Raw genomic sequence first — 230,686 nt, forward strand, 5'->3', positions numbered from 1 at the left:
CAACTCATCTGGGTCACCGAACCTTTCTCGGACAACCTCGAGCGTGCAGTCAGGTTTCTCTGAAGTTGCTTCAACCGTTGGGCGCGCATCAGCATGCCAAGTCCCGTGGCCTAGCTTCAATCCATCGACGCAAGCGATGGCGGCCGTGCTCCCAATCGGATTCAGTGCGTGGAGGTTGTCATGTGCGCCATCAACCGATCTTACGACTTCTACACCGCGCAGAATGCACCAGCCCTCTGGAATTCCTTGCATGTCCTGTGCGCGGAGCACTGCATATCCTAATCGCGCACATTTCGAGAGATGTCCTTCGACTTTCTCGAGCCAAGCCTCGTGGCAAAGGATAGCGTGTTCATCAAAGAGACTTACGCGAGATACTTCTCTGTAGGCAGGACCGTCGGGAGACCGGGCAAGAGGTACGATCGGTTTCGCGACGTAATTGTACGAAATGCCACTTTCGGACCCAGTGAATTTACGTGACTGCAGTAGCAAAAGATCCAAGTTAAGGGATTGGAGAGGCCCAAGAAACTGACTGCCTGCTTCAATGCCGCCTTCCAAGAAAAGCCCTGATTCGACTCCTGCGGACGAGGAATCAGGCTGAAGAGCCTCTTCCTGTCCGCCGCGGGTGACCACGAGTGAAAGACGCGCCCGCTTTCCGGTGAAACCAGTGAAGCCCAGCTGCCATTGGAGCCGGGCATTCCGGGAGCCATCCGCGGTCGTGGCAGTCGATTTCTCCCAAGTTTCAAAAGCGTCCAGTGCGGCTGCGACCACGCGCTCCCTGAGCTCATTCGCGGCCCAGAGCTTGCGTAGCCAAGCCGTAGGCCCCGTGGGTCCATGAGAGGTCATCCAGTCATGAACTAGAAGGACCATCTCCGCCTCGGGGACAGGGTCCCCCGGGACAAGGTCGTAGGATCTCGAAAAGGCCCGCAAACCTATTTCGGTCTGCGTCCCTCACCAGCGCTTGCGATAAGGCATAGCTCGCGTATTGCCAGTGGCTGATGAGTGCCCTTGCCGTCGGACGGCCCAGTAAGAAGTCATTCTCGGAAAGCCAAAGATTGAGCGCTCTCCAAAATTGGCGTGTGCTCTTTGCGTACAGTTTTAGCTTTTGTTGGTTGGTCGCACCCTTGACCCCCAGAAGCTCGAAAAGACGCTCATAGTAGTTGTTGGGAGAGAAATTTTGGTCTGCCCCCATTCTTTCGGCGGCAATCGAGAGAGCGGCTAGGAGGGCTGTGAATGGCGGCGGCTCTTGGCGACCCGTTTGGCTCCAATCCTTTAGCCATTCGACATGGTCAGAGTAGGGGTCTGTCTTGTCAAAGCGTAGCGATTGCGCTGCACATAGCCCGATGAAATCGCCAAGTTCATCGGGATCCATTTCGAGCGCTTCAGTCAACTCAGTCTCCGCGTCCCCCTCCAGGTCCAGGTAGACCGGCAGCATCTCGAAGCGGCCGTGGAAGAAGTAGTCGTTCAATGCAGAGTTAACTTCGGCGTACTCGGAATTGAGTGCAGGCTTTGGCCTAGTTTGTGTTGCCGCTGAGGCTAAGCGTGGTTCACTTCCCGTTCGGGAGACCGAACCGCCACGACCGCGCCCTTTCATAAGAATTCCCTCGACGACGAGCGCGTCCTTCGCCGCATGGTATTCGGCGTCGCTCAGTTCGGGCAGATAGTTTTGCAGTTCGGTGATTAGCGCCTGATTGCCGATCGTAGAGCCGTCGGCGGGGACCAGCTGCAAGATGAGTTCACGGAGGGCTTGAACATCGTTGCTCATAGCAATTTCATCCTGCGCTCTGGTCTATCTGGTTCTTGTTGAGCAAAACGATCTGCTGATCTTGCGGCTTTCTGGCGCCGGGATCGGTATCGAGCCCAAGACGCTTGAGTGCGTAGTAGAGCAGAGCGCGTCGAACCTTGATCTGCGCCTTGCCACCGTGCATTCCATAGTCGAGCGCGATCACCTTCTTCTGGCTTTCGGACAGTTTCGGGTGGGGGCCGATCTCTAGAATGACATGCTCTTGCCAGTCAGCATCCGCTGCATCCGTGACTTCGCTGGCTTCAACTCCGCGCGTCTGGAGGATGCGCGAAAGCAGGAAGTCCTTGAAGACCTCATCGATCTTACAAAAAGCTCGCGTGTGCCATCGAAAGCCATCGAACCCGATGGCGTGAGGCGCGATCCACCGCCAACTCGGCTCGGGGCGCGAGAGGGACTGATACTTCACCTCGATGGCCTCGGATCGGCGGATGGCACCGACAACGGATCGAAGGGTGACAGGGTTCACCCCACGGGCTGGCGTTGGCGCAGCATCATATGATGGCAGTTCGGCGATCCAAATGTCGTCGCTATCCATGATGCCATCGGCCAAAGAACGTAGCTGCGCGAGGTAGCGGTTGGCGTCAGGTTTCAGGAACTGTGCAGCATAGTCGGGACCACGGACATATATCCGCGCACTCTTGTCGTAGACCATGTTGTCCGGGGCAAAGCCGATATAGCGATTCAGGTCGGCGGACGCCTGGTTCACCGAAAGCCCGAACTGCTCCATCAAGTCGCTACGGTTCACTCGCCCCTCCCAAAATAATCGGAACTCGATGAACTCGAGACGCTGCGCGACTCCCAACGAAGCTCCGATTTGTTACTATCCACTTCGCACTCCCGGCTCAGCGCGTTTGATTAATATGCGCGCCCATTTTTTGTGCTGACTGCACGCTAGCTGGGTGTCATGTCGTGTTCAATCGAAATGCTTCGTGCGATTGTCTTTTTTGCGATGCCGTAACCTTGCGAGGGGCGAGGTTGGTTGCTCAGCCTTCGGCCAGCAGCTCGTCAGGAACGCTTTGAACCTGGCTGTTCAAAGGCCTCGACGTCGGACAGTCGATAAACGACCCGGCCGCCGATCTTCAGGTAACGCGGACCTTCCTGGGCCCAACGCCAGCGCTCGAGTGTTCGGTGGCTGATCTTCCAACGGGCCGCCAGTTCTTTCTGATTCACACATACTTCGCTCATTTTCGTCTCCTTTTGCGCAACTCACTTCGGTCGCAAGAGAACGAATGCGTGAGAAGAAAACCTATTCAAGTCGGTAGGTTGCGTGCTCGGAGGCTATGTTCGAAACAGGCGGACAGGGCGTGAATTGGCGCAAGCCTTAGAAGCGACGTCGGAACGTACGGGACGGAGCGGCCCCCATCGGCATGGGGTCGGACACTTTTCGCAAAATTTCAGGGATTTTCGTGGCGTCTAGACTCGATCCGAAACGCCAAAACAGCCGAATTGCGGAGCGAGTCATTCCCTCCGCCATTCCCCATCGATATAGAAATATTGGTTCGCCTTGGCCTCATCGGCGCAAGACCTACGTCTTTGTGCGGCATTTGTATTTGTACATGTCTGTTTGAAAGCCTTCCCAACTCAAGCCTGAATAGGATAGGGAAGGGGCTCATGAATACGTTTCAAAGGGTCGGGACCAATGACAGGGTCTACCGGCTGCGGAAATGAACTTGGGGCCATGCAGACACGCCGTATTTTTCTCATCAACTCTGGACCGCGATGCTGACCGTCTTGATCATATGGCCCGGGAGTTGGGCGCACGTGGGTTGGCGTTCGAGCGGATTGCAGCCGTTCGCGGTGACGCTGTGCCGGAACCGCTTCGGGCCTTTTGGGACGGAGTTGAGAACACAGGGCTGACGCTTGGGGAAATCGGCTGTTATTCAAGCCACCTTCTAATTCACCAAAAGATCATTGATGAGGCTATCACAGAGCCTGTGCTGGTGCTTGAGGATGATCTCGAATTTACCGATGCGTTTGGGGCGTTTCTCGACAATCTGGCCCTGCTGCCGGACGATTGGGACATCGTACGCCTGACCAATGCTGCCAAATCGGCAACGCAAACGGTGCTGCGGCTGCCGGAAAACCGGTCGTTGGTGCGCTATTGGCGCGTTCCCAACACAACGGGGGCCTATCTCATCAATGCGACGGGAGCCGCCAAGTTTCTTCACTACGCAGGCGCAAGGTTCCGGCCCGTCGATGAGGATTTACGCAGACCTTGGGAGCACCGGCTGACGACTTATGGCGTTGTTCCGCCGCCCCTGATTTCGAATATTTTTGACTCGACCATTGATGCCCTGTCGGGCGAGCGACCTTTGCCGGCCCGCAAACGATTTCGTCCGGCACCCGGCGAATGGTGGCGGGCGCTGGTCTATCGCGTGCAGACCTTCGGTGTGGCCACAAGCCTGTGTCTTATGGTGAAAGGCTATCTCGGCTCTGGTGCAAAACGGATGACAGGCAAAAAATAACGTCATAGGCCGGGCGCGCTCTGCTGCCGTCGCATCGGCAGGGAAGGTGACAATGCACCCCACCAAAGGGCGTGAGAGGGCGGTCGGCCTCGTGCGCTTCGCTATGGACTCAGTCTGACACCGCAGACGCGTTGATCTTCCTGGCCGCCGCAGTGTCCACGATCCAACTGACATCGGCATGAGACGCCAGCGCGGAGGCTGGACAGTTCTCTGACGGGATCTTGTCGAGAGCAGCTGCCAAGGCATCCTGCTTGGCTGTCCCCGTTGCCAGCACACAAATGCTGCGGGCTTCAAGAATGGTGGCAATGCCCATGGTGATGGCGGAGGTGGGCACTCGTCCATCCTCGAAAAATCCGGCGTTGGCGGCCAACGTCTCGGTATGCAGCGTGACTGGCCGGGTTCTGCTGTCAAAGGCAGATCCTGGCTCGTTGAAACCGATATGGCCGTTCTTGCCGATCCCGAGAATTTGCAGGTCGATGCCGCCATGGTCGCGAATCGCCTGCTCGTACCTCTGGCTTTCGGTAAGCGGATCTGCCGCCAGACCGTTCGGGACGAAGGTGTTTGCCTTGTCGATGTCCACATGATCGAACAGCAAGCGCTCCATCGTTGAGCGGTAGGAATTGCAATCTTGCGGGGGAAGACCAATGTATTCATCCAGATTGAAGCTGGACGCTTTTGAAAACGAAATCTGGCCCTGCTGAAACGCCCGGATCAGGGCGGCATAAACCGGCTCCATCGTTGCCCCTGTGGCAAGACCCAGCACAGCGTCAGGGGTCTCACGCAGAACGGTGCAAATACGCTGTGCGAGAGCGTCTGCGGCCGCGATGCGGTCGGCGTATTTTTCAAGTCTCATGGATCAGACCAAACAGCTAGCGGAAGAGAACCGTTGGCGCAAATGCCCATAGACCTTCTGCGCCTCGAGAGCCGCAACATAGAAGAGCACATGTTAGTTCGTCAATAGAGCGAACTTATGGTCATCCAAGAAAAAGCCATGGGCCGACAGACTGGCCAACCGCCCTGTGAAATCCAGGCACGACTTCAGGCAGAAGGAGGCAATGTGCTGGGCCCTTTGGGCAATTGCGGTTCGAACAGGCTGATATGCAAATTGCGCAGAGCCATGGCGACCGTTCCGACCAGAATTCCACGAGAGCCGAGATCCGACGAAACAAGATCTATTGTGCGATTGGAATAGTTTGGCAAAGCACTGGTAATGGCATCCAGCACGCGAGGCTCTTGACCGATTGCGCCCCCTAGGACAATGCGCGAGGGGTCGCACATGGTCTGGATTGACGCCACCAGCATGGCGCCATAGGTGCCGATTTCCTCAAGCGTCTTCAGGGCCGCATCATTGTCTGCTTCGACCTGTTCGATGAACGCCTCAAACGTCTCACAGTCAGCACCGCCCAGTTCGGTGTTGCGGGCCAGAACCCCGGCGATGCCGAGTTGCCGCTCCAGCGCACCACGGCGCAGACTTTCCGCTTCGGTCGGAGGCGCCCCAAAGGGCAGATAACCAACCTCTCCGGCAGCGCCACTGGCGCCACGCATCAACTGGCCACCTACGGTCATTCCCAGGCCGACGCCACTGCCCAAAAGCAAATAGGCGGCATGGTCACGCCCGCGCGTTTCCCCTTGCCAGCTTTCGCCGATGACCGCGGCATTGACGTCATTTTCAACACGTACCTCGCAGCCCAACCGCTCGCTCAACTCCTCGACGAGATTGACTTCGCTGAGAGTGGGAAGGTTGGAGGCCAATGCCAAATGACCGCTGTTTTCGTCAATGACCCCCGGGGTGGCAACAGCCGCTCCCAGCAACCGCTCACGCTCAAGACCTTGATCCCGGATCAGTTGCTCCGCGTAGTCACATAAGACATCGAGCACCTTTTCGGCCCCATCAAGGGTTGAAGGTTTCTCCTGCTCCGCAATGAGAGCACCAGTGATATCAACAAGCGCGAAGCGAAAGTGCTGGGTGCCGATCTGCAAACCCAAAACATACCCAGCAAGCGGATCCACCTCATAAAGAACAGCAGCGCGACCAATCCGTCCCGTGGTGACGCCGTGACGCCGCACCCAACCGGCCTCTTCCAGAGACCGGATGACTTCTGACATCGTCTGCTTCGAAAGACCTGTGTCCTTGGCAAGATCCGCCCGCGAACGAGGTCCCACTTCGAACAAAGCCTCGATCACTGCACGTACAGAGAGCTGCCGAAGGATAGGGGGGCCTTAGTCAGCAGATTTCATCAATGTCTCAATTGCTAAGTGCTTGGTGGAGAGAAAAGTCTCTATCCCCATCTGACCACAAAAGCACTGCCGACCTAAAGGCCTTATTCAAACGATTTTACTGCGGGCAGAGGTTTTCCAGATCTGCCGTCAGTGATTGCGCAAAAAAGCAGCTTATTCCGAGACTTGTGGGGAATTTGTGAGAAACAAACCTGCCAGCCCTGCAAAGATCAACGGGATGTTGGACTTTTTTATCAATCGCACAACCACCGATGCCTGTGAATATGTCTCTGTAGAAATACGATAGACATCTCGTTAGCCATTGCTTAATGAAGTTGTGAGCTGATTCAACAGTTCCATCTTTCCGGGGGCGGGGTGGAACGACCGGTCTCAAAGAGAAATACGTGAGAAAGTAGCTGACGAACGGATCGCTTCGATCCAACCGCCAAACTTCCTCACCTCGAATATCAGAACCGGTCGTCAAAGTGTTAAACGCGCGTACGCAGGGGCCGCCAGCGCGTAATGAGTAGGGTGGCGGAATGCAGGAATTGGATTTTCGGTTGAGCGACACTGTCGCTACAGGCCGTTGCGCCGATTTGAGCGTATCTGGCGTGGGGCGGCCAGTGACAGGCCAAGCTGGGTCATCATCCACAGGATGTGAACGTTTGCAGGATGCTGGCGAAGCGGTTTGCAATGCCACCTCTGCTTCGGTACGATCCGTCCTCAGTTCGGATGAACAGAATTCGTCTCCGTTACTCTTTGACAAAACGCTGGCGTCAGAAGAATGCGCCGCCTTTTTAAAAATCAAAAAGAAGTCCTGCTTGCATATGTCAAACGAATGGCGCCTCGCACCCGTGCTTATTTCCGTTGCTGCTGCCTGCGCTCTTGCAGCGTGTAGCACCACACCGGAACCAAAAGCCAAGTTCAGCCCGGAAAAATACGGCGTAAAAGCAAGCCCTAAAGTGGTTGCTTCCGGTTTGCCGATCCCATCCGGTGGTGGACGCCGGATTGTAGGCAAGCCCTACAAGGTTGCGGGAAAATGGTACAAGCCGCACCTCGATCCCGATTACGTCAAAACAGGCCTCGCATCCTGGTACGGACCGACCTTTCATGGTCGCCGGACGGCCAACGGCGAAATCTTCAACAAGGACGCTTTGACAGCAGCTCACACCACGATGCCGCTTCCGTCCTATGCAAGAGTAACGAACCTTACCAACGGCCGTTCCATGATTGTTCGCGTAAATGATCGCGGGCCATTCCACAGCAACCGCGTGATCGACCTGTCTGAACGTGTCGCAGGCATGCTGGGCGTGAAGAATGAAGGCGTCGGTAAGGTCAAGGTGGCTTATGTCGGCCCAGCCCCGCTTGATGGCCATGACCAGAGTTATTTGCTCGCCTCTTACCGTGGGCCTGATTCGGTTGCGCCGGGCGGAACGTTCCCGGGCACACAGATTGCATCTGCAACACCTCCGGGCACCGTTGGCTTCTCTGGCTACATTCCAGAGCCGACACCACGGCCGTACAACTACTCTGTCGCAAGTGCCGGGCAGGCTGCCCCCGCTGCAAATACGACGCCGCTCGCCTACAGCTCGACGGGTTCAAACTACAAGGTCGCCCAGGCGTCGCCTTTCCAGAAGGTCGGTGCAACCAATGGGTCGGGCAAGTCGTCCAGCCTGAGAACGGTTGCCTATCACGACAATGGTGGCACCTCGGGTCTGTTGGAGAACCTCCAGAATGTTCCTGTTCCGCAGGATCGCGATCAGGAAATGTCGGCCCTCTCGTCGTATTATTCGCACAAGCGTATCAACGATGCCTATGCTGCAACGGAGACAGTTGCGCAGAATTCGATTTCCATGAGCCAGTTGGTCGCAAGCGTCGACGACTGATCCACGGAAATCGCCTTTAGGACAGTCTCTTGAGGCCCCGTTTTCACCGCTGTGTTGGTGAAAGCGGGGCCGAATGATTCCAAGGGACTTGCACAAGGTTGCCCGTCACGCCAACATGGCTTCGCCACGGGGCTGGGACGGGTATTTGCGTGTGATTTCAATTTATCGATTCAAGGACATGGCAGCCTTTGCCGGTCTGGCAAGTGCGCTTGGTGCAGGGGCAATGGGGATTGCCGTTTGCCTGCTTTCCGCTTGTGTCCTTATCGGTGCCACACTGCCAGCCTCGGCAGCCGTGACCTCAAAAGCGCCGATCGCCTTTCTCGATGATGTGACCCATTCGACCGTGCTGGTGGATCAGGCCAGTACACAGACATTTGCGCCCGGTTCACTGGTCAAGGTGATGACGGCTGCAACAGTGTTTCAGGCCATCCGCCAGGGCGACATTGCTTTGGATGAGGCCTGTCCGATCAGTGTGCATGCGTGGCGCACAGGTGGCGCACCTTCGGGCCATAACACCATGTTCGCCAAGGTCAAGTCCGAGGCAACCGTCTCTGATTTGCTGCAAGGATTGATCGTCCAGAACGCCAATGATGCAGCCATTGCGTTGGCCGAGTGTCTGGATGGCAGTGAGGCAAAGTTCGCGGATCGCATGAATGCACTTGCAGCCTCGCTGAGGATTGAGAGACAGTCATTTCATCAACCCAACCGGATATGATGCTGCGGAAAATACCACGACGAGCGGTCCTGTCGATGAAGATGGGGCGTTGAAGAAGAGTGCAGCATCCAATACACCAGCGGAAAACCGCGTCACTGCTCGTGATCTGGCACGTCTTGCCCGTTATCTGATGGCGCAGGAAAAGAGTTCTCTTGATCTCTTCACGCAAACCTCTTTCAGTTGGAACAATATTCTTCAGCGTAACAAGAACCCTCTCACGAATGATATTCCAGATCTCATCGGCTTTGGAGTCGGGCAGGAGGGCGATAAGAACTTCTCCGCTCTCATGGTCGTGAAACGGCAGGGCCGCACAGTGATCGGTGTTGTTGCGGGGCTTGTCGACGTAAAGGCACGGCGCACAGCGGCACGAGAACTCATCCGTGACGCATATGAACGCTTTGCCATCAAGCGGCTGTACGACAAGGGACAACAGCTTGGCGAGGCCAAGGTATTTGGCGGTACGGCGTCCACAGTGCCGCTAGTGGCGCTGTCTGATGTCGATGTGCTTCTGCCGACCGAAGGAACGCTGGACTATCGGTTGCAAGTTGTCTATTCCGGCCCCTTGAGAGCCCCGGTACATGCGCATCAACTCGTTGGTGTGCTGCAAGTCATCGGTCCGCAAGGTGTTGCCTACAAGGCATCTCTCGAAACCCTTCAGGACGTGCCAAGCGGGACGCCGGGGAGCCGGGCGCTGGATGGTCTGCTGGACTTGCTGATCGGCTGGTTTTGAGGGAACGTGATGATGAACAGACTTTGGACATGGCTTCAGTGAGGCAAACGTGAACGGACGCTTCATCACATTCGAGGGCGGCGAGGGGGCAGGCAAGACCACCCAGATCACACGTCTGAAAGGCCATCTGGAAGAGCTTGGACTTGGCGTAACAATGACGCGCGAACCCGGAGGCTCCCCCGGAGCCGAGAAGATCCGCAACATCATTCTGACCGGCGCTGCAAAAGACCCTGGGACCACGCGGCGAGGCCATGCTGTTTGCCGCGGCGCGGGCAGACCATGTCGATACGACAATTATTCCCGCGTTGGAGCGCGGCCATTGGGTTTTATGCGACCGGTTTTATGACAGCACCCGCGTCTATCAGGGAGAGGCTGGCGTGCCGGATGAATATCTGTCGCTGCTCGAGACGGCGGCCATCGCCGGAATGCGGCCCGATGTGACTGTTCTCATTGATGTGCCTGCCGAGATCGGCTTGTCTCGGGCTCATGATCGGGCCTCGTCACAAGCCGGGCAAGGGCCGGATCGCTTCGAACAGGAAGCACTGGAGGTGCATCAGCGCCGCCGCGACCTTTTTCTTATGCTGGCGCGACAGGAGCCGGAACGCTTTCTGGTCATCGACGGCACCCTTGACCCGGACAACGTTGATGCAAAAATCTGGCAAAGCCTGTCGGCTCGTTTCGCTCTCAGCGGTGCCGGTGCTCGAAAAGCCGAGTTTGATCCGCCGTCAGAGGGAGCACGCTAAGTGGCGAAAGCCCCTGAAATCATCGATACGCCGGAAATCGATGCCTTGCCTCAGCGTTCCCTTGCCGCGCGAGCGGACAAAGCTGATCGGGCACAGTGAGACAGAGCAAGCGCTGCTGGAGGCCTATCGCTCGCAGCGGCTTCACCATGCCTGGATCCTTGGCGGACCAAAGGGTATCGGCAAGGCAACTCTGGCCTATCGTTTCGCCCGATTCTGTGCTCACCCATTCCGATCGATTTTCCAACGACGTGCGTGCCGCACAGTCGCTTGACGTTGATCCCACCGGGATTGTTTTTCGACAGATCGCCAGAGGCGCCAACCCAAATCTGCTTCATTTGCGCCGACCGTGGGATGAGAAGGGCAAGCGCTTCAAGAGCGACCTTCCTGTCGATGAAATCCGCCGCACTGTGTCGTTCTTTGGCACCACAGCCTCTGCCAGCGCCTGGCGCATCTGCATTGTCGATGCTGCCGATGACATGAACGCCAGCTCGGCCAATGCCTTGTTGAAGGTGCTTGAGGAGCCGCCCAAGCGTTGCCTGTTTCTGGTTCTGTCGCACGCGCCGGGGCGTCTGTTGCCGACCATCCGTTCGCGCTGTCGGCGCATTGATCTGCGCCCCTTGACTGGTCATCAGATCGAAGATGGCTTGCGCGATCTTGTGCCTGACGACGTGCCGAGTGAACCGGAGCTGGGTGATCTCGTCCGCTTTGCCGATGGCAGCCTGCGCTCGGCGCTATCGCTTTTGTCTGGCGATGGTCTGGCTATCAATCGCGGCTTCACCAAGCTCGCCGAACAGGCACCGCAGATCGACATCAAGATGCTGCATGGACTGGCCGATCTTGTGAACACGCGAGGACAGGAAGACAACTGGCAGAGCTTTTTGCACATCACCCGGCAATGGCTGCATGAGCGCATGCACGCGGAGGAGACCAGCGATACCCGCCGCCTTGTCAGTTGGGCCGACATGTGGGAAAAGACCAATCGTGCAGCGGCCGATGTCGACGCACTCAATCTCGACAAGAAGCAGGTTGTTCTCGACGTGTTCCAGAACCTTTCAAAGGTCATGCGACAGCCGGTCTGACAGGCGCCAGACGCGGCAGCCCGGACCGGCCGAGCATTCCTCTATTTCATCCCGTTTCCATTCCTGCTTTTCAGCTTGAAAGCCGATCAAGACCGTCATGAGCGACAAACAGACCTATTACATCACCACTGCAATTTCCTATCCCAACGGGGCGCCGCACATTGGCCATGCCTATGAGGCGATTGCGACCGACACCATGGCACGGTTTCAGCGTCTTGATGGCAAGGACACCTATTTCCTGACCGGCACGGATGTGCATGGCCAGAAGATGCTGCAAACAGCGCAGAAGCTCGGCATTACCACTGCAGAACTGGCCGACCAGAATTCCGATCGGTTTCAAAACATGGTCGAGGCGCTTGGCTGCACAAATGATGATTTCATTCGCACCAGTCAGGAACGCCACCACAAGGCGAGCTAGGAGATCTGGCGGCGCATGGCCGCAAACGGCGATATCTACAAGGACAGCTATTCCGGTTGGTATTCCGTGCGCGACGAGGCTTACTATCAGGAAGGCGAAACGGAAGTGCGCGCCGACAATGTGCGCTACGGTCCACAGGGCACTCCGGTAGAATGGGTTGAAGAAGAAAGCTACTTCTTCAAGCTGTCGCAGTATCAGGACAAGCTGATGGCGCTCTATGAAGGCCAGCCAGATTTCATCGGTCCGAACGAGCGGCGCAATGAAGTGATGAGCTTCGTCAAGGGTGGGTTGCGTGACCTGTCGATTTCGCGCACCACATTCGATTGGGGTGTGCCGGTTCCGGGCGACGAAAAACACGTCATGTATGTTTGGGTCGACGCCCTGACAAACTATCTGACTGGCGTTGGTTTTCCTGATGAGACCAGCGACCTGTGGAAGTTCTGGCCGGCAGATGCGCATATCATCGGCAAGGATATTATCCGCTTTCATGCCGTCTATTGGCCCGCGTTCCTGATGTCGGCTGGCATTGCATTGCCCAAGCGCGTGTATGCACATGGCTTCTTGTTCAACAAGGGTGAGAAGATGTCGAAATCGCTCGGCAACGTCATCGACCCGTTGGAACTGATCGAAAAATATGGTCTGGATCAGACCCGCTATTTCTTCCTGCGTGAAGTTCCCTTTGGCAATGATGGCAATTACAGTCATGAAGCCATTGTCAATCGCATCAATGCCGACCTTGCCAATGATCTTGGCAATCTGGCGCAACGATCCTTGTCGATGATTGCCAAGAATTGCGAAAACCAGTTGCCAACGCCGGGCGACTTGTCTGAGGCGGATCAAGCCATTATCGGCAAGGCCGACGCCATGCTGGCGATCTGCCGCAAAGCCATGGCAACGCAGCAGATCCACCAGGCGCTGTCATGCATCTGGGACTGTGTCGGCGAGGCGAACCGGTATTTTGCCGCGCAAGAGCCTTGGGCGTTGAAGAAGACCGACCCGGCGCGCATGGCCACTGTGCTCTATGTGACGGCGGAAGTCATTCGTCAGATCGCCATTCTGGCTCAGTCTGTCACGCCGACGGCAGCCGCCAAACTGCTCGAAAATCTGAGTGTTGCGGAAGTTGATCGTGTCTTTGCGAAGCTGGGTGAGGCTGGCCAGCCTGGTGGCCGGTACAGCCATCGCCAAGCCGCAACCGGCCTTTCCGCGATATGTCGAAGCGGAAGCGGCTGGCGAATAGTCACTTTCGATCCTATATCCTCAGGACCGACCTGCCACACTGTTCCCCCGGAGCCTGACAAGACCCATGATTGTTGACAGCCACTGCCATCTTGATTTCCCCGATTTTGACGGAGAGCGCGACGAGCTCATCGAGCGTGCCCGTCAGGCTGGGGTCGATCTGATGGTCACCATCTGTACGCGGGTGCGCAAGTTCGGCCAGGTCCATGGCCGTCGCCAAGACCTATGAGAATGTCTTTTGCTCGGTCGGCACCCATCCGTTGAGCGCTGGAGAAGACGAAGAGCGCGGCATTCCTGCAGACGACATCATCGCGCTGACCCACGACCCCAAGGTTGTGGCTATCGGCGAGGCGGGGCTGGATTATTTCTATGACCGGTCGCCCCGCGATGCCCAACAGGAAGGTCTGCGCACCCATATCGAGGTGGCACGTCAAACGGGGCTGCCGCTGGTCATTCATTCGCGATCTGCCGACGAAGATATGGCTGAAATCCTCGAAGATGAGATGAAGAAAGGCGAATATCCCGCTTTGCTTCATTGCTTTTCGTCGGGTAGGAACCTGGCCCTCAAGGCCATTGATCTGGGGCTGTATGTGTCGTTTTCCGGAATCCTGACCTTCAAGAAATCGACGGAAATCCGGGATATTGCGCGAGAACTGCCAGCCGACAGACTGTTGGTCGAAACTGACGCGCCCTATCTGGCACCGCAGCCGCGCCGCGGCAAGCGCAATGAACCTGCCTATACCGCCATGACGGCGCAGGTTCTCGCGGAGACGCGCGACGTATCGCTGGAGGAGATTTCAGCTCAGACAACGGAGAACTTCTTCCGATTGTTTTCGAAGGTGCCAAAGTCTTTTCATAAAGACGCTTATTCCGGGAACAGTGCAGCGTCATGAGTGATCGTCTGAGCCTTCGCATCCTGGGTTGCGGATCGTCTGGTGGCGTGCCACGCGTTGGCAACGACTGGGGGCGTGTGATCCGAGTGATCCACGAAATCGCCGTCGCCGTTGTTCCATTCTGCTGCGCCGGGAGGGCGATGCAGGCGTGACAACGGTGCTGATCGATACCGGTTGCGATATGCGAGAGCAGCTTCTGGATGCGCAGGTTGAAGATCTGGATGCGGTTCTCTACACCCATGCCCATGCCGACCATCTACACGGGCTGGATGATCTGCGGATGATTTCCATCCGCAATCACAAGCGGATTCCTGTCTATATGGACAAGGCGACCCACGAACGGGCGCAACTTGCTTTCGGATATTGTTTCAACACACCAGAGGGCTCCAGTTATCCGCCAATCCTTGAGCGACGGGAAATCGTTGCGGGGCAGCGCTTTGTCATTGATGGAGCAGGGGGCCCGATTACCTTTGATCCGATTGAGGTGGTTCACGGCGACATCATGGCGCTGGCATTCCGCTTCAACGACATTGCCTACTTGCCGGATGTGTCAGAGATCCCGAACGATAAGGTGAATGCCTTCGAAGGGCTGGATGTCTGGATTCTGGATGCCTTGCGCCACCGCGAGCACCCAAGCCATTTCAATCTGCAGACAACGCTGGACTGGTTTGATCGTCTGTCGCCAAAGCTTGGTGTGCTGACGAACATGCATAATGATCTGGATTATCAGACCGTTGAAACGGCAACTCCGGACACAACCATCGCGGCTTTTGACGGGCTGACGCTGGAACGGTTAATCGACTGATCACCCGATCAACGGCGGCCATAGCCCGCCAGAAACAGATTGACGGCAGAGGTCACATGCGCCTCAATCTCGCTCGGATCCTGCTCGATCTCGCGCTTCAGCAAGGCGCGCCGCAGGATACCGGCCACACACAAGTCCATGAACTGGAACGCCGCGCGTTCCAAGTCGGGGCAGGCGAGCTCACCCTGATCAATATAATGCTGGAACACGTCCATCAGGCGTCTTGATCCAGCCTTTGGGCCTGCCTCATACAAAAGCGTTCCAAACTCTGGAAACTGCTCCGATGCGCCGATCACAACGCGCAACGTGGACAGTTTTTCGGGACGCAACATCAGGTTGACGTACGACTTGCCAAGCGTGGTCAGTGTTTCACGCAAGTCACCATATTCAACCAGCCCACACAAGAGAGTGCTTTCACCCTGGCCTTTGCGTTGCTGAAAGATCAGCGCTTCAAACAGGTCTTTCTTGTTGTTGAAATAGACGTAGAGCGTGCCCTTGGAAACGCCTGCCTGCTTGGCAACCATATCCATGGATGTGCCATCATAACCAGAGGCAAGAAAAGCCTGCTTGGCGCCAGACAAGATCTGGTTGCGTTTTGCGTTTTCTGCGCCCGTTTCAGACGTCCCGGCCTGATCCCTGGAGGAGGCCGCCGTCTCTTCTTCGGCTTTCTTCTTCATCGCCAGCTTTCTTAGCTTCCAGATCCGGTTTATCCGGGGTGGCCTACGTCTGATCTGTTTGAGCATGGTTCTTGTTGCTCAAAAAGCATCTTGGCGCAGAAAAACAAATAGCCCCCGATAAAAAGACCTTTCGTGACTTGCCCCAGCCTCGCGCTTGCCTATATAGACCGCTGACCGAACCGTTTAGTCAATGCTCATTTCGAGATCAGGTTCCATTTTAATTCCAGATTCAAAGCAAGGGTACGACGCCTTGAGCAGTGAGAATGAAACCTCGAGCGCCCCATCCGCCACTCCGGAGCCAGCCAAGAAGAAACCCAACCGAGCGCGGCGAGTGATGATCGTGATCGTGCTGGTGGCACTGGTTGCTGGTGGGTACGAAGGCTATCGCTATTGGACACATGGGCGCTTCATCGAGAGCACCGATGATGCCTATGTCTCGACAGACATCACCACTGTCCTGTCTAAAGTCTCCGGTTATGTGGCCAGCGTCGAGAAGAACGACAATGAGGCTGTCAAGCAGGGTGACGTGTTAGCGAAGATCGAGCCGGGCGACTACAAGCTGGCCTTGCAGCAAGCGCAGGACAAGCTTGTATCCGAGAAGGCGACGGTTGACCGTATCGGCGACCAGGTGACGGCACAACGCACAGCCGTGACAGAGGCTGAAGCCAGCCTGCGCGAAAGCCAGGCAGCCCTTGAAGATGCAAAGTTGACCTTCAACCGACAGGACAGTCTTGTGAAGCGTCAGGTCTCCAGCAAGGCGCAGTTTGATACGGCCCGCACCTCAAAACTGCGTGCGGAAGCCATGGTCGACAAGGCAAAAGCCTCTGTTGCGTCTGCCAAGGCTCAGGTTGCCGTTCTTCAAGGCGAGAAAAAGGAAGCCGAAAGCGCAGTGCAGGCGGCCAACACCAGCATCGAGAAGGCGCAGCGCGACCTGAAGTTCACGGTTATCCGAGCACCTGTCGATGGCTTTTTCGGCAATCGTGCCGTTCAAGTCGGTAGTTTTTTGCAGGGCGGCAGTCGCATCGGCTCAATCGTGCCTTTGAAGACGGCACGTATTGACGCCAACTTCAAGGAAACGCAGCTCGACCAGATGAAGGTCGGTGCCCATGTAAAAATCACGGTCGATGCTTATCCCGAACAGGACCTCAACGGTCGCGTCGTCAGCATTTCACCTGCGACAGGGTCGGTGTTCAGCATGCTTCCGGCTCAGAACGCGACCGGCAATTTCACCAAGGTAGTGCAACGCGTTCCCGTGCGCATCAAAGTCGACGAGCGTGACGCTGCAACCCATCCCTTGCGTGCAGGTATGTCGGTGGTCGTCAACGTTGACATTCGCACAGGCAATACGAAGGCCGGCGTTACGAATACGGCTGAAAACGCTGGTGAGACAGACACGGCAACCAACTGAGCAAACCGGTCCAGGCGGATAATTGGAAAAAGGGTGGGCGGCTTCAGCCTTCTTCGGGGCTGCCCATCCGTCCCCTTTCAAGAGGTGGGCAGGCATCTGACAGGGTCGATGTCGCCTTGGTCTTTCTCAAACCTGATGGAAATCACATGGCGGCACCGAAAGCTGCAAACCAGAGTGCGAACCAACTGGACGGACGCCGACTGTTTGCCTTCATGTGCATGGTCTTCGGCATGTTCATGGCCATTCTGGATATTCAGATTGTGTCGGCATCCCTGACACAGATCCAGGCGGGCTTGAGTGCGTCTGCCGATGACATCGCATGGGTTCAGACGGCTTATCTGATCGCTGAGGTCATCATGATTCCGCTGTCAGGTTATCTGTCGCGGATGCTGTCGACCAAGTGGATGTTCACCTTTTCGGCCGCGGGTTTCACCCTGATGAGCCTGATGTGCGCCAGCTCCAACAGCCTTGAGGAAATGATCGTCTGGCGCGCCTTGCAGGGGTTCATCGGCGGCGGCATGATTCCGACCGTTTTTGCCTCTGCCTTCATCATTTTTCCGCGTGAAAAACAAAGTCTCGTGTCGCCGCTGATTGGCCTTGTCGCCACGCTGGCTCCCACCATCGGACCAACGCTTGGCGGCTATCTGACCGAATGGGGCTCCTGGCACTGGCTTTTCATCATCAACGTTGTTCCGGGTATTTTCGTCACCATCACGTCGGTGTTGTTCATTGACTTCGATGAGCCGGACTGGTCGCTGCTGAACCGCTTTGACTGGACAGGCTTCATCGCGATGGCAACCTTCCTTGGTTCAATGGAATTTGTACTTGAAGAAGGCAACAAGGATGATTGGTTCAACAGCGAAAAGATCTTGATCTTCGCTATTCTCATGATCGTCGGGGCGCTGATCTTTTTCTGGCGCGCGCTGACGGCCAAGGATCCTGTCGTTGATCTCAAAGCCTTCTCCAATCGAAATTTCTCAACCGGGTGCGTGTTCAGTTTCACCGTCGGCATTGGGCTGTACGGATTGACCTATCTCTACCCGTTGTTTCTGGCCAACATCCGCGGTTATACCTCGCTTCAGGTCGGAGAGACGATGTTCGTATCCGGCGCCGCCATGTTCCTGACAGCGCCGATTGCCGGTCGCATGATGAACCTGCTGGATCCACGCGTGATGATGGGCATTGGTCTGGGCGGTTTCGCCATCAGCACCTACATGATCACCGGCATTACGCATGAGTGGGATTTCTGGGAGTTGTTCGTGCCACAAATCTTCCGTGGCTGCTCGCTGATGATCTGCATGGTGCCCATCAACAACATCGCGCTTGGGGCGTTGCCGCCACATATGATCAAGAATGCCAGCGGCTTGTTCAATCTGACACGAAACCTTGGCGGTGCGGTCGGTCTGGCGCTGATCGGCACGATCATGACCAGTCGCGAGGATTTTCACTATTCGCGCATTGCCAGCACCGTGAACATGTCACGAGATGCAGTGCGTGAAGGAATGCAGACGATGACGCAGGCATTTGCCTCTATGGGCCGCATGGCCGATATGGCGGCCTTGAGCCAGATCACCAATATGGTGCACCGGGAATCCTATGTGATGGCATTTGCAGACATCTTCTTCATTTTGACGTGCCTGTTCGTTGTGCTTACTGTGGTGCTCTTCTTCGTTGAAAAACCACGCGCTCCGGCGGGAGGAGGAGGGGGCACTGACGCCCCCACCTCGCCTGTGATTTACGTCCTCGTGACGGATCCGGAACACCGAATGCAAGCTTGAGACGACCCGGACACTATGGCCGACAGCACTCGACCGCCGACCAGACAGCGAACCTATAAATTACCGACGCCTGAACGCCTGATGCGACAGGCGCTTTACTATCTGGAGCGCTACTCGTCATCTTCCGGCAACCTGCATCAGGTTCTGACGCGCAAGGTTATGCGGGCGGCGCAATTTCACCAAAAAGACCCGTCCGAGTTTTCCGACCTGATCGACGAAACGGTCGCCAAGTGCATCGAAACAGGTCTGGTCAATGACCGTGCTTATGCCGAAAGCAAGGTTGCGGGCCAACGTCGCCGCGGGCGTTCAAAACGCTTCATCGAGGCCAAGCTCAAGTCCAAGGGGCTGACGGGCGAACAGATTGACCAGGCCTTTGAGCACGACGAGGTCAGCGACGCTGATGCGGCCTTGCGGGCCGCCAAGCGCCGGCGCATCGGCCCTTGGCGCACACGTGGCAACCGTGAGGACATGCGTGACAAGGACACGGCCGCCTTGTGCCGTGCCGGGTTTTCTTTCGACGTCGCCCGCAAGACTATCGACATGATTATCAGCGATGAGGATCTGGATTTTATCGGTTAGCAGTGTCGAATGGACGAGCCGGTTCGCCTGATGAAAGCCGTTTCACCAGCTTCGGGCGAACCGCGCCACCAATGTCGATGCCGGATCATCTTGCTCGAGATCAGTGACGGAGGCCGTCAGGGTCAGTGATTTGCCGAGCTTCTGCGTCGCATGGAGGTTGGCCTCCCAACTGTCGGCGTCCTGTGTGCGGATGAAGTCCGCACCCAGTTCCGTGCCCGTTGCTGCGATTTTCAGGGTCAGTGTCTTGCGGGTCGACCAGCTTGTCTGGTCCGGGTCAAACGCTGTTGAACCGACAGAATAAAAATCCTCAAATCCCAGATGGACGTGGTCAATATCGAGGCCGCGATCCCAAGTCATCTGAACGCTGCTGTAATCGCTTTGCGGATCATAGGTCAAATTGACGTTGGCGACCTTGGGGCCAAAGTGCCAAAGATCCGTCAGTGCAAGCGTGGTCCATAAGATGCCGGTTGGCCGGTAGGAGCGATCGGCATCCGTCGCGTCCGCCCCATTGATGGAGGCTGGAAGATTGAAATCCGAACCGAAACTGAGTGAAAACGGGGCGGCAATCTTGGCGCCAAGTTTGGCAAAATACGCCTTTGTACTGGGCTGAGTGAATTGCCAAACGAGAAATTTTGGCTCCGCAGAAGCACTCGCAGATGTGCAAAGCGCGCCCATTGCGGACACCACCAGTGTTGTTATGGTCAAACAGACCGACTGTCTTGAACGCTTGGCCACTCCGGGACCAACCATTTGAGCTCGACGCATGTGCGGGGACCTCGAATTGTCGCCAGAGCGTTATAGATACCAAATAAAGTTAATGGAGTGTATAATGAGGACTGCGTAGACCTTTCCAAGACAGCTGAATTCCCACCAGGATCATTGATTGAAAGATCAAAACGTCACCTCAAGTCACTGAGATATTACTTGAAATCCAGTGCGTCATTTTATTTTCTCCACAACGGAACTTTTTGCGATTTGCAATGCAATTCACGTCGGTATGGGCATTGCATCGCAGCAATCCTGCCGCAAATCCAGCATACTGAATCAAACAGGTCTGCATTTCCCAAATCACTTACACAAGACGGTATGAGACCATCGGCCCGTCGTGAGATCATTGCTCCCATGCGGAGCGCATCCAGAAAGGATGGCAGGCGGATAGCACAAGACGTATGAGGCTTGACGGCCTCTTTGATCCTTATCTGGTTGCCAGATGGCTTCATCGTTGGTCCCGAATGATATTCGCAATCATCTGGCAGACGCCGCGCAATAAGATCAGATCAATCTGATCTACCTGAAGCTGCATAGGCCTGAAGCGGCGCAGTTGTGGCAGCAGGCATCCCATACTTATGTCCATCTGTGATCGGCACTGACTGTTTAAGCCACCAATTGCAACTCATTTTAGGATAATCAATAAAGTTCCATAATCTACATTATGCGTATTGACGATGTAAGCGCCGTGCTAAAATGTCTCACATATGCAATTCAAAACTGTCACGCTTCCCGCGTTCTTTAAATAGTCGGGGGTTGAGGCATGGGATGGGTATTGATGAGCGAGCGTGATTTGAAGCGGGTCGAGATCCTGAGCACAGGTCGAAGATGGGCATCTCAGCGTCACGACGGCGGCCAATCTGATGAACATGTCCAGGCGGCATGTCTATCGGCTTCTTGTCTGGCTAATCTAAATATCGTTTCAAAGCTAAAGCCGAAGGGGTGCTTCACACCCGCCCCCTTTCGGGCTTTGCAACCCTGACCCAGCCGGTCGGATCGGGGACTGATCATTGGGCCTTGGGGCGGCTGTTGCGTTTACATTAGAAGTTACAAATCGGCGTTGGCTTTGGCCTATAAATGACGGCACGAACTAACCCCTTTGAGCTTCCCTGTCCGGCAAAGGCCGTTGCACGCATCGGACAGCGTCTTGGCATGAGACCCGAGAGCAACAGACCATTGGCATCTATTGACGCCTGTTGGCTTGAACATTAAGTCAGATGACAAGCAACACCTGATGCGGATCACATCAGAATCCCACAGCCGTTTTCGCCAAAGCCTTCACGGCCAAACGAACCGCTTCACTTCCACCCATGTGACACGCCAAGGACTGCCAGATATGGTGACAGCCCAGCCAACCGCTCTTTTCGCCAATGCATTGCGGTCCGACAACTTCCTGCTTGATACGGACAGCTACAAATACAGCCATCCGGCGCAATACCCGGTTGGCACACAGCGTGTCTTTGCCTATATCGAGCCACGTGCCGCAGAAGCACCGCTGACAGACGTGCTTTTCTTCGGTCTTCAGATGGAACTGGCAAAGCTTGCCGGTGCCGTTGTTACCCGCGATATGCTGGAGGAAGCAAAACCTCTCATACAGAGACATGGGCTGACATTATATGACGACATGTTCCGTCATATTATTGAGGTTCATGGCGGACGCTTGCCGCTGCGCATAGATGCGCTTCCTGAAGGCACAAGAACGCCAGTGTCCGTGCCACAGGTTCGCATTGTCAACACAGACGATAAATGTTGGGCCTTGCCGGGATTACTGGAAGCACGGTTATTGCGCGCCGTCTGGTATCCCTCAACGGTGGCGTCTGTGTCCAACCACATCGTCGGCGAAATTCGCAAACGGCTTCTGGTCACAGATGGCACAACCGCAGGTGCCGATTTCAAGTTACATGACTTTGGTGCACGCGGTGCGAGCAGTCATGAAAGCGCTGGCCGTGGCGGCGCCGCTCATCTCCTCAACAGTCTCGGCACAGATACGGTGCCAGCGCTTCTTTATGCCCGCAACTATTACGGTGCAGATGTGGCGGCCTATTCCATTCCCGCGACTGAACACAGCACGGTGACGGCCTATGGACGTGCGGGTGAACTGGACTTCATGCGCGCCTTTCTGAAGGGCAATCCTACTGGAATTATTGCTTGTGTATCAGATAGTTATGATCTGATGAAGGCGGTTCGAGAGTTTTGGGGCGACGCCTTGCGTAAGGATATTCTGGCGCGCGATGGCACATTGGTGGTGCGGCCCGACAGTGGCAACCCCTGCCAGATTGTGCCGGATGTGATTGATGCCTTGATCGAGCGGTTCGGCTCTTCAACCACCCCGTCGGGGTACCGTTTGTTGCCCGATCAGGTGCGCGTTATCCAAGGCGATGGTATCGACCGCTTCTCGATCACCAAGGTGATGGATGCCATGATGAAACGCGGTCAGGCTATCGGCAACATCGCCTTTGGCATGGGAGCCGGTCTCTTGCAGAAAGTTGACCGCGACACGTTCAGCTATTCGATGAAAACCTCGGCCATCCAGGTCAATGGGACGTGGCGTGATGTCTACAAGGATCCAGCAACAGGACACGCGAAAAAGTCGAAGAAAGGCCGCATGGGTGTTGTTCAAGACAACCTTTCGGGGATTGGCGTTCTGCCCATGACTGACATCCCGGATGGCCAGGATCTGATGCAAACCGTGTTTCTCAACGGCGAGATCACCCGGCTGCAAGGCTTTGAAGAGATCCGGGCGCGCGTCGGCATGATCGGCGCCTAAGGCCAGGTTCAGGTTTCCTCGCCCGGATCGGTCTGGGTGATCAGGCGCGAACTCTTGTGGCCCCAAAGATAGGAAAATAACCAGCTCCATGCCACGGCGACCCGCGAGCGATTGCCGATAAGAAAATAGATGTGGGCGATGCCCCACACCCACCAGGCCAGCGTACCTTTCAGACGGATCTTGCCGAAATCAGCCACGGCAGCACGCCGACCGATGGTCGCCAGATTGCCCTGGTTCTTATATCGGAAGCCCTCGCCCCATGGCCTGCCGCTGAATTTTGCATGCAACCGCTTGGCGAGATAAGCGCCTTGTTGTTTTGCAGCCGGAGCGACACCGGGCACGGGTTTGCCATCATCTTGCTTGACGGAGGCCGTGTCGCCAATGACATAGATGTGCTCATCGTCATGCAAGCGCAAGTCAGCCCGAACGGCAACGCGCCCGGCACGGTCGGCGTCCACATCCAGCCACTTGGCCGCCGGTGACGCTGCAACACCCGCCCCCCATAGAATGGTCTTGCAAGCGATCAGACGTTCGCCAACGGTCACGCCCTCAGGACCACAATCCGTCACCGCCTCACCCGTCATCACCGTCACGCCGAGTGACGCCAGCGCTCGCTCCGCATATTGCGACAAATCGTCGGGAAAGGCAGACAGAACCTTGGGCCCCGCCTCGATGAGGTAGACGCGCGCATCCCGCGTATCGATATTTCGAAACTCACCCCGCAACGTCTTGTAGGCAAGTTCGGCGATGATCCCGGCCAACTCCACACCCGTTGGGCCAGCGCCAATCACGGCAAACGTCAATAAGGCCTGCCTGCGGCGTGGATCTTCCTCCAGTTCGGCTTTTTCAAAGGCCCTCAGAATGCGTCGACGGATGCGGGTGGCATCCTCCAATGTCTTGAGACCCGGCGCAAACGGCTCCCAATCATCGTGGCCAAAGTAGGCATGGGTCGCACCGGTGGCAATGACAAGCGTGTCGTAATTCACCGTCTGACCGCTTTGCAGGGAAACGGTTTGCGCGTGTCGGTCTACGCCTGTGACACTGGCCATCAGCGTTGTGACATCGTCGCGTTTTTCGAACAGATGACGAATGGGCTAAGGCAATTTCCGAGGTCGGCAAAATGGATGTGGCGACCTGATACAGGAGCGGCTGAAACAGATGATGATTTCGCTTGTCGATCAGGGTGATATGCACGTCTGAATGTTTGAGATCATGCGCTAGTTGCAGCCCTCCGAAGCCTGCGCCGATGATGACGAGGTGCCGTTTGTCCGCAACTGCGGGCGTATCGTGGGTCATGTCTGTCCCTCTCCTGCCTTATATCCAACGTCCAGATATCTTGAAAACCACTCCTCTCCCATCTCGTTCCGATACTATGGGGCAGCCGTCACCAGAATGTAAAGCAACGCACGCGCCTGCAAGGGCTCAGCAAGACACCCCATCAAGCTGCGTAGGTGATATTGCCATCACAGATCGTCAGCACCACATTAAGGCTGCCGATCGCCTCAGGTGGCGCAGCTTCGATATCACCGTCAAGCATCACGACATCCGCCAGATAGCCAGGCTTGAGCATACCTTTGCGATCTTCCATGAACTCGGCATAAGCGCCGCCAAGCGTATAGGCCGAAAGCGTCTGCATGAGGCTGAGACGCTGGTCGGGCAATCCCTCGCGCCACGGCTGACGTGTCATGGCATGTTCAATGCAGTCCAGGGGATCAATGCCCGTCACGGGCCAGTCGGTGCCATAGACTACCTTGGCCCCGGCCTCATGCAGCATCCCGGTGGCAAAGGCATAAGGCCAGCGAGCTTCGCCAATCTGCGTCAGATACGGCTCTTGCGGAAAGGTCTTGCTGCCTGGCGACATGCGTTGGCTGCATGGACGCCATGACCCCAAGCGTGCCGAAGCGTGGAATATCGTCCGGGTGAACCACTTCAATATGCTCGACGCGGTGGCGACTGTCGCGTTCACCATTGGCCTTGCGCGCGGCTTCATAGCCATCCAGCACTTCGCGGACCGCGCCATCGCCAATTGCATGGACCGCGATCTGCAGACCCAGACGATCGGCTTCCGTTGCGATGGCATTGAAGACGTCCGGTGAAAACAACAAGTCGCCGTTCTGGTCGGGAGCATCGCCGTATCCGCCAACAAAGTTGGCCGTGCCGGTTTCGCATACCCCATCGGCAAACATCTTGACGAAATCGCAGCGCAGTCGGTCTGAATTGAATGCCTCGCGCCACTGCGCAGCCTTCTCTTCCAGATCGCTGATCGGCATGAAATTCTTCATATGATAGGGCACACGAGCGCGCAAAGGCAGCCCGCCGCTGTCTTCAATGTCCTGCAGGATCTTCAGTTGATAGAGATTGCCATCCATATTCTGGAACGAGGTGATCCCCATGGAGGCGCAATAGTTCAGCCCTTTGCGGATCAGATCGACATCGCCTGCCCGCGCCTGTGCGCTGACATTTTCCGGGTCAGAGCCAAACGCCATGCCATAGCGTTCGCGCCCGCCACTGATGCCAAGCCGCTGTACCGGTCCCATGGCCTCGTTTTCACGCAACTCTCCAGTTGCCAGACCATCAGCCCCCATGACGATTTCATTGCCGATGGTGAGGTTACGGCCGTGCAGAATGCCAGCCGCTTCAAGCGCCTTGGTGTTGGCCCAGGCTGTGTGATAGTCGGGTGCCACCATCAGGAACGGCCGATCCGGGAGGATCGCATCAAGATGATGCCGTGTTACCGCCTCGCCCTCAAGGATGGAGTAATCTGCCCCCTGCCCGACGACCAGCGGCAAATCAGGGTGCGCCGCAGCATACGTGCGAATGAGACTGCCAAGACGCTCCAAGCCGACGACATTATGCAGAGCAAGTTGCGTCAGCGCCAGAGATCCTGTGAAAATATGCATATGCGATTCGTTGAAGCCGGGCAGCACCGTCGCCCCTTGCGCATCGAAGAGTGTGGTTTCAGCCTCCGCGAGGGCCAGAATTTCGGCATCCGTATCCCCAAGCGCCTGAATACGATTGCCTGACAGAGCAAGCGCGCGCGCAGTTGGGCGGCTCTCGTCCATCGTTAGAATGCGCGCATTGTGAATGATCAGGTTGGCTGGGTGCGACATGACAACTCCGCAAAGTCAAAAGCGAAACAAAACAGGCTCTTGTCTTGGCATTGCGTCACACAAAAGTCCATGCGGAGATCAGTCCATCGGGCCACCGCGTCCGCGCATTTTCTTGATCGCGCCACGCTTTTTTTGGTCTCCAGCCGGCGTTTTTTGGAGCCAAGCGTCGGGCGTGTTGCTTTCCGCGCCTTGGGGCGCTCGCAGGCTTTGTCCAGCAGATCAACAAGGCGTTGTAACGCGTCCTCCCGATTGCGCTCGCGTGTGCGAAATCTGTCGGCCTGAATGATGATCTCGCCACCGCGCGTCAATCGGCTGCCTGCCAGAGTGCGCGCACGGTTCTTGACGTCACCGGGCAAGGTTGAGTTGCCCCCCATGTCGAAGCGCAATTGAACGGCCGTCGACACCTTGTTGACGTTCTGGCCGCCTGGACCGGACGCACGGATGAAATCTTCGCGCAGATCGTCGCTGGAGATGAAGATGCCATTGCGCACCTGAATACGGCGGGAGACCGGTGCCTCCTTGTCGCGCTCCAGCACCGGCTTTGAATCAACTTCGCGGGTCATGAAACTCCTGATATCTGTAGGTCTGATGTCGCAGTCTCGTTCTGCGCCTCCGCCTCCTTGTCAGCCTCAGGCTTTGCCATAACTTGCGGGGCCGCGTCCAGTGAGGGCGTATTCAGACCGACGCCCGACAGGATCAACTGACAGATTGTCTCTTCTGCGCCCTGGCGGAAACTCTGCGACCGCAAGGTCTTTCCTGTCACCGCCTTCACCTGTGGCTCGAAATCAGCATAATGCTGCGTCATCGCCCATATGGAAAAGATCAGATGCACCGGGTCGATCGGCGCAATCTGACCGCGCTCGATCCATGTGCGTATGACCTTTGCCTTGTCCTCGACCAGTTGCCTCAGATCCTTTTTCAGCAAGGCAGAAGCATGGGGCGCACCGTGGATCACCTCGCTGGCAAAAAGGCGTGACGCTTCAGGTTCTTCCGTCGAAAGCCTCAGCTTTTCCTTTATATATCCAACAAGTTCTGAGCGTGGATCGGATTCGTCGCTCATGCGGCGCAAGGGCGCCAGCCATTCATCCAGAATATGTGAGACGACCGCCTCATAGAGCACGGGTTTGCTGGCAAAATAATACAGCATGTTAGACTTTGACATGCCGCAGCTCTTGGCAATCATGTCGAGGGTGCTGCCCGCATAGCCTTGCGCGGAAAACACCTTGAGCGCTGCCTTGATGATTTTTGCGCGGTTCTTGGCTCTGGATTCGACTGACCGTCGAGGTTTCGTCGTCCATTGTGTGTGTCCGCCTCCCGAGGCTAGCGCAAAGTGTTGGTTTCCCGGCAACAATGCCAAGCCCCCGGCGAACTGCAATGACAATTTGTGCTACAAAATTCATCATGCCGATGGAATTATCATCTTGACCAGCCGGTCAAGTATTCATACCGTCAAAAGATCGAATTGCCCGGTTTTACCAGTGCACCCAAGGCCTTCCCCTTGTCTCTACTCCAGTGACCAAAAGGAAAGTCATGAGCGCGCCTGTAACCGTGGGTAAAACGGGCCGAACGAGTGGATTGTGCAAGGCAGAAACACCCGTTCGTATAAAGGCAACCAGAGGCGCTGCCGGCTGCACAAGACGTCCAAAGGCGCAGGCAACCGGCAGCAGAGAACAGCAGGGCGACAAACCGGTGTTTGCGCGCAGGGAAGGGCTGGATTTTTCCGTCCGCACGCGACACGCTGTCCCGAAGAGAAAAACGCAATACGGCACGGCTTGAATCCCGTGACCGAAGGAGGAATCATGTCTGCTCTCGAAGATATGCCTGTCCAAAAAAAGGTCTCTCGCAACGACCTTGAAGCATTCTGGATGCCCTACACGGCCAACCGTCAGTTCAAGGATGCTCCGCGCATGCTGGTCGGGGCAAAAGACATGCATTATGTGACCAGCGATGGCCGCCAAATTCTGGATGGCACCGCTGGTCTGTGGTGCTGCAACGCCGGACACAGCCGCCCGAAAGTGGTTGAAGCAATCCAGAAGCAGGTGGTTGAGCTGGACTATGCGCCGGCGTTCCAGATGGGCCACCCCAAGGCTTTTGAACTGGCCAACCGGCTGGTCGACATGATGCCTGACCCGCTAAATCATGTCTTTTTTACCAATTCCGGATCAGAAAGCGTTGATACGGCTCTGAAGATCGCCCTCGCCTATCAACGCGCCATCGGCCAAGGTGGGCGCACCCGGCTGATCGGACGCGAGCGCGGCTATCACGGCACTGGCTTCGGCGGCGTGTCGGTGGGCGGCATCGTTTCCAACCGCAAGGCCTTCGGTACGCTGTTGACCGGCGTTGACCACATGCGTGACACGCATGATCTGGAGCGCAATGCCTTCACCCGCGGTCTGCCTGAAAACGGCGTCGAATACGCCGAGGACCTGATCCGAATCATCAAGCTGCATGATGCCTCGACCATCGCCGCAGTGATCGTCGAGCCGGTCGCAGGCTCAACGGGCGTGCTGATGCCGCCGAAGGGCTATCTGAAACGGTTGCGCGAAATCTGCGATCAAAATGGCATTCTGCTGATCTTCGACGAGGTCATTACCGGCTTTGGTCGTCTCGGCACGCCCTTTGCGACCCAGTATTTTGACGTCATGCCTGATCTGGTGACCACCGCCAAGGGGATCACCTCCGGCACCATTCCGATGGGGGCGGTCTATTGTGCTTCGAAGATTTATGAGGCCTTCATGACCGGGCCGGAACACATGATCGAGCTGTTCCATGGCTACACCTATTCGGGCCATCCAATTGCCTGCGCCGCCGCCTTGGCGACCCTCGACACATATGACGAGGAAGGCCTGCTGACCCGGGCCGCCGACCTTGCCGACTATTGGGAAGATGCCGTTCATTCCCTGAAGGACTGTCCGCACGTCATCGACATTCGCAATCTCGGATTGATTGGTGCCATCGAGCTGGAGCCCATTGAAGGGGCGCCAACGAAGCGGGCTTTCCAGACCTTTCTTGATGCTTTTGAGAAAGGTCTGCTGATCCGCACCACCGGCGACATCATTGCGCTGTCGCCGCCCCTGATCATTTCGAAAGCCGAAATCGACGAGCTTTTTGACACCTTGCGCGGTGTGCTGATGGCGCTGGACTGATAGCGCTGTAAGGCACGCCTTGCGATTGACCACTTAAGGAGACGGAACATGGCAGCACCGGGAGAGAACCTGCGGATCAACGCAGATCGCCTGTGGGACAGCCTGATGGACATGGCGAAGATCGGCCCCGGGGTTGCTGGTGGCAACAATCGCCAGACGTTGACGGATGAAGATGCCCAGGGCCGCAAGCTGTTCCAATCCTGGTGTGAAGATGCGGGCATGAGCATGGGGGTCGACAAGATGGGCACCATGTTCATGACCCGTCCGGGAACGGATCCCGATGCCCTGCCCGTCTACGTTGGCTCGCATCTGGATACCCAGCCCACCGGCGGCAAGTATGACGGTGTGCTGGGTGTGCTGGGTGCACTTGAGGCCGCGCGCACGATGAATGACCTCGGCATCAAGACGAAGCACCCGATTGTCGTCACCAATTGGGCCAATGAAGAAGGCGCTCGCTTTGCGCCCGCAATGCTGGCCTCCGGTGTTTTTGCCGGACAGCACAGCCTTGAGTATGCCTACGCTCGCAAGGATCAGGACGGCCTGACCTATGGCGACGAATTGCAGCGCATCGGTTGGATGGGGGATGAAGACGTTGGCGCGCGCAAGATGCACGCCTATTACGAGTTGCACATCGAGCAAGGGCCAATTCTGGAAGCGGAAAACAAGGATATTGGCGTCGTGACCCACTGCCAGGGTCTTTGGTGGCTTGAGTTCACGCTCACCGGCAAGGAAGCTCACACAGGGTCGACGCCGATGCCTTTGCGGGTCAACGCCGGTTTGGCAATGGCGCGCATTCTGGAGATGGTCCAGACCGTCACCATGGCCAATCAGCCGGATCTGGTCGGCGGCGTCGGGCAAATGAAATTTACCCCCAACTCGCGCAATGTGCTGCCCGGTCAGGTGATCTTCACCGTCGATATGCGCACCCCTGACCAGTCCAAGCTGGACCATGTCCGTGCCGAGATCGAGGCGCAGGCCGAGACCATCTGTAACGAGCTGGGCGTCACATGTTCCATCGAAGCGGTTGGCCATTTCGACCCTGTGACCTTCGATGCAGAGCTTGTTGGCCACGTGCGTGCTGCTGCCGAACAGCCTGGGCTACAGCCACATGAACATCGTCTCAGGCGCTGGTCATGATGCCTGCTGGGCTGCCAAGGTCGGTCCCGCCACCATGGTCATGTGCCCTTGTGTTGACGGTTTGTCGCACAATGAAGCCGAAGAGATCTCCAGGGATTGGGCCAGCGCCGGCACTGACGTTCTCTTCCACGCGGTTCTGGAAAGCGCGGAGATCGTCTCCTGATAAACGCGCAGAGGCACACCGATCTTGGATCAGTGCTGCACATGTCCGGGATGATAACGGAGAGACCCAGAGTCCAGCCATCCCGAAGCGGAAAGCAAACAGGGAATCTGATCCGATGAACAAAAGGCTTTTGAGGACCAGGCTCAGGTAACTGCATGGGTCTACATCATTATATGAGCCCCTACGTTGGCGTCACCTCTGAAGTCGTGATTTCTGACGCATCGTCTATCGGGTCGGAATGCCACTTATGCGAGGCGATAGCACCGTTCACAAGGACGCGTCATCCCGGACGCAGGCCACGCCGGAGATCCGGGGTCGGTGAGCCATAGATAGTTTGGACATGGGCCGTGAGAACTCCGACATCAAATGACATAACGGCCCAAGGCCGACCAGAGACAAGCAAAGGGGAACAACGATGGCAACAACAGTGATCAAGGGCGGAACGATTGTTACCGCTGACCTGACCTATGACGCTGACGTAAAGATCGACGGCGGCAAGATTGTCGAGATCGGGCCAAACCTTGTCGGAGACACCACGCTGGACGCCAGCGGCTGCTATGTCATGCCGGGTGGCATTGACCCGCACACTCATCTGGAAATGCCTTTCATGGGCACCTATTCGGCCGACAATTTCGAAAGCGGCACCCGTGCGGCCCTTGCGGGCGGCACTACAATGGTCGTCGACTTTGCCCTGCCCAATCCCGGTCAATCGCTCCTGGAAGCAATCAGCATGTGGGACAACAAGTCCACGCTGGCGCATTGCGATTATTCCTTTCACATGGCGATCACCTGGTGGGGCGAGCAGGTTTTCAACGAGATGGAAACCGTGGTCAAGGAAAAGGGCATCAACACCTTCAAGCACTTCATGGCGTACAAGGGAGCATTGATGGTGCAGGACGACGAGATGTATGCCTCGTTCCAGCGCTGCGCCGAACTTGGGGCCATGCCGCTGGTGCATGCCGAAAACGGCGATGTCGTGGCCGATCTCTCGGCAAAGCTGCTCGCAGACGGCAACAACGGACCCGAGGCGCATGCCTATTCCAGACCCCCGCAAGTGGAAGGGGAAGCCACCAACCGCGCCATCATGATTGCGGATATGGCGGGTGTTCCGCTCTATGTCGTGCACACGTCCTGCGAACAGAGCCACGAGGCCATCCGCCGCGCCCGCCAGAACGGCCAGCGCGTCTACGGCGAGCCGCTGATCCAGCATCTGACACTGGACGAGAGCGAATATCAGAATGCCGATTGGGACCACGCTGCACGCCGGGTCATGTCGCCACCGTTCCGCGACAAGAAGCATCAGGACAGTCTCTGGGCAGGTCTTGCGTCTGGCTCGCTGCAAGTCGTCGCCACCGACCATTGCGCCTTCACCACGGACCAGAAGCGCACAGGCCTTGGCGACTTCACCAAGATCCCGAACGGCACCGGCGGCGTCGAGGACAGGCTGCCGATGTTGTGGACCTATGGCGTTGGAACCGGTCGCCTGACACCGAATGAATTCGTTGCTGTCACCTCGACAAACATTGCAAAAATCCTCAATGTTTATCCTAAGAAGGGCGCGATTCTTGTGGGAGCCGATGCCGATCTGGTGGTGCTGGATCCCAATAAGGAAAAGACAATCTCGGCGGATACGCAACAATCCGCTATCGATTACAACGTGTTTGAGGGCAAAACCGTCAAAGGGTTGCCGCGCTTCACGCTGACCCGCGGCCGCGTTGCTTTTGAGGATGGCGAAATCAAGCCGCAGCAGGGCTATGGAGAATTCGTCCGGCGCGACGCTTTCCCGGCGCCCGCCAAGGCACTATCGACCTGGAAGGAATTGACGAGTCCGCGCAAGGTCGAACGTACGGGCATTCCGGTCAGTGGCGTTTGAGCCAAGGCCTCAAGCATAAAGAACGGAAGCGTCACTGACGGGGGATCACCATGACGCCAACCACTCTTGCCACACCGGGCAAGGACGACGACACGGCAACGCAGCACTCTGGTGTGCAGGCTCCAGACGGACAACCGCGCCCGCACCACGTCTCACGAAAAGTGATCGACATCAACAAATTGTCGCTGACGTTTCAGACCAATGATGGTCCGGTTCATGCGCTCTCCGACATTGACCTGACCATCCGCGAAGGAGAGTTTGTCTCCTTCATTGGTCCATCCGGTTGCGGCAAGACAACACTCTTGCGGGTCATCGCAGATCTGGAAAAGCCGACGGGCGGTGGTATCACCGTCAACGGAGTTTCGCCTGAAGACGCCCGCCTCAACCGGGCCTATGGCTATGTGTTTCAGGCCGCATCGCTCTACCCATGGCGCACCATCGCGGCCAATGTCGCTTTGCCGCTTGAGATCATGGGGCTACCGGGCAAGGAACAACAGGCGCGCGTTGCCCGCAACATGGCGCTGGTGGATCTGGAAGGCTTTGAAAACAAGTATCCCTGGCAATTGTCGGGTGGCATGCAGCAGCGCGCCAGCATCGCGCGCGCGCTGGCGGTAGAACCAGACCTGTTGTTGATGGACGAACCCTTCGGCGCGCTTGATGAGATCGTTCGTGATCACCTGAATGACCAGTTGCATCGGCTCTGGGAAAAGACCAACAAAACGGTTGTCTTCGTCACGCATTCCATTCCGGAAGCCGTTTATCTCTCCACCAAAATTGTGGTTCTGTGTCCCCGCCCCGGTCGCATCTACGATGTGATCGACAGCGACCTGCCCCGCAAGCGAACGCTGGACATGCGCGAATCGCCCGAGTTTCTGAAAATCGCCCATCGGGTGCGCGAAGGATTGAAAGCAGGTCACAGCTATGAACAATGAGCCGCGCTGGATCTGGCCGACACGGTGTGTCCTGGCGGTTGTCGCAAGCCTCTGGTGCCTTGGCATGTGGGGGCTGGCTGGTATTGCCCTGCTGGATGCAAGCAATCGCTGCCCGGGCATTCAATGTTCCGACGCCAAGACCTCCGCCGTGTTCTTCCTGCTTTTGATTGTCACCTGGTGCGCTTGCTGCGGGTGTGTGCCTGCATCGGCATCCACGTCTGCGCCGCGCCCCCAGATCCCACACCGGGCGCCTGTCATGAGGGCGCGCGACCAGATCATTCCCGTCGTTACCGTGGTGCTTGTCATCATCGCCATCTGGTATATTGCAGCAGTAGCACTCAACACGCCGTTTCAGCGCGACATGTACAAGCGCCAGCACAAGCAGAACATCGGGGTTACCCAGCTTGTCAAAGATACGCTGGCCCAGAAGCGCCCTGTTCTGCCCGCGCCACATCAGGTTCTCACCGAGATCTACAAGACGACTGTTGAGAAGAAGATCACGTCCAAACGGTCGCTGATCTATCATACGGGCATTACCCTGTCGTCGACGCTGCTGGGTTTTGCCATCGGCACACTGCTTGGTATCGCACTGGCAATAGGTATCGTTCACGCCCGCATTCTCGACAAGTCGCTGATGCCCTGGGTCATTACCTCTCAGACGATCCCCATTCTCGCCATTGCGCCCATGGTGATTGTCGTCTTGAACGCTGTCGGCATCTCCGGCCTTTTGCCCAAAGCCCTGATTTCGGCGTATTTGTCCTTCTTTCCTGTAACTGTAGGCATGGTGAAAGGTTTGCGGTCTCCGGAAATCCAGCATCTGGATCTGATGCACACCTATAGCGCCAGCCAGCGTCAGGCATTCTGGAAGCTGCGCTTGCCCTATTCGGTGCCCTATCTGTTCACCGCCATGAAGATCGGCATTTCCGCATCACTGGTTGGCGCCATTATCGCTGAACTGCCCACCGGCGCGATTGCCGGGCTTGGGGCCAGATTGCTGTCTGGATCTTACTATGGTCAGACGGTGCAGATCTGGTCAGCGCTGATCATGGCCTCGCTTGTCGCAGGGCTTCTTGTGACCATCGTCGGCCTTTTGGAGCGCGTTACACTTGCCAGAATGGGGATGGCCCGATCATGACCGCCGCCACACTGCCCCTCGCGCCCACACGCCAAATCCGTGCCTTCTCGCTGCTGATCATCCTCTGCGTGCTGTTCGGCATCATCCTGCCACTGCGCGCCGATGGCACCATGGCGACCTCTGTGCCCGGAGTGATGCTTATCGGGCTTTGTCTGGCAGGGGCCGCCGCGCTGTTGTGGAGTGAAAGCCTGCCTGCCATCCTCAAAGTGGCCGCGCTGGCGCTGAGTGGCGTTCTCGCAATCTCCCTGCTATCGGAGACTTCCCTGAAAGCCTTCGGTCAGGCAGCCGGTGGATACTGGCTGCTGGTGGTGGCCATCTGGAGTGCCGGCTATCTGCTTGTCAGTCTATTGGCCGCGCTAGAGCCGCATGTCCCCAAGGCCCAACGTGCCATTTCAATTGCAATCCCGGTGCTCTTCGGTATCTGGATCATTGCGCTCTGGCAACTGGGTGTGACGGGAGCCGGTGTGCCACGTGTGCTGCTTCCCGCGCCAAGCGATATTGCCATCCGTCTTTCCCATTCCCTGCCCATCCTTTGGGAGGACTTTCAGCAGACCTTTTTGAAGTCCGTGTTGATTGGATATGTGGCTGGCTGTGGCACAGGCTTTTTGACTGCGATCCTTGTTGACCGCGTTCCGTTCCTTCGCCGGGGGCTGCTTCCCGTCGGCAATCTTCTGTCAGCCCTGCCAATTGTTGGTGTCGCCCCGATCATGGTGATGTGGTTCGGTTTTAACTGGCCCTCCAAGGCGGCGGTTGTCGTGATCATGACCTTCTTTCCCATGCTGGTGAACACCATCGCCGGACTGGAGGAAAGCAGCACCATGCAGCGTGACCTCATGCGCACCTATGCAGCCCGCCCCATGCAGACGCTGATCAAGCTGCGCCTGCCCATGGCCATGCCGTTCATTTTCAACGCCTTGAAAATCAATTCAACCCTGGCTCTGATCGGCGCAATTGTTGCCGAGTTCTTCGGCACTCCGATTGTCGGCATGGGCTTTCGCATTTCCACTGAAGTTGGCCGTATGAATATCGACATGGTCTGGGCGGAAATCACCATGGCAGCCATCGCCGGGTCTGTCTTCTACGCCCTCGTGTCCTTATGTGAGCGGGTCGTGACGTTCTGGCACCCCTCCATTCGCGGTTGATCGCATCACTTCCCCAAAGGAGCCTGCTGCAACCACCAGTTTCCCCGTATATTCGCGCATGCAGGTGACGGTGTGTGTGCCTTGCTCTGGCATGCGCGCGTCGAAATGTGCCATAGAACGGAGACACATATCGATTTTCAGACCCTTGGTCCATGAAGGTAGTCAGCATGCAACCCGGTCGCGACATCACTGTACTGCTTTACATCATGAAGGCCCTGAGAACGCCCATCACCGGCTGCCCCTGGGATCTCGAACAGACGTTCGGCAGCATCGCTCCCTATACACTGGAAGAAGCGTATGAGGTGGCCGAGGCGATTCAAAACGACGATATGGACAATCTGCGCGAGGAACTGGGCGATCTGCTGCTTCAGGTGGTCTTCCATGCGCGGATGGCCGAGGAAAAAGGCCTTTTCGATTTTCCCGATGTTGTCGAAGGCATCACCACCAAACTGATCCGCCGTCACCCGCATGTCTTTGGCAATGAGGAGGCCCGTGATCCAGCCAAGGTCAATGGCTTATGGGAGCGGATCAAGGCCGAAGAAAAGGCAGAGCGAGCCCGCCGTCGCGCCGAACTCGGTCTGACCGACAGCCCTCAGCGCTATCTCGATGATGTACCGAGCGCCTTTCCGGCGTTGCTGGAAGCCGAGAAACTGCAAAAACGCGCATCAAAGGTCGGGTTCGACTGGAATGATCCTGTGCCGGTTCTGGCCAAGATCCGCGAAGAGACGCATGAACTTGAAGCCGAGCTGACAGCAGAGACGCCCGACAAGGACCGGATCGAAGACGAATTGGGCGATACGCTCTTCGCCCTCGCCAACCTTGCACGTCACCTTGATATCAATCCGGAAAGCGCCTTGCGGCGCACCAACAAGAAGTTCCGGAATCGTTTCGCGGCCATCGAAGATACGGCCAGTGCAACCAACACTTCCCTTGACGACATGACCCTCGACCAGATGGAAGCGGCACTGGCAGGCTGCAAAGAAAAAGGGCTGAGAAACCAGCCCTTTTTCATCGGTCACCACAAGACCCAATTTTCTCAATTCTGAACCGTCAGACGATCAATCAATGGCCGGACCATTGTAAGGCACAGTCGATTTTGATTGTTCGCTGTCTTCGTCGTCATCGGCATCCCCCAACAGGATTTTCAGGCTGTCATCATCGTCGATGTAACTGCTGAAAAGCTCCCGGAAAGGTCCGCGTTGCTTATCGTTGACGCGGACCTCGGCATGAATGCCGTCCTCCGTATCATCCCGCTCCAGAACCTCTGCAAGTTGATACAGACGCGCCAACAGCGCTCCATCAGACACCGGCAGCGTCACACTCATGACGTCGTCATGCTGCGCAATGAAACTGTCAATCCGGTCATAGAGATGCTCGATGCCCTGCCCCGTCAAGGCGGACAAGGAGATCGGCCCTTCCTCGCTCAGGTCGGCCAGCAACTTCTGCGCATAATCGGGATCCAGGAGATCTGTCTTGTTCCAGATCTCCACCACCGGCGCACCGTCTTGCGCATTGACACCAAGCGCTTCAAGTGTGGCGCGGACATCTTCGGCCTGCGCATCCGTATCCTCATGTGCAATGTCGCGCACATGCAGGATCAAATCCGCTTCCAGCACCTCTTCCAGCGTTGCCCGAAAGGCGGCGACCAGATGGTGTGGCAGGTCTGAGATAAAGCCCACCGTGTCGGACAGGATCACCTCGCGGCCATGCGGCAGACTGATTTTGCGCAAAGTCGGATCCAGCGTTGCAAACAGCAAATCCTGCGCGAACACATCAGACTTTGTCATCCGATTGAACAACGTTGACTTGCCAGCGTTGGTATAGCCAACCAGTGCAACCACCGGCTGCGGGATCTTCTTGCGCTTCTTGCGGTGTAACTCGCGGGTTCGACGCACCTGATCGAGCTGCTTTTGCAGCGCGTTGATGCGATCCTGGATCTGGCGTCTGTCGCTCTCGATCTGGGTTTCACCCGGTCCACCCATAAAGCCGGCACCGCCACGCTGACGTTCGAGGTGGGTCCATGAGCGTACGAGACGGCTTTTCTGCCAGGAGAGCTGTGCAAGATCAACCTGCAACCGACCTTCACGCGTCCGGGCTCGATCGCCGAAAATTTCAAGGATCAGGCCAGTACGGTCGATCACCTTGGTCTTGAATCGGCGCTCCAGATTACGTTGCTGCACAGGCGTCAAGGCGTGATCGACCACGACTAGATCGATTTCGTCCTCTTCAACATAGGCTGCAATTTCGTCTACCTTGCCATCCCCAAACAGGGTTGCAGGTTTCGGATTAGCAATCTTGATGAGATCAGATCGGAGGATTGTGAGGTTGATCGCAGCGCTCAGGCCAACTGCTTCTTCAAGCCGGGCCTCCGGACTGCGCAATCCCGGGCCTTCCCGGACGTCCCGGCGGGTAATCACCGGTTCCAAAATCATTGCGTTGAACGGCTGGGGGGTACGGTCTACTCCACCATTCCCTGCGCCCTGCCGTTCCGTGTCATCATATTCGTTTTCTTTTGCTTGCAATCAAGCACCCGCCTTCTCACCGTTATCATCGGCCGCATCAAACAACTGAACCGGACCGTTTGGCATGATCGTCGAAATTGCATGTTTGTAAACCAACTGCGAATGCCCATCGCGGCGCAACAGCACGCAGAAGTTATCGAACCAAGTTACAACGCCTTGCAGCTTAACGCCATTAATCAGAAAGATCGTCAGAGGAGTTTTTTGTTTGCGAACATGGTTGAGAAATGTGTCTTGTAGGTTTTGTGTGCGCTCAGCCATATGTTTTTATCCTGTTTACCCGATCGCGGCCAGCAACCGGCCTTTCTTTAAATCCTGTGGCTCAAGGACTTTGCAGCAGCGTTCTACCTGCCAAAAGTCACCACAAAGCAGACGAATGGACCTTTCTCCATACGCCAGCTCACTGTAACGGCTGTAAAATCCGGCTTGTAAGTCGTTCAGATTTCACAACAATCAAATCTCTTTTCTTCCAGTAGCAGTCCGAAACGGATCACGCAACTGCACAAAATGAATCCGTCAGCCCGAATCTGGCATGCCCTAACCAGATTGAGACTGATGGCACCGTGTCAGGATAGCTCTCCACCAAGTTGTGAAAACCAGACCCTTCACCTGTAAAACGTTAACCCTGTCAAATGACAAAGATCAAGTCGAGACAGAGCACCAAATGGCCTGTGTCTTGATTTTGGCCTTCTTTCGCCATGTTTCCCGAACGTCACCCACGAGTTGTGCACGTAACAAGCCCCACACGCAAGGCCTGCAAATCTCACCGCGAGATATCTTAGAAGAATTCGAGACTCACACGGAACATCTGTTCCACCTGCCGCACTCTCGCAGCCACGGCAAAGATAACGATCCGGTCCTGCGCCTGGATTTGAAGTTCACCACTGGGCATCAACACCTTGCCCTTGCGATAAACCGCCCCGATACGAATTCCCGATGGCAAATCAATATCTCGCAGCGGACGCCCCACCAGCGTAGAGGTATCGAGGGCCTCGGCTTCCACGACCTCGGCCGCGCCATTTTGCAGCGAATGCACTCCACGAATACGGCCGCGCCGCACATGTTGCAGGATCTTGGAGATGGTCACAGCACGCGGATTGATAAAAGCATCAATGCCAAGCGCTTGCGTGAATGCTGGATAACTGGGGTTGTTGATCAGCGCCAGATTGCGGCGACAACCCATCTTCTTGGCCATAACGGACGCAAGGATATTCACTTCGTCGTCATTGGTCACTGCAACCATCGTGTCGGCGCGTCCAACATCGGATTCATCGAGAATATTCTGGTCCAGCGCGCTGCCATGCATGATGACGCTGCGCTTGAGTTCATCGGCGACAGAGACCGCGCGCTCACGCGAGGCCTCGATCAGCTTGATGCGGGTGCTGCCCTGACGCTTTTCAAGAGCCCGCGCTACATACAAGCCAATATTGCCGCCACCAGCAATCACCACACGGCTGGCTTCCGGCTCTTCATGACCAAAGATACCAAGCGTTCGGCGAACCTGATCCTTGCGGGCGACGATATAAGCCAGATCTCCGACCATAAGAGAATCAGCGCTGCTGGGCACGAACAACTGATTATTGCGGAAGATCCCGACAACGACAGCCCCCAGATCTGGGAATAACTCGGTCAATTGGCGCAGCGGCGTATCCACCACTGGACAATCTTCCTCGCACATAATGCCGACGGTAACGACGTTATCATCGGCAAAGCGCACGGTCTCGACAGCCCCCGGCAGCGAGAGACGACGCAGGACCATCTCGCCCACTTCGACTTCCGGAGAAATGATCACGTCGATCGGCATATGTTCGCGCGAAAACAGGTGCCGCCACTGACCTTGCAGATAGCTCTGCGCGCGGATACGGGCCACCTTGGTGGGCACGTTGAACAAGGAATGCGCCACCTGACAAGCCACCATGTTGACTTCGTCATAGAGGGTCACGCCGATCAGCATATCGGCTTCCTCAGCTCCCGCAGCGGCCAGAACATCCGGATGAGCGCCATGACCGACGAAGGTCCGCACATCAAGCTGGTCGCCAATAGCGTTGATCAGCTTGGGCGAGGAATCAATGACGGAAACGTCATTCTGTTCGGCAGCCAAACGCTCCGCGATCCCGTACCCAACCTGTCCGGCTCCGCAAATGACGACTTTCATGGTGTTCTTTCCTCAGACGTAAGGCCCTGGACCTGAATATCAGATCCTGTCTTTTACGAAAGCCCCAGTGTCTTCAGTTTACGATGCAGGGCGGACCGCTCCATACCAACAAACTCGGCTGTACGCGAGATATTCCCGTTAAAGCGCTTGATTTGGGCTTGGAGATAATCCTTTTCGAAAATCTCGCGCGCTTCACGCAAGGGCACGGACATCAACTGCTCGCCACCACCGGTTGTAGGTAAATTCGGCAGGGTTTCACCAATCTCAGCCGGCAGAAGATCGGCCGTAATCACGCTGTCAGGTTCGCCGCGTGCCAGAATGAGCAATCGCTCGACGTTATTGCGAAGCTGACGCACATTGCCCGGCCAATCGTGGGTTTGCAGCACCGCCATCGCATCTTCGCCAATCGGCCGGATGGGGATGCCGGAGGAGCTGGAAATCTGGCCCATGAAGAAATGCACCAGCACCGGAATATCTTCGCGCCGCTCCGCCAGTGGCGGAATGTGCAGCGGCACCACACTGAGGCGATGATAGAGATCCTGACGGAATGTGCTCTCCTGGATCAGCACTTCGAGATCCTTGGAAGTCGAGGACAGGATCCGCACATCAACCTGCACCTTATTGACACCACCAACGCGCATGAAGCTCTGCTCAACAAGAACCCGCAGGATCTTGCCCTGCGTCTCCATCGGCATATCAGCGATCTCATCAAGATACAGCGTCCCGCCGTGTGCCTCTTCCAAGGCTCCGATCTTGCGCAGATTGCCGTTCTCATCTTCGATGCCGAAGAGTTCGTCTTCCATGCGTTCTGGCGTGATCGTCGCGGCATTGATTACCACGAACGGGTTCTTCGCGCGCGATGACATCTGATGCACCATACGCGCGGCCAGCTCCTTGCCGCTACCGGATGGCCCCTCGATCAGAATACGACTGTTGGTCCCTGCCACCCGCAGGATGGTCTGACGAAGCTGCTGAACCATGCCTGGCTTTCGCCAACGAGCTGCGAAGGGTCGGCGCTGCGTTGACGCAGGTCCTTGATCTCGCGCTTCAGGCTGGAAATCTCCATCACCCGCTCGACAATATGGATCAACCGGTCCGACTTGAACGGTTTTTCGATATAGTCATAAGCGCCACGCTTGATGGCCGACACCGCGGTTTCAATATTGCCGTGACCGGAAATGATCACCACTGGCAGATCAGGATCCATCTGCTTGATCACATCGAGCAGCTCCAGTCCATCCAGTCGACTGCCCTGCAACCAGATGTCGAGGACGACCAGGGAGGGGCGTCGCTCGTTTATTGCGGCCACCGCCGTGTCACTGTTGCTGGCCGTGCGTGTTCCATAGCCTTCGTCATCCAGGATCCCGGCAATCAGGTCCCGAATATCAACTTCATCATCTACAACTAGAATATCATACGCCATTGGCCGTCACCGTGCCTTCTTCCGCATCCGTATCGTCAATATCGGACGAATTCCTTGATATGGTCATTCGGACCAGAGTTCCACTTGGCTCCGATCCGTCTTCCTCTCTCGGCGCATCCAGCAGCTCGACGCCGCCACCATGGTCTTCCAGGATCTTGTGAACGATTGCGAGACCCAGCCCGGTCCCCTTCTCGCGCGTCGTCATATAAGGCTCCAGCAAACGCTGGCGATGTTCCTCGGGCAGCCCAACACCGTTGTCCTGCACCTCAATCACCACTTTGTCAGCCTCTTGCAAAAGCCTCACTTCGATACGGCCCTTGGGGCCGTCTGAGCCGGGACGACCTTCAATCGCCTCGGCCGCATTCTTGATCACGTTGGTCAGAGCCTGACCGATCAAGCGCGTGTCGAAAGTCGCGGGAACGCTTTCTTCCGGCACCTTGGCAACCACTTCGATGCTGGGGTTGCCTGTTGCTTGCATGAAGACCGCTTCGCGCACCGAATTGCGCATGTCTTCCTGCCGCTTGGACGGTTTGCGCATACGCGCAAACGACGAAAATTCGTCAACCATATGGCCGATGTCGCCGACCTGCCGGATAATCGTGCCAATGCACTGATCAAACACGGCGCGATCCTCAGTGATCACCTTGCCATACCGCCGACGAATACGTTCCGCAGAAAGCTGGATCGGGGTCAGCGGGTTCTTGATTTCATGAGCGATACGCCGTGCCACATCAGCCCAGGCCGAATTGCGCTGCGCCGAAACCAGATCGGTAATGTCGTCAATGGTCACCACATAGCCGTGCTCACGCCGCGTTGACTGCTCGCTGGTCAGGCGCACATTGAGAATGCGACGACGACCGCCGAGGGACAGTTCAACCTGTTCTTCCTGAAAACGCTCTGTCTTGCGCTCAACCGCTTGCCGGATAAACCCTTCCAGCTCCGGGATCACATCATAGATCGAGCGGCTGAGAAGCTCGATCTCGTCAACTTTCAGAAGGTCTTCCGCCGAAGGGTTGATCAGAATGATCGTCCCTTCATCGTCAATGCCGATCACGCCCGTCGAAACACCGGACAGCACAGCCGCATTGAAGCGCCGACGCCGATCAATCTGCTCGTTTGCCGCCAACAGGGCATCGCGCTGGCCAATCAACTGGCCGGTCATCTTATTGAAGGTGATGCCAAGATTGGCCAGATCGCCCTGGGACTGATGCGTCTGCACCTTGACCGCGAGATTGCCCTTCGAGACTTGATCAGCCGCATCAATCAAGGCGCGGATCGGCGACACAAGACGGTTGGCAAAGCCGAATCCAATCCAGATAGACGACAGCAACAACACCAGTGCCACGCCCAGATACACCAGCGCAAAGGCGACCTGAACACCCAGACGGCTGTTCTCCAGATCGCCGTAATCCTTGGCACCATCTTCCGCCAAACGCAGATAATCCACCACACGCGGATCAATGGACCGGATCACGTAAAGATAAAGATCCTTGTAGGCCGACAGTTTCATCACGCCGCCAACGAGATTAGAGCGGCACTGGTGCAATCAGCACGGGTTTGCCTTCATTGGCGCGTCGATAGCTGTAAAGCGGTGGATAGAGAACCTTGACCTTCGGATCGAGAATGATGCGCGTGATGACCTCGCCCTTGGAGTTCATGATGAAAGCCGCCGACAGCCCCCGCACGGATGCCTGCGCGGAGAAAAAACCGTCGAACCGGGTCGGCTCGTTGTCGTAAACAGCCTTGGCGCGGTCGACATCATTTGCCATGGCGATCAAGTCGGCCTGCAACACGCGCGCATGTTCTTGCAGATAGGCTTGAGCAACTGTCAGGGCATTATCGATGATCTGCCGCGTACGGTCCTGAAACCAGCGATCAAGCCCCTTATCGAGAGTGACCGCAGCCAGAATGGCCATCAACAGTGCCGGAACAACGGCAACAAGAGAAAACAATCCGACAATACGCACATGCAGACGCGCTGCCGCACGCCCCCTGCGGCGGGCATTGAGCAGCTTGACGACTTCCCAGACAATGGCACCGACCAGACAGCTTGCAAGAATGCCGTTGACGACCAACGCATAACGCACGACGCTCTGTGTCGGAGCAATCGAGGTCAAGCCCATCAAAATCATGAATGTGACTGCGATCGACAGAAGCGAGATCAGCATGATCGCAAGACCGATGCGTCGACCTAATCTGCCGCGGGAAACCCCACTCCCAGGGTTTCCTGAACATTGCTCAAAATCTATTCTCCCCAGAGGTCTTCTGTCAGCCATCCCGTGGCTCAAGGATGGGAACCCTAAGCAAGATTTTGCAGGATCGCCACACCTTGTTGCAAGAATGCGACAGAAAATCGACAAGCCAGATTGGCTGTAATAATACCAACAAGCAAAGCTGACAGGGTCGTTGACAGCGGATTAAGTCAACAGTCGTTGAATATCAACCTGTAACATGTTGCTTTGGAATAATTTTTCTGATTCTTTCAAATTCTCGTTGCGTCAGCTAGTCAAAAAATCTGGCGCGGCACCGGTTCTGCAGGATCCGCACCGCTCCCTCGCTCTGACACAAAAGGCCGACCATCCAAGGATGATCGGCCTGTCATCTTGATAAACCCAACACTCAGCGTGAAGACCGCATGACCTGAATATCCAGATCACGGATCTTCTTGCGCAGCGTGTTGCGATTGACGCCCAGAAGCTCCGCCGCCTTGATCTGATTGCCGCGTGTGGCCGCCAATGCAGCACTGATCAGCGGATATTCCACTTCGCGCAGGATGCGGTGATAAAGGCCGGGAGGGGGCAGCGCATCCCCGAAATTTTCGAAATAGCCAGAGAGATAACGCTCGACCGCAGCCCCCAGATTGATATTGTCAGGCCCATCTTCTTCCAGCGGCGAGACCGCAGGCTGGCTGAGTTCCTGCTCAAGCATCGATTCCACGATGACTTCCTGCGGATAAAGCGCTGCAAGACGCCGCACAAGGTTTTCAAGCTCGCGCACGTTGCCCGGCCAGCGATATCGACGCAAGAGGTTCAGCGCTCCCTGATCGAGCTGCTTCGGCGGCAGTCCTTCCTTTTCGACCAGCGAGAAGAAGTGACGCACGAGATCGCCAATATCCTCAATGCGCTCGCGCAGCGGTGGCAGACGGATCGGCACGACATTCAGGCGGAAGAACAAGTCTTCGCGGAACAGTCCCTGGTTGATGAGTTGGCGCAAGTCCTTGTTGGTCGCGGCAATGATGCGAACATCCGTCTTGATCGGCGTTCGCCCGCCAACCGTGGTGTATTCGCCCTGCTGAAGCACCCGTAACAGACGGGTTTGCGCTTCCATCGGCATATCACCGATTTCGTCGAGAAACAGTGTCCCGCCATCGGCTTGTTCGAACCGACCAGAAGACCGGTTGGCCGCCCCCGTAAAGGCCCCTTTTTCGTGCCCGAAAAGTTCAGCCTCAATCAGATCCCGCGGGATGGCGGCCATGTTGATGGCCACGAACGGCCCATTGCGGCGCTTGCCATAGTCATGCAACGCCTTGGCGACCAGTTCCTTGCCAGTGCCGCTCTCACCGGCAATCATCACCGTTAGATCGGTCTGCATCAGGCGTGCCAGAACCCGGTAGATTTCCTGCATGGCAGGCGAGCGCCCAACCAACGGCATTCCCTCCCCCACATCATCCGGCTCGACGGCGCGACGCACCTTCGGCTCCTCAAGAGCGCGACTGACGATGCTCGTCAGTTCCTTGAGGTCAAACGGCTTGGGAAGGTACTCATAAGCCCCCTTTTCAGAGGCTTTGATAGCGGTCATGAAGGTGTTCTGCGCACTCATCACCAGAACCGGCAGGTCCGGACGCAGCTTCTTGATGCGTGGCAGAACATCAAAGATGTTTTCATCCGGCATCACCACATCGGTGATCACAAGATCGCCATCGCCAGAACTGACCCACCGCCACAAAGTCGTGGCATTCGACGTCAGACGAACGGTGTATCCGGCCCGTGACAAAGCCTGATTGAGAACAGTGCGGATGGCCGCGTCATCATCGGCGACAAGAATAGTGCCCGTTGGCATGGTCATTCGGTCCTGTTGCTGGAGTGTGCCTCAACCTCAGTGAAAGCAGGCATCAGAATACGGAAAACGGTTTTCCCCGGTCGGCTGTCGCATTCGATCACACCGCCATGATCTCCGATAATCTTGGCCACGAGCGCCAGACCAAGCCCGGAGCCGTTGGTCTTGCTCGTGATGAAAGGTTCGAACAGATGCGGCACAAGATCTTCCGGCACGCCGGGACCATTGTCACACACGCAGAATTCAAGCGGCAGACTGACCCGCTCCGTCGTGCCGGGAACCGACAGACGAATACTCAGGGCGAAACGCCGTGGTGATCTTGATGTCGGCTTCGGTCTGGCCGATAACCGCTTCACTGGCATTCTTGATGAGGTTCAGGAACACCTGAATGAGTTGGTCCTTGTTGGCATAAACGGCTGGCAGTGAGGGATCATACTCCTCCGACACCTTGACGTTTCGCGCAAACCCGCTTTGTGCCAGACGCACCACATGATCCAGAACAACATGGATGTTGACCGGATCCCGCTCAATCGGCCGCTCGTCCGAAAAGACCTCCATGCGGTCAACCAGTTTGACGATCCGGTCGGTCTCATCCTGAATGAGACGGGTCAAGGGGCGGTCGCTATCGGGGGCCGATTGTTCCAGAAGCTGGGCGGCGCCGCGAATACCGGACAGCGGATTTTTGATTTCATGCGCCAGCATTGCGGCAAGACCTGTGACCGTACGAGCCGCCCCGCGTGAGGTGAGCTGGCGGTCGATTTTCTCGGCCATGGTGCGTTCTTGAAACATCAGCACCACAGCACCAGGGCGATCTGCGACCGGCGAGGCGTTGATGTCGACCACCTTGGGCGCCCCAATGCGCGGCGAACCAATGTCGACCTTATATTCATTGACCACCGAGCCTCGATCACGCACCTGCTCTATCAACGTCAGCAACGGGCTGCCGAAAGGCACGAAATAATCAATCGGATGCCGCCGTAGAACCGACACACTGGAGCGCATGAAGATCTCGGCTGCCATATTGGCGGTTTCGATCACCCCGTCGGGGGCCACCAGCAGAACCGGATGCGGTAGCGAATCAAGGATCGAAGGGCCATCACTGGCCAGCGCCTGGGTCCGTCCGGCGCGTTCAATATCATGGGTCATGCCGCACTCCGCTCAACGGACACCTGAAGCCAGTCAGAGGCAAGACGGATCACCTCCGCCGGATCATTGGACGTCATAAGGGTTTTACGCAAGCGAGCGGGCAGAGCCTCGCCCAAGCCTGCGCCATCAATGTACCAGCCCAGATGCTTACGCGCGATGCGCACGCCCGGCATTGCACCATAACAGGCTATAATCTCTTCGTAATGCTCGACCACCAGATCGGCGAACTCGCGACCTGTGGGATCAGATTTCTTTTCACCGGTTTCAAGGTAATGGCCGATATGTCCGGCAAGCCACGGCTTGCCGTAGGACCCGCGCCCCACCATCACCGCATCGGCACCCGATGCCTCAAGCATTGCATCTGCTGTTTCAAACGAGACACAGTCGCCATTGGCAATCACAGGGATCTCAACGGCGGCACAAACTGGCGCAATCGCAGTCCAATCGGCATGGCCTTTGTAGAACTGCTGTCGCGTCCGCCCATGTACGGTAAGGAGTTGAACGCCTGCGGCCTCGGCCCGGCGCGCCAACTCAGGCGCATTGATGCTGCTGTCATCCCAGCCAAGGCGCATCTTCAGCGTGACGGGAACATCCACGGCTGCAACTGTAGCTTCAATCAGCGTCAAGGCATGATCCAGATCGCGCATCAGGGCAGAGCCTGAATAACCACTGGTGACCTTCTTGGCGGGACAACCCATATTGATGTCGATCACATCAGCACCCGCACCGGCAATAACTTTTGCCGCCTCGCCCATCCAGCGCGCCTCGCGGCCAGCCAATTGAACGACATGCAAGCCGTCATCCTGCGCCTCGGCGCGCATTTGCGTTTCGGCATCACCTTGCACAAAACTCTCGGAGGCCACCATTTCGCTGACAACCATCCCAGCACCATAACGCGCAGCCAGCTTGCGGAAGGGCAAATCCGACACGCCAGACATTGGCGCCAGAATGCCACGGTTCTTCAAAAGCCGGGATCCGATGCTCAAAGCGCGCGGCGCTTGTCTTTCTGAATTGCTGCTCATAACCTGTGCAAGTCTTCTCATGCCTACATAATAGACATTTTTAACGGAGCGGCAAGCAAAAGTCGCGATGCGCTGCTCCATATTATTTGTTAAATCAGCCTTGTACACGTATTCCCGGTATCTCCCAACGGAAACCTTGAGTACAAGAAGGCCTCAAGGCTCACCCAACACCTCCTTGGAGGAATTGGCAAGCAGGAGAGACGAATGACTAACGAAGTGGCAGCACTGATCGTGGCTGCTGGCCGCGGTTCCCGGTTTGCCGCCAAAGATGACAGCCTGCCGAAACAATACGTGGACCTGAACGGCCTTCCGGTTCTGACCCGCACCTTGCAGCAGTTTCTCAGCCATCCTCAAATCAGCCAAGTGCTGGTCGTCCGCCATGCAGAGGATGCCGCGCTTTACGCCTCCGTCATTGCGTCGCTCTCTCCGACCACACACCGGACCCTTCTGCCCGCCGTAACGGGTGGCGAAACCCGTCAGATCTCCGTTTTGCGTGGGCTGGAGGCGCTCCAAGCCCACAAACCGGCCCAAGTTCTCATTCACGATGCCGCGCGCCCGCTTGTTGATGCTGACCTTGTCTCCCGAGTCATTGCGTCCTTGCACTCTGATCAGTCAGCCGTTCTGGCCGCCGTGCCCGTGCATGACACCTTGAAGCGACATGATCGCAGGACGCACCATCTTGAAACCGTTGACCGCACAGACCTTTGGTCTGCGCAAACACCGCAAGGCTTTGCCTTTGACCGCATTCTTCACGCCCACCAGCGTGCCGCGGCGCAAGGGCTGACCCAGTTTACCGACGACACGGCGGTTGCCGAATGGGATGGTCAGAGTATTGCCATTGCACTCGGCAATCCCGACAATTTCAAGATCACCACCCGGGACGACCTTTTCCGGGCGTCTTCTCGCCTCTCCAACCCACCCCTGTCTCCCGCTAATCAGAAGCAAAACGCCATGCCTGACCATTCAACGACAGACTTAACCGCTGCCCCTCACCTACCCCGACTGGCCGACCTGCCGGATGTACGCACCGGCAATGGCTACGATGTCCATGCCTTTGAGGCCGGGGATGCCGTTATTCTGGGAGGCATAGAAATTGCGCATGACCGTCGCCTCAAGGGGCATTCGGATGCTGATGTGCTGTTGCATGCGCTGACTGATGCCATTTTAGGCGCTATTTGCGACGGCGACATAGGTCAGCATTTTCCGCCCTCAGACCCGCAATGGAAAGGCGCTGCGTCGGACCAGTTTCTCATCGAGGCCCTGCGTCGTGTGACCGCTCTCGGCGGTCGACTGGCGCATGTCGACGCGACCATCGTTTGTGAAGCTCCCAAGATCGGGCCACACCGCGAGCAGCTTCGCCAATCCATCGCCCGCATTTGCAATCTGGATGTGCGTCGTGTTTCAGTGAAAGCAACGACCTCTGAGAAACTCGGCTTTACCGGACGGCGTGAAGGCATCGCCTGTCTGGCAACGGCTACAATACGCCTGCCCGAACTGGATTGATGATGACACGCTGGACCGATTTACTGCCGCTTGCTGAAACCGTGATCCGGATGGCTTCCGAAAAAGGGCTGAAGATTGCGACAGCCGAGAGCTGTACCGCCGGGCTGATTTCAGGCCTTCTGACGGAGATTGCCGGATCGTCGGCCGTGGTCGAGCGTGGGTTCATCACCTATTCGAATGAAGCCAAGATGGAGATGCTCGGCGTCTCTCAGGAAGATCTCACGCAGGTCGGGGCGGTCAGCCAGGAAGTGGCGCTGGCCATGGCAACGGGTGCCGTGGCCAACTCACGCGCTGACATTGCCATCGCAGTCACCGGCATTGCAGGTCCCGGCGGCGGCTCAAAGGACAAGCCGGTTGGCACCGTTCACTTCGGCTTTGCCCGTGAAGGCTATATGAGCGAACATGAGCACGCCTGTTTTACAGGCTTGGGCCGGCAGGATGTGCGCCTCGCAACGGTTGAAAAGGCATTGCAAATGCTTCGCAATCGTCTCTAATCTTAACGGATACGTATACGCAGCTTTATAGTCCATATGGCAACATGCACTCGAATTCCGGACACACGTGTCCGATCTCCAGAGTTTGCAGGCTGAAAAATGACCGTTAGATCAGCACTTCCGTCCGGCCTCTCCGTGACTGCGCTCGTTGCCGCGGGCTTTGTGTCCGGGTTTTCCTCCGTCGCTCATGCGGAGAGCACCCAGAAGAATGGCGACTTCTATCTGATCTCGCGCGATATCAACGGTGATTTTCTCGGAAGCCACAAGCTGCTGACCCGAAAACGCACTGGCTATCGTAAGGTCAGCTATTGCGACCGTTCGTTCTGGGTACAACCCTACAGCGTTGCGTGGTCGCAAGTGGAAGCGCAGAACCACAATCACGTGCAGGTCGAATACAACTACGGCAAGGGCTGGCGCCCGATCTGCGATCACCCGGAACGCCAGGTGACCTTACGGGATCTTGGCTACAAGCAAAGCCCGAGCACCGTCATCTACTTCAATCGCAACCTGAGCACCTCGCAGCAAAACCGCTTTTCCGCCATCAGTCAGGTGTTTAAACAGGGCAGCGAAACCAACAGCTATCACGACAATTGAAGGTCTTATTTACCTTCTTCATTGATTTTCAGATTCAGATCGATGTCACAAATCGGATTTTAGCATTTCCACCATAGGCTGTAATGACTGTGAGATAAAACCAAGCCTCCGATCCGCTTGAGCCAAACTCCAACTGTCAGTGCATCAGGAACGTTTTGTCATGAAGAAAATGCTACTTGCGACGCTCGGTCTTGCCATTCTGACAAGTACGCCCGCCTTTGCCACGATGTGGAAACCCGGTGACTTCTATCTGATTTCGCGCAACATCGAAGGTGACTTTCTGGGCGGTCATAAGCTCTTTGTGAAAAAAGCCCGCGACCTGCGCAAAGTGCAGTACTGTGGCCGCACCTATTGGGTGCGCCCGGTCACGGTGGCCTGGACGGAAGTTGAAGCAGAAGATCATCACACGGTCCGCATCGAGTATAATTACGGCAAAGGCTGGCGTCCAATCTGCGACAAGCCTACGCAGCAGGTCACCCTACGCGATCTCGGGATCACCGAAACACCACGCTATGTGATGAGCGTCAACGGAAATCTCGCTGATCCCCGAAAGCGCTTTGACGCTATCGCTCGGGCATTCAGCACCGGCAATAATTCGGCCAAAACCACTTATCACGACCAATAGGCATTTATAGGTCTACATCCTGAGCCTCCTCTCACGACAGCGTCCGTTTGATAAGTTTTGGTAAAGGAAGAGCAGCGTAGACTTTGAAACGTGGGGGCACGTGAAAATCGGACTGAAGTGTGCTGGACACACTTCACATCACAGGAGGTGATGCAGGTCCGCATGTTCCAGGGAGGATCAGATCATGTCACGCCCAAACCTGACGTTAAAAGCACTCAAGGCTAATGACAGCGCACCTTACGTCAAAGCGCTCGCCCTCTGCTCCGGTTTCGTGCTGATCGGCCTGACCACACTCCCCGCAATTGCGCAGGATAATTTGCCGCAGAACGCCTATTATATTCGGTCTGAAACAGGAAAAGGCCGTTTTATCGGCTATCAGCAAATTCTGTCCTATCCACATAAAGGCTATGTCGCAGCCACATATTGCGACAAGACCTATTGGGTGCGCCCCAACACGGTGGCATGGACGGAAAAGGAGGCGCAAGCCGACCGGCGCCTGACGATCGAAATCAGCCGTAATGATGCGCGTCAGACCGTTTGCGAGGATCCGACCAAATACGTCCGCCTATCGGATCTACCACTGTCCAAGGAAAAGCTTAAAAAGATCAAAGACGAAAATGCTCAGCACACGGTGCGGCCAAGCCGCTTGCACGTCATCCGCGACGCATTCAAGAAATACAAAAAAGACTGATTCATAGACCGCTGAGCGGAAGCCAAAACAAATTTCAGTTGGCTATCTGACCGCCCGCCGCATTGTCTCAGACGCCGTAAACCTCGTTCGCACGCGCCTCAAAGGCCGTGGAAAACTTGCGGAACGCTTTGTCGAACATGGTGCCCATCAAAGCACCAAGCGTCCGGCTCTTAAACTCATAGGAAATATAGAAGCCAATTTCGCACTGTGCCTCACCCGTCTCGGTAAAGGTCCAGGTGTTTTCAAGATGCTTGAACGGCCCGTCGAGATATTCAACCAGAATGCGATTTTCATCCGGCCGCAATTCAACACGACTGGTGAAAGTCTCCTTGAACATCTTGTAGGCGACAGTCATATCGGCAACCAGAACCTTGCCGGTGTCCGTCTGACGCTCTCCGCGCACGACAAGCGCCTGGCACAGCGGCACGAACTTTGGATAATTCTCAACGTCCGCAACGAGATCAAACATTTTGCGAGCGCTGTGATCGACTTTGTGGTTCGAAGAAAAACTCGGCATTTTGGTCCTGGCTTTTCCTTTAATCCGGCCGTCGCGCAGATCTCAAAAGATCCAGTGCGACAACCGATCACCGTGCATCGTCTTGCAAAAGCGCCGTGTCTTCAACTCAGTTCAAGACTGCAAGCACGCTTGGGATCAAACGCCCAAGCGAGCCGTACGAGCGGCCTTCAGATCCGCAAAATCCTCACCCGCATGGTGGGACGAACGGGTCAGCGGGCTGGCTGAAACCTTCAAAAAGCCCTTGGCATAAGCAATGCGCTCATAAGCCTTGAACTCATCTGGCGTGATGAAAGACAGCACGGGGTGATGCTTCTTTGAAGGCTGGAGATATTGTCCAACCGTCAGAAAATCAACATCTGCGACGCGCAAATCGTCCATGAGCTGCAACACTTCGTTGCGTTCTTCACCCAGGCCAACCATGATTCCGGATTTGGTGAACATCTGAGGATCAAGTTCCTTGACGCGCTCCAGAAGCCGGATCGAGTGGTAATACCGCGCGCCAGGACGCACCTTGAGGTATTTCGAGGGCACTGTTTCAGGTTGTGGTTGAAGACGTCCGGACGGGCCTCAACGACAATTTCCAAAGCGCCATCCTTGCGCAGAAAATCAGGTGTCAGCACCTCAACGGTTGTCTTCGGCGATGCTGCACGGATAGCATTGATGACATTGGCGAAATGCGTTGCACCGCCATCGTCCAGATCATCGCGGTCCACCGACGTGATCACGACGTGCTCAAGCTCCATACGAGCCACCGCATCGCCGATCATGGCCGGTTCGTTCTGGTCGACAGCCCCCGGCATACCGGTACGCACGTTGCAGAAAGCGCAAGCGCGCGTGCATGTGTCCCCCAGGATCATGAAGCTGGCGTGCTTCTTGGACCAGCATTCGCCGATATTGGGACACCCGGCTTCCTCGCACACGGTCACCAGACCGTTCTTGCGCACCAGATCGTGGGTTTCCTTGTAGACAGGCGACGTCGGCGCCTTGACGCGGATCCACTTCGGTTTACGCATCACCGGGTTGTCCGGGCGATGCGCCTTTTCCGGATGACGCGGGCGCACCACCGGCTGCTCGCTGATGGTGGCTTGCTTCGACAAATTATCGACGATCGTTACCATGGGCCTTACGTATCGCTCTTGTGTGTTTCGTCAAGGGATTGGCTTGCAGCTACTTCAGCAAACATCCATTGCGTCGATTAGAACAGTTTTTTCCAAACATAGAGAAACAGGACCGCCCCCACTGTGGAGACAATGAGCTGATCCAGGAACGCGTTTGTCGCGTTCAGCTTTAACAGACTGGACAACTCGCCGCCAACCAGGGCACCGATCAAGCCTACTACCAAATTGGTGAAGAATCCGCCACGGCTATTCAGAACTCGATGTGCGATTGTTCCCGCAATCAAGCCAACGATTATCCAGAGAATGAACGACATTCAAAGATCCTCATCGGCTTTATGCGCCTTAGTGACGTCGCCCTGCCTGCCTCAGGCCAGGATCCGCGCCACAAGCACCACAACAATTGCACCAATCGCCGCCACGACGATTTCGTTGACCCAGAAATTGCCCAGATTGACCGAGACACCGGTCGTCTGCACAAGAAATCCACCAACGAACGCACCGACAAGACCGGTAATCAGATAGCGAACCAGTCCGCCACCGCCCACGAGAAGGCTCGCAAGCCAGCCCGCAACCAATCCGATTGCACACCACACGAGAATGACAGAGAGAGTCATGTCAGTTCGATCCTTTTATTATCCCGGACATATTGTCTGAGAGATAACGCCAGTGGTGCAGCGAGGTTGCGGCCCATTGGGCCGCAACCTCGTGTCGTGTCAGTAGTTCAACGCACGCCCATAGGCATCCAGAACGCTTTCCTTCATCATCTCGGAAAGAGTCGGATGCGGGAAGACCGTGTGCATCAGCTCTTCTTCGGTCGTCTCCAGGTTCATGGCAACGACATAGCCCTGAATAAGCTCGGTGACTTCGGCACCCACCATGTGAGCCCCCAGAAGCTGACCGGTCTTTTCGTCAAAGACTGTCTTGATCAGCCCATCCGGTTCACCGAGAGCAATTGCCTTGCCGTTGGCCTGGAACGGGAAGCGCCCGACCTTGACCTTGTAACCGGCTTCCTTTGCTTTGGCTTCGCTAAGACCGACAGAAGCAACCTGCGGATGACAATAGGTACAGCCCGGAATCAGCGACTTGTCCATCGCATGAACATCCTTGCCGGCAATCTTCTCGACGCAGATAACACCTTCATGCTCGGCCTTGTGAGCCAGCATCGGCGGGCCTGCGACATCGCCAATGGCATAGATGCCGGAGACATTCGTGCGACCATAGCCATCAATCACCACGCAACCGCGTTCGATCTTGACGCCAGCCTCTTCCAGACCCAGGTTTTCGCTGTTGCCAACGACCCCAACGGCCGAAATAAGCTTTTCGGCCTTGAGTTCCTGCGTCTTGCCATCCTTGGTTTCTACCGTCGCAGTCACAGATCCACCGGACTTGACGACCTTCGACACCTTGGCATCCATGATGAACTTCAGGCCATGCTTTTCGAGCTGCTTCTTGGCGATACCGGAAATTTCCGTATCTTCCACCGGCATGATGTTGGACATCATTTCGATGACCGTCACATCAACACCCATGGTGTTGTAGAAGCTTGCGAACTCGATACCGATTGCACCCGAGCCCATCACGATGAGGGACTTCGGCATTTCTTTCGGCACCATCGCCTCGAAATAGGTCCAGATGTCCTTGCCATCCGGCTCGATGCCCGGAATCACGCGCGGGCGCGCACCCGTTGCAACGATGATGTGCTTGGCCTTGTAGGTCCCCTCACCCTTGACGCCCTTCGGCACCGGGTTCTGAGGTTCCATGACCTTCTTCTTGGTGGCCGTCACTGTGACTTCACCGGCTTTGGCAATCTTGCCTTCACCCCAGATCACATCGACCTTGTTCTTCTTCATGAGGTAGCCGACGCCGCCATTCAGCTGGCCGGATACGCCACGTGACCGCTTGATGACAGCCTCGGCATCAAAACCGATGTTGTCAGCCTTGAGGCCATAGTCCTTGGCGTGCTTCATGAAGTTGTAGATTTCAGCCGAGCGCAGCAGGGCTTTCGTCGGGATACAGCCCCAGTTGAGGCAGATGCCCCCGAGGTGTTCACGTTCAACGATTGCAGTCTTCAGCCCGAGCTGGGATGCACGAACAGCCGTAACATAGCCGCCCGGTCCCGAACCGATAATGATGACATCGTAGTTGTTGTCGGCCATCGTCGTTCCCTTGATCAGTCAATCGGAAGCGTGAGGACCCGCATCGGGTCCCCACATTCCTGGGGTTACTCAGACAAGCATGCTCATCGGGTTCTCGATGTATGCCTGAAGGCACCCAGCAGTTCCGCGCCCAGAGCCCCATCCACACAGCGGTGGTCGGTCGACAGTGTGACTGTCATCTGAGTGGAAACGGCCAGTGCACCGTCCTTGACCACAGCCCGCTTTTCACCGGCACCAATGGCCAGAATCGTTGCGTGCGGCGGATTGACGACAGCCGAGAAGCTCTTGACGCCCATCATGCCCATGTTGGACACGGCCGTGGTGCCACCCTGATACTCTTCAGGCTTGAGCTTACGCTCCTTGGCACGCTTGCCGAGATCCTTCATCTCATTGGAGATCACGGACAACGGCTTCATTTCGGCCTGACGGATGATCGGAGTGATCAGACCACCGGGGATCGAAACAGCCACACCGACGTCGGCATGCTTGTGCTTGACCATGTCATCGGCCGTCCAGGACACATTGGCGTCCGGAACATCACGCAGGGCAAGAGCCAGCGCCTTGATGACCATGTCATTGACCGACAGCTTGTAGGCAGGCTTGCCTTCGCTGTTCTTCGGAGCCGCGCCATTGAGCTGTGCACGCAGCGCCAGCAATTCTTCCAGATCGCAGTCAAGCGAAACGTAGAAATGCGGGATCGTCTGCTTGGATTCCGTCAGGCGCTTTGCAATTGTCTTGCGCATGCCATCGTGGGGAACCAACTCGTAGGAGCCTTCTTCGAACAGCTTGAGAACCTGCTCCTTCGACTGCCCGACTGGGGCTGCCGCCGCTGCGGCTGGGGCAGCACTCGGTGCAACCGCTGCATCCGCAGATACTGCCTTGCCTGTGCCGTTCTTGAGCGCAGCTTCGATGTCACGCTTAATCACCCGACCATGCGGACCCGAACCATCAACAGCCTTGAGGTCGAGGCTGTTCTGCTTGGCCAGACGACGTGCCAGCGGCGAAGCGAAGATACGCCCGCCATCAGCGGCCTTGGGTGCAGGACCGGCAGCAGGTGCGGGTGTGTCGCCGGCATTTGCCGGAGCAACGCCCGCATCGCCTGCGGTCGGAGCCGCTTTTTCAGACTTGTCAGCCGTGTCGGCTTTCGGAGCGGACGCATCAGCGTCCGACCCGGCATTTTCAAGCGCGCTTGCATCTTCGCCTTCTTCAAGCAGAAGAGCGATCAGCGCATTGACCTTGACGCCCGCCGTTCCATCCGGAACGACGATCTTGCCAACAGTCCCTTCATCGACAGCTTCCACTTCCATGGTCGCCTTGTCGGTCTCAATCTCGGCGATCACATCACCGGCAGAAACCGTATCGCCTTCCTTCACCAGCCACTTTGCGAGGTTGCCCTCTTCCATGGTTGGGGACAGGGCCGGCATCGTAATTTTGATTGGCATCGTCCGTACCCCTTGGCTTACGCAGTGTAGGTGACAGCGTTTACAGCCTCAATGACCTCTTGAACGTTTGGCAAAGCCAGCTTTTCGAGGTTGGCTGCATACGGCATCGGAACATCCTTGCCTGTGACACGCAGAATCGGTGCATCGAGATAATCGAAAGCAAGCGACTGTACCTGATAGGCGATTTCAGCCGAGACCGAGCAAATCGGATAGGCTTCTTCAACCGTCACAAGCCGGCCCGTCTTCTTGACCGATGCAATCACCGTGTCGATGTCCAGCGGACGAATAGTCCGCAGGTTGATCAACTCGACCGAAATGCCTTTAGCTTCCAGCTCTTCAACCGCCTTGACCGCGTAGGTCATACCGATGCCCCAGCTGACGATGGTGACATCCGTACCTTCACGCTCGACCTTGGCCTTGCCGATTGGCAGAACGAAATCGTCGATGTCCGGGATCTCGAAGGACTGGCCGTAGAGGATCTCGTTTTCCAGGAAGATGACCGGGTTCGGGCTGCGGATAGCAGCCTTCAGAAGGCCCTTGGCATCAGCAGCCGAATACGGCTGAACAACCGTCAGACCCGGAATGGCTGCATACCATGCCGCGTAATCCTGGCTGTGCTGTGCCGCAACACGGGCCGCAGCACCATTGGGACCACGGAACACCATCGGGGCGCTCATCTGGCCGCCAGACATATAGTGTGTCTTGGCAGCGGAGTTGATGATCTGGTCAATCGCCTGCATGGCGAAGTTGAACGTCATGAACTCGACGATGGGACGCAGACCTGCCATGGCCGCACCAACACCCAGACCGGCAAAGCCATGCTCGGTGATCGGTGTGTCGACGACGCGGCGTGCGCCGAACTCGTCCAGCAGCCCTTGCGTGATCTTGTAAGCGCCCTGGTATTCGGCGACTTCTTCACCCATGACGAAAACATTTTCATCACGGCGCATTTCTTCGGCCATCGCGTCGCGCAGGGCTTCACGAACGGTCGAGGTTTTCATTGGAGTGCCTTCCGGAATTTCCGGATCATCGGCAGGCTTGGATGCGGCAGGTGCAGCCGGAGCAGCCGGGCTTTCGGATTTCTCTTCCGAAGGCTTTTCTGCAGGAGCAGCAGCAGGCGACGATGTGTCGGCATTGTCGAGGGCGCTGGCGTCCTCGCCCTCTTCCAGAAGAAGAGCAATCTTGGTGTTCACCTTGACACCATCGGTGCCTTCGGCAACCAGGATCTTGCCAAGCGTGCCCTCGTCAACGGCTTCCACTTCCATGGTCGCCTTGTCGGTCTCGATCTCGGCAATCACGTCACCAGCGGAAACGGTATCGCCCTCGGATTTGACCCACTTGGACAGCTTACCTTCTTCCATGGTCGGCGACAGGGCCGGCATCAGAATATCAATCGGCATGGTCTTCCCCGCCTTATCGCAGAATTTCGGTAAAGAGTTCAGAAGCATCCGGCTCCGGATCGTTCTGAGCGAATTCAGCGGCCTCGGCCACGACAGCACGAACCTGCTTGTCGATGTCCTTCAGCTCGTCTTCGCTCGCCCAACCGGCGTCCAGAATACGCTTGCGGACCTGTTCGATCGGATCATGATCGGACCGCATCTTCTGCACTTCTTCCTTGGAGCGATACTTCGCCGGGTCAGACATGGAGTGACCACGATAGCGGTAGGTAATCATTTCAAGGATGTATGGCCCCTTGCCCGACCGACCATGCTCAAGAGCACGCTCACCGGCGGCCATCACAGCGCGCACATCCATACCATCGACCTGCTCGCCCGGAATGTCGAACGATGCACCGCGGTGCGACAGGTCAGTGGTTGCAGATGCGCGGGCAACGCTTGTGCCCATGCCGTACTGGTTGTTTTCGATAACGTAGACAACCGGCAGGTTCCACAGGCGAGCCATGTTGAAGCTCTCGTAGACCTTGGCCCTGATTGGCCGCGCCGTCACCGAAGAAGGTCAGCGACACGCCGTCGTTGCCCATGTAGCGGTTGGCGAATGCAAGACCGGTCCCGATTGGAACCTGTGCGCCAACGATACCGTGTCCACCGTAGAATTTCTTCTCTTCGGAGAACATGTGCATCGAGCCGCCCTTGCCCTTGGAGTAGCCTCCACGGCGGCCGGTCAATTCGGCCATGACGCCCTTCGGATCCATGTCCATGGCAAGCATATGGCCATGATCGCGGTACCCGGTGACCATCTGGTCATTGTCCTTCTTGGCCATTTGCAGACCAATCGCGACAGCTTCCTGACCGATGTAGAGGTGGCAGAACCCACCAATGAAGCCCATGCCGTAAAGCTGACCCGCTTTTTCTTCAAAGCGTCGGATCAGGAGCATCTCGCGATACGCGTGAAATTCCTGATCCTTGTCGAACTCGACGATCGCCGGAGCGGCTTGCGTGGCGGCTCCACGAGACCGGCTAGCGGTGCTGCCGGTAGATGACTTTTTCGCTGCAGCCATATCCCTCATCTCAAACTGACGTTTCCCGATTGGAAATCAAGCGGAAAGTAACCTGCGCTCATTGTCAATCCAAGAGCAAAGACTTTCGTTTTTTGGTGCTTGTAGCGCGCTGATTTCCTACACAAAAAGCCCTTTAACCAAATTCTGGTTAAACAACCATAATAAACTGTAATTCAGTTAACTGCCGCGTATTTGTGCCCGGGGCGCATAATGATGAGCTCGTCTTTCTTAACGAGTCCGAGGTTCATTCGGGCCTGCTCATCCAGCATATCGATGTTCAAACTGTCGGGACGCAACAACGCGACGCGTCGAGCGAGATCTTTTCGCTCTTTTACCAAATGATCAAGTGTTGATTGAAGTTCCTCCGCCTTGTGATCAATCTTTGCGCGACCGACCAATCCCCATTCGCCATTGACCGCATGATAGCCAAAATAGCCGAGAGCGAGCACGGAGAGGAGTGAAATGACAAGGCTTCGAAGTTTGCTTTTTTTATATTGGCGGGTCGTTGCAGACACAGTGGACCTACTTGATACGAAGGGTCTTTTGCCGAAATTATGGGTCAGCGTGGTTAAGGGGAAGTTTCCCGGAGCAGCAGAATTGAGCTGTTTTCCGCGCCACAAAAAAGAGAGGTGGCCCAATGACCACCTCCCCCAATTTTTTCCAACATGATTTCATGCAATTAGCCTGCCTGAGCGAGACGCGCCAATTTCGACAGAATTGTTGCAGCTCCCTTCAGGCGGGTCTCGGTATCAGCCCAGTCGCGGGTCAGAACAATCTTCTGGTCGGGGCGAATCTTTGCCAGCACACCTTGTTCTGTGATGTAAGCCACCAATCCTGCGGGATTGGCAAATTCGCCGTTGCGGATGGTGATGACGATTCCCTTCGGACCTGCATCGACCTTTTCGATGTTTGCCTTGCGGCATAGCCCCTTGATGAAGACGATTTTCAACAGGTGTTGCACTTCTTCCGGTAACGAGCCGAATCGGTCGATCATCTCGGCCCCGAAGGCATCAATCTCATCCGCCTCACTCAAATCCCCCAGCCGGCGATAGAGCGATAGGCGCAATTGCAGGTCCGGCACGTATGGCTCAGGGATAAGCACCGGCGTGCCGATATTGATCTGCGGCGACCATTGTTCGTCGCCAAGGCTTTCGCCACCGTCCTTGAGTTGTGCAACCGCCTCTTCCAGCATCTGCTGATACAGTTCGAACCCGACTTCCTTGACGTGGCCCGACTGCTCCTCGCCCAGCAAATTGCCCGCGCCACGAATATCGAGATCATGACTGGCCAGCTGAAAGCCTGCGCCGAGGGTCTCAAGCGACTGCAACACCTTGAGGCGCTTTTCTGCGCCCGGCGTCAGCTTCTTGTTGGCGGGCACCGTGAACAGAGCATAAGCACGCGTCTTGGATCGTCCGACGCGACCGCGCAACTGGTACAATTGTGCCAGACCGAACATATCAGCCCGGTGTACAATCAGCGTGTTGGCCGTGGGAATATCCAGTCCCGATTCAACGATAGTGGTCGACAAAAGCACGTTGTACTTGCCCTCGTAGAAGGCATTCATGACGTCTTCCAGTTCGCTGGGCGGCATCTGTCCATGGGCCACGGCGACTTTCAGTTCCGGCACACTGTTTTCCAGAAACTCTCGTCGCTCGGCCAGATCAGACAGGCGCGGACAGACATAAAAGCTCTGGCCACCGCGGTAATGCTCGCGCAGGAGCGCCTCGCGCACCACCATCGCGTCGAACGGAGAAACGAAGGTGCGCACTGCAAGCCGGTCTACCGGCGGGGTCGCAATCAGTGACAGTTCCCGCACGCCGGTCAAGGCAAGCTGCAAGGTCCTCGGAATTGGTGTGGCCGACAAGGTCAACACATGTACATCCGACTTCAATTCCTTGAGTCGTTCCTTGTGCTTGACGCCGAAATGCTGCTCTTCATCAATGATCAGCAGCCCCAGATCTCGGAATTGCACACTCTTGCCGAGCAGTGCGTGGGTGCCCACGACAATATCAATCGAACCGTCTGTCAGACCCTTTTTGACCCGGGACAATTCCTTGGTCGGCACCAGACGCGAGGCATGGGCGACATTGATCGGCAACCCGTGAAAGCGCTCTGAGAAGGTGCGAAAGTGCTGGCGTGACAAAAGGGTCGTCGGCACGACAACCGCCACCTGACGGCCGGACATCGCCGCAACGAAAGCCGCGCGCAGCGCCACCTCCGTCTTGCCAAAGCCCACATCGCCACACACCAGACGATCCATCGGTCGACCCGAATTCAAATCGCTGAAAATCGACTCAATGGCCGACATCTGATCGTCGGTTTCGTCATAAGGAAAGCGCGACGAGAACTCGTCATAGACGCCTTGTGGCACATCCACCACCGGGGCGGTTTTCAAGGCGCGTGCAGCCGCTGTCTTGATCAGCCCATCGGCAATTTCAAGAATGCGTTTCTTGAGCTTGGCCTTGCGCGCCTGCCAGCCGCCACCGCCCAGCTTATCGAGCTGGACTTCGGTGTCTTCCGAGCCATAGCGTGACAGCAACTCGATGTTTTCAACGGGCAAATAAAGGCGATCAGAGCCTGCATATTGCAGTTCGAGACAATCATGCGGCGCACCGACCGCTTCAATGGTCTTCAGACCGATGAAGCGGCCAATGCCGTGATCGACATGAACGACAATGTCACCTTCCGACAGACCCGTCGCTTCGGTGATGACATTGGCCCCCTTCGACTTGCGCCGTGTCTTGCGCACCAGCCGATCGCCGAGAATATCCTGTTCGCCAATGAAAACGACATCTTCAACTTCAAAGCCGTGTTCGATGCCGAGAATACTCAGACCGGTATTCGGCTTTGGCAACGTCAGCAGCTGCTGGTAGCTGGAGACGTTGTTGGCAGCCGTCAGACCATGATCGCCCAGGATCTGGCTCAAACGATCAAGAGAGCCCTCCGACCAGCAGGCAATAACGGTGCGTTTGCCCTGCTTCTTTTGCTCGGAGACATATTTCGCCAGCGCGTCAAAGATGTTGACGTCACCTGATGCCCGCTCTGCAGCAAAGCTGCGGCCTTCGCGACCTCTAAGGCTGACAACATCGCGGCCCGAAGCCAGGCGGCGGTGTGAAAGGATCCATTGCCGCCGTCGCAGTATCCGCCAGACGTGCGGTCCATTCCTCGCCGCGCAAATAGAGGTCGTGCGGCTCGACAGGCATGTAAGGCACAGAGCCGCTGGTCTCTCCAGCATCACGCGCATCACTGCGGGCTTGATAATGCTCGCGGATTTGTTCCAGCCGCTCGCGCACCACATCCTCGGCATGGGTGTCCAGCACCACCGGTGTCTCACCGATATAGTCGAACAATGTTTCCAGATGGTCGTGGAACAGCGGCAGCCAGTGCTCCATTCCGGCGTAGCGACGCCCTTCGCTGATCGACTGATACAGCACATCATCGCGGCGCGCGGCGCCAAAACGAGAAAGATAGCCACGGCGGAAATGAGACACCGCCTCTTCCGTCAGGACGACTTCGCTCATCGGCACCAGATCAAGCTGCTTCATCTGTTTCAGCGTGCGCTGGCTGTCCGGGTCGAAAGAGCGAATTGATTCGAGCGTATCGCCGAAAAAATCCAGTCGTACAGGATCGTCCGATCCCGGAGAATACAGGTCAACGATGCCGCCTCGTACGGCATATTCCCCGGTTTCACGCACCGTCGGCGTGCGCGAAAACCCGTTCTGCTCCAACCAAGGTGCTGATGGCATCCATTTCAATCTGGTTGCCCGGGCGCATCGACAGCGCTTGCGCTGCCATCCAGGTGCGATTGGGCATTCGCTGCACAGCTGAATTGGCGGTGGTCAGCAAGACAGACTTGCCAGTCTTGGGCACGCCGCGCGCCAGTTCTCCGAGTGCCAGCAGGCGTCGCGCGCTGATGGCCGGGTTGGGCGACACGCGGTCGTAGGGCAGACAATCCCAGGCTGGAAGCTGCAAAACCGTGACATCCGGTGCAAAAAACGCCAGCGCCTCGGTGATCATCTGCATACGCGTGGCATCACGCGCAACGAAAACCAGAGACAGGCCATCCTGGTCTGTCTCGCTCAGGATGCGCGAGAGAGCATAAGCCTCCCCACCATCGGGAACACTGGTAAGGGTGATGTTGGCACTGGTGCTTCAGAAGGCTTTCAAACACGGAAGTATCATCCTTATGGCGCAATTAAACGAAAAAGAGATCAGCCACGCTTGGCGTTGCGGGCTTCAATCTCGGCTTCATGATAGGCAATCAGGCGTCGGTAAAACGGCCCGTCCACGGCTTCCGGCAAAGGTTTGCGCCCGGTGATCCACGCATAAAGATCCTGATCATTGATCTCCAGCAGCTGTTCAAGTTCGTCGAGTTCCGCTTCGCTCAAGCGATCGATCTCGGCTTCAACAAAGCCACCCAGCAACAAATCCATTTCTTTCATGCCGCGGTGCCAGCAGCGAAACTGAATACGCTTCAGGCGCGGGGCCCGATCACTGGGGCTGATGCTTGAAGATGTGTCTTGTGTCGTCATGGTGGCGTGCCCTTGGCGTCTCATGAAAAGGCTTCACGACCCGCAAACAGCGGTGCAAAGCGATAAGTGGTCTGGCGCCCGGACAGGGCGTGAGATCGGAAGTTTGCCGTATATAGCGGCTGTGTATCGTTCTGTCAGCTTCCAGCTTGAAGAAAAGGAGAACATATTGCGTACATGGCACGCTTCGTGTCAAAACACTGGTCATGTGCCGGTCTCGCTTGGGGCCACATCGACACCCGCAAACTTTCTTTCGCAAAGGCAGTGCCGACCCAATGCGCCCTTCGGTTCTTGACCCTCTCTTTGCCACCGTCACGTCCCTGCCCGGCATCGGTCCCAAGATCGCGCAGATCATCAACGGACTTGTGGCGACGTCCGCGGAACGGGAAGCAACGGTCGCCGACCTGCTGTTCCATCTGCCCGCGAGCGTTATCGACAGACGTCACCGCCCCGGCATCGCCTACAGTCAGAACGGCGAAATTGTCACCATGGAAGTGGTTGTCGATCGGCATTTCCCCGCCCCAGCCCGTGGGTCAAAGGCGCCCTACCGGGTGAGTGCCCACGACGAAACGGGACAGATCACCTTCGTGTTCTTTCACCCACGTCGCGACTGGCTGGAAAAAATGCTGCCGATCGGCGAAACTCGCGTGGTCTCGGGCAAGGTGGAATGGTTCAACGAGCGTCCACAGATGGTTCACCCGGATTATATCGTCAGCCCGGAAGAGGCTGCGGCCATGCCGAGCGTCGAGCCGATCTATCCGATGACGGCCGGTTTGAGCCCCAAGACCTTGCAAAAAGCTCTGTCTGCCGCGTTGGAACGTGTGCCCACACTGCCCGAATGGCTGGATGATGCCTTGCTGCGTCGCGACCAATGGCCGCCCTTTGACGAGGCTCTGACAACCGTGCACCGCCCACAGGAACAGCAGGATATCAATCCGGAAGCCGTCTATTTGCAACGGCTGGCTTATGACGAGTTGCTGGCGAAGCCAGGTTGCACTCGCCATGGTGCGCGCCAAGATGCAGCCAGGTCGGCGGTCTGGTCCGCAAACCATCCGGCAAACTGCAACGCCGTATCATCGACGCGCTTCCTTTCGGACTGACAGAAAGCCAATCGCGCTCGATTGACGAAATCAATACGGATCTGGCCAAGCCGATTCGCATGTTGCGGCTTTTGCAAGGAGATGTTGGCGCTGGCAAAACCGTTGTCGCGCTGGCGGCGCTGGCACAGGTGATCGAAAGCGGCGCGCAAGGCGCGCTGATGGCACCGACTGAAATTTTGGCGCGGCAGCACTTTGCCTCTCTCTCTGAACTTGCCGAGAAGGTTGGCATCCGCATTGCGCTGACAACGGGCAAGGACACCGCCCGCAGTCGGCGTGAGATCCAGGAAAAACTGCTGGCGGGTGACATCGACCTGATCATTGGCACACACGCCCTGTTTCAAGGCACGATCCAGTTCAAGAACCTTGGGCTGGTGGTCGTGGATGAGCAACATCGCTTCGGTGTGCACCAGCGCCTTGCGCTTTCGGCCAAGGGAGCTGCTGTCGATGTGTTGGTGATGACGGCAACGCCTATTCCGCGCACGCTGTTGCTATCGTCCTTCGGCGACATGGACGTCTCACGCCTGACCGACAAGCCGGCAGGCCGCAAGCCGATCAAGACGGTCTCCGTTTCACTGGATCGGCTGGAGGAAATCATCGGCCGCGTACGCGCCGCCATTGCCGAGGGCCAGAAAGTCTATTGGGTGTGTCCGCTGGTTGAAGAGTCCGAAAAGATCGACCTTGCTGCCGTCGAGGATCGACACCGAGTACTGGAACAGGCGCTGGGCCAACGCATCTCGCTTGTGCACGGACGCATGACGGCAGATGAAAAAGACACGGCAATGAGTGCTTTCAAAGGCAGCGCAACCCGCGTTCTCGTTGCCACCACGGTGATCGAGGTCGGCGTGGATGTACCGGATGCAACGATCATCGTCATTGAACACGCCGAGCGGTTTGGTCTGGCGCAGCTTCACCAGTTACGAGGCCGCGTTGGGCGGGGCGACAAGCCTTCATCCTGTGTGTTGTTGTACAAGGGACCGCTGGGCGAGACGGCAGGTGCCCGACTCAACATCATGCGACAGACCAACGACGGCTTTCTGATTGCGGAAGAGGATCTGAAACTGCGTGGTGGCGGCGAGATCCTTGGCACCCGTCAATCGGGCCTGCCGGGGTTTCGCATTGCCCATGCCGAGGCACATGCAGACCTGATGGAAATGGCGCGTGATGATGCGCGCCTGATCCTGCAAAAAGACCCGGAATTGCAGAGCGAGCGTGGCAAGGCACTGCGCTGCCTGCTCTATCTGTTCGGACGGGATGAGGCGATCCGGTTGTTGCGGGCGGGCTGACCGAGTGAAGCAGGCAGGCAGATCGCAAAGACGTTAAATGACGTTACGATCACAAGTTGCTCCGCCAGCGCATTGCACTTGCCCCTGAAGGCTTTCTGCTCTTTCACCATACCCAAGGCGTAGTGGCTACGCGCTTTCGCGCTGCTGCTGTTCGACCACCGAGGAAACAGCAGCGGGGTGCTGGACCGGAGGCGTCTTTTCACCCAATTGCGAAGCCAGTTTCGCAGGATAGTCGGGACTGACGAGCCCCGCCGAGATGACCAACTTGGCGGCGTCCTCGACACTCATCGACAATTCCATGATCTCATCCTTCCGAACAAAAAGAAGAAAGCCTGAGGTCGGATTGGGTGTTGTCGGCAGAAACACCGAGACCATGTCTGAACCCTCGCCATCATCTTCCGTCAGGCGCGAGGCCACTTCCCCCTTGGCGGAGGTGGCAATGAAAACGATGGCCCACAGACCCTTGCGCGGATATTCGATCAGTCCTGCCTTGGAAAAAGACTTCCCGCGCTGATCAAGAACTGTTTCAAAAATTTGCTTCAAGCCACTGTAAATATTGCGAACAAGCGGCATTCTGGCAACAATTCGCTCGCCATATCCAAGAAAGCTGCGGCCCATGATGTTGGCCGCCAGAAACCCGACAATGGTCAGCAGCACAAAAGCCACGATGAGGCCAAAGCCCGGCACCGAAAAGGGCAGATAGGTTTCGGGCCGATAGGCTTTGGGAACCACCGGCGTCATCCAGCGATCAACCCACTGAATGAATGTCCAGGTCAGCCAAAGCGTGATCCCGATCGGGCCAGTCACCACCAGACCAGTCAGAAAATAATTACGCAAGCGCGTCGAAAAACGGTGCTTGACGCCACTAGAGACCCGATGTGGCGTTTCGGCCTTATCATCACCCTGCATTTACGAACTCACTCCAGAACGGGCTTTGCCCGGTTTCTTTTCTGTCAGTCTTTGCTGGCTTGTATAGTGCCGCAAGATGTAACTTATGCTACTGAGACAACCGATTTTAGTCGCGACCGCAAGTCCTCATTGTTTTCAGGACTGCCCAAACAGGAGGCACTCGCGTGCATCGCACAACATACAAGGTTCTTGGCTTCGGTTGCATTGGCCTTGGCATCATCGGCGCTGTGCTGCCCCTGATGCCGACGACGATCTTTATCATCATGGCCGCAGGTTGCTTTGCCAAATCCTCGCCGGAAATGGAAGCACGTCTGCTCAACCACCCGCGCTTTGGCCCAATGGTGATCAACTGGCGCGAAAACCGAAGCATTCCGCCGAAGGCCAAAGCAATGGCTGTGGGCGGCATGACCATCGGCTATATCGGTTTCTATCTTGGCGCACGCCCATCCCTGATGTGGGCACTGATCGTCGCGGCGGTTTTTCTCGCCTGTGCCGCGTATGTTCTGTCGCGCCCCTCCTACGGCAGAGCAAAGTCGGAGGATGTCGAGGTCTGAGGTGCGCCCGCCTCAGACAGATTGTCACTCGTCTTCGATCAGCCGCTTTGAGCGTGTGACGACGGCATCGACGCCATAGCCAAGCCCGTCATAAAAGCCCATTGCCTGCTCATTATCTGACCGCACAAACAAATTGACCTTCGCACAACCAAGATCTTTCAACAGTTCTTCGCAGTGCTGCATCAGCAGACGACCACATCCAGCCTTCCTGTCTGTTTCGGCCACGCACAGATAATAGATCGAGCCGCGATGACCATCGTAGCCGACCATCACTGTGCCAGCCAAACGTGGAGCTGGCTCCGTACCGTCGACCAGCAGCAGAAATTTTCCAACAGGATCGCTCTGCTTGCGATCAATATCCTTGCCCGGATCGTTACAGGGACGTGTCAGGCCACTTTCTTGCCACAACGCAATCACAGCGTCGCGCCACCCTGACGTAAACGCAATGATCTCATAGTGCGCGCGCCCTGTCATTCGACAGTCACGGACTTGGCCAGATTACGCGGCTGATCGACATCCGTTCCCATGAAAATTGCCGTGTGATAGGCCAGCAACTGCACCGGAATGGCATAGAGAATCGGCGCGACGAACTCCGGCACGTCCGGCATCACGATGATATCCTTCGGCGCATCGCCAGATGCCTGCGCACCACGCTCATTGGTGATCAGGACAATCTGACCACCGCGGGCTGCCACTTCCTGCATGTTGGACACGGTTTTCTCGAAAATCCCATCGTAGGGCGCGACAACGATAACCGGCATAGCCTCGTCAATCAACGCAATGGGGCCGTGCTTCAACTCGCCTGCGGCATAGCCTTCGGCATGGATGTAGGACAGTTCCTTAAGCTTCAAGGCGCCTTCAAGAGCCAACGGATAATTGGTGTTGCGGCCCAGATAAAGCGCGCTTTGAGCGCGTGACAGGCGATGTGCCAACGGCTCGATGGCGGCTTCGCTCTTCAGCGCCTGCACCGCAAGCCCCGGGGTTGCCGCGAGGGCGTCCACGAGTTCCCCTTCCTGCTCCGCATTCAACACACCGCGCAAGCGCCCAGCCTGAACGGCGAGCGCTGCCAGAACCGTCAACTGACAGGTAAACGCCTTGGTTGAGGCCACACAGATTTCCGGGCCTGCCATGGTCTGGAAGAAGACATCGGCTTCGCGGGCAATGGTGCTTTCGGGCACATTGACGATAGCCCCGACACGCGCGTCATTCTGCTTGCAATAGCGGAGTGCCGCCAGTGTATCGGCTGTCTCGCCCGACTGCGAAATGAACAGTGCGAAATCCTTGTCACTGACCGGAGCTTCCCGGTAGCGTAATTCGGAGGCGAAATCGATTTCCACCGGCAGGCGCGCATAGCGTTCGAACCAGTATTTCGCCACCAGAGCGGCAAGATAGCCCGTGCCACACGCCGACAGAATGATGCGCTGAATGCCTGCAAAATCGGCGTGTTCAATGCCTGTTACATTCACCTTGCGCGCAGCAAGATCAATGTAGCATGACAAGGTGTGCCCGATGACTTCCGGCTGCTCGAACATTTCCTTCGCCATGAAATGACGATGACTGCCCTTGTCCATCAAGGATGCTGTCACCGACGAACGGCTTTCCGGACGTGAGACAGGCTGATTTGTGCTATCAAGGATCTCAGCGCCAGCCCGGGTGAGCACAACCCAGTCGCCTTCGTCCAGATATGTGATGCGATCGGTAAAGGGCGACAGCGCAATGGCATCCGACCCCAGAAACATTTCCCCTTCACCGTGCCCAATGGCGAGAGGCGAGCCCTTGCGCGCGCCGATCAACAGATCGTCTTCGCCTTCAAACAGGAACGCCAGCGCAAAAGCGCCATGCAGACGCGGTAACACGGTGGCAACCGCCTCGCGAGGCGACACGCCCTTGTCGAGTTCGCGGTTGACCAGATGGGCCACGACTTCCGTGTCTGTTTCCGTTTGAGTGTGGATGTCCTGCGCCGCCATTTCCCGGCGAAGGTCCAGATAGTTCTCGATGATACCATTGTGAACGACGGCCACACGACCTGCCTGATGTGGATGAGCGTTGGCGCGGGTGGCTCCACCATGGGTGGCCCACCGTGTGTGCCCAATGCCGGACGTCCCATCAAGCGGTGATTCACTCAGCACGGCCTCCAGATTGCGCAGCTTGCCTTCAGCACGTCGCCGATCCAGCGCACCCGCTTCCACCGTGGCAATGCCAGCAGAATCATAACCGCGATATTCCAACCGCTTCAGCGCATCCACAAGCCGTGGAGCGACAGCCGTCGATCCCAGTATGCCAACAATACCACACATGAGAGACTATCCTTTTTCCCAAAAAAGAAACCCTGCGCCCAATTAACCGATCGGGCGCAGGGATCTGAAATCAAACCCTGTTTCAGTTCGTTGCAGAACCGCGGTCACAAACGCTTAATTTCCGCATGGCGCAACGATTGGTATTATCAGGACGGCGTTTCGCCCGCTTTGGATGCCTTTACCGCCTTGAAGCGAGCCCGCAACTCCCCGGCCCGACCCGGCTTTTCCGTCTGACGGCTGCGGCCAATCACCAGCGCATCGTCGCTGACATCTTCCGTCACCGTGCTGCCTGCGGCAACGGACACCCCATCACCAAGGATCAGCGGTGCAACCAGCGTCGCGTTGGAGCCAACAAACACGTTGGAACCAATCACCGTACGCTCCTTGTTGAAGCCATCGTAGTTGCAAGTAATCGTACCCGCCCCGACATTGGTCCCGGATCCCAGATCCGTATCACCTATGTAGCTGAGATGATTGACCTTGGTGCCCGCCCCGACCTTGGAGTTCTTGATCTCCACGAAATTGCCGACATGAACACCGTCTGCCAAATCCGCACCCGGGCGTAGCCGCGCATAAGGACCCAGCGTACTTGCGGCCCCGACGGTCGCGCCTTCCAAATGCGAGAAAGCGCGCACCCGTACACCCGTCTTGACATGAACACCTGGCCCGAAAACCACATTCGGCTCAACGATCACATCCGGCTCAAGCACCGTATCATGCGAGAAATATACCGTTTCAGGGGCCTGCAATGTCACGCCGCTCTCCATAGCCGCAAGACGAGCACGGCTTTGGAAAACGGTTTCACATGCAGCCAATTGTGCACGCGTGTTGATGCCCAGGAACTCTGATTCCGGCTCGACGACGGCCCCAACCTTCAACCCACGTTCATTGGCGATTTGAACGGCGCTGGTCAGATAAAACTCGCCCTTGGCATTGTCATTCTCGATAGCGTCAAGCAGTGACAGAAGATGAGTTCCACGAAAGCCCATGACGCCGGAGTTACAGAGCGTTGTCTTCCGTTCGTCCTCGGTGGCGTCTTTTTCCTCACGGACAGCGACCAACCGGCCCCCTTCCATCAGCAAACGACCATAGCCAAAGGGATTGACCGCCTCAAACCCTGCAACAACAACGTCCGTACCCTCAGCAAGCGTTCGCCGGATACGCGACACGGTTTCGGCCCGCACCAAAGGCGTATCACCAAACAACACGATGACATCGTCTGCCCCCTGCTCAAGCAGCGGCCGCGCAGCCAGCGTTGCATGTGCAGTCCCCAACCGGTCCACCTGCACAAAGGTCTGTACGGCAGGATCAAGTTTACTGATAACCGCTTCCAGCGCCTCCATTTCCGGGCCGACGATAACGGCTGTCTGGCTGGACCCGGTTGCCTGAAGCATTTTCAGAATATGCCCGACCATAGGCAAGTTTGCCACTTCATGCAGGACTTTCGGCAAGCCGGATTTCATCCGTGTGCCATTCCCGGCGGCCAATACGATGGGTAAGAAACTACGCGTGGTCATCTGGGCCTCACAAATGGCTGATCATTCAAAAGCGACGGTCGGTGGAACATGCCTGCCCGGACCATTTTCACGCTGTATAAAAGGCTCAAAGCCAGCGGCCAACAGGCAATCACCGATTTAACGTGAGAAACACGGCAGACCTCGGTCTTTTCCAAAACAGGACGGATAAAAATTCGTGATGCAGTCGTCTCAGGTCACCTCATGCTTGCCACAAAATCACGGCGGCAGCCCCGCATTTTTCACAGCACTATTCATTTCCGAGCCTTGAAGAAACGACCAAGTGGCGGCAGCGATTTGCGTCAGGCCCCGCGCCCAACACTGGTAAGTGCTGCAATTATCGGAGAAAGCTCAGGAAATCTCGCGGAAACTCGCAATTTTTCATCTGCTTCGATTGTTCGTTAACCATAATTACAGTCATATCCGAGACAGTAAGCGGATGAGATTCGCTTGATCAGGACTTGAGCAACATTGCCGGCGCACGTGAAGCAGCAGCCACTTCAAGACAGGATAGGTCAAACACTGACCTCCCAACGCCTCATGATGATTTCATGGGGGGCTGGTGCTGTCGTATTTGGCGTTGTGGCTTTCACAGCAATTAATTTCAAGACAGCCCCCGACTTACAGCCTCTTTCACCGCAAGAAATTGCACTCCCCCTCCGGTGACGTGACCAGCACGTCGTCAATCCGCAGTGGTGGCAAAACGGTCACGGTTGGTATTCTTCCCGCCAATGAAGCAGACCCGGACCAAGCCGACAATGCCATGGCTATTCAAGGTTTAAGCGAGAATGTCGCAGGCCTGAAAGATAGTCTTGGTGCAGTGACGGCGCAAAATCAGGATTTGCAGACCCGCCTTGCCTCTCTGGAAGGGCGCGTGCGGCGGCTGGAGCAGGAAACTGCGGCATTAAAGATGGCAGATCCCCATGCGAAGCAGACTTCGCTCACCCCATCTGCAATGCCACAAACCGTTCACCAGACCATCCGCACCATTCCATCGGCACCCATGGTTCAGTCTCGCAAGGTGGCGAGCACCGAGCCGTCCCCCGCTCTGGTGCCAGTCATGCGACGGCACAAAAAATTGCTCAAGAGAAAAAGCGCCACACGCAAGAGGCCATTCACCCCATCATCTCCCGCGCTGGCACGCAGACCAATGAGGCGCAGATGAAGGCGGCCATCAAGGCGGCTGAAGCGGCCTCCTCTCAAACTGGCTTCCCCGCACCACCAAGGGCCAAATTGCAGAAAATCGACTATCAGGCCCCCGTGCGCCTGCCAGGCTCGAATACAGATGCGGCAGATAACCTGACCACCGCCTCGATCGAGCGCCAGAACGACAGGAAGACACAGAAGGTCGCGCAGATCAGCAAACAGATCGCCACCCTGGAAAACGACCTGAAGATTTCACCAGCGGCGATGAAATCGGCCTCGGGCGACATTCAACGTAGCGATTTCGGTGTCACGCTCGGAACTTACATCAGCCACAAGAAGGCGATGACGGGGTGGGAGGCGTTCAAGCGCAGCAATGAGCAGTCTTCCAATTTCAAGATCCTGAAAGCCTTGCGCCCCTTGGTCACACCGTTGAATGACGGCGGCTTTGCCTTGCTGCTTGGTCCCTTCCCCAATGCCGCCGATGCAGTGAAATCCTGTCTGGAATTTCACATCGACGAGTCGAATTGCATGCCAACCCTCTACGCAAAAGCGCGAAGCGGTGCAGATACAAGCCGCCCCACAACACTGCCCTATCGGATGCTGGAAGCCTCACGTCGCTGAGACACGTCGTGAACCGTCCTGCGGGCCGCCATTCAACCGAGCTTGGCGAGCCCTGGAAACGTCTCCAGAAGCCAGAAGGACACGTCAGACAACTGGCCTGTGAGAAACAGGATTCCGGTCAGGATCAGCACGACCCCCATCGCCTTTTCAACGATGCCCATGTGACGACGGAAACGCTTCATGAAGCCCAGGAAAGGCCGTACGAAAATCGACGCCAGCAAAAACGGAATGCCCAGACCAAGGGCATAGGCCGCCAACAGGATCGCGCCAGTTGTCACCGTATGCTGAGAGGCCGCCACTGCCAAGATGGCGGACAGGATCGGGCCGATGCAGGGCGTCCAGCCAAAAGCGAATGCCAGACCAATGACATAGGCACCGAGCAGTCCTGCCGGTCGACGATCCACATGGACACGAGCCTCCCTATACAGAAGACTGATCCGGAACACGCCAAGAAAATGCAGACCCATAATGATGATGGCCGCCCCGGCGATCGAACTGAGTAGAGCGAGATGTTGTGCGACCAATTGGCCGATCAGGCTGGCACTTGCCCCCAGAATGACGAACACCGTGGCAAAGCCCAGAACAAACGCAATCGACGCGAAGAAAACGCGACGCCCGACATCACGGCCCGTTTCCCCCTCGCCGCTGGTCAGTTCGTCAAGAGAAACGCCTGCGAGAAACCCCAGGTAGGGCGGCACAAGAGGCAGGACACAGGGTGAGACGAAAGACAAAAGCCCGGCCAGCAGCGCACCCCAGATCGTTACATGTTCCAGCACACGCTTTTCCTTTCAAGAGACCTCACGGCCGCGCAAATTGCAAAGCGCGCAAACCTTTCGCTCTACATACCTGCAAGAGCGGGCAAGGCAAAGTCCCTGCGTCGCGTTTCCGCCATCTCGGACGCCCGCCAACGCGCAAGGCCGCGAGAACACGAACCGATATCGGACCTTGGAAAGCCTGTGAGCGAGACGCCCCACCAGCCTGATACACCCTTGCGAAACCGCAGGAGACACAAAAAGACCGGCACCATTCCGGGCCCGGTCTTTTCACACGTCCTGAAACTCATCCCGCACGACTTAATATCGGAGATCAGGCTCTCTTGATGGAGCCTTTCCGAATTTGATAGCTCAGTTGGGTTGCGCGCCGCCAGAAATGACGCGGTAGAGATGTTCTTTCAGTTGGGATTGCTCTTCACCATTGCGCAAACCTTCGCGCCATTGGTTGATGACGATACGCATTCCCATCGTATCCCTGGAATGGGGCAGTTCTTCGAGAAAAGACCCAAAGAAGACATCCAGCATGTCCCGATCAACGGCGCCCTGATCAATCAGGGCATGAATCAGCGTCATTGTCGCAGCGATATGGCCTTTCATGAACTCACGGTCCATGCCCGACTTGACGACCTCAGAAGAATTATCGCTCATTTGGCCTCACTTGAAATACGAGCGTCACCCCAATCAGTTGTCCATTGGACACACCAATTCGAAGAGGCACGACTCCCCTTTATTATTTCGCAAAATATATATCATTCCGTCCGCAAAGCGTTATTCGTCATTAAGACAAGGATTGGTTTACCAGTAACGCAACGTCGTCAATGAACCTCATATCGACGCCACGTTAAAACGCTCGGAACGACTACGCGACACAACCTGTAAGGGCACCATACTAGATTCGGCAAGCGCTGAAAAAGCCTTCCTGTAAATAACATCTGTTTTTTTCCTGCTAGGGCTTGCATGTGCTACCTGCTTTGAATAAACAGCCCCCAACGCGCTTGAGACACGGTTGACCAGCAAGAAACCGAAGTTCACATATCAGGCCGTTCCCATTGGGAGCCGATAGCTCAGCTGGTAGAGCAACTGACTTTTAATCAGTAGGTCCAGGGTTCGAACCCCTGTCGGCTCACCAATATCTCCTCCTTTAAATTCAGTAATTTAGAAATCTTTTCAGACCACACGTCTTAAGAGTTTCGCGCACCATCGACATATGTTCCGTTTGCCGCGGCCTCTGTCTCACTCCGGGCTTAGTTGCACAAATGGAAAACAAGCCCTGCCCTGCGGACACGACTGTTCAGCCAGATCTCATACGGACAGCAAGGGATAGCGCCCATGCGATCTCTTCGTAGTTTTCTGTAAGGCAGGAGGTTGCGATGCGAATGTGATTGACCTTGCTGGTCGAGAATTTGGCGCCTGGTTCCACGGCAATCCGTCTCGCAGCAAGGGTGACCATGGCGAAACTCTCCAGTTCCACAGGCAACCAGAGACACAACGCATCAGGTGTATCTTCTGTTTCAATGCCATGATGAAGCAGAGCTTGCCGCAGGGATTGACGTCGTTGGTGGTAGGCTTTCCGTGCGAGATCAAGGCACCGGGCTGTCCCTTCCGCATCCTGCAAAAGCGATGCGCAGATCCCTTGCAACAGGCGACTGGTCCAGCCCGAACTGAAACTGCGATAGGATTGCACCCGCGCCACCGCAGCCGAAGATCCCGACAAGATTGCAAGTCTGAGATCCGGCCCGAATGCCTTTGAGAAGGACGAGACGTGCAGGACGCGATCGGGAAACAAAGACCCAAGCGATTGAACTGGCTGACTTGAGACCAAGCCAAGGCCATCGTCTTCGATGATCATGCACTCATGCCCGGCCAGCACCTGCCCCAATGCCTCCATGCGCGACCGCGCCACGGTCCTGCCTGTGACCGAATGGGTGCGCGGCTGGAATAGAAACGCAGCCGGCTTTTTCTCCATTGCCTTGGCCAGCGCTTCCGGCTTCGGCCCAAACCGATCGCTCGCAACCGGCACAATTTGCGCTCTGAGATCTTCGAGAATATCAAGCAACCGCATCGCCGTAGGATCCTCGATGGCAATCACCACCCCCGGCCAGAAATAGGCATGCAAGATGGCATAAACGGCCTGATAGCCACCACTTGTTGCCAGCATAGCCTCCGCGTCATAAGGCCAGTATTGCCGGACCAGCGTTTCAAGCTCCGGGATAATGGGAGAGCGCTCATAGGTATTCAGTCCGGAGATTGGCCCTGACAGCAGGTTGACGCCGGAAACGTTCGGCACAAGAGCGGGATCCGGACCTGCCTGCTGCAAGTTGATGACGCCTTCGCCATAATTGCCCGAACTTGCGAGCCGTTCAGGCTGCGCGATGAACTCATCCGCCATCACGAACGTGCCATTGCGTCCCCGCCCCCGCAAAAGCTTTTCATCACGCAAGGAACTCCAGGCCGCCGAGATCGTCGCCGGACTTACCCCCATCTCGTAGGCGATCTCGCGAATAGGGGGAAGCCGTGTCCCAACGGGCAGCGCGCCGGAGCGGATAAGTGCCCGTGTACCCGACGAAATTCCTGCAAGGCTCGCATCAAGAACCCGTGCGGCAAACCACTTGGCATCAATCAGGTCAGGCATCTCTTATCGCTCTTTTAAATGTTCAATAACGTAATAACATTTGTACAGCATATTCTGAACTTTTAACGTCACTCAATCGAAATCCGATTGAGACACAATAAATGCCCTTAAAACTGCGTTTGGCCCTGCGTGATTGGGACTATATGACGCCCCTCGTTCTTGGGGATGTGCGTTCCGAAAAGCTGATGATCGAAGTGGATCGTGTCGGCACGCTGGTGAGCGATCTCGCCGAGTGTAATCAGTATGATGCGGCAGAGACATCCTTCAGCCGCTACGCCTCCATGCGCTTTCAGGGTCGGCAAGACGTGGTTGGCATTCCCAACTTCATCATGCGCGGCTTCCGCCATCGCTGCATCATCACCCGCAAGGACAGCCCGCTTCGCACGCTTGCCGATCTGAAAGGTGCGGCCATCGGAGTCACCGGCTGGCGCGATTCCGGCAATACATGGACACGCGCTGCGGTGCGTCGCGCGGGTGTGCAAATTGAAGATGCGCGCTGGTATGCGGGCCGTCTGACGGCTTCACATCCGATCACCGACCGCCTCGACGGCTTTGGTCAGCCCGGTCTGATCGAAGCTGCACCAGACGACCGGCCAATGGTCGATCTGTTGAAAGACGGCTTTCTGGACGCAATTTTCACACCGTTCATGCCAGCAGGCTTCTTTGCGCCTGCCTCTCCTTTTCGGCAGCTTCTCGATGACTTTCGCGCAGCCGAAACCGGTTACTTCCACGAGGTCGGCTATATTCCCGGCATGCATCTGGTCAGCATCAAGCAGGACATCGTCGCCGAGAACTCGCTGGGTCCTCCAGGAACTGTCCGACCTGATCGATGCCTCTCAGGCCATGTGGATCGAAAAGCGCCACAAATATGCTGAAACGACGCCATGGATGTTCGATGAGCTGCGCCGTTGCACCATCGACCTGCCAGAAGATTGGAACACCAGCGGCATCACAGCCAACACAACAATGATCGAGGATTTCGCACGCGAACTTTTCGACCAAAAGATCACGACCCAGCTTTTGACGGTCGAAGATCTCTTTCCCGGTCAGGTGTCCTGATCGGGTTCAAACGAGGGCAAACCATTCTGCTTCCATCGTCACCACGGCCAGAACAACATCAGGCGACCGTGGATCGCAACCTTTGGGGAAATGAAATGAAATTTACAAAACTTGCTCTGACAGCACTCTCCGTCGCGCTGGCCACCAGCCCGGCCCTGGCCGCAGCCACAAAGCTGCCAGACATCAAGATGAACACGGCGCTTCATGATCGCCTGCCGGATACCATCAAACAAAAGGGCGAAATGATCTCTGCCAACAACGGCTCTTTCCCTCCCTATGAAATAGTGACCGGCACGGAGCTTACCGGCGCAACCGCCGATCTGGCGACCGCGCTTGGCCAGCTCCTCGGCGTCAAGATCCATCACGTCAGCGTAGGTGGTCTGCCTGCAACTCTGACCGGTATCAACGCCGGACGTTTCGACATCGCTCTCGGCCCGATTGGTGACTTCGCCAGCCGCGAAAAGGCCAATGACTTCGTCGACTGGGTTCAGGAATACGTTGTCTTCGCAGTCCACAAAGGCAACCCCAAGGGCATTCATTCGCTTGACACCACTTGCGGCGCCCGCATCGCTGTCATGGCTGGTGGGTCTGCTGAGCGTGTCATTCAGGCGCAGAGCAAGAAGTGCGTATCCGAGAACAAGAAGGCCGTCGCCGTGCAATCCTACACGGATCAGCCAAGCTCCATTCTGGCTGTGCGCTCGAACCGCGCCGATGCCTTCTTCTCGTCGCAGGCGCCCCTCACCTATTTCGTGCAGCAGTCGAAGGGAAAGCTTGAACTTAGCGGCGTTGGTCAGAAAAACGGTTTCAACGACCTCTTCCAGGGCGCTGTGGTCAAGAAAGGCTCTCCGATGGCCGGCATCCTCAAGGATGGCATTCAGGAACTGATCGATAACGGCACCTATGCCAAGATCATGGCCAACTGGGGTCTGAAGAACAACAAGATCGCAGCAACCGAAATCAACAAGGGTGGAACTCTGCCGAAATGACAACAAGGTCAACCTCAGCCAGTGCATCGCCTTCGGGCGATGCCAAGCTTCCGGACGTCGCCCACTCCCGGACGACGTTCCCGCTCGCCAAGGTGGTCTTGTGGGTGTTGGCGTTGTTGTTTGCCGCGAACTTCCTCTGGATCATCGCGCATAATCAGAATTTCGGCTGGCCGGTCATCGCCGAATTCTTTTTCAACAAGGACGTGGTCAACGGCCTGTGGATCAGCCTTGGCCTGACAGTCGTCTCCATGACGCTGGGAACGCTGCTTGGTCTGGTTCTGGCTGTCGCTCGCATGTCGAAGGACAGCCTCGCCCGCACCCTGGCCAATCTCTACATCTGGTTTTTCAGAGGCACTCCGCTGCTCGTGCAGTTGATCTTCTGGTACAATATGTCGGCGTTGTTCCCGCGTCTTGGACTGTCGATCCCCTTTGGTCCAAACCTGTTCAGTTGGGACACCAACAGCCTGATCACCCCATTGACCGCAGCGATTGCAGGGCTTGCCCTCAACGAGGCCGCTTACATGGCCGAAATCATCCGCGGTGGGTTGCTGTCGGTTGAACGCGGACAGATGGAAACGGCACAGGCTTTTGGCATGACCCGATTGCGGGCGTTGCGCCGCATCGTCATCCCTCAGGCAATGCGCACCATCGTGCCCCCAACAGGCAACCAGCTCATCAACATGGTCAAGGCGACCTCCCTCGTCAGTGTCATTGCGATGGCCGATCTGCTCTATTCGGTGCAGTCAATCTACAACCGGACCTTCGAGATCGTGCCGATGCTGCTCGTCGCCGTGTTCTGGTATCTGATCGTCACGTCCATTCTCAATGTCGGCCAATCCTGGTTGGAGCGCCACTACAGCCGCAGTGACCGTGATCAACATGGCGGTGGTCCCATCGCAACTCCCGTCGAGCAGAAGGTTCAGGCTCTTGGACAGGAGGAACAGCATTGACCTCTAATACTGGTGTATCCCCGCTTGTCCGGGCGCGAAATGTACACAAGTCCTACAACCATCTGGAAGTGCTGAAGGGTATCGATCTGGATGTTCAAAAGGGCGAGACGGTCGTCATTCTGGGGCCGTCCGGATCTGGGAAGTCAACGTTCTTGCGCTGCATCAACCATCTGGAAGCCATCCAGAAAGGTATGATCGAAGTCGCAGGCGGGTTGATCGGCCATGAAATGCGTCACGGTCATCTGTATAAGCTGCCCGAGAACAAGATTGCCATTCAGCGTCGCAAGATCGGAATGGTGTTCCAGCAGTTCAACCTCTACCCGCATATGACGATCTTGCAGAATATCATTGAAGCCCCCATCGGCATCCATGGTCATTCCAGAAAAGACGCCATCGCGACTGCGCGAGATCTGCTGGCCCGCGTTGGCTTGTCAGACAAGGAAAACAACTATCCGCGTCAGCTGTCCGGTGGGCAGCAACAGCGTGTCGCCATTGCCCGCGCGCTGGCTATCAAGCCGGAGTTACTCCTCTTCGACGAACCGACGTCGGCACTTGATCCGGAACTCGTCGGCGAAGTCCTGAGCACCATGCGCGATCTTTCGCAACAGGGCCTGACGATGATCGTGGTCACTCACGAGATCAGCTTTGCCCGTGAGGCTGCCGATCGTGTCGTCTTCATGGACGGCGGCAATATCATCGAAAGCGGACCGCCCGAAGAGGTTATCGGCAATCCGAAGCACGAACGCACCCAAGCGTTTCTGGCCCGCTTCCTCTGACATCCCCATTGAACGGAAGGCGCTTCTGCCTTCCGTTCCCTTTCTCCGGACGTCGTCAGCGCTCCGGGAAGCGGTCCCGCTTGTGGCACGCTTCCCGGTTCTCTTCCTGGCGTCCAGATCACAGGACAAAGTCCCATGCTCAACGATAATGCCTATGCTCGCGTCTCCGATTTTGACGACAAGAAAGACGAACTGACCCAGATCCGTCGCCACCTGCATCAGAATCCGGAACTGTCACACTAAGGAAGAAAAAACGGCACGCTTTGTCGCCGACAAACTGACGTCATGGGGCTATGAAGTCACGGAAGGTGTTGGTGGACACGGCATCGTCGCCCGGATGAGCGTTGGCGAGGGCACCAAAAGCATTGCCATTCGCGCCGATATGGATGCGCTCCCCATCAAGGAAGCCACCGGTCTCGATTATGCCTCGATAACACCGGGTGTCATGCACGCCTGCGGTCACGACGGCCACACCACGATACTGCTTGGCGCAGCGGAATATCTGGCACGCACCAAACGCTTCAACGGCACAATCAATCTGATCTTCCAGCCGGCAGAAGAAGCGGGCGAAACCAGTGGCGCGCAGAAGATGATCGAGGACGGCCTGTTCGAACGCTTTCCGTTTGATGCCATTTACGGCCTGCACAACCATCCCGGCGCACCGGAAGGCACAATCCTGATGCGCTCCGGCCCGTTGATGGCGGCTTCCGATACGGTCAAGATCACCATCAATGGCAAGGGCGGTCATGCCTCCAGACCGCATCTGACCATCGATCCGGTCTACATCGCCTCGCTGCTCGTCGTGGCGTTGCAGTCAATCGTCTCTCGCTCGGTCGACCCAACCAAGACCGCCGTCATCACCGTTGGCATGATCTCAGGCGGCAGCGCCGTCAACATCATTCCCGAGACTGCGACCATCGAGATGACCGTGCGGACATTCGACAAGGACGTGCGCGAACTGATCGAGCAACGCATCCGCACCCTTGCCAGCGCCATCGCGGAAGGCAACGGCGCCACGGCCTCGCTTGAATTCCACCATGGCCACCCGGTTGTCAGCAATTCGGACAAGGAGACACAGTTCATGCCTGGCAGGTTGCCGAAGAACTGGTTGGCGAGGTTCAGACCTGCAACCTTATCCCGGGCAGTGAGGACTTCTCCCATTTTCAAGAGCACAAGCCCGGCTGCTTCATCCGATTGGGCAACGGCTTGAAGTCCGCCATGCTGCACAATCCCAGCTACAATTTTGGGGACGAAAGCCTCCCTGTCGGCGCGGCTTTGTGGGCCCGACTGACCGAGCGCTATTTGCAGGATTGACCGGCGGTCCAAGGCAATGTCTGCAAGATGATTGCGACACTGCTTCCAGACACTTGCATCCCGGCTTAACCCGGGGTGCAATGACGGCGGCTGACAAAAAACCTCGTCGTCTCAGCTTCGGCTCTTCGCAAGAGCTTATAGAGGCAAGATCAGCTGTTCTGTCCGCAGAAGAACGTGCCCCTCCTGAAACCACCTGTCACTCGTCGGACCCTTCATGCATGTTCCGCCTGGGCTAGACTGTGGTCCCATAAAAGCGGTCGGAGCCGATTTTTCTGCCTGTTAGGCCCGGTTACGCAGAAAACCATCCGATTTTCAAGACGGCGCAACGCCACAGGAAGGGAAATCCGCCCATTCCTTCCGTTACATCAAAAGCGCTGCAATCCGTTCGCATCAGGCGGCTCAACCGGGCCAAAGCTCGCTCTTGCCGTCTTCCTTACAACTCTTTGCGCTTTATGACGCCGTTTAAAGTATGGCATTTATCCTAGGCTTCAGACCCATAAAATGACTATGCAAATCGGTTGAAGTCTGATTCAAGCTCCTGAACAGGAGTTTGACGATGTCAGATGGGTTTTCTGGCTCAGCGATGAGCAGTTTTCGAAGTTGCAGCCTCTGTTGCCGACCGACACACGCGGCAAGGCCCGTGTCGATGACCGGCGGGTGATCAGCGGCATCATTCATGTCCTGAAGTCAGGCGGGCGCTGGATTGATGCACCGGAGGTCTACGGACCGCGGAAAACTCTCTACAATCGCTTCGTTCGCTGGTCTGAGAAAGGCGTATGGACGGGGATCTTTGAGACGCTCTCCCAAACTGGCGGCCCTGTGCTTGAGGTGATGATCGACAGCACCGCCGTTCGGGCGCATCGGGTCGCCCATGGCGGCAAAGGGGGGCTCAAGCCCATGCCCTGGGCCGAGCTCGTGGTGGTCCGGGAACAAAAATCCACGCCCTGAGCGACAACAAGGGACGCCCAATCGCCTTCCACCTGACGGGAGCCAATGTCTCGGATTTCACAGGAACTGAGGCACTCTTGCCGCTCGTTCCGGCAAACGGCGTTCTGCATGGCGATAAAGGCTACGACAGTGACCGGATCCGCCGAGCCGTCGAGGCGCGCAGTTCGCTGCCAAATATCCCGCCCCGCAAAACACGCAAATGGAAAAACTGTTTCTCGCCATACCTTTACAAGGGCAGAAACGTTATCGAACGGATGTTTGGCAGGCTCAAGGAATTCCGCAGGATCGCCACCCGCTATGACCGCAATGCTAGGAACTTTCTATCGTCCCTCTGCCTCGCGGCAACCTTATGCTACTGGTTATGAGTCTGAGGCCAAGCCAGACAGAGGGCTTGGCCACGCTCCTACCGACACAATGCTTCAATTGAAGCACACTTCGCATCTGCCACGTCACCGTAGAACAACACATCTCCCACATAAAAAAGACAGTCATGAAGCACAGCCCGACTGATGTGGAAACCAACTCGTCAACAGTTCAGGGCACTGAACACCAAATCTTCCTGCTTCTAAAAAATTCAGATTTTCAGAAAACAGGATTGACTGCCTACCAATTGATAGGTAGATAGGTTGCATGACCATACCAATGACAACCTCAGAGAAAATACTGGCATCCGCACAGAAGTTGATCATCAACGGCGGATATAATGGCTTCAGCTACGCGGATATTGCGGTCGAGGTCGGTATTCGCAAGGCTAGTATCCATCATCACTTTCCTAACAAGGTCGATTTGGTGAGAACACTCGTGTCTGATTACAAGAAAACAGCACAGATAAATCTTACAGAACTGGGCAAAGAGAAACCTGACCCTTTCGAACTTATTCAATTCTATACCGGATACTGGTCGAAATGCATATCTGATGCCAGCCGCCCCTATTGCCTGTGTGCGTTGCTTGCCTGCGAACTGCCCGCACTGCCCAACGAAGTGGCCATCGAAGTACGGTCCTACTTCACACTTCTGTCCCGCTGGATGACATCCGTCATGGAACGCGGCAGTGAAACCGGAGCGCTTCGGATCTCCGCATCTCCGCAGGTAGAAGCAGAGGCGCTGATCGCCAGCGTTCATGGAGGCATGTTGTCGGCGCGAGCCTACGGTGATCCAACGATGTTCGGCATCATCATCGGCCCGACGCTGCAACGCCTGAACCCGAGATAACCTGAAATTCAGGAGACCAATGCCGGCCTCCTGCCGAAGAGCGCCTTTATAGCGCCTATCAAACTACCAACTAGTAGGTAAGGACATTGAAATGCGAAGCAAATTCTCCCTGACACTTCTTCTGGCCGCCGCCACACTGGTTCCGGCCACTCTCTCCGCGACGGCCCCAGCCTATGCCGACAGCAAAAAACCCGCACAGGTTCACATCCGCGGCAGCATTGTTGGCCTTACCGGCTCAACCCTGACGGTTAAAACCCGTGAAGGCGACACCGCTAAAATCATGCTGGCCAAGGGCTTTCATGTCATGGGCGTCGCAAAAGCGAAAATCAGCGACATCAAGCCCGGCGACTATGTCGGCATCGCCTCGCTATCGAAGCAAGACGGCGGACATGGCGCGCTTGAAGTCGTGATCTTCCCGCCTGCGATGAAGGGCACTGGCGAGGGCAGCTTTGGCTGGGATCTGCAGCCCAAGAGCACCATGACCAATGCAACCGTTGCCAATGCGGTGAAGGGTGTCGATGGACGGACGGTGACTGTGACCTATCACGGCACGCAGAAGAAAATCACCGTGCCGGACGGCACCCCCGTCGTGACCTCTGCACCCGCCACCAAGTCTGATCTGGTCCCTGGCGCCATTGTCTTCATTCCGGCGGCAAAAACGGCCAAGGGCACGGTTGGTCAATTCGTCGTGGTCGGCAAAAACGGCGTTGTTCCGCCGATGTAAAGCCACTCATGCGGCCGGGCGATCCGCCTTTCAGATCGCCCGGCTGCATGCATCTTTCCCGATTGCCACGAGAGCACCCGGTTTCGCACCACGCTGAAAGACACACGCCATGGATGACCATTCACCTATTGAACATCGGCACCAATCAGGCAAGTTTCTCATCCGGCGTCATTCGATCATGACCCGCCTGACGCACTGGCTGAACGTCGTCTGCATGACCATTCTTTTGCTGAGCGGCCTGCAAATCTTCAACGCCCATCCTACCCTTTACTGGGGGCAAATCGGCTCGGATGGCGATCCGTCGGTTCTGTCGATCGGGGCCATACAGCAGGGCGATCACCTGCGCGGCGTTCTCGACATTGCGGGTTTAGACATTCCAACCACAAACGTGCTCGGCGTCTCCACCGTTGACGGGGACCAAACCGTACGCGCCTTCCCCAGCCTGGGCAACACTGCCGTCCTTTCAAGATCTTGCAAAAGGCCGCCGCTGGCATTTCTTCTTTGCCTTGGCTGTTTGTCGCAAACGGTCTTGTCTATCTCTCATACAGCGTTTTCACACGCCACATCTGGCGCGATCTGGTGCCGGAACGGGCCAGTCTGTCACCGCGCCATCTTTGGACAGAGATCATCGACCATGCCCGCCTGCGCTTTGCCCGCGGAGATGAGGCTCGGCATTACAATGTGCTTCAAAAGATCAGCTATCTGGGGGTCGTCTTCATCGGCCTCCCGCTGATGATCCTGACCGGGCTGACGATGTCGCCGGGGATCGACGCAGCATTTCCCTGGCTCACAGACTTGTTTGGCGGGCGTCAATCCGCCCGAACGATCCACTTCATCTGCGCAAGCAGCCTACTGCTTTTCGTGGTGGTTCATATCGCAATGGTGGTGCTCTCCGGCCCCTTCAACAACATGCGTTCAATGATCACCGGGCGATATGCCATTCGCAACAAGGATCCGAAACCATGACCAGAAAAATCTTGTCGCGCCGTCGTTTCCTGATTGGTAGCGCCGTTGGTGCAGGCGCACTTACGACCATCGCTTTGGGAGCCAGAAGCCTCGGCGCACCGGCAATCCTGAACTCTGCTGAAACACTGACCATGCGGACACAAAGGCTGCTTCTAAGCCGCAACGCACTGGCACGTGAATTCACCGAGGCGGATATTTCCCCTTCGTTTCGCGTCAATGGCACAAGCCAGCCAGCAAGCGCTGAGTATGCGCAACTGGTCAGGTCTGACTTTTCGACTTGGCGGCTGAAAGTCGACGGCCTTGTCGAGCGCCCGCAAAGCCTGTCGCTCGCGGACTTGAAGGCGTTGCCTGCCCGCACTCAGATTACGCGGCACGATTGCGTCGAGGGGTGGAGTGCCATTGGCAAATGGACTGGCGTTCCACTCTCAGAAGTGCTCAAGCGCACCGGGCTCAAACCCAGTGCACGCTATCTCGTCATTTATTGTGCCGACGAGCTTGAGCAGACCTTCGATGGCAGCGGCCGTTATTACGAAAGCATCGACCATGGTTGACGCTTTTCACCCTCAAACGATCCTTGCCTATTCGATGAACGACCAAGATCTGAATGTCGGTCACGGTGCACCTTTGCGGCTGAGGGTCGAACGGCAGCTTGGCTACAAGCAAGCCAAATACATCATGCGCATCGAGGCAGTCGAGAGCTTCGCCGGGGTGTGGGGTGGACGCGGCGGCTATTGGGAAGACCGTGGCTACGAATGGTACGCCGGGATCTGATCTCCAGCCGTTTCTAACGCCGTAGCAACCGTCCGGATTTGCGCTTGCCAGACAAAACTTTCGAAAATCCGCCCCTTTGCCAATCGGCACCCTCACGGGACTGATGGTCCAAACTCGCAGCTTTAAAAGGCCGAGGACCAACCGCCCCACAATGACCACCAAGGACAGACAATGACACACCCGACCAATAAAACCCAATTTGATATCAAAGCCATGTGGCTTAAATCCTACTATTTCACACGTGCGGCTTTCTCCCTGATCTGGGTCCTGGTGGCGCTCACCATTGGGCTTCATTCCCCAACAATCGCGGCCGGTCTCCTGATCATCTACCCAATCTGGGACGCTCTCGCCAACTATGCAGATGCCCGGCAAAATGGTGGGCTGGCGACCAACAAGACTCAAAGCCTCAATATTGCCGTCAGCCTTCTCGTCACTCTTGCAGTGCTTTTTGCGTTCACAATGAACTTGTATTGGGTTCTTGGGGTTTACGGTGTCTGGGCGATCTTCTCCGGCCTGTTGCAACTTGCCACCGCCGCACGACGCTGGAAAACCCAAGGAGGTCAATGGGCCATGATCTTGAGTGGCGCGCAGTCCGCTGTTGCCGGTGCAATCTTCATATCGCAAGCCCAAATGCCAACCCTGCCCTCCATCACGACGATTGCGGGATATGCAGCGTTCGGGGCATTCTATTTCCTGGTCTCCGGCTTCTGGCTCGCCGTTTCCGAAGCACGCCGGAAAAAGACTCTCTCGGGTGCCCAGTCCTGATTTTACGTCAGAGCGTTGAGAGTGATGCGGATCGCTCGCAATACTCTCAACGCCCAGGCGCTCCAGAACTCGACCTGAGCGTCGCCTTGCAAAACCTGAATGGGGCAAACTCTTAGGGTGTTGCCCCATAAATGCGTTTCAAATGGTCAGAGCAGATTTTTCTGCCTGTTAGGCGCAGAAGCCAGAAAACTGGCCAGTTTTCAAGACATCGCAACGATACAGAAAAGAAATCTTCCCAACCCTTCTTGGACGTCATAAAGCGCATTTATGAATTCGCGCCTCAAAGCATTCGTAAAAAAGTACCAAGTCTGACGGCAAACTGACAGGTTGGCGCAGATAAGTCTGTGACCATCGACATGTAACGTCAGCCAAGGAAAAGCAGATGGCACAAACCGGCGAACAGCGGGTCGCCCTGAGCCGCAGATCCTTCTGATAGCGACTGGAAGGAAAGTGCCATGACAGATACCCGACACCATGCAAATGCCGCCGCAACTCAACAACCGGAATCAAAGGAGAGCCTGACCACAGTCAAGGTCTGGGATCCGGTCGTCCGACTGTTTCACTGGACTGTCGTTGTGGCCGTGACGCTAAACCTTTTTGTCCTGCATCCAGGCCACTATTGGCACCGGGTGGCTGGATATGTGGTGATCGTGGCGCTTGTCATTCGCATCCTTTGGGGTTTTGTCGGCACACGTTACGCTAAGGTTTTCATCGTTCTTTCCAAGCATCACAAGCCTGCGTCACCAAATTCGTGGCATATTCAAGGGCACTGAAGAGCGCATGTTGGGACATAATCCCCTCGCCTCTGTCATGATGCTCGTGCTGATGCTGCTTTTGGCGATCGTCGCCGGTACTGGCTGGTGGTCCACGCAATTGAGCGGATCATCCCGCCATACGCTTGAGCACGTGCATGGCTTTCTGGCCAATGCGATCATGGTCCTTGCATTCGTTCATGCGGCTGCGGCAGTGGTTGAAAGCTGGCGTCACAAGGAAAATCTCATCTGGTCAATGATTACAGGTCGTAAGAAAGCATGAGGCTCCTGCTGATCGAGGACAACGCTCGTCTGCGCGAATTGTTGAGTGAGACAATTCGTGAGGCCGGCTGGCGCATCGACGCCTTTGCCACGGCTGAAGAAGGCCGGCTGGCGTTGAAAAGCGTTAGCTACGATGTGCTGCTGCTCGATCTTGGCCTGCCGGATGCAGACGGCCTGAGCGTTTTGCAAAGGCTGCGTCGCGACGGATTGCAATTGCCCGTTCTGGTTCTGACAGCCAGAGGCGCCATTGACGAACGGATTGCCGGGCTGGATGCCGGCGCCGATGACTATATCGTCAAGCCGTTCAACAATGGTGAGCTGGTTGCCCGCATCCGCGCCCTGTTGCGCCGGGCCCCGGCAACCCAACTGCCGGTGCTGCAATTCGCGGCGCTGTCAATGGATCTGTCAGCCCGCACCGTGCTGTGCAACAGCCAAGCCGTTGTCCTGGCCCCCTCCGAAAAAGGCCTGCTCGAATTGTTGATGCGTGACGGCGGCAAGGTCGTTCCCAAACGTAAACTGGAAGAAGCCCTCTCGGAATTTGGCCGTGAACGCACCAGCAATGCGGTCGAACTGGCCGTCTCACGATTGCGCAAGAAACTGGATCTTTATCCAGCGTATGTGCGCATCGAAACCTTGCGCGGCGTCGGCTATATGCTGCGCGAGACACATTGATGGCGGCCAAGCCCACATCCCTTGCCGGCATGTTGATGCGCCGCATTACGTTTTTCGCTGCCCTCGGGATACTGCTGCAATTTGCCGTCATGCTTTCGGATTTCTACCGGGACGGAACGGAACTGTCGCGCCTCTACGTGGAAAAGGAAACCGAACTTCTGAGCGCAGGCATCAGCACCAAAGATGGCAAGTTGACATTCCACCTGCCCCATGACGCCAGACATCGCTATGGGCGAACGGATACCGGCTACCTCGCTCGCGTCAGAACTCTGGATGGCCGACTGTTGTTCCAATCGTGCGATGCAACCTGCCAGCAGCGGTTTCTGCCTCCCGAAGTCAATCCGCCAAGCTTCTGGATCAGGACGCTGAAATCAGAAAAGCCAAACATGGTGACGGGCGGCCAGTCTTTCGACATTGGCAGTCACAAGGTGCTGGTCGATGTCGCCACTCTCGGCGATCCCCGCGGCATCATGGCACAAGACTTCTGGCGCGAAATTCTGATCCATATCGGTCTGCCCATGGGGGCGTTGCTTCTGGTCGTGCTAGGCGCAACGCTTTTGTCCGTGCGGGAAGCTCTGAAACCCGTGCGCGCTGCCGCCGCTGCCGCAGATATGATTGACCCGATGGATTCCCGTTCTCATCTGGCGTTCGAAGAAATGCCGCGCGAAATGGCCTATCTGGCTATTGCCGTCAACCGGGCCTTTCTGCGCATTGGCGACCTGATGCGCTCGCAACGGGTTTTGACGTCCGGCATTGCCCATGAAGTGCGCACGCCGCTGGCTGCCATCAAACTGGAACTTGAACGCATTCCTCATCCGCGCGCCCGCAAGGCCGAAGCCGATCTCGATGACCTGGTGCATTTCGTCAATCAGCTCACCGCGCTGGCTCGGCTCGACAGCTTTGATAATAGCATGTTCGAAATCATTGATCTGGAAGACATTTGCGCCGATGCGATCGCGCAGCTTGCTCCCTGGATCTATGAGAACGACCATTCAATTGAGCTGGAAAGCCTGAACGACCCGGTTTCGGTCAAGGCCATTCCCGCTTTGCTGAAGGACGCCTTGCGTAACCTCATTGAAAATTGCGTGCGCCATACACCGTCTGGCACACTGATCACCGTTCGGATCACCGGCAGTGGCCTTCAGGTGGAAGATCACCGGTCCAATCCGATCCCCTCTGATAGCTTGCCCGGCGCCCCACGCGAGAGCAATACACCAGTCAACAACGACAGCCTCGGCATTGGACTGAAAATCGTCCAGCGTATTGTTGATCTGCATCAAGGTCAGATGACACAATCGGAGACGGATCGCGGACAGCGCGTCGACCTTATCCTGCCCACACACGCCGTATGATCACGCCGACGCAATGGCATTTGACGATCAGCGTCAAGTCCACACAATGGTCTTTCCCGGATGGCCGATGTTTTTCCGAAAATCGCAACCGATCCACGGCTTTGACCCCTCAGGTACTGCCCTGACGCTTCATCATCGCCTTCAGGTTCCGCGCGCAAGCCTCGGCCACCAGCTTGCGGGTGGCTCGCATGATTTCATTGTCGTCTTTCGGCGGCACGCGGGTTCGCGCCATGATGCAACGGATATTTTGACGCTCGATCGGCCCGTCGAACAGATGCGGTGCCAGTTTGACCAGATCCGGTCTGGTCGAGCGCGCATCGTCAAGCACCTGCGTGCAATCGACAAGTTTGGGCGAGCCATTGATCACATCCCTATAGGGCACGGCAGCATTGTGTTGCAGGGCTGTGGTGATGGCCGCACTGCAAGACCGATAAGGCCCAAGTTCTGCACTTTTGAACGCCGTCTGACTTTTCTCATAAACCTTATAACGATCAAAAAGAGACAACCCGCCGACAGCAATGATCACAAGGCAGGCGAGGGAAACCAAAGTCTTGAAAAACATTTTAATGCGACGCTCATATCCGAATCGCCGTCCCTGAAACAGATATTTTCATCATCTTCGAGTGAACTTGCAGCACTATTGGCATTTTAGTCAATATTTATGAACCTCACAATTCTTCATGGAAGACCGCAAGATCTGTTTTACGGGCGCTGGAATAACTATTTTTCAGTCCGCTCTTCCCTTACGCCATGTGTGCCCGAAGGTCTGGTCAAAACATAGTCAAAGTCAGGTGCAGTTTTCACCCCGGTTCCGACGAGTAAAGTCAGGGACACCGGTGTGCTGCCTTGAACAACGTACTGAGTTTTACGAATATGCCCTTGACTTTAATTGCGCAGCACCTAAAGCGGACGATATAAAATTTCGTCTGGGAGGGAAAAACGTGAAAGCGCTCGCATCATTTTCTGCCTTTATCGGCAAGACATTCGCGATCTGGGTCATCCTGCTCGCAGTTCTGGGCTTCTTCATGCCCGCAACTTTCAAGCTCTTCGTGCCGTGGATTGTTCCACTGCTCGCCATCATCATGTTCGGCATGGGTCTGACCCTGTCTCTGGGTGACTTCAAGGAAGTGGTCAAACGCCCGTTTGACGTGGCCATCGGTGTGGTCTCGCAGTTTGTCATCATGCCGCTGCTGGCGGTTCTGCTGACGACCTTGATCCCCATGAGCCCTGAAGTCGCTGCCGGCGTCATTCTGGTAGGCTGTTGCCAGGAGGCACGTCGTCCAACGTGATGACGTATCTGTCCAAGGGCGACGTCGCTCTGTCTGTTGCCTGTACATCGGTCACAACCCTGCTGGCACCGATCATCACGCCGTTTCTGGTCTGGTTCCTCGCCAGTCAGTATCTTCCGGTTGATGCGATGGGCATGTTCATCTCCATCGTCAAGGTCGTGCTGTTGCCATTGGCACTCGGCGTGATCCTGCAGCGTCTGGCGCCTGCTGCGGTCCGCGCAGCCGTTCCTGCCCTGCCGCTGGTGTCTGTCATCGGTATCGTATTGATCGTTGCTGCCGTTGTTGCTGTCTCCAAGGACAAGATCATTACGTCTGGCATGCTGATCTTCGCCGTCGTGGTCTTGCACAATGTCCTTGGCTATCTGATCGGTTTTATTGCCGCCCGCGTCTTTGGCTTGTCTCTGGCCAAACGCAAGGCTATCGCGATCGAGGTCGGGATGCAGAATTCCGGTCTGGGCGCAGCGCTTGCTACAGCCCACTTCTCGCCAGCTGCTGCCGTGCCAAGTGCGATCTTCTCGGTCTGGCATAACATCTCAGGCGCAATCCTTGCCAATTGGCTCAGTGGTCGCCGCGATGAAGATGATGCAGCAGCGCCTGTGTCCGTGAAGACGTAAGCGACACCACGAACCATTGACAGGAAAAACAAGGAGAGGCCGCTTGTTCCCACAAGCGGCCTCTTTTGTTCATCACGCCCACCAAATAGCCTTCCTCAAACAGGCGTTGCCGCTGGCTGCGCTGTGATGGCCCCAGTCTGCTGTGTCTCAACGACGTGCACGTCGCCGGGCCCGAACGCCACGAACCGCTCCGGGTCCACACCAGATTCCGCCACACTGGAACGCAGCAGTTCTACAGGTTCGTCGCGCGGCTCGTCGGTCAGTTGAAACGTGCCCCAGTGGAACCCAAGAGCCTGCCGGGCACCAATATCGTGAAAAATTCGCACGGAATCTTCTGGCGAGACATGCTGTGCTGCCATGAACCAGCGCGGCTCATAAGCGCCAATCGGGATCAACGCCACATCCGGCGCCCCGTGACGGGCATGAATATCGCGAAAAACGTCTCCGTTGCCATAGCCGGTATCACCAGCAAACCAGATTTTTCCCGCAGGACTGTCGATCCAGTAGCCACACCAGAGCGCCAGCCGACGATCGCCGATCCCACGAGCCGACCAATGATTGGCCGGTGTCAGTGAAATCGTCACCCCTGATGCAAGCTTGATGCGGTCGTGCCAATCGGCCACGATGACCCGCGCACCCGGCACCGCCTTGCGCACAGTAACATCCGTGCCAAGCGGCATCACCATGACCGGGCGATGCGCCAAATGCAGCCGCCGTAAAGTCTTTACGTCCAGATGGTCGTAATGATTGTGACTGAGCAGGACGGCGTCAATTGAGGGTAAATCGTCGAAATCAATGCCCGGAGCCGTGACACGTCTGGGCCCAAGAAAACTCAATGGACTGGCACGTTCTGACCAGACCGGGTCGGTCAGGATATTCATGCCCGCCACCTGGATCAGGACGGAGGCATGCCCCACCATGGTGATGCGCGGCACATCGCTATGGTGGGGCGGAACCACCGACATTACGGGGACATGCTCGGGCCATTTGGCGCGTTCCCCTTCCCGTCTCCAGCGCAGAATATCGCGAAAAGACCGGTCCGTGGCCGGTTGGCAAGGCGAATGAAACCGCCTGCCATCGAAATGATCGCTGACAGGCCCAGTGTAATAGTGTTTCGTATACATCGTCGTCTTTAATTCCATGGTCTTCAAGGCCATATGCCACCTTCCGCCAAGACAAGAGGCGACGCTGCCCGCATCTTACAGCGCGCAGCCTCCTGCATTTGGGGAAGCCTGTGCATTTCGCCAAGGGGACAAAGGCATTCGGATCAAGAAACTTGGTCCACTTCGCCGCCCACTCCGCGTTAACGAATGCGGACGAGCGATAAATTGCGCTCAAGTCTCACACGAAACGGCCGCGAAGGAGCCCTCGCGACCGACAGTTTCAGTCTGATGTCAGCTCATACGACTTCCACTCAGAGAATGTTCTCACGCGCGGCCTGTCGTGTTGTTGCGACCGTGGGAGTGAACCCGAGACTGCGCGCCAATCCACCGCTCATCTGTCCCCACCACGGGTTAGAAACAGGGTCGGCGGAGGCTGCCAAAGGCGTCCCAACGAGTTCGCCGATTTCATAAAGCGACATGGGGGCCTCATCCACCGTATTCACGATACGACCATCCCAGGTCCCGTTCAGACCCATCTTGATGAAGGTCGCAATATCCTTGTGGTGGATCATGCTCAACTTGTTGGCCGGGTGCCATTTGAGGCGGTCGACAAGTTGCGGCACCGACTGAAGGTGGCCGTCTCCATCGCCGTACACAAAGGCAAAGCGCAGGATGGACCAGTTGAGACCGCTGGTCTGAAGGTCCGCCTCGGCCGCCACCTTACTGGCAGGATATGCCATCTCGGGCGTGACCACGTCACCTTCCACACCGGGATGTGGGCTGTCTGCATTGTAAACGAGGCCCGTGCTTGCCATGATGAAGCGGGCTTTGGGTGCATGTTCCTTGGCGGCGGCAATCAGATTGCGGGTCCCTTCAAGGTTGACCTGCCAGATCTTGTCCGTTTCCATTGTGCGAAACAGCGCTGCCAGATGCACAATAGCCTCAACACCTTCTACCGCCTGCGCTAGGCTGTCAGGCAGGAGAATATCAGCTTCAACTGCCGTTACACCATCCGGCAAAGTCTTGCCCTTGCTAGGGCGCACAATTGCGCGGCAGTCATACCCTGCTGCGACAAGACGCGGCAACAACCGTTCGCCGACCAGTCCCGTTCCGCCTGTAATCAAAATCGTCATGACTTCTTCCCTTCACTCGCATGGTCTTGCAGCCGTCGCGTGGCTTCACTGAGCACGCGAACAACGGTCTGGAGGTCTTCTTCCGGCACACCGGCGAAGGATGTCTTCAAAATAAAGTCGATGGGATCCGGCAACCTTTGCCAAAGCGCACGCCCTGCTTCGGTGATCGTCAGCGGCTTGCGACGTTGATCCTCAGGATCAGCCGTCTGCTCGACCAATCCCTTGCGCACCAACGCGCTGACCACACTGCTCAACGTCGGTTTTTCAACGCCGAGGAGGCCCAGAAGATCTTTTTGCGCCATCGGCCCTTCATGGACAAGGCACCAAAGCACGTACCATTGAGTCGAGCCGAGATCATACGGTCGCAGAATCGTCTCCATAGATGAGCGACTGGCGTGATAGTACTTTTTGGCCCATGCGCCGGGCGAATTGTGGCGTGACGAGATCCAGATCAACCTCCATTTGTTTGCTACCTAACTAAAATGGTTAGCCAACGAACTAATGTCAAGACTGTGCCGAAATTTCAGGGCGAAATCTCACATGAGCAAGCTTTTGCTCGTAACTTGACACCGCTCAGAAGATACTCAATCTTCATGTAACGACATCGACTTCTCGAAACAGGGATGGTCATCACAGAACCCTGTTTTCTCAAGCTTGGAGCAATTGGATCGTAGATTGTGACTACGAGTGCCATCAACCCACGAGCAAACAGCCCGCCCTTCCTGTGAAACGACAAGTCTATTCAGGCCGTTTGACACTTACACTCATGGGTTACACTCGATCCGGAAGGGAACGTCCAAATGAACACGGTCAGGAAAGCTGCCACGGGCCTTCTTCTCTCTCTCATGCTCGTAGGCACCTCTCAAGCACAAGCCAGAGTGCTTGCCGTTGCCACCGATGCCACATTCAAACCATTCGAATATCGCGTAAACGGAAAGTTGACCGGCTTCGACATTGAGCTGGTCGAGGCATTGGCTGAAAAGATTGGCGACACGGTCAAATGGACCCAAGTCGACTTCAAGGGCCTCATCCCGGGCCTCCTTGCAGAGCGCTTCGACATGGCAGTGTCCGCGATCTACATCACGCCCGCACGGGAGAAAGTCGTTGATTTCACCAAGACCTACTATCCTGGCGGTCTGGTGATCCTCAAGAAGGCCAATGACCTTTCGATCAAGGGACCAGAAGATCTGGCTGGCAAGCGAGTGTCCGTACAGATCGGCACGAAATCTGTCGCCTACCTCCGCAAGAATTATCCGCAGGTAAAGCTGGTGGAAGTCGAAAAGAACGAAACCATGTTTGACCTTTTAAACATAGGTGGCGTCGATGCAGCTGTGACCGGCAAGCCAGCCGCCATTGTCTTTGCCAAAGCTCATCCGACAATTGAGATCGTTCCCAATCAGGTAACGACCGAGAAATATGGCATTGCCGTACGCAAAGCCATGCCCGAGCTGACGGCAAGCCTGAACAGGGCCCTTGATGAGATCAAGGCTGACGGCACTTATGACGCTTTGGTCAAGAAGTGGTTCGTCGGCAACGTCAAGTGACACCCCACTCAGACGACATCCTGCCTCCAGACCAAGATGAAAAGTGGACCTAGGTTCGAATTTGTCTCCGAATTCACAGAATATCCCACATTATTATTCCGACAATGTTCATCTCATTCAAGATGAGAGAAAATTAATGCAAGCTTATATTATTAAACAGATATTTTAAAAACAAAGTCACTCTCATATCGGAACCTGCTCTCCAACGTTCAAGCGCTCACTCCCGCACCGCAACACAACGTGACGTTGAAAATATCCTTAAAAAGAAATTGACGACACCAGTACGACAGTGTCACTCTGCATTTGCGCAAACGGTAAACCAATAATGAGATAACGTTTGCGCATTCGTCTTTTGCGACGAATGCCACAAGGGAGGCACAATGTCAGACGATCAGGAGGACCGGTCGCGCAGCGTCAGCGCTGCGCCTTTGCACACGACGATCCGTGATGTCGCGGCGCGCGCCAATGTCAGTGTCACCACTGCCTCTCGGGCGCTGAACGACACCGGGCGTATGTCCGAGGAAACACGCCAGCGGGTCCGTGATGCGGCAAGCGACTTGTCCTACCGCCCCAATTCCATGGCGCGTGGTCTGGTGCACCAACGCTCTTTCACTCTGGGTCTTTTGACCAATGATACCTATGGCCGCTTCACCCTGCCTGTCGCCTCAGGGCTCTCCGCTGCGATGGCAGACCGTGGCGTCTCCGTCTTTCTGTGCGCGGGTGAATATGAGCCGAACCGCTTGCGTCTCAATCTGGATGCCATGATTGAAAAACGCGTCGATGGGCTGGTGGTGACCGGCAAGCGCATTGATCGGGGGCTTCCCATTGATCTGCCGCCACTGCGTATGCCGACCGTTTATGTCAATGCAGCCTGTCCGTCCGGTGCGACTGGCTTCGTTCCCGCCGATCAGGACGCGGGTGCCAAAGCGACACGGCATTTAGCCCAATGTGGACGGCGGCGCATTGCCCATATCACGGGCGATGCAGATTTTCGCGCCGCCCATCTCCGGGCACAGGGTTGGCACGATGCACTGGACACCGCCGGTCTACAGCCTTTCGGTGAGGCAATCTACGATCGCCTGGACCGAAGCTCATGGCTACGAAACCGCCTTGCGTCTCTTTTCCAGTGGAGGGGAAAAGCCGGACGCAATCTTTTGCGGCAATGACCAGATCGCGCGGGGCGCCATAGATGCGCTCACCCGACTGGGCGTCACGGTGCCCGATGATGTCGCCATCGTCGGCTATGACAATTGGGAGGTCTTTGCAAAGGCCACGCGACCACCGCTCACGACCATGGATCTTGGTCTGCCCGCTCTCGGGCGTCGTGCGGGTCTGGCACTTCTCGACATGATTGACGGCAAGCCCGTGGAGGACGGCATCCAGAAGATGCCGTGCGAGCTGATCGTCAGAAACTCCTGCGGAGGGCTTGGGGGCTAGCAGGCTTCGACCAGTCGCGGGCATCCCTCCGGCAGGGTCGGAGATCGGAACTTGCGTAAATGCGCAAAGCTTCGCTCATTCGCGCAGATGAGCAATTGGGAGGAAAGAACATGAAGATCAATGCATACGTTGGTGGTCTGACGCTCGCCATGGCCATGCTGCCAGGCATGGCGCAGGCAGAGACTTTCTCGCTCTGGGTCCGCTCGGACGGGTCAGAGTTCATGCCCAAACTCGTCAAGGCGTTCAACGCCCAAAGCGATGACAAGGCCAAACTGCAAATCGTGCCGTCCGCACAGATGGTGCAGAAATATGCCATCGCGGCCGCAGGTGGATCGGCCCCCGATGCCTTGTCTCTGGATCTGATTTATACGCCATCCTTTGCCGCAGCAGGTCAACTCAAGGACATGACGACCTTCGCCAAGTCCCTGCCCTACTTCGACAGTCTGTCCAAGGCACATCTGTCAGTCGGCACCTATGACAAGAAGATCTACGGTCTGCCGTTCTCCGCCGATGGCTCGGTGCTGTTGTGGAACAAGGACCTTTTCAAGAAAGCCGGCCTCAACCCGGACAAGGGCCCAACAAGCTGGGCGGAAGTGCGCAAGGACGCAGAGGCCGTCAGCAAACTCGGACCCAACACCTACGGTTTTTACTTCTCCGGCAATTGCGGCGGATGCAACATCTTCACCTTCATGCCCTTGGTCTGGGCCTCAGGCGGAAATCTATTTGAAAACGATGGCCGTAAGGCCACTTTTGACACGCCGGTCATGAAACAGGCCGTAAACTTTTACCGAGGCATGGTCACAGACGGCCTTGTGCCAGCCAGCGCTGAAACCGACACTGGCGCCAACTTCTTTTCAGCCTTTGCCGCTGGCAATGTCGGCTTGTCGCCCACCGGCTCCTTCGCCATTGGCGCGCTCAACAACAAGTATCCCGATCTGCACTATGGCGTAACGTATCTGCCTGGCAAGGATGGCGGCTGGTCGTCCTTCGCAGGCGGCGACAATATCGTAGTGTCAGCCTCGACCAACAAAACCAAGATGCCCGCGATCGAAGCCTTCATCAAGTTCGCCTATTCGCTCAAGGGCCAGACCATTCTGGCGCACAACGGTTCTTTGCCAGTGCGCGGCGACATTGCTGAGCAGACCCTGTCCGGACAGGACAAGCGCCTCCTGACTGTAGCAAAAGCCATGGCCAAAGGCCGCACCCCCTACAGCACGGTCTTCAATGACGTGGTCAATTCGCAAAACGGCCCCTGGAACACCGAACTCAATCGCGCCTTCTTCGCCAAATCCGACAAGGGGGTCGATGACGCCCTCGCAGAGGGGCAATCGCAGATGCAGTCGATCATCGACGGAGCGAACTAAGCCTGCGCGCAGGATTGTGCCCTCTTGGCGCAATCCGACCGTGTCAGACCTTATGAGCAGTCTTGATTCCTCGGCGTGCGACAAGGAGGTTTTTCCATGTCTGACAGCACTGTTGCGGTACAGCCCATACCGCGCAAACGACGCAAGCGGCGGCGGATGTCGCAATGGACAGGGCTCCTCTATGTGGTGCCAGCATTGGTCCTTGTGGTGGTGTTTTTCCTCGTTCCGTTATGCATGACAGTCTGGATGTCCTTGCACAAATGGCCCCTGATGGGCGTTCCTCGCTGGATCGGCATTGCCAATTATCAGAAACTTCTCGGCGATAACGGCTTCTGGTCATCGCTGTGGTTCACGGTGGAATATACGGTGGTCGTTACCATCGCCCTCCGTAGCCGTCGCTCTCGCCCTCGCCCTCATCGTGCAGGGAAAGGGCCGCGCCATCGGTTTCTATCGAACGGTCTATTTTCTGCCCGTCGTAACAGGCTTTGCTTCGGCTGCCTTGTTGTGGGTGTGGCTTTCAAACGTCGATACCGGGCTGTTTTCGCCTTTGGCACAAGAGATTGGACTGACCAAAGGCCGCGTCAACATTCTGGCCAGCTTCACGCTGTCATTCTGGTCCGTCATCGTGATGGTTGTCTGGAAGATGGCAGGCTTTCACATGGTCATCCTGATGAGCGGCCTTCAATCGATCCCCGACGACTATCTGGAGGCCGCCCGCATTGATGGCGCCAAGCCTCTGCAGCGGTTCCGCTACATCACCATGCCGTTGATCCGCAGACCCTTTGCATTGGCGCTCATTCTGTGTGTTGCGGGATCCATGCTCGCCTTTGACCAGTTCTACATCATCCTGAGCGGAGGCCCTAGAAACAGCACCGTGACGGCGGTCTACAAAATCTTCAACGAAAGCTTCGTCTCCTTTCGTCTGGGATACGGCGCAGCACTTTCCGTGGTGTTGCTGGTCATCCTGTTGGCACTCAGTGTCGTGCAACTGCTGCTCCTAAGAGATCGGGAGCCGAGATCATGACCCAGTCAGCACCATCCGCAAACACAACCACATTCCCGACCCGGCCACGACGGGGCCGTATCCGCTATCACCGCGCGCTGTTCCACATCACCGCAACACTCGTCGCTCTGATTTTCCTCGCCCCCTTGGTCTGGGTCATTCTTGCCAGCTTTCGCACACCGGCAGAGGCGACCAGACCGCCCCTCGTTCCCTGGCCACGAGAAGGCTTTTCTATCGCCAGCTATGAGCGTCTGGAAACACTGGGCCAGTCGGTGGTCCAGTCTTTTGGAAACTCGCTCTATGTCTCTCTGGGGACAGCGCTTTTGACCATCGTTGTGGCGCTGTTGGCAGGCTACGGCTTCTCGCGTTACCGGTTTCCCTTCAAGGGGGTGGTGTTCATTCTGATCCTGTCGACCATGATGGTTCCGTTCCAGTCCATTCTGACGCCGCTGTTCCTGCTGCTCGCCAAGCTTGGGCTTCAGAACACGCTGACCGGTCTCGTGCTGATCTATGTAACGCTGCAACTGCCGTTCTCGGTCTTCATGATGCGCAACGCTTTCGACGCCATCCCCAAGGAGATCGAGGAAGCTGCCCGCATGGATGGGATCAAGGGCATCCGCATGTTGGTTCAGGTGATGGGGCCGCTGGTTCTGCCCGGCATCGTCACGGTGGGTCTGTTTGCCTTTCTGAACTCCTGGAATGAATTTCTCGCAGCGCTCGTGCTGCTCACCGACCAAAGCAAATTCACCCTGCCCGTGCTGATGACCGCCGTGCGCTCCGGTCAATATGGCTCGGTCGACTGGGGAGCCGTGCAGGCCGGCGTCACCCTGATGATGATCCCCTGCATGATCCTCTTTCTCATTCTTCAACGGTCCTACATTCGCGGTCTTACCGCCGGTGCGGTCAAGTGATCCGAGCCTTGAAAGGAACTCTCATGAATATTCACGACCATTTCAACACCTCCGACGCCTTGCAGCCAAAATCCAAGTTCCGCCCGCTTGCCGTCAATCAGATCAAGGTTCAGGGCTTTTTCGGACCTCGCGTCGATGTGGTTGCCACAAAGACGGCCAAGATCCTGTTTGACCGCTGTATCGAGGCCGGCATGCTGGATCAGATCAACCCGAACCGGCCAAATCCCGGCATCGTCATCCCTTTCGACCATGGCAACACCGTCACCACGCAGATGTTCTGGGATTCCGATCTGGCCAAGAGCATCGAGACGGCCGCCTTCGCGCTGTATCGTCACAAGGATGCCGAACTCGAAGCCCGGGTCGATGAGGTGATCGACGCCTATGAACGCCTGCAAGCCGATGATGGCTATCTGAACTCATGGTATCTGCGCATTGACCCGGGCAACCGCTGGACCAACCTGCGCGACCGGCATGAACTCTATAATGCAGGTCACCTGATCGAAGCGGCTGTCGCCTATGCCCATGCCACAGGCAAACGTAAGTTTCTTGATATTCTGTGCCGCTATGCGGATCATATCGACCAGACATTTGGCCCCAATGCTGGTCAGAAACGCGGTTATCCGGGCCACCCTGAACTTGAACTGGCATTGATTAAGCTCGGGCGCACCACAGGCGAGCAACGCTATTTCGATCTGGCCAAATTCTTTGTCGATGTGCGCGGAGAAGAGCCGCATTATTATGTCGCAGAGGCAAGCGCCCGCGGTGATGCGCCAGACAGTTACCACTTCGGTACTTTTGAATATTGTCAGGCGCATCAACCGACCAGAGATCAGCGCGAGGTCGTCGGCCACGCAGTGCGCGCCGCCTACCTCTATGCCGGTATGGCGGATGTTGCGACAGAGTTCGCCGATGACAGTCTGGACCCCGCCCTCGAAGGATTGTGGGATCATCTGGTCAATCGCAATCTCTATGTTACCGGCGGTTTTGGTCCATCCAAGGAAAACGAAGGCCTGACCTTCGACTATGACCTGCCCAACGAAACGGCCTATGCCGAGACCTGCGCTGCGGTGGCGCTGGTGTTCTGGGCCACGAGGATGCTGGGACGCGCACCGGACGCCCGGTTTGCCGATGTGATGGAACGGGCGCTTTACAATGGCGCATTGTCCGGCCTGTCGCTGGATGGCACCACCTTCTTTTACGACAACCCGCTGGAAAGTCGTGGCGATCATCACCGCTGGCGCTGGCATCGCTGCCCGTGCTGCCCGCCGAATATCGCCCGATTGGTTGCCTCCATTGGCACCTATTTCTACGGTGTTTCGGAAGATGAAGTCGCCTTGCACCTCTATTGTGCCAATGAGGCCGAGATGACGGTGGCCGAGACGCAACTCACGATCACACAACAGACCGAGTACCCGAATGACGGCAAGATCAGCCTGACCCTGGATCCGGTGGAGCCGGTTGAATTCACCTTGTCGTTGCGGGTGCCCTTCTGGGCGAAGGGGTATGAGGTGACCATCAACGGCGAAGTAGTCCAACAGACAACAGAAAACGGCTATCTGCGCATCACACGACACTGGGCCAAGGGGGATCAGGTCAATCTCTCGCTCGAGATGCAACCCGAGATGCTTTACGCCAACACGAAGGTCTCCGCCGATCAGGGGCGCACCGCCTTTCTGCGTGGCCCCTTGGTTTATTGTCTCGAAGAGACAGACAACAGCGCACCGCTGAACAGTTATCTGGTCAAGGACGGAACTCCCATTCAGACGACAAAGATTGACGGATTGCCTGACCTTGTCGGACTGGAAATCAAAGCGCTGCGTGAAACGCTTGCCACATCACAGCTCTATTGCGACACGCCTCCTGCGCGCGAAGAAACAAGCATCCGGGCCGTACCCTACTTCAGTTGGGACAACAGAGCCCCCGGCGAAATGCTCGTCTGGGTGCGCAGGGAGGCATAGCCATGGCGCAGCTCAAGAACCTACAGCCCGGACAGTCTACGGCAGGGTTATCCCTGCGTGGCATCTGCAAGTCCTTCGGCCATCTGCAGGTCATCCACAATGTGGATCTTGAAATCGAAGGCGGCGAATTTGTCGTCTTCGTTGGCCCGTCTGGCTGCGGCAAGTCCACATTGCTGCGTCTCATTGCCGGTCTGGAAGACGTTAGCGCAGGCGATGTGCTGATCGGCGGACAGGATGTCACTGAAGATGACCCATCGGACCGAGGCATCGCCATGGTGTTCCAGACCTATGCGCTTTATCCGCATATGAGTGTGGCGCAAAACATGGGTTTTGGACTGAAAGTAGCCGGCACGCCAAAAGACGATGTACGCAAAAAAGTGCAACAGGCAGCCGAAATCCTTCAACTGGAAGAGTATTTGGACCGACGTCCGGGGCAGCTTTCCGGCGGACAGCGCCAGCGCGTTGCCATAGGTCGCGCCATTGTGCGTGACCCGGAAGTGTTCCTGTTCGATGAACCCTTATCCAATCTGGACGCGGAGTTGCGGGTTGGTATGCGTATCGAAATCGCACGGCTGCATCAAGAACTCGGCAACACGATGATCTATGTCACGCATGACCAGACTGAGGCGATGACGCTTGCCGACAAGATCGTTGTGCTGCGCGCTGGGCGTATTGAACAGGTGGGCAGCCCGACAAGCCTCTATGATGACCCGGACAACATGTTTGTTGCAGGATTCATCGGCTCGCCGAAGATGAATTTTCTTCCCGCACAGCTCAAAGGGTCAATGATCGACATCAATGGTGTCAGCCTACCCGCCCCAGCCCAGACACAGGCCGCACAGCATCAAGGATCAGTAAGCCTCGGCATTCGACCAGAACATTTCCGTCTGGCTGAGGAGACAGATCCCGGCATTCCCTTTCAGGTCAACTTCTCGGAGTTTCTGGGGGGAGCCAGCTACCTCTATGGAAAGATTGGCGAGACGGACTGTATCGTCGAGGTGGAGCGCCATGCGATCCAGAAGCCCGGAAGCGTGCTTCGGGTCACGGCAAGTCCAAGCGACATGTGCCTGTTTAACGCCGCCGAGCAGCGCTTACGATAGGTCCAGAATTTCCATACCCCACCCTGTCTCACAGACACAGGGCGGGGTATGAGGGTGACACGACGCTCTGGGTCAAAGCGCCTGCGATGTCGGCCGGAAGAGGATCTCGTTGATGTCGACCTCCTCTGGCTGGCTCATGGAAAAGGCCACGCAGCGGGCAAAACTGGAGGCCGGGATGGCGGTCTGCTCGTAGAAATCGGCAATCCCCCCTTCACTTCATCCGCCTTTACCGAGGCAGGCAATTCGGTATCAACGGCACCCGGCGACAACACGGTTGTGCGGATGTTGTAAGGCTTCACTTCCTTGCGCAAGGCTTCGGAAATGACGCGGACCGAATATTTCGTCGCCGAGTAAATCGCGCCGCCTTCCCGCACCGTATGGCCGGCAACCGAAGACACATTGATGAACTGGCCGCTTTTCTGGTCTTTGAAGTAAGGCAGTGCTGCTGCGATACCCCACAAAACGCCCTTGATGTTCACGTCAATGCACTGGTCCCATTCCTCGACACGCGCCAATTCAAGCGGTGACAGCGGCATGATACCGGCATTGTTGATCATCACGTCAATGCGCCCGAACCGTTCAACGGCGAAATCGACGAAAGCCTTGACTGCATCCCGGTCGGTGACATCAACCTTGTAGATGGCGACCGTGTCATCGCCGAGCTCACGCTCCAACGTCTCAAGACGGTCGGTGCGCCGCGCGCCCAGAACCAATTTGGCCCCCTGCGCCGCCAAGTGACGTGCGGTTTCGGCACCAAGACCGCTGCTGGCACCGGTGATGACAACAACCTTGTCCTGAATTCCATCAGACATGGCGGGTCTCCTTGTTTCTCATTAAAGTCTATCGGTTGACGCGGCTTTGAATGCTTGCAGGGTAGCGGTCGCCAACAATATCAACCTGTCGCCAGGGCCTGCTCGATCTCCCCGAGATCTGTGGCACTCAACTCAACCTCCGCACTGCCGATATTCTCCTCAAGCCGATGCAGTTTGGTGGTTCCAGGGATCGGCACAATCCAGTTTTTTGCGCAAGCAGCCAGGCCAGCGCAATCTGCGCGCGCGTAACGCCTTTCGCGTCGGCAATTGCTCCGATCCTGTCGACCAGTGCCTGATTGGCAATGCGGGCTTCTTCTTCAAAACGAGGATTGTTCTTGCGGAAATCATTGTCCGTGAACTGCGTTGAACTGTCGATTGCTCCCGTCAAAAAGCCACGCCCCAGTGGGCTGAACGGCACAAAGCCGATGCCGAGTTCTTCCAAAACCGGGAACACCGTGTCTTCCGGCTCGCGCCACCAAAGCGAATATTCACTTTGCAGAGCAGCAACAGGCTGCACGGCGTGGGCGCGGCGGATGGCATCCGGTCCAGCCTCTGACATACCGAAGTGCTCGACTTTCCCCGCTTCAATCAGGTCTTTGACGGTGCCGGCAACGTCTTCAATAGGCACCTCGGGATCGACACGGTGCTGGTACAAAAGATCAATCCGGTCTGTTTTGAGGCGCTTCAGCATTGCCTCGACAACCTCACGGATGTGATCAGGCTTGCTGTTCAGGCCCCATGCCACAGGCGTCGCATCGCTTTCAAGATCAAAGCCGAATTTTGTGGCAATGACGACATCGTCGCGGATGGGCGCAAGAGCTTCACCAAGAACTTCCTCGTTCTGATATGGACCATAAGCCTCAGCGCTGTCGAAAAAGGTCACGCCTTTTTCATGTGCCTATAGCGCAGGAAATTGACCGCTTTGGACGGTTCCATCGCTTCGCCATAAGCAAAGCTGATGCCCATGCAGCCAAGACCAAGAGCGGAGACCTTGAGGCCACTGTTCCCGAGTTCTCTCTGTTTCATGATTTCAATCCTTTTGGTGTCTGCAAGTCTGGTTTTGCCGCAGTGATACGACGCAAAAAATCAGCCGAGATAATCGACCTCGGAAACCTGTTCCATCCAGGTCACCGGAGAGCCATCGCGTTCTTCGGCAATAGCGATATGGGTCATTGCTTGCGTCTTGGTTGCTCCATGCCAGTGCTTTTCGTCAGGCGCAAACCAGATGATGTCGCCCGGAAAAATATCCTGTCGCGCCTCGCCCTCTTTCTGCACCCAGCCTGCGCCAGAGGTGACCAGAAGGGTCTGACCATAAGGATGCGTGTCGCCAGGCTGTGCGGGCACCAGGTTCAAAAGTAACCGTCGCCCCACCAACTCGCGCCGGAGCCTCGCCTTTGAAAGGCGCATCAATGCGCACACGTCCGGTAAAATAGTCGGACGGTCCTTTGGCAGAAGGAGATGTGTCGCAGCGCGTAATTTTCATGGAGAGCCTTCCTTTTTTCGACGCTTGAACAGAGTTGGAACAGCATAGATGCCACGCCAGTTCCCTGCTCTCGTTTCATTTAAGGTCGTGACGGCCTTATGATTAGACGCTAAATATCGCATGAACTTATATCTCAAATTCATGAGTGAGCCCTATGACAGCGGCAAGCACTCTTGCAAGAGGCAGTGAAAGCGCATGAAACGGGATGAGTTGAACGATCTGAATGCTTTTTTGACAGTTCTGGAAGAACAGAGCTTCACTCGTGCCGCTGCTCACCTTGGCACGTCGCAATCGTCTCTCAGCCATACGGTTCGGCGTCTGGAAGAGCGTCTGGGTGTGCGTCTTCTCACCCGCACCACCCGCATGGTGTCGCCAACGCCCGCCGGCGAGCAACTGGCAGAAACCCTGCGTCCCGCGTTCAACGACATTCAACGCAGGCTGGTGTCCATTCGTGCGCAAAGTGAAAGCCCGACCGGGACCCTACGGCTGACGTCGTCGAAACATGCTGCCCAGACCATCTTGATGCCAGCCGCAACACGATTGATGCAGGACTATCCCAACGTCAGCGTTGAAATATCTGTCGAGCAACGTTTGACAGATATCGTTGCGGACCGGTTTGACGCGGGCATCCGTCTTGGCGAAGAGGTCGACAAGGACATGATTGCCGTTCCGATAAGTCCACCGATACGCATGGCTGTCATCGGTTCCCCGGCCTACTTCAAAGACCACCCGGCCCCTCAGACACCCTACGACCTGACGGACCACACCTGCATCAACTTGCGGATGCCGACGCTCGGCGGACTTTATGCCTTGGGAGTTTGAACGCGAAGGGCGACCTTTAAATGTTCGCGTCAAGGGGCAGTTCGTTTGCAACGATGTCGATATGATCTTGCAGGCTGTTAAAGATGGCTTGGGTCTCGCCTGTCTACCTGATGCCGTTCTGCCGGAGAGCCCCCCAAGCACGCCCACTTTTGTGCGTGTACTGGAAGACTGGTGCCCCCCGTTTGCCGGCTACCACCTTTATTATCCGACACGCAGACAAGTTCAGCCCGCGTTCGAACTTCTGGTCGCTGCTCTGCGTTATCGCGCCTGACCGGGCTGCACGGCTTCCCCAGCTTCAATGCCGCGCAACAAAATGGCCAAAATAACGCGCAGGCGCGGCAAACGATCCGCACAAAGCTTGCGTTGAACAATTGTCGGATGATGAAAGCTGCAAAGAGCATCGAACAGGATTTGCGCAATATCATGCGGATCACCGGGCAACTCCGCCTCCCGCACAAGCGTTTCAACCTGCTCCAGCAAGGCTTGTCGATGCACCGCCGCCGCCGGCGTTTCACGGATCATCGCCGCATCGAACGCGTGATACAACTCCGGGTCTGCGCGAAACCGGTCCCGTTTGAACGTATGCAATGTCTCGAACCAGAGACACAAACGCTCGCGTGCAGGCGCTTTGCTGACAACGACAGCATGCAAGCGCTCTTCGGTTCCAGCCAGCCAGAAACGGACCACCTCATCGAGCAGTGCGGCCTTATTGGCGAAATGAGCATAAAGGGCGGCGTGTGACACACCGAGTTTCTTGGCCACATCACTCAGACGCATCTTGTCGACACCGAGCACGCGAATTCGGTCCAAAGCAATTTCCATGGACTTTTCACGGATCTCATCGGCAGTCAGACCAGTGCGTGGCATGAAAGAAAACCTTCCTTTGCGGTCTTTTGTTACACTCTAGATCTATCGTAATTTGTAACAGGATGTATCAATTTTCTTTTTAATACACATGAAGAGATCATGGAACCTGCGGATTGTCTTTCTACTTATCGTTGGCGCGGCAAGGCGGCGACACTCTGAAAACAGAAAAGCCCACCAGATTGGCGGGCTTTTTGCTGCTAAAGAATGAGATGAGTTTGAAGTAGAGTGTCGACCCGTAAATGCATTTCAAATGGTCGGAGCCGATTTCTCTGCCTCTTAAGCACGGTTGCGCAGAAAACCGTCTGGTTTTCAAGAATTCGCACAGACACAGAAGAGCAATTTGCCCAATCCTTCCTGGACGTCGAAACCGCAGCGATCTATCTGCGTCAGACGGCTCAACCGGGCCAGAGACCGCACCCTAGCTGGCCTGAACCTTTTCAAAGAAGGCCTTCGCGTCCTTGCCAAGCTGCTCGGACCTTGTCTTGAAGCTTGCGGCCATTTCCGCAATCTGGCCTGCAGTCTGATTGGTCTGGCCGATTGAACTGCGCACGGTACCAATCACACCGCCAAATTCGGCAGAGTTTGCGGCAGCACGCTGCACGTTCCCCGAAATCTCGCTGGTGGCTGCCGTTTGCTCTTCAACGGCAGAGGCGATCGTTGTCGCAATGCCAGACACTTTGTCGATGGTATCGGAAATCTCCGAAATTGCCTGGACCGCTTCATCCGTCGCTGTCTGAATGGCAGAAATCTGGGTCGAGATTTCATCCGTGGCCTTGGATGTCTGCGTCGCCAGCTCCTTCACTTCGGCAGCAACCACTGCGAACCCTTTGCCCGCCTCGCCCGCGCGCGCCGCCTCGATGGTGGCGTTCAGAGCCAACAGGTTGGTCTGTTCCGCAATTTCCGAAATCAGGCTGATGACCGAACCGACCGTCTGCGCCGCCGTCGCCAGATCACGCACGGACTCATTTGTGCGTTGTGCGCCTTCAACCGCGTGACGGGTAATGTCGCTGGACTGGCTAGCCTGCCGCCCAATTTCTTCGATGGACGTGGTCATTTCCTCTGTAGCAGCGGCCCCAGAGGCAATGCTGTTGGTCACTTCGGTGCTGCGCGTTTCCATGCTCGCCATGCGGTCTGTCACCGTTCCGGCGACCGTTTCCAGGCTGCTGGAGGTCTCCAGAAGTCCGCTGGCGGCCTCGCCGAACACCACCACGGTTTCTTGCAGGCGGCGCTCGAAGTCCTGAACTGCCGAGCGGATGCGTTGCTCACGGTCGGCGGCATTATCGATCATCTGATCATGATAGGTCGAGATGGCGAGATCCATGTCCAGCGCCACGAGCTTCGTCACAGCATTCAGGGTCTTCACGGCTTTTTTGCTGGAGAAGCGATTCTTGCGAACGATGAGATCGGTCAGCCGCGCCTGCACAAAAGAGTAACCGCCGATGTACTCAGGTTGGATCCAGATCAATCTTGACATGGGCCGTGCCGATACGCTTGGCACTCTCGAGGTATTCAGCACTGAGGCCAGAGGTGAAGAGATTCTTCCAGTGATTGGACTGCGCTTTGATCAGGACGCGCCTCCTGCGTCCCAATCAACTCATCCAGATGCGGAATCGCGCGGGCATGCTTGTAAAACCCCTCAAGCACGTCTGGCAAATGCGCCTCGATCAAGGGCCAAGCTTGCTTGGCGAGGGCCTTATCTTCCTCGTGAATTTCAAGAAAGGAAAGCCGTGCCGTAAGAGAGTCAATTGTCATATCAGCCCCGATTTAGGTCGCAGATCAGAGCCGGGCACAAACCCTTGGCTCATCTTTCAAAACAGCCATTTCCTCCAGAACACCTTCAAGGGAAACGGCGAATAACCACGACTTAACCGCCCAGACGCAAGGGCCGCCCGCCATGCGACTTGCTCCCCATGCCTCCGTCGAGAAAAGCCGACGGCATCAAAAATACACTACACGCCTCTCCTCAGAGCCGTTTATTGGTTAAATCCTAAAGAGCGGCACTTAAAAGCTCCTTAACTTCGCCTTCACTTAAAAATAAAATTTAGTATTAAACAGAAAAAATGAAGACATTCAGGTTTAGAGAATAATAATCGGGAAAATTTATCATGAAAATTTTCCCGATATATATGCGCATCACTTGGATTTCTAGTTTAAAAATATCACTCGAAAAAAGCCAAAGAGAAGATAAGTTATTGTAAAATATATATAAAATAAATTTAACCGGAATACATTTCTCTCGTCCTTGACGCAAAGAAAGGATCCTCACAAGTTAACCTCTTATTGTTTCTTGTTATTTCTACGAAGACCACTTATCCGTATTTGCGATGGTGGTTCTTTCTCGCGGAGCGAGGGGGAACTGAAAAGGGAACATGGTACGATTCGCAGACCAGGGATCAAATCCATGACTGCCCCCGCAACTGTAGGCAGCTGCGGCATCCTCAAAGCCACTGGATATGTCCGGGAAGGTAGGGTGTCGCCAGAGCTGCAAGTCAGGAGACCTGCCATCGTTCAACGGCCTAAGGGCCATTCTGTCTTCACGGCACGGTGGGTGCACAAGGAAACCGAACACATGCATATCGAACCAGGCGTCGTCACTGGCGCAAAACTGCTCCTCAGCGGCGCAACGGCCGCGGTCTCTTTCGGACTGACCGCCAAACTCGTAATAGACACAGTGCGTAAGGAAAGCACACTGAGCGTGCTTGCAGGCCGCAGCCTTGCCACGACCGCTCTGGTCTTTTCGTTCTTTCAAGTATTGCCGCATTATCCGGTGGGCGTCTCCGAGGTGCATCTCATTCTCGCCTCGACACTGTTTTTAGTTTTTGGCGGCGCGTCCACGGCAATCGGACTTGCAATGGGGCTGTTGTTGCAAGGACTGTTTTTTGCGCCCTTTGATCTGCCGCAATATGGCATGAACGTGACCACGCTGATCGTCCCGCTCTTCAGCCTGACGCTCCTGGCCGACAAAATTATTCCGAAACGCACGGCTTATGTCGACCTGAAATATTCTCAGGCGCTCTTCCTATCGACCACCTACTCAGGCTGGAATTGTCGTCTGGGTCGCCTTCTGGGTCATCTATGGGGAAGGTTTTCACATCGCAACTCTGGCAGCCATCGGAAAATTCGGTCTGGCCTACCTGCCCGTCATTTTGTTCGAGCCACTCGCAGACATCGCACTGCTGGGGCTAGCCAAGGGCTCGCGCCAACTGGCGCGGAAACGCTTTTTCAATTCGCGCCTGATGAACGCGACACGCTGACACCGAGACAACCTCCCCCGCAAGCAAACGCTGTCGGGGGAGAAACCTGCGAAACTCAGCGGGCCATCAAAGCCTGTGCGACACCAAGAACAAAGCCGTCCTGCCCCGGACCGCCAATCAGTGACAGCCCAACTGGCGCACGTCCCACCAAAGCGCCAAGGCACACTCAGTTCAGCAAATCCATTCAATCCGGAAATGCACGTCAGGCACATGATCCGCCCTCGGATGGCATTCAGATCGTCCTGGGTCGCACTTAACTTCGGTGCGGGTGCCGGCGCTGTTGGCATCACCATCAAGGTCTTGACGCCGCTGTCTTGCGAAACCGCGTCCTGACCTCCCATGACCGTGCCCATGACAGTTCTGATCGCCTGCCGTGCCCGGTCGGCCAATGCGGCGGTTTCATTTGAAATATGTGAGGCAGCGGCAAAACGCTCGGCAACTCCCGGCCCAAAGGCCGGCTGAACGCGCGTCACCCAATCGCCATGGGTCTTCCAGATTTCATGCGCCTGCAGGACGCGAAAGGTTTCATAGCAATCTTCAAGCCGCCCCATGGGCAAAGGCCGCGTATCACACGGGCCGTATAGCTCTTCAAGCCGTGCGATCATCGGGTCGACGGCATCTTGCACGGTCGCATCCGCCTGCCCCCAGACCGTTTCCGGCACCCAGAGCCGCACCGATGATGGTGTTGGCGCTTCCGGCTCCACTCCAAGGACAGATGCGATACACAGCAGCGTCTCAAGATCACGGGCAAACCACCCCGGCACATCGAATTGTGCCGCAAGAGCAATCAGCCCCTCGGCGGACAACACGCCATGACTGGGGCGAAAGCCGTAAATTCCGCAAAAACTGGCGGGAATACGCACAGAACCGCCGGTGTCGCTGCCAAGCGCAAAATCGACAGCCCCAGCCGCGACGGCACTGGCGGAACCAGAAGACGAACCGCCGGGAACCCGCGTCTCATCTGCGCCGTTCAGCGGAGTGCCGAAATGCGCGTTGATGCCCAGAATGCTATAGGCAAGCTCATCCATATGCGTGAAGCCTGCCAAGGCTGCTCCAGCGTCCAGCACATCTTGAAGAACGGCAGCGCTTTTGTGCGCGGGAGGGTGCGTATGCGCCCAGTCCGGCGTTCCATTGCCTGCAATCCGGTCGGCAAATTCAAAATTATCCTTGGCGGCAAACGTCAGACCATCGAGTGGCCCCTCGCCGGTTTTAACGGGCACCTCGAAACGCTCGGCAAAAGCATTCGTCGGATCATCTTGCACGGAAAGTGTGGGCAGATCTTGCGTGGGGGAACTCATACGATCATCCTCAACACCCGGCGAACACCATGGCCTGTCCGCAACGCTCTCGACAAGCACCAACGGACATGACAGATCACTCAGCCGGGGTCAGGATCAGCGTCAGACCGTTGAGATCGGCGGCGGAGACCACCTTGCGTTCGGGTAGGCCTTTGCAGGCAATTTCCAAGGCTGCGATGCGGGGTAGCTCCACACCATCCAGCGCAGAGAAAGCTTCTTCGCCCACCAGATACGCGTAGGCACGTGGGGAATGCACGCAAATCTTGCCGCGTGGCGTGCCGATTTCAAGACCGAGACTGGTGGCCCGCATTTCGCGTTGACCAGTCAGTCCGCCCAAAAACTCATGATGATCTGACGGGTCATTAGCAACCATATGCACACCGATCACATCGCTGGCGCCATTGGCATGAGACTGATAGGCGGGGGTCCAGAAGTTTTCCGGAAACCTGTTGCGACAAGCGAAAAAGCCAAGCGCAGGGGCCAGCGGATCCGTGACGAAGGTCAGATCAAACGCCACTTTGCGGGGTGTCCCATCCGGCCCTTTTGCTTCACGTTCAAAGGAAAAGGGTGCGTAGGTTGCAAGACCGGCATTGTTAAAGGCCGCGCGGTCATGCAAGGGATCGCCCCCTCCACCACCAGCATGGTGGCGCCTTCAAAGGTCTTCAGGGCATCGCGATTGAACGCCCCGAAGGAAAACTCGCCGTCATCGGCATCAGAAATGGCGGACACATCATCAATGCCCAACAGCTCGACGAAAAATCCGTCGAGTTGCAGGTTGCGGTTCTTGGTCCCCAGGGATGATGCGCCGTCGGCGTCAGTGTGAAGCCGAGAGCTTCATACCGTGCAGCGGTCGCATCCAGATCGCGTGTGGCAACAACCAGATGATCAAGTCCACGGATCATATCCGCCATCCTTTTTCATATAGACCGAATTAAACGAGACGGCTCTGCTTCATTGCCGCTTGAATAAAGCTGGCAAAGAGCGGATGCGGTTCGAAAGGCCGCGACTTGTATTCCGGGTGATACTGCACGCCGATGAACCACGGATGATCCTCGATCTCCACCGTTTCCGGCAGCACGCCATCGGGCGACGTTCCGGCAAAAACCAGACCACAGGCTTCCAGCTTGTCGCGGTAGCCGATGTTGACTTCATACCGGTGACGATGCCGCTCGGAAACCTCGTTCGACCCATAGATTTCTGCAATCTGCGAGCCGGGTTTCAGGGCTGCTGTATACGCGCCAAGACGCATGGTCCCACCGAGATCACCATCCTTCTTGCGGATTTCAAGGTCATTGCCCTTGGTCCACTCGGTCATCAGGCCAACAACAGGCTCTTCTGCCGGACCAAACTCGGTCGAGTTGGCTTTCTCGATACCCGCCATGTTGCGGGCAGCTTCCAGAACCGCCATCTGCATACCGAAGCAAATGCCGAAATACGGGAACTTGCGGGTCCGGGCAAATTTCGCAGCAGCAATCTTGCCTTCCGCACCGCGCTCACCAAAGCCACCCGGCACCAGAATACCGTGCACGCCTTCAAGATACGGACCCGGATCTTCCTGTTCGAAAGTCTCCGATTCGATCCACTTCAGATTGACCTTGACGTTATTGGCAATGCCGCCGTGAACCAGCGCTTCGATCAACGACTTGTAGGCGTCCTTGAGAACCGTGTATTTGCCGACAATGGCAATCGTCACTTCACCTTCCGGGTTGGCAACCGACTTGGAGATGGTCTCCCAACGGTCGAGCACCGGCGCAGGCGCACCCGTGATGCCGAAGGCTTCTAGAACTTCGTCGTCAAGGCCTTCCTTGTGATAGGCGATCGGCACATCGTAAATCGATTTCACATCGTAAGCCGGAATGACCGACTGCTCACGCACATTGCAGAACAGCGACAGTTTACGGCGTTCCGTTTCCGGGATTGCCCGGTCACAGCGCACCATCAGAATATCCGGCTGGATGCCGATTGACCGCAGTTCCTTGACCGAATGCTGTGTCGGCTTGGTCTTCATTTCACCGGCGCTCGGGATATACGGCATGAGCGTCAGATGAACATAAACGACCTGTCCGCGCGGCAATTCATTGCCGAGCTGGCGAATCGCCTCAAAGAACGGCAGAGCTTCAATGTCGCCCACCGTGCCGCCGATTTCCACCAGAACGAAATCATAGTCTTCATTGCCATCCAGCACGAAGGCTTTGATCTCGTCAGTCACATGGGGAATCACCTGCACCGTGCCGCCGAGATAATCTCCGCGACGTTCTTTGGCGATGATGTCCTGATAAATGCGTCCGGTGGTGATGTTGTCCCGCTGATTGGCAGGACGCCCCGTGAAGCGTTCGTAGTGACCAAGGTCCAGATCAGTTTCCGCACCGTCGTCGGTGACGAAACATTCGCCATGCTGATAGGGGCTCATGGTGCCCGGATCAACGTTCAGATAGGGATCGAGCTTCCGCAGGCGCACCTTATATCCGCGTGCCTGAAGAAGAGAGCCGAGCGCAGCCGAGGCCAAGCCTTTACCAAGCGAGGAGACCACGCCGCCCGTGATGAAAACGTATCGCGCCATGGAGCAATACCATATCGTTGCCGCAGTGACTTTGGCCACTCGGTATTTTTGATAGACACAACAAAAATGCCCTGTGTCACCACAGGGCATAATGTTGTTTCGAAAACCTGCGCCCTAAGGCGCCGGGAAAACAGCCTTACTCAGCGGCCGGAACTTGAGGCCCGCTCGGCTGAGCAGGTTTGGCAGGCTCAGTCGACTTGTCGGTGTCCTGAGCATCCTGGCCCATCTTCTTGAGCGCGCCGGCAATGCCCTTGCCATCGGTCTTGATATCTCCGAGCGGCTGGGACTGGCTTTGTGCCGGAGCGGCATCAAGAACGCTGTTCGAGCCACCGTTCATTTCGGCAATCAGCGTCAGACCAAGCGAGGTCAGAAAGAATGCTGCTGCCAGAAGACCGGTTGCTCGGGTCAGGACGTTGGCCGTACCGCGGCTGGACATGAAGCCGCCGCCCCCGCCACCGCCGCCCATGCCAAGAGCGCCACCTTCGGAGCGCTGCAGCAGGACAACCAGCACGAGGGCCAGAACGACCATCAGATGAATAACGATGACTACGGTTTCCATAGTGCCATTCTATTTGTTCGAGTTTGGAGGCCTTCTACAATACAATTGCAGTGCTTTCCACCCTCGAAATGCCATGTTTTTGAAGACGCCCGACAACAAAACCCTAGAACCGGCCTGAAGCGTGCGCTCGCTCTGCGTTCAAGTGGGCCTCAATTTGCCTGATAAGCCTTGAGGATCCCCAGAAAATCTTGCGATTTAAGGCTTGCGCCCCCAACAAGTGCGCCATTGACGTTGGCCACACCCATCAATTCGACGGCGTTGCCGGGCTTGACCGAGCCGCCATAAAGCAGGCGCATCGCAGCCCCCTCCTTGCCAAAACGCTCCACAAGCGCATCGCGCATGGCTCTGTGCATCTCGGCAACATCCTCAGCAGTTGGTGTCAGTCCGGTGCCAATCGCCCAGACCGGTTCGTAGGCGACAACGCTGTTGGCAGCCGTCGCGCCGTCCGGGATCGAGGCAATCAACTGCTCGGAGACGACACGGATCGCCGTACCCGCCTCGCGCTCGTCCTGTGTTTCACCGACACATATAATAGCTGTGAGGCCTGCCCGCCAGACGGCCTCGGCCTTTGCTGCAATCAAGGCATCCGTTTCACAATGGTCGGTGCGGCGCTCCGAGTGACCAACAATGACGGCGGTTGCGCCGCAATCAGCCAGCATTTCGGCGGAAATATCGCCGGTATGGGCACCAGAGGCATCAGGATGACAATCCTAGCCACCCACCGCGACCGGTGTATCAGCGGCAGCGTCATGCAGGGCCAGCGTCAGTGTCGCCGGAGCGCAGATCATCACGTCAACGTGTGATGCAAGATCACGATCCACGCCAGAAACGACAGCTTCAAACTCAGGGATCTGGTCCTTGAGGCCGTTCATCTTCCAGTTTCCGGCAACAAGCGGCTTGATCGTGGTGGACATTCACGTCTCCCTGAAATGGTCATTCAATTGCTGTTTCGACGTCTATAAACCGAAAACAGGCTCTGACAGCAATCTTTTACAGAAATTTCTTGGAAGAACCTTTTGCAACCACGCTTGCTCCGTTCTATTCACGTCCCTATTATCCCGCCCGACCCGGTAGGGAGACAAACACGGAATATGCGGGCGATCGCCAATTTGGAGCATGGCTCGCATCATTCCAAGCTGAACGGACCTGACGTCGTCGCGGAAAGTGTTTCATTTCGCGCGACCAGATAAGAAAAAAGAGACGGAGAGACTATGCTCGACGCGCTGCGCAAGGGCGCCGGTACTTGGGTTGCCAAACTTTTCATCGCTCTGCTTGTTGTCAGTTTTGGCATCTGGGGCATCGCCGACGTGTTTCGCGGCGTTAGCGCAAGTTCGGTGGCCAAGGTCGGAAATACGGAAATTTCGCTTTCCGATTTTGATCGCACCTATCGTCAGGACCTGAATCAGATCAGCCAGCAACTTGGCCGCCCGCTGTCCACGACGGAAGGCGCCAAGTTTGGTGTTCCGCAACGGACGCTTGGCAAGATGGTGGCAGAGGCTGCGCTGGACGACACGACCGATGACATGAACATCGGCGTTTCCGACAAGCATCTGGCCAGCCTGATCCAGAATGATCCCGTCTTTCAGGGGCCGACAGGTCACTATGACCGCAATCGCCTTGCTCAGGTGTTGCAGTCCAACGGCCTCACCGAAAGCGGATATGTGGACGAGCGCCGCAAGATCGCCAAACGCCAGCAGCTTGTGGAAGCGCTGACCGGCGGCATGGCCGCTCCCGATACCTATGCGGAAATGATCCACGACTATCAGTCGCAGACCCGCGATGTACAGTATATCGACCTGACCTCGAAGGTTCTTGGCGATATCAAAGACCCGTCCGACAAAGATCTCCAAGCCTATTTCGACAAGAACAAGGCTCAGTTCAAAGCGCCTGAATATCGCAAGGCATCGCTTCTTGAACTGACCCCGGCTGAACTGGCTGACCCCAAGAGCGTGACGGACGATCAGATCAAGGCTTATTACGACAAGAACAAGTCGAGCTTCACCAAGCCGGAACAGCGCAAGATCGAGCAGATTGCTTTTTCATCCGCCGACAAGGGCAAGAAGGCTGCCGAAGAGCTGAAAAATGGCAAGACCTTTGAGGACCTGCTCAAGGAACGCGAGCTGAAGTCCAAGGACGTTACGCTGGGCCTCATGTCCAAGGCCGACTTCATCGACACCAAGGTCGGCGATGCTGCCTTCAAATTGAAGAAGGGCGAAACCAGCGGACTGATTGACGGTCGATTCTCATCGATGATCGTCAAGGTGCTGGATGTCGTGCCTTCGCATGAGCAGCCGCTTGATGCGGTCAAGGACCAGATCCGCAAGACCATTGCCACCAACGATGCCAACGACAAGATCAACGACATGGTTGATCAGATCGAAGACGAACGCGCCGGGGGAGCCACTCTTGGCGAAATCGCCAAGAAGCAGGGTCTCAAGCTGGTTGAGCCGAAGCCGTTCGATGCCGATGGCAATGCCGAAGACGGCACGTCTGCCAACCTGCCGCCGGTGAAAGATCTGGTCGACAGCGTCTTCCAGTCTGACGAAGGTCTCGACAATGACGCCATTCAGGTTGGCAATCAGGGCTATCTCTGGTTCACCGTCGACAAGGTGATTCCGGCGCATGACCGCAAGCTTGCCGACGTGAAAGATCAGGTCGTGGCGGCCTGGAAGAAGGGCCAGTCGGCAGACCAGCTCAAGACGCTGTCCGCCAAAACGGCCAAGGCCCTTCGCGATGGCAAGACCATTATGGAAGAAGCCAAGGCGCTCGGCGTGAAGGTTCTTCAGGCCGAGGGGCTGAAGCGCAACTCGACAACCCCGGATCTCTCGGCGGAGGCCGTCAAGGCAATCTTCGACGGTGGCAACGGTGTTGTTGTGGATGTTGCCGGCAAGAATGATCAGGAACGCGTTATTGCGCAGGTCATCAATGTCAGCCGTCCAGCTTTCTTTGACGAAGCAAAGGACACAGGCGTCATCCGCTCGCGCCTGTCGCAGCAGTTGCAGAACTCCCTTCTGAACCAGTACATCACCGGTCAGGAAAACAAGATTGGCGTGCACGTCAATCAGGGTGCTCTCGCACAGGTCATCGGCACACCGCCGGCCGCAAACTAAAACGTGACGGGGCGGGTCTTTTGATCCGCCCTCGCCTTTTTTCATCGCAGGGTCTCGTCATGTCTGATTTCAAGAAATTTATTGCCACAATTGCCGCAGGCAAGTCCCTTGAACGCGACGACGCGATCGCTGCCTTCGACACGATCCTGTCTGGCAATGCGACACCATCCCAACTCGGGGCGTTCCTGATGGGGTTACGTCAACGTGGCGAGACGATCGAGGAAGTCACCGGCGCGGTGATCTCCATGAGGGCACGTATGTTGCGCGTCGACGCCCCTGAAGAGGCCATCGACATTGTCGGCACCGGTGGCGACAGCACAGGCAGCTACAATATTTCCACATGCACCGCCCTGGTCGTGGCGGGCTGCGGCGTGCCTGTGGCCAAGCACGGCAACAGGTCACTTTCGTCAAAATCCGGCTCGTCGGAAGCCCTGGTCGAACTGGGCATCAACATCGACATCCCGCCCGACCGGATCGCCGAGTGCATCCGCGATGCAGGCATTGGTTTCATGTTCGCCCCGCTGCACCACAAAGCCATGAAGCATGTCGGCCCAACGCGCATCGAGATGGGCGTGCGGACCATCTTCAATTTGCTCGGCCCCCTGTGCAATCCGGCGGGCGTCAAGCGTCAACTGCTGGGTGTCTTCGACAAGGTCTGGCTTGAGCCACTGACACAGACGCTCGCCAATCTGGGGTCCAAGCACGTCTGGGTTGTGCATGGTTCCGACGGCATGGATGAAATCACCACCACCGGCATTACCTATGTCAGCGAGTTGAAAGACGGCGCGATGCGCTCCTTTGAACTGACGCCTGAAGACGTCGGCCTGCCGCGTGTCACTCTGGAGGATCTGCGCGGTGGCACACCCAAGGAAAACGCAGCCGCCTTGCGCCGGGTGCTGGACGGCGACAAGACGCCTTACCGCGATGTCGTGCTGTTCAATGCCGCAGCCGCGCTGCTGATTGCAGGCCGTTGCGACACTTTGAGCGAAGGCGTAACGCTTGCCGCAACCTCCATCGATACAGGTGCGGCCTCCCGACATCTGGCCCGCCTCGTCGACGTTTCAAACGGATAAGACCATGACCGATATTCTTCAGAAGATCGAAGCCTACAAGCGCGATGAGATCGCCAGCGCCAAGGCTCGTGTCACGCTTGCTGATCTGAAGGCGGCAAGTACGGACCAGAGTGCGCCGCGCGGCTTTGCCGGGGCGTTGCGCGCCAAGGTGGATGCCGGTCAATGGGCTCTGATTGCCGAAGTGAAGAAGGCCAGTCCTTCAAAGGGACTTATTCGCGCGGATTTTGACCCCCCGGCGCTTGCACGGGCCTATGAAGACGGCGGCGCAGCCTGCCTGTCGGTTCTCACCGATACGCCGTCTTTTCAGGGACGCCCGGAATTTCTCGCACAAGCCCGTGACGCGGTGTCCCTGCCTGCGCTGCGCAAAGACTTCCTCTATGACACCTATCAGGTGCATGAAGCCCGTGCCTATGGGAGCGGACTGCATTCTCATCATTTTGGCAGCCGTTGACGACGTCACCGCCAAGGCGCTTGAAGACACGGCATTCGACCTTGGCATGGATGTGCTGCTTGAAGTCCACAACGAGGCCGAGATGGAACGCGCCCTGCGCCTGTCGTCGCCGCTTCTGGGCATCAACAATCGAAATCTGAAAACCTTCGAAACATCGCTCGAAACATCCGAGCGATTGGCCCCGATGGTTCCGTCAGACCGCCTGATCATTGGCGAATCCGGTATCTTCACACCGAAAGATCTGGAGCGCCTTGGCAAGGTCAGAATCCAGACCTTCCTGATCGGTGAAAGCCTCATGCGACAGGACGACGTGACTGCGGCCACCCGCCAACTTCTGCAACTGGATACACCGGCCACAACCGCAGCCTCAGGTGAGCCCGCACAATGACGCGCAAAGATGCCGACCATCTCTCGCATATCGATGAGAGCGGACAGGCCAACATGGTGGATGTCTCGGGCAAGGCGGAAACATCGCGCACGGCTGTTGCACAAGGCTTCATTCGCATGAAGCCTGAAACGCTCGAGATGATCCGCACGGGCGACGCCAAGAAAGGCGATGTTCTGGGAACGGCGCGAATTGCCGGAATCATGGCGGCGAAGCGCACGCACGAGCTGATTCCGTTGTGCCACCCCTTACCATTGTCGAAAGTCAACATCGACATCGCCATTGATGAAACCCTGCCAGGTCTGCGCGTTACCGCAACCACCAAAGTCACCGGCCAGACAGGCGTGGAGATGGAAGCGCTGACCGCTTGCTCGCTGGCCTGCCTGACCATCTACGACATGGCCAAGGCGGTGGATCGTGGCATGGTGATCAGCGGCATTCAGGTGATTGAAAAGCAAGGCGGCAAGAGCGGCCATTGGACACAGCAGGCCAGATCGAACGCCTGAGACCTGTATTGCCAGCCCGTGACCGCACCACGGATGTGAATTCGACCAGATACACGACAACCACGAACAACGCCCCGGAGTTTCCCATGGCTGCCCTGCTCCCCGTTTCTGAAGCAATGCAACGCCTTCTCTCGGGCGTGGTGCCAGTGGGAACCGAGAAGGTTGATCTGCTTGCAGTCAACCACCGGGTTCTCGCAAAAGACCTCACAGCGAACCGCAACCAGCCACCGTTTTCCTCCTCCGCCATGGATGGCTATGCCGTGCGCCATGACGATCTTGTTGGTGTGGACGGTTCAGATCCCGTCCTTACCATCATCGGTGTGTCTGCCGCCGGAAGGCGTCTCGACCGAACTGTTGGACCGGGCGAAGCAGCGCGCATTTTTACCGGGGCCCCGCTCCCACAAGGCGCGGACACGGTTGTCATTCAGGAAAATGTCAATTGCTCGGGAACCGGCTCCACCCCGGGAGATCGGATCACCCTCACCAAGGTGCCTGACAAGGGCCGTAACGTGCGCGCTGAAGGACTGGACTTCAAGGCTGGCCAAATGGTCATCGCCGCTGGTCAGGTGTTGGACTATCGCCATTTGTCCGTGGCGGCCGCGATGAACCACGCCTCCCTGCCCGTCTACCGCAAGCCGCGCATCGCGATCCTTGCCACAGGGGACGAACTGGTGGCTCCGGGCGACACTCCGCGCGATGACCAGATCATCGCCTCAAATCAATACGGCATTGGTGCATTGATTGAAGATTGCGGCGGTACACCGGTTCATCTTGGCATTGTCGGCGATGATCGCGCCGCACTGGAAGCAACCGTGCGCGCAACACTGAAGGATGACATCGACGTGCTGATCACCCTTGGCGGAGCGTCCGTGGGTGATCACGACCATATGGGTGAGGTTCTGGCTGCCTGCGGCATGGAACTGGCGTTCTGGCGCATTGCCATGCGTCCTGGCAAACCGTTGATGGCGGGGCAACTGGGACGCACGAAAGTTCTGGGACTGCACTGGCAACCCGATTTCTAGCCTTGTCTGCGCCTTGTTGTTTCTGCGCCCCTTGCTGGGCTTGCTGACAGGTCGCATGACGTTGGATGAAGCCCTGGCACCGCGCATCGACACCGCAACCCTTGGCGCCGATATGCCGGGCAATGACCACCGTCAGGATTATGTCCGCTCACTGTTGAGCGCTGCGGCAGACGGTCGTCTGGAGGTGACGCCTTTTGCCCGCCAGGACAGTTCCATGCTGGTGCCCTTCATGAACGCTGGTGCGCTTATTATCCGGCCACCTCATGCGCCCGCAGCAGCAGCTGGATCAACAGTCGCCATCCTGCGCGTTTGAGCAGTACCGCGAAAGCTCTCAAACCTCACCAAACCAAACGGCTTTGCATTGTAAAAAATACGAGGGAAACGGCTGCGACTTGCTCAAATATCAGACAAAAGAACAGGCTTGAGATGTTATGAGCCACGTTTCAGACCCCCGAAAGGTCTCCTTCGATCCAAAAGGATCTAGAAGGTACGTTCCGAGCAAATAGTGTCGTATTCAAGCGGGTGATTTGGCCGATTTTCAGTCAAATACCTGTTATCCCCGTCTTAACCTGCCTAGTTTGACATCAGAAAAACAGGCGTGAATGAGGCGATATTATTTCTTTGTTTTTGCTTGGAAACAGGTTCCTGAGGCAAAACTGTTCTTGGCGCTGTCCTTCTCTTTTACAGTAGCAATAACCTGCGCTTGATTTTATTTACATGCCAAAAATCAAAAAAATAAAGAAAATTAAAGTTAACTGTCGATAAAATCACGTAAAAATCGCTCTTTTGAACCGTTACAAACCGCGTCAAGTGAGGTTTCGACCAAAAAAATCGCGACAACTGATTTCTTTTTGTTCATCCATATCAAGAAAGCCTCTTTCAATTCTGAATTTAACATGTTTGTCTTCTATCGAGATTTCGGCGCAGAGCAGCAACAATTCTGCCGCACCGTTTCTTTTCGTGCCGTGGTGTTTCTGACACTACGGCAGAAGGAAGATAGATTTTGGGGATACGATGCCGGAAAACAGGGGTGCGTCTGTTCGATACGAAAACGTTCAAAAGAGTTACGACGGGGAGAGTCTCGTTGTTAAAAACCTGAATCTGGATATTCCATCAGGAGAGTTCCTGACGATGCTTGGGCCATCTGGCTCGGGCAAGACAACTTGCCTGATGATGTTGGCAGGCTTCGAGCCAGCCACCCACGGTGAGATCTTTCTCAATGATGCACCAATCAACAATGTGCCGCCGCACAAACGCGGCATTGGCATGGTGTTTCAGAATTATGCCTTGTTCCCGCACATGACGGTGGCTGAAAACCTCGCCTTCCCGCTTCAGGTTCGCAAAATGAACAAGTCGGAGCAGGCAGAGAAGGTCAAACGCGCCCTCGAAATGGTTGAACTTGGCGACTTCGGCAACCGCCGTCCGGCACAACTGTCGGGTGGTCAGCAACAGCGTGTGGCCGTGGCACGTGCGCTCGTGTTCGATCCTGAGCTGGTGCTGATGGATGAGCCCCTCGGCGCGCTCGACAAGCAACTGCGCGAGCAGATGCAATATGAGATCAAGCACATCCACGAAAATCTCGGCGTCACGGTGGTCTATGTCACACATGACCAGACGGAAGCCTTGACCATGTCGGACCGCGTTGCCGTGTTCAATGACGGCATCATCCAGCAGCTCTCGACACCGGATGACCTCTATGAGGATCCGCAGAACTCCTTCGTGGCGCAGTTCATTGGCGAGAACAACAAGCTCAACGGCAAGGTTGTCGATGTCCGCGGCAAGGAATGTCTGGTGGAGCTTGATGACGGCACGCAGCTCAAGGCGGACGGCGTCAATATCGGCGGTGTCGGCAGCCAGACCACGCTGTCACTTCGTCCGGAGCGCATCGAGTTTGCCCCGGCCGACAGCATGGACAATCTGGTCAAGGGCCGGGTTGAAGAGCTGATCTATCTCGGCGACCACATTCGCGTTCGCATGAATGTGGCTGGCAACAAGGAATTCATCGTCAAGGTCCGCAATCGCGGCGAGAAACGCCAATTGAAGACCGGCGATGTGGTTCCAATCGGCTGGGCACAGGCCGATTGCAAAGCGCTCGACCTCGTCCTCTGACGGGTCACGGGCTGTACAGCCCGAGCGACTGTCCAGCTCCGTCCTAGGTGGCGCGGAGCATGAGGGGGCATAGCCACCTGAAACGTCCGATTTAAAATAAAACCAAAGGGGAGCGTATTTTATGAAGATGCTCAAGACGACCATTCTGGCCGGTGCTGCACTTGCCCTCACGGCAGGCACATCTCTGGCAAAGGACATGACCATCGTGTCCTGGGGCGGAGCCTATTCCAAGTCGCAGCTCAAGGCTTATCACGAGCCTTACATGAAGGCTCATCCCGACATTAAGATCATCAACGACGAGTCCTCTCCGGAAGCCGTTGCAAAATTGCGCGCCATGAACGAAACCGGCAACATCACCTGGGATCTGGTCGATGTGACGGCGTCCGATGCCATGCGCCTGTGTGACGAAGGTCTTGCCAAGGAAATTGATTTCGACAAGCTGCTTGCCAAGGCCCCTGACGGCACCAAGCCGACGAAGGACTTTGGCGACCTGATTGTTTCGGATTGCTTCATTCCGCAGATCGTCTACTCCATCACGTGGGCATACCGGACCGACATTGACGCCTGGAATGGTGAAACACCGTCCAAAATCTGTGATGTCTTCGATCTGAAGAAGTTCCCGGGCAAGCGCGGCATGCAGAAACGCCCGATCTACAACATGGAATGGGCGCTGTATTGCGACGGCGTGCCGAAGGACAAGATCTACGACACCTTGAGCACCAAGGAAGGCCAGGATCGCGCGTTCAAGAAGCTCGGCACCATCAAGGACAATGTGATCTGGTGGTCGTCCGCAGCTGAAGCCGTTCAGCTTCTGGCCGACAAGGAAGTTGTCATGGCCGACAGCTACAACGGTCGCTTCTTCTCGATGATTGTCGAGCAGCACCAGCCGGTGAAGATGCTCTGGGACGGTCAGATCTTCGACATCGACGGTTGGATCATTCCGAAGGGTCTGCCCAAGGATCGCCTGAAAATGGTCGAGAACTACGTCAAGTTCGCCACCGACACGCAGCGTCTTGCTGATCAGGCCAAGTACATTGCTTATGGCCCGGCCCGTGCCTCGTCGCAGCCGCTCGTTGGCAAGTCCAAGGAACTCGGCGTCGACATGAAGCCTTATATGCCGACCGCGCCTGCAAACTCCAAGAACGTCATCACCTACGATTACGAGTGGTGGGCTGATTACCGTGACGATCTGAATGCCAAGTTCCAGGCTTGGCTGACGAAGTCCAACTAAGCGTTTGAAGACCGCGGCCCCGTGCCGCGGTCGCTCAACTCTGTTGGATGGCGGCAGCGCGCTGGTCTGCCATCCACTCCTCACTTCTTGAAACACGAAAAGAAACGGGTTCATGAGCGAGACAACGTCCACGCCAGAACTGACCACATCCGATGGCAAGCCCCTCAAGGCCAGCCTCGCGCGCGCCCTGCGCCGTCAAAAGTTGCGCGCCATGGTTCTCATTGCGCCACTGCTCATCTTCATTCTGCTGACTTTCATGGCTCCGATTGCGGACATGCTGTTCCGCTCCGTCGAGAATGAAATCGTGCCGAATACATTGCCACGCACCGTCATCGCCCTCGACAAGTGGGATCCTGACAGCGGCAAATTGCCCGGCGAAAACATCTATGAGGCGATGCAATACGATCTAACGATCGCCGCCGAATACAAGACCAACACACGCCTTGGGTCGCGCCTCAATTACGAGCGCACCGGCATGTCGTCGATGTTCCGTCGCACCGGGCGACACGTCGATGATTTTGGGGAAACCTATACTGATCAGTTTGTCGCCTTGAACGATGCTCTGGGAAAAGCCTGAGACCTGGGTCAACCTGATGGCCTCTCCCAAGTGGATTTCGGCCCATACTGAATGGGCGCGCGAGGCCGCTGCCGCAGACACCAATAATCAGGACTTCACCAAGCCGGAGCCAGCCTTCAAACTCAATGACGCTGTGCAAAAGGTCCTGCCCCAGACATCTGATCTTTATGGCGCGTTTGCCAAATACGAACAGACAGAGCGGCAGGACAGCCCTGCCGAAAAACAGCCTTGGAATGCGGTCTACAGCGCCTTTTACAATGACTTGAAGGCAAATCCGGATGCGGCCTCTGCCTTTACTGGTGACACGGCCGCACTCGTCAAGGCCGCAAGCTCGGCTGCACCATCCTTTGAAACCGTGTCGATCAAGAAGCTGTTCATCAAGCGTGACCGCTCCTGGGGCAATCCGGATATCTGGGCGACGATCCGCACCTTCTCGCCGGCCTACACCTCCGGCTACTTTCTGTCGGCGGTTGATGCCGAGTTGACGCCGGATGGTGTTCAGATGAAACCGGACGATCAGCAGATCTATATTCTGCTGTTCAAGCGTACCATCATGCTGTCTTTGCTCATCACCTGTCTGGCAGCAGTGCTCGGGTATCCCGTGGCTTTTCTTCTGGCCAACCTGCCGCTGCGCACCTCCAACCTCTTGATGATCTTCGTGCTGCTGCCATTCTGGACGTCGTTGCTGGTGCGAACCTCCGCCTGGAAGGTGCTCTTGCAACAACAAGGGGTCATCAACGACGTGCTGGTGTGGATGGGCCTGGTCTCCGACACGCATCGGCTGATCATGATCAACAACCAGATGGGCACCATCATTGCGATGACGCATATTCTGCTGCCTTTCATGATCCTGCCGCTCTACTCGGTGATGAAGACCATCTCGCCTACTTACGTGCGGGCTGCAAAAAGCCTTGGTGCAACAGATTGGACGGCGTTCTGGCGGGTCTATTTCCCGCAAACGGTGCCCGGCATCGGCGCCGGTGCCGTGCTCTGTTTCATCCTGTCCATCGGCTACTACATCACGCCGGAGCTGGTCGGCGGCACGTCGGGCATCTTCATCTCCAACCGCATCGCCTATCACATTTCCAGTTCGCTGAACTGGGGACTGGCCGCGGCTCTGGGCACTATCCTGCTGGCCATCGTCCTGATCATGTTCCTGATCTATGACCGCCTTGTGGGCATCGATAACGTGAAGCTCGGCTAGGAGGTGAACTCATGAGCGCTCTACCCCCTTATGCATCCACTGGACAACGCGTCTGGCACTACAGCTTCCGCTTCCTGTGCGCGTTGATCTTCCTGTTCCTGATCATCCCGATCATTGTGATCATTCCGTTGAGCTTCAACGCCGAGAACTTCTTCACGTTCACGCCGAAGATGCTGGCGCTGGATCCCTCGGGCTATTCGCTGAAACACTATGTGGATTTCTTCACCAATCCGGATTGGCAGCAGGCGCTGAAGAACTCCTTCATGATCGCGCCAGTGGCCACGCTGATTGCCACGACATTGGGAACGGTTGCAGCGATCGGTCTGTCGCAACGGCATGTGCCCTATCGCTCGGCAATCATGGCAATACTGATCTCGCCAATGGTGGTGCCGCTGATTATCTCGGCCGCCGGGATGTATTTCTTCTATTCCCGCATTGGCCTTCAGGGCACCTATTGGGGGGTCGTTCTGGCGCATGCAGCTTTGGGCACGCCCTTTGTCATCATCACGGTGACGGCCACTTTGGTCGGCTTTGACGAATCACTTGTGCGGGCGTCTCAGAACCTGGGTGCCAGCCCGATAAAGACCTTCTTCAAGGTACAGATGCCGCTGATCATCCCCGGAGTTGTCTCTGGTGGACTGTTCGCCTTCATCACGTCTTTCGATGAAGTCGTCGTGGTGCTGTTTCTCGGTTCGGCCAGCCAGAAGACGCTGCCCTGGCAGATGTTCACAGGCCTGCGAGAACAGATCTCGCCCACCATTCTGGCGGTGGCCTCGATCATGGTCGGCCTCTCGATCATTCTACTGACAGTTCTCGAAGTGCTGCGACGACGCAGCGAGCGCATGCGCGGTCTGACACCCGGTTAAGGCAGCGGCCGACAGCCAACCACGGCAAAACCAAACCGAACACGATGGCCGGGGAACCAATTCTCCGGCCATCCGTTTATTCAGAGAATTCGTGTGCCCCTCGCCTTGCCTCCCACACGCATATGCGTGGTCTCACGCACTCTTGCGCGGCAAGTCGGTCTGGCACATCAAACAGGTATGACGGACGTGAGAGGCAACTGATCCTATGTGTGGCATTTGCGGCGAAGTGGTTTTTGGCGACGATCTTGCAAGCACGGCAAGGGTCGACAAAATGGCAAAGGCTATGGAGGCACGCGGACCAGATGGCATGGGAGTCACCATGCAGGGCCGGATTGCCTTCGGTCACCGCCGCCTGAAGATCATTGATCTGTCGGAAAAGGGTGCACAGCCCATGACAGACCCGGACCTGGGCCTCACCCTCGTCTTCAATGGCTGCATCTACAACTATCAGGATTTACGCCTTGAACTGATCTCCAAAGGCTATCAGTTCGCCTCGACGTCCGACACAGAAGTCATCCTGAAAGCCTGTAGTCTGCTTAGGGGCCTGCGTGCTTCGAGCGGTTTCAGGGTATGTTTGCCGTCGCCATTTACGAACATGACTCCGGCAGACTGCACCTATGGCGCGGGATCGCTTCGGCATCAAACCGATGTATTTCGCAGAGCGCGATGGACGACTGGCCTTTGCCTCCGCCTTGCCTGCGCTTCTGGCCGGCGGCAACATCGACACCTCAATCGATAAGGTGGCGCTTAATCATTACATGTCCCGGCATGCGGTAGTCCCTGCCCCGCGCACCATGCTGAATGGTGTGCGCAAACTACCGCCCGCGACCATGCGCACTTACGAGAAAGACGGTTCTTTCACCGAGACGACCTATTGGGAGCCACGCTTCGAAAAATCTAGCGAGGACTTCAACCGCTCTGCCGATGACTGGCGCGACATGGTTCTGGAAAGTCTGCGCAAGGCTGTGCGCCGCCGCATGGTAGCCGATGTTCCTGTTGGAGTGTTGTTGTCGGGCGGGGTCGACTCCAGCCTGATCGTCGGCCTTCTGGCTGAAGAGGGTCAAAAGGATCTGGCGACCTTCTCCATCGGCTTTGAGGAAGCCAACGGCGAAAAGGGCGATGAATTTCAATATTCTGATCTGATCGCAAAGCATTACGACACCAATCATCATCAGATTTTCATTCCCTCGTCGGAATTGCAGGAGAACCTGCCACTCGCGATTGGTGCCATGTCCGAGCCGATGGTCTCTTATGACAATATCGGTTTCTTCCTGCTGTCACGCGAAGTTTCCAAGCACATCAAGGTCGTTCAATCCGGCTAAGGGCGCCGACGAAGTTTTTGCAGGCTATCATTGGTATCCCAAGATGCAGGGGTCCAACGCACCAGCGGCCGACTATGCCAATGCGTTCTTTGACCGCACAGATGCCCAGATGCGCGAAGCCATCAGCCCCGACTATGCCTGCGACCGGGATGAAAGCCTGGCCTTCGTCGAGAGCCATTTTGCACACAGTGGCGCCAGCGATCCGGTCGACAAGGCGCTACGTCTCGACACAAACGTCATGTTGGTGGACGATCCGGTCAAACGGGTCGACAATCATTCCATGGCTTGGGGTCTTGAAGCACGTGTGCCTTTCCTCGATCATGAACTGGTCGAACTGGCGGGACGCATTCCGGCCGAGCACAAGCTGGCCCACGGTGGCAAGGGCGTTCTGAAAGAGGCTGCTCGGCTGGTGGTGCCATCCGCCGTCATCGACCGGCCCAAGGGATATTTTCCCGTTCCAGCGCTGAAATACATTCAGGGCAGTTACCTGAACATGGTGCGCGACACGCTGACCAACGACAAGGCGAAGTCACGCGGCCTTTTTCAGGAAAGCTATCTGAACAAGCTCTTCGCCAACCCGACCGAGCACATCACCAAGTTGCGCGGGTCGGAATTGTGGCAGGTCGCCCTGCTTGAAATGTGGTTGCAGGCACAGGAGATCTAGCTCCATGAATGAGACCGATCAGTTTCGCCAGAAAAATGCCTACAGTCGTCGACTCAAACGGATGCGCGATGAAGGGCTGAAACCCAGCTACAAGCGCGAGATGCCAAGCGAAGAACAGCAGAACTGCGTCTATGATTGCGGCTGGGGCCGACTGATTTTCGGCAATACGTTTCAGGATCCCCGCGCCTTGGTCGATGCTTTGAGCGAGGAGCAGCCTGACCGTCGCGACATCGCTTTTTACGTGCGCGATCCGCACGTGATCCTGAACTCTGCGCCACAGGAAATCTTCCTCGATCCTTCGCATACCTTCCGCGTCAATCTGGCCACCTATCGCCCGGCGCGCAATCAGCGCAGAGGCTTTACCGTGCGGCGACTGGCCTCGCGTCAGGATGCCGAGGCGATCAATATTCTCTACACCTCGCGCAACATGGTGCCCGTGCCGCTTGATTTTTTCTGGCACCGGATGGATCCACGGACGATCACCATTTATGTGGCTGAAGAAGAAGAAACCGGCACCGTCGTTGGCACTGTGATGGGCATCAACCACAAGGTCGCCACCCACGGGGCCGATGAAGGCAGTTCGCTGTGGTGCCTCGCGGTGTCTCCCACAGGCACGCTTTCCCGGTGTCGGCGAAGCGTTGGTCCGTCGTCTGGCCGAGAACTTCAAGGCCAAGGGCCTGCCCTCGATGGATCTGTCGGTGATGCATGACAACGGTCAAGCCATCGCACTTTACGAAAAGCTGGGCTTTGAGCGGGTGCCGTTTTTCACCCTCAAGCGCAAGAACACCTTCAATGAAGCGCTTTACACTGGAACATCGACCGGCGAAGAGAAACTCAACCCCTACGCGGGACTGATCGTCAAGGAAGCCCATCGGCGCGGCATTCGCACCGAGATCACCGATGCCGAAGGCGGTTTCTTTCGCCTCAGCTATGGCGGGCGCATGGTGCATTGTCGTGAATCTCTGACCGATTTCACCTCAGCTGTTGCCATGTCGATCTGCGCCGACAAAGCCGTCACCCACCGGGTCGTCGGCAAGGCCGGATTGGTGCTTCCCGCGCAGATGATGGCAGGTGATGCAGCAGCAACGAAAGAGTTTCTCGACCATTATGGCTCTGTCGTCGTCAAGCCTGCCAATGGAGAACAGGGCAAGGGCATTTCCATCGGCGTGACCACGATCGAGGATCTGACCGACGCCATCGCAGCCGCGCGCAAGTTTTGCAATGATGTGGTGATCGAGGAATGTGTCGAGGGGCTCGACATGCGTCTGGTCGTCATCGACTACAAGGTGGTCGCCGTCGCCATTCGCAAGCCGGCTGAGATCATCGGCAATGGCAAATTGAGCGTCCGTGAGCTGATTGAAAGCCAGTCTCGGCGTCGGGCCGCGGCCACGGGAGGCGAATCGCGCATTCCCTTGGATGAAGAAACCGAGCGCTGTGTTGCGTCGCACGGCCTGACCTACGATGATGTGCTGGAACAGGGCCGAACTGTTACGGTACGCAAGACGGCCAATCTCCACACCGGCGGCACGATTCATGATGTCACGGCTGAAACGCACTACAGCTTGATTGATGCGGCCATTCGCGCGGCAAAAGCCATTGAGATTCCGGTAACGGGGATCGATCTCATGGTGAAACACCAGCGTGAATCAGAGTATTGGTTCATCGAGGCAAACGAACGCCCTGGTCTGGCCAATCACGAACCGCAGCCAACGGCCGAGCGTTTCATCGACTTTCTCTTCCCCCTGTCCATCCCCGGATCTGTCAGGGAAGCTATTCACCGGAAGGACATATGACCATACTCGCGATTGACGTCGACTACCTTGGCAAAGACCCTGAAGGATCTCTTCGAGATCCCCAGCCCGACCGGCTTTACGGATGAGATCGTCCGCTACGTGTCGGGAGAACTGAACCGGCTTGGCGTCTTTTACGAGCTCACCCGTCGCGGTGCGATCCGCGCCCGTCTTGCGGGTGGGTCAACACGCCCGGCCCGCGCCTTCGTCTCGCATCTTGATACGCTCGGCGCACAGATCAAGCGGTTGAAGGACAATGGTCGGCTTGAGCTTGTGCCCATCGGCACCTGTGTCCGCGCGCTTCGCTGAAGGGGCGCGTGTCTCCATTTTTTCCGAAAGTGGCAGCTACACCGGCACCATCCTGCCGTTGAAGGCATCTGGCCACACCTTCAACGATGACGTCGACACATTGCCCATCGGCTGGGAATATTGCGAATTGCGCGTTGATGCCTACGCACGCAAGGGCGACGACCTGCACAAACTCGGTATCGAGGTTGGCGATATTGTCGCCGTACATCCGCAACCAGAGTTCCTGGACAATGGCTTTATCGTTTCGCGGCACCTCGACAACAAGGCCGGTGTCGCCGTCATGCTGACGGCTTTGAAAGCGTTCATCGACAATGACATCGTTCCGACTGTCGACCTGTTCTGGCTGTTCACCATTGCCGAGGAGACCGGCCACGGTGCCTCCTCCATTCTGACGCCGGACATTGCCTCGCTGATTGCCATCGACAACGGCACCTCCGCGCCCGGCCAGTCTTCCGAGGAATTCGGCGTCACAGTGGCCATGGGCGACCAGACCGGGCCATTCGACTATCATCTGACCCGGAAGATCGTCTCTCTGTGCAAGGAAAATGCTATCAAGCACCAGAAGGACGTGTTTCGCTACTACCGTTCGGATGCCGCCTCTGCCGTGGAAGCCGGGGCCGACGTGCGCACCGCCTTGATCACCTTTGGCGTTGACGCCAGCCATGGCTATGAGCGGGTCCATATGCACGCCCTCCGCTCACTGGCCGAACTGGTGACGGCCTATGGCGACAGCCCGGTTGAGATCAGCCGCGATGCCCGCGAGTTCGCCGATCTGTCCGGCTTCACCACGCAGCCGCACGAAGATGCGGAACAAAAGCTGACCCCGGAAACCAAAAAGCTTTCGGAAGAAGAAATCCTGTTGGCCGCCGAAAACGAAGCCTGAGGCACAGTCTTTTCACCTGCCTGCTCGCGACTTACTGAAAAACCGTCCTGCCCTGCCCCAGCGGCGGGGCAGGACGGTTTGAAATTACTGGCAAACCTGTCAGGGGTTGCTTTAAGATCTTTTTCAAACAATCCGCTCAGGATCGTCAGAATTTACTCAGGCTGGACCTCCCCCAAACGTGTTTTCCGTTCCGGCAGGGTCAAAGCTCATCTCAGCTCATATAACGGCAGGCCATATTTCATGAAACGCGCAATAGTCTTTGGCGGTGCGGGGTTTATCGGGACCCATCTCTTGAGCGCTCTGGTCGAGAGTGGCGGCTATGACCGTCTGATCTGCGCCGACATTGCAAAGCCGGAAACGCCGCTGGAGGGTGTTGACTACATCTATGCCGATGTGCGCCAGACCATCCCGGACATCCTTGGTGAAGGTGTCAGCGAAATCTTCAATCTGGCGGCGATCCATCGCACGCCCGGTCATCCTATCGAAGACTATTACGCCACCAATGTGGCTGGCGCGACAAACGTGTGCGACTTCGCGCGGCGCGCCAATATACCCTCGATCGTCTTCACCAGCACGGTGGCCGTCTACGGCCCTGACGAGAGCGTCAAGACCGAAGACACTCCCCCAACTCCAACCTCGCATTACGGCTGGTCGAAACTTCTGGCAGAGCGCATTCATGACGCATGGCAGGCAGCAGACCCCGCCCGCCAGCTCGTCGTCACACGGCCCGCTGTCGTGTTTGGCCCCGGCGAAAATGGCAATTTCACTCGGCTGGCAAGCGCCTTGAAGAAACGTATGTTCTTCTTTCCCGGTCGCACCGATACCGTGAAAGGCTGCGGCTACGTGAAGGAACTGGTGCGCAGCATGCGCTTCACTTTGAACCGCAATGCGCCCAAGACGCTCTATAATTTTTGCTATCCGCAGCATTATACCATCGGCGAAATCTGCGAGACCTTTCATACGGCAGCGGATCTGCCCAAGCCCCTTGGCACTGTGCCGCTCTGGCTTCTCAATCTGGCGAGCCTGCCTTTCGAGGCCCTCAACGCAGTCGGCCTGCGCAATGGCATCAACCGGGCACGTATCAAAAAACTTGTTGTTTCAACGAACATCGAACCGCAGTTGCTGCATGACATCGGCTACACCTTTGAAACCGACCTGCAAAGCGCGCTGACCGACTGGAAGGCGTCTGCACCAAGTGGCGAGTTTCGCTGAAAGCCTCATTTGAAGCCTCAGGCAAGCATACGGACATACTGCCGGAAACTTAGAAAACCCGAGCGTTGCCGTACTTGATGTTCGCTCTCATTGAACAGTCCGTTCTTAAACTCCGCCTTTCCTTGCAGTCAGGTAGGTGTCATGTCTTTGTGCAAGGCTGCGCAGTCACTCCGACGCCAGCTTCACTCATACCGACGCTAAGGGCATGAACATGGCAAAAGTACTCGTTCTCTACTACTCCACTTATGGCCACATCGAGCAGATGGCCCAGGCTGCTGCCGAGGGTGCCCGCTCCAAGGGCGCTGAAGTCGATGTGAAGCGCGTTCCTGAAACCGTTTCGGACGAAGTTGCACAGGCCGCTTACTTCAAGCTGGATCAGGCTGCTCCAATCGCAACGGTTGACGACCTGACCAACTATGACGCCATCATCGTCGGTGCACCGACCCGCTTCGGTCGTATGCCAGCACAAATGGCCGCATTCTGGGACGCAGCCGGTCCGCTTTGGGCAACAGGCGCCCTGAATGGCAAGGTCGGCGGTGCATTTACCTCGACTGCAAGCCAGCATGGCGGCAACGAAACCACGCTGTTCTCGCTTATCACCATGATGATGCACTTCGGCCTGACCATCGTTGGCCTGCCTTATTCTTTCCAGGGTCAGCTCAAGCTTGACGAAGTCACTGGGGGTTCACCTTACGGCGCAACGACAATTGCTGCTGGCGACGGATCGCGTCAGCCGAGCGAAAACGAACTGGATGGCGCCAAATTCCAGGGTGCTTTGATCGCAGAAACCGCTGCAAAGCTGCACGGTTGATCCTCAATCAGATCACTGATCTGCAGAGATCTGAAAGGCGGCCCCCACCGGTGCCGCCTTTTCTACGGCATTTTAAAAAATGAAAACCTGCACCAAAATCTTGATCGCGATCAGGATCAGCAGGAACAGAATGATCCGGTTGAAGGTGTCAGACGACCAGCGCCGTGCCACCAGGCCGCCAAGCGGCATACAGGCGAGGATCATTGCAGTTGCCATCAATCCGATCAGAAAACGCTCCCCCGTCATCATGTCCAGAGCCACCATGCGCTCCACTTGGCTCAGAGACATCACCGCAAAAAAGCAGGAAATCGTGCCTATCATGGCGGCACGCGGCAATGACAGCGCATTCATGAAGGTTAGCGACGCCGGTGCGGAAATACCGGTCGCGCCCTGCATCACCCCGCCAATGATGCCAACCGGCCCGGCCAGTCGGACTGCTTTGTCATAGGACAGTACCCAATGGGGCCGACTGAAGCGAAACGCCGCATAAACCAGAATGGTTACGGCCATCACCACCAACAGAAAATCCTGCGGCAAACCCTTCAAGAGCAGTGTTCCAATGACAGCGCCAATCGCGCCACCACCTGAAAACAACAACACGAAGGGCTAAGGCCATAAGAGACTTGCGGAATCGCCAGACTTGAAAACTGTTCGTCAGCAGACTGGGAACCGCCATGATAACCACCGCAAATTCCAAACTGAAAAGCGATGCCAGAACCGGGATTGCAATGAGTGGCGCGCCCGCGCCTGTCATACCCTTCAAGAAACCGCCGATGCCACAGGCCAGCAGCGCAAGACAGAGTGACAGCACATCAATATGAAACACGAAACCTCCGGGCACTTTGCAGATCGCAGCGCCTGACGTCAGACAAAGGGAAAGAAACCTTATCGTTCAATATCCTATGACGCTGAACGAGACAAATCCTTGGCCGGGTTTTCCAAGACGTGTTCTATACCGGGAAGCATCTTGTCAAAACGTGCCAGCCTTCGTATAACGCATGTTATATCATTACAAAATGGAACGATTGATCATGCGGTTTTCTCTTGGGGCGGTCACCCGAACCAGCTCACTGGCCCTGTTGCTCGGCCTGTTTGGCTCTACGGCAAATGCTTACGCGGAGGCGCCTGATGTCGTGGCAACGATCAAGCCCGTTCACTCACTTGTCGCGGGCGTCATGCAAGGTATTGGCACGCCGCACCTGCTGATCGAGGGGGCTGCCTCGCCACATACGTTTTCCCTGAAACCTTCGCAGGCCGGCGCCCTTCAGAAGGCCGACCTCGTTTTCTGGGTCGGTCAACCGTTGGAAACATCCTTGACAAAATCGCTTGCCACACTGCTAAAACCCGGCAAGTTGGTCACCTTGATGGATGCGAAAGGCGTTCATGTCATGCCGTTCCGCACAGCACCGGGTTTCGGCGAAGGCCATGAAGACCACGAAAGCCATGCCGATGCAGATCATCAGAACGCGCATCACCACGAGGATGGTCACGACGGCACCGATCCGCACCTCTGGCTTGATCCAGAAAATGCAAAGGCAATGGTGGATGCCATTGCAGCCCGTCTGAGCCAGATCGATCCGGACGATGCCGCGACCTATGCCCGCAATGCCAAGACCGAAAAAGCCCACATCGAAAAGGCTGATCAAACGGCCCGGAAGATCCTCGCCATAGCAAAGACCCGCAACTTCGTGGTCTTTCACGATGCCTATCATTATTTCGGCAAGCATTTTGGCACTGAAGCCGTTGGCGCCATCACCCTGACACCTTCCACGCCCGCAGGCGCAGAGCGGATCCGCGACATTCGCAGCATCATCCAGCAGAAGAATGTTGCCTGTGTTTTCGCCGAACCGGAATTCAACTCACGCCTCGTGCCGGTGGTACTGGAAGGATCGAACGCGCGCCTGGCACATCTAGACCCACTCGGCAGCAATCTGAAAAATGGCCCGGATCTCTACCCGAAGTTGATCGTCTCCATGGCCCGCAGCATTGCCGCCTGCGTGACACCTGGAAAATAAAGCAAAGCCACCGACCAACAGTTGAATGCCATAAAAAAAGCCGCTCTCCCGATCAGGAAAGCGGCTTTTTTCAAATCATTAAGTCAGATACCTGACCTAAGTTCTCAGCCTTCGCGAACACGTTCCGTCGCATCAATTGCGCGTTGCAGATACATGTCACGATCATAAACGTCGTTGTAATACTGCACCTTGCCGGTGGTTGTCGGCCAAGCGGTGAAATAGGCAACATAGACAGGAATCTGTTTAGGCACCTTGACCTGATCATTCTGGCCATCGCTGATCTGCTGATCGACAAAGCTCTTGTCACGGTCAAGAACTGCGGCTGCCATCACACGCGGATGCTGCAAGCGCACACAACCATGGCTGAGGTCGCGCACATCGCGACGGAAAAAGCTCTTCTCCGGCGTGTCATGCATGTAAATGTGATGCTTGTTCGGGAACATGATCTTCAGCTGGCCGAGAGCATTGCGCGGGCCCGGATACTGACGCACGTTGATCAGTTCCTTGCGGGCAGCAACCTTGTACCAATTGACCGAAGCAGACGACACCTTCTGACCCGACATAGTGGTGACTTCATAGCCAGCATTGTCGAGATAATGCGGATCTTTCGACAGTTTCGGGATCATCTCATTGACGATGATCGAATACGGTACACCCCAATAAGGGTTGAACTCGACGTAGCGGATCTTGTCGTAGAAGAAGTTGGTCTGGTGGTTCTTCTTGCCAACCACCACACGCATGCTCAACGGGTCGCGGCCCGGCGCAGTATACGTCACGCGGAAAGCGGGCTGGTTGATGAACACACGCTGCTTACCAAGGTCGCGCGGCAACCAACGCAGACGCTCCATCGCCAGCTCGATCTTCTCGATCTTGTCGTCGTTGGTAATGAAGCTCAACTTGTCGACCGTGTTCTTGCCGATGATGCCGTCGGCGGTCAGGTGCTTTTCCTTCTGGAACCCCTTCACCAGCGCCACCAGCTCCGGCGTGTAGCTGTCACCATCAGCATAGGCGGACAGTGTTTCGGAATTTTCTCCGATCAGCTTGAGCGATGCCTTCTTGCGGATTGCAGCAATCACGTCCGGCAATTCCGGGTCAGTCTGACCAGGGACGAATGAAGGTGCCATCTTCAATCTGAATGTGCGGAGCACTCTGACCTTCCTGGCGCAAATTGGCCAACTCCTTGGTCAGTTCCTTGAATTCTGGCCCCTGTGGCTGATGCGCTTCAATGGCACTGGCAACATCGCCCTGCTCACCTGCTGTTTTCTGCAAGCCATCCATATCAGCGACCAGATCGACCTTGCGACGCGGCAAATCGTGATAATCCGACAGGCCATCGGCATCAATACGACCACGATTTGCATCCAGCATGTAGGTCATGACAGCGGCACTGAGCTTCATTTCGAAGGCGACCATTTCCGGTGCCACCTTGACGGCTGGCTCCGGTGCATCAGCAACCGGCTGCGACGGTGTCGCCATATCCGAGCCAGTCGTCGCAGAGTTCATATCGTCGGATGTCGCCATAGCGCCTGCATCCGGCGTCGGTGCCATACCAGCGCTGGATGCGGCGCTCATATCCGAAGACGCATCAACTGTATCGCCGGAAGAGACCGTCATCGCCGTCGCATCACTTCCATCGGTGACACTGACCGACGACTGGCTATCTGCCGTCATATCCGCTGACGTGTCGACGGCATCCTGCGCAGTGGCCGACTGTGCCTCATCCGAGGAGACAGCCTGGCAGCAGAGAACCAGATCCGCTCGTGTCGCTCGTGGCTGCATTTGCAGTCTGATCGTCGCCTGCGAGCGTCGTCATTCCACTGGTCTTTGCATCCCCGGTCGACGCCGTCGTCATGGCTGACGTGTCGGAAACACGTGCCGAAGAGGCTGTCGTATCGCCGGTGTTGTCGATGCTCGACATGGTCTGGGACGGCATCTGAGCCATCGCCGGAATATCAACCCGGTAGTCGTCCGGATTCAACCCGAATTCACTGGCCCGCGCCAGAGCCTTAAGCGCTTCCTGAGCAGCCGGTGTCAGCGCATCGCCTTTGACCCAGATGAATTTCGGATGTTCTTTGTAATAAGTCTTCAAAGCCTCGCCGACCTGCGGCAAAACCCGCAAGCTCATGCCCTGCAAGGCGGAGCGCGACTGATCAAAGGACGACAAAGGCAAGGTGGTCATCGTATCGCCGGCACCAGACAGGCCGGTGTCAGCCTTGGCCGTTTTCACACTTGCCAGCTCAGACAGCGACACATTGATCAGCGTATCAGGCTTGTAGTTATAATAAACGTGCGGCTTGACATACACCTTGTTGGCGCGAATTTCCTGCTCCCATGACGGGCGAGCAGGTTGCACAGGCTGAATTGGCTGAAGCTGCTCACGCGGCTGCTCGCGTTCACGCGGGTTGAACAGGCGTTGGAAGAAGCCTTGAGCGTCAGCTGTCTGGATGGTCGTAGCCAGAACGCCACCGGTCAGCGCCGTGGTCATGGTGCCGGCCACAAGTGCTGCTATCACCCGGTTGCCAGACCGTGACTTGCGGCCTGTCGGCGCCCCTTCGGCCTTGGGGGTCACGGATGTCGTCTCAGCCATGTTCTGGATCATTTTCAATCGCCTGCGTCACACGGGATGTCAGCATCAAAAAAGGCTCGCCCCCCGAACCCATTCATGAAACATCCCGCCCTTTTCAAATAAGAAACCGGTCGGAGTTGCAAGGCACCTGCGCCCTGCAATGAATATCCTACGACGTACATCATTCAGCCGGGTTTTGAGAATTCACATTCCCAGCCGTTCCGAATTCTACGCGAGGGTGCAACTTTTTCGCAACATAAACGCTTTTTTGAAAACCCGCTCACCGCCAGATCAGGACAGATACCCGAACGAACACCAGCAAGCTCAAGGTTTCCCGCAAAAAGACAGTCCACGTCACCCCCAGCCTAATCACGATAGCGTTAACACTTCGTTTTGGCCTGAAGAGTTTCACGTCTCCACGGCGCACCAAAAACAAAGGTGGCCGCAAGATCATTTCAGGCTGACCCGAAAAAAGATCAAGACCTGACGATTAAACCTGCCCCACTCAAAAAACACCAGAGGCAACGACACAGCGCCCCCCTCATCAAATGCCCGGACGGAAAGAAAGTTCTGCCATTCGCAAGGGCTTTTGTCGGATCAAAAGGCGAGATAAAACCAGTTCGCGTCTCAAGGGGCCATGCCTTAAATGAGCCCCCTTGAACAGAAGGGCCAGATCAGAACGGAATTTCATCATCCATGGATCCGGCACCACCGCCACCAAAGTTGCCGCCGCCGTAGTCACCACCACCGCCACCCTGGCTGCCGCCGCCATAACCACCGCCCTGGTTACCACCGCCACTCTGGCCGCCGCCGTAGCCGCCGCCACCGGAATTGTCGCCGCCATATCCGCCGCCGCCTGCGCCTTCACCACCTTCGCCGCGACCATCCAGCATGGTCAGAGTCGAATTGAATCCTTGAAGCACAATCTCGGTGGAGTAGCGATCCTGACCACCCTGGTCCTGCCACTTACGCGTTTGCAACTGACCTTCAATATAAACCTTGGAGCCTTTGCGCAGATAGTTCTCAGCAACCTTGCACAGACCTTCGTTGAAGATCACAACGCGGTGCCACTCAGTGCGCTCACGACGTTCGCCAGAGCTGCGGTCGCGCCAGTTTTCCGAAGTCGCAATGCGCAAGTTTGCAATTGGACGCCCGTCCTGCGTGCGCCGAATTTCAGGATCCGCTCCGAGATTCCCGACCAGAATGACCTTGTTGACGCTTCCCGCCATGACGCAAACTCCTTGAATTCTGATAAGTGGCCACGTGCAATCCGCAATCAAGCGACCAGGACGCGAGCCTTAATTTGGCCTGACAGTAACGCCAATTTCCCCGGCGCGCCGTTGCTTTTTGGCAAGAAAGCCCGCCTTTCCACAAGCCTCTCCCGTTTCATGCACTGCCTTGCAGGGCTCCATCACCAGCGCCCAGATCAACCAGCAGGCAAAATAGGCCGATCGCAGGGCCTTTCCCACTCATCAGAGACCAAAAAGGGCAAAACACCTGCAAAAAGGCATTGCATGAATACCAAAATGTTCCTTATATGTTCTAAAGTCAATCGCCCTGCCACATAGGCTCGAATGGAGACATTCAGATGCCCGCCAATGAAACCAAACCCTTTGCTGTGGCATTCCCTCAGACAAGGACCGGGGACCGAACGCGGCGCTCGTCGGAAAACGCCAGTGCCGCGCCGCTTGACGTGCCCCATGATCAGGCCCATGTGGCCTAGATGTGAACTCAGGAATGCGAGTTGGAAAAAGACTTGGGGTGAGCCCGACCTCCGACCCAAACTAAAAGCGCGGTCATTTTGACACCCGAAGCCCAGGCGTCCGCTTCGAGCCAAGATGGTCGGCGACGGCCTTTCGAACTGCATTATGAGCTTCACGCCTGACAAACAGACACCTTTCATCTGCGCTGCACGAACCAGGAACCGCCTTGAATGACCGATAGCCCGATCTCCACCCCCGTGGACCCCGTTCGCACTCTCTCGATCCGCGGCGCGCGCGAGCATAATCTCAAAGGCGTCAATCTGGACTTGCCACGCGACAAACTCATTGTCATGACCGGCCTGTCTGGTTCCGGCAAATCCTCTCTGGCGTTCGACACCATTTATGCCGAGGGCCAGCGACGCTATGTGGAAAGTCTGTCCGCCTACGCCCGCCAGTTTCTGGAAATGATGCAAAAGCCGGATGTTGATCAGATTGAAGGGCTGTCGCCAGCCATTTCCATCGAACAGAAGACAACATCTCGCAATCCACGCTCAACCGTGGGCACGGTGACGGAAATCTACGACTACCTGCGCCTGTTGTTTGCGCGTGTCGGCATTCCCTATTCCCCTGCCACTGGTCTGCCCATCGAAAGCCAGACGGTCAGTCAGATGGTTGACCGTGTCCTTGGGCTCGAAGAAGGCGCAAGGCTGTATCTGCTGGCTCCGATTGTTCGCGGCCGCAAGGGCGAGTATCGTAAAGAGCTGGCAGACCTGATGAAAAAGGGCTTTCAGCGGGTCAAGATCGATGGTGAATTCCACGAAATTGCCGACGCGCCTGCCCTCGACAAGAAATTCAAGCATGACATTGACGTGGTGGTCGACCGTGTTGTGGTACGTGGCGATATTGCCGGTCGTCTGGCCGACTCCCTCGAAACTGCGCTCGGACTGGCCGACGGCATTGCGGTGGCAGAGCTCGCCGACAAGCTGGATGCCAAAGGCAAACCGGAGCGTATGGTCTTCTCCGAAAAATTCGCCTGCCCTGTGTCTGGCTTTACCATTTCGGAAATCGAGCCGCGCCTGTTTTCCTTCAACAACCCGTTTGGCGCTTGCCCGACCTGCGACGGGTTGGGCAGCACACTGGCATTTGAAGATGACCTGGTCGTGCCGGATGAGACGCTCTCCCTGCGCGAAGGTGCCATTCTGCCCTGGGCCAAGACCGGCGCGACGTCTCCTTATTACACCCAGACCCTGCAAGCGCTGTCGCACCATTTCGACATCTCGATGACAACGCCCTGGAAGGAGTTGCCGCAGCCGGTTCGAAAGGCCATTCTGCATGGCACGGGTCGGGAAAAAATTGATTTCGTCTATGATGACGGCACTCGCAGCTACAGCACTCAGAAAACCTTTGAGGGCGTCATCGGCAACATCGAACGGCGCTGGCGCGAAACAGAATCGGCATGGGTACGCGAGGAACTGTCGCGCTATCAGTCGAACCAACCCTGCCCCGCCTGTCAGGGCTACCGGCTGCGACCGGAAGCACAGGCCGTCCGGGTGGCTGACAAGCACATTGGGCAGGTTACGGAGCTTTCAATCCGCAAAGCGGCAGGTTGGGCCGAAGAACTGCCCGCAAAACTCAGCAGCAAGCATCAGGAAATCGCCGGGCGCATTCTCAAGGAAATTCGTGAGCGCCTGAAATTTCTCAATGACGTGGGGCTGGAATATCTGACCCTGTCGCGCGCATCCGGAACCCTGTCTGGTGGCGAAAGCCAGCGTATTCAGCCTGGCTTCGCAAATCGGCTCGGGCCTGACCGGTGTGCTTTATGTGCTGGACGAACCCTCCATCGGCCTGCACCAGCGCGACAATGCCCGCCTCCTGGAAACGCTGAAGCATTTGCGCGATCTCGGCAACACGGTCATCGTCGTCGAGCATGACGAGGATGCCATCCTGACCGCTGATTATGTGGTGGATGTGGGACCGGGGGCCGGCGTACACGGTGGGGAAGTCATCGCATCCGGCTCGCCAGACGACATCAAGGCAGCGCCAGCCTCGCTCACCGGGCAATACTTGTCCGGCACCCGCATGGTGGAAGTTCCAAGTGAACGTCGCAAGATGACGAAAAACCGCAAGCTGTCGGTCATCGGCGCACGCGGCAACAATCTGAAGCACATTGATGCCGACATCCCCCTTGGCACATTCACATGTGTGACGGGTGTATCAGGCGGCGGCAAGTCAACCTTCGTCGTCGACACACTGTACAAAGCGTCGGCGCGCAAATTGAATGGCGCGCGCGAGAACCCAGCCCCCCATGACCGGATTGACGGGTTGGAACATCTCGACAAGGTCATCGACATTGACCAGTCACCGATTGGCCGCACGCCACGCTCAAATCCGGCGACCTATACCGGTGCCTTCACGCCAATCCGCGAATGGTACGCAGGACTGCCGGAAGCCAAGGCGCGCGGCTATGGTCCCGGACGATTTTCCTTCAACGTCAAAGGCGGTCGCTGCGAGGCCTGTCAGGGCGACGGCCTGATCAAGATCGAAATGCACTTTCTGCCGGATGTTTATGTGACATGCGACGTCTGCAAGGGCAAACGCTACAATCGCGAAACGCTGGAAGTTCAATTCAAGAGCAAATCCATCGCCGACGTTCTGGACATGACTGTCGAGGAAGCTGCGGAGTTTTTTGCAGCCGTTCCTGCCGTTCGCGACAAGATGCAAACGCTGACGCGGGTCGGGCTTGGCTACGTCAAGGTCGGGCAGCAGGCGACAACCCTATCGGGCGGCGAAGCGCAGCGCGTCAAGCTGGCCAAGGAACTCTCTCGCCGCTCGACCGGGCGCACTCTTTATATTCTTGACGAACCCACCACAGGGTTACACTTCCATGATGTGGCCAAACTGCTGGAAGTCCTTCATGAACTTGTTGATCAAGGCAACACCGTGCTGGTCATCGAACACAACCTTGAGGTCATCAAGACGGCAGACTGGCTGATCGATCTGGGTCCGGAAGGCGGCACAGGCGGCGGCACTATCGTCGGCGCGGGAACACCTGAAGACCTCGTCAAGATCAAGGGCAGCTATACGGGACAGTTCCTGGCTGAGCTGCTGGACCGCCGCCCTCAGAAAGTGATCCGGAAAGACGCTGCCGAATAACCCGCCGTCACGGACGAAAAACCGCAGAGGCCAGATGCCCGCACTGCCTTGATAAACATTCGGCAGGCCGACAGCAGGACAGTCAGGACGACACTGGCAGGAGAGACCAATCCAAACAGGGACGGAAGACACCATGTCTTCCGTCCCTGTTCTTTTTACGGAGACCTGAGGCAGCAGGCCGCCGCCGCCGCAATGCACCACACGCATAACTGCATTGCAGAAAACGCGCTTCATTAATTTCAGTCAGCAAACTATATAGGTCTCAACACAGCGATGACGCGCCGCAAAAAAATATGTTGCGCCGCCGCATTCAGGAAGATAAAATGTTTAACACTGTAGCAAGCAAATACAACAACTGGCGGATTTACCGCCGCACGGTCGATGAGCTGTCTCGCCTTTCGCAGCGCGAACTGTCCGACCTCGGAATTAACCGGAACGACATTCGCCACGTAGCTCGCGGCTCTGTCCTTTAAGGTTAGAAATCGCGTTTCGTACGGGTCACCTCCTCCCAGACCCAGAAACGTGTGACATGTGCAGGATATCCTCCTCCCATCCTGCCAAGTCGAAAACGACGCTCGCCAGTACCTCCTCCCACTGGCGAGCGTCTTTTTTTGTCTGCAACTGCGGACAGATGCATCTCTTCCCAAAGAATTGCCGACCAGCTTCAGAACCTGCCGCATCCATGCCGGGATCGTGAAAGCACATTCAAAGCGCAACACCCCCTACATGCAAGCTCGCGGTTTCGATCAGATCGAGCGACGTGATTTTCGTTGCAGAGCCGAAATCAGCCAGAAACCAACTGATTCAGGCTGGCGTGAAGAAACACGGTTGACGTTTCCAAACTTCATAAGTGCCTTTACTGATCACAAAGACTTGAAGACCTCCCTCGCCGCACCGATATGCAATGGTGTCGGCAGATTGCAGCTCCTCCTCGATCCGGTCTGACGACAGCCGTATTTGCGGTAAACGACCCGCGCTTGCCGAAGCTCTCCTCCTTCGGCAAGCGCCGTTGGGGTCGCAGTCCAGGCGTCTTCTCCCTTTGAAAATCGAAATGATACGTCAAACGGATTTGAGACGTTTCCATATGGTGATCTTCGGCCCCACGCATTGCTGCACTGCACAAGCCCTGCAGAAAACTCATAGCTGCCTTGCGTCCACCCACCTACCTCAATCCATCGAAGAGGACTATCTTCAAGTCATCAAAAGGAACGGACCCGCCGCGCAGTCAATCCGGACTGGACAAGCTGGCAGGCCGCACTGAACAGAAAGCCGAGACCATGCTGAACAATGTCGTTCGCGCTTACCAGGATTACAAAAAATTCCGCAAGACCTACGATGAGCTGTCCAAGCTCACCAACAGTGATCTTGAGAAGCGTGGCATGACGCGTGGCGATGTTGTTCGTAACGCATGGGCTGCCACCATTTAAAAAGTTTCGATCTCCGGTCCACCACCTCCTCCCAAGGACCGGTTGTCGTTAGTCTGCCTCCTCCTAGGCAGAACCTCCCAAAGACACCTGTCAGGATCCTCCCCCTGGCAGGTGTTTTTTATGTCTGATGCAATGCTGCCAATCCAGTTGATCAGCACCATGCGGCACCGCGCCGCATGGTGCTGGCACAGAGTGTCTTGCAAGATGAACGCTTAACGCATTGCAAGCCTTGCATGTTCGGCATAGCTGCCGTGCGGTTTGCCCTCTACCTCAAGGTCTTCTGAAGGACTATCTTCAGATCATCAAAGGGAACGGGCCAACGTCTCAGTCATCCGGACTGAAGAAATCGCTGGCCATAGAGATAGAAGGCCAAAACCATGATCAACAGCTTTGCTCGCAAGTATCAGAACTGGAAAAAGTTCCGCAGCACATACGACGAACTCAGCAAGCTCTCCAATCGTGAGCTCGCAGACCTCGGTATGGCGCGTGCTGACATCCGTCGCACCGCTCAGGCTGCTACCGTTTAAAAAGTTTCGATCTCCGGTCCATCTCCTCCTCCCAAGGACCGGTTGTCGTTAGTCTGCCTCCTCCCAGGCAGAACCTCCCAAAGACACCTGTCAGGATCCTCCCCCTGGCAGGTGTTTTTTTATGTCTTATTCTTGAGCATCTTAGGAATAGTCATTGTTGCGTGAAGGTTCGCAGGTAACACCTCAAACGTCAGGATCCGCCTTTGCCGCGTCATCATATTGCTCGATCGCCTCTTGCAGAGCGCCTGTGATCGCCGTCAGACGATTCTGCATCTCAACCAGTTCCGTATCGGAAAAATTTCCAAGGATTTCGCGAAACCGAGCCCCATTGGCACGCACTGTCTGGACCGTGCGGTCCTGACCCTTTTGTGACAGAGAAACGAGCACCACACGCTTGTCGGTCGGACAGGTATGCGTTTCCACCAGCCCCTCTGCCGCCAGCAGATCGACCAGTTCGGAAACGCTCGCCCGCGACACTTTCATATGCTTGACAATATCGCGTTGCGGAATAGGCTTTGCGGCAGCCCAGAGAACAACAAGCACCTGCAATCGAGGCGGCGAAAGACACTCGGCCGACAACCAGCGCCCCAACAGATTATCCACTTTTTGCACGGTCACGCGCATGCTGAAAATCGTGTAAAGGCCCGAAAGCTGGCTCTTGGTCAAGTTTTCCTCAAACCTTGGCAGCGCTTCTTTCGGCGGCTGCGTCGTCGTAAAACCGGTCACCGGCACTCTTCCTCTTGACATTGTTCACCCCCTAACAATATTTGTAAGGTACCGAACAATTTATTGCAACGCAAGGACCCCAGATCCATCTGGTGAACAGACAATACCGGTGGATCGTAGCCCCTTTCCTGTCGATCTCTTGTGAGGGATACCAGCACGCCAAGACCGAGAGTCGGTGGCGGCCTGTCTTTCCTCAAAAGCCCCGCAAAGCCAGTTCTGACTGCCAGAGCCTTCCCCTCTTTCAGCCAGACACCCCACTTGCGGCGACCGGACATCGCCACACGGGTCCCATGGCGTCAGGAGCCAAATACATGAGCCGTCACACAGACGACCAGCTTGATCAACGCGCACAGGAGCCGTCTTCTTCGACGCCGAAGGAAACGGCTGACTTCACGCCAGACACAACCGATACGCAAACCAGCCCGCCCTCTCCCAGTGGACCGGCCGCCGCGGCAGAGAAAGTCAAGAAAGGCGGTTCGAAAAGGAAAATCGTCTTTTTGCTGATTGCCGTGATCGTTCTCGGTGCCATCGGCTGGTTTGCCTACAACTGGTGGACAACCGGCCGGTTTACCGAAGACACCGATGACGCTTACGTCAAGGCTGATATCGCCAATCTCTCTGCCCAGGTCAGCGGTGCCGTGATTGCCATTCCGGTGCGCGACAACCAGCATGTCGACAAGGGACAGGTCCTCGTCAAACTCGATCCGCGCGATTATCAGGCGTCCCTGAAAAAGGCGAAAGCTGATATTGATTCGGCCAACGCAGCGCTTGCGGGCACGGAAGCCTCTCTTGCCCAGCAACAGCACAAGATCAAGGCCGCACAGGCAGACGTTGATTCTGCTCAGGCGTCGCTCTCCTTCGCCGAAGAGGATTATCAACGGGATCAGAAACTGGTGGAGACCAGCGCAACTGCACGGCGCAATCTTCAACAGACCCGTATGACCTTTGAGACGGCCAAGGCCAAGGTCAGATCTGCGAAGGCGACCCTTGCCTCAACGCAAGGCCAGATCGCCGTTCTGACAGCTCAGAAGAAACAGCAGGAAGCCAGTACTGGAAACTGCGCAGGCGGCTCAGGAAACGGCGCAGATCAATATTGACCGCACCACAATTCGTGCACCCCGCGCCGGGATCGTCGGCAACCGTGGCATCGAAGTTGGTGAATATGTCGGCACAGGGACACAGCTTCTGTCCGTCGTGCCCGATGACGCCATCTATGTTCTGGCCAATTTCAAGGAAACCCAGATTGGGAAATTCCGCGTCGGTATGGGTGCCAAGATTTCGCTCGATATGCTGAATGGCCACACCATTGACGGCCACATCGACAGCCTGTCGCCCGCAGCCGGGGCGGAATTCGCCGTACTGCCTCCACAAAACGCCACGGGCAACTTCACCAAAATCGTTCAGCGTGTTCCGGTAAAAATCCTCTTCGACCACATCCCGGAAAAGGGCTTGTTGCCTCGCGCGGGCACCTCGGTTGAAGTCACGGTCGACACCCGCCAGAAGGCTGATCAATGAGCGACGCCCAGACCCAGAACCTTGAGCCAATCACGCCGCGTGGCGGCATTTTCGGCTTCTTCCTGATGGTTCTGGGCATGTTTATGGCAATCCTCGACATTCAGATCGTGGCCAGTTCGCTGCCTGAAATTCAGGCGGGCGTGTCCGCCTCCTGGATCAGGTCACGTGGGTGCAGACAGCCTATCTGGTGGCAGAGGTGGTGATGATCCCCCTGTCAGGCTGGCTCGCCAAGGTGATGTCTTCCCGCTGGCTGTTCGTCATGTCGGCGGCTGGCTTCACCGTCACCAGTGCCTGCTGTGCCTTCGCTTGGGACATTCAGTCTCTTATCGCCTTTCGCGCCATCCAGGGGTTCATTGGCGGGGCGATGATCCCAACGGTGTTTGCAGCCAACTACAAGCTTCTGCCGCCAAGCCAGAGAATGATCGGCACGGTCGTGATCGGTCTCACGGCAACGGTGGCGCCAGCCATCGGCCCGACGTTGGGCGGCTATATCACCGAGTATTTCTCATGGCACTGGCTGTTTCTGATCAACATCGTACTCAGGCATCATCGTCACCTTGTCGGTGGCCATTGTCGTGGAGATCGACCGGGGTGATAAATCCCTGCTACGGCAGATCGACATTTTGGGCATCGTACTAATTGCAGGTTTTCTGGGATCTCTGGAGATCGTGCTGGATGAGGGCCCGCGCAACGATTGGTTCGCGGATCGCTCGATCCTGATCTTCGCCATCATCTCGGCCTCGTCTGCGGTCCTTCTGCTCTGGCGGGAATTGACGGCCAAGCATCCTGTGATGGAGCTGCATACCTTCAAGGACCGAAACTTTACGCTTGGCTGCATTCTGACGTTTGTGCTGGGGATGTGTCTTTACGGCCAGAGTTTCATCCTGCCCCAATTTCTGTCGCAGGTACGCTCCTACAGCTCGCTGCAAATCGGCGAAGTGATGTTCGTCACCGGCGTGTCTATGTTCTGCACCGCCCCTCTTGCCGGCCGGTTGAGCAGCGCAATAGATCCGCGGCTGATCCTTCTCGTCGGCTTTCCTATGGTCGCCCTGGGATGTTACCTGAACGCGCAGATGAACACGGAAGTCGCATTCTGGAACCTTGTGCTGCCACAGGTGGTGCGCGGCTGCGGGTTGATCCTGTGCATTGTCCCAATTACCTCAGTCGCCCTTGGCACCCTACCTCCGACGCTGGTCAGTGGCGGCAGCGGCCTGTTCAATGTGTTCAGAAACATGGGCGGTGCCGTTGGTCTGGCAATGATCAACACGGAATGGGACGGTCGTTATGATCGGCATTACTGGTGGCTTGTCGAAAGCCTGTCCAGAACCCGGGCCGAAGTGACCAATCAGATTGCGCAAATGCAGAATATGTTTTCGCACAATCCCCTGATCGGCAACCCCAAGGCTGCGGCCATGACACAACTGACACGTCAGGTCTCGCTGCAAGCCAACATCATGGCCTGGAACGATGTCTTCCTGATGCTGGCCGCTTCGTTTGTCATTGGAATGCCGCTGATTTTCTTCCTGAAAAAACCTGCCCACGCAACATCCGGAGCTCACTAAGGCCCCGGATGCGGCTTCTTGAAAGGTGGCGGGAGATCACCGTCGTCGCCTTTCAAGAAGCCATAAAACCCAAATCATAAGGATCAGCCTTCAGGCCAGGTGTCGAACCATTTCTGCAAAGGCTGAATGATCGGCAACTTGCCATTGTCCCGCACCCAGGAATCAACCGCATAGCGCTTGCCGCTGGTCTTTTCTTCCAACGTGGCGGTGGCATGTGGATAGCGCCCATCGAGGAAGAAGCCCCGCGCCACCGGCGAACCGACCTTATAATATTTCAGATAGCCATGACGCTGCGCAAACAACAGCAGGCTGGTCGTGTTTGTCGCCTCATCAAGACAATCCATCTGCCCCATCACCCGCGCACCGCCGGGATGAAAGCCACCTTTGTCATGGCTGGAATGAACAATCGGCCCGACCCGCTTTTCTTCCCATGCAACAGCACGGGCAACGGCCTTGAGTTCTGCTTTGGGAGATCGATTGCCAGACGTCAGAATACGCTTCAGGCGATGCTGGTCATGGGCAGAGAACGGCACCGGCGTGGTGTAGGTACACCCAAATCCGCTACAGACATAGACCCGGTCTGCCTTGGGTTGAGGGGCCTTGCGCGCGGCATACCAGTTTCCGACACCACCGTTGATCTGCCCGGCGCATCCGCCCAACAAGGCGACACACATCAGCGAGGTCGCACCCCCGAACCAACGCAGACTGCTGTTCTTCATTCCCCGGTTCTCCCTGTCGCCCTTGGTACGGGGCTCCGATGCGCCCGATCCTAGAAAGCATGACAAACTGATAGCAAGCAAAAAGGCGGGCATTGCGAGACCCGCCCCATTCTTGTAAGCAGGCAGCAATGTGTTGCGTACGGCCCTATCGGACCTGAGCCTACAGATACTGTAAGAATTGCCAGTCCTGCATGTGAACCGCCAAACCTCCTGAAGGATCCCAAATGAAGCCCATCCATGTGATTGGCGGCGGCCTGACCGGGTCGGAAGCCGCTTGGCAGATTGCCAAATTCGACATTCCGGTTGTTCTCCACGAAATGCGCCCGGTGCGCAAGACGGATGCTCACCAAGGCGAAAGCCTTGCCGAACTGGTGTGCTCCAACTCGTTCCGATCTGACGACAGCCAATCCAACGCCGTGGGCCTGCTGCACCATGAATTGCGCCGCGCCGGATCTTTGATCATGCAGGCCGGCGATGCTCATCAGGTGCCGGCGGGAAGTGCGCTGGCCGTTGACCGCGATGGATTTTCTGCGGCCGTAACCAAGGCTTTGGAAGAGCACCCGCTGATTACCATAGAACGCGAAGAGATTGCAGGATTGCCACCCGAAGAGTGGGACAGTGTTATTGTCGCCACCGGTCCGCTGACATCTCCCGCTCTGTCCGACGCGGTGCTGCAACGCTGTGGTGAAGACGCACTGGCCTTCTTTGATGCCATTGCCCCGATTGTTCACTTCGACAGTGTCAATCTGGATATCGCCTGGTTCCAGTCGCGCTACGACAAGGTTGGTCCCGGCGGCAACGGCAAGGATTATCTCAACTGTCCCATGACCAAGGAGCAATATGACGCCTTCATTGACGCTCTTGTGGCGGGCGATACCGCCGACTTCAAGGAGTGGGAGGAAAACACTCCCTATTTCGACGGCTGTCTGCCGATTGAAGTGATGGCCGCGCGCGGGCGTGAAACGCTGCGCCACGGTCCGATGAAGCCGATGGGTCTGACCAATTCACACAACCCGACGGTGAAGGCCTATGCGGTGGTGCAGTTGCGCTAGGACAATGCCCTCGGCACGCTCTATAATATGGTCGGGTTTCAGACGAAGCTGAAATACGGCGCACAGGCTGACATCTTCAAGATGATCCCTGGTCTCGAAGACGCACAATTCGCCCGTCTTGGTGGCCTGCATCGCAACACCTTCCTCAATTCACCAAAGGTTCTGGATGGCAGTCTGCGCCTCAAGGCTGATCCGCGTCTGCGCTTCGCTGGACAGATCACCGGGTGTGAAGGCTATGTGGAATCTGCGAGTGTTGGCTGCATGACAGGTCTGTTTGCCGCCATGGAACGCCTGGGTCGCGACATCGACGCTCCGCCCCAGACAACGGCCATGGGCGCCCTGCTCGGACATATCACAGGCGGCCATATCGCCCGCGATGAGGAAGAAGATCAGAAGGGCAAACCACGCTCTTTCCAGCCGATGAACGTCAACTTCGGGCTGTTCCCGCCCATCACCGGGCCGAAGACTGATGCGGACGGCAATCGTCTGCGGGGCAAAGACAAGACGCGCGCCAAGAAGATTGCCATGACAGATCGGGCGAAGGACGATTTTGAGGGTTGGATCAGCCAACTCGACTGAAACCGCCCGAAGTCTTCTACGTCATCTGCACGCTGCCCAAAAACAGCAGCGTGAGCACTTCACCACCGCAATATGAAAGGTCATGAGAGAGACAACCTCCTCATGACCTTTTTCTATTTTAAGTCAATTTTTCAAAGACTTATTATTCTTCTCTGACTCAGTTTCACAAGCAGTAAGCGCGTCCGCGCGGCGCGGCCAACCGAAGACGAAACTCTCCCAATCGCTCAACCCTTGAAATGCACTTCGAATTGTAATAATTGAAGTTACGATAAATTTGAAAATTAGGCTGACGGTCCGGGACCAGCAGCGCAATCGAAGTCATGCGTTCAAGGAGAAGACAATGGCCTATGACGTCATCATCATCGGCGGCAGCTATTCAGGAATGGCAGCAGCCCTGCAACTCGTGCGGGCAAGGCGGCGGGTTCTGATTGTTGATGCAGGCCTTCGCCGCAATCGTTTTGCCACCCATGCTCATGGCTTTCTCGGTCAGGATGGCACCCCGCCCGGAGACATTGCCGCCACGGCCCGCCAGCAACTTCTGGCCTACACAACGATCACATGGATCGACGGCCTAGTTGAGAAAGTTGAAGGAACAAAGGATGCCTTCAACATCACCTTGCAGGATGGCCAGCGCCATGCAGGCCGCCGCGTTCTGTTTGCAACCGGCGTCAGTGATATTCTTCCCGACATCCCCGGCCTTCAAGACCGCTGGGGCAAAAGCGTCTTCCATTGTCCCTATTGCCACGGCTACGAATTGAATGAAGGCCCCATTGCCGTTATCGCGACCGGCCCCGGATCCTTGCATCAGGCGCGCATCCTGCCGGAATGGGGCCCGACGACACTGCTCACCGATGCAAAGCTCACACTGGACCCGGAGATGCTTGCCGACTTGTCTCAGAGACAGATTACGGTTGAAGATCAGCCAATCGTGCGTATCGAAGGGGTCGCAGATGTGGTGCTGAAGCGGGGAAAACAACTCAGCTTCGCCGGGTTGTTCACGGCTCCGGTCTGCGCTCCGTCGACACCGGTTGCAGCTTCTCTGGGCTGCGAGATCATGGACACACCATTCGGCACGCAGGTCTGGACATCAGACAGCAAGGAAACCAGTTGTGCTGGCGTCTATGCGTGCGGAGACACCGCCAAGATACCACATTCTCTGGCGCTGGCCGTGGGAGACGGATCTTGGGCTGGCGCGCAATTGCACGCCTCGCTGGTCTTTTGAGGCGCAAAACGCGAGCCTGTCACGGTTGACAGGCCCGCTCGAAACCACTCAGAGACGACGTTTCAAATTATGTGATCCGCGCCAAAGTCGCCATTGGCGCTTGAATTGCGACACCTCGGCGATCTGGGTCAAGGGATCATGATCTTTTGACAGCACTTGGGTGACGAAAGGCTGAACCAGAACCAACGGCAGGAACGCCGCGCGCACATGCGCCGGCACACTGTCCCAATCTCGCTTCACACGTCCAAGATGGTGGGTAATGTGCTGTGCGACTTCACCCAGCGCGGCCCGCAATTCCAGCGTCATTTTGCCCGCGAAAATCGTCTCGACATCAACATTGTGCCGCGCCAGAAGGTCTGTGGGCAAATAGAGTTGGCGACGGCTTGCATGGATCGGCAGAAGCCGCAAGAGCCCACAAAGCCCGTAGGCGACGCCGGCATGCCCGGCGATCTCACCCGTCTGCGGATCTTTGCCCTTGTTCAAAACAATGGCGGCAAGCTGCATCAAGGCCCCGGCAGTCTCGCCACAATAGCCTTCCAGATCGCTCAAGGTCGGCATCGGATCGTTGAAGACGTCGAACTCACGCGCTTCCGTCATGGCGGTCAAGGCAGATCGTGGCAAGTTATAGGCTTTAATCGTCTCGGAAAGAGCGGCGGCCACCGGGTTGGCTGAGGCTGCGCCATGCTCACTCCCCTCCAGAAAATCCACCCACCATTGCAGGCGCACCTGTCCGGGGAGTGGATCACTCACCTGCTCACGAACCCGTGCCAACTCTGTGTTGAAGGCATAAAGCGCCATCAGGCCCGAGCGCTCAGATTCCGGTGCAAACAGCGCCGACAAAAAGCGATCCCGATCCTGCTCATACACAAGGCTGGAGGCATGTTCAAAATTGGATGTCATGAAAGACCATATGGGAAAGGCAGCACAAAAACAAAAGGCGGCGCGAGATATCGCCACCACCAAAACGGGTTGCTCAATCCAGCGTTGTCATTCTCCTAGCGCGGACCACGCTCGGAATTGTCGACGGCAATGAAAGCTGCAGCGACGGCGCGCTCCTCCGACAACATGACATTGAACGTGCGAACAGCCGCCCCTGTCGACATGCCTTCGCAAATCACGCCAGCCTCACGCAAAGCCGCCTTCAGCGCGTCGGGCAAGGGCATCATGTCGTCTCCCGTTCCCACCAGAAGCACCTCAATGTCGGAGGCCTCTTCAAGAACACGGTCAAACATTTCCAGCGAGAGATCGGCTGGGCGCGTTGGCGTCCAGCCGTAAATTCCACTCGGGACACACAGGATCGACCCTCGGTGCGACATCTGGGCAAAGCGGAAACCGCCATTGCCGTAGGCATCAACCGGCGCCCGACCCGGAAAATGTGCATCCCGAATTTCCATCAGCTAACCTCAGGAGGCCGGAGCCTCAACGGCCCCGCCTTCGCTTTTCTTGGCTTCAGTGTCCGACCCGCTCTTGTTGTTGCTGCGCAGGTTGAACAAGATCAGGAAAGGCGCTGCGAGGAAGATCGAGGAATAGGTCCCGATCACGATCCCGAAGATCATCGCCAGCGTGAACGACCGGATGACCTCGCCACCGAACGCCCACAGCGCAAACAATGCCAACAGGGTGGTGAACGAAGTCAGCGTCGTACGTGACAATGTTTCGTTGATCGAAAGATCAAGCAGTTCCGGCAAGCCCATCTTCTTGTAGCGGCGCAGATTTTCGCGGATACGGTCGTAAACCACCACCGTATCATTGAGCGAGTACCCAATGATCGTCAGCACCGCCGCAATCGACGACAGCGAGAAGTCGAGTTGCAGCACAACGAAAAGTCCGATGGTCACAAGGACATCGTTCATCGTTGTCAGAATCGCACCAAGCGCGAACTGCCACTCAAAGCGGAACCAGATGTAGATCAGAATCGCCACCAGCGACACACCGACGGCCAAAAGACCGGCCCGCGCCAATTCGCTGGAAACGCGAGGCCCCACCACTTCAATGCGGCGGAACTCGACGTTGTCCTTGGCAAAGGCCTGACGCACGTTGGTGACAACCTGCTGCTGCGCCTTTTCGCCCCTGGCTGTTCCTGAATGCGGATCAGCACATCATCGGGCTTGCCGAACTGCTGAACCTGCACATCACCCATGTCAAGCGCACCAAGCTGCTTGCGGATGCTGCTGATATTGGCCGGCCCCTGGGTGCCGATCTCGATGACCGTGCCTCCCTTGAAGTCGATGCCGTAGTTCAGGCCCACGGTGAAGAAGAGAACCAGCGCACCCAGTGTCAACAGAATTGACAAGGGAAAGCTGAACTTGCGCAACCACATGAAGCGGAACTTCGTGTCGTCGGGAATCAATCGTAGCAAACGCATAAGTCGTCTCCCGGGTCAGATCGGCAATTTGGATGGGCGCGTGCGGCGCACCCACAGCGCGATCAGCAACCGGCTGAATGTAAAGGCGGAGAACACCGTCGTGAAAATACCGATCGCAAGCGTCACGGCAAAGCCACGGACAGGGCCGGAGCCGAGCTGGAACAGAACCAGTGCGGCGATCAGCGTCGTGATATTCGCATCAAGGATGGTTCCCAATGCACGCGAATACCCGGCGTCGATGGCATTGAGCGTTGACCGCCCTGCCCGGTTCTCTTCACGAATGCGTTCGAAAATCAGAACGTTCGCATCCACAGCCATACCGATCGTCAAAACGATACCGGCGATCCCCGGAAGGGTCAAAGTCGATTGCAACACTGTCAGCGCGCCGAAGATCAGGACCACGTTGACCATCAGGGCTGCATCGGCAATGACGCCGAACTTTCCGTAAGCCAGAACCATGAAGATCACGACAGCCAAGGCAGCGATGATCGAGGCGATCTTGCCCGATTCAATCAGATCCTTGCCAAGACCCGGACCGATGGCCCGTTCCTGAATGACACTGAGCTTGGCAGGCAAGGCCCCCGCGCGCAACAGCACGGCAAGATCGTTGGCGCTGTCGACCGTGAAGTTGCCCGAAATCTGACCAGCGCCACCGTTGATCGGCTCACGAATAACAGGTGCAGAGATCACCTTGCCATCCAGAACGATGGCAAACGGCTTGCCGACATTCTGTTGGGTGATACGAGCGAACTTACGCGCACCTGCGGTCGAGAAGCGGAAGTTGACAACCGGCTGGTTGGACCGCTGATCAAAGCTGACGCTGGCATCAACAAGATCTTCCCCACTGAGGAGCGGACGAGTTTCAACCAGATAGTTCTGCTCTGAATCAGTTGCATCAGCCGACGGCAACACTTCGGTGCCAGCTGGTGGACGGCTCTGCATGGCCTGCGACGCCGGCATCGACGTGTTGACCATGTGGAAGGTCATCTGCGCCGTCTTGCCGATAATGGCCTTCAGACGCTGCGGATCGCCTTCGCCGGGAGCTTCCACAACGATACGGTCAGACCCCTGACGCTGAATATTCGGCTCGGTCGTGCCCAATTCATCGACGCGGCGACGAATGACTTCGATCGACTGCGCCACGATCTTCTGCATGCGCTGCGCCAGACCTTCTTCAGAGAAGGTAAAACGGGCAAGCCCATCGTCCGAAATATTGAGAGCGAATTCGTTGACACCCTGCCCCCCGAACATCGACGAGGCGAGCGGATTTTCCAGCGTCGCCAGACGCGTACGCGCCGCATCGATCTGCTTGGTATCGCGGATGCGAACCTGAACCGCGTCGCTCTGGACACCCAGACCGGTGTAGCCAATACGCGGCTTTTCAAGCAGCTTGTCACGAATATCGCCGACGAGGGTTTGAAGGCGCTTCTTTTCATAATCGTTCTTGTCGATTTCATAAAGAAGGTAAGCACCGCCACGCAAATCAAGCCCCAGCACGATCTTGCTCTTCGGCAGAAAGCCGGGCCAACTGGCAAGGGTCTTGTCGGAAAAGAAGTTTGGCAGCGTTGTAAAGACCCCAGCGAGCACCACAAGGGCGATCACCACAATCTTCCAGCGAGCAAAATATAGCATCACATGAGCCTGTTCTGAGGGGCACCCGGCCGCAGGAGCGGCCAGGTTCAGTTACTCAAAAGAACCAAAGGCACGGATTGGATCCGGCTTAAGCGTTTTCCTGGGTCGGTTCGGATTTGGAGCGAACTTCCTGAACCATGGAACGCACGATGCGAACCTTGACACCTTCAGCAAGCTCAACCTGAATTTCATTGTCATCCAGAACCTTGGCGACCTTGCCGATCAGCCCGCCGGACGTCACGATTGTGTCGCCACGGCGCAAACCAGACACAAGGTTCTGATGTGCCTTCATCTTCTGGCGCTGTGGGCGGATAACCAGAAAGTACATGATCGCAAAGATCAGCACGAACGGCAAAACGGACATCAGAAACTCGGGCGCGCCTGTCGCGCCGCCACCGGCTGCCTGAGCAAAGGCTGGGGTGATAAACATTAAATTCTCCTCAAAAGGCCATATGGTTTGACTAGGCGTCTACTACGCTCCCGGCGGAAACGCCAGAGTCTGGTGGCCGGACTATAGCCACGACACTCAGGTTTTCAAGAAAAACACGTCACTTCAGGTGTACCGCTTTACACAGAACAGACGTTTTCGTCGTCAGCGCCGCGTGTTAATCCACCCTCACACAGATTTCACCCGCACAGCGGGCCCTGAAACACAAGGTTTAAACACGCCATGTCCGCGCAAAACGATCTCTCCCTCATCTCCCAGAAACTGGACACACTACTGGCGCTGATCGAGCGCGCCGTTCCGGCCGCGCCGCGCAAAAGCGATCTGGACAGCGCCGATGCATTCGTCTGGTCGCCGAATCCCGCTGAACTTCGCCCTGTCGCCAGGGTCAACCGGGTGGAGATAACCCTGTTGCAGGGTGTTGCTCATGTGCGCGATCAGCTTGTCGAAAACACCCGTCGCTTTGCCAAGGGACTTCCCGCCAATAACGCCCTGTTGTGGGGCGCGCGTGGCATGGGGAAATCGTCGCTGGTGAAAGCCGCTCATGCCGCAATCAACCAAGAGATCGGCACCGCCGACCTGAAACTTGTTGAAATCCACCGCGAAGACATTGAAAGCCTGCCGCGGCTCCTCGCCATCATCAAGGAAAGCGGCAAGCGGTTCGTTCTGTTTTGCGATGATCTGAGCTTCGACCACGACGACACCTCCTACAAATCCCTCAAGGCTGTGCTTGATGGCGGCATTGAGGGGCGCCCCGACAATGTCATTTTCTACGCCACCTCAAACCGTCGTCATCTCCTGCCGCGCAACATGATCGAGAACGAGAGTTCAACAGCCATCAATCCGTCAGAGGCGGTCGAGGAAAAAGTCTCCCTGTCAGACCGGTTCGGTCTTTGGCTGGGCTTTCACAAATGCAGCCAGGACGAATATCTCGACATGGTGCAGGGCTATGCCAAGCGTTACTCTCTGGAATTGCCCCAGGAAACCTTGCGCGCCGAGGCGCTGGAATGGGCAACGACCCGTGGCAGTCGTTCCGGCCGTGTTGCATTTCAGTATATTCAGGACCTCGCAGGGCGGCTTGGCCAACCCCTCACCTGACGCGCACGATCCGACTTAACGAAGAGCACGACAAAACGATGCAGCACGGCGGTGACCTGACACAGGCGATGGCACGATATGGCGGCACGCGCAGCGACTGGCTTGACCTGTCGACCGGCATCAATCCGCATGCCTATCCCATCGATGATAAGGGGTTGCCGAGCGCCTGTTGGCGGGATTTGCCGAGCCAGACCAGTCTGGACCGCCTGTCTCAGGCGGCTCGCTCCGCCTATGCGGTGCCGGACCATCTCGATCTTCTTGCAGCGCCGGGAACGCAAATCCTGATCTCGCTGCTCCCCTACGCCGCCCCAGGAAAAGGTGTCGGAATTGTCAGCCCGACCTATTCCAGTCATGCGGATGTCTGGGCGCGAAGCGGCCATCCGGTTGCAACACTTCCATTCCCGGACGTGTCGCTCTTGCCAGAACTTGCCCGGGCTCTGGTTTGCGTCAATCCCAACAATCCGGATGGCCGCCGACAGACCCCCGAGAGCCTCATTGATCTTGCCCGCGTCCTGCAAAAGCGGGGCGGTATGCTGATCGTGGATGAGGCATTTGCGGATACGGACCCAGCCCTGTCCGTGCTGCCCTATCTGGGCGACGAGCCTGTCGTGGTGCTGCGCTCGTTCGGCAAATTCTTCGGCCTTGCTGGTCTTCGTCTGGGGTTTGCGGTTGGCGCACCCGCGCGCATGGCCCCCTTGCGATCAAGGCTCGAAAGCTGGTCCGTCAGCGGTCCCGCCCTGGAGATTGGCGCAAATGCGCTGGCAGACCGCAACTGGCAGCAAAAGATGCGAGCGCGCTTGATCGAAGACATGCGTATTCTCAAGGACGTGCTTGCACGCGCTGGTCTTGCCAGTGTAGGACACACCTCCCTTTTCACACTGGCAACACATCCGAACGCGATGGGCCTTCATCAGCATCTTGCAGGACAACAGATCTGGACAAGGATCTTCACGACTGAGCCATCCTGGATACGCTTTGGATTGCCCGGCAGCGACAGTGGCATAAGACGGCTCAAAACCGCATTAGCCTCTTACAAGCACAACGATACGGAATGATTTTTTACCACCCGTCTTTGGCCCTCACCCTTGTTGCGGCCTTGGCGCTCGACGCCCTGATTGGTGACCCGGACTGGCTCTGGCGGCGCTTGCCACATCCTGTTGTCTTGATCGGCAAGCTGATCGGTTTCCTTGATGCAAGGCTCAACCGCCCAATGGTCACCGGACAGCAGCGCAAGCAGCTTGGTGTGCTGGTCATCATTGTATTGACCCTCGCAGCTTTTGCCGTGGGCACGCTGATCGATACGCTGGCGGCACATATTCCCTTCGGTGAGTTGCTGATCGCCTTTTGCACGGCTGTGCTTTTGGCACAGCGCAGCCTGTATAACCACGTTGCTGCCGTGCGTGACGGACTCAACCAACGCGGGCTTGCCGGAGGGCGGTGGGCGGTCTCGATGATTGTCGGGCGCAACCCGGACACTCTGGATGAGGCCGGCATCAGCCGCGCGGCCATTGAATCCTGCGCCGAGAATTTCTCCGATGGCGTGGTGGCTCCGGCCCTGTGGTTTGCCCTTCTCGGGCTTCCCGGCATTCTTGCCTACAAGGTGATCAACACGGCGGACAGCATGATTGGCCATAAGAATGATCGCTATCGCGACTTTGGGTGGGCCGCGGCACGGCTCGACGATCTGGTCAATTTGCCTGCCGCGCGTCTGGCCGGTGCCCTGATCGCCCTTGGGACAGCATCCGCGCAAGGCTCAGTCCGCATGGCCTTCGCCGTCATGCGGCGTGATGCGGGCCAGCATCGCTCTCCCAATGCAGGCTGGCCGGAAGCCGCCATGGCCGGGGGGCTCGGACTGGCTCTTGCTGGACCGCGCAGCTATCCCGGCTACATCGTCGACGACCCTTACATGAACGCTTCAGGCCGCAAAACCGCAAACGCAAAGGATATTCACCGCGCCCTCAAGGTGATGAGCGCAGCGTGTCTTCTCCAGGCCGGTCTGGTGTCCGTGATCGCCGTGTTTGTCTGACCTGAACCGACCTATCGGTCAGAGGCGACATGTGCACGAGCTTCCGCGATCGTCAAAAGCGCACCGATATCGAGCGAACGTTCCAGATGGGACGCCAGCTCGTTCAAGACCTGATCTATCTGCGTTTCATGGGCATGTGTCGACGCCCCCCCAACAACGACAGAAACGCTGACCGGAAGCCATCATCTGCAAAGACACCGTGCAGATAGGTCCCGGCGACAGCCCCGGTTTCTGAGCGCGCACCATCGGGGCGCTCGCCGTCCAGGACTGCAAAGGGCCGCCTGCAATCGGGGCCAACCGTTTGCCCCAGATGAATTTCATAGCCGGTCACCGACGCATCGGAGTCGCAGTGTGTGCCACGACACAAATGCAGGGACTTGTCGGCCACCAACTCGGTTTCAACATCCAACAAGTCAAGCCCATCAACTTCGCTCTCATCACTTTCCAGCCTTTGAGGATCACGGATCTTGCGGCCAAGCATTTGATAGCCGCCACAAATGCCGAGCACACGACCGCCACGGCGCACATGTGCCTGCAAATCAATGTCCCACCCTTGCGCACGAAAGAAAGCCAGATCGCCAATGGTCGACTTGGTGCCGGGCAACAGCACCAGATCCGCGTCCAACGGCAAGGGACGACCTGGCTGGATGAGCTGCAAGGTCACATCCGCCTCAAGCCGCAAAGGATCGAGATCATCGAAATTGGCAATACGCGACATCACCGGCACCACGATCTTGACTGGCCCGTTGCCGTGACCATCAGCGAGACCCAGCGCATCTTCGGCGGGCAGGAACGACGCTTTGTCGAACCATGGCACGACGCCAAGGCTGTTCCAGCCAGTCCGCCCTGGATGGTAGCCAGACCATCCGCAAACAGGCTTGGCTCACCGCGAAACCGATTGATAAAAAAGCCCTTGATGCGGACCTGCTCTTCGGGTGACAGGACCGCATGAGTGCCGACAAGCGCGGCAATAACGCCCCCACGGTCAATATCACCGCACAGGATAACGGGCAGGTCTGCTGCCTCGGCAAAGCCCATGTTGGCAATATCACCCGCTCGCAGATTGACCTCCGCAGGACTGCCCGCCCCCTCTACGAGGACCAGATCAGCGTCTGATTCAACGTATGAGAAACTGTCCAGAACACGTGGCAACAATTGCGCTTTTTGCTGGCCGTAATGCTTTGCTGAAAGCTGGCCAAAGCGTTTGCCTTGCACAATGACCTGAGCCCCCTTGTCGGTCTCGGGCTTCAGCAGAACCGGATTCATGTGGACGCTCAAAGGCACACGCGCCGCCAAGGCCTGTAAGGCCTGCGCGCGGCCGATCTCGCCACCATCAGACGTAACGGCAGCGTTATTGGACATGTTCTGCGGTTTGAACGGACGCACTTTGAGGCCACGGTCAGCCAGAAGGCGACACAGCCCGGCAACAACAAGGCTCTTGCCCACATTGGAGCCAGTGCCCTGCACCATCACTGCAGGCTTGCGCGCACGCTTCATATCAGACCGTTTTGCCGTCAGATGTCAGATCATCGGCCACATCTTCTTCCGTTTCCTGAGCGATCTGGAAGAGGTGAACCTCCATGACCAGCCGCACGGTTGGTCGCACGGCAAACAGGATCGAGCCTATCACGAACAGCCATGTGCCCCAGTATTGCCAACTGTCGTAGAAGAACATCACGCTGCCGATGATAAAGGCGAGTGCTGCCAGAAATTCGACAAGTGTGCGCGCAATCTCATACCGCGACGCGGTTTTCTTCTGCTGCTCGCTGTCCGTCCTGTTTGCATGGTCAAAGAGCTGTGCCAAGGATTCCGGTCCTTCCGTGTTTTCGTGGCGGGATGCCGTTTCGTTTCATGCGGGATCGATGTCAGAATTCAATCCCTTCCTGGGGCTTAACGCCTGAGCGGAACGGATGTTTCACCTGCGTCATGTCCGTCACAAGATCGGCGATCTCAATCAACTCGTCCTTGGCATTTCGTCCGGTAATGATGACATGGACATCCTCCGGCTTTTCATTGGCAAGAAAATCGACCACCTCTTCAATCGGCAGATAGTCATAGCGCAGCACGATATTCAATTCATCGCAGAGGATCAGCCGGTAGTCGCCCGACGTGATCATCTCCTTGGCGGCATCCCAGGCCTGACGTGCTGCGGCAATATCGCGCTGGCGATCCTGCGTTTCCCAGGTAAAACCCTCACCCATACGCTTGATGGTCACCAGATCGGAGAACCGGTCCAGCGCCATGCGTTCGCCGGTCTCTATGCGTCCCTTGACGAACTGTACCACGCCAATCTTGTGGCCATGGCCGAGCGAGCGAAACACCATGCCAAAACCTGCGGTTGACTTGCCCTTGCCCTTGCCTGTGTGAACAATCAGCAAACCTTTTTCGATGGTTTTGCTGGCCATGATCTTGTCGCGTGCAGCTTTCTTCTTGCGCATCTTGTCTGCGTGGCGTGCATCAAGTTCTGCCTCGCTCAGTCCCTCATCAGCCTTGCTCATGTCGTACCTCCTGCTCGGATTGTTTCAGTTCGGCCAATCGGCCGTGAATGCTGTTGCGACGTGGCGTCCACAGCCCGCGCACGATGGCATCGTCAAATCGCTTCAGAATATCCTGATAGGCATCCGGGTTTGCGTCTGCAAGAAACGCTCGCACCGTCTCGCTCTCCAGATAGGCTGCGAAAAGCTGGTCGTAATGGTGCTCTGCCACCGCATGTGTGGTTGCCGAAAAGGCGAAGAGATAATCCAGTGTGGCAGAAATCTCGAACGCCCCCTTGTAGCCGTGCCGCATGACACCCTCGATCCACTTCGGGTTCGCCGCCCGCGCCCTCACGACACGTCCGACTTCTTGCGAAAGACTGCGCACCACAGGGCGCTCAGGGCGCGAATGGTCATTGTGATAGACGGTCGGTGCAGCGCCCTTCAGGCTTTCCACCGTCGCCGACAAGCCGCCAGCAAACTGATAATAATCATCGCTGTCGAGAATATCATGCTCTCGATTGTCCTGATTGTGCAGCACACCATCAACGGTTGCCAGACGGCTTTCGAAGTCGGCGCGCGCACCAACACCCTCCGCTCCGCCGCCATAGGCGTAGCCGCCCCAGACCAGAAACGCCTCGGCGAAGTCGGCGCGCTCATCCCATAGGCCTTCGTCGATCAAGGCCTGCAACCCGGCCCCGTAAGCGCCCGGACGCGACCCGAAAACACGAAACCCCGCACGCTGATCTGACTCTTCGTCATCAAGGCCCTCAGCCCGTAACTTCAAGCGATCCTTGCGCATCCGGGCAGCAAGCGGATTGGCTTCCTCCGGCTCGTCCAAAGCGCCGACAGCGCGCACCGCGCTGTCGAACAAATCGATTTGATGCGGAAAAGCATCGCGGAAAAATCCGGAAATGCGCAGCGTGACATCAATGCGCGGACGCTGAAGCTCAGACAGAGACGTAATTTCGAAACCGGTAACGCGGCCCGACCCTGTATCCCAGACCGGACGCGCGCCAATCAAAGCCAACGCCTGTGCAATATCATCACCGCCCGTGCGCATGTTGGCCGTACCCCAGCACGTCAACGCCAGCGAAGTTGGCCACTCGCCCTCATCCTGAAAATAGCGCTCGGCCACAAGGTGCGCTGATGCCTTACCCAGTCGCCAGGCGGTCTCGGTCGGCACTGCCCGCACATCAACAGAATAGAAATTGCGGCCCGTCGGCAAGACATCCGGCCGACCACGACTAGGAGCACCCGACGGGCCCGGGGCAACAAACCCACCCGCCAGAGCTGTCAGCGTTGCATCGGTTTCAGCCTGCCCGGACAGGCTGACGGAGGGGGCCAGTGTCTCGTCAATGTCCTTCAGAACGGCAAGTGTCCGCCCCCATTGGTCTGGCATCTGCCGCAAAAGAGCGCGATCTCCAGCCACAAGCGCGGCCGCCAGCACTTCGATCCGCTCGACGGTGTCGCCTTGTGAGCGCCAAAGGTCATCCGAGAGGGTCGCCAGACATGTCGGGCGATCCTGCTGCCAGCTTGCAGAGAACTCGCAATTCAGCGGATCAAAATCGGTAAACCCGAGATCCCCGGCAATCGCCCGGTGCAAACTGTCCTGCTGCGCGCCATCAGAACCACGTGGCAAACGCGCCAGCGCCACCAGAAGATCCGTCAGGGGACGACCCTCTGGACTTTGTCCCAGAATGTGCAGACCGTCCCGGATCTGCAATTCTTTCAGATCGCACAGATGTGCATCCAGTCGCGCCAATCGCGTCGCATCATCCATCGTCCCATCCAGACCAATATCCTTGTCGAGACCATGGCGTGACGCAACGTCGAGAATATCTTGTGTGAGCACCTTCAAGCGTCGCGGGTCGACGCCGCTTGCCAGATAATATTCATCCAGCAGCGTTTCCAGTTCTTCGCCAGCCCCGTAACTTTCCGCACGGGTCAGCGGTGGCGTCAGGTGATCAATGATGACCGCCGCCGTGCGCCGCTTCGCCTGTGCGCCTTCACCCGGATCATTGACGATGAACGGATAAATATTCGGGACCGGCCCGAGAACCGCTTCCGGATAGCACACAGACGACAGGGCCAGCGCCTTGCCCGGCAACCATTCCAGATTGCCATGCTTGCCAAGATGCACCAGCGCATGAACTCCAAAGACATCACGCAGCCAGATGTAAAACGCGAAATAATGATGCGGCGGCACCAGATCGGGGTCGTGATAAGTTTCCTTGGGATCAATGTTATAGCCGCGCGCTGGCTGAATACCGACAAGCTGATTGCCGAAACGATGCAGCGCCAAGCGGAATGCGCCCTCCGCCACATGCGGGTCGTCTTCCGGGGGACCCCAGCGCGCAACCACCGCCTGCCGCACTTCGTCCGGCAGTGTCGCGAACGCCTCGTGATAGACGGCAAGCGACAGGAATTCGCCGCCACGCCGCTGACTGCGCCCCTCCAGCACATTGGTCACACCGGAGCGTAAGAGATCCATCAAGGCAGCAGAGGTCTGTGGCGCATCACCAACGCAATAGCCCGCCCCGTGCATCGCACGCAGAAGCGCCACGCAAGACGCTGGTGTATCCAGACCAACACCATTGGCAAGACGACCATCCTTGTTGGGATAGTTAGCCAGAATAAGCGCGGTTTTCTTGTCACCCGCCTGCACCGTTCCAAGACGCGCCCAATTAGCGGCAAGCCTTGCAACAAAATCCACTCTGTCCTCAGCCGGAACGAAGCGGACCGGTGTAGACTGGGTCAGCACGTCAAGTGTCCCCTCTTCCTTGAAGGACACGGCACGGGTCGTCAGTCGGCCATCCAGTTCTGGCAAGACCACATGCATCGCCAGATCCCGGATCGACAGCCCCTGATCACTGTCTTGCCAGCCTTCTTTGCTGGAAGACGAAAAAACGATCTGCAAAACAGGTCTGCCTGGTGCATCCAGCGGTGTCGTGTTGTGCGCCTGCCCCGCCTTGGACACGGCAAAAGCGGTCGCATTCAGCACTACATCAGGCGCGTTCTGGTCAAACAGGTGTTCCAGCACCGCCACGCTTTCTGCTTCCTTCAGACTGGATACAAAAACCGGCAAGCAGTTGAGGCCTTGCGCGTCGAGTGCGGCACTCATCGCGCTGACGGGAGCAGTCTGACCGCTTTGCATCAACGCCCGGTAAAACACGAGCGCTGCGACAGGGCGCTTCGGCTCCGTCCAAGTCGCCTGCAAGGCAGTCAGATCCGGCGACGGGTGCCCGGGCAGAAAAATCCCTGCACGCGGCAAAGGCACCGGGGCCAGCGGCACATCTCCACCAGTCACCTGAGCCATAAGATACCGCAGCCCATTGAGATAATTGCCCGGCCCGCCTTCCACACAATAACGCCAGAAACGATGCGCCACCTCAGGCGCAACAGTGGACCTTTCGGCAAGCTCCGCATCCCAACGATCATCACCAGCGATGAAGATGAGATCTGCGCCCGTGCGACGCGCTTCTTCCTCGAAACGCTCAACCCCGTAACGCCAGTACTCAATTCCACCAAGCAGCCGCAACACGATCAGCCGCGATCCGGAAACCGTCTTCTCGGCATAAAGATCAATCGAATACGGGTGCGCCAAAGCCGACAAGGACGCCAACCGAAGACTGGCAACCGACGGCGCTTGTTCCGACGCCTCAAGTGTTGCCCGAGCCTGCGCAAAGGCCCCTAGCTCCGTGTCGGCAAACGACAGCAGAAGAATGTCGGCGGGATCCTGCGCAAGATCTACCGCGTCACCGCCGTCATCAATCCGCCGGGTCTGGCTTGCCAGAATATGCATGAAATCCCTTCCAGAAACCCTGCATGACAAGGGGAGAGGTCAACACTCCGCCCTGCATCAGGCAGAGTGCACCACGCCACCCAATTCGGCCCGTGCGGCATCGAGATCCAAGCCCTTGAGACCGATGACCACAAGCTGGCCGGATTTTTCAGCGGCTGCAGAAAACCATGTCTCGACCCGTGGCCCAACGGCCTGCACCATGGCGGGTGATGCCTTTCCCTCGATGGCCACAGCACCCTTGATACGCAAGATGCCTTTCAATGCCATCGCCCGCGCAACTTTGTCGGAAGCCTCCTGCATGGAGGTAAAGGCAGCCACTGGAACCACATAACTCTCAAAATCATCATGATGGTGATGATCGTGATGATGATCCTCGTGATCATGGTCTTCATCATGCTCGTGATCATCATCGTGGTGATGGTGATGATGCTCATGGCGATCTGCCATGTCATCTTCTGCCGCGCTGTCGCGCCCCAAAAGCACCTCAATGGGCAACACGCCCTTGCTGGCGGCAATGATCTCGACATTGGGACGAATACCCGCAGCAATGCGGGCTTCAACCTCGGCCAGCTTGTCGTCTGCGACAAGATCAGCCTTGTTCAGCACCACAAGATCGGCACAGGACAACTGATCATGAAACAGCTCATCGACCGGGCTTTCATGGTCCAGCGCCTCATCCTGCTTGCGCTGGTCTTCAAGGGCTGCAAGATCAGCGGCAATCCGCCCCTCCGCCAATGCGGCGGCATCCAGCACCGTCACGACGCCATCAACAGTCACTCTGGTCTTGACACTTGGCCATGAAAACGCCCGCACCAGCGGCTGTGGCAGGGCCAACCCTGAGGTCTCGATAACGATGTGCTCGGGCACCTCCTCGCGTGACAGCAGCATTTCCATGGTCGGCAGAAACTCTTCCGCCACCGTGCAACAGATGCAGCCATTCGTCAGTTCCACAACCTCATCGGCAGAACAACTCGGATCAACACATCCGTTCATCAGAGAGCCGTCAAAACCCATGTCGCCGAACTCATTGACGATCAGGGCAATCTTCTTGCCATTGGCATTCCGCAACAGGTTCCTGATCAGCGTGGTCTTGCCTGCGCCAAGAAAGCCGGTGACAATGGTCGCGGGAATTTTCTGTCCTGGTTTCATAGACTTGGGTCCATTTTCTCAGATGATTTCAAGATGAGCGGCAGGCCTGCCGCAACAAAAGTAACGCGCGTGCAAACCGCGGCCAACTGCTGATTAAGACGGCCTTGCGCATCGCGAAATCGGCGCGACAGCACGCTTTCCGGCACAAGCCCCATGCCCACTTCATTCGACACGAGCACCACGGGTCCTGCGGGATTTTCCAGACAGGCACAAAGCACATCAACGGCGGCTTCAACGTCGTGCTGATGGTAGATGAGATTGTTGAGCCAAAGGGTCAGACAGTCGATGAGGATCACCTGTGAAGGATCGCCACACCGATGCAGCACGCCGCATAGATCCAACTCTTCTTCAATAGTGAGCCAGCCCGCACCACGTTGGGCCTTGTGCTGGGCAATACGGTCGTCCATCTCCGCATCAATGACCGGCGAGGTTGCGACATAGAGGCGCCGAAGGCCGCTGCGCGTCGCCAGATCTTCTGCAAAGCGACTTTTGCCGGAGCGCGCACCGCCTAGAACCAGGTGAGCATGGGTCATGGCATCCTCCCGCACGAGGGCACCGACACAGAACAGCATTGTTCACCGGCAGCGGACAGGGCACGGCACATCATCCTGCACTCAGGCGCAGGACAAGCCTGTTGATCGTCTCCGATCATACTTTCATCTCCTCACCGTCCACCCGACAGCGTCTTCTGATCCATACGGTCGACATGACACGCAGGGCCACGGCCGGTCTCCCTAGCTTACGGCTCGAACAGAGGCCCCGCGCCTTCCCGGATCAGACCAAGTGTCGATCCAGTGACGTTTTGCAGGTCTCCTTGCCGCTTACAGTTGCGGGGGCAGCTACAGCCTTGCCAGCCTCAAAGACCAGCGCACTACATTCCCGTTTCAGCTTCGCCCGCTTGCAGGCAGACGAAACACCGTTGGCCCGCTTCTTGTAACCATTGCCAGAGGCTGACACAAGCATGACGCCTTGCGCCAAAGGATCTCGTAATCACGGGTTCACCGACCGGTTTCGCGTAACCTTGCACACTCTCCTGACATCGTCGCCCTTAGGGCAGCAAGCAAATGCACCCATGTGAAATATATCAAGCAACTGATTTTCCTACGAAAATAATGTTTTCACAGGAGAAGTTCACAATTTTCCAGAAAATAACGCCCGAGGGACTTGGCAAACGGATCAAGCCTTTGATATACGCTTGCCAATCGCCGGGGCGGCACAGATGCTGCCTTGGACTGGTGATCCCCGATAGCTCAGTTGGTAGAGCATTCGACTGTTAATCGAATTGTCGCAGGTTCGAGCCCTGCTCGGGGAGCCACTCTTTTCTCATCTGAATGAGAAAAATGGCTTCGTCATCAGATACAGGTATTCCCCGATAGCTCAGTTGGTAGAGCATTCGACTGTTAATCGAATTGTCGCAGGTTCGAGCCCTGCTCGGGGAGCCACCTTTCTTAAGGTCTGCTCTTCTTTTCTGATAGATCACCACGACCCGCTTGGCCCACCGTCCATGCGGTTTTACAGTATCAAAACCCGCGTTCACACGGCTCTCTGAGGCATTTTGCGTGCAAATCCCGCGCGAAGTGGCATGAGGCAGGCCGTGCACGATATTGATATTTTTGACGATTTCTCGCATTTCATCGATAGTAATTAACAGGATCGTACTTGCGACAAGCCGTCATTTTACAGAGCTATTCCCTGAGAGACCCTCTGAAATATCCGGAAATAAACCGAAGAAACAAAAGCTTATTTCCAATAATGCGCCATTTTAGATCGGTCACCCGCTTATCAATTGTCAAATTTACGCATTGTTGCAGAATCAAGAGCGATGGCGTAAATCAAATCTGTCGCAATCTTCGCAAACGGCACAAAAATAGAGAAAAAGGTCGCTGAACTTAAGACCTTCTTATGCACTTACCTAGCTAGACTGCGGCAGTACAGGTCTCTGCCTGATCAAGAAAGACAGGCGTCAGAATCAAACCGGACATGCGAGCGAAGTCGTCTGCATGCTGGAAAACAATGATCGGCGTTTTCGTCTTCTTACACTACGTGTTGCCTGACCGACACCGGCAATAAAAAGTCGGCAGCAGACACGAAGTAAAGAGCCCGAAGCATGGCCCCATCCACGAGACAGGGGCTCTAAAGGCAGAAACATCAGCCTGCATTTGACCGCTCCCTTGTGGAGCGGTTTTTGTTTGCCCGGCTCTCACCTCATGGTTGGCGACGGTCCATCCGCACCTGCCTTCTGCCATGTCCAGCACATCGCCTGCGGTGGACCGCCTCCTCATGACTGTACATTAATTACTTGACTACAATACTCATGTTTTATAGCCAAGGATGTAACCGCCATCGTTTCAGGAAAATACGGTGCTCCTCGGCCCTGTTCCCGCTCCATGGCGGGAGCCAGATCGATATGTCCGTTATAAAACAGGGTTGCCATATGCAAAAGGACCGCGCCGTTACGACCATTCCGCGCCAGCCGTTTCGCCGCCGACTGACCGTCGCCTTGGCTCTGGCCATGACCTATGCTCTTGCAACACCTCACATGGTGCATGCGGAGGGGGCCGATTTGAGTACTGGAACTCAACACGGCCACCCAGACGCCCACAGGTTGCATGCTGACCTTCGTCACGAGGAATGCCACGCAGACTGCCCTTTCTGACGTGGCTTACGAGTTGGTGCTGTTCAACAAGAAAGGTCTGGTCGACAAGATGACCGCCTTTGATTTTGGTGCGCTGCCAAAAGGCAAAACGGTCGTCAAACAATTCCGGCTCGCGGGCACCAAATGCGATGGGCTGAGCCAGATCCTCGTCAACAAAGCCTCACGATGCGCCTTGGCAGAGCCTGATTCACGCGACCATGACACACAAGCTCCCGATGCCACGTGCATCGCTAGCCTGGATCCTTCCAGTCGGAATCAGATCAAATTCATCAAATAGAACGGCTCAGACATCACCGTGCGACGCTGTAGACACGCAGCGTTGCACCATCATCAAGCGCGACTTGCGCCGCCGCAAGCCCCGTCGCCGGATTGTAGCGCACGACATTGGCTGACATATCGCCGACGAACGCCTGCGCAAGCGCCTGTTCATTTTGATCCACCGGGTCTCCGACCGATGCAAAGGCGTGAGCGTCCTCCAACGCTTCGACCGCGCGAAAGGTTACACCGGGCTCCGGCAAAGTCTCATGCAAGCCAAGCACATCACCATATCTTGCATTGCGATAAACAAGCGTGCCTTCACCGTCAAAAACCAATAGCCCATAGGCCAGATTGTCGAGCGTCTGCGCCAACAAATTCGCCCGCTCTTCCGCTTTCTTCTCCTGCCCTGCCAACTCACGCATTTCGGTCTTCTCGCGGGTCGTATCACGCAAATTGCAGAAATGGCGCCCATCTTCCAGTGTACGCACTTCCACTTCGTAGCTTGTGCCATTCTTCATCACCCGCTCATAGGTGAGGTTAGGGCTTTTTTGAAGCGCGCGGATAATCTGCCTGAGATACGCGAACGTCTCTTCCTCGTTCATACCGTCTCGCACGCAATTCAACCGCACAAGATCAATCAGCGTGGTGGCTTCATTCACGTCTTCCGGAACCTGTCCAAACAGATCCCGCATAGCGGAGTTGGCCAGGATCAACCGGTCATGCCGATCAAAAAAGGCGATGGCACCGGGGATCAGTTCCAGCGCATTTTCAAGCAACAACCCCTGCTCTTTCAAAGTGCTGACGTCCGTGAAAAAGGCGACCCGATAAGAAGACGCCGTTTTCTTGAAACTCGTTTGACACCAGAAATCGGATCGCAGTCGCTCAACAAATCCTCCTTGGCAGTGCCGAAAAGAATCCAGCCGATTGGCCAGCCAAGGCCTTGCGTTTGTCCTCCGCTTTCGGTGCTTCGATGAAGCATCCCTCCTCCAGCGCGTTCAGGACCACGTCCTTATAGGTCATCGGCCGGAGAGCGGTCTCCTGCGGCAAACCTAAGGTTTTGCGATAGGCAGTGTTTGCCATGACAAGCTCATCGTCGTGATTATAGATCGCCATGCCGTTGGGGCTTGCCTCAAAAACCTCGTTGAGAAGTTCCTCGCTCTTCTTCAACTCGGTAATATCTTCGATTGAGATCACCGTGCCGATATGGTCCCGCGTTACTTCATCCTCCAACGGACGGGAACGCACCTTGAGCCAGCGCCGCGCATGCGATGTTCCAACTTCAACGCAAGCGATGCGCGCAGTGGCACTGGCCTGCTCCAGGAAAGCAACGAGGAACGGCCCCTGTTTCATCTCAGTAGGAGGATCCACAGCTTCATCATCACCAAGGCCGAACTCCGCCTCCTCCCGTGGGTGTTGCCCCACCTCCCGGACAGGCAGCGTGGAGACATGCGTCATACCTTCGTAAATGGTCGAACAGTCAAGGATCTGCTCGGCAGAGGTATTAAACCACCGGACAATCCCGTTCTGGTCGGCAACAATAATGCCTTCAGAAAGGGCTTCCAGCGTCGAACGATACAGACGCTGTGTTTGTTCTGCCTCGTCCTCGCGCTGCTTTGTGGCTGTGACCTCATACAACGCCCCGACCAGCCGCTCCGTGCCCATCTCACTGTAAACCGGCTGACAAATGGAGGCGATCCAGATGTCACGGCCAACAGCAGTGCGCAGGGGCATTTGCATCGACCAGCCCGAACCGTTGTGAATAGCCTCTTCAAACGCCGAGCGCGCCTTTGGGTAAAACGCCTCCGGACAATGGGTCTCGAACCAACTCTCGATCGTGGGCACCGTGCCGATGGGCAGATCATGTAAGCGGCAGGCCTGTGCGGTCCACGTCATTTCATTGGTCTTCAGATCAAGCGCCCATGCGCCCACGCCTGCCAGCTCTGACATGTCTTCAAAAAGGTCAGCCCGATTCGTCGCCTCAAGTTGTGCGTCCTGTGCGGCTCGCAAATCACGCTGCAAGGTGGCAATCTCGCCGGCCAGAACCAGATGACGGTCAAGGTCCAGAAATGCAGCCTCCTCCAGCGCATGTTCATCCGGCCCCCATAGAACGACCGCGACTTGCTCTTCCGCAGATCGCCCCCCACTGCACAAGACACCGAAGAAAGCATGATCCGCCGGCACCACCGGAGCGCCGTCGCCAAAACCGCCAGACAGGACCACCTGACGCCCACGCGCGAGCAGAAATGCTGGCTTGCTGACTGTGGTCGAGTTGGTCGCTTGAGCAGCATCGCCCACAGCTCGCGCAGCATCCGATAGAGTTTCGAGCGCAATCATAACATCTGCGGGCAACACTCTCCCGCCCGGCGTCCACTGCGGCCCGCCACCGGTGTGAACACGAGCGCGACCTTGCTTCAAAGTGGCAATCCCCACAGGTCAGATCTCGCATGACTGGCGAAATAAGCCCCTGAAGGGCGTGCCATATCGCACTGTCCTTCATCTGTTCGACACGCTTCTCTTCCGCCGACATCTCAAAGACCTGTTCATCAAGAGGATTTTATTAATAGTTATTTTTGACGATCTGAATACATCATAGTTAAAAACTACAATACTTTTCTATCAAAGCATTCTGAATCCAGTTTTAGATAAGACCATGAAACGTAAAATCTATTTTAATTTCTGATTTCAAGATAAAAATGACCCGAAAAATCCTGCAGCGGAAATACATACTCCCTTCACGATAGAAAAAGAGACCCGATTTAAAATCTCGCCAAAACGAGAGCTTGATGCAATAATGGCAAAATAATGAAAAAAATACGGCAGATATTCGACACGCTCCGCACAATGTGATGGAGCCGAACGCCAATCAGATTGTTTCCTGTGTGCGGTCAAGAAAATGACCAAAGGAGGCGCAGATGCATAAGAACATGCTGCTTCAGGCAAAAGGCCCTATCTTCACGCACGCTTCGGCTGCCACGACTGGCGAGGCGATACAGTGTAAGCAAGACACCGTCGCGTGGCTCCTGCCGCATCTGGCAGGGCTGTTTGCACTTGCAATGGCAAGTCTGTCTCCGGATGCCGCGCTGGCCCGTTCAACGGACCGTGTGCAGCCCGAGGCCGCTGCCCCCCGCACAGTGCCATCCCAGACCACCAAGACATTTGCCCTCAAACAAGACAGTCTGGCCGTCACCCTGGCCGCCGCTTCGGCCAGCCCATCAGATCCACTGCAAAGCAAGTTTTCAATCTGGGTCGGGGAAGTGCAGATCGAAGGCAAGCCGGTGATCTGGGTTGAATTGATCGATCGCCACGGCGAGGTCGTTTACAATACGCAAGTGCGTGAGAACGAGACCCATCTGCTGCCAGATGGTCGCGCCATTGTTGTTCGCCAAACGGCAAGACCGCAACGCCTCCAAGCCGCAAACGCTGTGGCCAAGGATCAGGCCCGTCTGACCCCGGCAATTCAAAAGGTCGTCAGTCACACGACAGTACATCAGGGCGACACGACGACGTCAGTCGACCTCGTCGAAGATCGTCAGGCACAGATCGACGTCAAGCCGCGTGACTTCATGTTCCATCTGGCCGCCGTTGGCCAGCAGATCTGGACCGGCATTCGCGACTTTTTCGGCTACACCTCGAACCACTTCGAGGTGGCATGGACCTGGATCGTGAAAACAGTGCGCGTCTGATTCACCAACACGGCGTGAGTGCAGCTCATCGCGTTATCCATATCTGTGGCCGTTCCGCTTTACCGTGGGGCGGCCAATGTGCGTCTCAAAGTTTCGATCACGCAACCTGCCAACTTTATCATGCAGTCACACCGCATCCGCCAGATCCATTGCTCTTGGCCGAGATGACCCACGCCGTTGAACTCACCCACCACTCACTGCCCCAAAGTGATTTCCAGTTTTCGGTGATCCACCGAAAGTTTGCGAACGTATTGTCTACAATACTGATTTGAAAAACTCCCTGTCCGCTCACAAAGGATACAACATGCGCATCGCCGTCATCGGATCTGGCATCTCCGGCAATAGCGCCGCTTGGGCCCTTAGTAAAAATCACGAGGTGATCCTTTACGAGAAGCGCGAGCGACCCGGAGGTCATTCCGCCACCGTTGACATTGACTATGATGGCACGCCCATGTCAGTCGACACGGGGTTTATCGTCTATAATGAACTGAATTACCCCCACCTCACCAATCTGCTGAAACACCTGGATGTGAAGACAGACGCCAGCGACATGAGCTTTGCTGTCTCCTGTAATCAGGGCCAGCTTGAATGGTCCGGGCAGTCCCTGAACACGGTGTTTGCACAAAGGCGCAACCTGCTGTCACCGACCTTCTTCGGCATGTTGCGCGACATCATGCGCTTCAACAAGACCTGCGTGAAGGATCTCGACAATGGACACCTGCGGGACGTCTCACTCGGGGCGTATCTGACCCGGAACAGCTATGGCAAAGCGTTTACCGAACAGTATTTGCTGCCGATGGGAGCCGCGATCTGGTCAACTCCGCTTTGTGAAATGTATGATTACCCGGCAGAGAGCTTCGTCGCCTTCTTCCGCAATCACCGTCTGGTCAACCTGGATCGACCGGTCTGGCGAACAGTCTCTGGTGGCAGTCGCAATTATGTTGAGCGTTTGCTGGCCCCTCTGCATGGTCGTATTCGCTATGGCACCGCCGTCACGAACGTCACACGCGATGAGAATGGCGTTGTGATCACCGACAGCCATGGCCACACAGACCGCTTCGATCACGTGGTGATGGCCTGTCACACGGATCAGACGCTTGCCATGCTGAACGATGCAAGCGTCGAAGAACAAGCGATGCTGTCCGCCATTCCCTATCGGCCAAACACGGTCTATCTGCACCGCGACCACACCTTGATGCCACGCCGCAAGAAAGTCTGGGCCTCGTGGAACTATCTGTCTGACGAAACGGTGGGCGATGATCAGGATGTGACCGTCAGCTACTGGATGAACAAATTGCAGAACCTTGATGCAGACAAGCCACTGTTCGTGACGCTGAACCCGAATGAGGCTCCAGATCCGGCTCTCACGTTCGGAACGTATGTCTATGATCACCCGCAGTTCAACGCAAAGGCCCTTGGCGCTCAGGAAAGCCTGCAAACACTGCAAGGCAAACGCAACACGTGGTTCTGCGGTGCATGGACGTGCCATGGCTTCCATGAAGATGGACTGCGCTCTGGCCTGAACGTCGCTCGCAGCCTGGGCGCACGTATCCCTTGGGAAGACGACGCTCAGACTGCCCCCTCTTTCATGGAAGCTGCCGAATGAAACGCCTGCTTGCAACATCCGTTCAGGAAAACGGCACGGTGCCCGGTGACGCGGCAAGCCTTTACGCCGGAACGGTGATGCATGCGCGTGTGCGCCCGAAGCACCACCGCTTTACCTATCGCGTCTTTTCACTGCTGATTGATCTGGACCAACTGGAGACAGCCGCGTCGAAAAGCCGCCTTTTTTCCGTCAACCGCTTCAATCTTGTCAGCTTTCACGAGCGCGATCACGGGCTGCGAGATGGCAGCAATCTACGCCAACACATCGACACGCTGATGACGGCCGAAGGTCTCACCCCAGCGCATCGGGTGCGTCTGTTGTGTTACCCGAGACTGCTCGGATACGCCTTCAACCCTCTGGCCGTTTATTATGCTTATGACGCAGCAGAAGCACTTTGTGCAGTCGTCTATGAAGTGCGCAATACATTTGGCGGCATTCACACCTATGTCGCGCCTGTGCACGAAGGGCAGATGAGTAAATCGGGTTTGCGCTAGGAACAGGACAAGGAATTCTGGGTGTCGCCTTTCATCGACATGCAGCAGCGTTATCATTTCTCGCTGCTGCCGCCGGGAAAGGCCGTACGCATCCGCATTCTGGAAAAGGACAAGGACGGAGTGCTGCTCTCGGCAAGCTTTGCCGGAAACGGGGAAGCCCTGACAACACGGAGCCTCGTCCGGCATGCGGCTCGCTATCCGCTGATGACATTCAAAGTCATTGCAGCAATCCATTGGCAAGCATTGAAACTGACTTTGAAAGGGGTAAAGTTTCTGGGAGCTTCTGACCCATATTCGGGGAAAACGAAATCGAAAACACCGGTCTGAGGTCGTCGAACCGATGGCGGACAAATACATGGGAATGGGGTTCGGGGAGAAGGCGATGACACAGATGATAGTGATCAATCAGGATAATTTAAAACAATCCATCAAAGGCTTGCCCTTGATGGTGCGTCAGGGCGTCAAGCTGTTGACGGGTCTGAAATACGGCACCTTGAAGCTGACGCTGCCAGATGGCCGTGGTTTCATGTTCAACGGAGAACTGCCAGGTCCCGCAGCAGAAGCCATCGTCAACGACTGGCGCTTCGCCACACTCGCCATCCGGCGCGGAGATGTAGGCGTCGGGGAAGCCTACATTGCGGGTTATTGGTCGTCGCCCGACGTCACGACATTTCTGGAATTGTTCTGCGTCAACCGGGATGCCACCATGCAGGCAATTTCCGGCAAACCATTTGCGCGGGCGGTTCTGTCTTTGCGTCACCTGTTCCGCTCTAACACCCGTAAGGGTTCGCAACGCAACATCTCGGCGCATTACGATCTCGGCAATGCCTTTTACCGCGAGTGGCTGGACCCCAGCATGACCTACTCCTCCGCCCTCTATGAGAGCGAGGACATGGATCTGGAAACCGCACAAAACCGCAAATATGCGTCATTGGCTCGCGAAATCGGCATCACAGCCGAGCAGAAGGTTCTGGAAATCGGCTGTGGCTGGGGCGGCTTTGCCGAGTTCGTCGGGAAGGAGATTGGGGCCAGCGTCAAGGCATTGACGATTTCACGCGAGCAATACGACTTTGCCCGCGAACGGATCTTCCATGCCGGTCTCAACGAGAAGGTCGAGGTGGCGTTTCAGGATTACCGCGATGAAACCGGTCAGTTCGACAGCATTGCCTCGATCGAGATGTTCGAGGCGGTGGGCCAGAAATACTGGCCAACCTATTTCAGTCAGTTGTCGCGCTGCCTGAAGCCGCAGGGCAAGGCCGGCCTGCAAATCATCACCATTCAGGACCGGATTTTCGATGACTACAGCCGCACTCCTGATTTCATCCAGCGACATGTTTTTCCGGGTGGCATGTTGCCCCCTCCCGGCAAACTGAGCGAAATCAGCAAGTCACTCGGACTGAATTTGGCTGAACAAAAGATTTTCGGTCAGGATTATGCCCGCACCGTTGCTGACTGGCGTGACCGTTTCCGCAATGCCTTGACCACAAATCCAGCCGCTCGGCTTCGATGAGCGGTTCCGTCGTCTCTGGGAATTCTACCTGCATTATTGCGAAGCAGGCTTTCGCTCGGGCAACATCGACGTGCGCCAGATGGTTTACACAAAAGCATGATGATCGGGTTTTAAAGAGCCTGACATTACCTCAAGAAAAAAGGCGCATCCCTTAGGATTGCGCCTTTTTTGATGTATCAGCCACCACAGAATTTTGCCAGCATAAGGCATCATGGCGTCAGAACGTCAATTCAAATCCGGATCTTCATTCTTGTAGGCAGGCTTCTTCGACCAGCCGGTAGAGCGCCCCATCAGCTTGAAATAGAGCTTATAGGGCAGCAAACGCAGGATCTTGAGCTGACGCACAAAGGGCTTGGGGAACGCCACCTCAAAACGCTTGGACTGCATGCCGTCGAACATGGCCTGCGCAGCCTCTTCTGGTGTTTGCAAATAGGGCATATCAAATGGATTGCCCTTGGTGGCCGGTGTATCGACGAACCCCGGATTGATCACCTGGGCGCGGATACCGGCAAGATCCAGGTCGAATTTCAGCGCTTCCATCATGTTGATCAATCCGGCTTTGGTGGCGCCATAGGGGGCCGCCGTCGGCAAACCGCGATACCCGGCGACGGACGCAACAACAGCAATCTGGCCGAAGCGCTGATCTTTCATGATGTTGATCACCGGCAACAGAACGTTGACCGTGCCTTTGAGGTTGACGTCGATAGTCGCCATCCACTCCTTCAGCGATCCATTGAGACCGTCTTGAGGATAATAGACCCCGGCATTTGGTACCAACAGCGCGATCGGCCCATGACCTGCCCGCAAGTCCTTTGCCATCTCAGCCATCCCGTCGGCATCCGTGACATCTCCCGCATAAACGAGAATGCGGCCAGACAGACCGTCCGCCGAGCGTTCCAACTCGTCCAACTTGTCTTTTGAGCGGGCGGTAACTGCAACGCGCCATCCAGCAGATGCCATCTTCAGCGCCAATGCGCGACCAATGCCAGAACTTGCTCCTGTAATCCAGGCAATGCCATCTGTTGGATGTGCAATAAAGTCGGCGGCCTTGCGGGTATCTGTCATGATGTGTCTCCTTGCCCTATCTACGCAAGACGACCTGCAACGGATCCCTAAGACGCTCGAAAATCACATTTTTCGCTGTTTGACCTTTGGTCGTACCGCCACCGAAAAATCAGCTCACAAAAGGAGCAAAGAAGCGGCCAATCGGACCGGTCAGCTTCAAACGGCCTTCCGTGACAGCGAAGCAGAAACAGTCTTGATCCGTATCGGCTATCGGTTTGTGGTCCACATCCGGATCGCCAAAAGCGATATCACCGACCGAATAATGACCAGCACCATCCTTGAACGCGCCCTGCAACACCAGCGTCAACTCGATGCCTTCATGCGTGTGCCACGGCAGAGCCTTGCCAGCCCGCACCCACAACAAAGAGGCTTCGCAGCCATCCATTTCGCCAAGCTTGCATTCCTTGACCCCAGGAAGCAGGGTCCGCCAGCTCACATCCTTCAAGGATGTGCCCACATAAGGCCGCAGACTGCGCGGAATGCCAGACCCATCTGTCATCTGCTGCACTGCGAAACCAGTCGGAGACACTGTCGGGTCATCATCCGCAGAGATGTGTGGCCCGTCCGTTTCGAAGATCGCCGAAAGCGCCTGATCACGATCGCTGAAGGCGATCGGCGCGCTGTCTTCCACAGCCAGACCAGCGAGTATCTCCAGACCATCGACGTAGCTGCGGCTTTTTTCCGAAATTTCCAGATGAGCTCCAACCAGCGCCTGTGCCGGGGCAGACAGCCCACCAGCAGCGTAGGCAGCATAAAGCTCATCGAGACCGTTAGAATTCTTGTCCATAAAGTCGCTCTTAAGCTCAAGACATACGGGAAACACGATTACTGTTTCCATATACGAGGCGAGCACGGTGATAGATCACGTTGGATCGAAGGTCCATCAGGCACCCGATCAGTCGTTTGATAAATTAAAGCAACACAGCACGTATTTTCAAGCACCTCGCAGCTTTTGAGAAACCGTTTTCTTGATCCTTTTGTCGCACGGCATTAGCGTCTGCACAAATCCATCACTCCAAACTCGGAAGCGCGACGCATGCAGTCCTCCAGCTCAGTGCTAGACACTATTGGCAAGACCCCGCTCATCCACTTGAAGAAGCTCTCGGAAGAGACCGGTTGCGAGATTTACGGCAAAGCCGAGTTCATGAATCCGGGGCAGTCGGTCAAGGATCGGCCTGCCCGGCAGATGGTTCTGGAAGCCGAAACGCGCGGCGACATCGGGCCTGGCGGCATTATTGTCGAAGGCACGGCAGGCAACACCGGCATCGGTCTGGCGCTCGTCGGCGCGGCGCGCGGTTACCGTACGATCATCGTGATCCCGGAAACCCAGACCCAGGAAAAAAAGGACATGCTGCGCTTGTGCGGTGCGGAACTTATCGAAGTTCCGGCAATGCCCTTCAAGGATCCCAACAATTATCAGCACATCGCACGTCGATTGGCGGAAGATCTGGCAAAATCCGAGAACTGCGGCGTGCTCTTTGCCGACCAGTGGAACAACCTCGACAATCCCAAAGCACATTATCTGACCACCGCACCGGAAGTCTTTGAGCAAACCGGTGGCAAGGTCGATGGCTTCATATGCGCCGTTGGTTCTGGCGGAACACTGTCCGGCATGTCACGCTACTTCAAGGAGAAGAACGCCGACATCGTGATTGGCTGTGCCGATCCGCTGGGCGCTGGCATGTTTCACCTGTTCAACGATGGCGAGGCCCGCGCAACTGATGGCAATTCGGTGGCTGAAGGCATCGGCCTTGGCCGGTCAACCCCCATCGTCAAGGACACCAAGGTCGATCACGCTTATGCGATCAGCGATGCTGAGGCATTTCCGCTGGCTTTTGATCTGGCCGAACACGAAGGCCTGCTGGTTGGCTCGTCAACCGCCATCAATCTGGCTGGCGCCAAACGTCTGGCCAAGGAGATGGGACCGGGGCACACCATCGTGACCATCTTGTGCGACCATGGCACCCGCAGCCAAACGAAACTCTACAATCCAGACTTCCTGCGCTCCAAGGACCTGCCTGTGCCGAAATGGCTGGAACGCAAGGTCAGTCTGCAAGTGCCTTTTGCCTGATCACACTCAGCCGTTCATGTTTGAAAAGGGCATGGTCTGACACTCCGATCATGCCCTTTGTTGTGCGCGGGGCAGCCTCGAGGCACCATCGCCTTGATCTTCAGGCATCCGGTGTTCTTGATCCAGTGCTTGCGCCATCCCACTTGCAGGACATCGCGGAACACCCGCGTCACAACGCGGGTGTGGACTGCTTGTCTCGCTCGATTGACGGAGTGCAACAAAGCGGGAACAGTCTCCTGCGGGCACAAAGTAGATCGAACTCAACGCAGGTCTGTTATCAAGTCACCCTCTGACGTATGGCTTTAGGAGTAGCGCTTGTGCTGCACAGAAGTCTGCCCGGCCATTAAAAAAGCGGAGCCTGCATGATGGATATTGCCAGCCGGGATGTCACTGACGGCATTGGCTGGGTGGAAGCCGCAATGCCACAGCCCGGGTTGCTGGCCACCCTCGCCTTTTTGCTCTACATCGCAGCCTTCGCCTGCGCGGTGCGCGAGGTCATGAACAGTCGCACTCCGCAAGGCTCCGTGGCATGGTTATTGTCTCTGGCCTTCCTGCCGTTTCCGACTGTCTTCGTGTATCTGATTTTCGGCGCCCGCAGCTTCACCAGTTACCCGCGCGTCCCCTATGGTCTGTCGCGTGCGCATCGCAGCGACCGAGCCGACCGCATGGGCCTCTTTGACCGCGAACACACACGCCAATGGTCTGTTCTGGCAAGAGTTGCGGGACTGCCCTTCCTGACCGGAAATTCCTGCGAGCTGCTGATCAACGGGCCCGCCAAATTTGCATCACTTTTTGCCGGACTGCGCGCAGCAAAGCACACCATCCTTGTTGAATACTACACGGTTTTCAATGATCGCATAGGCAATGAGCTGGCGGACATTTTGATCGAGAAAGCCAATGCCGGTCTCAAGGTCTGTTTTCTTTATGACGAAATTGGCAGCAGCGCCCTCGACAAAAAGTATCTCGACAAGCTTGAAGCCTGCGGTATTGAGGTCACGGGCTTCAATGGACGCAACCGCCATTGGAAGCTCCTAGGGTCTCTGCGCCTGAATTACCGCAACCATCGCAAGCTTGTCGTCGTCGATTATCAAACAGCTTGGGTCGGCGGCATCAATGTCGGCGACATCTATATGGGCAAATCGGAGCAGTTCGAGTTCTGGCGTGACACACACACCAAGATCAGCGGCCCTGCGGCACGGGCTGCGGCCCTGACCTTTATCGAAGACTGGCTCTGGGCGACAGGGCGTGAATTGGAGCTGCCTGATGAAGCAGCGATCTCTCAACCGGAAAACCAATCTGTGCTGGTGATGCCCACCGGCCCCATCACTGATGTCGAAGAATGCGCCATTGCCTTTGTGGAAGCCGCAGCAGGTGCGCGCAAGCGCTTGTGGATCACAACGCCTTACTTCGTCCCGGGCAGCGACATGATGACAGCGCTTTACGCGGCTCGCATGCGCGGCGTTGACGTGCGTCTACTGATCCCGGAAGACGCGGACCATCGCATTGTCTGGCTTGCCACATACGCTTACGCTGATCAGATGACCCGGCACGGCATCAAGGTCTACCGCTATACTAAAGGGTTTACCCACCAGAAGGTCACCCTGGTCGACGACGAACTGGCAAGCGTCGGTACGGTGAACTTCGACAACCGCTCGTTCCGGATCAATTTCGAACTGACAATGTGGTTTACTGACCAAACGATGATCGAACAGATCAGCGATATGCTGAAAGGTGATTTTGATCAATCGACCATCATGACGCAGGAAACCCTCAACACGCGCAGCTATGCCTTTCGTGTGGCGTCGCAAGGGGCAAAGCTGCTGTCTCCGGTGCTCTAAGGAGTGAACCTCATAAATGCGCTTTAAATGGCGTCATAAAGCCCAAAGTGTAGCAAGAAAGACGGTGAAGAGCAGGCGTTGGCCCAGTTGAGCCGCCTGACGCAGATGGATCGCCGCGATTTTGACGTCCAAGACCTTTTGGCGCGAGCCTCAGATCGCTATCTGACCGCGTCAGTCAGCCTTGCAAAAGACCCCACGCAGACCGATTGGCAAGCCTGTCGGAATTCGTTAGCATCCGGCTCCAACAGATGTGCTCCGGAGCCTCATCATGACTTTTCTTCCAAGCCTTTCCGTGCTTGCAGCCTTCTCCCTGACAGCCCTACTGCTGGCTCTCACGCCAGGACCGGACATGACGTTCTTTCTGGGCAAGACCATGACCCAGGGACGCAAGGCCGGCTTGGTTGCCGTGCTCGGTGCCAGTAACGGATTGATCGTCCATGCGCTTCTGGCCGGGTTTGGCCTATCGGCACTGCTTGCGACCTCCGCTGTTGCCTTCAGCATCTTGAAATACATCGGCGCGGCTTATCTGATCTTTCTCGCCATGGCAGGCGTTGCGCGGTGGGTCCTCCCTGAAGCTCGACGCAACGAAGCCGCGCAAACCACAGTCGATGAAACAGATCTGGCTGCAAGGGGTCATGATCAATCTGCTGAACCCGAAGATCATCCTGTTCTTCGTGACGTTTCTTCCGCAGTTTGTTTCACCGAGCGACCCTTTTGCCTCGCACAAAATCCTGTTCCTCGGCCTGTTCTTTCTGGTCATCGGGATGCCCGCAAGTGTCGCCATTGTTTTCAGTGCCACAGCGCTGGCGAGGTTCCTCAAGTCATCGCCGCGTGCCATGCGGGGCTTTGACTGGATGTTTGCCGGGATCATGGGAGCTTTTGCCATCAAGCTTCTGGCCGTTCGCGCCGCCACAAACTGAGCAGCACACGACAATTCACGCAGGAGACATCACATGATCGAAGTTTGGGGTCGCGCCACCTCGTCAAATGTTCAGGCGGTCGTCTGGGGACTGGCCGAGATGGACCTGGCCTTCACCCGGTACGATCTTGGCCATGCCTTCGGCGGACTCGATTCTGAAGATTTTGGCGCCCTGACGCCACATCGACTGGTGCCGGTCTTTCGAGATGCCGATGGCACAGTGGTATGGGAAAGTGCAGCCATTCTGCGTTACGCCGCCAACAAATACGGCAAGGCGCCCTTCTGGCCGGACGATCTCAGCGCCCGAGCCAAGGTCGACATGTGGGCAGAGTGGGCCAAAATCAACGTCACCACCGCCTTCGCCCGCTCGATCTTCGTACCGCTGGTCCGCACTCCCGCTGATCAGCGCGACATGTCCGCCATCGCGAGCGCCTTGCAAGCCCTTACAGGGCAATTGGTCAAGGCAGAGACCCAGCTGGCCCAACACGCCTTTCTGACGGGAGATGTGCTGACACTGGCCGATATTCATCTTGCGCATGTGCTGTATCGTTATTTCACGCTAGACTTGGTGCGCCCGGACTTGCCTCACCTGAAGGCATATTATGGTCGCCTTAGCCAGCGTCCGGCGTTTAAGAAACACGTCATGGTCAATTACGACGCGCTGCGCGCCTGATCTCACAAACCGACGGCCGCGACAGAACGACACAACACTGACACACCACGGCCTGGCAATCTTATTTGCCCTCGTGACAGGCAGGTCTTTCAAGTCTCTGCGTGTCATGCCTGTTGCCTTTCTTGAAATCACTCCACCCGGGAGCCTTCGATGACCCAGCCTCTGCACCGCGATGACGCTTATCTCAAATCCTGCACTGCCAAGGTGGTCGAGGTGAATGACCTGGGCGGCATTCTGCTGGACCAAACTGTTTTCTATGCCACAGGTGGTGGTCAGCCCGGCGACAGCGGCACGCTGATCCTGGACGACGGTCTGCGTATCGCTATCGCCACCACGGTTTATGACACAGATAAAAATCGCATCGTCCATGTTCCGGCGGAAGGGCAACCTGTGCCCAATGTCGGCCAGGGTGTGACGGCGGAAATTGACTGGGAGCGACGCTACAAGCTGATGCGCATGCACACGGCCTTGCATCTGCTGTCGGTGGCCTTGCCCTTTCCTGTGACCGGCGGCCAGATTGGTGAAGATGTGGGACGCCTCGACTTCGACATGGGCGATGCGCCGCTCGACAAGAACGAGACGATCGCCAAGCTCAATGCGCTTGCATCTGGAAATCACGCTGTCTCGTTTGAGTGGATTACCGATGAGGAACTCGATGCCAATCCCGGTCTGATCAAGACAATGTCCGTGAAGCCACCACGCGGTAGCGGTCGGGTGCGGCTGGTGCGTATCGGTGACATCGACCTGCAACCCTGTGGCGGGACCCATGTGGCACGGACAGATGAGATTGGCCCGCTGACACTGGGCAAGAGCGAAAAGAAGGGCAAACAGAACCGCCGTGTGCGCATCAGCTTTGCCGATTGAAACCCGCGCTCACATTTCAATACGAAAGGTCCGGCATGAAACTTGAAGGACGCTGTTGCTGCGGCAAGGTTGGCTTTGCCGTCGAAAGCCGCACCCCCACCCCTTACATGCGCTGTTACTGCTCCATTTGCCGCAAGACCGGTGGCGGAGGCGGCTATGCCATCAATCTGATGGCCGACGCGAAAAGCCTTGTTGTGACCGGAGCAGATCACAAGGCGATGTTTCATGCCACCGTAGACGGCAAAACAAGCGAGGCCGAGCGGCACTTCTGCAAAGCCTGTGGCAGCGCGCTCTATCTGTGGGACCCGCGCTGGCCCGAGTTGATCCATCCGCTCGCCTCTGCCATTGATACGCCCCTGCCGACACCACCGGAAATCGTCCACATCATGTTGGGTTCGAAACCCGACTGGGTTGCAGTGCCCGATGGACCGAACCATATCCACTTCAATGGGTATCCCGAGCTGTCCATCGAAGATTGGCACAGACAGAAAGGTCTCTACCTCGAACAGGAAGAGGACGAATAAAGCACATGAACACATCTCCCCTCGTGACACCGCAGTGGCTTGAAGACCACCTCAACACACCCGACGTTTCCGTTGTCGATGCCTCCTGGTATCTGCCTGCGATGAACCGCGACCCGGATACGGAATATCTGGAAGGCCACATCCCCGGAGCCGTGCGCTTCAACATCGACAAGATTGCCGATACCACAGTCTCCCTGCCGCACATGCTGCCCGACCCGCAGAGCTTTGCCGAAGCAGCCGGTGCCATGGGCATCAACGAAGCCGACACCATCGTCGTCTATGATGGCGCCGGGTTGTTTTCCGCGCCGCGCGTCTGGTGGACCTTCCGCATCATGGGCGCAAAAAACGTCTTCATTCTCGACGGCGGCCTGAAAAAATGGAAGGTCGAGGGCCGACCGCTGGAGAGTGGCCCGGTGACGCCCAATGCCCTTAATTTCACGCCGCATTTCGATGAAAACGCTGTCGCAAATCTTGACCAGATGCGCGGCATCATCGACACGAAATCCAGACAGGTACTGGATGCCCGCCCCGCAGACCGGTTTACTGCCAAAGCGCCGGAACCGCGCGAAGGTATGCGCTCCGGCCATATGCCCGGGGCTTTCAACCTGCCTGCCAGCCACTTGACCAATGAAGATGGAACGGTCAAATCTCCGGAGGAGCTCAAGCTCCTTTATGATCAGGCCGGCATTGATCTCGACGCACCGATCACCACCACATGCGGCTCCGGTGTGACAGCAGCAACGCTGGCTCTGGGGCTGGAAATCGTCGGCGCCAAGGATGTGTCCTTATACGACGGGTCCTGGACCGAATGGGGTGGCCGCGCTGACACGCCCATCGACACGGACGCAGCATAACGCGGCTGATGACGAGAAAGGGGCATATGGCCCCTTTGCTCATCACATTCCAATTTCGGCTCAAGTCAGCTTGCTCTTGCAGCGCAAGTCTTGCCATTTGGCATAAATAGACTATATTATGCCAAAAGGAGATCAGCCATGCTGAACGAAGTTGCCCGCACCGCATCCCTGCCTGACGTGCCTGTCATCACCGATGAGGAAGCGGCAGCGCTGGCGCGTGCATCGGTCAACCTTCTGGCCAGATGGCAGGTAAGCGACGCGGACGCTCGCGAGATCCTCGGCGGCATGTCGGCGCGCACCTATGCACGCTGGAAGAAAAAGACTTTGGTCGCATCGACCGGGATCTCGCAACACGACTGTCGCTGCTGATGGGCATCCACAAGGGCTTACGCTATCTTTTCACGGACCCCACGCGCGGCTATCGCTGGATCAACCAGCCCAATGCAGCCTTTGACGGCAAACAACCGCTTGAGATCATGACCGCCGGTAGCATCTTTGCTCTGGCCCGGGTGCGTGGCTATCTGGACGCAGAGAGAGGCGGCTGGTGACATTGCCAGATGCCTTGCAGACACAGCACGTTGGCTGGCCGCGCGCCTACCGACTGATCCGGTCCATTCACCCTCCCATTGATCTGTTTGAAGACATCGCCGACCCACAAGACTGGGACGCCCTCGCCTCCGCCGAAGCCAAAACCAATCCGCGTGTTCACGAGCAGGTTGGCCAACTGGCGCTGGTGCCACCTGAACGCCGCGTTTCCGGACCGGGTGCAAGCTATCTGATGGCTCCCTTCGTTCACGTCAGCGCGGATCGACCGGGCCGCTTCACCTCGGGGACTTACGGGGTTTATAGCGCTGGCAACAGCGAAGAAGTGGCCTTGCGCGAAGTTGCTTTTCACCACGGCCTGATGATGCGCGCCAGCGCCGAACCCTCTGGCTGGACCTCGCAATTTCGCATGTTGGTCAACCGGATAGATGTTGACCTGACCGATGTGCGCACGCGTGCCGATCTGCACGATCCCCAACGCTATGATGTCTCTCAAGCCTTCGCCGCCAAGCGACGGGCTGCAGGCGATAATGGCCTGCTTTACCGCAGTGTGCGCTGTGATGGAGGTGAATGCGTTGCCCTGTTCTGGCCCGATCTGATGGACATTCCCCGTCAGAGTGCGCATTTCGAACTGCACTGGAACGGACAGACTGTCGACCGCATCCGTAATTGCCACACCCGCCAGATCTTCGCGCTGTGACTTCAACAAGAGCCAAGACAAACCATCTTTAAAACGACAAAGCCCCCGGCGTTGAAACACCGGGGGCTTTGAAGCATTTGGCCTGTATAATCAGGTCGCCGTCACATCCTGAAAAATCAATGGTTGAGGATCTGGCTCAGGAACAGCTTCGTCCGCTCATGCTGCGGATTATTGAAGAACTCTTCCGGCTCGTTCTGTTCCACGATCTGGCCGGCATCCATGAAGATGACCCGGTTTGCGACCTTGCGGGCAAAGCCCATTTCGTGGGTGACGCAGAGCATGGTCATGCCTTCTTCGGCAAGACCCACCATTACGTCCAGAACTTCCTTGATCATTTCCGGATCTAGAGCCGAGGTTGGCTCATCGAACAGCATGATCTTGGGGTTCATGCAAAGCGAACGGGCAATCGCCACACGCTGCTGCTGACCACCAGAAAGCTGGCCTAGGTATTTGTTGGCCTGCTCAGGGATCTTCACACGCTCCAGATAGTGCATGGCGATTTCTTCCGCCTGCTTCTTCGGCATCTTGCGAACCCAGATCGGGGCCAGCGTGCAGTTCTCCAGGATCGTCAGATGCGGGAACAGATTGAAGTGCTGGAAGCACATCCCGACTTCACGACGGATCTCGTCAATCTTCTTGAGATCGTTGGTCAGTTCGATCCCGTCAACAAGGATCTGGCCGGCCTGATGCTCCTCAAGACGATTGATGCAACGAATCATTGTCGACTTACCGGACCCGGAAGGTCCGCAAATGACAATGCGCTCGCCCCCCATCACGGTGAGATTGATATCGCGCAAAACGTGGAACTCGCCGTACCACTTGTTCATGCCCTTGAGTTCGACTGCGACGTCCGTTTCGGAAATTTCCATCCGTGAACGATTGGCGCTCGCTTCTTCGGCGGTCTGTGACATTTTTCTCTCCAAAAAACTTGTTGCCTGGCGACGGTCGCGGACGACCGTCGCGCATCACGGATGCTTAGTTTTTGTGCCCGGTGTTCAGGCGTTTTTCGATAAAGATCGAGTAGCGCGACATCCCGAAACAGAACAGGAAGTACACGAAGGCTGCGAACAGGAAACCGGTGTGGCTCTGTGTCGGCGTCGACCACGTGGTATCGGCAAGCGAAGACTTCACCTGACCGAGGAAGTCATAAATGCCGACGATCAACACCAGAGACGTGTCCTTGAACAGCCCGATGAAGGTGTTCACGATGCCCGGAATGACCATCTTCAGCGCCTGTGGCAGAATGATGAGATACATCATCGGCCAGTAGCGCAGACCGAGTGCCATTGCTCCTTCATACTGCCCTTTCGGCATGGCCTGAAGACCACCACGAACCACCTCGGCCATATAGGCAGAGGAGAACAGCGCAACACCGACAAGCACGCGCAGCAGCTTGTCGAAATTGACCCCGTCCGGCAGGAACAGTGGAAGCATCACCGACGACATGAACAACACCGTGATCAGCGGAACACCCCGCCAGAACTCGATGAAGATCACCGAGACCAGCTTGACGATCGGCATCGCGGATCGGCGCCCGAGCGCAAAGAGAATTCCCAGCGGCAATGACACCGTAATGCCGGTGACCGCAATCACCAGTGTAACCAGCAGCCCGCCCCATTCCGCTGTCTGAACAATCGGCAGGATGACGGTGTCACCAAACACAAGGCCGGTCAGCAGATAATAGGAAATGATCGGGAAAGCGATCAGGAGCAACAGAGCGTTGATCGCCTTGAACGGCGCTTTTGGCATCGCCATCGGGATCAGCAAAGCGGCAAACAGTATGAAGACGATGTTGACGCGATAGATCTGGTCCGGCGGATAACGACCGTAGATGAACTGCGGGAAATAATCGCGAACATACGCCCAGCATGCCCCGACTTCACCACCGTTTGCGGCGGGAAGACAGGCTGTACGGTCCTTGCCGGTCCACACAGCGTTGACAAAGGCGAAGTCAATGAGCGGAATGACCACCGACGCCACGATAATGATGCCGATAATGCTCAGGATCGTGTTGAGCGGCGAAGAGAACAGGTTCTCCCGCAGCCAGCCGATAACGCCGCGATTGGACACCGGAGCCTTGAGCCGCGGTGCCTCTTCAGTCCTCAGGTGGAAGACTTGAGAATTCGTCATGTCGTCCCTCACCTTTCTACAAGCGCCATGCGCTGGTTATACCAGTTCATGAATGCCGACGTCAGCAGACTGATTGTCAGATAGACGGCCATCCAGATCGAGATCACCTCAACCGCCTGACCGGTCTGGTTGAGAACCGTTCCCCCCACCGCGACAAGGTCGGGGTAGGCAATCGCCACGGCAAGTGACGAATTCTTGGTCAGGTTCAAATACTGACTGGTGAGCGGCGGAATGATGATGCGCATTGCCTGCGGAATAACCACAAGACGCAGCGCCAGACCGGACCGAAGGCCGAGAGCATTGGCTGCTTCGGTCTGTCCATGGCTGACCGCCTGAATACCGGCACGCACGATTTCAGCGATAAAGGCGGCCGTATAGAGCGCCAATGCCAAGGTCAATGCGAGGAATTCCGGAATGATGTTCAAGCCGGTTCCCAGCTGGAAGCCGCGCCGCAACATCGGCCCCGTATCCTTGTAGATCGGATAATCCCAATGCATCGGCATGCCGCTTGCGAGATACGCAATCAGCGGAAGCACGATAATCAGGCCAAGGCCTGCCCAGAACGAAGGAAACTGCTGTCCCGTCTTTTCCTGACGAATGCGGGCCCACCGCGCCACCACAAAGGCCAGTACGATCGCAACCAGCAAGGCAATCCAGATCACGGAACTGCCTGGTTCGAACACCGGTTTGGGCATGCGCAGCCCGGTCACGTTCAAGCTGAACACGCCCAGGAAGTTCCACGCCTCACGCTTGCCGGGAACCGCGCGCAATGCGGCGAGATACCAGAAGAGAATCTGCAAGAGCAACGGAATGTTGCGCAGGGTCTCGACATAGGCGCCAGCAAGACGCGAAATCACCCAGTTGTTCGACAACCGTGCGATCCCAACCAGAAAGCCGATGACGGTTGCAAAGAACACGCCAACAACGGCGACCAGAAGCGTGTTGAGCACGCCCACCATGATCGCTCGACCATACGAGTTGGTTTCATTGTAAGGAATAAGAGACTGAATGACGCCGAAGCCGGCGTTGTCCTCGAGAAATCCAAACCCGGACGCAATGTTCTGCTTGTCCAGATTATGGATCGTGTTTGATACGAGCCACCAGATGCCTAATCCGAGAAAGACCACCAGAACGATCTGGTAGACAATTCCGCGCACCTGTGGGTCGTTGATCAGGGAAGAACGTTCCGGCGCCCCCACCGAATTCCGCTCCTGCATATAATCACCCTCGCCAACTGAGAAATTTCTCTGCCGCTTCGCCCGCCTCAAGCAATCGCGCTACGACAGAAAATCCCGAAAAGGCCCGGTGCATGCATTGCAAGGCACCGTGACCCCGTGAGCACTCTTTCTTTTGGTCGTTTCGATTCACCACGCCAGCTGTCCAAGGACCGATGGTTGATGAAGTGGTCGGGTCGTAAGGCACTTTTGATGCACCTTCAAGATCCGTCCAATCCCTTACCCTGTCTGCCAATCTTTTTGCGGCATGATCAGGTTGGGGATTTCAAGAAGGCCGGTCGATGGACCGGCCTTCTCAGGATCTCGATCACGAGGATCGAACAATATTCAAAGACCAGTCGACGGTCTTAGCGAACCGGCGGGGCATACATGATGCCGCCCTTGGTCCACAGAGCGTTCAGACCGCGAGCGATGCCGAGCGGAGTGTCCGGACCAACGTTGGCGTTGAAGACTTCGCCGTAGTTACCAACCATCTTGATGATGTTGTAAGCCCAGTCGTCCTTCAGGCCGATCATGTCACCGAAGGAACCGTCAACACCGAGAAGACGTGTGATGGACGGGTTCTTGCTGTCCTTCTTCATCTCGTCGACATTCTTGGACGTTACGCCGAGTTCTTCAGCGTTGACCATTGCGAACAGGGTCCATTTAGCAAGGTTGAACCACTGATCGTCGCCCTGACGAACCACGGGGCCGAGCGGCTCCTTGGAGATGATTTCCGGCAGAACGATGTTGTCGCTCGGGTTCTTCAGCTTCAGACGGTTCGCATACAGACCCGAAGAATCTGTGGTGTAAACGTCGCAACGACCCTGGTCGTATGCCTGAATAACTTCGTCAACGTTGTCGAAAGCAACGGTTTCGTACTTCATGCCCTGCGAGCGGAAGTAGTCGAGCCAGGTTGAGTTCGGTGGTCGTGCCGGTCTGCGTACAAACCGAAGCGCCGTCCAGGTCCTTAGCCGAAGTCACACCCAGTTCTTTGCGAACCATGAAGCCCTGACCGTCGTAGAAATCGACGCCAGCGAAGTTCAGGCCCAGCTTGGAATCACGTGTCATCGTCCAGGTAGTGTTACGCGACAGAATGTCGACTTCACCAGACTGGAGAGCGGTGAAACGCTCCTTGGAAGACAGCGGCGTGAACTTTACAGCCTTTGGGTCGCCGAAGATTGCAGCAGCAACCGCGCGGCAATAATCAACGTCCAGACCGGACCAGTTCCCCTGCGAGTCAGGGCTGGAAAAGCCCGGAACGCCCTGAGAAACGCCACACTGGACGAAACCCTTGGCCTTCACGTCGTCCAGCGTGGACGCGTTCGCGGCAGATGCAAAGCTCATCAAGGCAGCAGCAGTAGCGCCGAGAGCAAGTGGCAAAAATTTACGAGTCATGGATATGCAGCCTTTTGTTACCCATACTTTTATCGTTTTATTGGGATCAAATGGAAAGCGGCCCCGTACCCTGATCGAAATCAATATACGCACACCGAAATTACGCGGTGGTTCCTCTGCCTCTTCCCCCGAGCCCAACGTGACCTATACGATGGCATTTGAAACATTGGGTCAAGAGGGAGCGCTAAACGCCACGTCAGTTTGTACAGGAGAAGGCTAATTTTTAGCCTTCCGCACACGCACATAAGGTGAACATGAGTAAAAAACAGACACTCGAAAGCTTCAAACCCGACACAATCCTGACGCATGCGGGTCTGAATCCGGCTGAATTTCATGGGTTCGTCAATCCTCCCGTGGTCCATGCGTCCACCGTATTGTTTCCAGATATCGCCACAATCAAGTCCGGCGGCCAGAAGTATGTCTACGGTCGGCGGGGCACACCAACCAGTGACGCTCTGGAGAGTGCGCTGTGCGAACTTGAGGGGGCGGCTGGCGTTAAACTTGCCACATCGGGTGCCAATGCCATCGCTGTCGCCTGTCTGTCATGCCTCAAGGCGGGTGACCATTTTCTGATCGTCGACACGGCCTATGGGCCGACGCGGCATTTCGCCGACACGGTTTTAGCCTCCTACGGCGTCGAGGTTGAGTATTACGATCCCGCCCTCAGTGAGAACATCAAGAACCTGTTCAAGGACAACACGGCCGCGATCTTTACGGAATCGCCCGGCTCGCTGACCTTCGAAATGCAGGACATTCGTGCCCTCTGCGCTGCCGCTCATGACATCGGTGCCAAGGTGCTGATGGACAACACATGGGGCACGCCCCTTTATTGTAAGCCCCTGGAGCTTGGCGTTGATTTGTCAATTCAGGCCGGCACCAAATATATCGTCGGCCATTCCGATGTGATGCTGGGCACGATTGCTGCCAATGAAGCTTCCTTTTCCGCCTTGAACGAAACCCATGGCGCGATGGGCGTTCATGTTGGGCCAGACGACGTCTATCTGGCCCTGCGCGGTCTGCGGACCATGTCGATCCGCCTGGAACGCCACATGAAAAGTGCGCTGGAAATTGCTGGCTGGCTGCGGGATCGCCCGGAAGTTGGTGCGATTCGCTACCCTGCCTTGCCAGGATCGCCGGGCCACAATCTCTGGCAGCGAGATTTCTCAGGGGCCTGTGGCCTGTTCGCCTTTGATTTTGCCGAAGGCACCACGGAAGAACAGTCGACAGCATTCTTCGATGCCCTCGAAATCTTCGGCCTTGGATTTTCCTGGGGCGGCTTCGAGAGCCTGGCCATTCCGGTGTTCCTGAAAGACATCCGCACCGCCACAGCCGCGCCTGCATCCTTGTCGGGTCGCCTGCACATTGGACTGGAAGATCCCGAGGATCTGATCCGCGATTTGCAGCAGGCCCTTAAAAAGGCCTTTGGCTAACAAAAAACCCTGCCGACGGGTCATCGTCGGCAGGGTTGCATCACACGTGAAATCGTCCAGCCAACATAGTCTCAGACCGTGGGATCGCGGCGATTTTCCTTAAAGATCAGCCACAGATTGCGCAGATAAATGATCAGGCCGAGCGCCTTAGCCGGAAATGATCACCGGATCGCGGCGCTGAATGGCATAGATCAGCAGCAGAAGCCCGCCGCCAATGGAAAAGAACCAGAAGGCGATTGGCACGACAGAGCGCCCAAGGCGCTCCGATGCAACCCACTGCACCACAAACCGCATCATGAACAGGCCCTGCGCAAAGAAGCCCAGAATAATCCAGAAATCGAATTGCTGGATGAAAACGGCGTGAATATAATCCCAGAAAGCAGTCATTGTTCTATCCGTGAAATCCGCAAGAGGGCCCGCCTGGAAGACCAGCCACGCCTTGTCCTTTCATGCCGCGGCATAAGGGACACTCTTCGATCAATTATCCAAAGGCGGTAGCGGCGTAACAGTTGGAATGCTCTTGCGCCGACGACGCAGCCACCACACTCCGATGAGGTCGAGAACCCCGATCAATGCTCGATCAAAAATACCATATTTCGATGTGCCGTGACGTCGCTGACGGTCCTGCACATCGACATGCACCACATCATAGCCTTCGCGGATCACGAGGGCTGGCAAAAACCGGTGCCAACTGTCGAAATAGGGCAGCTGCAGGAAAACCTCGCGGCGCAGGGCTTTCAGGCCACAACCGCTGTCGCGGGTCTTGTCCTTGAGGATCGCACCGCGCAGCTTGTTGGCAAACTTCGAGGCATAACGCTTTGCCAGACTGGCCTTGCGGCCAAGACGCTGACCGGCGGCCAGCGCAACCCCCGGCCCGCCTGCGGTCAGCGCGTCGAGCAACTCGGGAATATAGGCAGGATTGTTTTCGCCGTCACCATCAATGGTGGCCACCACATCGCCACGCGCATGCAGCAACCCGGTGCGCACCGCACAGCTCTGGCCACAGGCATGTTCATGCCGCACAGGGCGCAACCAGGGGTTCACGCCTGCATAGCGCTGCAAGACTTCCGTGGTGCCATCGGATGACCCGTCGTCGACAACGATCACTTCGAAGGTCCGTCCCGCAAGCGCGTCGCGAATCTCGTCCAACAGGATCGGCAGATTTTCAGCCTCATCCTTTGCCGGCACGACGACCGTCACGTTGAGCTGGCCGCTCGACGCACTCATGGCTTCCGCATAGCTGCTACTCATCATGTCTCTCATATCAGCGGCTGCTCTGGTCCGTGTCGACGGCAGCAGGATTTTCCTCGTTCGCCGCCCTCATACCCTCTTCCATGGCATCGGTCGACCCCTCAGACGGTTGAGACGGCGCAATTGCCCGCCTTTTCCAGTCTCCCCAAAGCACAGCGTGGACACAGGCCCGCGCCGAGCTCCCCCGGATCATCGGCCTCATGCCACCACTCTGCGTGAAGCGGAAGCCAATGCGACGACGCGCCAGCGCACGCGCTGAATAATAGGAAAACACCGCTCCCAGTAAAACCCCGGCAAAGACATCCGAGGGATAATGTGCGCCCACCAGAACACGGCTGAAGGCAACCCAGAAACCGCAAGCTGCGATCAGCCAACGCCAGGCTGGAAAAATCAGCACCAAGGCCATCACCACTGCGCCAACAGTGGTCGAATGGCCGGAGGGAAAGCTCGTGAAAGCCCCCTTGAAAATCAACGGATCAAAATACACCGCTCCCACCTGATCAAACAGCTTTGGCCGCGCTCGACCGATCGGCCATTTGAGCAGCATCACCAACAGACCGCTGGCGAGCACCGTATAGAACAGAAACGCGGCGTAAACGAAGACCACACGGCACGTCATTCGAATGCGAAAAGCCAGCGTCTCCATCCGTAAGGCGAGAAGCGCCAGACAAATGACACCTGTGCTCACCAACAACCAGCCCGATGTCCCGAACCAAGTCACCTGTACGAAAAACGGATGCAAACCAGCCGGAACGGTTCCGCGCCAGTGATGGCTTGGACCATCCAGAAAAACCATACCAAGCCCAACGAAAAACACCAGCAATGCCACAAGATTGCGGAACCGCAAAATGTCAGGAACAGGCGGGGCCGGATTGGTCGCAATGCGCGACCGGCGTGCCTTGACCAGACAGCCAGGATGCAACAGCGTTGTGGCGCAGTCTGGCAGGAACGGATGGAATGCCGGTCTGGTTTTCTTTCCGCGACAGATCACTCATCGGCGCCCCCCGCAGCTGGAGCTGAGGTCGTTGCCGCCCCCTCCGAGGCATCCGGCTTTGCGCCTGTGTCGTTGGCCGGACTGCTCATGCTTTCGTCCGTCGCGGGCATTGCCGCCGATTTGATCACGTAAACGCCGATGTCCATGTGCTTGCCGCCGTTGATGTTAAGACCCTGCACAGTGGCCTTGCGATCCACTGCGATACTCTTCACCGCCAACTCTGCATCAAACGCCTGCTTTTCACGGCTTTCAACCACGGCGACACGGCAATCCGCCGTCTCTGATCCGTGAAGCGCACTGGCTGCCGGAACAGTCAAGTCACCAGCGAGGAAGTCGGCAGCATCCTTACCTGACACGATGCGCGTGTTTGTACCATTCAGGAAAATGAAGCTCGGCTCATTGAACCCGGCAGTCACCACAGCGGGCTGCGGGCAACTTGCAGATGCGGAAATCGCCGCAGTCAACCGTGGACTGATCCAGATCGGCTTCAGAGCAGGCCCGACAAAGCCCCAGAATCCGGAGGCAATCACCAGAGCGGCACCGACCGCATAGGGAACCGCTTGTACGCCCTGCCCACGCAAAATGCGCCGCGCCGCAAAGAGCGCCAGAACCGCGCCAACAATACACAAAACCACGCCCGGAGGCGATGGCCAAGCCCCCAGATAGGCCGGGCCACCAAGCGTTGCGGCCGCCAGCACCACAGCCGGTACGGCAAGAAACACGGCAGAGACCCAGCGAATAGCCTTGCCGGAGTGCAAGCCCGCACCGCCGACCAGCGCCGCGCCCACGCAGGTCGCCAACGCTGGCAACAAGGGCATGGTGTAATGCGGCAGCTTTGTCGCAACAATTTCGAAAATCACCCAGGAGGGAATGAACCAGCAGGCGCAGAAGCGCACCAGATCGCTCCCACGGTCACGCCAGATCGACCGCGCCGACAGCAGAAAGAATCCCGGCAAGGGCCAGAAGACCACCGACATAAACACCAGATGTGTCAGAGGGGGCGCGCCATGACTTTCCTGCCCACTGCCCACCTTGCCGAGCATATCCTTGCCGATTGCTTCCTGAAAGAAGGCACCATCGGTGACTTTCCAGATGGCGATGAACCATGGCACGACAAGGATCGCAAACCACAACAGACCCCAAATCGGTGCGGCCGACTTGAACCACCGAACCTTGCGATCCAATGCAAACAGCCCAAGAACGGTCAATCCGACAATCATCGGGCCGACAGGGCCTTTGAGCAGAACCCCCAGCGCCAGCGCGGTCCAGAAGCAGAACGCCAGCCCCCATCGCGGGGCCTCGCTTTTCTGGATCCACAGACGCGCCAACGCCCCTTGCGCCAACACCACCGTCCATAACAACGAAGCATCGGTTTTACCGAGCCGCGATTCGACCCCCAGAATGATTGCCGAGACCATAAAGAGCCCCGCTGTGAAGGCAACAGATGGCCCCGCAAACGCTCGGGCAGCCCAATAGGTGAGAAGAACAGCAAGGATCGCGCCAATTGTCGAGGGCAGACGGTAGACCCACAGTGGAGCGCTGGCGTCATGCCCGGTGAGTTTCACCGCAGCAGCCTGCAACCAGTAAATGCCGATGGGCTTCTTGTAACGCGCGTGGTCCTGAAAACGGATATCGACGTATTGGTCGGCTTCCAGCATCTGCTTGGTGGCCTGCGTGAAGCGCGGCTCATCCCGATCCAGCGGCGGAACCTGCGACAGGCCCGGCGTGAAAGCAGCGAGTGAAATGAACAACAGAAACAGCGGCGCAATCAGATCATGAGCGAACAGACGCATCCATATCGGCTTTTTTGCATGTTTCGCCGGGTAGGTTTTATCGTGCGAACCAGAGGCTTCACTCGAGGTGCGATCTCCGGGCTCGGCCCTGCCCGCATTGCCGATGTCACTATCAGTCATGTGTCACTCAATTGATTTCAAACGATGCGCCAGACAATTAGACCCCTGTCGCACAACAAACTCGCCACCCTGCCTTTCTCCTACAGGAAGGAAAGGAAAAGGGAAACAGAGCTTTTCGCGAGCGCGAGAGCGGCAGGACGTCATCTGCGGTCCGTTGATTGCAGAGCCAAGGCTGGAATTGGTCTGATCTGATCTGATCTGATCTGGGAACGGTGCCTATCCAGAGATCAGTGGCAACCAGATTGCCAACGCAATCAGAGTGGCCAGCAAAACGGGCGGTGTCAGCAAAAGGCCGACCTTCATATACTGCCCCCAGCCGACCCTGTACCCCTTGCCCGCCAGCACATGCAACCAGAGCAGGGTTGCCAGACTGCCGATCGGAGTAAATTTCGGTCCCAGATCATTCCCAATGACATTGGCATAAAGCATCAGCTGATGCGTCAAGTCTGGCACCTCGGCCTGCTTGATCGCCAAAGCTCCAACCAGTGTCGATGGCATGTTATTCATGATCGAGGCGACGACTGCGGCCAGAATGCCGGTGCCCAATGTGGCAACAAACGTGCCCTGCTGGCCAAGCCAGTTCAGCACAGTTGCACCATAGTGTGTCAGCCCCGCCTGCCCCAGACCATAGACCACCAAATACATGCCAATGGAAAACAGTACGATCTGCCAGGGCGCATTGCGCAAGACAGGTCCAAGCGGCAGCACTGCCCCTGGCCCCGGCGCCACCAGCGCCCGGCAATGGCCATGAGCACAAGCGCCCCCGCACCTGTCACCAGGCAGAACGGCACATGCCACGATGCCAGAACAAAATAGGCAATCAGCAGCACAGCAAGCAGAGGCAATGCCGCCCGGAAGACATAAGGATCGACAATCGCACGGGCTGGCTCCTCAAGCGCGTCCAGGGAATAACGCGATGGGATGCGTCGCCCGAACGCCAGCCAGAGGATGCCCAATGTCGCAGCGATAGACACAAGGTTCACCGGCACCATGACGGCGGCATACCGACTGAACGATACATCAAAGAAATTCGCACTGACGATGTTGACGAGATTGGAAATCACCAGCGGCAAACTGGCCGTATCCGCAATGAAGCCGGTTGCAATGATGAAGGCCAGGGCCGCTGGCGTCGAAAAGTTCAGCCGCACCAGAATCGCAATCACAATTGGCGTAAGCAACAAGGCTGCGCCATCGTTGGCAAAAAAGGCTGCAATGACAGCCCCCAAAAGCACGATCAGCGGAAACAGAAGATGGCCCCGTCCATTACCCCAGCGCGCAATGTGAGCGGCGGTCCACGAGAAGAACCCGGCCTCATCAAGGATTAGCGAAATGATGATAAGCGCGACAAAGGTGAACGTCGCGTCCCAGACAATATCCCAGACGATCGCAACATCTGCCCAATGGACCACACCTGTCGCCAGCGCAACCGCCGCTCCACCAAGCGCGCTCCAGCCAATGCCAAGGTTTTTCGGTTGCCAGATCACCAGCACAAGCGTCACGACAAAAATGGCAAGTGCCAGCATGGCAGAATCTCCGAGAGAAAATTAAGAACGGGAACGCGACTTGGTTGGCACACAAGGACCATCTTCGGTGATGTCCTCCGTTGCCCTGGCATGGATTTCAGATGACACACCAAAAGGGGCCTGACACCGCCCCCCGGCCGATCCGGCATATTTGACAAGCGCTGCAAGTCATCAGCAAACGGCGCATTTTTGACATTGGATGTGACGGTGGCGTGAATCACGCGTTCAACCCATGTCGGCAAATCAGTCGACACCTGATAGTGCACCCAGTTTCGCTCACGCCGATCCGCAACCAGCCCGCTGTCACGCAACAATTTGAGGTGGCGTGAGACCTTGGGTTGCGACAAATCGAGGGCGTGGACCAGCTCACAGACACACAGCTCTTTGGCATCAGCGATCAAAAGCAGACACCGCAGGCGCGTCGCATCCGCCAAGGCCTGAAACACCGTTTCCGGTGCCAATTCAGACGGTGCCAGTGAATTGACAGGGGACGTCTCACTTTCGCTCATGGCATCCCCAAGTCAGTCCCGGTGGCCAACCGGCCAGAGTTATGTGGAACAGCATAATCGCAGGCACCTTGGCCGTCTTCGTGAATCTGTAATATATGAAATATTGTATATATGGAAAAACGAATACAGAAAAGGCGTAATTTTTCCCATACACAGGTGCCAAACACAAGCTCACTCAAGGGTGTGGACCGCGCTTCTTAATTTCTGCATTATTTCAGAGCAAATCATGACCTACACAAGGTTCACACGCACGGCCAACACACTCCCGGGCAATCATCTGGCTTCATTCGATGTTGACCTCAGAGCCCCAAGAGACCCGGACAGGATACCGCATGTCATTCCCCTTTCTATCGGCAGCCCGAACGCGGCTTTTCGCGCTCTGCTTCGCCACCTTACCTCTTGCCGCTTGCGCCCTGCCCTTTGGCGGCGACCTGCCGTCGGAAACGGTCATCACTGATGTGCCGGTCGACAAGCAGGCCATGCTCAAGATGCTGAACGACTACCGCGCTTCAAAAGGCCGGTCGCCAGTTGAGCTGGATGCGAAGCTGGACGCGGTGTCCCGCGACATGGCGCATCGCATCGCCCGCAAGGACAGCATGGACACCTGGGCTCACAGCAAGTTCGGATTGGCGCAGCGGCTCGACAGCGCGGGCTATGCCAATTATGCCGCAGCAGAAAACCTCGGGGCCGGTTACGCATCCCTGCAAGCCGCTTTTACCGGTTGGCAAAACTCGCCGCATCATAACGACAATCTGCTCAACCCCTATGTTACCAAGGTTGGCATCGCCTGGAGCAAAAGGTCCGACGGTAAATGGCGCAATTTCTGGGTCATGACACTGGTACAGGCCCCATGAGGCAGGCCCGCCCACTCTTGTAGGGACCGATGCGCCACGGCGCATGAAAGGCCCATCAAACTAGGCATCCCCAAAAACGAAAACCGGCAGCGCACCTGCCGGTTTTTTAATTGCCAGCAGCCTCGCCTCCAAAGGGGCCAATCCCTTCGCCACCTACTGCTGCTGCCTTACGTCTCGGCGGCAACCAGACCGTCCAGATTGGCGATCAGGCGCAGGAGAAGAGCGACAAGCTGCTCGGATTCCGCTTCCGTGAAACCCGCAAGCGCTTCCTGATTGCCTTGCAAGATTGTCTTGATGGCTTCCGGCATCCGGCTGGCTGCTTCTTCCGTCAGGGCGATGTGACTGCTGCGGCGATCCGTTGGATCCGGTGTGCGCTGAATCAGTCCATCACGTTCCATCCGTGCCAACATCTGCGCCATCGGCGGCTGTTCGACCTTGGCAAAGCGCGCCAGATCGCGTTGCGAATTTGCTTTGCCATCCTTTAGCGCAATCAGAACAGGCACCTGCCCGGCACCAAACCCAAGCGGTCTCAGCCGTGCTTCGCTCAAACGTGAAAAAGCACGACCCGCAAGACTGATGAGATGCCCCGGCGTGAAAAGCACGTCGCTCGCCATTTTCTATGCCCTTTCTGTATTGCTTGACATTTATATATGCACGTATCTAAATACTCAAGCGTTCTTGTTTGGTGCCCCCTCCCAACAAGGCCTCCGTCACACACTCAAGAGACCTCCCCATGCCAGACACCAGAATCCAGACAATCAAGAATATCTATAACTGCTTCAATGCAAGAGACATAAACGGCGTTCTTGCGGCTCTTGCAAAGGATGTCGCGTGGGCAAACGCTATGGAAGGCGGTCACGTTCACGGACATGCAGCTGTACGCGACTATTGGACCCGCCAATGGGCACTCGTCAGCCCACATGTCGAGCCGATGCATTTCCAGACACCCAATGATGACACGATTGAAGTCGACGTTATTCAGACCCTCTACACGCTGGACGGTAAGCTGCTCGAAAAGCAAGGCCAGGGGTTAAAATCCAAGACAGTGCGCCACGTCTTTCACATGCTGCAGGGCAAGATCATCCGGTTTGACGTTGAAGATCTGGGATAGGGTAAAGCGTTGAATGAGGCCACGCCGAAGGAAAAAAGGCGGATCCCCGAGGATCCGCCGTAAAGTTTTCCAGAGACCCCAAACGGGGACATCGGCAAGTTGCCAACTGAGAACGCATCTCCAAAATAGGAGTATGAAACTCATGTTTTATTTAACCCCCTGCCACGCCCCTGTCAACAGGGCCATATCAAGCGTTTTCCAGCAGCGGCGGGTCCGAGGGTCACTGGTCGTAAATTAGCTTCGGCCTGCGACAAGCAGACGGTCTTCTCAAGGCCTCTCATTTTGCCTTCACGGCTCGCTTTTCAAGACTTGTTTTATTGTAATGAGATTAAACGCTTAACTTCTGTTTCTGCGTATTTTTCCTTAAAATTTGTTGCGCTCTCCGCAGGGGCTGGGTAGCCTTACGTCAGTTTAGGATATCAATTTTCTTTCCTGGGATTTTTGGAATGCTTACAGCCTCGAACACTTCTTCTGAAACGGGTTCAGAACTGTCAGACACCACAGCTTTGAAGCGCATGATCCTGTTCACCAAACAGGAAGCAGTCCGTGACGGGCAGTCCTTTTGCGCCTATTTGCTGGACTTGGCCCTCAACGCGCTTGATGAGGACAGCACAGACAGTGACATTGCGGTCCGCGAATTGATGGGCAATGCCATGCACGCCTCTTATGCGCCCGCCGAAGACTTTTCGGCAACAGCCGACAGCAACGCCTGAACCTCTTTCAGAACCTGGTCGCCATCTGCATGAAACCTTTGCGGAACCGCATCCCTGTTGCGTTTCGGTTGGCTTGAAACGCGGCTTGATGTTTTTCGATTCAGAACCGCCACAAGTCAGCGTCTCAAGACGTATTTGAGCACGGAGTGCAGGTGCCAACGATCAGAGATGGCGTGTCCTTTCAACAGGCAAGATCTCCATCTGAGCTGAAGCTGGCTCGTTCCGTTGGCTGCTGGGGCTTTTTCCGTCTAGATTGTCGCAAACAACCCTCTTTTTCGGCCGACGCTCAGTCAGCCAGCTCTTGCGGATTTGCCTCACATGACCGTCTTGATTACCGGCGGAGCCGGTTACATCGGCTCCCACTGTTGCCTGACCTTCGTTGAGAACGGTCTGGATGTCGTGGTTGTCGATAATCTGAGCAATTCCAATCCGGAAAGCCTGAACCGGGTGCGGGAATTGACCGGCAAGGACATCGCACTTGTCAAGGCCGACATTCGCGATCAATCGTGCCTTGAAGAAGTGATGCGCGCCTACGCCTGTGACAGTGTGGTTCATTTCGCCGGCCTCAAGGCGGTCGGACAATCGGCCACACAGCCCCTCACCTATTACGAAAACAATGTGGCGGGCACACTCTCGTTGCTCCGTGCCATGGAAACATGCGGTCTGCGCAAGCTGATCTTTTCGTCATCGGCCACGGTCTACGGCGAACCGCAACACCTCCCGCTGACCGAGGACCACCGGGCAGCCCCGCTGAACCCTTATGGCCGCACCAAGCACATCGCCGAACAGATCCTGACCGACCTCGCCGCGAGTGACCCGACATGGCGTATTGCCATGTTGCGCTATTTCAATCCCGTCGGCGCCCATTCCAGCGGCCTGATTGGCGAAGACCCGCAAGGGACCCCCAACAACCTGATGCCGTTTATCGCACAGGTTGCCAGCGGGCGGCGATCTGAACTGTCCGTGTTCGGCAATGATTATGACACGCAGGACGGAACAGGCGTGCGCGACTACATCCATGTTCTTGATCTTGTCGAAGGGCATCTCAAGGCGCATAACGCTTTGAACAGCGACAGCCACGCCCTCATGACGGTCAATCTGGGGACAGGCACCGGCTATAGCGTATTACAGATGATCGCAGCCTTCGAGCGTGCCTCAAACGCCAAGATCCCTTACAGGATTGCGCCAAGGCGTCCCGGCGATGCCGCTGAAGTTTTCGCCGACGCAAGCCACGCGCGCGACACACTCGGCTGGTCCGCCAAGCGTGATCTTCACGACATGTGCCGCGACACATGGGCTCGGGTCTGCAAGAACCCCAAAGGCTATGATGACACGCAGGAAACCGATTAGCGCATCATCGCGTCGACGACATCAAAAACCCAACAAGTTTGCCCGGCAGACACCTTCAAGGTGCACCATGCAGCTCCAGCCTCAAGCACAGAGCGGTTTGCACAGCGCCCGTGTCATGGCAACTGCATCCTGCGGTGAAAGCGCTACCATCAGCCCGCGGCGTCCGCCATTGATCACAACATCTGCAGTGCTCAAGGCTGTTTTCTCAAACACCACGGGATGCCGCTTGCGCTGACCAAAAGGGCTGATGCCGCCGGTGTGATAACCCGTCAGGCGTTCCGCCTTGGCCGGATCCATCATCTTCGCGGATTTCCCCCCAACGGCTGCCGCAACGCGCTTCATTGACAGGCTTTCGGCAACCGGAATCACGACGCAGACCGGCTGACCATCAACCTCGACCATCAATGTCTTCAAGACACGAGCCGGATCAACCCCAACCGCTGCAGCAGCATGTTCACCGATACGCTCCTGCCCTGCGACATACTCATATTCCAGCGTACGAAAAGAGATCTTCGCCTGCGTCAGGCTTTGTGTTGCCGGTGTGCCCTTGCTCATTCTTGTCCCATTGTTCCAACTGTCGCTGCACCCACTGCATGAGCACATGCGTCACATAGGCCTGTTCATCGTCGGTCAAGGGGCGTCCTGCGCTCAGACCATGCCATTTGCCAAGGCACCCCCGACAGCAGGTCGCCGTCGCATGTTGTGCGATAAAAACCGGATGGCCGCGCATAGGGGTCTGCCGACCATCCTTTAGCGGATGCGCAGGCGCAAGCCGCTGATAAACAAAGTCTGCTGCATGTTCTGAGAGAACCACAAGGCCTTTGTCACGAGCATATTTCACATCAGGAGCACGCAAGCGAAAGCGTCTCCGGAAGGCTGACGCCTCCAGCCTGCAAAAGAGGTCTTCCACTGGCTTGGAGCGCATTTTATCCCTGCCCCATCACTCAAACCACCGGTGATCCATCACACCTGTGCGGGGTCAAAGCCCATGCGTTGCGTCCAGACGGCAATCGAATCGCCGCTGCCCATCTCGGGTTGAATGATGCCATCGACCATGAATGTCGGTGACACATGAATACCGTTCTGACGGGCGTATTTGGCGTGACGCTTGATCTCCTTATCGAGATCAGAAATATCGAAAGCCTTTTCAACGGCGATACCACTGTATTCCTTGACACGTGAAATCATATTGTCCGGCGTCGCCGACATATTGGCACCACGGCAATGCGCTTCAAACTCAAATTCTTCACGGTGTTCTCCGATCGCGCTCATGACCTGGCGGGCAGCTTCCTTGCCCGCATCCAACGTGGATGCCGCCAGAATACAACGCACCAGGACGCCGGAAAACATGTGCCAGGGCTGAGACTGCAACCAGATGCGCACCGACACCTTATCTTCACCCAGCTTGTCCAGAAGTCCGTCCAGCTTGTTGAGCGCCTTAATGGAAAACGGACAGGTCGGCTCCAGAAAAACTTCCAAAGTCCTGGGCCATGTCCCCACACAAGCGGATCTGCCTGCCAGGTTTGTTCATCGCTCATGCTGTCTTTCCCGGTTGAATCATCTCACTTTTGCGTAAGTGACAACTTCGCAAATTTCCTTGCACAAGCGCAAGACAGGTCCAAGTAAAAAGCCCAAAGGGCGCCAGTTGCAGCGCAGTAGCGCACGCTCAGAGAAAGTCATAAAAGCAAGGGAATTGGTGACTCCGGCAGGATTCGAACCTGCGACCATCGGCTTAGAAGGCCGGTGCTCTATCCAGCTGAGCTACGGAGCCATAAATTGTGAAAGGTCGGCCATTCAGCACAGAAGAGCCCGAAATGATCCGGACCTTGGCCAAATGATCCTGCTGAACTCAGTGGGTCCAGGGAGCGATGCGATCCGACTTGAAATTGTCGGAATAAGACACGCTCGGAACCTTGCGCTCACGCGCCTTTTCCACGCGGAAAGGAACGCCATTGCGCTTGGCATAGGCCACCGCTTCTTCCTGCGTCTCGAAGTGAAGCTTGATCTGCTGCTTCATGTCGGCGCTGGAGGTATAGCCCATCAAGGGTTCGACGTATTTCGCGTCTTCCGGTTCGAATTCCAGAACCCAACGCTTCGTCTTTGCCTTGCCGGACTGCATCGCAGTTTTAGCCGGACGATAGATCCGTGCGACCATGACCAGACCTCTCCTTCAATTTTGCAAAAGCACATCCTGTCGAACGTGCTTCTTCACATACATGCTTTTTCCCGTCTTTGACGGTGAAGTCAACACCCTGACGGCAATCTCGCACATCTGATGATCCTGCGACCATGGGATGCCTGCCTGCACTCTTGCATAGGCGCGTTACCAAAGCACCTCTTTCGACCGGCCTTCACCCACTTCCTAGCCAAATCCGGGTATCGGCACACCAAAGACATCTGCCAGCAGCACAAAATTCAAACTCAGAACGATCAGGCAGGCAGCGACCGCAAGAATATCCACCCAACGCTTGTTCACAAAGGAGCCCATGATATCGGCGCGTCTGGTGAAATAGACCAGCGCCAGCATGGGAACAGGCAGCGATATGCTCAACACCACCTGGCTCCAGACCAGTGCCTGTGTCGTGTTGACGCCAAGCGCCACCACAACAAAGGCTGGCAACATGGTCACGAGGCGACGGATCCACAATGGAATGTGGAAATGCACAAAGCCCTGCATAACCATCTGCCCGGCCATAGTCCCAACCACCGAACTGGAAATACCCGAGGCGATGAGGGAAATTAGGAACGCACCGGCAGCAGCCCCGCCAAGCAGCGGCGTCAGCATGTGATAGGCTGTGTCAATTTCGGCAACATCGCTGTGCCCTGCATGAAAGGCGCTCGCCGCCATGATTACCATGGCCATATTGACAAGCCCCGCAAGCGCCAGCGCCACGACCACCTCAATGTTGGAATAACGAAGAAGTGTGTGCCTGCCTTTTTCATTCACGCCCTTGGCACGATACTGGGTCAAGCCAGAGTGCAGATAAACGGCATGCGGCATGACGGTCGCACCAATGATCCCAACAGAAATTGCCAATGCGGCCGCATCCGGAATTTGCGGCGTGACCATATGATAGCCAACAGCTCCCCAGAGTCACAGGTGCGATAAATGTCTCGAAAACATAGCAAAGACTGATGACCGCCACGAGTGCCCCGATGATCAATTCCATCGGTCGGTAACCCCGCCCAGCAAACAGAAGAAGACCATAGGTGACAATCGCTGTGATGGTCATCCCCGCCCAAAGCGGCATACCCAACAGCAGAGCCAACCCAATGGCCCCACCAAGGAATTCGGCAAGATCCGTCGCCATAACGGAGACCTCACTGACCACCCACATGGCCCAGACCAACGGACGGGGCAAATGCTCACGGCTGATTTCAGCCAGATTGAGACCCGTCGCAATGCCAAGCTTGGCCGAAAGCGCCTGAAACAGCATGGCAATGAGGTTGGCCATCAGCACAACCCACAAAAGCGTATAACCGTATCCAGCACCTGCCTGAATGTTGGTCGCATAATTGCCCGGATCCGTATAGGCGATGCTGGCGATCACTGCCGGCCCGACAAACAGAAGCGCAGACCCTCTCCCTCGGCGGCGTCCAGCAAGCACGTCCTGGATCGCAGCGGACGTTCTGTCCGACATGTTTGTCTTTTCCATCACTCTACCCATAACCGGCTTTTCCCGAGCTCCCGCATTGAAATGTAGCCAAGGTTACACTTCTGTCAAGCGTCAAAACAAAGCAGCCTTTACCAACACATGGAACAAATCTTTCCGATCGATTGCAAATTTTAGCCAAGGCTGCATAGTGAGCCTTGGATATAAATTGGTTCATGCTGCAAGCAGGAGGTCAAAACCGTGACTGACGACCCCACCAAGGCGAATGCCGAAGGCTGTTCGCCCGAAACGCCTCAGGAAGAAGCAGCCCATCGGTTCAACCACACACGTTCGGCCCGCTCCTCCGCCCTTCTGGAGGATTATACCGAGTTGATTGCCGACCTTCTGCAAGAGCATGGCGAAGCCCGGATCACCGATATCGCCCGCCACCTTGGCGTCACGCACCCGACCGCGACAAAGGCAGTGGCACGCCTGAAACGCGAAGGGCTTGCAAACTCGCGTCCCTATCGCGGCGTCTTCCTGACAGAAGACGGAGCCGAAATGGCGGAACGTGTTCGCGCACGGCATCGTCTCGTGGTGGAGGTCCTGCTTGCAATCGGGGTTCCGGCAGATGCAGCCGAGCTCGACGCGGAAGGCATCGAACATTATGTGTCAGAAACAACCCTGTGCGCCTTCGAGAAGTTTCTGACACAACAGACGAAAGAGACTTCTGACAGCAAATGACGGCGGCAGAAAATGCTCCTTCCCGCTCCACACGCCTCTTGCAGTGGGCAAAAGACATGACCACCTGAAGATCAGTATCAGGAGGTCATCATGGACGAACAACTGATCAAGACCCTCGAAAGCCATCTCGAAAAACAGGCTCAGGGCACCTTTCACTTTCCCAATCTCTACGGCGACGACTGGCAGAACCTTTCCATCGCAGACAAGGTGCGATTAGGCCGTGCGTTTCTTGACCTTGGTGCAACGAGGCCGGTTTGAAGATGTTGAAGACACGGGCCGTAAGGCAAACGGCGGGCGCATCTACATGAAGACCGGCCATCACGAGTGAGCAACGCCCACCAAAGGTTAGGGGGCGGACTCATAAATGCCCTTTAAATGGCGTCATAAAGCGCAAAGAGCTGCAAGGAAGGGGGCGAAGAGTGGGCTTTAGCCCGGTTGTGCCGTCTGACGCAGACAGATCGGCGCGGTTTTGACGCCCAAGAGCACAAAGACGCGAAAACGCCTCGTAGCTTAACGCTACGCGGCTAAAGTCGGATAAATTTTTCAAGAAAAAATGGTCGGGGCAGCAAGATTCGAACTTGCGACCCTCTGGTCCCAAACCAGATGCGCTACCAGGACTGCGCTATGCCCCGATCCGTTGAGCTGGGGTGTATCGGCAAACAACAGATCGGTCAAGACGAAAGCCTTCAGGAAAATCGAAAATCCAATACAAAGCGTGCATAACCTCCGCGCAGAGCGATCATCGATGCGGTTTCCGAGCCTGACTCTTCGCAAAAAGCCAAGCAAATCATGAGTTTCCCGACCTTTCACACATTGCAAAGGCCTTTGGGAAAGCCGAACCAGAAACATCGCCTCGCCAACCGCCAAACCCTGAGACACATTTTCAGCGCGCTCAAGAAATCGCGACAGACCCGGTAAACCAGCAAAGACATCTGAAACGTAGAAACCCCACACGCGCCCAGACAAAACACTGGAGGGAGTTTCACTTCCTCAGGGAACATCAGAAAAATTGTCAAGGCGATAAAGACAATCGGCATTTATCTACTTAACTATCTGTGCCGATTATAGTTTTTTTAAGAATACAGTCATAAAAATCTAAACAGTCATTGTGTTCAGACAGACTCCCCGGAAGAGAGGGAGAAATCGGGAAAAAAATCATGGGTCTTTTTACCAGCTTGTCCAGCACGCGCACAGAAGAAATTTACAGTGCGCTGAATGCCTCGCAGGCCGTCATTGAATTTACACTCGACGGCAAGATCCTGACGGCCAACCAGAACTTTCTGGACGCGATCGGCTACAAGCTCGATGAGATCGTTGGCAAACATCACTCCATGTTTCTGAGCAAAGACCAGATCGCCTCTCAGGAGTATGCAGAATTCTGGGAAAAGCTGCGCCGCGGCGAATTTCACTCGGGACAGTTCAAGCGCATTGCCAAGGATGGCTCCGAGATCTGGATCGAGGCCACATACAACCCGATTTTTGACAAGAAGGGCGCGCCCTACAAGGTCATCAAGTTTGCCACAGACACGACCGCACGTGCACTCGAAGCTGCTGACATGCGCGGCCAGATCGAAGCCATCAATAAAGTCAGCGCCGTCATCACCTTCGATCTTAATGGTAAAATTCTGGACGCCAACGAAAATTTTCTTGGCGTCATGGGCTACTCGCTCAGCGAAGTCAAAGGGCGCCATCACTCGATATTTGTCAGCTCCGACTTTGCCAAGAGTGACGATTATAAAAACTTCTGGGCGCATCTGAACAAGGGGGAGTTTCAGGCTGGTCAGTTCAAGCGTTTTGCCAAGGACGGGTCTGAAATCTGGATCGAAGCGTCGTATAACCCCATCGTGACGCCGGATGGGAAACCTTACAAGATCGTCAAATTCGCCACGGAAATCACCAAGCAAGTCCACTTGCTGACGCAGCTAGAAAACATCATCAAGCGCAATTTCGGTGACATCGAATCGGCCCTCTCCCGCTCAGATCACAAGATGCAAACTGTCGCAGATGCCTCCATGGGCGCCAGCGACAACATGCAGATGATCGCCGCAAGTTCTGAAGAAATGGCCGCCTCTATCTCCGAGATTGCCCGGTCGATGACCAACTCACGCGAAGCGACAGAGGATGCGTCTGAGCGCACCGAAGTCGCAGGCAACGCAACGAAACGGCTCGTCGATGCAGCTCATTCGATGACCAACATCGTCAATCTCATTCAGGACATTGCAGCCGAAATCAACCTGCTGGCGCTTAATGCGACAATTGAATCCGCCCGCGCCGGCGAAGCGGGCCGCGGCTTCTCTGTAGTGGCAAACGAGGTGAAGAACCTCGCCAACTACAAGGCAGCACAGGCAACGAGTCAAATCACCAAGGAGATCGATCAGATCCAGGGGATTTCGAGCGAGGTTGTTACCGTGCTGGAACAGATCAACAAGTCAGTCAACATATTGAAAGACCAAGTCTCAACCAGTGCTGCTGCCGTAGAAGAACAAAGCGTTGTCACCAGCAGCATGGCCGAAAACATGCACAATGCCGCCTCTTCGGTCGCCTCTATCTCGGACTCGGTCAACAGCATCAACGCCGCCATCATCGATATTGGCACGTCCGTTGTCGAAACAAGAGAAGCTGCAAAGGTGCTGACCCGCTAGTCACCAGACCGGATGAGGCAGCAGACATCAAAAATCCCGGGATCTGGCAAGGGTTCCGGGATTGATAGATTGCAGAGTTGGCTTGCGCCTAGCCGTCAGGCCAATTCGAACCCGGCCTCTTCCGGTGTCAAGGGCGCTACGTCCGTGACGGCGTCAAACCGGCCATCCAGAAATTCCGTTTCTGCGCGATACCAGAGCCGTTTATCCGAATGCGCCACATAAAACACCTGCCCACGCAGATGGCCAATAACGGTGTAAATACCGCCCTTACGGTGACGCCAAACGGATGTCTGATCGAAACATACACTCGACGCTTGATCTGAAGCCCTTTCGGACATGGATTGAAACTCCTGTATCTCTTGGTTCTAAATATCAATTGTCCGCATCACCTGCGTTTTGCCCTTAACTGGCGCGAACAGTATCATCCAAGTCCCAAAACGCGCTTAGACAGCACGAGATGATCGCCCTTGCGCAAGCGAAGGCGTTTGGCCGTACCCGCGACCACCTCAAGCACATATTTCGCCTTGCCGCGTGAGGCGATGATCTTTTCCGAATAGGGCTCGGTATGATCGGCGATGCGGATAATCCGCCCCTTTGCATCAGCAAACAGTATGTCCAGCGACAGGGGGGTATCCTTCATCCAGAAGTAGCGATCTATTTCACCGCGAAAGACGAAAAGCATACCGTGGTCGGGCGCCATACTGGTGCGAAACATCAGGCCAGCAGCCCTTTGCGCATCAGTGGTCGCAAGCTCAACAGTGAAGGCATGTCGGGCACCGGCTGAACGCACCGTAAGGTGATCGACTTCCAGCCCAGCTTGAGGCTCGTCGGCAGCCCCCGGACCAATTCCCAAAGCGAATGAGGCGGCCAACGCCAGCACCAGCAAAATGGACATGGCGAGAACGCCGCGAGCCAACCAGCCGGTGCGGCCAAACGCGAGACTCACCCTTTGACGAAGGACCGTTTGAAACATGAAAATCGCCTTGCGTGATCCCTCGGTCGACTAGCCGAGAGGGATTGTTTCAGGCATTCAACACGCTGCGCACCGCATCGGCAAGTCCGATCGGCCTTGCCCCTCACCTCACCCACATCGTTTGCCAAACGCAAGACACTTCACCGTAGAGTTGGATGGCTCGCCCAACATGAAAAACGCGCAGACCCATCTGAGCTGCGCGTTTCAAAACTGTGATCGATCTTCCACAAATCAGTGGGAGGCGACTTGTCCAGCCTTGGCTGAAGCCACTGCCCCACATTCGATCAATGAGACGACGGAATATGTGTCCCGACGCCGACCGGCCGTATTTCAGCGGCCATCCGGCCCTTGGGACCACTGCCGAAACGAACGAGTACTTCCTGCCCTGGACGCAACTCGGTAATACCAAAGCGTCGCAGGGTCTCCATGTGAATGAAAATATCCTCACTGCCTTCGCCCTGCGTCAGAAAGCCAAAGCCCTTCACCCGATTGAACCACTTGACCACAGCTTTTTCAAAGCCGGTTTCAGGTACAACCTGAACATGTGTACGTGACGGCGGAAGTTGAGAGGGGTGCAGCGCGGTCGACTCATCCATCGACAGAATACGGAAGGCCTGCAAGCCGCGCGGTCGGTCAACAACCTCACAGACGACACGGGCGCCCTCATAAGCAGTCTGGAAGCCGTCGCGTCGCAAGCAACTGACATGAAGCAGAATGTCGCCAACACCATCGTCGGGAACGATGAAGCCATATCCTTTTGCAACATCAAACCACTTGATGGAACCTGCTATCTCGATCACGTCGACGGCTACATCGTCGCCCGTCTCGATACTGCGAGGATCTGCAAAGGTTTTCGCCCCCATGGCACTCCGCCTCGTTTGCTCTCGTACTCACTTCACCCGAAAGCTCTTGACGACACTTCCGGCACGATTCCTGCCAAAATCATAACATTCCACTACAGGTGGAGAAGGGTTATTGTTAAACAAATCACAACCCTTTTGTACATTCCCCCAGAAGATTCAATTTGAAGGCGGCAAAAGTCCTTCAAAACAGTCAGAAATCGGGCTGCGCAGAACAACCTCCGCAAGACTATCGAGAGGGGTTTTTTCCCTGTTGATGATGACGAGTTCCGCCCCTTCTTCCACAGCAAGTTCTGGAAGTTGTGCCGCCGGTTGCACAAGCAACGATGACCCGATGACGATGAACAGCCGTGCGCCAGCGGTTTTCCTTGCGGCATGTTGAAGGTCTTTCATCGGCAGGGACTGACCGAAACTGACGACAGCCGCTTTCAACAGTCCTTCGCAATGATCGCAGGTCGGCACATGGTTCTGCATCACCTTGTCGTGCTGATCACGAATATCGGCGCGTGTGCCACAGTCGAGGCAGCTTGCGTAGGTCCCGTTGCCGTGAATTTCCACAAGCTGCTCATCAGGCATCCCGGCGCGTTGATGCAACCCATCGACATTCTGCGTCACCAGCAGGTCAAGCGCCCCGGCATGTGTCAGAGACGCCAGGACTTCATGCGCCACGTTGGGGGCCGCTTTTTCGAAGATGTCCAGCATCTGAAACCGTCGACGCCAGTCCTCCAGGCAGGCGTCCGGATTGTTGACGAATTCGTCAAACTGGATCGGACGCATCTTGCTCCACAAACCGCCCGGCGAGCGAAAATCCGGAATGCCGGAGGAAGTCGACAAGCCCGCCCCCGACAGGACAACGATCCCGGTTCGATAGTGGTCAAGCAGATCACGCAGAATGTCGCGCGCCTCTTTCAGCTCTGTTACTTCTGTCATTACGCGATCCCTTCAATGTGATAGGGGTCTTGGATCGTGAAAGCTAACATATCACGGCAAAAAATTTCAGGAGGAACTCATGCGTTACCTGCACACAATGGTTCGCGTCACCAACATCGAGGACTCCCTCGACTTCTATTGCAACAAGATGGGCATGAAGGAAGTGCGCCGGATCGAGAATGAAAAAGGGCGCTTTACCCTGATCTTCCTGGCCGCATCCGACGATATTGCTGCCGCTGAGGACATCTCTGCCCCTCTGCTGGAACTAACCTACAACTGGGATCCGGAAGACTATGACGGCGGCCGCAACTTCGGCCATCTGGCTTATGCCGTAGACAACATCTACGAGCTCTGCGCCAAGCTGCAGGACGCGGGCGTCATCATCAACCGTCCGCCTCGCGATGGTCATATGGCCTTTGTCCGCTCGCCCGACAACATCTCCTTCGAGTTGATCCAGAAGGGTGACAGCCTGCCTGCTGCCGAGCCTTGGGCCTCAATGCCCAACACTGGTGAATGGTAAGTCCCTGAGAGGTTTTACACAGACCGGAGCACGAGACATCGTGCTCCGATTTTTTTGAATTTCCCTCTTGCCGGGGCCGGCGTTTGTGCCTATAAGCCAGCCCACACGGCGCGAAAGCGTCGCGAATGTGCGCCCATCGTCTAGCGGTCTAGGACGCCGCCCTTTCACGGCGGAAACACGGGTTCGATTCCCGTTGGGCGTACCATTCCATTTATCTTGCAGAAGTTTCCAGATTTCATCTCCCACAGACAGCGTCTGCGGGTATTTTTGCATGTGCAATTGACGCTGCTGGCTGCGGTTCGTATCACTTGGGTCCGCGCCCCCCTCCCCGACCCGCATCGTTCGGAGCAGTTCATGCCCAATTCCCTTATCATCCGAGACATGACCCAGGCTCGACATGCAGGTCGCCTTAGGGTGGGCAGAGACAGAGGGCTGGAACCCGGGCCTTGATGATTTACGGCCGTTTCTTCACGCAGATCCAAGCGGTTTTTTCATCGGCGAGGTCGAAGGACACCCCGTCACCTGCATATCTGCCGTCAAATATGGCAAGGACTTCGCATTTATCGGTTTTTTCATCAGCCATCCGGATCATCGCGGCAAAGGCTATGGGCGGGCAATCTGGCAACATGCCATGGCAACGCTGAATGGGAGAACCGTCGGTCTGGACGCCGTGACGGCCCAGACGCCGCGCTATGAAGCCGATGGTTTCATCGGGGACTATCGGACGGTTCGCCACGGCGGACTGTCAATGACCGAACCGCCCTATGACCCCCGTGTCGGACTGCTTGGTCAAGGCATTTTTCCATCGGTCGAGGCCTATGACAAGCCGTTCTTTCCGGCAAATCGCAGCCGCTTCTTGCGCAACTGGTGCTCGCCGATGGCCGAGGGGCGTCGTGGTTTCATCTTTATGGAAGACGGCCAATTGAAGGGATACGGCGTTCTTCGACAGTGCGAAGAGGGCTTCAAGATCGGGCCCTTGTTTGCCGATACTCCGGAGATTGCCGACACGCTGTTTCGGGCGCTGGCTGGACAGGTGCGCGGTCAGATGGTGTATCTGGACGTGCCTGAAAGCAATTCGAACGCACTCGCTCTCGCCGAAGAGTATGAACTGTCGCCGGAGTTCGAAACGCTGCGCATGTACAAAGGCGCAAAGCCGACACTGGCTCTGGCCCGCACCTATGGCATCACCACCTTCGAACTTGGCTGAGGGACGCAGTCCGACAAGGCAGTCCTTCCTGTAAAGACTGCATAGATGGCACGAAAAACGGGCCGAAAAGACCCGTTTCTCTATCAGCTCAACGGCACCCTTGTGAGCACATGCCGCCTTACCGATGGTGACGATGGTGATGGTGGCGATGGTTGTAATGTCGGTAGTGCGGGTGGAAGCGATGGGAAAAACCGAATCCGCCGCCAAAAATGACCACCGGTGGTCGACGGCGATAGGACCGCGCCTGACGCAGATAGTTACCGCTGACAAAGCCCTGCTGGCCGCGATACCAGACGCGACACCAGCGGCGACATTGCGTGGCATCGACCACGGCACCGCGCGGCAGCACATTGACCACCTGATAGCGTGTGCTTGGGCCTGCACGCATGTTTACATCGGCGGTGGCCTGTGCAGTCCAGGCGAAAGCGCTGGACGAAACTCCCATAGCGACAAACAAAATGGCTGAAAACAAGATCTTCTTCATGACGAGCCTCTTGATGGTTGAGCGTTTTCGAGGCCGACCTACAGTCGGTCTTTATGTCAGAGAACCAACGCATCGCTGCGAGGTTCCCCTCAAGCCGCGTAGGTGGGGCACTTTCGTATCATTTCGGCACGCCTTGTGCCAATTTTCGCGTGAACATTCTCAGATCGCCAGATAGGTTTGCCGCAGGTCTGCATTATCGAGAACCTCCTGCGCCGTGCCGTCGAAAACCACTTCTCCCATATCAAGAATGACAGCGCGATCCGCCAGATGCAGTGCAGCGATGGCATTCTGCTCGACGATGATCGTGGTCATGCCCAGATCCTTGACACTTTCCAGAATACGCTCGATCTCCTTGACGATCACGGGGGCAAGCCCCTCATAAGGTTCATCCAGCAGCAAAAGTTTGACGTCCCGCGCCAGAATGCGCGCAACCGCCAGCATCTGCTGTTCACCACCCGACATGGTAACGCCTTCCTGACTGCGTCGCTCGGCCAGTCGCGGAAAATGCTGATAGATCCGATCCAGGCTCCAGCCACGCGGCTCGGCAATCTGCGCCAGCTCCAGATTTTCCTGCACCGTGAGTCCGGGAATAATGCGCCGATCTTCCGGCACCAATCCGACCCCCAGCCGGGCCGCTTCAAAGCTCTGCATGGTGTGCAACGGCTGATGGTCCAGCCAGATCTCGCCGTGGCGGAGTTGCGGATTGTCCATGCGCGCAATGGTCCGCAGGGTTGAGGTCTTGCCGGCACCATTACGGCCCAGGAGCGCCAGAATCTCGCCCTCGCGCACATCAAAACTGACGCCCTGCACAATATAGCTCTCACCGTAATAGGCGTGCAGGTCCCACGCTGAAAAGAACGCGGGAGCACCACCTTTGGCAGTTACAGGCGCACGCCCCGGCGCCTTGTGGTCCTTGAGACCGGTCTCATCAAGCAGGCTCATAGCTCGGCTCCCCCAGATAGGCTTCCTGCACACGCGGATCTCCCTTGATTTCCTCGGGACGGCCTTCGGCAATCACCGTGCCTTGCGCCAGAACGCTGATCTTGCTTGCCAACGAAAACACCACATGCATGTCGTGCTCGATAATGATCTTGGTAATGCCCTTGGCCTTGATCCGCTGCAACAGATCAATGGTGTTGTTGGTATCTGCGCGCGACATGCCCGCGGTCGGCTCATCCAGCAGCAGAAGCTTGGGGTCCTGGATCAGACACATCGCCAGTTCCAGCCGCCGCTTGTCCCCCCGTGACAGAGAATTGGCGAGAATGTCTTTCTTCTCCACCAGTCCGACTTCTTCCAACATGCCCAGCGCCCGATCGCGAATGTCATGATCGCGGTCCAGTCGCACAAGACAGCGCGGAGAAAACGTACCGTCGCGTTTTGCCAGAGCCGGGATCTGCACGTTCTCCAGCAAGGTCAGATCGCCGAAAATCTCAGGCGTCTGAAACACACGTGACACCCCCGCCTGATTGATTTGGTGCGGCGCAAGCCCGATAAGTGAACGATCCGCAAAAGTCACCCGCCCGGTGTCGGGGATCAGGCGTCCGACAAAACAGTTCAGCAAGGTCGATTTTCCAGCCCCGTTTGGACCAATGATGGCGTGAACCGTGCCTTCTTCGACCGACAGGTTCACATCATTGAGGGCACGCAGGCCACCGAAGGCCTTGTTGACCCCCTCCACTTTCAAGAGTTCCATGGTGTGTCTCCCCTACTCTATTCCGCCGCAACCGATTTTCGTCGCCGCTCGCCAAGCGGGTTTCCCTTGTCGGTGGGGGCCGGTTTTCGTCGCTCGAAGACCAGTCGCCGCAAACGCATCACGCCTTCCATGATACCGCCGGGCAGGAAGATCACGATAATCATGAACAACACCCCCAGCGTGAGATGCCACCCCTCGCCTACAAACAGACTGGCGACAGAGACCGCGATCTCCCGCAAAGGCTCCGGCAGAGCCGCAAACGCCGCATTGAGCGTCTGCTCATTGAAGGAGGAAAAGATGTTCTCGAAATACTTGATCAATGTCGCGCCGAGAATTGGCCCGAGCAAAGTGCCGGCCCCGCCGAGGATCGTCATTAGCACAACCTCGCCCGACGCCGTCCACTGCATGCGCTCGGCCCCCGCAAGCGGATCCGTGATGCACAGCAAGGCACCTGCCAGCCCCGCATAAGACCCGGAGATGACAAAAGCGATCAACGTATAGGGGCGCGGGTTAAGCCCCGTGTAACCCATCCGGTTCTGATTGGATTTCACCGCCCGCAACATGATACCGAAAGGAGAGCGGAAAATGCGTTGCGCCAGATAGAACCCAAGGATCAGCACCACGGCGCAGAAATAGAACCCGGCATAGCCCGTCATCTTTTCCCCGAAAAGCGAGGCAATCAGCGGGCCACTATCAGAGGCTGCCCCGTCCAGCAGGCGAGGATCACTTTGCAGTACCCGTAAGCCGGTTTCTCCGTTGGTAATGGGCGTCAGCACTGAATAAGCCAGATTGTAGCACATCTGCGCCAGGGCAAGCGTCAGGATGGAGAAGTAGATTCCAGATCGGCGCAGGCTGACAAAGCCGATGATCAGCGCAAAGACCGCTGCCATGCAAATGGCCAGGATCGCCGCCGGGATCGGGTTCATGCCCAGAAGCTTGAAGCTCCACACAGCCGTATACGAGCCAATGCCAAGAAAGGCAGCATGCCCGAATGACAGATAGCCCGTCAGCCCGAAGAGCAGATTGAAGCCTGTCGCAAACAGCCCATATATGACGAACTTCTGCATCAGGTCAGGATAAGCCGCCCCAAAAGGGGAAAGCCAGATGGGCATGGTCAGCACAAGTGCGCTGAACGCGAGGAACAACAGCAAATCGCGTTTCGCCCCGCGTTTGAATGCAAGACCACTCATCACCTAGACCTCCATCACGCCACGTCGGCCAAGCAGCCCCCGCGGCCTGAGCAACAACACGATCACGGCCACCAGATAGATGATGATCTGATCAATGCCGGGGAAGATGTCCTTGACCTGCGTCATCGAGGCAAAGGATTGCAGAATACCAAGCAGGAATCCGGCCAGCACCGCACCGGGCAAAGACCCCATCCCCCCCACGACAACAACGACAAACGACAGCACGAGAAAGTCCATGCCCATATGGTAATCCGGCGGCAACAGCGGCGTGTACATGAGGCCAGCCAACCCGGCGACGACAGCCGCCAACGCAAAGACGAAGGTAAACCGGCGTTGGATGTTGATGCCGAGCAGCCCGACGGTCTCGCGGTCTGCCATACCGGCCCGCACCACCATGCCAAAGGTGGTGAATTGCAGAAAGGCAAAGACGCCGGCAATAATGGCCGATGAGAACAAAAGATAAACAATGCGCCATTTCGGATAGACGATGGCACCGGGATCAAAACCGACCAACACGCCCAGATCGGTCGCGCCGCGCAACATGTCAGGCGCCGATTGCGGGATCGGATTGGCTCCGAAGATGATCTTGACGATTTCCTGCAAGACAATGGCCAGCCCGAAAGTGACAAGGATCTGGTCCGCGTGTGGGCGATGATAGAAATGCCGGATCAATCCGCGCTCCATCACATAGCCGATCAACAACATTACCGGAATTGCAAGCACGATGGACAAGGGAACAGAATAGTTCAGCACCCATTGGCCCAAGTCCCCCATATAGGCCTCGACATAAGGGGTGCGCACCTCAAGCGGCGTTCCCCAAGGCCGTGGTGCGGGTCGGATCAACGACCACCTTTTCCAGTGTCAGCAGCTTGTTGAAGCCGACGGCACAAAAAGCCCCCAGCATGAACAGCGCTCCATGAGCAAAATTGACGACGCCCAACGTGCCGAAAATCAACGTCAGGCCAAGGGCAATCAGGGCATAGGCACCGCCCTTGTCCAGCCCGTTCAAAAACTGAAGTACAAAAACGTCCATGAAGGTGGGCCCTCCTGCAAAGCCCGGCAGATCTCAAAACGCCAAGTCGGCAACCGCCACACGAAGCGGCGGCTGCCCGGTCCTGACGGTCAGCCCCGACGACAGGCTGACCGGGTGTCTCAGATCCCGCGATTGCAGGTGCCAAGCTGTCCGCCGAAGAGAGCGGCGTCATACTCGATCTGGGCGCGCGGAGTGACTTCCACCACTTCCAGCAGATCGAACTGCGAGGTCGGGTTTTCCTTCCCCTTCACAACAAGCACGTCCTTGAAGCACTGGTGGTCGGCTGCCCGGTAAAGCGTCGGGCCATTGCCCAGCCCATCAAACTTGAACCCCTCAAGGTGCGTGCCAATGGCGCAAGGATCAAAGGTTCCCGCCCGCTGAGCCGCATCGGCATAAAGCAGCACCTGCGCATAACAGGTGTGCGCAGCCTGGCTGGGCGGAAAGCCGTATTCCTTGCCGAATGCCTTCACGAATGCCTTTGAGCCTTCGTCCTGAAGAGACCAATGCCAGTTGGTTGACCCGAAGATGCCCTTGGCATTTTCACCGGCCCCTTGCGCCATGAGACGCGAGTACAAGGGCACGACAATCTGAAATTGCTTGCCGTTGACCTGCTTGTCGCGCAATCCGAACTGCACGGCCTGCGTCAGCGAGTTCACCATGTCCTTGCCATAGTGGTTCAGGATCAGCACATCAGCACCAGAGTTCAGCACCGGCGTGATATATTGCGAGAAATCGCCAGCCCCCAGAGGGGTGCGTACGGCTGCCACCGTTTCCCAGCCCATCTTCTCGGTGTATTTCTTCATGGATTCTTCCTGAGACCAACCCCAGGTATAATCCGCTGTCAGATGATAGACCTTGCGGTCCGTGCCATAGGCATTCTTCAACACCGGGGCCAATGCAGCCCCCGACATTTCAGCATTGAAGAAATGCCGGAAGCCATTGGCCCGCTTATCCTTGCCGGTGGTGTCATTGGAGTGTGTCAGTCCGCTCATGAAGATGATGCCAGCTTCCTGACACAAGGCTTGCACAGCAATGGCAACACCCGAAGACGAACCACCGGTGACCATCACCACGCCGTCCTTTTCAATCATGCGCTTGGCCGATGCGCGGGCTGCATCCGATTTGGTCTGCGTATCTCCCGTAACGAACTCTACCTTCTTGCCGTTGACGCCATTGCCTTCCAGCGCTTTTGAGGAAAACGTCGACAACATACCACCGTCGTCGCCTTCACCGTTGAGGTGCTTGATCGCCAGTTTCAGAGCGCGCAGCTCATCCGCGCCTTCATCAGCGTAAGCGCCTGTTTGAGGCACATTGAACCCGAGGGTCACTGTCTTGCCGGTCGGCTCGTTGAGATACCCTGCAGACCACGCGCGACTGGTGAAAATTGTCGGCGTTGCCAACACCAGCCCCCCAGCGGCCCCGGCCTTGAGAAATGTTCGTCTGCTAGTCGGTTTCTTGATCACAGTCATGTTCTCCTCCCAGAAGATGCCAAGACCCGCGACAAGTCGGATCACTTGTCACCCGGGCAACGGGAAATCTCGACCCTCCAATCGACATCTCCCGCGAGCACCTGAAAAGACTGTAGAAACAGAATTTACGCAGAGGCAATAGGAGAACATCTGACCAAAATTTGATAAAATATGTCAATCAAGTCTTCAAAACGCGATTGTTTTACTCAGTTTATTTTATCATCGCGCTGCATCATTCCCATAAGACGCCTTTATAAAAGAAAAATTCAGAAATTCTCTTGCAACGCAGCGTAAATTACAAAAGAGAGCATTTTATTTTTTGTCGCTTTATTTTTCTGGATAAATTTTTGCTTATTGTGATTTTGGCGGATCTGGCAAGCAACAGCACAACACAGTGACACCTTCCACCTCAGATCTTGATTCTTCTCTCCCGACACGGCCTGGATACGGATCGATGTCGGTGTTTCTGCTTTCCTCTCGCACGGCTTTTCTTTATCGGTAGGTGTGTTTTTTTGATGAGCCGATCAGGAGCCGGTCAATGTCCCATCTCATTACCTCTATCGAACAGCTGGAAGAGATCTACGGCACCCCGGGCCAATCCTCCACCGCCAAGGTCGCTGAACACCTGACCCCGGCATATCGTGATCTTCTTATGGCCTCACCATTTTGCGCTTTGGCCACAAGCGGACCAGAAGGGCTCGATTGCTCACCGCGGGGTGATGCGGGAAGCTGTGTGACCATTCTTGATGACAAGACGCTGATGATGCCGGATCGGCGCGGCAACAACCGGATCGATTCACTGCGCAATATCGTGCGTGATCCACGCGTCGCCCTCATGGCGCTGATCCCCGGCTCCGGTAATTGTGTAAGGGTGAATGGACGTGCTGTTCTGTCGGCCGATCCATCCCTGAAAGCCGATCTGGCCATCGAGGGGAAAGAGCCGCGCAGCGTTATCCTGATCACCATCGACGAGATCTATTTCCAATGCGCCCGCGCCGTCATACGCGCAGGCCTCTGGGACGCATCCACGCATGTTGATCCGGCCAGCCTGCCCACACCGGGACGTATCTTGCAGGAATTGACCGCGGGCGAAATCAACGGCACCACCTATGATGCGGAATGGCCGGAGCGCGCACGCAACTCCATGTGGTAGCACGGCGTTTGCTTCGGTCGCCCGTGCGCACCTGTCGAGCCACGTCTTGTCACGCCACATGGGCCACATATATCGACAGATCAGATCTAATCGCCATGCAAGAAGGACACAGGATGTCTCAGAACCCGCTCCTTGACGTTTGGACACAGCCATTCGAACTGCCACCGTTCGACAAGCTCCAGCCAAGCCACTTTACCGAAGCGTTTGAAAAGGGCCTGCGGGAAAACCGCAATGAAATCGATCAGATCGCAGAAAACCCCAAGACGCCAACGTTCGAAAACACCATCGTTGAATTGGAAAAATCAGGGGCACTGCTCACCCGGACCGCTCAGGTTTTCTTCAACCTGACAGGCGCCGACACCTCGCCGGAATTGCAGGCCATCGAGCGCGAGATCGGACCGCAGCTCGCCCGCCATTCCGCCGAGACAGTACAGAACAAGGATCTGTTCAACCGCATTCATCTGCTTTGGAAAACCCGTGACGATCTTGATTTGAGTGAAGAAGAAGCACGGGTTCTGGAGCGCTATCACACCAGTTTCATCCGCGCTGGAGCAGGCCTTGAGGACGCCGACAAGGCTCGCATGGCCGAGATTGGTCAACGCCTTGCTAGTCTTGGCACACAGTTCGCTCAGAACGTCTTGAAAGATGAAGCCGACTATCAGCTCGTGCTCGACAGCGAGAGCGATCTGGCAGGACTGCCGGACTTTGTGCTGGATGCGGCCGAAGATGCCGCTCGCGACCGGGGACTGGAGGGCAAGCACGTCATCACGCTGTCGCGCTCGTCCATAGAGCCTTTCCTGCAATTCTCGGCCAACCGCGAGTTGCGTGAAACTGCGTTCAAGGCCTGGTCTTCGCGCGGCGAAAAGGCAGGCGAAACCAACAACAATGACATCATCGTGGAAACCCTGAAGCTGCGCGCCGAAAAGGCAAAACTTCTGGGCTATGAGTCTTTCGCGCAATTCAAGCTGGAAGACACCATGGCCAAGTCGCCGGACGCTGTGCGGAACCTGCTTCTGCATGTCTGGGAACCCGCACGAATGCGCGCGCTTGAAGAACAGGACAAGCTGGAAGCCTGTGCACGTCATCAGGGCGACAACGTCGAACTGGCACCATGGGACTGGCGGTTCTATTCCGAAAAAGTGCGCAAGGCTGACTATGATCTCGACGAAAGCGAGGTCAAACCCTACCTGCAACTTGAACAGATCATTCAGGCCGCGTTCGACGTCGCCAATCGCCTGTTCGGGGTCAGCTTCAAGGAACAAAAAGATCTGGCGCTGTATCATCCCGATGTCCGCGCCTTTGAAGTCACCAAAGACGGAAAACATGTCGGCCTGTTCCTGGCAGACTATTTTGCACGGGCCTCAAAGCGCTCTGGCGCGTGGATGAGCGCATTTCGCAGTCAAGAGCGCGTCAAGGACGAGGTCACGCCGATCATCGTCAACGTGATGAACTTCAACAAGGCCTCGGCTGGCAAACCCACGCTCCTGACTTTTGATGATGCTCGCACGCTGTTCCACGAATTTGGTCATGCGTTGCACGGTCTTCTGTCCAATGTCACCTATCCGATCATCTCGGGCACCAGCGTATCACGTGATTTCGTTGAGCTGCCCTCGCAACTTTACGAGCACTGGCTGTCTCAGCCTGAGGTGCTGTCGCGTTTTGCCCGTCACTACAAGACCAACGAGCCAATGCCCAAGGCGCTGCTCGACAAGGTGCTGGCGGCTGAAAACTTCAATCAGGGCTTCACAACGGTTGAGTACACAGCCTCCGCACTTATGGATCTCGAACTGCACCAGCTTGGCGATCCCGGAGACATTGATCTTGCGGCGTTTGAAAAAACCAAACTGGACGAACTCGGTATGCCGCGCGCCATCACCATGCGACATCGCATCCCGCATTTCGCCCATGTCTTTTCGGGAGACGGCTACTCCTCCGGCTATTACAGCTACATGTGGTCGGAAGTCATGGATGCGGACGCCTTCGGTGCCTTTGAGGAAGCGGGCGACATCTTCGATCCAGCGACGGCGGAAAAACTCTATACTCACATCTATTCGGCTGGCGGGAGACCGGATCCGGACGAAACCTACAAGGCGTTTCGCGGGCGCAGTCCGAAGATCGAGGCGTTGCTCAAGGGGCGTGGGCTGGCTGCTTGAGCAACGGAACATGCGACGACAAAAGGGGGTAGAAGGGTCTGATGAAGGAAGTTGAGACACAGGTGGTTGCAACGGCAGCAGCAACGAAATGGGGCCTGCGCATCGGCAGCCTGACGGGCGGAGTTGGTGTGGTGGTGCTGGCATTATCCGCCCATCTTGACACCACTGGGCTGATGAAGATTGCAGCGCAGTTCATGCTGTTTCATGCTGCCGTCTTCATCGCACTCGGCGCGCTTGCGCAGGTGCGGCGCGTTCCGCTTTTGTCACTCATTCTGCTGCTTTTGACCGCTGGTATTGCCCTGTTCAGTGGCGATCTCATTGTCCGCGCCGTCACCGACCACCGGCTCTTTCCGATGGCAGCCCCGATCGGTGGCGGTCTGACCATCCTGTCGTGGTTCTTGCTGTTCCTGACAAGTTTTGTCATCAGGCCGCGGCGTCGCTGACCCCAACCTCCATCAAGAGAGCAAATAAAAAGAGGCTGACCGCTCGTCCCGGTCAGCCTCTTTTTCTGGTCCTCAGGTCGCACAACCGGCGGTCAGCCCTTCAAGCGCTCTGCGTGCCAGCGCAAGTGATCACCACCAAAGGTCGAAATGCAGAAATAGGAGTGATCATAGCCCTTCTGCATGCGCAAGGTTCCAGACGTCCGCGTTTCCGCCAATGCGCTGGCGAAGGCCTCTGGTCGCAGCAGATCGAGAAATTGATCGCTGGTGCCTTGATCAACGAGAATATCGCGCGCCCATCCGCGTGACTTGAGCAGGAGACTGGCATCATAGTCGGCCCACACCGTCTCGTCAGATCCCAGATAGGCCGTCAACTGCTTGCGTCCCCAGTCAGACTGGGTTGGATTGGCAATGGGTGCAAAGGCAGAAAGCGAATGAAACAGGTCCGGATGTTTCATGGCCAGCGTCAATGCGCCATGACCGCCCATCGAGTGACCGGTGATGCCATGCGCCTCGCTGACTGGAAAAGACGCCTGGACAAGATTGCGCAACTCGCGAGTGATGTAGGTCTCCATGCGAAAATGTGCTGCCCAAGGGTCTTGCGTCGCATCGAGATAAAAGCCCGCGCCCTGCCCCAGATCATAAGCTTCATCATCAGCGACGGCCCCACCACGCGGGCTGGTGTCAGGAAACACCAACGCAAGACCAGCCTGCGCGGCATGCTCCTGAAGCCCCGCTTTTGTCATGGCATTCTCATGCGTGCAGGTCAGACCGGACAAGAACCAGAGACAGGGGACCGGGGCAACTTTGGCCTGAGCGGGCAGAAAGATGGCAAATGTCATAACGCCTTCACAGGCATCAGAGGCGTGTTTGTAGACAGCCTGTGTGCCGCCGAAACAGCGATTTTCGGAAATAAGTTCCATGGAGTGTCTTCCGTCACTGGAGCCGTGGTCGCGCCTTGCGCAAAGGGGCGACAGCCCCTGCAAGACAACATATGGGCGCATCTTCACCATCCTGCTGCCTCGGGTCAATCACGAGAGCATGCATCTGAGAAAATGCAGCCCCTGTATGTTTTAACGAGTGTTGATCGAGCCCGTGTCTTGGGATCGATAAATTCTTATAAATAAAATCTATACAACCAGGCTGTAGAAATACTTAAAGCTCAACCGTATACGTTTGTAAATTATGGGAGCGCTAACCACTTCCACGACAGAAACATTCATCCACTAAAGGATTCGATGGTCTTTACATAATATCTACCTTTGGGAACCACCATGCGGAAAAGATAAGAAAAGAATGAGTGCGCGCATGAGGTCGGCCCCTCACAACATGACGAAACTGAATCGTGGCTTCCTGCTCAGGATCTACGGGATGTTGATTATCGGCGTCACGGCGGCGCTGATCTCGATTCTCGCCATTCTGTGGTGGTCTCGCGACAAGCAAAATGACGCCTACAATCATCACCTGAAGGGCATTGCCCGGGTCAGTCTCGAATCTTTCGAATATCACCTCAGCAACCTCGTTGGCAGTCACCACGAGTGGCCGGAAGCTTTGTGGACGGCTGACCGTGGCGAACCTGGAGACCTTGAAGCAAAACTTCTGGGTGGAGCTTTGCGCAATCAGGTCGCCGACCTGGTGGCTGTGGAGTTTGTCCTCACAGGCTGGCGCACCGCATGGCAAGTCAGCAACGAAAAGCGCCTGATCAAGACGGCGCCTCCCACTCGTATCCTTGACTATTTTCGCAAGACCATCCTGCTCGCAGATACGATGCCGGACCACCCGGTCATCGCGTCATTTGTCTATGACGGACAGGTCATGATGTTTGCAGGCGCGCCCTCTGATTCTGATCTGCAAGTGGGCGGTGGCCGTTCCATGGTGATCCTTGGCACGCATCTTGGCTCGAACATGGTGCAACAAAATCGCGCCATGGCCGAATTGCAGGACCTGGCGATTACACCGGTTCCTTTTGTCTTGAGCGACGATGCCAAGGTTACGCCCAGCAGCGTTCTTATCAAGGGCCCTGATGGCCGCCCCATCGGGCGCATGAGCTGGAAAGACCCACGGCCGGGCGATGCATTCTTCATGCAAGTCGCACCGCCTCTGATTCTGATCCTGGTCTGTCTTGCGGCGATCTCCCTGCTCCTCGCCCACATGGTCCGCAAAAGTGCGGTCAGATTGATGAAGCAGGAAACACGCTCCTATCGTCTGGCGCATTTTGACAGCCTGACAGGCCTGCCCAACCGCGTGAACTTCGAACGCACCGCCATTTGCGGCGAAAACATTGCGGCGAGCCTTGATGGCAAGATCGGCCTGATTCTGATCGACATCTGGGACTTGCGCGAAATCAATAACGCGCTCGGCCTTCAGGCGGGCAATGAAATACTGTCCACTGCGGTCACGAGGTTGGAAAGATCGCTGCCAGACGACGCCCTGCTGGCCCGGCTCGGTGGCGGCGAGTTCAGCCTTTTGCTGCACAGCGAAAATATCGACAAGGAAATCCAGAGCTGCATTGCGATGGTTCATGGTGCTTTCAGCGATGACTTCATCATCGAAGGCAAGCCCTTCCAGATACGCGCTGCAATCGCCTATGCCACGTCAAGGTCTGACAATTGTGCTCTGACCGAAGTCATTCGGCGCGCCAATGTCACCATCAGCCGTGCCAAGCAACTCAAAACACTGGCCGCGCTGGAATATGATCCGCGCTATGAGACCACGCTGAACCGCAACCGCAATCTGGAAGTGTCCTTGCGTCGCGCGATCGAAAAGGACGAAATCCGAGTTTACTATCAACCGATCGTCTGCGCACGCACGCGCCGCATGATGCGTGTCGAGGCCCTTGCGCGCTGGACATCCAATGAGCACGGGCCGGTACGCCCTGATCTTTTTGTGGGTCTGGCAGAAGAATCCGGCATGATTGAAGCCCTTGGCGCGCGTATTGCCGAACGTGTGTTCAAAGACATGCACCACTGGCCGGATCTGCATGTCAGCATCAACGCGTCGCCGCTTGAAATCTATGATCCACGCTACCTCGACAAGTTGAAACGTCTGGCTGAACAATATGGCGTGACCCATGACCGGGTCAGCATCGAATTGACAGAACGGGTTCTGGTCACCTCGCCCGAATTGTCCAGCCTGCGTCTTGCTGCCATCCGCAATGCCGGTTTCAAGATCTCGCTTGATGACTTTGGTGATGGCTTCTCCTCACTTGGCTATCTGCGCCGAATGCCCTTCGACACGCTCAAGATTGATCGCAGCTTTGTCATGGATCTTGAGACAAATTCGCAATCCCGCACGCTCGTCCAGTGCCATCACCGATATTGCGCATGGCCTGAATATGAAAGTCATAGCTGAAGGTGTCGAAACAGAAGCTCAAGCTGCCTTTTTACCCAAGGCTGGCGTTCAGGAGTTACAAGGCTTCCTGTTCTCAAAACCTCTGCCCTTTGGCGATCTCTATGCCAAATATGCAGAACGCACGGCATTGAAACGAGTGACAGCCTAAAGCGAAGCAACGCCGCTTGATCGCTGCCGTCATACACAGTCCGTTTGAACCGCGTCAGGCCGTCCGGTGACTGCCTGCGCGGCTGATGCCATCCACCCAAACTTGCGCGATATTGGCGCGGTTGGCAGTGTAGAGGATTTTTTGAAGAACCTGATCCCCACTGTGCAACTCGTCAAACAGACGGATCGTGCCCAGCGGTGCGTCTGGGTCAATCAGCATGGCATCAAAGCGATAGCCCGGCTCAAACCGACCGACTGGCAGGTTCAGTGCAGCGCCCCCGCCTGCCGTTGCCAGATAGAAGGCCGTGCGAAAATCCACCCGCGCGCCTGTATGAGGTGAACGCTGATCACGGCTCGCATCCGGATCTGTTCCACGTTCCAGCAAACGCGACGCCAAAACGGTATTGCGCACCGTGTCAAACATGCTCTCCGAGGGGCCGCCAGAAATATCCGTCCCCAATCCAATGTGCAGTCCCTTGACCAGCGCTATTTTCAAAGGGAACACCGCATCCGAAAAATAGACGTTGGACAGCGGACAATGCGCCACCGCCGCCTGACGCAGCTTGATGCGCTCCATATCGGAGGCGGAGATAAACGTCGAATGTGCCAGAACACTGCCGCGTCCCAACAAGCCAAAACGATCCAGACTTT

At 56.5% G+C, this 230,686-nt stretch carries 180 protein-coding genes, 6 tRNA genes, 45 pseudogenes and 2 riboswitches (2 of these 233 only partly in view); of the genes and pseudogenes, 121 read left to right on the forward strand and 110 right to left on the reverse strand.

The genetic code is table 11. The features are described from left to right. The 4 genes from AC0L7U_RS01770 to AC0L7U_RS01785 form a co-directional block, all read right to left on the reverse strand. Positions 1 to 768: the 5' portion of a hypothetical protein gene (locus tag AC0L7U_RS01770; protein WP_473693335.1), read on the reverse strand. 1,359 nt of this gene lie to the left of the window's left edge; the window shows 768 of its 2,127 coding nt (coding positions 1–768); its start codon is at positions 766 to 768; the stop codon falls past the left edge of the window. 79 nt (positions 769 to 847) lie between these two features. Then, entirely contained in the window at positions 848 to 1,762 is a 915-nt protein-coding gene (locus tag AC0L7U_RS01775) for a hypothetical protein (RefSeq protein WP_473693337.1), read from the reverse strand. Positions 1,763 to 1,769: 7 nt separating this feature from the next. Next, a complete protein-coding gene (locus AC0L7U_RS01780; protein WP_473693339.1) occupies positions 1,770 to 2,546 on the reverse strand; it encodes a BrxR family transcriptional regulator in 777 nt (258 codons plus the stop codon). Positions 2,547 to 2,806: 260 nt separating this feature from the next. Next, positions 2,807 to 2,986, reverse strand: coding sequence for a helix-turn-helix transcriptional regulator (locus AC0L7U_RS01785; protein ID WP_473693341.1), 180 nt, complete (start codon positions 2,984 to 2,986; stop codon positions 2,807 to 2,809). A 479-nt stretch (positions 2,987 to 3,465) separates the two neighbouring features. Between AC0L7U_RS01785 and AC0L7U_RS01790 the strand changes: the two genes are divergently transcribed. Further along, the gene (locus AC0L7U_RS01790; RefSeq protein WP_473693343.1) at positions 3,466 to 4,266 is read left to right on the forward strand and encodes a glycosyltransferase family 25 protein; all 801 of its coding nucleotides are present in this window, start codon (positions 3,466 to 3,468) and stop codon (positions 4,264 to 4,266) included. Positions 4,267 to 4,375: 109 nt separating this feature from the next. On the opposite strand, the gene nagB is transcribed toward AC0L7U_RS01790, so the two are convergent. From nagB to AC0L7U_RS01805, 3 genes and pseudogenes are all read right to left on the reverse strand, one after another. Next, positions 4,376 to 5,119 (reverse strand): glucosamine-6-phosphate deaminase, encoded by a 744-nt coding sequence (nagB, locus tag AC0L7U_RS01795; RefSeq protein ID WP_473693345.1) that lies wholly within the window; start codon positions 5,117 to 5,119, stop codon positions 4,376 to 4,378. Positions 5,120 to 5,304: 185 nt separating this feature from the next. After that, positions 5,305 to 6,372, reverse strand: a complete 1,068-nt coding sequence (locus AC0L7U_RS01800) for an ROK family protein (RefSeq protein ID WP_473695616.1) — start codon at positions 6,370 to 6,372, stop codon at positions 5,305 to 5,307. Beyond that, positions 6,373 to 6,450: pseudogene (locus AC0L7U_RS01805) on the reverse strand (hypothetical protein); the annotation flags it as partial. It abuts the gene before it with no gap. A gap of 860 nt (positions 6,451 to 7,310) precedes the next feature. On the opposite strand from AC0L7U_RS01805, the gene AC0L7U_RS01810 reads away from it, so the two are divergent. From AC0L7U_RS01810 to AC0L7U_RS01845, 8 genes and pseudogenes are all read left to right on the forward strand, one after another. Further along, positions 7,311 to 8,369 carry a septal ring lytic transglycosylase RlpA family protein gene (locus AC0L7U_RS01810; RefSeq protein WP_473693347.1) on the forward strand — a complete coding sequence of 353 codons (1,059 nt, stop codon included), beginning with the start codon at positions 7,311 to 7,313 and terminating at the stop codon, positions 8,367 to 8,369. Between the two features lie 73 nt (positions 8,370 to 8,442). Continuing rightward, a complete protein-coding gene (locus AC0L7U_RS01815; protein ID WP_473693349.1) occupies positions 8,443 to 9,084 on the forward strand; it encodes a D-alanyl-D-alanine carboxypeptidase family protein in 642 nt (213 codons plus the stop codon). Next, the gene (locus tag AC0L7U_RS01820; RefSeq protein ID WP_473693351.1) at positions 9,047 to 9,814 is read left to right on the forward strand and encodes a hypothetical protein; all 768 of its coding nucleotides are present in this window, start codon (positions 9,047 to 9,049) and stop codon (positions 9,812 to 9,814) included. The genes AC0L7U_RS01815 and AC0L7U_RS01820 overlap by 38 nt, the downstream gene beginning before the upstream one ends. Positions 9,815 to 9,863: 49 nt before the next feature. After that, a pseudogene (tmk, locus tag AC0L7U_RS01825) lies at positions 9,864 to 10,557 on the forward strand (dTMP kinase). 146 nt (positions 10,558 to 10,703) lie between these two features. Then, positions 10,704 to 11,636, forward strand: coding sequence for a DNA polymerase III subunit delta' (locus AC0L7U_RS01830; RefSeq protein WP_473693353.1), 933 nt, complete (start codon positions 10,704 to 10,706; stop codon positions 11,634 to 11,636). A 97-nt stretch (positions 11,637 to 11,733) separates the two neighbouring features. Next, a pseudogene (gene metG / locus AC0L7U_RS01835) lies at positions 11,734 to 13,291 on the forward strand (methionine--tRNA ligase). A 66-nt stretch (positions 13,292 to 13,357) separates the two neighbouring features. Next, positions 13,358 to 14,183, forward strand: a pseudogene (locus AC0L7U_RS01840) (TatD family hydrolase). Next, a pseudogene (locus AC0L7U_RS01845) lies at positions 14,180 to 14,988 on the forward strand (MBL fold metallo-hydrolase). The pseudogenes AC0L7U_RS01840 and AC0L7U_RS01845 overlap by 4 nt, the downstream one beginning before the upstream one ends. An 8-nt stretch (positions 14,989 to 14,996) precedes the next feature. Here AC0L7U_RS01845 and AC0L7U_RS01850 read toward each other — a convergent pair. After that, positions 14,997 to 15,665: a TetR/AcrR family transcriptional regulator gene (locus AC0L7U_RS01850; protein WP_473693355.1), complete on the reverse strand. Its 669-nt coding sequence runs from the start codon at positions 15,663 to 15,665 to the stop codon at positions 14,997 to 14,999. Positions 15,666 to 15,915: 250 nt separating this feature from the next. Here AC0L7U_RS01850 and AC0L7U_RS01855 point away from each other — a divergent pair, with 250 nt between their 5' ends. From AC0L7U_RS01855 to AC0L7U_RS01865, 3 genes are all read left to right on the forward strand, one after another. Next, positions 15,916 to 17,073, forward strand: a complete 1,158-nt coding sequence (locus tag AC0L7U_RS01855; RefSeq protein ID WP_473693357.1) for an HlyD family secretion protein — start codon at positions 15,916 to 15,918, stop codon at positions 17,071 to 17,073. A 146-nt stretch (positions 17,074 to 17,219) separates the two neighbouring features. After that, positions 17,220 to 18,851 carry a DHA2 family efflux MFS transporter permease subunit gene (locus AC0L7U_RS01860; RefSeq protein WP_473693359.1) on the forward strand — a complete coding sequence of 544 codons (1,632 nt, stop codon included), beginning with the start codon at positions 17,220 to 17,222 and terminating at the stop codon, positions 18,849 to 18,851. A gap of 15 nt (positions 18,852 to 18,866) precedes the next feature. Continuing rightward, a complete protein-coding gene (locus tag AC0L7U_RS01865) occupies positions 18,867 to 19,430 on the forward strand; it encodes a regulatory protein RecX (protein WP_473693361.1) in 564 nt (187 codons plus the stop codon). A 42-nt stretch (positions 19,431 to 19,472) separates the two neighbouring features. Here AC0L7U_RS01865 and AC0L7U_RS01870 read toward each other — a convergent pair whose 3' ends face one another. Beyond that, positions 19,473 to 20,195: a hypothetical protein gene (locus AC0L7U_RS01870; RefSeq protein ID WP_473693363.1), complete on the reverse strand. Its 723-nt coding sequence runs from the start codon at positions 20,193 to 20,195 to the stop codon at positions 19,473 to 19,475. 1,339 nt (positions 20,196 to 21,534) lie between these two features. Here AC0L7U_RS01870 and AC0L7U_RS01875 point away from each other — a divergent pair. Continuing rightward, a complete protein-coding gene (locus tag AC0L7U_RS01875; protein WP_473693365.1) occupies positions 21,535 to 22,965 on the forward strand; it encodes a nicotinate phosphoribosyltransferase in 1,431 nt (476 codons plus the stop codon). An 8-nt stretch (positions 22,966 to 22,973) separates the two neighbouring features. On the opposite strand, the pseudogene AC0L7U_RS01880 reads toward AC0L7U_RS01875, so the two are convergent. The 5 genes and pseudogenes from AC0L7U_RS01880 to AC0L7U_RS01900 all read right to left on the reverse strand — a co-directional run bounded on the left by AC0L7U_RS01880 (position 22,974) and on the right by AC0L7U_RS01900 (position 27,297). Then, positions 22,974 to 24,261 (reverse strand): annotated as a pseudogene (locus tag AC0L7U_RS01880) (NAD(P)/FAD-dependent oxidoreductase). 142 nt (positions 24,262 to 24,403) lie between these two features. Next, the gene (locus AC0L7U_RS01885; protein ID WP_473693367.1) at positions 24,404 to 24,826 is read right to left on the reverse strand and encodes an amidohydrolase family protein; all 423 of its coding nucleotides are present in this window, start codon (positions 24,824 to 24,826) and stop codon (positions 24,404 to 24,406) included. Next, complete coding sequence (locus AC0L7U_RS01890) at positions 24,729 to 26,075, reverse strand: amidohydrolase (RefSeq protein ID WP_473693369.1); 1,347 nt, start codon at positions 26,073 to 26,075, stop codon at positions 24,729 to 24,731. Before AC0L7U_RS01890 ends, AC0L7U_RS01885 begins: the two co-directional genes overlap by 98 nt. After that, positions 26,054 to 26,638: an alternative ribosome rescue aminoacyl-tRNA hydrolase ArfB gene (gene arfB, locus AC0L7U_RS01895; RefSeq protein WP_473693371.1), complete on the reverse strand. Its 585-nt coding sequence runs from the start codon at positions 26,636 to 26,638 to the stop codon at positions 26,054 to 26,056. The genes AC0L7U_RS01890 and arfB overlap by 22 nt, the downstream gene beginning before the upstream one ends. Beyond that, a complete protein-coding gene (locus AC0L7U_RS01900; RefSeq protein WP_473693373.1) occupies positions 26,635 to 27,297 on the reverse strand; it encodes a TetR family transcriptional regulator C-terminal domain-containing protein in 663 nt (220 codons plus the stop codon). Before AC0L7U_RS01900 ends, arfB begins: the two co-directional genes overlap by 4 nt. A gap of 595 nt (positions 27,298 to 27,892) precedes the next feature. On the opposite strand from AC0L7U_RS01900, the gene aptA reads away from it, so the two are divergent. The 7 genes and pseudogenes from aptA to mazG all read left to right on the forward strand — a co-directional run bounded on the left by aptA (position 27,893) and on the right by mazG (position 36,649). Beyond that, a complete protein-coding gene (aptA, locus tag AC0L7U_RS01905; RefSeq protein WP_473695618.1) occupies positions 27,893 to 29,221 on the forward strand; it encodes an omega-aminotransferase AptA in 1,329 nt (442 codons plus the stop codon). 48 nt (positions 29,222 to 29,269) lie between these two features. Next, a pseudogene (locus AC0L7U_RS01910) lies at positions 29,270 to 30,521 on the forward strand (Zn-dependent hydrolase). Between the two features lie 415 nt (positions 30,522 to 30,936). Next, the gene (gene hydA / locus AC0L7U_RS01915) at positions 30,937 to 32,394 is read left to right on the forward strand and encodes a dihydropyrimidinase (protein WP_473693375.1); all 1,458 of its coding nucleotides are present in this window, start codon (positions 30,937 to 30,939) and stop codon (positions 32,392 to 32,394) included. 50 nt (positions 32,395 to 32,444) lie between these two features. Continuing rightward, positions 32,445 to 33,326 (forward strand): ABC transporter ATP-binding protein, encoded by an 882-nt coding sequence (locus tag AC0L7U_RS01920; protein ID WP_473693377.1) that lies wholly within the window; start codon positions 32,445 to 32,447, stop codon positions 33,324 to 33,326. Positions 33,327 to 33,582: 256 nt separating this feature from the next. Continuing rightward, the gene (locus tag AC0L7U_RS01925; protein WP_473695620.1) at positions 33,583 to 34,461 is read left to right on the forward strand and encodes an ABC transporter permease; all 879 of its coding nucleotides are present in this window, start codon (positions 33,583 to 33,585) and stop codon (positions 34,459 to 34,461) included. Continuing rightward, positions 34,458 to 35,603 (forward strand): ABC transporter permease, encoded by a 1,146-nt coding sequence (locus AC0L7U_RS01930; protein ID WP_473693379.1) that lies wholly within the window; start codon positions 34,458 to 34,460, stop codon positions 35,601 to 35,603. The genes AC0L7U_RS01925 and AC0L7U_RS01930 overlap by 4 nt, the downstream gene beginning before the upstream one ends. Positions 35,604 to 35,770: 167 nt before the next feature. Continuing rightward, complete coding sequence (gene mazG, locus AC0L7U_RS01935) at positions 35,771 to 36,649, forward strand: nucleoside triphosphate pyrophosphohydrolase (RefSeq protein WP_473695622.1); 879 nt, start codon at positions 35,771 to 35,773, stop codon at positions 36,647 to 36,649. Positions 36,650 to 36,661: 12 nt separating this feature from the next. Here mazG and hflX read toward each other — a convergent pair whose 3' ends face one another. The 9 genes and pseudogenes from hflX to dusB all read right to left on the reverse strand — a co-directional run bounded on the left by hflX (position 36,662) and on the right by dusB (position 47,924). Further along, positions 36,662 to 38,125, reverse strand: a complete 1,464-nt coding sequence (gene hflX / locus AC0L7U_RS01940) for a GTPase HflX (RefSeq protein ID WP_473693381.1) — start codon at positions 38,123 to 38,125, stop codon at positions 36,662 to 36,664. Next, positions 38,126 to 38,383, reverse strand: a complete 258-nt coding sequence (hfq, locus tag AC0L7U_RS01945; protein WP_473693383.1) for an RNA chaperone Hfq — start codon at positions 38,381 to 38,383, stop codon at positions 38,126 to 38,128. Positions 38,384 to 38,900: 517 nt separating this feature from the next. Next, entirely contained in the window at positions 38,901 to 40,277 is a 1,377-nt protein-coding gene (trkA, locus tag AC0L7U_RS01950) for a Trk system potassium transporter TrkA (protein ID WP_473693385.1), read from the reverse strand. Positions 40,278 to 40,330: 53 nt separating this feature from the next. Next, positions 40,331 to 41,700 (reverse strand): annotated as a pseudogene (gene ntrX / locus AC0L7U_RS01955) (nitrogen assimilation response regulator NtrX). Then, positions 41,690 to 43,210: a sensor histidine kinase gene (locus AC0L7U_RS01960; RefSeq protein WP_473693387.1), complete on the reverse strand. Its 1,521-nt coding sequence runs from the start codon at positions 43,208 to 43,210 to the stop codon at positions 41,690 to 41,692. The pseudogene ntrX and the gene AC0L7U_RS01960 overlap by 11 nt, the downstream one beginning before the upstream one ends. 16 nt (positions 43,211 to 43,226) lie before the next feature. Further along, on the reverse strand, positions 43,227 to 43,868 hold the full coding sequence (locus AC0L7U_RS01965) for a hypothetical protein (protein WP_473693389.1): 642 nt from the start codon (positions 43,866 to 43,868) through the stop codon (positions 43,227 to 43,229). Positions 43,869 to 44,319: 451 nt separating this feature from the next. Next, positions 44,320 to 45,759 carry a nitrogen regulation protein NR(I) gene (gene ntrC / locus AC0L7U_RS01970; RefSeq protein ID WP_473695624.1) on the reverse strand — a complete coding sequence of 480 codons (1,440 nt, stop codon included), beginning with the start codon at positions 45,757 to 45,759 and terminating at the stop codon, positions 44,320 to 44,322. A 2-nt stretch (positions 45,760 to 45,761) separates the two neighbouring features. Beyond that, positions 45,762 to 46,902: pseudogene (locus AC0L7U_RS01975) on the reverse strand (two-component system sensor histidine kinase NtrB). Further along, on the reverse strand, positions 46,899 to 47,924 hold the full coding sequence (dusB, locus tag AC0L7U_RS01980; RefSeq protein WP_473693391.1) for a tRNA dihydrouridine synthase DusB: 1,026 nt from the start codon (positions 47,922 to 47,924) through the stop codon (positions 46,899 to 46,901). Before dusB ends, AC0L7U_RS01975 begins: the two are co-directional and overlap by 4 nt. A 204-nt stretch (positions 47,925 to 48,128) precedes the next feature. On the opposite strand from dusB, the gene AC0L7U_RS01985 reads away from it, so the two are divergent. The 5 genes from AC0L7U_RS01985 to AC0L7U_RS02005 all read left to right on the forward strand — a co-directional run bounded on the left by AC0L7U_RS01985 (position 48,129) and on the right by AC0L7U_RS02005 (position 51,831). Then, the gene (locus tag AC0L7U_RS01985) at positions 48,129 to 49,427 is read left to right on the forward strand and encodes a bifunctional 2-C-methyl-D-erythritol 4-phosphate cytidylyltransferase/2-C-methyl-D-erythritol 2,4-cyclodiphosphate synthase (protein ID WP_473693393.1); all 1,299 of its coding nucleotides are present in this window, start codon (positions 48,129 to 48,131) and stop codon (positions 49,425 to 49,427) included. 2 nt (positions 49,428 to 49,429) lie between these two features. Then, entirely contained in the window at positions 49,430 to 49,921 is a 492-nt protein-coding gene (locus AC0L7U_RS01990) for a CinA family protein (RefSeq protein WP_473693395.1), read from the forward strand. 99 nt (positions 49,922 to 50,020) lie between these two features. Then, positions 50,021 to 50,515 carry a hypothetical protein gene (locus AC0L7U_RS01995; protein ID WP_473693397.1) on the forward strand — a complete coding sequence of 165 codons (495 nt, stop codon included), beginning with the start codon at positions 50,021 to 50,023 and terminating at the stop codon, positions 50,513 to 50,515. Between the two features lie 160 nt (positions 50,516 to 50,675). Beyond that, on the forward strand, positions 50,676 to 51,140 hold the full coding sequence (locus AC0L7U_RS02000; protein ID WP_473693399.1) for a hypothetical protein: 465 nt from the start codon (positions 50,676 to 50,678) through the stop codon (positions 51,138 to 51,140). 184 nt (positions 51,141 to 51,324) lie between these two features. Then, the gene (locus tag AC0L7U_RS02005) at positions 51,325 to 51,831 is read left to right on the forward strand and encodes a hypothetical protein (protein ID WP_473693401.1); all 507 of its coding nucleotides are present in this window, start codon (positions 51,325 to 51,327) and stop codon (positions 51,829 to 51,831) included. 67 nt (positions 51,832 to 51,898) lie between these two features. Here the strand turns inward: AC0L7U_RS02005 and AC0L7U_RS02010 are convergent, their stop codons facing one another. The 11 genes and pseudogenes from AC0L7U_RS02010 to AC0L7U_RS02060 all read right to left on the reverse strand — a co-directional run bounded on the left by AC0L7U_RS02010 (position 51,899) and on the right by AC0L7U_RS02060 (position 64,054). Then, positions 51,899 to 52,348, reverse strand: a complete 450-nt coding sequence (locus tag AC0L7U_RS02010; protein ID WP_473693403.1) for a type II toxin-antitoxin system RatA family toxin — start codon at positions 52,346 to 52,348, stop codon at positions 51,899 to 51,901. A 135-nt stretch (positions 52,349 to 52,483) separates the two neighbouring features. Then, positions 52,484 to 53,466: pseudogene (gene lipA, locus AC0L7U_RS02015) on the reverse strand (lipoyl synthase). Positions 53,467 to 53,543: 77 nt separating this feature from the next. Next, positions 53,544 to 53,780 carry a GlsB/YeaQ/YmgE family stress response membrane protein gene (locus AC0L7U_RS02020; RefSeq protein WP_473693405.1) on the reverse strand — a complete coding sequence of 79 codons (237 nt, stop codon included), beginning with the start codon at positions 53,778 to 53,780 and terminating at the stop codon, positions 53,544 to 53,546. 51 nt (positions 53,781 to 53,831) lie between these two features. Beyond that, on the reverse strand, positions 53,832 to 54,080 hold the full coding sequence (locus AC0L7U_RS02025; RefSeq protein WP_473693407.1) for a GlsB/YeaQ/YmgE family stress response membrane protein: 249 nt from the start codon (positions 54,078 to 54,080) through the stop codon (positions 53,832 to 53,834). Positions 54,081 to 54,179: 99 nt separating this feature from the next. Continuing rightward, positions 54,180 to 55,622, reverse strand: a complete 1,443-nt coding sequence (gene lpdA / locus AC0L7U_RS02030; RefSeq protein ID WP_473693409.1) for a dihydrolipoyl dehydrogenase — start codon at positions 55,620 to 55,622, stop codon at positions 54,180 to 54,182. Between the two features lie 83 nt (positions 55,623 to 55,705). Continuing rightward, entirely contained in the window at positions 55,706 to 57,064 is a 1,359-nt protein-coding gene (locus tag AC0L7U_RS02035; protein WP_473693411.1) for a pyruvate dehydrogenase complex dihydrolipoamide acetyltransferase, read from the reverse strand. A 17-nt stretch (positions 57,065 to 57,081) separates the two neighbouring features. Further along, positions 57,082 to 58,464 carry a pyruvate dehydrogenase complex E1 component subunit beta gene (locus AC0L7U_RS02040; RefSeq protein WP_473693413.1) on the reverse strand — a complete coding sequence of 461 codons (1,383 nt, stop codon included), beginning with the start codon at positions 58,462 to 58,464 and terminating at the stop codon, positions 57,082 to 57,084. A 13-nt stretch (positions 58,465 to 58,477) separates the two neighbouring features. Continuing rightward, positions 58,478 to 59,399 (reverse strand): annotated as a pseudogene (pdhA, locus tag AC0L7U_RS02045) (pyruvate dehydrogenase (acetyl-transferring) E1 component subunit alpha). A gap of 296 nt (positions 59,400 to 59,695) precedes the next feature. Beyond that, positions 59,696 to 60,160, reverse strand: coding sequence for an FtsB family cell division protein (locus AC0L7U_RS02050; RefSeq protein WP_473693415.1), 465 nt, complete (start codon positions 60,158 to 60,160; stop codon positions 59,696 to 59,698). A 41-nt stretch (positions 60,161 to 60,201) separates the two neighbouring features. Then, positions 60,202 to 63,693: pseudogene (gene mfd, locus AC0L7U_RS02055) on the reverse strand (transcription-repair coupling factor). A gap of 40 nt (positions 63,694 to 63,733) precedes the next feature. Further along, positions 63,734 to 64,054 (reverse strand): FAD assembly factor SdhE, encoded by a 321-nt coding sequence (locus tag AC0L7U_RS02060; protein WP_473693417.1) that lies wholly within the window; start codon positions 64,052 to 64,054, stop codon positions 63,734 to 63,736. Positions 64,055 to 64,326: 272 nt separating this feature from the next. On the opposite strand from AC0L7U_RS02060, the pseudogene recG reads away from it, so the two are divergent. After that, positions 64,327 to 66,434, forward strand: a pseudogene (recG, locus tag AC0L7U_RS02065) (ATP-dependent DNA helicase RecG). Positions 66,435 to 66,560: 126 nt separating this feature from the next. Here recG and AC0L7U_RS02070 read toward each other — a convergent pair. Further along, entirely contained in the window at positions 66,561 to 67,343 is a 783-nt protein-coding gene (locus tag AC0L7U_RS02070) for a DUF502 domain-containing protein (protein WP_473693419.1), read from the reverse strand. Between the two features lie 164 nt (positions 67,344 to 67,507). Here AC0L7U_RS02070 and AC0L7U_RS02075 point away from each other — a divergent pair, with 164 nt between their 5' ends. After that, positions 67,508 to 67,897 carry a YbaN family protein gene (locus AC0L7U_RS02075; RefSeq protein WP_473693421.1) on the forward strand — a complete coding sequence of 130 codons (390 nt, stop codon included), beginning with the start codon at positions 67,508 to 67,510 and terminating at the stop codon, positions 67,895 to 67,897. A 24-nt stretch (positions 67,898 to 67,921) separates the two neighbouring features. Here AC0L7U_RS02075 and AC0L7U_RS02080 read toward each other — a convergent pair whose 3' ends face one another. The 3 genes from AC0L7U_RS02080 to glmU all read right to left on the reverse strand — a co-directional run bounded on the left by AC0L7U_RS02080 (position 67,922) and on the right by glmU (position 71,711). Continuing rightward, positions 67,922 to 68,371 (reverse strand): GNAT family acetyltransferase, encoded by a 450-nt coding sequence (locus AC0L7U_RS02080; RefSeq protein WP_473693423.1) that lies wholly within the window; start codon positions 68,369 to 68,371, stop codon positions 67,922 to 67,924. Next, on the reverse strand, positions 68,368 to 70,194 hold the full coding sequence (gene glmS, locus AC0L7U_RS02085) for a glutamine--fructose-6-phosphate transaminase (isomerizing) (protein WP_473693425.1): 1,827 nt from the start codon (positions 70,192 to 70,194) through the stop codon (positions 68,368 to 68,370). The genes AC0L7U_RS02080 and glmS overlap by 4 nt, the downstream gene beginning before the upstream one ends. Before the next feature lie 146 nt (positions 70,195 to 70,340). Next, the gene (glmU, locus tag AC0L7U_RS02090) at positions 70,341 to 71,711 is read right to left on the reverse strand and encodes a bifunctional UDP-N-acetylglucosamine diphosphorylase/glucosamine-1-phosphate N-acetyltransferase GlmU (protein WP_473693427.1); all 1,371 of its coding nucleotides are present in this window, start codon (positions 71,709 to 71,711) and stop codon (positions 70,341 to 70,343) included. A gap of 559 nt (positions 71,712 to 72,270) precedes the next feature. On the opposite strand from glmU, the gene AC0L7U_RS02095 reads away from it, so the two are divergent. Together AC0L7U_RS02095 and AC0L7U_RS02100 are read left to right on the forward strand one after the other, a co-directional pair. Next, on the forward strand, positions 72,271 to 72,873 hold the full coding sequence (locus AC0L7U_RS02095; protein WP_473693429.1) for a hypothetical protein: 603 nt from the start codon (positions 72,271 to 72,273) through the stop codon (positions 72,871 to 72,873). Beyond that, positions 72,870 to 73,475, forward strand: a complete 606-nt coding sequence (locus tag AC0L7U_RS02100; RefSeq protein WP_473693431.1) for a hypothetical protein — start codon at positions 72,870 to 72,872, stop codon at positions 73,473 to 73,475. Before AC0L7U_RS02095 ends, AC0L7U_RS02100 begins: the two co-directional genes overlap by 4 nt. 32 nt (positions 73,476 to 73,507) lie before the next feature. On the opposite strand, the gene AC0L7U_RS02105 is transcribed toward AC0L7U_RS02100, so the two are convergent. Together AC0L7U_RS02105 and AC0L7U_RS02110 are read right to left on the reverse strand one after the other, a co-directional pair. After that, positions 73,508 to 74,251 carry a cytochrome c biogenesis CcdA family protein gene (locus tag AC0L7U_RS02105; RefSeq protein WP_473693433.1) on the reverse strand — a complete coding sequence of 248 codons (744 nt, stop codon included), beginning with the start codon at positions 74,249 to 74,251 and terminating at the stop codon, positions 73,508 to 73,510. 348 nt (positions 74,252 to 74,599) lie between these two features. Further along, on the reverse strand, positions 74,600 to 74,896 hold the full coding sequence (locus AC0L7U_RS02110; RefSeq protein ID WP_473693435.1) for a hypothetical protein: 297 nt from the start codon (positions 74,894 to 74,896) through the stop codon (positions 74,600 to 74,602). Positions 74,897 to 75,301: 405 nt separating this feature from the next. Between AC0L7U_RS02110 and AC0L7U_RS02115 the strand changes: the two genes are divergently transcribed. After that, positions 75,302 to 75,377: transfer RNA gene (locus AC0L7U_RS02115), tRNA-Lys, on the forward strand. A 162-nt stretch (positions 75,378 to 75,539) separates the two neighbouring features. Here AC0L7U_RS02115 and AC0L7U_RS02120 read toward each other — a convergent pair. Beyond that, positions 75,540 to 76,880, reverse strand: coding sequence for an aminotransferase-like domain-containing protein (locus tag AC0L7U_RS02120; RefSeq protein ID WP_473693437.1), 1,341 nt, complete (start codon positions 76,878 to 76,880; stop codon positions 75,540 to 75,542). A 101-nt stretch (positions 76,881 to 76,981) separates the two neighbouring features. On the opposite strand from AC0L7U_RS02120, the pseudogene AC0L7U_RS02125 reads away from it, so the two are divergent. From AC0L7U_RS02125 to AC0L7U_RS02190, 14 genes and pseudogenes are all read left to right on the forward strand, one after another. Next, positions 76,982 to 77,939 (forward strand): annotated as a pseudogene (locus AC0L7U_RS02125) (substrate-binding domain-containing protein). Between the two features lie 95 nt (positions 77,940 to 78,034). After that, complete coding sequence (locus AC0L7U_RS02130; protein WP_473693439.1) at positions 78,035 to 78,925, forward strand: ABC transporter substrate-binding protein; 891 nt, start codon at positions 78,035 to 78,037, stop codon at positions 78,923 to 78,925. Continuing rightward, positions 78,922 to 79,875 carry an amino acid ABC transporter permease gene (locus AC0L7U_RS02135; protein ID WP_473693441.1) on the forward strand — a complete coding sequence of 318 codons (954 nt, stop codon included), beginning with the start codon at positions 78,922 to 78,924 and terminating at the stop codon, positions 79,873 to 79,875. The genes AC0L7U_RS02130 and AC0L7U_RS02135 overlap by 4 nt, the downstream gene beginning before the upstream one ends. After that, entirely contained in the window at positions 79,872 to 80,651 is a 780-nt protein-coding gene (locus tag AC0L7U_RS02140) for an amino acid ABC transporter ATP-binding protein (RefSeq protein WP_473693443.1), read from the forward strand. The genes AC0L7U_RS02135 and AC0L7U_RS02140 overlap by 4 nt, the downstream gene beginning before the upstream one ends. Before the next feature lie 135 nt (positions 80,652 to 80,786). Beyond that, positions 80,787 to 81,965 (forward strand): annotated as a pseudogene (locus AC0L7U_RS02145) (M20 aminoacylase family protein). A 528-nt stretch (positions 81,966 to 82,493) separates the two neighbouring features. Further along, positions 82,494 to 83,278 (forward strand): IS5 family transposase gene (locus AC0L7U_RS02150; RefSeq protein WP_473695626.1). Its coding sequence is split into 2 segments (ribosomal slippage): positions 82,494 to 82,847 and positions 82,850 to 83,278, totalling 783 coding nucleotides; the frame shifts between segments, so codons are not numbered across the junction. A gap of 265 nt (positions 83,279 to 83,543) precedes the next feature. Further along, positions 83,544 to 84,125: a TetR/AcrR family transcriptional regulator gene (locus AC0L7U_RS02155; RefSeq protein ID WP_473693445.1), complete on the forward strand. Its 582-nt coding sequence runs from the start codon at positions 83,544 to 83,546 to the stop codon at positions 84,123 to 84,125. Between the two features lie 91 nt (positions 84,126 to 84,216). Beyond that, a complete protein-coding gene (locus AC0L7U_RS02160; RefSeq protein WP_473693447.1) occupies positions 84,217 to 84,849 on the forward strand; it encodes a hypothetical protein in 633 nt (210 codons plus the stop codon). A 109-nt stretch (positions 84,850 to 84,958) separates the two neighbouring features. After that, positions 84,959 to 85,815: pseudogene (locus tag AC0L7U_RS02165) on the forward strand (cytochrome b/b6 domain-containing protein). Continuing rightward, positions 85,812 to 86,586, forward strand: a pseudogene (locus AC0L7U_RS02170) (molybdopterin-binding protein). The pseudogenes AC0L7U_RS02165 and AC0L7U_RS02170 overlap by 4 nt, the downstream one beginning before the upstream one ends. Positions 86,587 to 86,757: 171 nt before the next feature. Continuing rightward, positions 86,758 to 87,351, forward strand: coding sequence for a DUF308 domain-containing protein (locus AC0L7U_RS02175; protein WP_473693449.1), 594 nt, complete (start codon positions 86,758 to 86,760; stop codon positions 87,349 to 87,351). A gap of 455 nt (positions 87,352 to 87,806) precedes the next feature. After that, positions 87,807 to 88,386, forward strand: a pseudogene (locus tag AC0L7U_RS02180) (cytochrome b/b6 domain-containing protein). Then, entirely contained in the window at positions 88,383 to 89,057 is a 675-nt protein-coding gene (locus AC0L7U_RS02185) for a response regulator (RefSeq protein ID WP_473693451.1), read from the forward strand. Before AC0L7U_RS02180 ends, AC0L7U_RS02185 begins: the two are co-directional and overlap by 4 nt. Then, complete coding sequence (locus AC0L7U_RS02190; protein WP_473693453.1) at positions 89,057 to 90,409, forward strand: sensor histidine kinase; 1,353 nt, start codon at positions 89,057 to 89,059, stop codon at positions 90,407 to 90,409. Before AC0L7U_RS02185 ends, AC0L7U_RS02190 begins: the two co-directional genes overlap by 1 nt. A 109-nt stretch (positions 90,410 to 90,518) precedes the next feature. On the opposite strand, the gene AC0L7U_RS02195 is transcribed toward AC0L7U_RS02190, so the two are convergent. Further along, positions 90,519 to 90,971, reverse strand: a complete 453-nt coding sequence (locus tag AC0L7U_RS02195; RefSeq protein WP_473693455.1) for a hypothetical protein — start codon at positions 90,969 to 90,971, stop codon at positions 90,519 to 90,521. 379 nt (positions 90,972 to 91,350) lie between these two features. Between AC0L7U_RS02195 and AC0L7U_RS02200 the strand changes: the two are divergent. Next, positions 91,351 to 92,312, forward strand: a pseudogene (locus AC0L7U_RS02200) (bile acid:sodium symporter family protein). A 95-nt stretch (positions 92,313 to 92,407) separates the two neighbouring features. Here the strand turns inward: AC0L7U_RS02200 and AC0L7U_RS02205 are convergent. The 3 genes from AC0L7U_RS02205 to AC0L7U_RS02215 all read right to left on the reverse strand — a co-directional run bounded on the left by AC0L7U_RS02205 (position 92,408) and on the right by AC0L7U_RS02215 (position 94,850). Beyond that, the gene (locus AC0L7U_RS02205) at positions 92,408 to 93,469 is read right to left on the reverse strand and encodes an MBL fold metallo-hydrolase (protein ID WP_473693457.1); all 1,062 of its coding nucleotides are present in this window, start codon (positions 93,467 to 93,469) and stop codon (positions 92,408 to 92,410) included. A gap of 257 nt (positions 93,470 to 93,726) precedes the next feature. After that, the gene (locus tag AC0L7U_RS02210) at positions 93,727 to 94,548 is read right to left on the reverse strand and encodes an NAD-dependent epimerase/dehydratase family protein (protein WP_473693459.1); all 822 of its coding nucleotides are present in this window, start codon (positions 94,546 to 94,548) and stop codon (positions 93,727 to 93,729) included. After that, a complete protein-coding gene (locus tag AC0L7U_RS02215; protein ID WP_473693461.1) occupies positions 94,545 to 94,850 on the reverse strand; it encodes a MarR family winged helix-turn-helix transcriptional regulator in 306 nt (101 codons plus the stop codon). The genes AC0L7U_RS02210 and AC0L7U_RS02215 overlap by 4 nt, the downstream gene beginning before the upstream one ends. A gap of 498 nt (positions 94,851 to 95,348) precedes the next feature. On the opposite strand from AC0L7U_RS02215, the gene AC0L7U_RS02220 reads away from it, so the two are divergent. The 8 genes and pseudogenes from AC0L7U_RS02220 (at position 95,349) to AC0L7U_RS02255 (ending at position 103,865) form a co-directional block, all read left to right on the forward strand. Then, positions 95,349 to 96,092 carry a transporter substrate-binding domain-containing protein gene (locus AC0L7U_RS02220; RefSeq protein ID WP_473693463.1) on the forward strand — a complete coding sequence of 248 codons (744 nt, stop codon included), beginning with the start codon at positions 95,349 to 95,351 and terminating at the stop codon, positions 96,090 to 96,092. A gap of 380 nt (positions 96,093 to 96,472) precedes the next feature. After that, positions 96,473 to 97,258 (forward strand): LacI family DNA-binding transcriptional regulator, encoded by a 786-nt coding sequence (locus tag AC0L7U_RS02225; RefSeq protein WP_473693465.1) that lies wholly within the window; start codon positions 96,473 to 96,475, stop codon positions 97,256 to 97,258. After that, the gene (locus AC0L7U_RS02230; protein WP_473693467.1) at positions 97,152 to 97,529 is read left to right on the forward strand and encodes a substrate-binding domain-containing protein; all 378 of its coding nucleotides are present in this window, start codon (positions 97,152 to 97,154) and stop codon (positions 97,527 to 97,529) included. Before AC0L7U_RS02225 ends, AC0L7U_RS02230 begins: the two co-directional genes overlap by 107 nt. A 116-nt stretch (positions 97,530 to 97,645) precedes the next feature. Then, complete coding sequence (locus AC0L7U_RS02235; protein WP_473695628.1) at positions 97,646 to 98,893, forward strand: ABC transporter substrate-binding protein; 1,248 nt, start codon at positions 97,646 to 97,648, stop codon at positions 98,891 to 98,893. A gap of 96 nt (positions 98,894 to 98,989) precedes the next feature. Next, positions 98,990 to 99,917, forward strand: a pseudogene (locus AC0L7U_RS02240) (carbohydrate ABC transporter permease). Beyond that, positions 99,914 to 100,807, forward strand: a complete 894-nt coding sequence (locus AC0L7U_RS02245) for a carbohydrate ABC transporter permease (protein ID WP_473693469.1) — start codon at positions 99,914 to 99,916, stop codon at positions 100,805 to 100,807. The pseudogene AC0L7U_RS02240 and the gene AC0L7U_RS02245 overlap by 4 nt, the downstream one beginning before the upstream one ends. A gap of 23 nt (positions 100,808 to 100,830) precedes the next feature. Next, positions 100,831 to 102,765 (forward strand): glycoside hydrolase family 127 protein, encoded by a 1,935-nt coding sequence (locus AC0L7U_RS02250; RefSeq protein ID WP_473693471.1) that lies wholly within the window; start codon positions 100,831 to 100,833, stop codon positions 102,763 to 102,765. Positions 102,766 to 102,767: 2 nt separating this feature from the next. After that, positions 102,768 to 103,865, forward strand: coding sequence for an ABC transporter ATP-binding protein (locus AC0L7U_RS02255; RefSeq protein WP_473693473.1), 1,098 nt, complete (start codon positions 102,768 to 102,770; stop codon positions 103,863 to 103,865). Positions 103,866 to 103,937: 72 nt separating this feature from the next. Here AC0L7U_RS02255 and AC0L7U_RS02260 read toward each other — a convergent pair. The 3 pseudogenes from AC0L7U_RS02260 to AC0L7U_RS02270 all read right to left on the reverse strand — a co-directional run bounded on the left by AC0L7U_RS02260 (position 103,938) and on the right by AC0L7U_RS02270 (position 106,160). Further along, positions 103,938 to 104,677: pseudogene (locus tag AC0L7U_RS02260) on the reverse strand (SDR family oxidoreductase). Positions 104,678 to 104,705: 28 nt separating this feature from the next. Next, positions 104,706 to 105,703: pseudogene (locus tag AC0L7U_RS02265) on the reverse strand (aldo/keto reductase). A gap of 60 nt (positions 105,704 to 105,763) precedes the next feature. After that, positions 105,764 to 106,160, reverse strand: a pseudogene (locus AC0L7U_RS02270) ((R)-mandelonitrile lyase). Positions 106,161 to 106,355: 195 nt separating this feature from the next. Here AC0L7U_RS02270 and AC0L7U_RS02275 point away from each other — a divergent pair. Beyond that, positions 106,356 to 107,253: pseudogene (locus AC0L7U_RS02275) on the forward strand (LysR family transcriptional regulator). On the opposite strand, the gene AC0L7U_RS02280 reads toward AC0L7U_RS02275, so the two are convergent. The 3 genes and pseudogenes from AC0L7U_RS02280 to AC0L7U_RS02290 all read right to left on the reverse strand — a co-directional run bounded on the left by AC0L7U_RS02280 (position 107,241) and on the right by AC0L7U_RS02290 (position 109,601). Next, positions 107,241 to 107,849, reverse strand: a complete 609-nt coding sequence (locus AC0L7U_RS02280; RefSeq protein WP_473693475.1) for a TetR/AcrR family transcriptional regulator — start codon at positions 107,847 to 107,849, stop codon at positions 107,241 to 107,243. The pseudogene AC0L7U_RS02275 and the gene AC0L7U_RS02280 sit on opposite strands and share 13 nt — an antisense overlap. Before the next feature lie 418 nt (positions 107,850 to 108,267). Then, a complete protein-coding gene (locus tag AC0L7U_RS02285) occupies positions 108,268 to 109,323 on the reverse strand; it encodes a methyl-accepting chemotaxis protein (RefSeq protein ID WP_473693477.1) in 1,056 nt (351 codons plus the stop codon). Then, positions 109,295 to 109,601 (reverse strand): annotated as a pseudogene (locus AC0L7U_RS02290) (protoglobin domain-containing protein). Before AC0L7U_RS02290 ends, AC0L7U_RS02285 begins: the two are co-directional and overlap by 29 nt. Before the next feature lie 556 nt (positions 109,602 to 110,157). After that, a riboswitch (cobalamin riboswitch) is annotated at positions 110,158 to 110,369 on the forward strand. 49 nt (positions 110,370 to 110,418) lie between these two features. Between AC0L7U_RS02290 and AC0L7U_RS02295 the strand changes: the two are divergent. Beyond that, positions 110,419 to 111,094: pseudogene (locus AC0L7U_RS02295) on the forward strand (energy-coupling factor ABC transporter permease); the annotation flags it as partial. On the opposite strand, the gene AC0L7U_RS02300 reads toward AC0L7U_RS02295, so the two are convergent. The 6 genes and pseudogenes from AC0L7U_RS02300 to tpiA form a co-directional block, all read right to left on the reverse strand. After that, entirely contained in the window at positions 110,980 to 112,401 is a 1,422-nt protein-coding gene (locus AC0L7U_RS02300; RefSeq protein ID WP_473693479.1) for an amidase, read from the reverse strand. The pseudogene AC0L7U_RS02295 and the gene AC0L7U_RS02300 sit on opposite strands and share 115 nt — an antisense overlap. Positions 112,402 to 112,477: 76 nt before the next feature. Beyond that, the gene (locus AC0L7U_RS02305) at positions 112,478 to 113,017 is read right to left on the reverse strand and encodes a hypothetical protein (RefSeq protein WP_473693481.1); all 540 of its coding nucleotides are present in this window, start codon (positions 113,015 to 113,017) and stop codon (positions 112,478 to 112,480) included. Positions 113,018 to 113,063: 46 nt separating this feature from the next. Next, a complete protein-coding gene (locus tag AC0L7U_RS02310) occupies positions 113,064 to 113,303 on the reverse strand; it encodes a VOC family protein (protein ID WP_473693483.1) in 240 nt (79 codons plus the stop codon). A gap of 29 nt (positions 113,304 to 113,332) precedes the next feature. Beyond that, the gene (locus AC0L7U_RS02315) at positions 113,333 to 114,961 is read right to left on the reverse strand and encodes a CTP synthase (protein WP_473693485.1); all 1,629 of its coding nucleotides are present in this window, start codon (positions 114,959 to 114,961) and stop codon (positions 113,333 to 113,335) included. Positions 114,962 to 115,097: 136 nt separating this feature from the next. After that, positions 115,098 to 115,520, reverse strand: a complete 423-nt coding sequence (gene secG, locus AC0L7U_RS02320) for a preprotein translocase subunit SecG (protein WP_473693487.1) — start codon at positions 115,518 to 115,520, stop codon at positions 115,098 to 115,100. 149 nt (positions 115,521 to 115,669) lie between these two features. Continuing rightward, positions 115,670 to 116,434: pseudogene (gene tpiA, locus AC0L7U_RS02325) on the reverse strand (triose-phosphate isomerase). A 297-nt stretch (positions 116,435 to 116,731) separates the two neighbouring features. Here tpiA and AC0L7U_RS02330 point away from each other — a divergent pair. The 17 genes and pseudogenes from AC0L7U_RS02330 to wrbA all read left to right on the forward strand — a co-directional run bounded on the left by AC0L7U_RS02330 (position 116,732) and on the right by wrbA (position 135,045). Then, the gene (locus AC0L7U_RS02330; protein ID WP_473693489.1) at positions 116,732 to 118,630 is read left to right on the forward strand and encodes a SurA N-terminal domain-containing protein; all 1,899 of its coding nucleotides are present in this window, start codon (positions 116,732 to 116,734) and stop codon (positions 118,628 to 118,630) included. 59 nt (positions 118,631 to 118,689) lie between these two features. Then, entirely contained in the window at positions 118,690 to 119,703 is a 1,014-nt protein-coding gene (trpD, locus tag AC0L7U_RS02335) for an anthranilate phosphoribosyltransferase (RefSeq protein ID WP_473693491.1), read from the forward strand. Positions 119,704 to 119,707: 4 nt separating this feature from the next. Continuing rightward, positions 119,708 to 120,542 (forward strand): annotated as a pseudogene (gene trpC / locus AC0L7U_RS02340) (indole-3-glycerol phosphate synthase TrpC). Continuing rightward, positions 120,539 to 121,045, forward strand: coding sequence for a cyclic pyranopterin monophosphate synthase MoaC (moaC, locus tag AC0L7U_RS02345; protein WP_473693493.1), 507 nt, complete (start codon positions 120,539 to 120,541; stop codon positions 121,043 to 121,045). The pseudogene trpC and the gene moaC overlap by 4 nt, the downstream one beginning before the upstream one ends. A gap of 86 nt (positions 121,046 to 121,131) precedes the next feature. Further along, positions 121,132 to 122,067: a molybdopterin molybdotransferase MoeA gene (locus tag AC0L7U_RS02350; RefSeq protein ID WP_473693495.1), complete on the forward strand. Its 936-nt coding sequence runs from the start codon at positions 121,132 to 121,134 to the stop codon at positions 122,065 to 122,067. Between the two features lie 13 nt (positions 122,068 to 122,080). Next, positions 122,081 to 122,380, forward strand: a complete 300-nt coding sequence (locus tag AC0L7U_RS02355) for a hypothetical protein (protein ID WP_473693497.1) — start codon at positions 122,081 to 122,083, stop codon at positions 122,378 to 122,380. 701 nt (positions 122,381 to 123,081) lie between these two features. Further along, a complete protein-coding gene (locus AC0L7U_RS02360) occupies positions 123,082 to 124,176 on the forward strand; it encodes an ABC transporter ATP-binding protein (RefSeq protein WP_473693499.1) in 1,095 nt (364 codons plus the stop codon). A gap of 121 nt (positions 124,177 to 124,297) precedes the next feature. After that, entirely contained in the window at positions 124,298 to 125,407 is a 1,110-nt protein-coding gene (locus tag AC0L7U_RS02365) for an extracellular solute-binding protein (protein WP_473693501.1), read from the forward strand. 112 nt (positions 125,408 to 125,519) lie between these two features. Further along, positions 125,520 to 125,984, forward strand: a complete 465-nt coding sequence (locus AC0L7U_RS02370; RefSeq protein WP_473693503.1) for a hypothetical protein — start codon at positions 125,520 to 125,522, stop codon at positions 125,982 to 125,984. 16 nt (positions 125,985 to 126,000) lie between these two features. After that, complete coding sequence (locus tag AC0L7U_RS02375) at positions 126,001 to 127,188, forward strand: ABC transporter permease (RefSeq protein ID WP_473693505.1); 1,188 nt, start codon at positions 126,001 to 126,003, stop codon at positions 127,186 to 127,188. Between the two features lie 11 nt (positions 127,189 to 127,199). Continuing rightward, the gene (locus tag AC0L7U_RS02380; protein ID WP_473693507.1) at positions 127,200 to 128,054 is read left to right on the forward strand and encodes an ABC transporter permease; all 855 of its coding nucleotides are present in this window, start codon (positions 127,200 to 127,202) and stop codon (positions 128,052 to 128,054) included. A 205-nt stretch (positions 128,055 to 128,259) separates the two neighbouring features. After that, positions 128,260 to 130,040, forward strand: a pseudogene (locus AC0L7U_RS02385) (N-acetylglutaminylglutamine amidotransferase). A 4-nt stretch (positions 130,041 to 130,044) separates the two neighbouring features. Then, a complete protein-coding gene (locus tag AC0L7U_RS02390; protein ID WP_473693509.1) occupies positions 130,045 to 130,749 on the forward strand; it encodes a hypothetical protein in 705 nt (234 codons plus the stop codon). Then, positions 130,679 to 131,833 carry an N-acetylglutaminylglutamine synthetase gene (gene ngg, locus AC0L7U_RS02395; RefSeq protein WP_473693511.1) on the forward strand — a complete coding sequence of 385 codons (1,155 nt, stop codon included), beginning with the start codon at positions 130,679 to 130,681 and terminating at the stop codon, positions 131,831 to 131,833. Before AC0L7U_RS02390 ends, ngg begins: the two co-directional genes overlap by 71 nt. Further along, positions 131,830 to 133,022: pseudogene (locus AC0L7U_RS02400) on the forward strand (osmoprotectant NAGGN system M42 family peptidase). Before ngg ends, AC0L7U_RS02400 begins: the two are co-directional and overlap by 4 nt. A gap of 240 nt (positions 133,023 to 133,262) precedes the next feature. Then, a complete protein-coding gene (locus AC0L7U_RS02405) occupies positions 133,263 to 134,234 on the forward strand; it encodes an NAD-dependent epimerase/dehydratase family protein (RefSeq protein ID WP_473693512.1) in 972 nt (323 codons plus the stop codon). Between the two features lie 211 nt (positions 134,235 to 134,445). After that, positions 134,446 to 135,045: an NAD(P)H:quinone oxidoreductase gene (wrbA, locus tag AC0L7U_RS02410; protein ID WP_473693514.1), complete on the forward strand. Its 600-nt coding sequence runs from the start codon at positions 134,446 to 134,448 to the stop codon at positions 135,043 to 135,045. A 72-nt stretch (positions 135,046 to 135,117) separates the two neighbouring features. On the opposite strand, the pseudogene AC0L7U_RS02415 reads toward wrbA, so the two are convergent. After that, a pseudogene (locus tag AC0L7U_RS02415) lies at positions 135,118 to 135,799 on the reverse strand (sulfite exporter TauE/SafE family protein). Between the two features lie 277 nt (positions 135,800 to 136,076). Here AC0L7U_RS02415 and AC0L7U_RS02420 point away from each other — a divergent pair. Beyond that, entirely contained in the window at positions 136,077 to 137,060 is a 984-nt protein-coding gene (locus tag AC0L7U_RS02420; RefSeq protein ID WP_473693516.1) for a zinc ABC transporter substrate-binding protein, read from the forward strand. Positions 137,061 to 137,164: 104 nt separating this feature from the next. On the opposite strand, the gene AC0L7U_RS02425 is transcribed toward AC0L7U_RS02420, so the two are convergent. The 4 genes from AC0L7U_RS02425 to AC0L7U_RS02440 form a co-directional block, all read right to left on the reverse strand. Continuing rightward, positions 137,165 to 138,184, reverse strand: coding sequence for a L,D-transpeptidase family protein (locus tag AC0L7U_RS02425; RefSeq protein ID WP_473693518.1), 1,020 nt, complete (start codon positions 138,182 to 138,184; stop codon positions 137,165 to 137,167). Next, complete coding sequence (locus AC0L7U_RS02430) at positions 138,153 to 138,839, reverse strand: L,D-transpeptidase scaffold domain-containing protein (protein WP_473693520.1); 687 nt, start codon at positions 138,837 to 138,839, stop codon at positions 138,153 to 138,155. The genes AC0L7U_RS02425 and AC0L7U_RS02430 overlap by 32 nt, the downstream gene beginning before the upstream one ends. Then, entirely contained in the window at positions 138,778 to 139,659 is an 882-nt protein-coding gene (locus tag AC0L7U_RS02435; protein ID WP_473693522.1) for a L,D-transpeptidase scaffold domain-containing protein, read from the reverse strand. The genes AC0L7U_RS02430 and AC0L7U_RS02435 overlap by 62 nt, the downstream gene beginning before the upstream one ends. A 641-nt stretch (positions 139,660 to 140,300) precedes the next feature. Continuing rightward, positions 140,301 to 140,855, reverse strand: coding sequence for a single-stranded DNA-binding protein (locus AC0L7U_RS02440; protein ID WP_473693524.1), 555 nt, complete (start codon positions 140,853 to 140,855; stop codon positions 140,301 to 140,303). Positions 140,856 to 141,586: 731 nt separating this feature from the next. Between AC0L7U_RS02440 and uvrA the strand changes: the two are divergent. From uvrA to AC0L7U_RS02465, 5 genes and pseudogenes are all read left to right on the forward strand, one after another. Further along, a pseudogene (gene uvrA / locus AC0L7U_RS02445) lies at positions 141,587 to 144,482 on the forward strand (excinuclease ABC subunit UvrA). 323 nt (positions 144,483 to 144,805) lie between these two features. Beyond that, positions 144,806 to 144,955, forward strand: a complete 150-nt coding sequence (locus AC0L7U_RS02450; RefSeq protein WP_473693526.1) for a DUF1127 domain-containing protein — start codon at positions 144,806 to 144,808, stop codon at positions 144,953 to 144,955. A 58-nt stretch (positions 144,956 to 145,013) separates the two neighbouring features. Beyond that, complete coding sequence (locus AC0L7U_RS02455; RefSeq protein ID WP_473693528.1) at positions 145,014 to 145,427, forward strand: hypothetical protein; 414 nt, start codon at positions 145,014 to 145,016, stop codon at positions 145,425 to 145,427. 332 nt (positions 145,428 to 145,759) lie between these two features. Then, complete coding sequence (locus AC0L7U_RS02460) at positions 145,760 to 145,909, forward strand: DUF1127 domain-containing protein (RefSeq protein ID WP_473693530.1); 150 nt, start codon at positions 145,760 to 145,762, stop codon at positions 145,907 to 145,909. A gap of 377 nt (positions 145,910 to 146,286) precedes the next feature. After that, positions 146,287 to 146,436, forward strand: coding sequence for a DUF1127 domain-containing protein (locus AC0L7U_RS02465; protein ID WP_473691811.1), 150 nt, complete (start codon positions 146,287 to 146,289; stop codon positions 146,434 to 146,436). A 183-nt stretch (positions 146,437 to 146,619) separates the two neighbouring features. Here the strand turns inward: AC0L7U_RS02465 and AC0L7U_RS02470 are convergent, their stop codons facing one another. Next, positions 146,620 to 147,183, reverse strand: coding sequence for a MarR family winged helix-turn-helix transcriptional regulator (locus AC0L7U_RS02470; RefSeq protein ID WP_473693532.1), 564 nt, complete (start codon positions 147,181 to 147,183; stop codon positions 146,620 to 146,622). A gap of 290 nt (positions 147,184 to 147,473) precedes the next feature. Here AC0L7U_RS02470 and AC0L7U_RS02475 point away from each other — a divergent pair, with 290 nt between their 5' ends. From AC0L7U_RS02475 to AC0L7U_RS02495, 5 genes are all read left to right on the forward strand, one after another. Further along, positions 147,474 to 148,259 (forward strand): HlyD family secretion protein, encoded by a 786-nt coding sequence (locus AC0L7U_RS02475; protein ID WP_473693534.1) that lies wholly within the window; start codon positions 147,474 to 147,476, stop codon positions 148,257 to 148,259. A gap of 97 nt (positions 148,260 to 148,356) precedes the next feature. Next, positions 148,357 to 148,677 carry a hypothetical protein gene (locus tag AC0L7U_RS02480; protein ID WP_473693535.1) on the forward strand — a complete coding sequence of 107 codons (321 nt, stop codon included), beginning with the start codon at positions 148,357 to 148,359 and terminating at the stop codon, positions 148,675 to 148,677. Continuing rightward, positions 148,674 to 148,880: a hypothetical protein gene (locus AC0L7U_RS02485; protein ID WP_473693537.1), complete on the forward strand. Its 207-nt coding sequence runs from the start codon at positions 148,674 to 148,676 to the stop codon at positions 148,878 to 148,880. Before AC0L7U_RS02480 ends, AC0L7U_RS02485 begins: the two co-directional genes overlap by 4 nt. Next, positions 148,847 to 149,272: an MFS transporter gene (locus AC0L7U_RS02490; RefSeq protein ID WP_473693539.1), complete on the forward strand. Its 426-nt coding sequence runs from the start codon at positions 148,847 to 148,849 to the stop codon at positions 149,270 to 149,272. Before AC0L7U_RS02485 ends, AC0L7U_RS02490 begins: the two co-directional genes overlap by 34 nt. After that, entirely contained in the window at positions 149,241 to 150,239 is a 999-nt protein-coding gene (locus AC0L7U_RS02495; RefSeq protein ID WP_473695630.1) for a DHA2 family efflux MFS transporter permease subunit, read from the forward strand. The genes AC0L7U_RS02490 and AC0L7U_RS02495 overlap by 32 nt, the downstream gene beginning before the upstream one ends. A gap of 83 nt (positions 150,240 to 150,322) precedes the next feature. Here AC0L7U_RS02495 and AC0L7U_RS02500 read toward each other — a convergent pair whose 3' ends face one another. Next, positions 150,323 to 150,958 (reverse strand): hypothetical protein, encoded by a 636-nt coding sequence (locus tag AC0L7U_RS02500; protein ID WP_473693541.1) that lies wholly within the window; start codon positions 150,956 to 150,958, stop codon positions 150,323 to 150,325. Between the two features lie 224 nt (positions 150,959 to 151,182). On the opposite strand from AC0L7U_RS02500, the pseudogene trmFO reads away from it, so the two are divergent. Continuing rightward, positions 151,183 to 152,589, forward strand: a pseudogene (gene trmFO / locus AC0L7U_RS02505) (methylenetetrahydrofolate--tRNA-(uracil(54)-C(5))-methyltransferase (FADH(2)-oxidizing) TrmFO). Between the two features lie 340 nt (positions 152,590 to 152,929). Further along, positions 152,930 to 153,811 (forward strand): NAD(P)/FAD-dependent oxidoreductase, encoded by an 882-nt coding sequence (locus AC0L7U_RS02510; RefSeq protein WP_473693543.1) that lies wholly within the window; start codon positions 152,930 to 152,932, stop codon positions 153,809 to 153,811. A gap of 48 nt (positions 153,812 to 153,859) precedes the next feature. Here the strand turns inward: AC0L7U_RS02510 and AC0L7U_RS02515 are convergent, their stop codons facing one another. The 6 genes and pseudogenes from AC0L7U_RS02515 to yajC form a co-directional block, all read right to left on the reverse strand. Then, positions 153,860 to 154,711 (reverse strand): phytoene/squalene synthase family protein, encoded by an 852-nt coding sequence (locus AC0L7U_RS02515; RefSeq protein ID WP_473693545.1) that lies wholly within the window; start codon positions 154,709 to 154,711, stop codon positions 153,860 to 153,862. A 95-nt stretch (positions 154,712 to 154,806) separates the two neighbouring features. Beyond that, positions 154,807 to 155,205, reverse strand: coding sequence for an Mth938-like domain-containing protein (locus AC0L7U_RS02520; RefSeq protein WP_473693547.1), 399 nt, complete (start codon positions 155,203 to 155,205; stop codon positions 154,807 to 154,809). Positions 155,206 to 155,214: 9 nt separating this feature from the next. After that, a complete protein-coding gene (secF, locus tag AC0L7U_RS02525; protein ID WP_473693549.1) occupies positions 155,215 to 155,847 on the reverse strand; it encodes a protein translocase subunit SecF in 633 nt (210 codons plus the stop codon). A 182-nt stretch (positions 155,848 to 156,029) separates the two neighbouring features. Further along, positions 156,030 to 156,176: pseudogene (locus tag AC0L7U_RS02530) on the reverse strand (protein translocase subunit SecF); the annotation flags it as partial. Positions 156,177 to 156,191: 15 nt separating this feature from the next. Next, on the reverse strand, positions 156,192 to 157,808 hold the full coding sequence (gene secD, locus AC0L7U_RS02535) for a protein translocase subunit SecD (RefSeq protein WP_473693551.1): 1,617 nt from the start codon (positions 157,806 to 157,808) through the stop codon (positions 156,192 to 156,194). Positions 157,809 to 157,896: 88 nt separating this feature from the next. Continuing rightward, on the reverse strand, positions 157,897 to 158,238 hold the full coding sequence (gene yajC / locus AC0L7U_RS02540; protein ID WP_473693553.1) for a preprotein translocase subunit YajC: 342 nt from the start codon (positions 158,236 to 158,238) through the stop codon (positions 157,897 to 157,899). 240 nt (positions 158,239 to 158,478) lie between these two features. Here yajC and AC0L7U_RS02545 point away from each other — a divergent pair, with 240 nt between their 5' ends. Genes AC0L7U_RS02545 through cbiB form a run of 3 tightly spaced genes read left to right on the forward strand, consistent with a single transcriptional unit; the run spans position 158,479 to position 161,377 of the window. Continuing rightward, the gene (locus tag AC0L7U_RS02545; protein ID WP_473693555.1) at positions 158,479 to 159,351 is read left to right on the forward strand and encodes an ATP-binding protein; all 873 of its coding nucleotides are present in this window, start codon (positions 158,479 to 158,481) and stop codon (positions 159,349 to 159,351) included. A gap of 38 nt (positions 159,352 to 159,389) precedes the next feature. Beyond that, on the forward strand, positions 159,390 to 160,406 hold the full coding sequence (cobD, locus tag AC0L7U_RS02550) for a threonine-phosphate decarboxylase CobD (RefSeq protein ID WP_473693557.1): 1,017 nt from the start codon (positions 159,390 to 159,392) through the stop codon (positions 160,404 to 160,406). Beyond that, positions 160,403 to 161,377, forward strand: coding sequence for an adenosylcobinamide-phosphate synthase CbiB (gene cbiB, locus AC0L7U_RS02555; RefSeq protein WP_473693559.1), 975 nt, complete (start codon positions 160,403 to 160,405; stop codon positions 161,375 to 161,377). The genes cobD and cbiB overlap by 4 nt, the downstream gene beginning before the upstream one ends. An 11-nt stretch (positions 161,378 to 161,388) precedes the next feature. On the opposite strand, the pseudogene AC0L7U_RS02560 reads toward cbiB, so the two are convergent. The 6 genes and pseudogenes from AC0L7U_RS02560 to cobU form a co-directional block, all read right to left on the reverse strand. After that, positions 161,389 to 162,874: pseudogene (locus AC0L7U_RS02560) on the reverse strand (cobyric acid synthase). 1 nt (position 162,875) lies between these two features. Then, positions 162,876 to 163,181 carry a YrhK family protein gene (locus AC0L7U_RS02565; protein ID WP_473693561.1) on the reverse strand — a complete coding sequence of 102 codons (306 nt, stop codon included), beginning with the start codon at positions 163,179 to 163,181 and terminating at the stop codon, positions 162,876 to 162,878. A gap of 61 nt (positions 163,182 to 163,242) precedes the next feature. Next, complete coding sequence (cobO, locus tag AC0L7U_RS02570; protein WP_473693563.1) at positions 163,243 to 163,875, reverse strand: cob(I)yrinic acid a,c-diamide adenosyltransferase; 633 nt, start codon at positions 163,873 to 163,875, stop codon at positions 163,243 to 163,245. Next, entirely contained in the window at positions 163,862 to 167,656 is a 3,795-nt protein-coding gene (cobN, locus tag AC0L7U_RS02575; RefSeq protein ID WP_473693565.1) for a cobaltochelatase subunit CobN, read from the reverse strand. Before cobN ends, cobO begins: the two co-directional genes overlap by 14 nt. A 57-nt stretch (positions 167,657 to 167,713) precedes the next feature. Further along, the gene (cobW, locus tag AC0L7U_RS02580) at positions 167,714 to 168,805 is read right to left on the reverse strand and encodes a cobalamin biosynthesis protein CobW (RefSeq protein ID WP_473693567.1); all 1,092 of its coding nucleotides are present in this window, start codon (positions 168,803 to 168,805) and stop codon (positions 167,714 to 167,716) included. Next, positions 168,802 to 169,338, reverse strand: a complete 537-nt coding sequence (cobU, locus tag AC0L7U_RS02585; RefSeq protein ID WP_473693569.1) for a bifunctional adenosylcobinamide kinase/adenosylcobinamide-phosphate guanylyltransferase — start codon at positions 169,336 to 169,338, stop codon at positions 168,802 to 168,804. Before cobU ends, cobW begins: the two co-directional genes overlap by 4 nt. A 173-nt stretch (positions 169,339 to 169,511) precedes the next feature. Beyond that, a riboswitch (cobalamin riboswitch) is annotated at positions 169,512 to 169,741 on the reverse strand. A 303-nt stretch (positions 169,742 to 170,044) separates the two neighbouring features. Here cobU and AC0L7U_RS02590 point away from each other — a divergent pair. The 3 genes from AC0L7U_RS02590 to AC0L7U_RS02600 all read left to right on the forward strand — a co-directional run bounded on the left by AC0L7U_RS02590 (position 170,045) and on the right by AC0L7U_RS02600 (position 171,738). Next, positions 170,045 to 170,120, forward strand: a tRNA-Asn gene (locus AC0L7U_RS02590). Positions 170,121 to 170,171: 51 nt separating this feature from the next. Then, a tRNA-Asn gene (locus AC0L7U_RS02595) sits at positions 170,172 to 170,247 on the forward strand. Positions 170,248 to 171,414: 1,167 nt separating this feature from the next. Beyond that, positions 171,415 to 171,738, forward strand: a complete 324-nt coding sequence (locus AC0L7U_RS02600) for a hypothetical protein (RefSeq protein WP_473693571.1) — start codon at positions 171,415 to 171,417, stop codon at positions 171,736 to 171,738. A gap of 13 nt (positions 171,739 to 171,751) precedes the next feature. Here the strand turns inward: AC0L7U_RS02600 and AC0L7U_RS02605 are convergent, their stop codons facing one another. Both AC0L7U_RS02605 and AC0L7U_RS02610 read right to left on the reverse strand, forming a co-directional pair. Next, positions 171,752 to 172,498, reverse strand: a complete 747-nt coding sequence (locus AC0L7U_RS02605) for a PAS-domain containing protein (RefSeq protein ID WP_473693573.1) — start codon at positions 172,496 to 172,498, stop codon at positions 171,752 to 171,754. A 103-nt stretch (positions 172,499 to 172,601) separates the two neighbouring features. Next, a complete protein-coding gene (locus tag AC0L7U_RS02610) occupies positions 172,602 to 174,068 on the reverse strand; it encodes a PAS domain-containing protein (protein WP_473693575.1) in 1,467 nt (488 codons plus the stop codon). Between the two features lie 563 nt (positions 174,069 to 174,631). On the opposite strand from AC0L7U_RS02610, the gene AC0L7U_RS02615 reads away from it, so the two are divergent. The 4 genes and pseudogenes from AC0L7U_RS02615 to AC0L7U_RS02630 all read left to right on the forward strand — a co-directional run bounded on the left by AC0L7U_RS02615 (position 174,632) and on the right by AC0L7U_RS02630 (position 179,112). Next, positions 174,632 to 175,402: a hypothetical protein gene (locus AC0L7U_RS02615; protein ID WP_473693577.1), complete on the forward strand. Its 771-nt coding sequence runs from the start codon at positions 174,632 to 174,634 to the stop codon at positions 175,400 to 175,402. Positions 175,403 to 175,706: 304 nt separating this feature from the next. Continuing rightward, positions 175,707 to 177,008: an NAD(P)/FAD-dependent oxidoreductase gene (locus AC0L7U_RS02620; protein ID WP_473693578.1), complete on the forward strand. Its 1,302-nt coding sequence runs from the start codon at positions 175,707 to 175,709 to the stop codon at positions 177,006 to 177,008. After that, positions 177,005 to 177,829, forward strand: a pseudogene (locus tag AC0L7U_RS02625) (DUF1365 domain-containing protein). Before AC0L7U_RS02620 ends, AC0L7U_RS02625 begins: the two are co-directional and overlap by 4 nt. Positions 177,830 to 177,884: 55 nt before the next feature. After that, positions 177,885 to 179,112: pseudogene (locus AC0L7U_RS02630) on the forward strand (class I SAM-dependent methyltransferase). A gap of 125 nt (positions 179,113 to 179,237) precedes the next feature. On the opposite strand, the gene AC0L7U_RS02635 reads toward AC0L7U_RS02630, so the two are convergent. Further along, positions 179,238 to 180,077 (reverse strand): SDR family NAD(P)-dependent oxidoreductase, encoded by an 840-nt coding sequence (locus tag AC0L7U_RS02635; protein ID WP_473693580.1) that lies wholly within the window; start codon positions 180,075 to 180,077, stop codon positions 179,238 to 179,240. 109 nt (positions 180,078 to 180,186) lie between these two features. Continuing rightward, entirely contained in the window at positions 180,187 to 180,864 is a 678-nt protein-coding gene (locus AC0L7U_RS02640; RefSeq protein ID WP_473693582.1) for a ChrR family anti-sigma-E factor, read from the reverse strand. A gap of 249 nt (positions 180,865 to 181,113) precedes the next feature. On the opposite strand from AC0L7U_RS02640, the gene AC0L7U_RS02645 reads away from it, so the two are divergent. The 10 genes and pseudogenes from AC0L7U_RS02645 (at position 181,114) to AC0L7U_RS02690 (ending at position 189,063) form a co-directional block, all read left to right on the forward strand. Further along, positions 181,114 to 182,148, forward strand: coding sequence for a cysteine synthase A (locus tag AC0L7U_RS02645; protein ID WP_473693584.1), 1,035 nt, complete (start codon positions 181,114 to 181,116; stop codon positions 182,146 to 182,148). A 362-nt stretch (positions 182,149 to 182,510) separates the two neighbouring features. Continuing rightward, on the forward strand, positions 182,511 to 183,986 hold the full coding sequence (gene cls / locus AC0L7U_RS02650; protein ID WP_473693586.1) for a cardiolipin synthase: 1,476 nt from the start codon (positions 182,511 to 182,513) through the stop codon (positions 183,984 to 183,986). A 373-nt stretch (positions 183,987 to 184,359) separates the two neighbouring features. Then, positions 184,360 to 184,470: pseudogene (locus tag AC0L7U_RS02655) on the forward strand (LysE family translocator); the annotation flags it as partial. 67 nt (positions 184,471 to 184,537) lie between these two features. Further along, positions 184,538 to 184,906, forward strand: coding sequence for a LysE family translocator (locus AC0L7U_RS02660; RefSeq protein WP_473693589.1), 369 nt, complete (start codon positions 184,538 to 184,540; stop codon positions 184,904 to 184,906). A gap of 33 nt (positions 184,907 to 184,939) precedes the next feature. Next, positions 184,940 to 185,578, forward strand: a complete 639-nt coding sequence (locus AC0L7U_RS02665; protein WP_473693591.1) for a glutathione S-transferase family protein — start codon at positions 184,940 to 184,942, stop codon at positions 185,576 to 185,578. 150 nt (positions 185,579 to 185,728) lie between these two features. Then, positions 185,729 to 186,442 (forward strand): alanyl-tRNA editing protein, encoded by a 714-nt coding sequence (locus AC0L7U_RS02670; RefSeq protein WP_473693593.1) that lies wholly within the window; start codon positions 185,729 to 185,731, stop codon positions 186,440 to 186,442. A gap of 35 nt (positions 186,443 to 186,477) precedes the next feature. Then, positions 186,478 to 186,966, forward strand: coding sequence for a GFA family protein (locus AC0L7U_RS02675; protein WP_473693595.1), 489 nt, complete (start codon positions 186,478 to 186,480; stop codon positions 186,964 to 186,966). Positions 186,967 to 186,971: 5 nt separating this feature from the next. Then, on the forward strand, positions 186,972 to 187,820 hold the full coding sequence (sseA, locus tag AC0L7U_RS02680) for a 3-mercaptopyruvate sulfurtransferase (RefSeq protein WP_473693597.1): 849 nt from the start codon (positions 186,972 to 186,974) through the stop codon (positions 187,818 to 187,820). 138 nt (positions 187,821 to 187,958) lie between these two features. Next, positions 187,959 to 188,368 (forward strand): annotated as a pseudogene (locus AC0L7U_RS02685) (antitoxin Xre/MbcA/ParS toxin-binding domain-containing protein). Next, positions 188,365 to 189,063 carry an RES family NAD+ phosphorylase gene (locus AC0L7U_RS02690; protein ID WP_473693599.1) on the forward strand — a complete coding sequence of 233 codons (699 nt, stop codon included), beginning with the start codon at positions 188,365 to 188,367 and terminating at the stop codon, positions 189,061 to 189,063. The pseudogene AC0L7U_RS02685 and the gene AC0L7U_RS02690 overlap by 4 nt, the downstream one beginning before the upstream one ends. A 116-nt stretch (positions 189,064 to 189,179) precedes the next feature. Here AC0L7U_RS02690 and AC0L7U_RS02695 read toward each other — a convergent pair whose 3' ends face one another. The 4 genes and pseudogenes from AC0L7U_RS02695 to AC0L7U_RS02710 all read right to left on the reverse strand — a co-directional run bounded on the left by AC0L7U_RS02695 (position 189,180) and on the right by AC0L7U_RS02710 (position 193,805). Further along, complete coding sequence (locus AC0L7U_RS02695) at positions 189,180 to 189,974, reverse strand: amino acid ABC transporter ATP-binding protein (RefSeq protein WP_473693601.1); 795 nt, start codon at positions 189,972 to 189,974, stop codon at positions 189,180 to 189,182. Between the two features lie 64 nt (positions 189,975 to 190,038). Next, on the reverse strand, positions 190,039 to 191,193 hold the full coding sequence (locus AC0L7U_RS02700; RefSeq protein ID WP_473693603.1) for an amino acid ABC transporter permease: 1,155 nt from the start codon (positions 191,191 to 191,193) through the stop codon (positions 190,039 to 190,041). A gap of 8 nt (positions 191,194 to 191,201) precedes the next feature. Next, a complete protein-coding gene (locus tag AC0L7U_RS02705) occupies positions 191,202 to 192,410 on the reverse strand; it encodes an amino acid ABC transporter permease (RefSeq protein WP_473693605.1) in 1,209 nt (402 codons plus the stop codon). Between the two features lie 365 nt (positions 192,411 to 192,775). Continuing rightward, a pseudogene (locus AC0L7U_RS02710) lies at positions 192,776 to 193,805 on the reverse strand (amino acid ABC transporter substrate-binding protein). Between the two features lie 254 nt (positions 193,806 to 194,059). Here AC0L7U_RS02710 and metC point away from each other — a divergent pair. Continuing rightward, positions 194,060 to 195,235: a cystathionine beta-lyase gene (gene metC, locus AC0L7U_RS02715; RefSeq protein WP_473693607.1), complete on the forward strand. Its 1,176-nt coding sequence runs from the start codon at positions 194,060 to 194,062 to the stop codon at positions 195,233 to 195,235. A 71-nt stretch (positions 195,236 to 195,306) separates the two neighbouring features. Here metC and AC0L7U_RS02720 read toward each other — a convergent pair. From AC0L7U_RS02720 to AC0L7U_RS02745, 6 genes and pseudogenes are all read right to left on the reverse strand, one after another. After that, positions 195,307 to 195,622: pseudogene (locus tag AC0L7U_RS02720) on the reverse strand (lipid-A-disaccharide synthase N-terminal domain-containing protein). A gap of 90 nt (positions 195,623 to 195,712) precedes the next feature. Further along, a complete protein-coding gene (locus AC0L7U_RS02725; RefSeq protein WP_473693609.1) occupies positions 195,713 to 196,486 on the reverse strand; it encodes a glycosyltransferase family 2 protein in 774 nt (257 codons plus the stop codon). A gap of 13 nt (positions 196,487 to 196,499) precedes the next feature. Beyond that, positions 196,500 to 197,477 (reverse strand): phosphatase PAP2 family protein, encoded by a 978-nt coding sequence (locus AC0L7U_RS02730; RefSeq protein ID WP_473693611.1) that lies wholly within the window; start codon positions 197,475 to 197,477, stop codon positions 196,500 to 196,502. Beyond that, the gene (locus AC0L7U_RS02735; RefSeq protein WP_473693613.1) at positions 197,474 to 199,393 is read right to left on the reverse strand and encodes an ArnT family glycosyltransferase; all 1,920 of its coding nucleotides are present in this window, start codon (positions 199,391 to 199,393) and stop codon (positions 197,474 to 197,476) included. Before AC0L7U_RS02735 ends, AC0L7U_RS02730 begins: the two co-directional genes overlap by 4 nt. A 216-nt stretch (positions 199,394 to 199,609) precedes the next feature. Continuing rightward, a pseudogene (locus AC0L7U_RS02740) lies at positions 199,610 to 200,916 on the reverse strand (arsenic transporter). Beyond that, positions 200,889 to 201,425, reverse strand: coding sequence for a metalloregulator ArsR/SmtB family transcription factor (locus AC0L7U_RS02745; protein ID WP_473693615.1), 537 nt, complete (start codon positions 201,423 to 201,425; stop codon positions 200,889 to 200,891). Before AC0L7U_RS02745 ends, AC0L7U_RS02740 begins: the two are co-directional and overlap by 28 nt. A gap of 332 nt (positions 201,426 to 201,757) precedes the next feature. Between AC0L7U_RS02745 and AC0L7U_RS02750 the strand changes: the two genes are divergently transcribed. Then, positions 201,758 to 202,279: a CAP domain-containing protein gene (locus tag AC0L7U_RS02750; RefSeq protein ID WP_473693617.1), complete on the forward strand. Its 522-nt coding sequence runs from the start codon at positions 201,758 to 201,760 to the stop codon at positions 202,277 to 202,279. A gap of 167 nt (positions 202,280 to 202,446) precedes the next feature. Here the strand turns inward: AC0L7U_RS02750 and AC0L7U_RS02755 are convergent, their stop codons facing one another. Further along, positions 202,447 to 202,893 (reverse strand): MarR family winged helix-turn-helix transcriptional regulator, encoded by a 447-nt coding sequence (locus tag AC0L7U_RS02755; RefSeq protein WP_473693619.1) that lies wholly within the window; start codon positions 202,891 to 202,893, stop codon positions 202,447 to 202,449. A 119-nt stretch (positions 202,894 to 203,012) separates the two neighbouring features. Here AC0L7U_RS02755 and AC0L7U_RS02760 point away from each other — a divergent pair, with 119 nt between their 5' ends. From AC0L7U_RS02760 to galE, 3 genes are all read left to right on the forward strand, one after another. Further along, positions 203,013 to 203,390, forward strand: a complete 378-nt coding sequence (locus AC0L7U_RS02760; RefSeq protein WP_473693621.1) for a nuclear transport factor 2 family protein — start codon at positions 203,013 to 203,015, stop codon at positions 203,388 to 203,390. A gap of 446 nt (positions 203,391 to 203,836) precedes the next feature. After that, positions 203,837 to 204,103 carry a hypothetical protein gene (locus AC0L7U_RS02765; protein ID WP_473693623.1) on the forward strand — a complete coding sequence of 89 codons (267 nt, stop codon included), beginning with the start codon at positions 203,837 to 203,839 and terminating at the stop codon, positions 204,101 to 204,103. Between the two features lie 318 nt (positions 204,104 to 204,421). Next, a complete protein-coding gene (gene galE / locus AC0L7U_RS02770) occupies positions 204,422 to 205,453 on the forward strand; it encodes a UDP-glucose 4-epimerase GalE (RefSeq protein WP_473693626.1) in 1,032 nt (343 codons plus the stop codon). 81 nt (positions 205,454 to 205,534) lie between these two features. Here galE and ybaK read toward each other — a convergent pair whose 3' ends face one another. The 6 genes and pseudogenes from ybaK to AC0L7U_RS02800 all read right to left on the reverse strand — a co-directional run bounded on the left by ybaK (position 205,535) and on the right by AC0L7U_RS02800 (position 209,121). Further along, a complete protein-coding gene (ybaK, locus tag AC0L7U_RS02775) occupies positions 205,535 to 206,008 on the reverse strand; it encodes a Cys-tRNA(Pro) deacylase (protein ID WP_473693628.1) in 474 nt (157 codons plus the stop codon). After that, complete coding sequence (locus AC0L7U_RS02780) at positions 205,938 to 206,378, reverse strand: DUF4186 domain-containing protein (RefSeq protein WP_473693630.1); 441 nt, start codon at positions 206,376 to 206,378, stop codon at positions 205,938 to 205,940. The genes ybaK and AC0L7U_RS02780 overlap by 71 nt, the downstream gene beginning before the upstream one ends. Positions 206,379 to 206,416: 38 nt before the next feature. After that, positions 206,417 to 206,991 (reverse strand): annotated as a pseudogene (locus AC0L7U_RS02785) (DsbA family protein). Positions 206,992 to 207,147: 156 nt separating this feature from the next. After that, positions 207,148 to 207,224: transfer RNA gene (locus AC0L7U_RS02790), tRNA-Arg, on the reverse strand. Between the two features lie 78 nt (positions 207,225 to 207,302). Then, positions 207,303 to 207,608, reverse strand: a complete 306-nt coding sequence (locus AC0L7U_RS02795) for an ETC complex I subunit (protein WP_473693632.1) — start codon at positions 207,606 to 207,608, stop codon at positions 207,303 to 207,305. A gap of 207 nt (positions 207,609 to 207,815) precedes the next feature. Continuing rightward, positions 207,816 to 209,121 (reverse strand): annotated as a pseudogene (locus AC0L7U_RS02800) (Nramp family divalent metal transporter). A 186-nt stretch (positions 209,122 to 209,307) separates the two neighbouring features. On the opposite strand from AC0L7U_RS02800, the gene mntR reads away from it, so the two are divergent. Continuing rightward, positions 209,308 to 209,790 (forward strand): manganese-binding transcriptional regulator MntR, encoded by a 483-nt coding sequence (mntR, locus tag AC0L7U_RS02805; protein WP_473693634.1) that lies wholly within the window; start codon positions 209,308 to 209,310, stop codon positions 209,788 to 209,790. Positions 209,791 to 209,880: 90 nt separating this feature from the next. After that, complete coding sequence (locus AC0L7U_RS02810) at positions 209,881 to 210,048, forward strand: DUF1413 domain-containing protein (RefSeq protein WP_473693636.1); 168 nt, start codon at positions 209,881 to 209,883, stop codon at positions 210,046 to 210,048. Positions 210,049 to 210,344: 296 nt separating this feature from the next. Here the strand turns inward: AC0L7U_RS02810 and AC0L7U_RS02815 are convergent. Beyond that, a tRNA-Pro gene (locus tag AC0L7U_RS02815) sits at positions 210,345 to 210,422 on the reverse strand. 525 nt (positions 210,423 to 210,947) lie between these two features. On the opposite strand from AC0L7U_RS02815, the gene AC0L7U_RS02820 reads away from it, so the two are divergent. Beyond that, positions 210,948 to 212,432, forward strand: coding sequence for a methyl-accepting chemotaxis protein (locus tag AC0L7U_RS02820; protein WP_473693638.1), 1,485 nt, complete (start codon positions 210,948 to 210,950; stop codon positions 212,430 to 212,432). 95 nt (positions 212,433 to 212,527) lie between these two features. Here the strand turns inward: AC0L7U_RS02820 and AC0L7U_RS02825 are convergent, their stop codons facing one another. From AC0L7U_RS02825 to AC0L7U_RS02840, 4 genes are all read right to left on the reverse strand, one after another. Then, the gene (locus tag AC0L7U_RS02825; protein ID WP_473693640.1) at positions 212,528 to 212,770 is read right to left on the reverse strand and encodes a hypothetical protein; all 243 of its coding nucleotides are present in this window, start codon (positions 212,768 to 212,770) and stop codon (positions 212,528 to 212,530) included. An 83-nt stretch (positions 212,771 to 212,853) separates the two neighbouring features. Beyond that, on the reverse strand, positions 212,854 to 213,405 hold the full coding sequence (locus tag AC0L7U_RS02830; RefSeq protein ID WP_473693642.1) for a DUF192 domain-containing protein: 552 nt from the start codon (positions 213,403 to 213,405) through the stop codon (positions 212,854 to 212,856). A gap of 284 nt (positions 213,406 to 213,689) precedes the next feature. Beyond that, the gene (locus AC0L7U_RS02835; protein ID WP_473693644.1) at positions 213,690 to 214,268 is read right to left on the reverse strand and encodes a cold-shock protein; all 579 of its coding nucleotides are present in this window, start codon (positions 214,266 to 214,268) and stop codon (positions 213,690 to 213,692) included. A gap of 156 nt (positions 214,269 to 214,424) precedes the next feature. Next, a complete protein-coding gene (locus AC0L7U_RS02840; RefSeq protein ID WP_473693646.1) occupies positions 214,425 to 215,195 on the reverse strand; it encodes an SIR2 family NAD-dependent protein deacylase in 771 nt (256 codons plus the stop codon). A gap of 79 nt (positions 215,196 to 215,274) precedes the next feature. Here AC0L7U_RS02840 and AC0L7U_RS02845 point away from each other — a divergent pair, with 79 nt between their 5' ends. From AC0L7U_RS02845 to AC0L7U_RS02855, 3 genes are all read left to right on the forward strand, one after another. After that, positions 215,275 to 215,715 (forward strand): VOC family protein, encoded by a 441-nt coding sequence (locus AC0L7U_RS02845; RefSeq protein WP_473693648.1) that lies wholly within the window; start codon positions 215,275 to 215,277, stop codon positions 215,713 to 215,715. A gap of 129 nt (positions 215,716 to 215,844) precedes the next feature. After that, positions 215,845 to 215,920: transfer RNA gene (locus AC0L7U_RS02850), tRNA-Glu, on the forward strand. Between the two features lie 192 nt (positions 215,921 to 216,112). After that, positions 216,113 to 216,922, forward strand: a complete 810-nt coding sequence (locus AC0L7U_RS02855; RefSeq protein WP_473693650.1) for a GNAT family N-acetyltransferase — start codon at positions 216,113 to 216,115, stop codon at positions 216,920 to 216,922. A gap of 118 nt (positions 216,923 to 217,040) precedes the next feature. On the opposite strand, the gene AC0L7U_RS02860 is transcribed toward AC0L7U_RS02855, so the two are convergent. The 6 genes and pseudogenes from AC0L7U_RS02860 to AC0L7U_RS02885 all read right to left on the reverse strand — a co-directional run bounded on the left by AC0L7U_RS02860 (position 217,041) and on the right by AC0L7U_RS02885 (position 222,791). After that, positions 217,041 to 217,406 carry an SH3 domain-containing protein gene (locus AC0L7U_RS02860; RefSeq protein ID WP_473693652.1) on the reverse strand — a complete coding sequence of 122 codons (366 nt, stop codon included), beginning with the start codon at positions 217,404 to 217,406 and terminating at the stop codon, positions 217,041 to 217,043. Positions 217,407 to 217,565: 159 nt separating this feature from the next. Continuing rightward, entirely contained in the window at positions 217,566 to 218,348 is a 783-nt protein-coding gene (locus AC0L7U_RS02865) for an ABC transporter ATP-binding protein (RefSeq protein WP_473693654.1), read from the reverse strand. Then, on the reverse strand, positions 218,335 to 219,099 hold the full coding sequence (locus AC0L7U_RS02870; protein ID WP_473693656.1) for an ABC transporter ATP-binding protein: 765 nt from the start codon (positions 219,097 to 219,099) through the stop codon (positions 218,335 to 218,337). Before AC0L7U_RS02870 ends, AC0L7U_RS02865 begins: the two co-directional genes overlap by 14 nt. Before the next feature lie 17 nt (positions 219,100 to 219,116). Next, a complete protein-coding gene (locus tag AC0L7U_RS02875) occupies positions 219,117 to 220,289 on the reverse strand; it encodes a branched-chain amino acid ABC transporter permease (RefSeq protein ID WP_473693658.1) in 1,173 nt (390 codons plus the stop codon). 3 nt (positions 220,290 to 220,292) lie between these two features. Further along, positions 220,293 to 221,322: pseudogene (locus AC0L7U_RS02880) on the reverse strand (branched-chain amino acid ABC transporter permease). A 119-nt stretch (positions 221,323 to 221,441) separates the two neighbouring features. After that, on the reverse strand, positions 221,442 to 222,791 hold the full coding sequence (locus AC0L7U_RS02885; protein WP_473693660.1) for a substrate-binding protein: 1,350 nt from the start codon (positions 222,789 to 222,791) through the stop codon (positions 221,442 to 221,444). 538 nt (positions 222,792 to 223,329) lie between these two features. Here AC0L7U_RS02885 and AC0L7U_RS02890 point away from each other — a divergent pair. From AC0L7U_RS02890 to AC0L7U_RS02900, 3 genes are all read left to right on the forward strand, one after another. After that, the gene (locus AC0L7U_RS02890) at positions 223,330 to 223,944 is read left to right on the forward strand and encodes a pyridoxamine 5'-phosphate oxidase family protein (protein ID WP_473693662.1); all 615 of its coding nucleotides are present in this window, start codon (positions 223,330 to 223,332) and stop codon (positions 223,942 to 223,944) included. Between the two features lie 113 nt (positions 223,945 to 224,057). Then, the gene (locus AC0L7U_RS02895; RefSeq protein ID WP_473693664.1) at positions 224,058 to 226,097 is read left to right on the forward strand and encodes a M3 family metallopeptidase; all 2,040 of its coding nucleotides are present in this window, start codon (positions 224,058 to 224,060) and stop codon (positions 226,095 to 226,097) included. Positions 226,098 to 226,138: 41 nt separating this feature from the next. After that, positions 226,139 to 226,540: a DUF423 domain-containing protein gene (locus tag AC0L7U_RS02900; protein ID WP_473693666.1), complete on the forward strand. Its 402-nt coding sequence runs from the start codon at positions 226,139 to 226,141 to the stop codon at positions 226,538 to 226,540. A 92-nt stretch (positions 226,541 to 226,632) separates the two neighbouring features. Here the strand turns inward: AC0L7U_RS02900 and fghA are convergent, their stop codons facing one another. Continuing rightward, a complete protein-coding gene (gene fghA, locus AC0L7U_RS02905) occupies positions 226,633 to 227,460 on the reverse strand; it encodes an S-formylglutathione hydrolase (protein WP_473693668.1) in 828 nt (275 codons plus the stop codon). Positions 227,461 to 227,866: 406 nt separating this feature from the next. Between fghA and AC0L7U_RS02910 the strand changes: the two genes are divergently transcribed. Further along, the gene (locus tag AC0L7U_RS02910; RefSeq protein ID WP_473693670.1) at positions 227,867 to 229,888 is read left to right on the forward strand and encodes a putative bifunctional diguanylate cyclase/phosphodiesterase; all 2,022 of its coding nucleotides are present in this window, start codon (positions 227,867 to 227,869) and stop codon (positions 229,886 to 229,888) included. Beyond that, positions 229,872 to 230,036, forward strand: coding sequence for an EAL domain-containing protein (locus tag AC0L7U_RS02915; protein ID WP_473693672.1), 165 nt, complete (start codon positions 229,872 to 229,874; stop codon positions 230,034 to 230,036). The genes AC0L7U_RS02910 and AC0L7U_RS02915 overlap by 17 nt, the downstream gene beginning before the upstream one ends. A gap of 54 nt (positions 230,037 to 230,090) precedes the next feature. On the opposite strand, the gene guaD is transcribed toward AC0L7U_RS02915, so the two are convergent. After that, positions 230,091 to 230,686, reverse strand: the 3' end of a protein-coding gene (gene guaD, locus AC0L7U_RS02920) for a guanine deaminase (protein WP_473693674.1). It continues 793 nt past the right edge of the window; the window shows 596 of its 1,389 coding nt (coding positions 794–1,389); its start codon lies off the right edge, out of view; it ends in the stop codon at positions 230,091 to 230,093.

The organism is Roseibium sp. 10G30-5 (assembly GCF_055809635.1).

What these genes read in the sequence shown, in the direction of transcription:
- trpD (WP_473693491.1), top strand. Translation starts at nt 118,690, where the DNA reads ATGTCTGATTTCAAGAAATTTATTGCCACAATTGCCGCAGGCAAGTCC.
- AC0L7U_RS01965 (WP_473693389.1), bottom strand. Translation starts at nt 43,868, where the DNA reads ATGCTGATCTCGCTTCTGTCGATCGCAGTCACATTCATGATTTTGATG.
- AC0L7U_RS01865 (WP_473693361.1), top strand. Translation starts at nt 18,867, where the DNA reads ATGGCCGACAGCACTCGACCGCCGACCAGACAGCGAACCTATAAATTA.
- AC0L7U_RS02365 (WP_473693501.1), top strand. Translation starts at nt 124,298, where the DNA reads ATGAAGATGCTCAAGACGACCATTCTGGCCGGTGCTGCACTTGCCCTC.
- AC0L7U_RS01775 (WP_473693337.1), bottom strand. Translation starts at nt 1,762, where the DNA reads ATGAGCAACGATGTTCAAGCCCTCCGTGAACTCATCTTGCAGCTGGTC.
- AC0L7U_RS02130 (WP_473693439.1), top strand. Translation starts at nt 78,035, where the DNA reads ATGAAATTTACAAAACTTGCTCTGACAGCACTCTCCGTCGCGCTGGCC.
- glmS (WP_473693425.1), bottom strand. Translation starts at nt 70,194, where the DNA reads ATGTGTGGTATTGTTGGCATACTGGGATCGACGGCTGTCGCTCCACGG.
- AC0L7U_RS02725 (WP_473693609.1), bottom strand. Translation starts at nt 196,486, where the DNA reads ATGAGTAGCAGCTATGCGGAAGCCATGAGTGCGTCGAGCGGCCAGCTC.
- AC0L7U_RS02425 (WP_473693518.1), bottom strand. Translation starts at nt 138,184, where the DNA reads ATGGCACCTTCATTCGTCCCTGGTCAGACTGACCCGGAATTGCCGGAC.
- AC0L7U_RS01790 (WP_473693343.1), top strand. Translation starts at nt 3,466, where the DNA reads ATGAACTTGGGGCCATGCAGACACGCCGTATTTTTCTCATCAACTCTG.
- hfq (WP_473693383.1), bottom strand. Translation starts at nt 38,383, where the DNA reads ATGGCTGAGCGCACACAAAACCTACAAGACACATTTCTCAACCATGTT.
- AC0L7U_RS02315 (WP_473693485.1), bottom strand. Translation starts at nt 114,961, where the DNA reads ATGGCGCGATACGTTTTCATCACGGGCGGCGTGGTCTCCTCGCTTGGT.
- AC0L7U_RS02210 (WP_473693459.1), bottom strand. Translation starts at nt 94,548, where the DNA reads ATGACGATTTTGATTACAGGCGGAACGGGACTGGTCGGCGAACGGTTG.
- AC0L7U_RS02745 (WP_473693615.1), bottom strand. Translation starts at nt 201,425, where the DNA reads ATGAGCGAAAGTGAGACGTCCCCTGTCAATTCACTGGCACCGTCTGAA.
- AC0L7U_RS02765 (WP_473693623.1), top strand. Translation starts at nt 203,837, where the DNA reads ATGCTTACAGCCTCGAACACTTCTTCTGAAACGGGTTCAGAACTGTCA.
- cobD (WP_473693557.1), top strand. Translation starts at nt 159,390, where the DNA reads ATGCAGCACGGCGGTGACCTGACACAGGCGATGGCACGATATGGCGGC.
- AC0L7U_RS01830 (WP_473693353.1), top strand. Translation starts at nt 10,704, where the DNA reads ATGCCTGGATCCTTGGCGGACCAAAGGGTATCGGCAAGGCAACTCTGG.
- AC0L7U_RS02545 (WP_473693555.1), top strand. Translation starts at nt 158,479, where the DNA reads ATGTCCGCGCAAAACGATCTCTCCCTCATCTCCCAGAAACTGGACACA.
- AC0L7U_RS02185 (WP_473693451.1), top strand. Translation starts at nt 88,383, where the DNA reads ATGAGGCTCCTGCTGATCGAGGACAACGCTCGTCTGCGCGAATTGTTG.
- AC0L7U_RS01860 (WP_473693359.1), top strand. Translation starts at nt 17,220, where the DNA reads ATGGCGGCACCGAAAGCTGCAAACCAGAGTGCGAACCAACTGGACGGA.
- AC0L7U_RS02310 (WP_473693483.1), bottom strand. Translation starts at nt 113,303, where the DNA reads ATGATCCGTGGACTTGATCATCTGGTTGTTGCCACACGCGATCTGGAT.
- AC0L7U_RS02330 (WP_473693489.1), top strand. Translation starts at nt 116,732, where the DNA reads ATGCTCGACGCGCTGCGCAAGGGCGCCGGTACTTGGGTTGCCAAACTT.
- AC0L7U_RS02040 (WP_473693413.1), bottom strand. Translation starts at nt 58,464, where the DNA reads ATGCCGATTGATATTCTGATGCCGGCCCTGTCGCCGACCATGGAAGAA.
- AC0L7U_RS02520 (WP_473693547.1), bottom strand. Translation starts at nt 155,205, where the DNA reads ATGGAAATTCGGGATGCACATTTTCCGGGTCGGGCGCCGGTTGATGCC.
- wrbA (WP_473693514.1), top strand. Translation starts at nt 134,446, where the DNA reads ATGGCAAAAGTACTCGTTCTCTACTACTCCACTTATGGCCACATCGAG.
- ybaK (WP_473693628.1), bottom strand. Translation starts at nt 206,008, where the DNA reads ATGAGCAAGGGCACACCGGCAACACAAAGCCTGACGCAGGCGAAGATC.
- AC0L7U_RS02600 (WP_473693571.1), top strand. Translation starts at nt 171,415, where the DNA reads ATGCTGACCTTCGTCACGAGGAATGCCACGCAGACTGCCCTTTCTGAC.
- fghA (WP_473693668.1), bottom strand. Translation starts at nt 227,460, where the DNA reads ATGGAACTTATTTCCGAAAATCGCTGTTTCGGCGGCACACAGGCTGTC.
- galE (WP_473693626.1), top strand. Translation starts at nt 204,422, where the DNA reads ATGACCGTCTTGATTACCGGCGGAGCCGGTTACATCGGCTCCCACTGT.
- AC0L7U_RS02835 (WP_473693644.1), bottom strand. Translation starts at nt 214,268, where the DNA reads ATGGGGGCGAAAACCTTTGCAGATCCTCGCAGTATCGAGACGGGCGAC.
- dusB (WP_473693391.1), bottom strand. Translation starts at nt 47,924, where the DNA reads ATGAGCAGCAATTCAGAAAGACAAGCGCCGCGCGCTTTGAGCATCGGA.
- AC0L7U_RS01815 (WP_473693349.1), top strand. Translation starts at nt 8,443, where the DNA reads ATGATTCCAAGGGACTTGCACAAGGTTGCCCGTCACGCCAACATGGCT.
- AC0L7U_RS02380 (WP_473693507.1), top strand. Translation starts at nt 127,200, where the DNA reads ATGAGCGCTCTACCCCCTTATGCATCCACTGGACAACGCGTCTGGCAC.
- AC0L7U_RS02900 (WP_473693666.1), top strand. Translation starts at nt 226,139, where the DNA reads ATGAAGGAAGTTGAGACACAGGTGGTTGCAACGGCAGCAGCAACGAAA.
- AC0L7U_RS02635 (WP_473693580.1), bottom strand. Translation starts at nt 180,077, where the DNA reads ATGACAGATACCCGCAAGGCCGCCGACTTTATTGCACATCCAACAGAT.
- AC0L7U_RS02010 (WP_473693403.1), bottom strand. Translation starts at nt 52,348, where the DNA reads ATGCCGAGTTTTTCTTCGAACCACAAAGTCGATCACAGCGCTCGCAAA.
- cls (WP_473693586.1), top strand. Translation starts at nt 182,511, where the DNA reads ATGATGGATATTGCCAGCCGGGATGTCACTGACGGCATTGGCTGGGTG.
- AC0L7U_RS02035 (WP_473693411.1), bottom strand. Translation starts at nt 57,064, where the DNA reads ATGCCAATCAAAATTACGATGCCGGCCCTGTCCCCAACCATGGAAGAG.
- AC0L7U_RS02895 (WP_473693664.1), top strand. Translation starts at nt 224,058, where the DNA reads ATGTCTCAGAACCCGCTCCTTGACGTTTGGACACAGCCATTCGAACTG.
- aptA (WP_473695618.1), top strand. Translation starts at nt 27,893, where the DNA reads ATGCCTGTCCAAAAAAAGGTCTCTCGCAACGACCTTGAAGCATTCTGG.
- AC0L7U_RS02840 (WP_473693646.1), bottom strand. Translation starts at nt 215,195, where the DNA reads ATGACAGAAGTAACAGAGCTGAAAGAGGCGCGCGACATTCTGCGTGAT.
- AC0L7U_RS02620 (WP_473693578.1), top strand. Translation starts at nt 175,707, where the DNA reads ATGCGCATCGCCGTCATCGGATCTGGCATCTCCGGCAATAGCGCCGCT.
- AC0L7U_RS02430 (WP_473693520.1), bottom strand. Translation starts at nt 138,839, where the DNA reads ATGCAGCCACGAGCGACACGAGCGGATCTGGTTCTCTGCTGCCAGGCT.
- AC0L7U_RS02700 (WP_473693603.1), bottom strand. Translation starts at nt 191,193, where the DNA reads ATGACGAATTCTCAAGTCTTCCACCTGAGGACTGAAGAGGCACCGCGG.
- AC0L7U_RS01885 (WP_473693367.1), bottom strand. Translation starts at nt 24,826, where the DNA reads ATGTCGCCAGGCAGCAAGACCTTTCCGCAAGAGCCGTATCTGACGCAG.
- AC0L7U_RS02280 (WP_473693475.1), bottom strand. Translation starts at nt 107,849, where the DNA reads ATGCCACGCACTGGTCTGACTGCCGATGAGATCCGTGAAAAGTCCATG.
- AC0L7U_RS02375 (WP_473693505.1), top strand. Translation starts at nt 126,001, where the DNA reads ATGGCCTCTCCCAAGTGGATTTCGGCCCATACTGAATGGGCGCGCGAG.
- AC0L7U_RS02750 (WP_473693617.1), top strand. Translation starts at nt 201,758, where the DNA reads ATGTCATTCCCCTTTCTATCGGCAGCCCGAACGCGGCTTTTCGCGCTC.
- AC0L7U_RS02865 (WP_473693654.1), bottom strand. Translation starts at nt 218,348, where the DNA reads ATGAGCCTGCTTGATGAGACCGGTCTCAAGGACCACAAGGCGCCGGGG.
- AC0L7U_RS02110 (WP_473693435.1), bottom strand. Translation starts at nt 74,896, where the DNA reads ATGAGCGATAATTCTTCTGAGGTCGTCAAGTCGGGCATGGACCGTGAG.
- AC0L7U_RS02070 (WP_473693419.1), bottom strand. Translation starts at nt 67,343, where the DNA reads ATGCAGGGTGATGATAAGGCCGAAACGCCACATCGGGTCTCTAGTGGC.
- AC0L7U_RS02370 (WP_473693503.1), top strand. Translation starts at nt 125,520, where the DNA reads ATGAGCGAGACAACGTCCACGCCAGAACTGACCACATCCGATGGCAAG.
- sseA (WP_473693597.1), top strand. Translation starts at nt 186,972, where the DNA reads ATGAACACATCTCCCCTCGTGACACCGCAGTGGCTTGAAGACCACCTC.
- AC0L7U_RS01810 (WP_473693347.1), top strand. Translation starts at nt 7,311, where the DNA reads ATGTCAAACGAATGGCGCCTCGCACCCGTGCTTATTTCCGTTGCTGCT.
- AC0L7U_RS02460 (WP_473693530.1), top strand. Translation starts at nt 145,760, where the DNA reads ATGCTGAACAATGTCGTTCGCGCTTACCAGGATTACAAAAAATTCCGC.
- AC0L7U_RS01990 (WP_473693395.1), top strand. Translation starts at nt 49,430, where the DNA reads ATGACACGCTGGACCGATTTACTGCCGCTTGCTGAAACCGTGATCCGG.
- AC0L7U_RS02255 (WP_473693473.1), top strand. Translation starts at nt 102,768, where the DNA reads ATGGCGCAGCTCAAGAACCTACAGCCCGGACAGTCTACGGCAGGGTTA.
- nagB (WP_473693345.1), bottom strand. Translation starts at nt 5,119, where the DNA reads ATGAGACTTGAAAAATACGCCGACCGCATCGCGGCCGCAGACGCTCTC.
- AC0L7U_RS01920 (WP_473693377.1), top strand. Translation starts at nt 32,445, where the DNA reads ATGACGCCAACCACTCTTGCCACACCGGGCAAGGACGACGACACGGCA.
- AC0L7U_RS02470 (WP_473693532.1), bottom strand. Translation starts at nt 147,183, where the DNA reads ATGTCAAGAGGAAGAGTGCCGGTGACCGGTTTTACGACGACGCAGCCG.
- AC0L7U_RS02705 (WP_473693605.1), bottom strand. Translation starts at nt 192,410, where the DNA reads ATGCAGGAGCGGAATTCGGTGGGGGCGCCGGAACGTTCTTCCCTGATC.
- AC0L7U_RS02195 (WP_473693455.1), bottom strand. Translation starts at nt 90,971, where the DNA reads ATGTTTTTCAAGACTTTGGTTTCCCTCGCCTGCCTTGTGATCATTGCT.
- AC0L7U_RS02780 (WP_473693630.1), bottom strand. Translation starts at nt 206,378, where the DNA reads ATGCGCTCCAAGCCAGTGGAAGACCTCTTTTGCAGGCTGGAGGCGTCA.
- AC0L7U_RS02465 (WP_473691811.1), top strand. Translation starts at nt 146,287, where the DNA reads ATGATCAACAGCTTTGCTCGCAAGTATCAGAACTGGAAAAAGTTCCGC.
- AC0L7U_RS02450 (WP_473693526.1), top strand. Translation starts at nt 144,806, where the DNA reads ATGTTTAACACTGTAGCAAGCAAATACAACAACTGGCGGATTTACCGC.
- AC0L7U_RS02485 (WP_473693537.1), top strand. Translation starts at nt 148,674, where the DNA reads ATGAGCGACGCCCAGACCCAGAACCTTGAGCCAATCACGCCGCGTGGC.
- AC0L7U_RS02205 (WP_473693457.1), bottom strand. Translation starts at nt 93,469, where the DNA reads ATGGCCTTGAAGACCATGGAATTAAAGACGACGATGTATACGAAACAC.
- moaC (WP_473693493.1), top strand. Translation starts at nt 120,539, where the DNA reads ATGACGCGCAAAGATGCCGACCATCTCTCGCATATCGATGAGAGCGGA.
- AC0L7U_RS02845 (WP_473693648.1), top strand. Translation starts at nt 215,275, where the DNA reads ATGCGTTACCTGCACACAATGGTTCGCGTCACCAACATCGAGGACTCC.
- secD (WP_473693551.1), bottom strand. Translation starts at nt 157,808, where the DNA reads ATGCTATATTTTGCTCGCTGGAAGATTGTGGTGATCGCCCTTGTGGTG.
- AC0L7U_RS02475 (WP_473693534.1), top strand. Translation starts at nt 147,474, where the DNA reads ATGAGCCGTCACACAGACGACCAGCTTGATCAACGCGCACAGGAGCCG.
- AC0L7U_RS01930 (WP_473693379.1), top strand. Translation starts at nt 34,458, where the DNA reads ATGACCGCCGCCACACTGCCCCTCGCGCCCACACGCCAAATCCGTGCC.
- AC0L7U_RS01870 (WP_473693363.1), bottom strand. Translation starts at nt 20,195, where the DNA reads ATGCGTCGAGCTCAAATGGTTGGTCCCGGAGTGGCCAAGCGTTCAAGA.
- AC0L7U_RS02220 (WP_473693463.1), top strand. Translation starts at nt 95,349, where the DNA reads ATGAACACGGTCAGGAAAGCTGCCACGGGCCTTCTTCTCTCTCTCATG.
- AC0L7U_RS02510 (WP_473693543.1), top strand. Translation starts at nt 152,930, where the DNA reads ATGGCCTATGACGTCATCATCATCGGCGGCAGCTATTCAGGAATGGCA.
- AC0L7U_RS02695 (WP_473693601.1), bottom strand. Translation starts at nt 189,974, where the DNA reads ATGTCACAGACCGCCGAAGAAGCGAGCGCCAATCGTTCACGGATGGAA.
- cbiB (WP_473693559.1), top strand. Translation starts at nt 160,403, where the DNA reads ATGATTTTTTACCACCCGTCTTTGGCCCTCACCCTTGTTGCGGCCTTG.
- AC0L7U_RS02665 (WP_473693591.1), top strand. Translation starts at nt 184,940, where the DNA reads ATGATCGAAGTTTGGGGTCGCGCCACCTCGTCAAATGTTCAGGCGGTC.
- AC0L7U_RS02060 (WP_473693417.1), bottom strand. Translation starts at nt 64,054, where the DNA reads ATGACGACACAAGACACATCTTCAAGCATCAGCCCCAGTGATCGGGCC.
- metC (WP_473693607.1), top strand. Translation starts at nt 194,060, where the DNA reads ATGAGTAAAAAACAGACACTCGAAAGCTTCAAACCCGACACAATCCTG.
- AC0L7U_RS02645 (WP_473693584.1), top strand. Translation starts at nt 181,114, where the DNA reads ATGCAGTCCTCCAGCTCAGTGCTAGACACTATTGGCAAGACCCCGCTC.
- AC0L7U_RS02640 (WP_473693582.1), bottom strand. Translation starts at nt 180,864, where the DNA reads ATGGACAAGAATTCTAACGGTCTCGATGAGCTTTATGCTGCCTACGCT.
- AC0L7U_RS02820 (WP_473693638.1), top strand. Translation starts at nt 210,948, where the DNA reads ATGGGTCTTTTTACCAGCTTGTCCAGCACGCGCACAGAAGAAATTTAC.
- AC0L7U_RS02025 (WP_473693407.1), bottom strand. Translation starts at nt 54,080, where the DNA reads ATGACTCTCTCTGTCATTCTCGTGTGGTGTGCAATCGGATTGGTTGCG.
- AC0L7U_RS02005 (WP_473693401.1), top strand. Translation starts at nt 51,325, where the DNA reads ATGTCACGCCCAAACCTGACGTTAAAAGCACTCAAGGCTAATGACAGC.
- AC0L7U_RS02675 (WP_473693595.1), top strand. Translation starts at nt 186,478, where the DNA reads ATGAAACTTGAAGGACGCTGTTGCTGCGGCAAGGTTGGCTTTGCCGTC.
- AC0L7U_RS02875 (WP_473693658.1), bottom strand. Translation starts at nt 220,289, where the DNA reads ATGAGTGGTCTTGCATTCAAACGCGGGGCGAAACGCGATTTGCTGTTG.
- AC0L7U_RS02155 (WP_473693445.1), top strand. Translation starts at nt 83,544, where the DNA reads ATGACCATACCAATGACAACCTCAGAGAAAATACTGGCATCCGCACAG.
- AC0L7U_RS02190 (WP_473693453.1), top strand. Translation starts at nt 89,057, where the DNA reads ATGGCGGCCAAGCCCACATCCCTTGCCGGCATGTTGATGCGCCGCATT.
- AC0L7U_RS02350 (WP_473693495.1), top strand. Translation starts at nt 121,132, where the DNA reads ATGGCTGCCCTGCTCCCCGTTTCTGAAGCAATGCAACGCCTTCTCTCG.
- AC0L7U_RS01995 (WP_473693397.1), top strand. Translation starts at nt 50,021, where the DNA reads ATGACCGTTAGATCAGCACTTCCGTCCGGCCTCTCCGTGACTGCGCTC.
- AC0L7U_RS02000 (WP_473693399.1), top strand. Translation starts at nt 50,676, where the DNA reads ATGAAGAAAATGCTACTTGCGACGCTCGGTCTTGCCATTCTGACAAGT.
- AC0L7U_RS02860 (WP_473693652.1), bottom strand. Translation starts at nt 217,406, where the DNA reads ATGAAGAAGATCTTGTTTTCAGCCATTTTGTTTGTCGCTATGGGAGTT.
- AC0L7U_RS02390 (WP_473693509.1), top strand. Translation starts at nt 130,045, where the DNA reads ATGAATGAGACCGATCAGTTTCGCCAGAAAAATGCCTACAGTCGTCGA.
- AC0L7U_RS02515 (WP_473693545.1), bottom strand. Translation starts at nt 154,711, where the DNA reads ATGACATCCAATTTTGAACATGCCTCCAGCCTTGTGTATGAGCAGGAT.
- AC0L7U_RS01960 (WP_473693387.1), bottom strand. Translation starts at nt 43,210, where the DNA reads ATGAAACTGTCGGCCTACAAGGATCTTTATCTTTACGTGATCCGGTCC.
- AC0L7U_RS02760 (WP_473693621.1), top strand. Translation starts at nt 203,013, where the DNA reads ATGCCAGACACCAGAATCCAGACAATCAAGAATATCTATAACTGCTTC.
- AC0L7U_RS02755 (WP_473693619.1), bottom strand. Translation starts at nt 202,893, where the DNA reads ATGGCGAGCGACGTGCTTTTCACGCCGGGGCATCTCATCAGTCTTGCG.
- AC0L7U_RS02020 (WP_473693405.1), bottom strand. Translation starts at nt 53,780, where the DNA reads ATGTCGTTCATTCTCTGGATAATCGTTGGCTTGATTGCGGGAACAATC.
- AC0L7U_RS02885 (WP_473693660.1), bottom strand. Translation starts at nt 222,791, where the DNA reads ATGACTGTGATCAAGAAACCGACTAGCAGACGAACATTTCTCAAGGCC.
- AC0L7U_RS02420 (WP_473693516.1), top strand. Translation starts at nt 136,077, where the DNA reads ATGCGGTTTTCTCTTGGGGCGGTCACCCGAACCAGCTCACTGGCCCTG.
- AC0L7U_RS02215 (WP_473693461.1), bottom strand. Translation starts at nt 94,850, where the DNA reads ATGGCGCAAAAAGATCTTCTGGGCCTCCTCGGCGTTGAAAAACCGACG.
- cobN (WP_473693565.1), bottom strand. Translation starts at nt 167,656, where the DNA reads ATGCATATTCTGGCAAGCCAGACCCGGCGGATTGATGACGGCGGTGAC.
- AC0L7U_RS01985 (WP_473693393.1), top strand. Translation starts at nt 48,129, where the DNA reads ATGACTAACGAAGTGGCAGCACTGATCGTGGCTGCTGGCCGCGGTTCC.
- AC0L7U_RS01850 (WP_473693355.1), bottom strand. Translation starts at nt 15,665, where the DNA reads ATGAAGAAGAAAGCCGAAGAAGAGACGGCGGCCTCCTCCAGGGATCAG.
- AC0L7U_RS02855 (WP_473693650.1), top strand. Translation starts at nt 216,113, where the DNA reads ATGCAGGTCGCCTTAGGGTGGGCAGAGACAGAGGGCTGGAACCCGGGC.
- AC0L7U_RS02160 (WP_473693447.1), top strand. Translation starts at nt 84,217, where the DNA reads ATGCGAAGCAAATTCTCCCTGACACTTCTTCTGGCCGCCGCCACACTG.
- AC0L7U_RS02245 (WP_473693469.1), top strand. Translation starts at nt 99,914, where the DNA reads ATGACCCAGTCAGCACCATCCGCAAACACAACCACATTCCCGACCCGG.
- lpdA (WP_473693409.1), bottom strand. Translation starts at nt 55,622, where the DNA reads ATGGCCGACAACAACTACGATGTCATCATTATCGGTTCGGGACCGGGC.
- AC0L7U_RS01890 (WP_473693369.1), bottom strand. Translation starts at nt 26,075, where the DNA reads ATGTCGCACCCAGCCAACCTGATCATTCACAATGCGCGCATTCTAACG.
- cobU (WP_473693569.1), bottom strand. Translation starts at nt 169,338, where the DNA reads ATGACCCATGCTCACCTGGTTCTAGGCGGTGCGCGCTCCGGCAAAAGT.
- AC0L7U_RS02735 (WP_473693613.1), bottom strand. Translation starts at nt 199,393, where the DNA reads ATGACTGATAGTGACATCGGCAATGCGGGCAGGGCCGAGCCCGGAGAT.
- cobO (WP_473693563.1), bottom strand. Translation starts at nt 163,875, where the DNA reads ATGAGCAAGGCTGATGAGGGACTGAGCGAGGCAGAACTTGATGCACGC.
- AC0L7U_RS01785 (WP_473693341.1), bottom strand. Translation starts at nt 2,986, where the DNA reads ATGAGCGAAGTATGTGTGAATCAGAAAGAACTGGCGGCCCGTTGGAAG.
- trkA (WP_473693385.1), bottom strand. Translation starts at nt 40,277, where the DNA reads ATGAAAGTCGTCATTTGCGGAGCCGGACAGGTTGGGTACGGGATCGCG.
- hydA (WP_473693375.1), top strand. Translation starts at nt 30,937, where the DNA reads ATGGCAACAACAGTGATCAAGGGCGGAACGATTGTTACCGCTGACCTG.
- AC0L7U_RS02405 (WP_473693512.1), top strand. Translation starts at nt 133,263, where the DNA reads ATGAAACGCGCAATAGTCTTTGGCGGTGCGGGGTTTATCGGGACCCAT.
- AC0L7U_RS02830 (WP_473693642.1), bottom strand. Translation starts at nt 213,405, where the DNA reads ATGTTTCAAACGGTCCTTCGTCAAAGGGTGAGTCTCGCGTTTGGCCGC.
- yajC (WP_473693553.1), bottom strand. Translation starts at nt 158,238, where the DNA reads ATGTTTATCACCCCAGCCTTTGCTCAGGCAGCCGGTGGCGGCGCGACA.
- AC0L7U_RS01925 (WP_473695620.1), top strand. Translation starts at nt 33,583, where the DNA reads ATGAGGGCGCGCGACCAGATCATTCCCGTCGTTACCGTGGTGCTTGTC.
- AC0L7U_RS02435 (WP_473693522.1), bottom strand. Translation starts at nt 139,659, where the DNA reads ATGATCCAGAACATGGCTGAGACGACATCCGTGACCCCCAAGGCCGAA.
- AC0L7U_RS02225 (WP_473693465.1), top strand. Translation starts at nt 96,473, where the DNA reads ATGTCAGACGATCAGGAGGACCGGTCGCGCAGCGTCAGCGCTGCGCCT.
- AC0L7U_RS02360 (WP_473693499.1), top strand. Translation starts at nt 123,082, where the DNA reads ATGCCGGAAAACAGGGGTGCGTCTGTTCGATACGAAAACGTTCAAAAG.
- AC0L7U_RS02250 (WP_473693471.1), top strand. Translation starts at nt 100,831, where the DNA reads ATGAATATTCACGACCATTTCAACACCTCCGACGCCTTGCAGCCAAAA.
- AC0L7U_RS02080 (WP_473693423.1), bottom strand. Translation starts at nt 68,371, where the DNA reads ATGACAGGGCGCGCGCACTATGAGATCATTGCGTTTACGTCAGGGTGG.
- AC0L7U_RS02810 (WP_473693636.1), top strand. Translation starts at nt 209,881, where the DNA reads ATGGACGAACAACTGATCAAGACCCTCGAAAGCCATCTCGAAAAACAG.
- glmU (WP_473693427.1), bottom strand. Translation starts at nt 71,711, where the DNA reads ATGACCACGCGTAGTTTCTTACCCATCGTATTGGCCGCCGGGAATGGC.
- AC0L7U_RS02910 (WP_473693670.1), top strand. Translation starts at nt 227,867, where the DNA reads ATGACGAAACTGAATCGTGGCTTCCTGCTCAGGATCTACGGGATGTTG.
- AC0L7U_RS01800 (WP_473695616.1), bottom strand. Translation starts at nt 6,372, where the DNA reads ATGTCAGAAGTCATCCGGTCTCTGGAAGAGGCCGGTTGGGTGCGGCGT.
- arfB (WP_473693371.1), bottom strand. Translation starts at nt 26,638, where the DNA reads ATGACCCGCGAAGTTGATTCAAAGCCGGTGCTGGAGCGCGACAAGGAG.
- AC0L7U_RS02795 (WP_473693632.1), bottom strand. Translation starts at nt 207,608, where the DNA reads ATGGTCGCACGGATCTATCGTCCGGCTAAAACTGCGATGCAGTCCGGC.
- mazG (WP_473695622.1), top strand. Translation starts at nt 35,771, where the DNA reads ATGCAACCCGGTCGCGACATCACTGTACTGCTTTACATCATGAAGGCC.
- secG (WP_473693487.1), bottom strand. Translation starts at nt 115,520, where the DNA reads ATGGAAACCGTAGTCATCGTTATTCATCTGATGGTCGTTCTGGCCCTC.
- AC0L7U_RS02135 (WP_473693441.1), top strand. Translation starts at nt 78,922, where the DNA reads ATGACAACAAGGTCAACCTCAGCCAGTGCATCGCCTTCGGGCGATGCC.
- cobW (WP_473693567.1), bottom strand. Translation starts at nt 168,805, where the DNA reads ATGAAACCAGGACAGAAAATTCCCGCGACCATTGTCACCGGCTTTCTT.
- AC0L7U_RS02670 (WP_473693593.1), top strand. Translation starts at nt 185,729, where the DNA reads ATGACCCAGCCTCTGCACCGCGATGACGCTTATCTCAAATCCTGCACT.
- AC0L7U_RS02100 (WP_473693431.1), top strand. Translation starts at nt 72,870, where the DNA reads ATGAAGGCGGCCATCAAGGCGGCTGAAGCGGCCTCCTCTCAAACTGGC.
- AC0L7U_RS02615 (WP_473693577.1), top strand. Translation starts at nt 174,632, where the DNA reads ATGCATAAGAACATGCTGCTTCAGGCAAAAGGCCCTATCTTCACGCAC.
- AC0L7U_RS02500 (WP_473693541.1), bottom strand. Translation starts at nt 150,958, where the DNA reads ATGAAGAACAGCAGTCTGCGTTGGTTCGGGGGTGCGACCTCGCTGATG.
- AC0L7U_RS02870 (WP_473693656.1), bottom strand. Translation starts at nt 219,099, where the DNA reads ATGGAACTCTTGAAAGTGGAGGGGGTCAACAAGGCCTTCGGTGGCCTG.
- AC0L7U_RS02915 (WP_473693672.1), top strand. Translation starts at nt 229,872, where the DNA reads ATGAAAGTCATAGCTGAAGGTGTCGAAACAGAAGCTCAAGCTGCCTTT.
- AC0L7U_RS02825 (WP_473693640.1), bottom strand. Translation starts at nt 212,770, where the DNA reads ATGTCCGAAAGGGCTTCAGATCAAGCGTCGAGTGTATGTTTCGATCAG.
- AC0L7U_RS02890 (WP_473693662.1), top strand. Translation starts at nt 223,330, where the DNA reads ATGTCCCATCTCATTACCTCTATCGAACAGCTGGAAGAGATCTACGGC.
- AC0L7U_RS01875 (WP_473693365.1), top strand. Translation starts at nt 21,535, where the DNA reads ATGGTGACAGCCCAGCCAACCGCTCTTTTCGCCAATGCATTGCGGTCC.
- AC0L7U_RS02285 (WP_473693477.1), bottom strand. Translation starts at nt 109,323, where the DNA reads ATGTCAAGATTGATCTGGATCCAACCTGAGTACATCGGCGGTTACTCT.
- AC0L7U_RS02440 (WP_473693524.1), bottom strand. Translation starts at nt 140,855, where the DNA reads ATGGCGGGAAGCGTCAACAAGGTCATTCTGGTCGGGAATCTCGGAGCG.
- AC0L7U_RS02120 (WP_473693437.1), bottom strand. Translation starts at nt 76,880, where the DNA reads ATGCCTGACCTGATTGATGCCAAGTGGTTTGCCGCACGGGTTCTTGAT.
- AC0L7U_RS02175 (WP_473693449.1), top strand. Translation starts at nt 86,758, where the DNA reads ATGACACACCCGACCAATAAAACCCAATTTGATATCAAAGCCATGTGG.
- AC0L7U_RS02300 (WP_473693479.1), bottom strand. Translation starts at nt 112,401, where the DNA reads ATGAGTTCCCCCACGCAAGATCTGCCCACACTTTCCGTGCAAGATGAT.
- ntrC (WP_473695624.1), bottom strand. Translation starts at nt 45,759, where the DNA reads ATGCCAACGGGCACTATTCTTGTCGCCGATGATGACGCGGCCATCCGC.